The sequence below is a fragment of the Candidatus Woesearchaeota archaeon genome (assembly GCA_016192995.1).
In the GTDB taxonomy this organism is placed as follows: domain Archaea; phylum Nanobdellota; class Nanobdellia; order Woesearchaeales; family DSVV01; genus JACPTB01.
Genome location: JACPTB010000001.1, coordinates 115,343 through 323,765 on the forward strand (window position 1 = coordinate 115,343; position 208,423 = coordinate 323,765).

The 208,423-nt window shown below is 34.0% G+C and carries 204 protein-coding genes, 3 tRNA genes and 1 pseudogene (1 of these 208 only partly in view); 105 read left to right on the forward strand and 103 right to left on the reverse strand.

The genetic code is table 11. The annotated features are described in order from the left end of the window. The 4 genes from HYY69_00605 to HYY69_00620 all read right to left on the reverse strand — a co-directional run. Positions 1 to 1,252, reverse strand: the 5' portion of a protein-coding gene (locus HYY69_00605; protein ID MBI3031947.1) for an ATP-binding protein. The gene continues 5 nt to the left of window position 1, outside the view; the window shows 1,252 of its 1,257 coding nt (coding positions 1–1,252); its start codon is at positions 1,250 to 1,252; its stop codon lies beyond the left edge, outside the window. 109 nt (positions 1,253 to 1,361) lie between these two features. Then, positions 1,362 to 2,822, reverse strand: coding sequence for a hypothetical protein (locus HYY69_00610; protein MBI3031948.1), 1,461 nt, complete (start codon positions 2,820 to 2,822; stop codon positions 1,362 to 1,364). A gap of 80 nt (positions 2,823 to 2,902) precedes the next feature. Next, the gene (locus HYY69_00615; GenBank protein ID MBI3031949.1) at positions 2,903 to 5,383 is read right to left on the reverse strand and encodes an SMC family ATPase; all 2,481 of its coding nucleotides are present in this window, start codon (positions 5,381 to 5,383) and stop codon (positions 2,903 to 2,905) included. 463 nt (positions 5,384 to 5,846) lie between these two features. Then, a complete protein-coding gene (locus tag HYY69_00620) occupies positions 5,847 to 6,833 on the reverse strand; it encodes an SIS domain-containing protein (GenBank protein ID MBI3031950.1) in 987 nt (328 codons plus the stop codon). A 167-nt stretch (positions 6,834 to 7,000) separates the two neighbouring features. On the opposite strand from HYY69_00620, the gene HYY69_00625 reads away from it, so the two are divergent. The 3 genes from HYY69_00625 (at position 7,001) to HYY69_00635 (ending at position 8,492) form a co-directional block, all read left to right on the forward strand. Next, positions 7,001 to 7,246, forward strand: a complete 246-nt coding sequence (locus HYY69_00625) for a hypothetical protein (GenBank protein ID MBI3031951.1) — start codon at positions 7,001 to 7,003, stop codon at positions 7,244 to 7,246. Then, on the forward strand, positions 7,247 to 7,720 hold the full coding sequence (locus HYY69_00630) for a hypothetical protein (GenBank protein MBI3031952.1): 474 nt from the start codon (positions 7,247 to 7,249) through the stop codon (positions 7,718 to 7,720). It begins immediately after the preceding gene. Positions 7,721 to 7,913: 193 nt separating this feature from the next. After that, the gene (locus tag HYY69_00635) at positions 7,914 to 8,492 is read left to right on the forward strand and encodes a 50S ribosomal protein L15e (GenBank protein ID MBI3031953.1); all 579 of its coding nucleotides are present in this window, start codon (positions 7,914 to 7,916) and stop codon (positions 8,490 to 8,492) included. A gap of 51 nt (positions 8,493 to 8,543) precedes the next feature. Here HYY69_00635 and HYY69_00640 read toward each other — a convergent pair whose 3' ends face one another. After that, positions 8,544 to 8,807: a hypothetical protein gene (locus HYY69_00640; protein MBI3031954.1), complete on the reverse strand. Its 264-nt coding sequence runs from the start codon at positions 8,805 to 8,807 to the stop codon at positions 8,544 to 8,546. A gap of 19 nt (positions 8,808 to 8,826) precedes the next feature. Beyond that, positions 8,827 to 10,245, reverse strand: a complete 1,419-nt coding sequence (locus HYY69_00645; protein ID MBI3031955.1) for a hypothetical protein — start codon at positions 10,243 to 10,245, stop codon at positions 8,827 to 8,829. A 379-nt stretch (positions 10,246 to 10,624) separates the two neighbouring features. Between HYY69_00645 and HYY69_00650 the strand changes: the two genes are divergently transcribed. Then, on the forward strand, positions 10,625 to 11,500 hold the full coding sequence (locus HYY69_00650; protein MBI3031956.1) for a hypothetical protein: 876 nt from the start codon (positions 10,625 to 10,627) through the stop codon (positions 11,498 to 11,500). 49 nt (positions 11,501 to 11,549) lie between these two features. Beyond that, positions 11,550 to 11,732 (forward strand): hypothetical protein, encoded by a 183-nt coding sequence (locus HYY69_00655; protein MBI3031957.1) that lies wholly within the window; start codon positions 11,550 to 11,552, stop codon positions 11,730 to 11,732. A gap of 35 nt (positions 11,733 to 11,767) precedes the next feature. Here HYY69_00655 and HYY69_00660 read toward each other — a convergent pair. Continuing rightward, positions 11,768 to 13,366 (reverse strand): annotated as a pseudogene (locus tag HYY69_00660) (site-specific DNA-methyltransferase). After that, the gene (locus HYY69_00665) at positions 13,363 to 13,503 is read right to left on the reverse strand and encodes a hypothetical protein (protein ID MBI3031958.1); all 141 of its coding nucleotides are present in this window, start codon (positions 13,501 to 13,503) and stop codon (positions 13,363 to 13,365) included. The pseudogene HYY69_00660 and the gene HYY69_00665 overlap by 4 nt, the downstream one beginning before the upstream one ends. 167 nt (positions 13,504 to 13,670) lie before the next feature. Between HYY69_00665 and HYY69_00670 the strand changes: the two genes are divergently transcribed. Next, on the forward strand, positions 13,671 to 14,747 hold the full coding sequence (locus HYY69_00670; GenBank protein MBI3031959.1) for a hypothetical protein: 1,077 nt from the start codon (positions 13,671 to 13,673) through the stop codon (positions 14,745 to 14,747). 69 nt (positions 14,748 to 14,816) lie between these two features. On the opposite strand, the gene HYY69_00675 is transcribed toward HYY69_00670, so the two are convergent. Further along, entirely contained in the window at positions 14,817 to 15,389 is a 573-nt protein-coding gene (locus HYY69_00675; GenBank protein ID MBI3031960.1) for an HNH endonuclease, read from the reverse strand. A gap of 44 nt (positions 15,390 to 15,433) precedes the next feature. After that, a complete protein-coding gene (locus tag HYY69_00680; GenBank protein MBI3031961.1) occupies positions 15,434 to 16,306 on the reverse strand; it encodes a site-specific DNA-methyltransferase in 873 nt (290 codons plus the stop codon). A gap of 282 nt (positions 16,307 to 16,588) precedes the next feature. Between HYY69_00680 and HYY69_00685 the strand changes: the two genes are divergently transcribed. Beyond that, the gene (locus tag HYY69_00685; GenBank protein MBI3031962.1) at positions 16,589 to 16,945 is read left to right on the forward strand and encodes an alpha/beta fold hydrolase; all 357 of its coding nucleotides are present in this window, start codon (positions 16,589 to 16,591) and stop codon (positions 16,943 to 16,945) included. Positions 16,946 to 17,290: 345 nt separating this feature from the next. On the opposite strand, the gene HYY69_00690 is transcribed toward HYY69_00685, so the two are convergent. Both HYY69_00690 and HYY69_00695 read right to left on the reverse strand, forming a co-directional pair. Then, a complete protein-coding gene (locus HYY69_00690) occupies positions 17,291 to 17,710 on the reverse strand; it encodes a DUF86 domain-containing protein (GenBank protein MBI3031963.1) in 420 nt (139 codons plus the stop codon). Continuing rightward, the gene (locus HYY69_00695) at positions 17,703 to 18,119 is read right to left on the reverse strand and encodes a nucleotidyltransferase domain-containing protein (protein MBI3031964.1); all 417 of its coding nucleotides are present in this window, start codon (positions 18,117 to 18,119) and stop codon (positions 17,703 to 17,705) included. The genes HYY69_00690 and HYY69_00695 overlap by 8 nt, the downstream gene beginning before the upstream one ends. Before the next feature lie 52 nt (positions 18,120 to 18,171). Here HYY69_00695 and mutL point away from each other — a divergent pair, with 52 nt between their 5' ends. From mutL to HYY69_00710, 3 genes are all read left to right on the forward strand, one after another. Further along, complete coding sequence (gene mutL, locus HYY69_00700; protein ID MBI3031965.1) at positions 18,172 to 19,869, forward strand: DNA mismatch repair endonuclease MutL; 1,698 nt, start codon at positions 18,172 to 18,174, stop codon at positions 19,867 to 19,869. A gap of 64 nt (positions 19,870 to 19,933) precedes the next feature. Further along, positions 19,934 to 20,161 (forward strand): AbrB/MazE/SpoVT family DNA-binding domain-containing protein, encoded by a 228-nt coding sequence (locus tag HYY69_00705; GenBank protein ID MBI3031966.1) that lies wholly within the window; start codon positions 19,934 to 19,936, stop codon positions 20,159 to 20,161. Then, a complete protein-coding gene (locus tag HYY69_00710) occupies positions 20,158 to 20,529 on the forward strand; it encodes a PIN domain-containing protein (protein MBI3031967.1) in 372 nt (123 codons plus the stop codon). The genes HYY69_00705 and HYY69_00710 overlap by 4 nt, the downstream gene beginning before the upstream one ends. 1 nt (position 20,530) lies before the next feature. Here HYY69_00710 and HYY69_00715 read toward each other — a convergent pair whose 3' ends face one another. After that, a complete protein-coding gene (locus HYY69_00715) occupies positions 20,531 to 23,725 on the reverse strand; it encodes an FHA domain-containing protein (GenBank protein MBI3031968.1) in 3,195 nt (1,064 codons plus the stop codon). Positions 23,726 to 24,050: 325 nt separating this feature from the next. Here HYY69_00715 and HYY69_00720 point away from each other — a divergent pair, with 325 nt between their 5' ends. The 10 genes from HYY69_00720 (at position 24,051) to HYY69_00765 (ending at position 31,513) form a co-directional block, all read left to right on the forward strand. Beyond that, on the forward strand, positions 24,051 to 24,275 hold the full coding sequence (locus tag HYY69_00720) for a hypothetical protein (GenBank protein MBI3031969.1): 225 nt from the start codon (positions 24,051 to 24,053) through the stop codon (positions 24,273 to 24,275). 107 nt (positions 24,276 to 24,382) lie between these two features. Continuing rightward, positions 24,383 to 24,568 (forward strand): 30S ribosomal protein S27e, encoded by a 186-nt coding sequence (locus tag HYY69_00725; protein ID MBI3031970.1) that lies wholly within the window; start codon positions 24,383 to 24,385, stop codon positions 24,566 to 24,568. Further along, positions 24,569 to 25,357, forward strand: coding sequence for a translation initiation factor IF-2 subunit alpha (locus HYY69_00730; GenBank protein ID MBI3031971.1), 789 nt, complete (start codon positions 24,569 to 24,571; stop codon positions 25,355 to 25,357). Positions 25,358 to 25,371: 14 nt separating this feature from the next. Beyond that, complete coding sequence (locus HYY69_00735; protein ID MBI3031972.1) at positions 25,372 to 25,548, forward strand: ribosome biogenesis protein; 177 nt, start codon at positions 25,372 to 25,374, stop codon at positions 25,546 to 25,548. 47 nt (positions 25,549 to 25,595) lie between these two features. Then, positions 25,596 to 26,996 carry a hypothetical protein gene (locus HYY69_00740; GenBank protein MBI3031973.1) on the forward strand — a complete coding sequence of 467 codons (1,401 nt, stop codon included), beginning with the start codon at positions 25,596 to 25,598 and terminating at the stop codon, positions 26,994 to 26,996. 54 nt (positions 26,997 to 27,050) lie between these two features. Continuing rightward, positions 27,051 to 28,421: a hypothetical protein gene (locus HYY69_00745; GenBank protein MBI3031974.1), complete on the forward strand. Its 1,371-nt coding sequence runs from the start codon at positions 27,051 to 27,053 to the stop codon at positions 28,419 to 28,421. Between the two features lie 57 nt (positions 28,422 to 28,478). Beyond that, a complete protein-coding gene (gene thyA, locus HYY69_00750) occupies positions 28,479 to 29,324 on the forward strand; it encodes a thymidylate synthase (protein MBI3031975.1) in 846 nt (281 codons plus the stop codon). Between the two features lie 84 nt (positions 29,325 to 29,408). After that, complete coding sequence (locus HYY69_00755) at positions 29,409 to 30,065, forward strand: hypothetical protein (GenBank protein MBI3031976.1); 657 nt, start codon at positions 29,409 to 29,411, stop codon at positions 30,063 to 30,065. After that, the gene (locus tag HYY69_00760; GenBank protein MBI3031977.1) at positions 30,043 to 30,990 is read left to right on the forward strand and encodes a nucleotidyl transferase AbiEii/AbiGii toxin family protein; all 948 of its coding nucleotides are present in this window, start codon (positions 30,043 to 30,045) and stop codon (positions 30,988 to 30,990) included. Before HYY69_00755 ends, HYY69_00760 begins: the two co-directional genes overlap by 23 nt. Positions 30,991 to 31,018: 28 nt before the next feature. Continuing rightward, positions 31,019 to 31,513 carry a dihydrofolate reductase gene (locus HYY69_00765; GenBank protein MBI3031978.1) on the forward strand — a complete coding sequence of 165 codons (495 nt, stop codon included), beginning with the start codon at positions 31,019 to 31,021 and terminating at the stop codon, positions 31,511 to 31,513. A gap of 9 nt (positions 31,514 to 31,522) precedes the next feature. On the opposite strand, the gene HYY69_00770 is transcribed toward HYY69_00765, so the two are convergent. Then, on the reverse strand, positions 31,523 to 32,179 hold the full coding sequence (locus tag HYY69_00770) for a hypothetical protein (protein MBI3031979.1): 657 nt from the start codon (positions 32,177 to 32,179) through the stop codon (positions 31,523 to 31,525). 235 nt (positions 32,180 to 32,414) lie between these two features. Here HYY69_00770 and HYY69_00775 point away from each other — a divergent pair, with 235 nt between their 5' ends. Then, the gene (locus HYY69_00775) at positions 32,415 to 32,633 is read left to right on the forward strand and encodes a hypothetical protein (GenBank protein MBI3031980.1); all 219 of its coding nucleotides are present in this window, start codon (positions 32,415 to 32,417) and stop codon (positions 32,631 to 32,633) included. A gap of 56 nt (positions 32,634 to 32,689) precedes the next feature. Here HYY69_00775 and HYY69_00780 read toward each other — a convergent pair whose 3' ends face one another. Continuing rightward, positions 32,690 to 33,952 (reverse strand): metal transporter, encoded by a 1,263-nt coding sequence (locus tag HYY69_00780; GenBank protein MBI3031981.1) that lies wholly within the window; start codon positions 33,950 to 33,952, stop codon positions 32,690 to 32,692. Next, on the reverse strand, positions 33,915 to 35,012 hold the full coding sequence (locus tag HYY69_00785) for a multicopper oxidase domain-containing protein (protein ID MBI3031982.1): 1,098 nt from the start codon (positions 35,010 to 35,012) through the stop codon (positions 33,915 to 33,917). The genes HYY69_00780 and HYY69_00785 overlap by 38 nt, the downstream gene beginning before the upstream one ends. A gap of 97 nt (positions 35,013 to 35,109) precedes the next feature. Between HYY69_00785 and HYY69_00790 the strand changes: the two genes are divergently transcribed. The 3 genes from HYY69_00790 to HYY69_00800 all read left to right on the forward strand — a co-directional run bounded on the left by HYY69_00790 (position 35,110) and on the right by HYY69_00800 (position 39,339). Continuing rightward, on the forward strand, positions 35,110 to 36,870 hold the full coding sequence (locus HYY69_00790) for a hypothetical protein (protein ID MBI3031983.1): 1,761 nt from the start codon (positions 35,110 to 35,112) through the stop codon (positions 36,868 to 36,870). Positions 36,871 to 37,069: 199 nt separating this feature from the next. Then, a complete protein-coding gene (locus HYY69_00795; protein MBI3031984.1) occupies positions 37,070 to 37,300 on the forward strand; it encodes a DUF433 domain-containing protein in 231 nt (76 codons plus the stop codon). A gap of 119 nt (positions 37,301 to 37,419) precedes the next feature. After that, a complete protein-coding gene (locus tag HYY69_00800) occupies positions 37,420 to 39,339 on the forward strand; it encodes a sigma-70 family RNA polymerase sigma factor (GenBank protein ID MBI3031985.1) in 1,920 nt (639 codons plus the stop codon). On the opposite strand, the gene HYY69_00805 is transcribed toward HYY69_00800, so the two are convergent. The 4 genes from HYY69_00805 to HYY69_00820 all read right to left on the reverse strand — a co-directional run bounded on the left by HYY69_00805 (position 39,336) and on the right by HYY69_00820 (position 41,397). After that, on the reverse strand, positions 39,336 to 40,094 hold the full coding sequence (locus tag HYY69_00805; GenBank protein ID MBI3031986.1) for a class II glutamine amidotransferase: 759 nt from the start codon (positions 40,092 to 40,094) through the stop codon (positions 39,336 to 39,338). The two genes, HYY69_00800 and HYY69_00805, sit on opposite strands and share 4 nt — an antisense overlap. A gap of 106 nt (positions 40,095 to 40,200) precedes the next feature. Then, positions 40,201 to 40,416 carry a hypothetical protein gene (locus HYY69_00810; protein ID MBI3031987.1) on the reverse strand — a complete coding sequence of 72 codons (216 nt, stop codon included), beginning with the start codon at positions 40,414 to 40,416 and terminating at the stop codon, positions 40,201 to 40,203. Positions 40,417 to 40,418: 2 nt separating this feature from the next. After that, the gene (locus HYY69_00815) at positions 40,419 to 40,742 is read right to left on the reverse strand and encodes a hypothetical protein (GenBank protein ID MBI3031988.1); all 324 of its coding nucleotides are present in this window, start codon (positions 40,740 to 40,742) and stop codon (positions 40,419 to 40,421) included. Positions 40,743 to 40,884: 142 nt separating this feature from the next. Continuing rightward, on the reverse strand, positions 40,885 to 41,397 hold the full coding sequence (locus HYY69_00820; protein MBI3031989.1) for a DJ-1/PfpI family protein: 513 nt from the start codon (positions 41,395 to 41,397) through the stop codon (positions 40,885 to 40,887). Between the two features lie 299 nt (positions 41,398 to 41,696). On the opposite strand from HYY69_00820, the gene HYY69_00825 reads away from it, so the two are divergent. Next, positions 41,697 to 41,927: a hypothetical protein gene (locus HYY69_00825; GenBank protein ID MBI3031990.1), complete on the forward strand. Its 231-nt coding sequence runs from the start codon at positions 41,697 to 41,699 to the stop codon at positions 41,925 to 41,927. 8 nt (positions 41,928 to 41,935) lie between these two features. Further along, complete coding sequence (locus tag HYY69_00830) at positions 41,936 to 42,769, forward strand: hypothetical protein (GenBank protein ID MBI3031991.1); 834 nt, start codon at positions 41,936 to 41,938, stop codon at positions 42,767 to 42,769. 208 nt (positions 42,770 to 42,977) lie between these two features. On the opposite strand, the gene HYY69_00835 is transcribed toward HYY69_00830, so the two are convergent. Then, positions 42,978 to 43,391, reverse strand: coding sequence for a hypothetical protein (locus HYY69_00835; GenBank protein MBI3031992.1), 414 nt, complete (start codon positions 43,389 to 43,391; stop codon positions 42,978 to 42,980). Between the two features lie 209 nt (positions 43,392 to 43,600). Further along, positions 43,601 to 44,320: an oxidoreductase gene (locus HYY69_00840; protein MBI3031993.1), complete on the reverse strand. Its 720-nt coding sequence runs from the start codon at positions 44,318 to 44,320 to the stop codon at positions 43,601 to 43,603. A 426-nt stretch (positions 44,321 to 44,746) separates the two neighbouring features. Here HYY69_00840 and HYY69_00845 point away from each other — a divergent pair, with 426 nt between their 5' ends. Both HYY69_00845 and HYY69_00850 read left to right on the forward strand, forming a co-directional pair. Continuing rightward, positions 44,747 to 45,724, forward strand: a complete 978-nt coding sequence (locus HYY69_00845; GenBank protein MBI3031994.1) for a carbohydrate kinase family protein — start codon at positions 44,747 to 44,749, stop codon at positions 45,722 to 45,724. After that, positions 45,721 to 45,891: a hypothetical protein gene (locus tag HYY69_00850; GenBank protein ID MBI3031995.1), complete on the forward strand. Its 171-nt coding sequence runs from the start codon at positions 45,721 to 45,723 to the stop codon at positions 45,889 to 45,891. The genes HYY69_00845 and HYY69_00850 overlap by 4 nt, the downstream gene beginning before the upstream one ends. 183 nt (positions 45,892 to 46,074) lie before the next feature. On the opposite strand, the gene HYY69_00855 is transcribed toward HYY69_00850, so the two are convergent. Further along, positions 46,075 to 46,169: transfer RNA gene (locus HYY69_00855), tRNA-Ile, on the reverse strand. A 90-nt stretch (positions 46,170 to 46,259) separates the two neighbouring features. Here HYY69_00855 and HYY69_00860 point away from each other — a divergent pair. Next, on the forward strand, positions 46,260 to 47,522 hold the full coding sequence (locus HYY69_00860) for a hypothetical protein (GenBank protein MBI3031996.1): 1,263 nt from the start codon (positions 46,260 to 46,262) through the stop codon (positions 47,520 to 47,522). A gap of 170 nt (positions 47,523 to 47,692) precedes the next feature. Here HYY69_00860 and HYY69_00865 read toward each other — a convergent pair whose 3' ends face one another. From HYY69_00865 to HYY69_00875, 3 genes are all read right to left on the reverse strand, one after another. Further along, the gene (locus tag HYY69_00865) at positions 47,693 to 48,997 is read right to left on the reverse strand and encodes a GGDEF domain-containing protein (protein ID MBI3031997.1); all 1,305 of its coding nucleotides are present in this window, start codon (positions 48,995 to 48,997) and stop codon (positions 47,693 to 47,695) included. A 263-nt stretch (positions 48,998 to 49,260) separates the two neighbouring features. Beyond that, entirely contained in the window at positions 49,261 to 49,515 is a 255-nt protein-coding gene (locus HYY69_00870) for a hypothetical protein (protein MBI3031998.1), read from the reverse strand. A gap of 50 nt (positions 49,516 to 49,565) precedes the next feature. Further along, positions 49,566 to 49,739, reverse strand: a complete 174-nt coding sequence (locus HYY69_00875) for a hypothetical protein (GenBank protein MBI3031999.1) — start codon at positions 49,737 to 49,739, stop codon at positions 49,566 to 49,568. A gap of 134 nt (positions 49,740 to 49,873) precedes the next feature. On the opposite strand from HYY69_00875, the gene HYY69_00880 reads away from it, so the two are divergent. Together HYY69_00880 and HYY69_00885 are read left to right on the forward strand one after the other, a co-directional pair. After that, a complete protein-coding gene (locus tag HYY69_00880; protein ID MBI3032000.1) occupies positions 49,874 to 50,446 on the forward strand; it encodes a hypothetical protein in 573 nt (190 codons plus the stop codon). 1 nt (position 50,447) lies between these two features. Further along, positions 50,448 to 51,233, forward strand: a complete 786-nt coding sequence (locus HYY69_00885) for a hypothetical protein (GenBank protein ID MBI3032001.1) — start codon at positions 50,448 to 50,450, stop codon at positions 51,231 to 51,233. Here HYY69_00885 and HYY69_00890 read toward each other — a convergent pair whose 3' ends face one another. Together HYY69_00890 and HYY69_00895 are read right to left on the reverse strand one after the other, a co-directional pair. After that, positions 51,234 to 52,499 (reverse strand): HlyC/CorC family transporter, encoded by a 1,266-nt coding sequence (locus HYY69_00890; GenBank protein ID MBI3032002.1) that lies wholly within the window; start codon positions 52,497 to 52,499, stop codon positions 51,234 to 51,236. A 55-nt stretch (positions 52,500 to 52,554) separates the two neighbouring features. Continuing rightward, a tRNA-Ser gene (locus HYY69_00895) sits at positions 52,555 to 52,659 on the reverse strand. A gap of 260 nt (positions 52,660 to 52,919) precedes the next feature. Between HYY69_00895 and HYY69_00900 the strand changes: the two genes are divergently transcribed. Both HYY69_00900 and HYY69_00905 read left to right on the forward strand, forming a co-directional pair. Further along, positions 52,920 to 53,144 carry a type II toxin-antitoxin system HicB family antitoxin gene (locus HYY69_00900; protein MBI3032003.1) on the forward strand — a complete coding sequence of 75 codons (225 nt, stop codon included), beginning with the start codon at positions 52,920 to 52,922 and terminating at the stop codon, positions 53,142 to 53,144. Next, positions 53,141 to 53,374: a type II toxin-antitoxin system HicA family toxin gene (locus HYY69_00905; protein MBI3032004.1), complete on the forward strand. Its 234-nt coding sequence runs from the start codon at positions 53,141 to 53,143 to the stop codon at positions 53,372 to 53,374. The genes HYY69_00900 and HYY69_00905 overlap by 4 nt, the downstream gene beginning before the upstream one ends. 22 nt (positions 53,375 to 53,396) lie before the next feature. Here HYY69_00905 and HYY69_00910 read toward each other — a convergent pair whose 3' ends face one another. Together HYY69_00910 and tuf are read right to left on the reverse strand one after the other, a co-directional pair. Next, positions 53,397 to 53,705 carry a 30S ribosomal protein S10 gene (locus HYY69_00910; protein ID MBI3032005.1) on the reverse strand — a complete coding sequence of 103 codons (309 nt, stop codon included), beginning with the start codon at positions 53,703 to 53,705 and terminating at the stop codon, positions 53,397 to 53,399. A 52-nt stretch (positions 53,706 to 53,757) separates the two neighbouring features. Then, the gene (gene tuf / locus HYY69_00915; GenBank protein ID MBI3032006.1) at positions 53,758 to 55,047 is read right to left on the reverse strand and encodes a translation elongation factor EF-1 subunit alpha; all 1,290 of its coding nucleotides are present in this window, start codon (positions 55,045 to 55,047) and stop codon (positions 53,758 to 53,760) included. A gap of 407 nt (positions 55,048 to 55,454) precedes the next feature. Between tuf and HYY69_00920 the strand changes: the two genes are divergently transcribed. The 3 genes from HYY69_00920 to HYY69_00930 all read left to right on the forward strand — a co-directional run bounded on the left by HYY69_00920 (position 55,455) and on the right by HYY69_00930 (position 57,830). Beyond that, positions 55,455 to 56,033, forward strand: a complete 579-nt coding sequence (locus HYY69_00920) for a hypothetical protein (protein ID MBI3032007.1) — start codon at positions 55,455 to 55,457, stop codon at positions 56,031 to 56,033. A gap of 233 nt (positions 56,034 to 56,266) precedes the next feature. After that, entirely contained in the window at positions 56,267 to 56,770 is a 504-nt protein-coding gene (locus tag HYY69_00925) for a hypothetical protein (protein MBI3032008.1), read from the forward strand. Positions 56,771 to 56,792: 22 nt separating this feature from the next. Continuing rightward, the gene (locus HYY69_00930) at positions 56,793 to 57,830 is read left to right on the forward strand and encodes a hypothetical protein (GenBank protein MBI3032009.1); all 1,038 of its coding nucleotides are present in this window, start codon (positions 56,793 to 56,795) and stop codon (positions 57,828 to 57,830) included. Between the two features lie 19 nt (positions 57,831 to 57,849). Here the strand turns inward: HYY69_00930 and HYY69_00935 are convergent, their stop codons facing one another. The 6 genes from HYY69_00935 to HYY69_00960 all read right to left on the reverse strand — a co-directional run bounded on the left by HYY69_00935 (position 57,850) and on the right by HYY69_00960 (position 62,530). Further along, entirely contained in the window at positions 57,850 to 58,800 is a 951-nt protein-coding gene (locus HYY69_00935; protein ID MBI3032010.1) for a Fic family protein, read from the reverse strand. 147 nt (positions 58,801 to 58,947) lie between these two features. Further along, positions 58,948 to 61,122 carry an elongation factor EF-2 gene (locus tag HYY69_00940; GenBank protein ID MBI3032011.1) on the reverse strand — a complete coding sequence of 725 codons (2,175 nt, stop codon included), beginning with the start codon at positions 61,120 to 61,122 and terminating at the stop codon, positions 58,948 to 58,950. A 14-nt stretch (positions 61,123 to 61,136) separates the two neighbouring features. After that, the gene (ndk, locus tag HYY69_00945) at positions 61,137 to 61,634 is read right to left on the reverse strand and encodes a nucleoside-diphosphate kinase (GenBank protein MBI3032012.1); all 498 of its coding nucleotides are present in this window, start codon (positions 61,632 to 61,634) and stop codon (positions 61,137 to 61,139) included. Beyond that, positions 61,618 to 61,872, reverse strand: a complete 255-nt coding sequence (locus HYY69_00950) for a 50S ribosomal protein L24e (protein MBI3032013.1) — start codon at positions 61,870 to 61,872, stop codon at positions 61,618 to 61,620. The genes ndk and HYY69_00950 overlap by 17 nt, the downstream gene beginning before the upstream one ends. Positions 61,873 to 61,902: 30 nt before the next feature. Then, on the reverse strand, positions 61,903 to 62,181 hold the full coding sequence (locus HYY69_00955; GenBank protein ID MBI3032014.1) for a 30S ribosomal protein S28e: 279 nt from the start codon (positions 62,179 to 62,181) through the stop codon (positions 61,903 to 61,905). A 28-nt stretch (positions 62,182 to 62,209) separates the two neighbouring features. After that, entirely contained in the window at positions 62,210 to 62,530 is a 321-nt protein-coding gene (locus HYY69_00960; GenBank protein ID MBI3032015.1) for a 50S ribosomal protein L7ae, read from the reverse strand. Between the two features lie 217 nt (positions 62,531 to 62,747). Between HYY69_00960 and HYY69_00965 the strand changes: the two genes are divergently transcribed. The 3 genes from HYY69_00965 to HYY69_00975 all read left to right on the forward strand — a co-directional run bounded on the left by HYY69_00965 (position 62,748) and on the right by HYY69_00975 (position 64,912). After that, the gene (locus tag HYY69_00965; protein ID MBI3032016.1) at positions 62,748 to 63,326 is read left to right on the forward strand and encodes a hypothetical protein; all 579 of its coding nucleotides are present in this window, start codon (positions 62,748 to 62,750) and stop codon (positions 63,324 to 63,326) included. Positions 63,327 to 63,397: 71 nt separating this feature from the next. Beyond that, positions 63,398 to 64,147 (forward strand): HD domain-containing protein, encoded by a 750-nt coding sequence (locus HYY69_00970; GenBank protein ID MBI3032017.1) that lies wholly within the window; start codon positions 63,398 to 63,400, stop codon positions 64,145 to 64,147. A gap of 51 nt (positions 64,148 to 64,198) precedes the next feature. Further along, positions 64,199 to 64,912 carry a CADD family putative folate metabolism protein gene (locus HYY69_00975; protein ID MBI3032018.1) on the forward strand — a complete coding sequence of 238 codons (714 nt, stop codon included), beginning with the start codon at positions 64,199 to 64,201 and terminating at the stop codon, positions 64,910 to 64,912. A gap of 18 nt (positions 64,913 to 64,930) precedes the next feature. Here the strand turns inward: HYY69_00975 and HYY69_00980 are convergent, their stop codons facing one another. Together HYY69_00980 and HYY69_00985 are read right to left on the reverse strand one after the other, a co-directional pair. Continuing rightward, on the reverse strand, positions 64,931 to 65,425 hold the full coding sequence (locus HYY69_00980) for a hypothetical protein (protein MBI3032019.1): 495 nt from the start codon (positions 65,423 to 65,425) through the stop codon (positions 64,931 to 64,933). Positions 65,426 to 65,520: 95 nt separating this feature from the next. Next, positions 65,521 to 66,423: a hypothetical protein gene (locus tag HYY69_00985; GenBank protein ID MBI3032020.1), complete on the reverse strand. Its 903-nt coding sequence runs from the start codon at positions 66,421 to 66,423 to the stop codon at positions 65,521 to 65,523. A gap of 136 nt (positions 66,424 to 66,559) precedes the next feature. Between HYY69_00985 and HYY69_00990 the strand changes: the two genes are divergently transcribed. Continuing rightward, on the forward strand, positions 66,560 to 66,826 hold the full coding sequence (locus HYY69_00990) for an AbrB/MazE/SpoVT family DNA-binding domain-containing protein (GenBank protein MBI3032021.1): 267 nt from the start codon (positions 66,560 to 66,562) through the stop codon (positions 66,824 to 66,826). Positions 66,827 to 66,859: 33 nt separating this feature from the next. Here the strand turns inward: HYY69_00990 and lspA are convergent, their stop codons facing one another. Together lspA and HYY69_01000 are read right to left on the reverse strand one after the other, a co-directional pair. Next, positions 66,860 to 67,276, reverse strand: a complete 417-nt coding sequence (gene lspA, locus HYY69_00995) for a signal peptidase II (GenBank protein ID MBI3032022.1) — start codon at positions 67,274 to 67,276, stop codon at positions 66,860 to 66,862. 10 nt (positions 67,277 to 67,286) lie between these two features. Beyond that, entirely contained in the window at positions 67,287 to 67,730 is a 444-nt protein-coding gene (locus tag HYY69_01000; GenBank protein MBI3032023.1) for a hypothetical protein, read from the reverse strand. Between the two features lie 114 nt (positions 67,731 to 67,844). Between HYY69_01000 and HYY69_01005 the strand changes: the two genes are divergently transcribed. Both HYY69_01005 and HYY69_01010 read left to right on the forward strand, forming a co-directional pair. Continuing rightward, on the forward strand, positions 67,845 to 68,207 hold the full coding sequence (locus tag HYY69_01005; GenBank protein MBI3032024.1) for a DUF4064 domain-containing protein: 363 nt from the start codon (positions 67,845 to 67,847) through the stop codon (positions 68,205 to 68,207). Between the two features lie 41 nt (positions 68,208 to 68,248). Beyond that, entirely contained in the window at positions 68,249 to 68,947 is a 699-nt protein-coding gene (locus tag HYY69_01010) for a hypothetical protein (GenBank protein ID MBI3032025.1), read from the forward strand. 18 nt (positions 68,948 to 68,965) lie between these two features. Here HYY69_01010 and HYY69_01015 read toward each other — a convergent pair whose 3' ends face one another. Further along, positions 68,966 to 69,889: an MTAP family purine nucleoside phosphorylase gene (locus HYY69_01015; GenBank protein MBI3032026.1), complete on the reverse strand. Its 924-nt coding sequence runs from the start codon at positions 69,887 to 69,889 to the stop codon at positions 68,966 to 68,968. Between the two features lie 310 nt (positions 69,890 to 70,199). Between HYY69_01015 and HYY69_01020 the strand changes: the two genes are divergently transcribed. Both HYY69_01020 and HYY69_01025 read left to right on the forward strand, forming a co-directional pair. Further along, positions 70,200 to 70,559, forward strand: coding sequence for a hypothetical protein (locus tag HYY69_01020; GenBank protein MBI3032027.1), 360 nt, complete (start codon positions 70,200 to 70,202; stop codon positions 70,557 to 70,559). A 48-nt stretch (positions 70,560 to 70,607) separates the two neighbouring features. Next, positions 70,608 to 71,288 (forward strand): hypothetical protein, encoded by a 681-nt coding sequence (locus HYY69_01025; protein ID MBI3032028.1) that lies wholly within the window; start codon positions 70,608 to 70,610, stop codon positions 71,286 to 71,288. Here the strand turns inward: HYY69_01025 and HYY69_01030 are convergent. Further along, entirely contained in the window at positions 71,285 to 71,779 is a 495-nt protein-coding gene (locus HYY69_01030) for an HAD hydrolase-like protein (GenBank protein MBI3032029.1), read from the reverse strand. The two genes, HYY69_01025 and HYY69_01030, sit on opposite strands and share 4 nt — an antisense overlap. Positions 71,780 to 71,894: 115 nt before the next feature. On the opposite strand from HYY69_01030, the gene HYY69_01035 reads away from it, so the two are divergent. From HYY69_01035 to HYY69_01050, 4 genes are all read left to right on the forward strand, one after another. After that, positions 71,895 to 72,530 (forward strand): helix-turn-helix domain-containing protein, encoded by a 636-nt coding sequence (locus HYY69_01035; GenBank protein MBI3032030.1) that lies wholly within the window; start codon positions 71,895 to 71,897, stop codon positions 72,528 to 72,530. Between the two features lie 85 nt (positions 72,531 to 72,615). Next, positions 72,616 to 73,326, forward strand: a complete 711-nt coding sequence (locus tag HYY69_01040; protein MBI3032031.1) for a hypothetical protein — start codon at positions 72,616 to 72,618, stop codon at positions 73,324 to 73,326. 66 nt (positions 73,327 to 73,392) lie between these two features. Further along, positions 73,393 to 73,626: a hypothetical protein gene (locus HYY69_01045; protein MBI3032032.1), complete on the forward strand. Its 234-nt coding sequence runs from the start codon at positions 73,393 to 73,395 to the stop codon at positions 73,624 to 73,626. 2 nt (positions 73,627 to 73,628) lie between these two features. Next, positions 73,629 to 74,027 carry a type II toxin-antitoxin system VapC family toxin gene (locus HYY69_01050; GenBank protein ID MBI3032033.1) on the forward strand — a complete coding sequence of 133 codons (399 nt, stop codon included), beginning with the start codon at positions 73,629 to 73,631 and terminating at the stop codon, positions 74,025 to 74,027. A gap of 7 nt (positions 74,028 to 74,034) precedes the next feature. Here HYY69_01050 and HYY69_01055 read toward each other — a convergent pair whose 3' ends face one another. The 6 genes from HYY69_01055 to HYY69_01080 form a co-directional block, all read right to left on the reverse strand. After that, the gene (locus HYY69_01055; protein MBI3032034.1) at positions 74,035 to 74,676 is read right to left on the reverse strand and encodes an adenylate kinase; all 642 of its coding nucleotides are present in this window, start codon (positions 74,674 to 74,676) and stop codon (positions 74,035 to 74,037) included. 209 nt (positions 74,677 to 74,885) lie between these two features. After that, positions 74,886 to 75,062, reverse strand: coding sequence for a peptide-methionine (S)-S-oxide reductase (locus tag HYY69_01060; protein ID MBI3032035.1), 177 nt, complete (start codon positions 75,060 to 75,062; stop codon positions 74,886 to 74,888). Between the two features lie 21 nt (positions 75,063 to 75,083). Further along, positions 75,084 to 75,248, reverse strand: coding sequence for a peptide-methionine (S)-S-oxide reductase (locus HYY69_01065; GenBank protein MBI3032036.1), 165 nt, complete (start codon positions 75,246 to 75,248; stop codon positions 75,084 to 75,086). A 9-nt stretch (positions 75,249 to 75,257) separates the two neighbouring features. Then, positions 75,258 to 75,902 carry a glycosyltransferase family 2 protein gene (locus tag HYY69_01070; protein ID MBI3032037.1) on the reverse strand — a complete coding sequence of 215 codons (645 nt, stop codon included), beginning with the start codon at positions 75,900 to 75,902 and terminating at the stop codon, positions 75,258 to 75,260. 13 nt (positions 75,903 to 75,915) lie between these two features. Then, the gene (locus HYY69_01075; GenBank protein MBI3032038.1) at positions 75,916 to 77,226 is read right to left on the reverse strand and encodes a putative DNA binding domain-containing protein; all 1,311 of its coding nucleotides are present in this window, start codon (positions 77,224 to 77,226) and stop codon (positions 75,916 to 75,918) included. A gap of 24 nt (positions 77,227 to 77,250) precedes the next feature. Further along, the gene (locus HYY69_01080; GenBank protein ID MBI3032039.1) at positions 77,251 to 78,042 is read right to left on the reverse strand and encodes a tyrosine-type recombinase/integrase; all 792 of its coding nucleotides are present in this window, start codon (positions 78,040 to 78,042) and stop codon (positions 77,251 to 77,253) included. Positions 78,043 to 78,429: 387 nt separating this feature from the next. Between HYY69_01080 and HYY69_01085 the strand changes: the two genes are divergently transcribed. Then, positions 78,430 to 78,693, forward strand: a complete 264-nt coding sequence (locus tag HYY69_01085; protein ID MBI3032040.1) for a hypothetical protein — start codon at positions 78,430 to 78,432, stop codon at positions 78,691 to 78,693. A gap of 15 nt (positions 78,694 to 78,708) precedes the next feature. Here HYY69_01085 and HYY69_01090 read toward each other — a convergent pair whose 3' ends face one another. Both HYY69_01090 and HYY69_01095 read right to left on the reverse strand, forming a co-directional pair. Then, the gene (locus HYY69_01090) at positions 78,709 to 79,116 is read right to left on the reverse strand and encodes a putative toxin-antitoxin system toxin component, PIN family (protein MBI3032041.1); all 408 of its coding nucleotides are present in this window, start codon (positions 79,114 to 79,116) and stop codon (positions 78,709 to 78,711) included. Then, positions 79,113 to 79,373: an AbrB/MazE/SpoVT family DNA-binding domain-containing protein gene (locus tag HYY69_01095; protein MBI3032042.1), complete on the reverse strand. Its 261-nt coding sequence runs from the start codon at positions 79,371 to 79,373 to the stop codon at positions 79,113 to 79,115. Before HYY69_01095 ends, HYY69_01090 begins: the two co-directional genes overlap by 4 nt. A 355-nt stretch (positions 79,374 to 79,728) precedes the next feature. On the opposite strand from HYY69_01095, the gene HYY69_01100 reads away from it, so the two are divergent. Further along, a complete protein-coding gene (locus HYY69_01100; protein MBI3032043.1) occupies positions 79,729 to 79,995 on the forward strand; it encodes a hypothetical protein in 267 nt (88 codons plus the stop codon). Here the strand turns inward: HYY69_01100 and HYY69_01105 are convergent. Further along, the gene (locus HYY69_01105; GenBank protein MBI3032044.1) at positions 79,987 to 80,400 is read right to left on the reverse strand and encodes a PIN domain-containing protein; all 414 of its coding nucleotides are present in this window, start codon (positions 80,398 to 80,400) and stop codon (positions 79,987 to 79,989) included. The two genes, HYY69_01100 and HYY69_01105, sit on opposite strands and share 9 nt — an antisense overlap. Positions 80,401 to 80,557: 157 nt before the next feature. Between HYY69_01105 and HYY69_01110 the strand changes: the two genes are divergently transcribed. Then, complete coding sequence (locus HYY69_01110; GenBank protein MBI3032045.1) at positions 80,558 to 80,797, forward strand: hypothetical protein; 240 nt, start codon at positions 80,558 to 80,560, stop codon at positions 80,795 to 80,797. A 42-nt stretch (positions 80,798 to 80,839) separates the two neighbouring features. Here the strand turns inward: HYY69_01110 and HYY69_01115 are convergent, their stop codons facing one another. From HYY69_01115 to HYY69_01145, 7 genes are all read right to left on the reverse strand, one after another. Further along, positions 80,840 to 81,004: a hypothetical protein gene (locus tag HYY69_01115; protein MBI3032046.1), complete on the reverse strand. Its 165-nt coding sequence runs from the start codon at positions 81,002 to 81,004 to the stop codon at positions 80,840 to 80,842. A 723-nt stretch (positions 81,005 to 81,727) separates the two neighbouring features. Then, complete coding sequence (locus tag HYY69_01120; GenBank protein ID MBI3032047.1) at positions 81,728 to 83,773, reverse strand: DUF87 domain-containing protein; 2,046 nt, start codon at positions 83,771 to 83,773, stop codon at positions 81,728 to 81,730. A gap of 93 nt (positions 83,774 to 83,866) precedes the next feature. Beyond that, the gene (locus HYY69_01125) at positions 83,867 to 84,613 is read right to left on the reverse strand and encodes a hypothetical protein (protein MBI3032048.1); all 747 of its coding nucleotides are present in this window, start codon (positions 84,611 to 84,613) and stop codon (positions 83,867 to 83,869) included. A 43-nt stretch (positions 84,614 to 84,656) separates the two neighbouring features. Next, complete coding sequence (locus tag HYY69_01130; protein ID MBI3032049.1) at positions 84,657 to 86,717, reverse strand: hypothetical protein; 2,061 nt, start codon at positions 86,715 to 86,717, stop codon at positions 84,657 to 84,659. Further along, the gene (locus tag HYY69_01135; protein ID MBI3032050.1) at positions 86,714 to 87,043 is read right to left on the reverse strand and encodes a hypothetical protein; all 330 of its coding nucleotides are present in this window, start codon (positions 87,041 to 87,043) and stop codon (positions 86,714 to 86,716) included. Before HYY69_01135 ends, HYY69_01130 begins: the two co-directional genes overlap by 4 nt. Further along, positions 87,040 to 87,285 carry a hypothetical protein gene (locus tag HYY69_01140; protein ID MBI3032051.1) on the reverse strand — a complete coding sequence of 82 codons (246 nt, stop codon included), beginning with the start codon at positions 87,283 to 87,285 and terminating at the stop codon, positions 87,040 to 87,042. The genes HYY69_01135 and HYY69_01140 overlap by 4 nt, the downstream gene beginning before the upstream one ends. Continuing rightward, a complete protein-coding gene (locus HYY69_01145; protein ID MBI3032052.1) occupies positions 87,278 to 88,201 on the reverse strand; it encodes a DNA cytosine methyltransferase in 924 nt (307 codons plus the stop codon). The genes HYY69_01140 and HYY69_01145 overlap by 8 nt, the downstream gene beginning before the upstream one ends. Before the next feature lie 280 nt (positions 88,202 to 88,481). Between HYY69_01145 and HYY69_01150 the strand changes: the two genes are divergently transcribed. The 5 genes from HYY69_01150 (at position 88,482) to HYY69_01170 (ending at position 96,223) form a co-directional block, all read left to right on the forward strand. Further along, positions 88,482 to 88,934 carry a hypothetical protein gene (locus HYY69_01150; protein MBI3032053.1) on the forward strand — a complete coding sequence of 151 codons (453 nt, stop codon included), beginning with the start codon at positions 88,482 to 88,484 and terminating at the stop codon, positions 88,932 to 88,934. A 562-nt stretch (positions 88,935 to 89,496) separates the two neighbouring features. Further along, entirely contained in the window at positions 89,497 to 89,643 is a 147-nt protein-coding gene (locus tag HYY69_01155) for a hypothetical protein (GenBank protein ID MBI3032054.1), read from the forward strand. Positions 89,644 to 89,724: 81 nt separating this feature from the next. After that, positions 89,725 to 94,557 (forward strand): hypothetical protein, encoded by a 4,833-nt coding sequence (locus HYY69_01160; GenBank protein ID MBI3032055.1) that lies wholly within the window; start codon positions 89,725 to 89,727, stop codon positions 94,555 to 94,557. A 45-nt stretch (positions 94,558 to 94,602) separates the two neighbouring features. Then, a complete protein-coding gene (locus HYY69_01165; GenBank protein MBI3032056.1) occupies positions 94,603 to 94,971 on the forward strand; it encodes a PRC-barrel domain-containing protein in 369 nt (122 codons plus the stop codon). A gap of 313 nt (positions 94,972 to 95,284) precedes the next feature. Further along, positions 95,285 to 96,223, forward strand: a complete 939-nt coding sequence (locus HYY69_01170; GenBank protein MBI3032057.1) for a Fic family protein — start codon at positions 95,285 to 95,287, stop codon at positions 96,221 to 96,223. Positions 96,224 to 96,475: 252 nt separating this feature from the next. Here HYY69_01170 and pdxT read toward each other — a convergent pair whose 3' ends face one another. The 3 genes from pdxT to HYY69_01185 form a co-directional block, all read right to left on the reverse strand. Then, positions 96,476 to 97,039, reverse strand: coding sequence for a pyridoxal 5'-phosphate synthase glutaminase subunit PdxT (pdxT, locus tag HYY69_01175; GenBank protein MBI3032058.1), 564 nt, complete (start codon positions 97,037 to 97,039; stop codon positions 96,476 to 96,478). A 12-nt stretch (positions 97,040 to 97,051) separates the two neighbouring features. Further along, positions 97,052 to 97,921: a pyridoxal 5'-phosphate synthase lyase subunit PdxS gene (gene pdxS, locus HYY69_01180; GenBank protein MBI3032059.1), complete on the reverse strand. Its 870-nt coding sequence runs from the start codon at positions 97,919 to 97,921 to the stop codon at positions 97,052 to 97,054. Positions 97,922 to 98,104: 183 nt separating this feature from the next. Next, entirely contained in the window at positions 98,105 to 99,355 is a 1,251-nt protein-coding gene (locus HYY69_01185; GenBank protein ID MBI3032060.1) for an ATP-binding protein, read from the reverse strand. A gap of 294 nt (positions 99,356 to 99,649) precedes the next feature. On the opposite strand from HYY69_01185, the gene HYY69_01190 reads away from it, so the two are divergent. The 5 genes from HYY69_01190 to HYY69_01210 all read left to right on the forward strand — a co-directional run bounded on the left by HYY69_01190 (position 99,650) and on the right by HYY69_01210 (position 102,724). Beyond that, the gene (locus HYY69_01190) at positions 99,650 to 99,928 is read left to right on the forward strand and encodes a hypothetical protein (protein MBI3032061.1); all 279 of its coding nucleotides are present in this window, start codon (positions 99,650 to 99,652) and stop codon (positions 99,926 to 99,928) included. A gap of 227 nt (positions 99,929 to 100,155) precedes the next feature. Next, the gene (locus HYY69_01195) at positions 100,156 to 100,479 is read left to right on the forward strand and encodes a nucleotidyltransferase family protein (GenBank protein MBI3032062.1); all 324 of its coding nucleotides are present in this window, start codon (positions 100,156 to 100,158) and stop codon (positions 100,477 to 100,479) included. Then, complete coding sequence (locus tag HYY69_01200) at positions 100,476 to 100,817, forward strand: DUF86 domain-containing protein (GenBank protein ID MBI3032063.1); 342 nt, start codon at positions 100,476 to 100,478, stop codon at positions 100,815 to 100,817. The genes HYY69_01195 and HYY69_01200 overlap by 4 nt, the downstream gene beginning before the upstream one ends. 19 nt (positions 100,818 to 100,836) lie before the next feature. After that, complete coding sequence (locus tag HYY69_01205; protein ID MBI3032064.1) at positions 100,837 to 101,724, forward strand: transketolase; 888 nt, start codon at positions 100,837 to 100,839, stop codon at positions 101,722 to 101,724. A gap of 22 nt (positions 101,725 to 101,746) precedes the next feature. Next, on the forward strand, positions 101,747 to 102,724 hold the full coding sequence (locus HYY69_01210) for a transketolase family protein (protein ID MBI3032065.1): 978 nt from the start codon (positions 101,747 to 101,749) through the stop codon (positions 102,722 to 102,724). 27 nt (positions 102,725 to 102,751) lie between these two features. On the opposite strand, the gene HYY69_01215 is transcribed toward HYY69_01210, so the two are convergent. From HYY69_01215 to HYY69_01230, 4 genes are all read right to left on the reverse strand, one after another. Next, positions 102,752 to 103,396: a hypothetical protein gene (locus HYY69_01215; protein MBI3032066.1), complete on the reverse strand. Its 645-nt coding sequence runs from the start codon at positions 103,394 to 103,396 to the stop codon at positions 102,752 to 102,754. After that, positions 103,381 to 103,995, reverse strand: coding sequence for a hypothetical protein (locus HYY69_01220; protein ID MBI3032067.1), 615 nt, complete (start codon positions 103,993 to 103,995; stop codon positions 103,381 to 103,383). The genes HYY69_01215 and HYY69_01220 overlap by 16 nt, the downstream gene beginning before the upstream one ends. 176 nt (positions 103,996 to 104,171) lie before the next feature. Next, positions 104,172 to 104,858, reverse strand: coding sequence for a hypothetical protein (locus HYY69_01225; GenBank protein ID MBI3032068.1), 687 nt, complete (start codon positions 104,856 to 104,858; stop codon positions 104,172 to 104,174). Continuing rightward, the gene (locus HYY69_01230) at positions 104,855 to 105,475 is read right to left on the reverse strand and encodes a hypothetical protein (GenBank protein MBI3032069.1); all 621 of its coding nucleotides are present in this window, start codon (positions 105,473 to 105,475) and stop codon (positions 104,855 to 104,857) included. Before HYY69_01230 ends, HYY69_01225 begins: the two co-directional genes overlap by 4 nt. A 132-nt stretch (positions 105,476 to 105,607) precedes the next feature. On the opposite strand from HYY69_01230, the gene HYY69_01235 reads away from it, so the two are divergent. Together HYY69_01235 and HYY69_01240 are read left to right on the forward strand one after the other, a co-directional pair. Further along, positions 105,608 to 107,005, forward strand: a complete 1,398-nt coding sequence (locus HYY69_01235; protein ID MBI3032070.1) for a hypothetical protein — start codon at positions 105,608 to 105,610, stop codon at positions 107,003 to 107,005. A gap of 186 nt (positions 107,006 to 107,191) precedes the next feature. Continuing rightward, positions 107,192 to 108,502, forward strand: a complete 1,311-nt coding sequence (locus tag HYY69_01240) for an ATP-binding protein (protein ID MBI3032071.1) — start codon at positions 107,192 to 107,194, stop codon at positions 108,500 to 108,502. Between the two features lie 42 nt (positions 108,503 to 108,544). Here HYY69_01240 and HYY69_01245 read toward each other — a convergent pair whose 3' ends face one another. Next, on the reverse strand, positions 108,545 to 109,012 hold the full coding sequence (locus tag HYY69_01245) for a nuclear transport factor 2 family protein (GenBank protein MBI3032072.1): 468 nt from the start codon (positions 109,010 to 109,012) through the stop codon (positions 108,545 to 108,547). A gap of 388 nt (positions 109,013 to 109,400) precedes the next feature. Here HYY69_01245 and HYY69_01250 point away from each other — a divergent pair, with 388 nt between their 5' ends. From HYY69_01250 to HYY69_01285, 8 genes are all read left to right on the forward strand, one after another. Beyond that, positions 109,401 to 112,493 (forward strand): bifunctional proline dehydrogenase/L-glutamate gamma-semialdehyde dehydrogenase, encoded by a 3,093-nt coding sequence (locus HYY69_01250; GenBank protein ID MBI3032073.1) that lies wholly within the window; start codon positions 109,401 to 109,403, stop codon positions 112,491 to 112,493. A gap of 398 nt (positions 112,494 to 112,891) precedes the next feature. Beyond that, a complete protein-coding gene (locus HYY69_01255) occupies positions 112,892 to 113,845 on the forward strand; it encodes a carbohydrate kinase family protein (GenBank protein MBI3032074.1) in 954 nt (317 codons plus the stop codon). A gap of 118 nt (positions 113,846 to 113,963) precedes the next feature. Beyond that, complete coding sequence (locus HYY69_01260; protein ID MBI3032075.1) at positions 113,964 to 116,255, forward strand: hypothetical protein; 2,292 nt, start codon at positions 113,964 to 113,966, stop codon at positions 116,253 to 116,255. A gap of 12 nt (positions 116,256 to 116,267) precedes the next feature. After that, the gene (locus HYY69_01265; GenBank protein MBI3032076.1) at positions 116,268 to 119,774 is read left to right on the forward strand and encodes a hypothetical protein; all 3,507 of its coding nucleotides are present in this window, start codon (positions 116,268 to 116,270) and stop codon (positions 119,772 to 119,774) included. Between the two features lie 14 nt (positions 119,775 to 119,788). Then, positions 119,789 to 122,071: a hypothetical protein gene (locus HYY69_01270; protein ID MBI3032077.1), complete on the forward strand. Its 2,283-nt coding sequence runs from the start codon at positions 119,789 to 119,791 to the stop codon at positions 122,069 to 122,071. Positions 122,072 to 122,073: 2 nt separating this feature from the next. Beyond that, the gene (locus HYY69_01275) at positions 122,074 to 122,865 is read left to right on the forward strand and encodes a hypothetical protein (protein ID MBI3032078.1); all 792 of its coding nucleotides are present in this window, start codon (positions 122,074 to 122,076) and stop codon (positions 122,863 to 122,865) included. Continuing rightward, entirely contained in the window at positions 122,862 to 124,898 is a 2,037-nt protein-coding gene (locus HYY69_01280) for a hypothetical protein (protein MBI3032079.1), read from the forward strand. The genes HYY69_01275 and HYY69_01280 overlap by 4 nt, the downstream gene beginning before the upstream one ends. Positions 124,899 to 124,903: 5 nt before the next feature. Continuing rightward, entirely contained in the window at positions 124,904 to 131,002 is a 6,099-nt protein-coding gene (locus HYY69_01285; GenBank protein MBI3032080.1) for a fibronectin type III domain-containing protein, read from the forward strand. Here the strand turns inward: HYY69_01285 and HYY69_01290 are convergent. The 4 genes from HYY69_01290 to HYY69_01305 form a co-directional block, all read right to left on the reverse strand. Beyond that, on the reverse strand, positions 130,985 to 131,647 hold the full coding sequence (locus HYY69_01290; protein ID MBI3032081.1) for a hypothetical protein: 663 nt from the start codon (positions 131,645 to 131,647) through the stop codon (positions 130,985 to 130,987). The two genes, HYY69_01285 and HYY69_01290, sit on opposite strands and share 18 nt — an antisense overlap. Then, a complete protein-coding gene (locus tag HYY69_01295) occupies positions 131,631 to 132,227 on the reverse strand; it encodes a hypothetical protein (GenBank protein MBI3032082.1) in 597 nt (198 codons plus the stop codon). Before HYY69_01295 ends, HYY69_01290 begins: the two co-directional genes overlap by 17 nt. 181 nt (positions 132,228 to 132,408) lie before the next feature. Then, the gene (locus HYY69_01300) at positions 132,409 to 133,260 is read right to left on the reverse strand and encodes a hypothetical protein (protein ID MBI3032083.1); all 852 of its coding nucleotides are present in this window, start codon (positions 133,258 to 133,260) and stop codon (positions 132,409 to 132,411) included. An 80-nt stretch (positions 133,261 to 133,340) separates the two neighbouring features. Continuing rightward, a complete protein-coding gene (locus tag HYY69_01305) occupies positions 133,341 to 134,618 on the reverse strand; it encodes an ATP-binding protein (protein ID MBI3032084.1) in 1,278 nt (425 codons plus the stop codon). A 205-nt stretch (positions 134,619 to 134,823) separates the two neighbouring features. Between HYY69_01305 and HYY69_01310 the strand changes: the two genes are divergently transcribed. Next, positions 134,824 to 136,701 (forward strand): nucleotidyltransferase domain-containing protein, encoded by a 1,878-nt coding sequence (locus HYY69_01310; protein MBI3032085.1) that lies wholly within the window; start codon positions 134,824 to 134,826, stop codon positions 136,699 to 136,701. Between the two features lie 3 nt (positions 136,702 to 136,704). Here the strand turns inward: HYY69_01310 and HYY69_01315 are convergent, their stop codons facing one another. Both HYY69_01315 and HYY69_01320 read right to left on the reverse strand, forming a co-directional pair. Then, on the reverse strand, positions 136,705 to 137,049 hold the full coding sequence (locus HYY69_01315; protein MBI3032086.1) for a DUF86 domain-containing protein: 345 nt from the start codon (positions 137,047 to 137,049) through the stop codon (positions 136,705 to 136,707). Further along, positions 137,033 to 137,473 carry a nucleotidyltransferase family protein gene (locus HYY69_01320; protein ID MBI3032087.1) on the reverse strand — a complete coding sequence of 147 codons (441 nt, stop codon included), beginning with the start codon at positions 137,471 to 137,473 and terminating at the stop codon, positions 137,033 to 137,035. The genes HYY69_01315 and HYY69_01320 overlap by 17 nt, the downstream gene beginning before the upstream one ends. 129 nt (positions 137,474 to 137,602) lie before the next feature. Between HYY69_01320 and HYY69_01325 the strand changes: the two genes are divergently transcribed. Together HYY69_01325 and HYY69_01330 are read left to right on the forward strand one after the other, a co-directional pair. Next, positions 137,603 to 138,793 carry a hypothetical protein gene (locus tag HYY69_01325; GenBank protein ID MBI3032088.1) on the forward strand — a complete coding sequence of 397 codons (1,191 nt, stop codon included), beginning with the start codon at positions 137,603 to 137,605 and terminating at the stop codon, positions 138,791 to 138,793. Between the two features lie 58 nt (positions 138,794 to 138,851). Next, positions 138,852 to 140,084 carry a hypothetical protein gene (locus tag HYY69_01330; GenBank protein ID MBI3032089.1) on the forward strand — a complete coding sequence of 411 codons (1,233 nt, stop codon included), beginning with the start codon at positions 138,852 to 138,854 and terminating at the stop codon, positions 140,082 to 140,084. A 15-nt stretch (positions 140,085 to 140,099) separates the two neighbouring features. On the opposite strand, the gene HYY69_01335 is transcribed toward HYY69_01330, so the two are convergent. After that, positions 140,100 to 141,320, reverse strand: coding sequence for an NAD(P)/FAD-dependent oxidoreductase (locus HYY69_01335; GenBank protein ID MBI3032090.1), 1,221 nt, complete (start codon positions 141,318 to 141,320; stop codon positions 140,100 to 140,102). Positions 141,321 to 141,434: 114 nt separating this feature from the next. Here HYY69_01335 and HYY69_01340 point away from each other — a divergent pair, with 114 nt between their 5' ends. Further along, positions 141,435 to 142,124: a TrmJ/YjtD family RNA methyltransferase gene (locus tag HYY69_01340; protein MBI3032091.1), complete on the forward strand. Its 690-nt coding sequence runs from the start codon at positions 141,435 to 141,437 to the stop codon at positions 142,122 to 142,124. Positions 142,125 to 142,162: 38 nt separating this feature from the next. On the opposite strand, the gene HYY69_01345 is transcribed toward HYY69_01340, so the two are convergent. Beyond that, on the reverse strand, positions 142,163 to 142,495 hold the full coding sequence (locus tag HYY69_01345) for a hypothetical protein (protein MBI3032092.1): 333 nt from the start codon (positions 142,493 to 142,495) through the stop codon (positions 142,163 to 142,165). Positions 142,496 to 142,910: 415 nt separating this feature from the next. On the opposite strand from HYY69_01345, the gene HYY69_01350 reads away from it, so the two are divergent. The 3 genes from HYY69_01350 to HYY69_01360 are packed head-to-tail and all read left to right on the forward strand — an operon-like array spanning position 142,911 to position 145,064. Beyond that, positions 142,911 to 143,420, forward strand: a complete 510-nt coding sequence (locus tag HYY69_01350; GenBank protein ID MBI3032093.1) for a hypothetical protein — start codon at positions 142,911 to 142,913, stop codon at positions 143,418 to 143,420. 4 nt (positions 143,421 to 143,424) lie between these two features. Continuing rightward, on the forward strand, positions 143,425 to 144,387 hold the full coding sequence (locus HYY69_01355; GenBank protein ID MBI3032094.1) for a methyltransferase domain-containing protein: 963 nt from the start codon (positions 143,425 to 143,427) through the stop codon (positions 144,385 to 144,387). Between the two features lie 47 nt (positions 144,388 to 144,434). Further along, positions 144,435 to 145,064, forward strand: coding sequence for a hypothetical protein (locus HYY69_01360; GenBank protein MBI3032095.1), 630 nt, complete (start codon positions 144,435 to 144,437; stop codon positions 145,062 to 145,064). Positions 145,065 to 145,089: 25 nt separating this feature from the next. On the opposite strand, the gene HYY69_01365 is transcribed toward HYY69_01360, so the two are convergent. Continuing rightward, positions 145,090 to 146,703, reverse strand: coding sequence for a sigma-70 family RNA polymerase sigma factor (locus tag HYY69_01365; protein ID MBI3032096.1), 1,614 nt, complete (start codon positions 146,701 to 146,703; stop codon positions 145,090 to 145,092). A gap of 96 nt (positions 146,704 to 146,799) precedes the next feature. Here HYY69_01365 and HYY69_01370 point away from each other — a divergent pair, with 96 nt between their 5' ends. Beyond that, positions 146,800 to 147,534, forward strand: coding sequence for a 50S ribosomal protein L11 (locus HYY69_01370; GenBank protein MBI3032097.1), 735 nt, complete (start codon positions 146,800 to 146,802; stop codon positions 147,532 to 147,534). A gap of 108 nt (positions 147,535 to 147,642) precedes the next feature. Further along, positions 147,643 to 148,479, forward strand: a complete 837-nt coding sequence (locus HYY69_01375; GenBank protein ID MBI3032098.1) for a Bro-N domain-containing protein — start codon at positions 147,643 to 147,645, stop codon at positions 148,477 to 148,479. Positions 148,480 to 148,744: 265 nt separating this feature from the next. Here HYY69_01375 and HYY69_01380 read toward each other — a convergent pair whose 3' ends face one another. Continuing rightward, positions 148,745 to 148,882: a hypothetical protein gene (locus HYY69_01380; protein ID MBI3032099.1), complete on the reverse strand. Its 138-nt coding sequence runs from the start codon at positions 148,880 to 148,882 to the stop codon at positions 148,745 to 148,747. Between the two features lie 112 nt (positions 148,883 to 148,994). Between HYY69_01380 and HYY69_01385 the strand changes: the two genes are divergently transcribed. After that, positions 148,995 to 149,951: an AbrB/MazE/SpoVT family DNA-binding domain-containing protein gene (locus HYY69_01385; GenBank protein ID MBI3032100.1), complete on the forward strand. Its 957-nt coding sequence runs from the start codon at positions 148,995 to 148,997 to the stop codon at positions 149,949 to 149,951. A gap of 29 nt (positions 149,952 to 149,980) precedes the next feature. Here HYY69_01385 and HYY69_01390 read toward each other — a convergent pair whose 3' ends face one another. Then, positions 149,981 to 151,354, reverse strand: coding sequence for a hypothetical protein (locus HYY69_01390; protein ID MBI3032101.1), 1,374 nt, complete (start codon positions 151,352 to 151,354; stop codon positions 149,981 to 149,983). A gap of 124 nt (positions 151,355 to 151,478) precedes the next feature. On the opposite strand from HYY69_01390, the gene HYY69_01395 reads away from it, so the two are divergent. Then, complete coding sequence (locus tag HYY69_01395; GenBank protein MBI3032102.1) at positions 151,479 to 152,237, forward strand: hypothetical protein; 759 nt, start codon at positions 151,479 to 151,481, stop codon at positions 152,235 to 152,237. Positions 152,238 to 152,264: 27 nt separating this feature from the next. Here HYY69_01395 and HYY69_01400 read toward each other — a convergent pair whose 3' ends face one another. From HYY69_01400 to HYY69_01410, 3 genes are read right to left on the reverse strand one after another with little or no spacing between them, the layout of a single operon-like run. Continuing rightward, the gene (locus tag HYY69_01400; GenBank protein ID MBI3032103.1) at positions 152,265 to 159,920 is read right to left on the reverse strand and encodes a thioredoxin domain-containing protein; all 7,656 of its coding nucleotides are present in this window, start codon (positions 159,918 to 159,920) and stop codon (positions 152,265 to 152,267) included. Between the two features lie 21 nt (positions 159,921 to 159,941). Then, entirely contained in the window at positions 159,942 to 161,762 is a 1,821-nt protein-coding gene (locus HYY69_01405) for a hypothetical protein (protein MBI3032104.1), read from the reverse strand. Beyond that, the gene (locus tag HYY69_01410; GenBank protein MBI3032105.1) at positions 161,674 to 162,444 is read right to left on the reverse strand and encodes a hypothetical protein; all 771 of its coding nucleotides are present in this window, start codon (positions 162,442 to 162,444) and stop codon (positions 161,674 to 161,676) included. The genes HYY69_01405 and HYY69_01410 overlap by 89 nt, the downstream gene beginning before the upstream one ends. A gap of 292 nt (positions 162,445 to 162,736) precedes the next feature. Between HYY69_01410 and HYY69_01415 the strand changes: the two genes are divergently transcribed. Next, entirely contained in the window at positions 162,737 to 163,669 is a 933-nt protein-coding gene (locus tag HYY69_01415) for a hypothetical protein (GenBank protein ID MBI3032106.1), read from the forward strand. Positions 163,670 to 163,703: 34 nt separating this feature from the next. Here the strand turns inward: HYY69_01415 and HYY69_01420 are convergent, their stop codons facing one another. From HYY69_01420 to HYY69_01440, 5 genes are all read right to left on the reverse strand, one after another. Then, on the reverse strand, positions 163,704 to 164,933 hold the full coding sequence (locus HYY69_01420) for a DEAD/DEAH box helicase (protein MBI3032107.1): 1,230 nt from the start codon (positions 164,931 to 164,933) through the stop codon (positions 163,704 to 163,706). 61 nt (positions 164,934 to 164,994) lie between these two features. Then, positions 164,995 to 166,167: an NADP-dependent malic enzyme gene (locus HYY69_01425; GenBank protein ID MBI3032108.1), complete on the reverse strand. Its 1,173-nt coding sequence runs from the start codon at positions 166,165 to 166,167 to the stop codon at positions 164,995 to 164,997. Positions 166,168 to 166,416: 249 nt separating this feature from the next. Further along, positions 166,417 to 166,980, reverse strand: a complete 564-nt coding sequence (locus HYY69_01430; protein ID MBI3032109.1) for a GNAT family N-acetyltransferase — start codon at positions 166,978 to 166,980, stop codon at positions 166,417 to 166,419. Positions 166,981 to 167,336: 356 nt separating this feature from the next. Next, on the reverse strand, positions 167,337 to 169,946 hold the full coding sequence (locus tag HYY69_01435) for an ATP-dependent helicase (protein ID MBI3032110.1): 2,610 nt from the start codon (positions 169,944 to 169,946) through the stop codon (positions 167,337 to 167,339). A 57-nt stretch (positions 169,947 to 170,003) separates the two neighbouring features. Then, positions 170,004 to 170,447, reverse strand: a complete 444-nt coding sequence (locus HYY69_01440; protein ID MBI3032111.1) for a hypothetical protein — start codon at positions 170,445 to 170,447, stop codon at positions 170,004 to 170,006. A gap of 157 nt (positions 170,448 to 170,604) precedes the next feature. On the opposite strand from HYY69_01440, the gene HYY69_01445 reads away from it, so the two are divergent. Then, positions 170,605 to 170,856 carry a hypothetical protein gene (locus HYY69_01445; GenBank protein MBI3032112.1) on the forward strand — a complete coding sequence of 84 codons (252 nt, stop codon included), beginning with the start codon at positions 170,605 to 170,607 and terminating at the stop codon, positions 170,854 to 170,856. 8 nt (positions 170,857 to 170,864) lie between these two features. On the opposite strand, the gene HYY69_01450 is transcribed toward HYY69_01445, so the two are convergent. Both HYY69_01450 and HYY69_01455 read right to left on the reverse strand, forming a co-directional pair. After that, entirely contained in the window at positions 170,865 to 171,224 is a 360-nt protein-coding gene (locus tag HYY69_01450; GenBank protein ID MBI3032113.1) for a hypothetical protein, read from the reverse strand. Between the two features lie 272 nt (positions 171,225 to 171,496). Further along, positions 171,497 to 171,614, reverse strand: a tRNA-Ile gene (locus HYY69_01455). Positions 171,615 to 172,146: 532 nt separating this feature from the next. On the opposite strand from HYY69_01455, the gene HYY69_01460 reads away from it, so the two are divergent. The 5 genes from HYY69_01460 to HYY69_01480 all read left to right on the forward strand — a co-directional run bounded on the left by HYY69_01460 (position 172,147) and on the right by HYY69_01480 (position 175,368). Beyond that, positions 172,147 to 172,506, forward strand: coding sequence for a hypothetical protein (locus HYY69_01460; GenBank protein MBI3032114.1), 360 nt, complete (start codon positions 172,147 to 172,149; stop codon positions 172,504 to 172,506). A 206-nt stretch (positions 172,507 to 172,712) separates the two neighbouring features. Beyond that, complete coding sequence (locus HYY69_01465) at positions 172,713 to 173,531, forward strand: TPM domain-containing protein (GenBank protein ID MBI3032115.1); 819 nt, start codon at positions 172,713 to 172,715, stop codon at positions 173,529 to 173,531. 44 nt (positions 173,532 to 173,575) lie between these two features. Continuing rightward, positions 173,576 to 173,836: a zf-TFIIB domain-containing protein gene (locus tag HYY69_01470; protein MBI3032116.1), complete on the forward strand. Its 261-nt coding sequence runs from the start codon at positions 173,576 to 173,578 to the stop codon at positions 173,834 to 173,836. 39 nt (positions 173,837 to 173,875) lie between these two features. Beyond that, positions 173,876 to 174,460, forward strand: a complete 585-nt coding sequence (locus HYY69_01475) for a LemA family protein (GenBank protein ID MBI3032117.1) — start codon at positions 173,876 to 173,878, stop codon at positions 174,458 to 174,460. Positions 174,461 to 174,714: 254 nt separating this feature from the next. Next, entirely contained in the window at positions 174,715 to 175,368 is a 654-nt protein-coding gene (locus HYY69_01480) for a protein-L-isoaspartate(D-aspartate) O-methyltransferase (GenBank protein ID MBI3032118.1), read from the forward strand. A gap of 90 nt (positions 175,369 to 175,458) precedes the next feature. Here the strand turns inward: HYY69_01480 and HYY69_01485 are convergent, their stop codons facing one another. The 3 genes from HYY69_01485 to HYY69_01495 all read right to left on the reverse strand — a co-directional run bounded on the left by HYY69_01485 (position 175,459) and on the right by HYY69_01495 (position 178,059). After that, the gene (locus HYY69_01485) at positions 175,459 to 176,118 is read right to left on the reverse strand and encodes a DedA family protein (protein ID MBI3032119.1); all 660 of its coding nucleotides are present in this window, start codon (positions 176,116 to 176,118) and stop codon (positions 175,459 to 175,461) included. 459 nt (positions 176,119 to 176,577) lie between these two features. Then, on the reverse strand, positions 176,578 to 176,892 hold the full coding sequence (locus HYY69_01490) for a hypothetical protein (protein ID MBI3032120.1): 315 nt from the start codon (positions 176,890 to 176,892) through the stop codon (positions 176,578 to 176,580). A gap of 60 nt (positions 176,893 to 176,952) precedes the next feature. Next, entirely contained in the window at positions 176,953 to 178,059 is a 1,107-nt protein-coding gene (locus tag HYY69_01495) for a hypothetical protein (GenBank protein ID MBI3032121.1), read from the reverse strand. Positions 178,060 to 178,176: 117 nt separating this feature from the next. Here HYY69_01495 and HYY69_01500 point away from each other — a divergent pair, with 117 nt between their 5' ends. The 4 genes from HYY69_01500 (at position 178,177) to HYY69_01515 (ending at position 183,186) form a co-directional block, all read left to right on the forward strand. Then, complete coding sequence (locus HYY69_01500) at positions 178,177 to 178,728, forward strand: nucleotidyltransferase domain-containing protein (GenBank protein MBI3032122.1); 552 nt, start codon at positions 178,177 to 178,179, stop codon at positions 178,726 to 178,728. Beyond that, the gene (locus tag HYY69_01505; GenBank protein ID MBI3032123.1) at positions 178,729 to 179,199 is read left to right on the forward strand and encodes a hypothetical protein; all 471 of its coding nucleotides are present in this window, start codon (positions 178,729 to 178,731) and stop codon (positions 179,197 to 179,199) included. Between the two features lie 71 nt (positions 179,200 to 179,270). After that, a complete protein-coding gene (locus HYY69_01510; protein MBI3032124.1) occupies positions 179,271 to 179,954 on the forward strand; it encodes a diphthamide synthesis protein in 684 nt (227 codons plus the stop codon). Between the two features lie 133 nt (positions 179,955 to 180,087). Further along, a complete protein-coding gene (locus HYY69_01515; protein ID MBI3032125.1) occupies positions 180,088 to 183,186 on the forward strand; it encodes a hypothetical protein in 3,099 nt (1,032 codons plus the stop codon). Between the two features lie 47 nt (positions 183,187 to 183,233). On the opposite strand, the gene HYY69_01520 is transcribed toward HYY69_01515, so the two are convergent. From HYY69_01520 to HYY69_01540, 5 genes are all read right to left on the reverse strand, one after another. Further along, entirely contained in the window at positions 183,234 to 186,437 is a 3,204-nt protein-coding gene (locus HYY69_01520; GenBank protein MBI3032126.1) for a GAF domain-containing protein, read from the reverse strand. A 27-nt stretch (positions 186,438 to 186,464) separates the two neighbouring features. After that, on the reverse strand, positions 186,465 to 187,466 hold the full coding sequence (locus HYY69_01525) for a response regulator (protein ID MBI3032127.1): 1,002 nt from the start codon (positions 187,464 to 187,466) through the stop codon (positions 186,465 to 186,467). 8 nt (positions 187,467 to 187,474) lie between these two features. Next, the gene (locus HYY69_01530; protein MBI3032128.1) at positions 187,475 to 187,852 is read right to left on the reverse strand and encodes a response regulator; all 378 of its coding nucleotides are present in this window, start codon (positions 187,850 to 187,852) and stop codon (positions 187,475 to 187,477) included. Positions 187,853 to 188,023: 171 nt separating this feature from the next. Beyond that, complete coding sequence (locus tag HYY69_01535; GenBank protein ID MBI3032129.1) at positions 188,024 to 189,109, reverse strand: RimK family alpha-L-glutamate ligase; 1,086 nt, start codon at positions 189,107 to 189,109, stop codon at positions 188,024 to 188,026. Between the two features lie 12 nt (positions 189,110 to 189,121). Continuing rightward, positions 189,122 to 189,481 (reverse strand): ATP-dependent zinc protease, encoded by a 360-nt coding sequence (locus tag HYY69_01540; protein MBI3032130.1) that lies wholly within the window; start codon positions 189,479 to 189,481, stop codon positions 189,122 to 189,124. Between the two features lie 240 nt (positions 189,482 to 189,721). Here HYY69_01540 and HYY69_01545 point away from each other — a divergent pair, with 240 nt between their 5' ends. Then, positions 189,722 to 190,315, forward strand: a complete 594-nt coding sequence (locus HYY69_01545) for a GTP cyclohydrolase II (GenBank protein MBI3032131.1) — start codon at positions 189,722 to 189,724, stop codon at positions 190,313 to 190,315. Between the two features lie 39 nt (positions 190,316 to 190,354). Here HYY69_01545 and HYY69_01550 read toward each other — a convergent pair whose 3' ends face one another. After that, a complete protein-coding gene (locus tag HYY69_01550) occupies positions 190,355 to 191,065 on the reverse strand; it encodes a hypothetical protein (protein ID MBI3032132.1) in 711 nt (236 codons plus the stop codon). Between the two features lie 97 nt (positions 191,066 to 191,162). Between HYY69_01550 and HYY69_01555 the strand changes: the two genes are divergently transcribed. Then, positions 191,163 to 191,984, forward strand: coding sequence for a hypothetical protein (locus HYY69_01555; protein MBI3032133.1), 822 nt, complete (start codon positions 191,163 to 191,165; stop codon positions 191,982 to 191,984). A gap of 212 nt (positions 191,985 to 192,196) precedes the next feature. Here the strand turns inward: HYY69_01555 and HYY69_01560 are convergent, their stop codons facing one another. From HYY69_01560 to truD, 3 genes are all read right to left on the reverse strand, one after another. After that, positions 192,197 to 193,210, reverse strand: a complete 1,014-nt coding sequence (locus tag HYY69_01560; GenBank protein MBI3032134.1) for an agmatine deiminase family protein — start codon at positions 193,208 to 193,210, stop codon at positions 192,197 to 192,199. A gap of 214 nt (positions 193,211 to 193,424) precedes the next feature. Then, entirely contained in the window at positions 193,425 to 194,285 is an 861-nt protein-coding gene (locus HYY69_01565) for a carbon-nitrogen hydrolase (GenBank protein ID MBI3032135.1), read from the reverse strand. Between the two features lie 503 nt (positions 194,286 to 194,788). Then, positions 194,789 to 195,955 carry a tRNA pseudouridine(13) synthase TruD gene (gene truD, locus HYY69_01570; GenBank protein MBI3032136.1) on the reverse strand — a complete coding sequence of 389 codons (1,167 nt, stop codon included), beginning with the start codon at positions 195,953 to 195,955 and terminating at the stop codon, positions 194,789 to 194,791. A gap of 139 nt (positions 195,956 to 196,094) precedes the next feature. Between truD and HYY69_01575 the strand changes: the two genes are divergently transcribed. From HYY69_01575 to HYY69_01585, 3 genes are read left to right on the forward strand one after another with little or no spacing between them, the layout of a single operon-like run. Next, positions 196,095 to 196,298: a hypothetical protein gene (locus HYY69_01575; protein ID MBI3032137.1), complete on the forward strand. Its 204-nt coding sequence runs from the start codon at positions 196,095 to 196,097 to the stop codon at positions 196,296 to 196,298. Continuing rightward, positions 196,295 to 196,522 carry a hypothetical protein gene (locus HYY69_01580; GenBank protein MBI3032138.1) on the forward strand — a complete coding sequence of 76 codons (228 nt, stop codon included), beginning with the start codon at positions 196,295 to 196,297 and terminating at the stop codon, positions 196,520 to 196,522. Before HYY69_01575 ends, HYY69_01580 begins: the two co-directional genes overlap by 4 nt. Then, positions 196,519 to 197,172: a hypothetical protein gene (locus tag HYY69_01585; GenBank protein MBI3032139.1), complete on the forward strand. Its 654-nt coding sequence runs from the start codon at positions 196,519 to 196,521 to the stop codon at positions 197,170 to 197,172. Before HYY69_01580 ends, HYY69_01585 begins: the two co-directional genes overlap by 4 nt. Positions 197,173 to 197,364: 192 nt before the next feature. On the opposite strand, the gene HYY69_01590 is transcribed toward HYY69_01585, so the two are convergent. Further along, a complete protein-coding gene (locus tag HYY69_01590) occupies positions 197,365 to 197,598 on the reverse strand; it encodes a GNAT family N-acetyltransferase (GenBank protein ID MBI3032140.1) in 234 nt (77 codons plus the stop codon). A gap of 109 nt (positions 197,599 to 197,707) precedes the next feature. Between HYY69_01590 and HYY69_01595 the strand changes: the two genes are divergently transcribed. Together HYY69_01595 and HYY69_01600 are read left to right on the forward strand one after the other, a co-directional pair. Continuing rightward, positions 197,708 to 198,385: a hypothetical protein gene (locus tag HYY69_01595; protein ID MBI3032141.1), complete on the forward strand. Its 678-nt coding sequence runs from the start codon at positions 197,708 to 197,710 to the stop codon at positions 198,383 to 198,385. Between the two features lie 320 nt (positions 198,386 to 198,705). Further along, complete coding sequence (locus HYY69_01600; GenBank protein ID MBI3032142.1) at positions 198,706 to 199,095, forward strand: hypothetical protein; 390 nt, start codon at positions 198,706 to 198,708, stop codon at positions 199,093 to 199,095. 65 nt (positions 199,096 to 199,160) lie between these two features. Here HYY69_01600 and groL read toward each other — a convergent pair whose 3' ends face one another. Further along, positions 199,161 to 200,771, reverse strand: a complete 1,611-nt coding sequence (gene groL, locus HYY69_01605; GenBank protein ID MBI3032143.1) for a chaperonin GroEL — start codon at positions 200,769 to 200,771, stop codon at positions 199,161 to 199,163. A 57-nt stretch (positions 200,772 to 200,828) separates the two neighbouring features. Next, on the reverse strand, positions 200,829 to 201,101 hold the full coding sequence (groES, locus tag HYY69_01610; GenBank protein ID MBI3032144.1) for a co-chaperone GroES: 273 nt from the start codon (positions 201,099 to 201,101) through the stop codon (positions 200,829 to 200,831). 303 nt (positions 201,102 to 201,404) lie between these two features. Here groES and HYY69_01615 point away from each other — a divergent pair, with 303 nt between their 5' ends. From HYY69_01615 to HYY69_01625, 3 genes are all read left to right on the forward strand, one after another. Further along, complete coding sequence (locus HYY69_01615; GenBank protein MBI3032145.1) at positions 201,405 to 203,222, forward strand: cation:proton antiporter; 1,818 nt, start codon at positions 201,405 to 201,407, stop codon at positions 203,220 to 203,222. A 213-nt stretch (positions 203,223 to 203,435) separates the two neighbouring features. After that, positions 203,436 to 203,897, forward strand: a complete 462-nt coding sequence (locus tag HYY69_01620; protein ID MBI3032146.1) for a hypothetical protein — start codon at positions 203,436 to 203,438, stop codon at positions 203,895 to 203,897. A 331-nt stretch (positions 203,898 to 204,228) separates the two neighbouring features. Next, positions 204,229 to 205,086, forward strand: a complete 858-nt coding sequence (locus tag HYY69_01625) for a Bro-N domain-containing protein (GenBank protein ID MBI3032147.1) — start codon at positions 204,229 to 204,231, stop codon at positions 205,084 to 205,086. 17 nt (positions 205,087 to 205,103) lie between these two features. On the opposite strand, the gene HYY69_01630 is transcribed toward HYY69_01625, so the two are convergent. Next, positions 205,104 to 207,281, reverse strand: a complete 2,178-nt coding sequence (locus tag HYY69_01630; GenBank protein MBI3032148.1) for a hypothetical protein — start codon at positions 207,279 to 207,281, stop codon at positions 205,104 to 205,106. Between the two features lie 110 nt (positions 207,282 to 207,391). On the opposite strand from HYY69_01630, the gene HYY69_01635 reads away from it, so the two are divergent. After that, positions 207,392 to 208,231, forward strand: a complete 840-nt coding sequence (locus HYY69_01635) for a hypothetical protein (GenBank protein MBI3032149.1) — start codon at positions 207,392 to 207,394, stop codon at positions 208,229 to 208,231. A gap of 9 nt (positions 208,232 to 208,240) precedes the next feature. After that, positions 208,241 to 208,423 (forward strand): hypothetical protein (locus HYY69_01640; GenBank protein ID MBI3032150.1); only part of this gene is annotated, 183 nt, incomplete at its 3' end.

The following is a 208,423-nucleotide window of genomic DNA, read 5'->3' on the forward strand; positions in this document are numbered from 1 at the left end:
CTACCATCCATTTATAAATAGGCAACACTTGTATCTTTTTGCTTTTCATCCGTATATCTTCTGTTTGTTCATGGGTCAGCATTATTCCTGTTTTCAACTTGAATTTGTCCATTGCTTCAATTAAACCTGCTATTTCTCTTTCCTTATTATCTTTATTCAGGACGTAGCATACCTGTATGGCTTGTGTTATTTTTGTCCCTTTTTTTGTTATAAAATCACATTCGTTTTCATTAGTATAATAAAATACCTCATTGTTTCTTCTTTTTAATTCAATAAATACCATATTTTCCAGTATTTTTCCCTTGTTTTCTGAAAAGTTTGTCCCACATATTTGATTGAATGCAGAATCCACGAGATATATTTTTCTTGGGGAGTTAAGCTGTTGTTTCAGTGAATAGGAGAATTTCAGCAGTTCAAAAAACAAATAAGAGTTACTTAAGTAAGAAATATATTCTTTGACGGTTATCGCATTTCCTAAACCAAGAGTTTTCTTTAATGAGTTGTAGGTGAATTGTGAGGAAATGTTTGTACCAAGTAGGTTTATCAGTTCTTTAATTATCTTCTGCTTTCTTATAGAATATCTTGTTATAACATCCTTGTATAATATATTCTCATAAACTGTTTTAATATATTCTTTATCCTTGTTTTTTAGGTATTCCGGCAAACCCCCTAATGATACATACTCTTCAAAGAGCTTTATCAATTCAACTTTCTTCTCAACGATGTAAAAATCATTTTTCTCTAAGGTTATATTCCTAAATTTAAGAAATTCTTTGAAAGAAAATGGATAGACTTCAAACGGTTTGTATCTCCCGGTCAATCTCGTACCAAATTCCTTGCTAAGTAAAGAAGCATTAGAACCTGTAATTATGACTTTCTTTCCCTCATCCTGCAATCTTCTAACAAACGTCTCAAACTTATCTATATTCTGTATTTCATCAAAAAAATAAATATTTATCTTGCCATATTCTTCAATAAGAACCTCATTAAGCACTTCAAAATCCTGAGCCATAAAATCCAAGAATCTTTCATCCTCAAAGTTAACATAACACCAATCAGACACATTTTGCATAACTTCCTTAAGCAGCGTAGATTTGCCGCATCTTCTAACACCGGTAAGAATAATCACCCTATCATCCTTAATCCACTTTAAAATTTCGTCCAGCAGATCTCTCACAACAAAACGTTGTTTAGTTAAAATCTCCTGTTTTTGCCTCATTACTACTTTCCTTAAGATATCCTTGTCAAACATACTCATTAGTAATTAGTACATATATATAAATATTCTCATTGAAAATGAGTAGAAACTCGAAAGCAGGTAATCATCGTCAAAAGATGGTTCGTTCTTCACCTTTCTCAGTCTATTCATTTGCTGCAAGCGCCGTGTTAGAATTGACTTTAACTATATGGCCAGAAGCTGTTTTAAATTTAGCGCTTGCATAAGGTAGTCTCATATTGCCAATGATTTTTAAACGTGATTTTATTTTATACGTTAAAATACGCTCTTCATAGCCTTCAAGAGCAGCTATGCTCCATCTGATAACAGTACCTTTCTTCTCATGTTTTAAGATTTTATCCGGCGCTAGAGTGCCATGGCTGAATTCTTTTTCAACTTGCGCTATATGAGTTACTCGATCCATAATAAATACTTCTTCTACAGGCTTATTTGTTCTATTTTTTACATGAATCAACACTTTAATGTGAGACATATTGCTATTTGCATCGTCTTTGTTTAAAACAACAGCTTCTTTAGATATGATTACAGGACTCCTAAACACAAAATAAGCTATAACCCCAAGAATCAGAAGGATAATTGCAGTAAATAGATATCTGAAATTAGTGCTTATAACAATTATTTGCTTTTCTTGAGGGGGAATATCAAGAGTCCACGTAAAATAACGCTCACCTTCTTCGGTAATCACTTCTCCTTTAGGCATCGCTGATGTAAACAGCTGGTTAAACAAGGTAGTTTTGAACGTGATCTTTTCGTTATTGACTACATTACCATCATTAGTAAATGTTTTAGTAATTACTTCTTTAAGAAACTGCTTATTAACATCCTCTTCTGTTTTGAGATCAGAATAAGCCTTAACTTTAATCACTTTTTTAGTCGAAAATGATCCTTCTTCAGCAGCTACCGTAACCATTAACAGGTCATTTTGAGGAGGTGTTAATGGATCATAAATAACGGTAAAACTCTCAGTTTTTCGCTCGAGAGGCGCCAGCGAAATCATTTTATCTCCATTAAACAGTTTGCTTTCAACCATTACTTTTAATTCAGGAATATTAAGCTTGTTTTTGTTGAGAAGGTTTATTTTTAATTCAAATGGCTGGCGAGGATCTACTTGCTCAGGAAAATCAACATCAAGATTTATTGAAGGGATATATCCTCCAACAGTATTAGATGGATCTTTAACAATTAATATACTGCTTACTTGCTGGCTATTGCCGCCTTTTTTTGAAGTTATATCTAAATTGAACTCATGAGGGCCATAATTAACAATTTCTGAAGGAATAACATATATTTTAAAGCTGACTGTTTGTCCTGGTTGAAGATTAATCCCAGAAAGATATGAAAGCTTTTCAGTTTCAATACTCCATTTATTGCCGTTGTAAAAATTTAATATGAAACTATCAGGTTCTTCATTAAGGTTGGTAATGCTGAGCTGATAAACAGCTTTTTCTCCTGGCAAAGCTGCGTAAGTAATTTTAGTAAACTTAACCTGAAAATCAGAAAGAGCTGTTACAAAACTAAAGGTTAACAAGAGCATTGTTAAAAAAATAAGTGATACACGACCTGCTCGACCCCTTTTTTGCACCAAGATTAAAACCCCTGTATATTACCTTATTAATTCCCTATTTATATCTAAATAGCTTTATAAAACTTTCTATCTCGAGTTCATTATTTCTGGAAAGATACTCTGCTTATATGACCTGTTTTCTCGATTTTAATCACCGTATCAACAAAACTCTCTATTTTAGCTTCATGACTGACCATAATTACCTGTTTAATAAGAAGCTCGCCTAATACGTCTTTAAGCTGATCTAATTGTTCATGGCTAAAACCCTCAGTAGGCTCATCAAGAATAAGAATATCCTTCGTTGCAATAGAATTCATAAATTCATTAATTACTTTGTTTAACGCAAGCCTGTATGCTAGACAAACAGCAGTTCGTTCACCACCTGAAACACTAGTAATATCAAGTTCATAGCCATTTTGCTCAATAACTGGGGTAAATTCCTCATCTAAACGCACACTGATCATTTCATCACCCATCAAGAGCTTAAACCAATCGATGAAGATACGATTGAATTCATGATATACCTGAAGCATAACCTGCTTTTCAATAACAAAGGTGATATTAACAAAAAATTTGTTCAACCAGTTGGTGTACTGATTAATCGCAGTAATTTTCTTTTGAAAAACTAATTTCTCATCAAGTTCCTGCTTTCGTTTTTCCAGCAGTTCAATACTATACTGTTTTTCGGTTTCTAACTTTGTTTTTTCTATAGAAAGCTTCTTCTCTTGAAGATTTAATTGCTCAAGTTCCTGCTCAAACTGTTTATATCTTATTTCGCTTTCCTTTGTTTCTTGCAGTTTACTGCTTGCAACCATTATCTTATCTTTTGTAACAAGCAATTCATTGCTTGCTAGCCCGTTGTTTTTAGAAAGCATTTGTTCTTCTGTTTCAAGCTCTGAAAGCCGACTAATTTTTACCTGGCGCTGCTGATTGATTTCGTGATATTTTTGCCATTGCTCAAGAAACAATTTATACTGGTTCCGCTTTTGCACATATTCTTCTGGTTTATATTCTTTCAGCAACTCTTGTTCTTTGATAATATGACTTCTAATCTCTTCTGCTTTTTCTAGAAGTTTTTCTTTATCTTTAATCTCATGATCCACTCGTTCCAGTGAAGCAAGTTCAACCTGGAGCTTTTCCTGCTCCAGCTCCCGACGCTGGGCTTGTTCGAGCGCTTGACGGCTAGCATAGACTTGCTGTTCACTAGCTTTCTTTTCAGCATTCAACACCATTAAATGCTTTTTAGCCTCATGGCATTCTCTCTCTTTAAGCATATATACTTCTGCTTTGTGTTCTTCATTAACTTCCTGGAGACAAGTAGGGCATTTATTTAGCTCAGCTAGCTTTTCCTTTACTTTTACTGCTCGATCAATAGTAATTTCATGCTCAGTGACATAACCAGCAACAACAGAAATATTTTTTTCAAGGTTAAGTATTTCTTGCTTCAAAAAATTTATATCTTTTTTGCTGCTCTTCAATTTTTCCCATGTTGTTTTTTTTAATTCAAAACAATTAAGAACTATTTTTTTTTGCTCTATTTCCTGACGGAGCTGCGTAATTGTTTTTGTATTGAACAATAATTCTTCCTGGTTTCTCAGCTGCCGTTCTTTATATTCCTGATATTCTTCATCAAGTTTTTGCAATGAGCGCTCTATTTCATCGCGCGGCATGTCAGTTGGTTTTTCAATAACAAGGGATTGCAGTTCTTTTTTTAATGCTTCTTTGTGCAGACTGTTTTTTTCAGCCTGCACTGCTATTTTTTCTTTTAATTCATGAAGATTCCTTAACCTTGTTTCTTCAACTGCCAAGGCTTGTTTAGCATTATAGTATTCCTGCACCTGCTGCTGCTGCTGTTGAAGCTGAACTCTTTTTTCATGCTGCTGATCTTTTATGAAGCTCATCTGCGGCAACAATTCTTGAAGATTAGCTTCCAGCTCTTTTATCTTCAGCTTATATTCTTTTATTTGAGCTTCTTTTTCAGGGATATCGTGTACAAGCCCTTCAAAATAAGCGCGCTGTAATTTCAACTGTTTGACAATAATTATTGCATTTTCTCTGATTTTTTTATATTTTTCAACATTGAATACTCTCCTCAATGTTTCAAGCCTTGTTTCTTTACTTTCCAGCAAAATACGCTTCATTGCTTCCTGCGGCGTATACACGGTGTAACGATAAATCAGGTCTTTGGTCTTGGTAAGGAGATCATCAGAATAGCCAAGCAGCTCCAATATTTTTGCTTTTAATTCTATAGCAGTGCAGTCTGTTTTAACATCATCAATAATAATAAAACCACTTTCTTGTTTGACACTATTGGATCTCCGCAGATTACGATGGATAATAACTGATTTTTTGCTGATTTCACTGGCTAATTCCACGCAACCTTCATGCTTGCCATTCCGAAGAAGAGCATCGCCTTCAAGACTCCCTCGAATAAAACCAAATAACGCAAATTCTATGGCATGGAGAATAGTTGATTTTCCAGCGCCAATATCGCCTGAAAGCAATATAGTGCCTTCTGGAAAAACAATTGTTTCATCAGTATACGAACGAATATTGTGCAGTTTGATTGATTTAAAAATCATATAATCGTGAGCATGGTTGTATTTTTATAGATTTATATCATCTAGGCTTCATCCAAAAATGAGGTTAGCGCCCTCAGGTCGAAACTCTTTACAGTACCGGTTTAAAGAGGTCAGAGGGGCGGCTCCTTCGGAGCGTGACCGTTTATGCGATTGAAATATACGAAGTTTCGAAGGCGCTAACCTGGCGGCAGCCATTTTTTGGATGAAGCCTATCATCTAATAACATATACATGAAACATAATCAAAGGCTCTAATGAAAATCTCGGCATAGCCTCGGTTTTATTAAAAATCACTATTTTTAATCCCTGAGATCCTTCGGATTCAGGTGACATCAGTTCGGCTTGTTAAGAGTATATCTTATTGGATTTTTCTCTCTGGAACTCCGAAAAATCCCCACACTTAAACGTGAAGAGCCTCACAAAAAGATGCCAAAACTACATTTTCATTAGAGCCTTAGTTAGAACTATCTCTTCAATCTCTCTTTCAATTCTTTAATCAAGATTGCTTCTCGCGGTTCTACTTTTTCTTCTAAGGCAAGATAATAACTTGCTAAACTTCCAATGAGGAATGCTGTACACAATCTTGTCAGCTCATTTGAACCAGTAACTAATATTTCTGTTGTTGCAAAACCTCTGCTTTTAACTAATTGTTTCATTACTTCAAACCGTTTTTTCATCACAGCAGTTTCTTCTGCGTCTTTGAGGAAAATAACATGGTAGTCTGATGCCTTTTTTCTGAAACCCATGAGTTCATTATGGCAAACTTCAGGCATTAATCCTGCAAATGCATGAACTTCACTATTTTCATTGAAGTCACATTTCCAACGGTATGCAACTGAATAAAGATGATCTGATGCATAGATCAACGGCGTTTTATCGCGCAAGCTTAATCCTAAGTCATAAGCAACTTCATGAATTTTAGGGCTTTTTAATGCTGCTATTGTTTCTTTGATAAAGTCAACTTGTGACGGAATAAGTTTAGAATTTTCAAGAATACGAAGCATCATGAAAAACATTGTTGGGGAAGAATAGCGAGGCTCTGGAAACAAAGGCATAATAAAATAATGATTGTCATTAAGCTTGAAAATATCCTTTAATTTGCCGCCAGTAAATAACCCAATGCATTTAGCTCTTCTCTTTGATGCTTCTTTGTATGCTGCAACAGTTTCTTCAGTATTGCCTGAATAACTGCAAACAAAAACCAAGGTTCTTTTATCTACATACAGGGGAATAGTATAATCATTAACAACATCAACACGTAGTTTAGTATTTCTCAAATAAGTTTTAAGAATTCTTCCTGCAATCCCGCTGCCACCCATCCCTATAATCAAAACGGTATCAACTGCATCAGGAATTGCATAGCCGCCAATAATTTCTACTGCTTTTACAATATGCACAGGCATGTCGAGAATAACCTGTTTAATCGGATCAATAGTTTCGGTTTCTGGCATAATTAATGTGAATTAACCTTACTATTTATAGTTATTGGTTCTAAGTACGTAATAAGTATATTTATAAGGTAGTAATACCTAAGAGTAACCATATTGTCGGATTTACGGTTTAGAAGTGGAAATATTTATATTAAGAGATCAAACTCTTAAAAGAGGTGTGAATCAAAATGGAAAATGCTATTGAAAGTACTCAAAAAGAGAAAACTATATTAGTTGAAATTGAATATGCTGAAGATTTTCAAGAGTTTATACTTTTAAATAATGATGTTCTTGTAGATGAAGAGAATAAGAATATGATTATGAATGCAGAAAAGGAGGAACTTTTGCAAGTTGTTAAAGAGATTGGTTCAACACCAATAGTAATCAAATCAGTTCATAAATATGATGAAAACTTCTTGCTAAAGAATTTTTAAATGCCATCAGTGAAGTTCCGATATAGAATACTTACAGATATACATTTTGTAAGGTGGTTAATCAATAAGGATAAGACTTGTTTTCTTAAACTAACACATATTAAAGCTTCTTCTGCAGATTGTAAGAAAGAACATAATGTAATTGTTGAAGAAGATGCACAAAAAATAATTGAAGAAAAAAATATCAAAGAATCAAATTTAAGGGCAGCGTTTAAAGGATTATCGATACCGCATGAAATAACTAAAGTTCTACAAGATAAATACGACAGGATGATTCTATTTGCAATAGTTTTGGCTACAGATAAACCATATTTTACTTATATATTAACAACTAAGGATCACATTAGTAAGTATAATGGATCGTTACATATTAAAAATGTAAAAAGTATTTCTGTAAAATCAGAAGAAGAAGCACTAAAAATCATTGATATTCTTTGGCAAGAATTTTGTTTTATAAGGGAAACTAAAAGATAAATTACTATTGTAACTTATATCGAAATTATACAAAACAACCAAACTCCCTCAACTTAACAACTACAGACTTACCAGAACTTATAACAGACAAAATTTATAAATTACCTTGAGGTTCTTGAATAGGGCAATGTGGGTAGTTGCTTACCTGAAGCCAACAGTACCTTGTACTGCATAAAAGAATGGAGGCAGAACTATGGGATTATACCAGCATATTAGAAAAGTATGGAACAAGCCTAAAGAAAGCTTAGGTCCTTTATGGCAGGAAAGGCTTATTGCCTGGAGGCAAGAAAATTCTAGCACGAGAATTGAACGGCCTACAAGAATTGATCGCGCTCGATCACTTGGTTATAAAGCTAAAGAAGGTGTTATTGTCGTGCGGCAGCGAGTTCCTCGAGGAGGACATTATCGCTCAAAACCTTCTGGCGGGCGAAGACCAAAACGTTTTGGAAGAAGAAAAGATCTTCATAAAAATTATCAATGGATTGCAGAAGAACGAGCAAATAAAAGATATGTTAACTGCGAAGTTCTCAATAGTTATTACGTCGCCCATGATGGTCAATATTATTGGTATGAAATTATCCTCGTAGATAAAAATCATCCAGCAATTAAGCGCGATCATGAATTATCATGGATCACTGAAGCGCAACATACAGGGCGAGTCTATCGAGGCTTGACCAGCGCTGCAAGAAAAAGCCGTGGCTTGAGAAACAAAGGTATTGGCGCAGAAAAGGCGCGACCAAGTTTGCGAGCGCATGATAGGAAAATGAGATAGATTCATTTTTTTATTTTGTTTTTTAAAATATAAAAAAGATAAAAAATAAAATTACCAATTCACTTCATCTAATTCCTGCTCAAAATTATTGAAGTTTTCATCGCTTAACTCTTGTTCAAGAGTTTTCGCTTCATTCAACGTTGTTTCTGTTTCTTCAACATCTCCTGGTGCTTGTTGCACCACAGCTGTATCAGTACTTTCCTGAAGAGAATCAGGAGAGTTGGAAGCACTCTTTTCGTTGTTCAGATTTGTTGAACAACCAACAAAAGCAATAGATACCAACAACAATCCGATAATGGTTAATACATATTTCATTTGTCAACACCTCTCTCTTTTATTGGACTGTTACTGCAACATTTGTTTCTGCTTCTCCAGTAACTTTAGCACTTATATCAACTACTGCTTCTTCCACTTCTTCTTCAGATTCAGTGATTTCATACTCTTCTTTGTCCTGCAATGATCCTCGGCATTCGCCTAACAATCCAGGTTGATTGCTGTTAACAAACTTAATTCCTTGCTGCATAAACTTTGGTACATCGTGCATTGCTTCAAATGCCTTGCTCAGCTCTTTTTTAGCAGCATCTATACTTCTTTGAGCTTGTTCACCGTCTTCTGAAGATCTTGCCTTGTCAAAAAATTTCTGGGCTTGTTCATAATGCTCTTTAGCAGAAGCTTGTTTCTCAACTATTTGCTTAATAACTTGCATTAAATTTGCAGTGTCAACACTTGTTTCAAGCTTTTCTTCAGCGCATTCTAATGCTGCAACTGCTTTCTCTGAACTTTGAAATAATCCCTGAGCTGCTCCCTGTAATGAACGTTGAGCATGCACTTTTATTCTATGCTTAAAAAGCTTGTAAATATGTTTTAGTTCCTGCGCTTGCGCTCTTATTTCTTCTTTAGTTGTGGCAAGTCTTGCCTGTTCAATGATTTTATCCAATCTTTCGACTGCTGCTTCAAGCTCATCAACTGCTTTGTCATCATAATTATTTTCTTCTACTTTTTCAAGGATTTTTTCTAAATGTGCTTGCAGCCGTTCAGATGATTGTATGACAAATTCTTTTGCCTGTTCAAGAATTTCTTCATCACTTGCGCCTTTTTCTTTAAGTTCAAGGAATTTCTTGCGCGCTTCTTCAGCATGCTGTTCTGCCCGCTCAAATTTCTTTTCAGCTTGTAGGTATCGCAGCCTTACTTTTTTCAAATCTTGAATTGCAAGCCTTTCCTTTACTTGGGCTTTTTTAAGCTTCATCTTATCAAGCCTTTCTCTGCATGCATCTTCGTTGTCTTTGCATGCTTGCATAAACACTTGTAAATCTGCTCTATCCATATGGGCTAGAACTTCAGCTTGATGTTCATTCATCTTTCCAAGAAAATCTGCTTTATGCTGTTGAACTGCATATTTCAGCTTTCTCTTTTGTTCATCTGATAGTTCTTCAAACCCTTTTTTCATAAACCAATCAGCTTTAGCTTCTTTAAAATTATCTTTTAACTTTTCTTCATATTCTTTTCTCCTTTCTTTCATTTCTTTGATCTTTTCCCTTTGTTTTTCACCATAGGTATCTTTACCATTATTATCATATCCGATTTCAGCTTCAGCTGAAGCTTCTGCTTCAACATTTCCTGATACTTCTCCAGAAGAAGTGTCACTTCCTGTATTTTCATCTCCCGTACCTGACTCTGCAGCTACAAGAGGAACTACTCCTATCATATATAACAATACAACCAATACCACATAGATTCTTTTCATTTCGTACATCTTCTCATCCTCCTTAAAGAGCTTTCGCTAGTTGTTTAGGCACTTTGAAAAGCAAAGTATTTGACTCTGGGCTATCTTTAAAAAAAATAAAAGGTGTGGTGCTTTCACACCACACCACTGAGCATTAGCTCATGCAAAGATAGCCTAAACCTATCAGTTGTTTGCAACTGATATATGCTTAGTAGCGTGTCTTGTTTATAAATATTCTTTCAAAAAACTTATATTAAAGCTTTATAACAGGATATAAAGCTTTATAAAAGCTAAAATAAGCTTCTTTTTCTTTATTAAGATTTTTTTACTGGTTATTTAGCATAATAACTAGTTTAAAAAATCTTAATAAGTAACAACCTTTTTATACATAAACAACATTATTGTTAGTATGAAGCATATTTTTATCTTGATCGTTGGCGTTATTCTTGTTATGTTTTTAGCACCTCAAATATTTGGCGCTACTATTTCAGGAACGATATATGATTATTCTCTTAAAAAAGGAGATAATATTATCGTCACTATTGATTCAGTGCCGCCGCAGAAATACATCTCAAAAGAGGGAACCTATCATTTTACCATTGGATTTGGAGAATATCTCCTTGAAGCTAAACGCTATGAAGATAATGTATTGCGAGATGCAGCTTCGGAAAAGATTGTTATTGATAAAGAAGGAGATTACCTTGTAGATCTTATTTTATTTCCTTCATTTGAACAGGAACAAAAACTTATCCAGGACTTGCCTGAAAATTTTGATCCTTATGAAGAAAAGAAAACACCCTATAAAGTTATATTTGCTGTAGCAGCTTTTCTCTTGTTAATCATAATAATTTATTATATTAAACATGCTGAAAAGGAAGTAACAGATGAACAAAAAGAAAAATTGCGTAATGGCAAAAAGAATAAGAAGAAAACAGGAAAAAAACAATCAAAACCAGCAAAAGATGAAAAGAGTCAGGAGCAAAATCAAAAGCAAGAAACTCAACAAAAGGCATCTCTAGCCTTTTCAGCAGCGGCAGATACTAACCTTTCCCAGGGCGAACAACCATTATTCGAAACAACCCAAGGAGATAAATATTTTCAACAAATCACTGCACTACTCAAAGAACAGCAACGTGTTACTCAAAAAGAAATTAGAAAGCAAATTCCTTTATCTGAAGCAAAGATTTCATTGATTATTACTGAAATGGAAACAAAGGGAATCGTGCAAAAGATTAAAAAAGGCAGAGGAAATATTATTGTTTGGAAGGGCAATCAGAATAATTAGTTTTACTGTTTTAAAAGTATTTATAAATAAAATTGATATTTACGATAAGATGAAGTCCGAAACAAGAAAAAAGGTAAAAGAACTTGTAAAAGGTGTAATCCTTTCAAAAATTGATAATTATAGTGCTGAAACTGAATACAAACCATTTTTTCAGGCAATTTTCACAAAAGAGCAAATCTTAACTCACACTATTGTCCATTTATTCCTGAAAAAGATTTTCCACAATTATTAAAATTCGCTCAAGAAAAAGGAGTAATTCCCTAATAATCATGCCTTTATCATATGAAATATAATCTCAGCATAAGGTTGTCTATCTCTTTCTGTTCTATTCAAAACAGGTCTTTTAAACTGCTCAACTATCTTTAAACCACTTTTCTCTGCGATTCTTGGATAGAGATTATATTTATCATTAGCTACAATAAAGAAATCTCCATTATCTTTAATAAATTGACTTATGTTTATGAAAACCTTACTTATGCCTTCAACATACTCATCTTTCGCTTTTTGTCCTTGACCTTTAAATAAAGGACTTATTTCTTTATTGTCTTTTCTTGAAATGCCAAATAACTCGTAAGCGTAAGCATGTTGCTCATGGTAATCTATTTGACCAACATAAGGTGGAGAAGTAAAAATTCCATCTATTTTTTTATTTACTAAAAGCTTGTAAAAGTCAGGATTTTGCTTTTTGATTTCTCCAAAAATATCAGCTTCTCTTGAATCTCCATGAATAACACCTGTATATACTTTCTTCTTGATATTTGAAAAATCCTTTAATCGTGCAATTGTATCAAACGTATATCTTCTCAAATGCCCGTTTATGGTATTTAGTGGAGTGCATATTTTTTTATGCTTTCTGCAGTAATATGGTCCTGTTTGTGGCTCTTTTAATGTTGCTAAATCTGAATGGGTTGTTGCCCTGCATGACCTCGCAGTTCTGCTTAATACTATTCTCATAATATTCTTTATTTTCTCATCTTTTTCATTCTCAATTAATTTTAAGTAATAAAATAATTCTTGTTTAACTCTCTTTTAGAACCATTTTGACAAGAAACTATTCATCTTTTTTTCGTCAAGAAGTATTGTTTTATCTTTAGTTCCATTCTTTTCAAAAAACTCTTTATTTTCTTTAAGGAATTGCTTTAGTTTTTCGTCTCCGTATTTTTCTTCCTCAAGTTCTCCCTTAAACACTCTTCTTTTAAATTCTGGATTTGGGAAGAATCTTTTGTTAAACTCATTCAGTTTTTCTTTAAGTTCAAAGTCAAATGTATCATCAAACACTTTATTACTAAAATTAATAGTTTGAGTTAAATTATTCTTTAAAGTATAGTTTAACTTGAAAATATCATATTCATCTAACTTAACTTTAGAAATCATACAGTTAAAATCTGAAATGTCAATACCTATGGAATGTAACCCTAATTCTGAGGATTGTACCAACGTTGTACCACTCCCCATAAATGGATCAAGAATGATGTTTCCAGATTTAAAGAAAATCTGTTTTTTGTAGTCATTTAAATGGGAATCTAAAAAGTACTCAACTAATTGAGGTATAAACTTTCCTTTATAGGGATGCAATCTATGAACGTGCTTAGTTGTGTCAGATTCTCTTAATTGAGAGAAAGATAATCCCCAGTTTAAATCATTTCCTAATTGACTTTTCCAAGATTCTTGTTTTTTTACTAAATGTTCATCATAATATTGCTTCAGTTCATCTAAATTAATTTTTATTTTCTTTTCTTCATCCAAATACTTTTTAATTTTTGCATATTGAATAAGATAGCTTATATTTGAAGTAGTTACAGGTCTATCTAAATAATCGCTTGCCCATTGCGATGCTTGACCTAAAGATAAAAGTTCTTGGCTCATTTTTCCACTTTTTTTGTTTTTTCTTCCATGAATACTTCTATGCTTCTTGATAATGCCACTGCATTTTTCTTACAAAATTCTTTATATTTTTCGTAGGTATCTTCATCAAGACTTAATGTCACATTTCTTTGTCCCATAATCAACCCCTCAAATGAATACAAATGTATATAATTGAGTTACTATATAAAGTTTTCTGACTATTTACCAATACTTGATTTTTCCCGGAAATCTTTCCAATTTTGTCGGAAATTTTGATGTTTTTTTAGCGATGGGTTTATTAAGGAGTTTTCAGGCTAAATATCTTATGAAATTGCTGAGAACTCTAACAAAATATAGTTTACTATTGATCGTTGGTGTTGTCTTACTATATTATTTTAGATATGAAATTACCGGTTACACTATTTACCCGTCTGCCAGTGAACAAGGTTCTCAAAGTGAACAGGGTTCTCAAATTGCTCAAGAGAATGGAAGTATTGATGTCTCTTTTTGCCCTTCATCAGCTTGTGAGGATGTTTTTGTTGACCTTATTACCAACGCCCAAGAAACAGTTTATTGCGCATTCTATGACTTAGATAACAGCGCAGTAATACAATCGCTTGCTAACAAAAGTAGAATTATAGATGTTAGGCTTGTTATTGACAGTGATAATGTTCATAATCAAATATATGGAGAAGGCATCGTTGTTGATACCAAAAAGCAATATATGCATAATAAATTTTGTATTATTGACCATACTACTGTTATTACCGGGAGCGCAAATCCAACAGATAATGATTTTTTTAACAATAACAATAATATTCTTGTTTTTGCATCACAATATCTCGTAAGCAATTATGAACATGAATTTGAAGAATTATGGTCCGAGCAATTCGGTAAAGGTGAAGCAGTCAAATATCCTGAAATTATCATTAATAACATAACGGTTGAAAATTATTTCTGCCCTGAAGATGACTGTGAAGAACATCTTTTAGAAACACTCGATAAAGCAGAAAACAGCATTTATTTTATGACGTTTAGTTTTACTTCTGATAACGTTGAGGAAAAGTTATTGAATAAATTTAATCAAGTGAATACAACAGGCAAGACCATTGCTATTAAAGGAGTTTTTGAAAAAAGATCGCAAAGCAAGGACAGCGCTTTTTTTAGCTTGAATAAAACAGGAATTCCTGTTATCTTTGATAATAATCCTAAAACTATGCATCACAAAGTGTTTATTATTGATGAAAAGACTGTTATTACAGGAAGTTATAACCCAACAAAAAGAGGTACTGAAGTTAATGATGAAAATATGATTATTATTCATGATCCAACTATAGGGCGACTGTATGTAAAAGAGTTTAAGAGAATATATACTCCGATGATTAGCGAGAACGACACATAAAGAACAAACATCAAGGGGGACATTTCATCGTAGTTGTTTTAGTTAGTCGTAGGGGGTGGGTGTTCGTCGTTATTTTTTCCAAACTATATGTCCATTAATATTATTTTTCTCATATACTTGTAGAACATCTTCACAGAATTTAATCAGTTCTTTATCGTTGTTTGCTTTTGCAAGTTCATAAAGTCGTATAAACATTCTTTTTCCAGTTTCAGTTTGTTTATAGTATTTCTTTTGAAAATTATGTTGTGCACAGAGAGTTTGTCCATTAGAAATTTCAGCTTTACCGCCTAATTCTTTTGGTTTAATATGGTCTGCTTGAATTTCAATACCATCTGCTTTTCCTCTACCGCAGATTACACATCTATAATTATCTCTCTTAAAAATTTCTTCTTTTTGTGCGGGTGTAAAATCTTCAAGTTCTCTATTATGTACGAAATCAGGGTCATATTTGTAAACTCCTTTATTTATTTTGATAAGTTGTCCTTCTTGCGATAATTTTCTAATTGCTCTGTCAGGATCTCTAAATACTTTTCCTATTCTTTTTTTAAACTCAGCAACAACCCAGTCAACAATTTCAGGATGAGGTATCTCTCTCTTAGGATGTTTCTTATAATATTCCATAATTAAATCAGCTTGCGACATTTCTTCCTTAGTTTTTGCCATTTGTATCATGCCTTATTGTTTGTTTAATTGACAGTAACATCGAGCAATTTCTGAGTAGGATTGAAATCCGTTCTTTTTGTAGTGATGGGTTTTTCTTTCTCGACTTTCATTTCATGTAATTTCTTTTCAAAAAGATTTGCTTCAGCAATTATCCTTTTTTTTGCTATAGCACAATATTTTACATCAACATCAATTCCTATTGATTTTCTATTATTGGAAACAGCAGCTATTAATGTAGAACCACTTCCCATAAAAGGATCTAAAACAACATCTCCCACAAAACTAAATAATTTAATACATCTTCTTGGTAACTCAACGGGAAACGGTGCAGGATGACCTCCAGCTCCTTTTTTACTTTGCCCTTGAAAAGTCCATAAACCATTAGTCCAATCCATAAATTCTTGTCGAGTTATATCTGACTCTTTCTTTTCTTTCTTTTTCCAATCCTGCTTATACAAAATTAGGATTAGTTCTACCGGTGCAATTACATAAGGAGCAGATGCACTTAGCCAAGAACCCCAAGCAGTTCTTCTTGAAATATTTCCTTCATTCCAGATAATTGTAGAATGATACTTATAACCTATTTTTTTTGCAATAGTTGTAAAATCTGCACCAACACTCTGCTGACCATCTTTATTTTTATCTAAGGGAATATTTAGACATAATCTCCCATCATCTTTTAACCATTCAAAACATCTGGACAACCATTTATGACTAAATTCTAAATATTTTTCATAACTTATTTTGTCATTATGAGAATTATATTTAATATCAACATTATAAGGTGGAGATGTAACAATTAAATCAACACTATTTTTAGGAATTTTATCTGTTGAAAGTACATCTTCGCAGACTATCTTCGATTTTTCATGATTAAAAAAAACTTCACCCTTCATAGAGATAGTAGAATTGTGAGTATTTATTAATGTTTGGCTTTTTAAATCGGAGATTTTCCGCTCCACCCCCGTGTTCGTTTTCGTCCGTTTAGAAATATCCTCCTCTCAGTCGTAGTCGCTAAAAATTATTGAACTCTCGGAATTCGTGTTTAACGCCCTGAGCGAACATAGCTTTAACACGAACCTACTCTCGCACTTTAGGCTTCACACTATTGTTTATTATTTTTACTACTAAATATCATAACTTTTATATATCTTCTTGTAGAAATTAGACCGGTAACTATGACTGCAATCCTCCTTGTTCATGGGTTAAGCGCTACTAATCAAATATTTGATGACTTAGAAAAGCGATTAAAACGAAAAAAATACATAGTATATAACCCTTTATTACCTGGACATGGAACTGTACCCGAAGATTTAACAAAAGTTTCCTATCAGCATCTTGTTGATTTCTTGAAAAGGTATATTAAACCAATTATCAAACAATATAAACAAGTAATAGTTATTGCTGAATCATTTGGCGCAAATATTGCTCTTGATGCTGTTGCTAAAAAATATATTAAAGGAATGATTTTCCTCGGAACTGCGCTTAAAGTGCGAAAAGAATGGTTATACCAAGGAATAATCTCTTTTCTCTAAACATTTTATCCTCATTATTATTATAAAAAAGAGAAAAATCATCCTCGTGTCATTAAAGGCACCACCTATTCGAAAATACCTTTAAGAGCGATAGATATGTACTTTACCAAAAGTAAAAATTTTCACGAAAGAATTAAAACTTGTTTTTTTCCGATGTTATTTTTATTTGCAAAACACGATTTTCTCATTGACACAGGGTGGAAAAAGGATTTTCTTAAACATCACCAAAATAGCCATTTCAGTTTGTTGAATATGATACCAGAAGACACGCAATATTAGAAAGCGAGCATCAAACAGAGATTACAAATAAAATATTGAGTTTTATAGACAAAAATGATATTTCAACTACTTTTTGAGAGTTTTTAAATATTCCTTAATCTCATTTTTAAATTCTAGAAAATCCTTTCTATTCTCCATAATATTATCATAAACTCTTTGATCCTCTATCTTAGTATAATGGTGGATTAACACATTCCTAAATGCTTTCATGTTTTTAAGTTTAAGCGCCATCTCTTCAGAAATAATTTTTTTTTCATATAGCGTCTTAAACATATTGTCTTCATCAGAAGGCAGACCAAGTTTTAATTCTCTAATAATTGCTTGGCAAACATCAATACAAACCTCAATCAATAATTGCAATAACCTTTCACAATATCTCTTTTGTTGAGAGACATACTCTTGATAAGATTCAGGAAGATGTTCTTCTAATTCTTGGTTATATTGATCTAAAAAATCAAGCAATGAGGTAATTCTCTTTTTATTCATTAAGAACAGCCTCCAGATAACCTTCATAAATGGGTTTAAAATGTTCATAATCACGAAGTGTTCCAAAATAAAGATCATACAAGGCATCTTCATCTTTACAGAAGATGATTTTCCCTTCATTGATTATTGGTATTCTGATGTACAATGGAAGATGCTGAAAGATTTGAACGTCATACTTTTCATTATGATGAGCATATTCTAACAATTTACCTGATAATTCATAAGAAGTATACTTATGAGGCTTCAGAAAAATACAAATATCAATATCGCGGGAATATTGTTCTCCTCTTGCAACACTGCCGAATATGCTTACAGCTAATACCTGTTTATCTTTTTTTGCTTTTTCAATGATTTCTTGAATGACCTTATTCTGCATCATTACATTGATTTTGATCTTATCTGTTTCCATGGATTATCGCTATATCTAAAACATTATAAATATTTGGGTTTTCCCCTCATTCATGGGTGTTATAAAAGAGCTTGATCAGGACCTTATAAATAAAATAGCAGCTGGAGAAGTCATTGAACGGCCTGCTTCAGTAGTCAAAGAATTAGTGGAAAATGCTATTGATGCGCATGCAAGGACCATCATTATTTCGGTTATAGAAGGTGGAAAGTCACTGATTAAAATATCTGACAATGGTTGCGGCATTTCCTCTGATGAAGCAGAACTTGCTCTCAAACGGCATACGACTTCTAAAATCGAAACGCTCAATGATTTGTTTAACATAAAATCTCTTGGTTTTAGGGGGGAAGCGCTTGCAAGCATTGCTTCAGTAAGCAGCATGGAACTTGTTACTAAAACTGCTGAAGAAGATACTGGCACCTATCTTGAAGTTGTTTCTGGAGATATAGTGCAGAAAAAATCAGTTGCAGCCAACAAAGGCACTGCTATTTCAGTGCATAATCTTTTTTTCAATGTTCCTGCTCGAAAACAACATCAAAAAACTATTGCCACTGAATTTAGGTATATTCTTGAATTAGTAACACACTATGCACTGATTCATCCTGAAATCAATATTACTTTGATTCATAATGAAAAAGAAGTGCTTAATGCTCCTTCCACCGAAGATGTCCTTACCAATATTGCTTCAGTATATGGAAGAGGATTATGCGGAGATTTACTGCCAGTTGATTTTTCTTTTTTTGATCTCCATGTTTCAGGATTTATTTCAATTCCTGGAAAAGCGAGAAATGATAAGAATTTCCAGAGCATTTTTGTTAATAAGAGATTTGTCCACAATTATCTTATTCAGAAAGCAGTCTATGACGGTTATGGGAGCTTATTATTTCATGGAAAACATCCTGTGTTTGTCTTGAATGTAACTATTGATCCAAAAAAAATAGATGTTAATGTGCATCCAACAAAAGCGCAAATCAGAATAGAAAAAGAATCAGATGTTTATATCAGTGTTAAAAATGCTGTGATAAAAACATTGAAAGAACATAATCTTGTTCCTGAAATGTTCAGCAATAAGCAAGATTTTCCTCGCGACATCAATGCAAAACTGGTTATTGATCCATTCCCTCAAGAAGAACAGCTGTACCTTGATGAAGATGTTGATCTGCTCAGGAAAAAAGAAGTGGGGATAAGAATATTGGGGAGAATTTATCAGACCTTTATTATTGCTGAAGATGATAAAGGAATGCTGCTCATTGACCAGCATGCTGCACATGAAAGAGTTATGTTTGAAAAATTTATGCAGCAATATCAGAATAAAGCTATTAAAGTACAGCAATTGCTGCAGCCTATTATGCTTGAATTAAGCGCTTTAGAAACTGATGTGGTTATTAATAATATAAGCATTTTAGAGAACTGTGGAATTTTTATAGAAGAGTTTGGAAAGAATACGTTTCTTGTTCGAAGTTTGCCAAGCATTTTTGCGCGGCAACAAGATAAAAATATAGTTTTAGCAATAATTGGTGAATTAGGAAGCGGCGAACTTAAAACCATTAGCTTAGTTAAAGAAGAACGAATTGCGATGGCAGCATGCAGAAGCGTTGTTAAAGCGCATGATATTCTTGAAATGCCCGAGTTGTATGCATTATTACAAGAATTATTCAGCTGCAAGAATCCTTATTCCTGCCCTCATGGAAGACCTTCTATGATCCATTATAGTTTGTATGATTTAGAAAAGAAGTTTAAGAGAAGAGTTTAAAAGAAACCTTTTTATATAAGTTATACCTAACAGTGATACTTAGTTATACCTAAAGGTGATACAAATGGAATTGCTCGTAAAAACGAAAAAATGGGGGAACTCAGTAGCAGTTGTTCTACCCAGTTCAGTTGTTCGGCAGCAAAATATAAAACCAGGTGATGAGCTTAACCTTGCAGTAGAAAAAAAAGGAACAGTTCTCAGAGAACTTTATGGAGCATTAAAGTTCACAAAATCAACAGAAGCGCTCATTAAAGAAGCAAGAAAAGATTTAGCAGGAAAGTGGTTAAAATGAAGTATCTTGATACCTATGCACTTGTTGAAATTGCTCATTGTAATCATAAGTTTAGTCAATATTTAGATGAAGATTTTATTATAAATGACCTTACCCTTACAGAGTTTTATTATGTCTTATTGAAAGAAGTAAAAGATAATCAATATCACCTAGCAGAATACTGGTTTAAAAAACTACAGCCCTATTCAAAACCCGTGACTATTTCTTTGTTGATCAAAGCAGCTGATTTTAGATTTAAATATCGTAAAAAAAATCTTTCTTTTTTTGACGCAATTGGTTATATATTTGCTCGACAGCATAATCTTATTTTTGTCACTGGTGATAAAGAATTTGAAAAATTACCAGGGATTGAATTTGCTAAAAAATAATTCATTTAACAAGAGTTCTACATTCACCTATATATCTTGCATCTTTTAAAACTTCAGACTTTCCAACGTTTCCAATGTTTCCTGATTGAAGATGATATACTTTTCCATCACTACTTAATATTCCCATGCTATCAGCACCTACTGGTTGGCATACATCGCCTTTTCCGGAGTTATAAGCTTTAACTAGTGCATCTACGGTTAACCCTTCTTTCTGAGGAGCAGCTAGGTAAAATAATCTATCACCAACACGAACAGGTGTCAATGAAACTCCGTCAACTGTTTCAGCAGCATAAGGATTATTATCTGGTTCTCTTCGAGCTTGGGCTGTTTCAAGATCCATTGCTCGTGGTTCAGATTGAGGAGAGTACGATGCAGCTGTTTGTTCTAATCCTGCTCCTTCTCTTTCTGATTCAGTTTCAGCATCTCTTATGTGTCTTGATTCAACGACTGATTCATTTAAACGGTCAGCTAAAGTAGTATCTCTAGTTGCTATTGCATACACCATACCACTTATTGCAGCTACACCAATAGCAACTGCTGTAGCAATTGGATGTGTTTGATAAAATGGTTCTTTTTCGACTGTACCTACTGGAACAGTTGTATATCTTTTGCTAACTATTTCGTGAACTTTATCTACTGGAACATTTGTATATATTTCGACTGTACCTACAGAAGCATTTACATCTTTTGTTGGATCAGGAGTTTTTTTTTGTTGTGCGTCAGCTAATCGAATATCAGTTCGTGTTCTGCTTAGATCTTCTATAACATCACTAGCTAAATATACACCATCAGCGCCACCTTCTACCCTACGACTTCTTCTGTCGTCATCTGTTCTTAAATCAACAACTGGACCTGCTATGAGAACTTGTCTTGGTTCTTCAAGTCCAGCTATGTCACCTAGTTGTCTGCGTTGAGGCTGAGTTGCATTCGGTAATACTGGCGGAGTTTCTGATGCTCCTTCTTCAACAACTTCTAGTTCTACTTCGATTTCATGTTCAGGAATCCCATATTCAGGAACAACACGGACATTGAATCTCCCCTCTAAATTAAGATATTGTCCTAATTGCAGATTTTGTCTTCCACTAAGTTTTTTGTCCCGGACTGGTTGAAGATCATCATTTACTCGATATGTTTCTGCGTTTCCTTCTATTCTGAATATAACACTACAGCCACTTCCACTTACTTGAAGAAATCCATGATCTTCTGCAACAAGTTGTTCTAAACAAATGTCTCTAAATTCTTTGTTTCCAATTCTTATACCTGAATGCATTAAATTTACACTGTATTTAGCTTCTCTCACCACAACTCCTGTATCAGAATTTGTTACGATAACTCTATAGCCAACTACTTGGATTTCATCTTCATAAACTGGTGTTACTTCTAGTTTGCATGCTTTTTCTGCTGTACCATCTTTGACAAAATAACTAAGAACAAAAGTGGTGGCTTTTGATACTTCTACTGGTTGCGTTAGTTTATGTTCAAGATCAGTTTCAAGAAAAGTTCCATTTTTACTGCCAGCATCTTCTAAAAAAACCTTTCCTGTTGCACGATCTGCATATATTTTAGCATGAACACCTGAAATTCTCTGGTCAGGAATTACAATATGGCATTTGTCCTCTTTTCTCCCTATAAATACTGCTTTTTCAACGCCTCGCTTTGTTAAATCATCCAACGTATAAAATCCTTTTATTTCTGCACCTTCCAAATTTCTCAAGGTATTACCTGTGGTTGGTTCAACTACTCTTAATGAATAACCAATTACTGTTCTATCATCAAAAGCTGGTGTTCCTTTTGGTGGAGTTGCGTCTGAACCGGTGTGACTATGAATTGTTTCTGCTGGGTGTAATCTGCTTCTTATTACAACAGCTGTTGTGTCATCTAAATAATACTTACCTTTAAGTTCTCCTTTCCCATGTTCTGGAGTGATTGGTTTTACTGTTCTCTCTGCACGTTTTGCTTCAACTATTTCTGTTGCTATTGAAGCAGCGCGTTCACGAGGTGATGGATTTGATTCTGTACCATCAGAAATTACCTCTTTTTCAAGGAACGGAATTTTAAATGTTCCATCTGCATTTAATGACGCTTTATTTTTGTTATAAACACCATCTGAACAAACAACAACAAGCCGTTCAAGATCAATAACAAGTTTATCTGTTCGAGAACCTACTTCATATTTAGGATGAGTGAAACGAACAGGAACATCTTCTCTTCTATCATCTGACTTTACAATAACAGGTTTACCATCATGTGTTTCCCATGCATAAGGTTTTAAAAGATCATCATGATGGCCAAGTCCTGAAATGACCACACCCTTATCTTTTGCTAAGCGTGAATCATTACAATATGTTCCAAAAGTAATATCTGTTGTTAGTTGTCGCACATCTGTAGTTCCTGCAACATCCTTAGTGCAGAGATAGGTTCTTGTATCGCCAGTATGACCAATAACAGTATCAACTTCTCCTTTTTCATGATCATATCTTTCAACAACAACATCAAATCCTGTTGATAATCGTTTATCCTCTGGATTGATTACTTTATCCCCTGCTTTAAAGTAGGTTTTGCCTTTGACAGTTATATCCTTACTTAGAGTAAACTCTTTATCTTTTCCCAGTTCTACAATTCTTGATTTAACAACTTCTGTTTTTACACTTCCAACAATAGTTCTAACTATATCTTGTGAAGCTTCAAAATAAGACTTACGTGCATCCAGAAGAATATCAAGAGTTTCATTTTGAGCAGTAATAGTTTTGTTGGTAAGTAAATCTTCCCTTACTTTTCTAATCACTTCGTTAGCAACATCCATTGCTTCTCTAATATATTGTTCAAGTTGTGCTTTAGAAGCATCAACAGCAATAGGTTCAGTACCTTTACTAGTATCTGATAATTTATTTGCTAAATATTCTGAAACAATACCTATTGCAAGATTGGCTGCTATTTCTCCAAAACCTCCATGACTTACACCATCTGCAACCATACCTATATTATATTTAATTCTTCCTTCTCCATCACGTATGAAAAAAGCACGGAAAGCATCTTGATTTTTACCACTATAAGCATATCGTGGAGCATCAAGTTCTTTAGCAATATCAACCTCATACCCAGGATAACCTTGTTCAGAATGACCACTAATAACAGCATCAATCACGTGTTCTAAAGTGCCATCTTCTAGAGTACCATCTCTACTATCAACCACCATAGGAATGGGAAATCACTTATAATTTATAAAGATTATTGTTATATGACTACTAATTAGTGATTAACATGCTAAAATTATGTGCCTTTTGTTACTCGGTTGAAGTGGCTACTGAGTTGGACTTACTAAATTTTTAATTTAGTACAATGGAGTTATCAAGCAAATCACCAGAAATGCTTATACTGCAAAAACAAATATTTTTGTCATAGGAAGCAATATTACGTATCCTTGTTATATCTCATTCTGGTCAGCATCCTCTTATTTAGGATATACAGAACAAATTTTAAACACGATTCAGATCGCAACAACAAGAAGAGTAAAAAATATTGTGTTCGAACAGTATACTATTAAATTTGTACCTATGAAATATTTTTTTGGCTATAAAAAAGAAAACACTGATGAAGGAGAAGTTTTTATTGCTGACAATGAAAAATTGCTGATAGATTGTTTTCTTCATCCAAAAGAATGTGGAAATTTTGATGAGATTGAAAAGATATATAAAAATACTGAAATAAAACAAGAAATAATAGATAGAATAAAACAGTACCAATAGACATTTATTCACCAAAATTAATCGAAAAGCTTTAAAAAGAATGGGCTTTTCAAGGTATTTATAGGGGATTATACAATAAAACGATAGGTGAATAGGGAGGTTATCATATGAGAGCAATTAAAGAACCAAAGAGTAAATTCATCAAAGTTAGGTGTCCTAAATGTAAAAACGAGCAGATTACGTTTGGCAAGAGTTCTAACAAAGTTATTTGCTTAGTTTGTGAGAAAGTGCTTGTTGAGCCAACAGGCGGCAAGTCACGGATTAAAGCGCGTGTTTTAGAGGTTTTAGAATAAATGTTATATCGAAAAGCAGGCATACCAGAAGAATCTGAATTAGTTATGTGCACTGTTACGAAGATTCAGTATAATGCTGTCTTTGCTAATTTGGATGAATATGATAATAAATCTGGTATGATTCACATCAGTGAAATTGCGCCAGGAAGAATTAGAAATATCCGCGATTTTGTTAAAGAAGGAAAAAAAATTGTCTGCGTTGTTTTGCGCGTTGACCGAGAACGTGGGCATATTGATTTATCCTTAAGAAGAGTTTCTGAAGGCCAGCAGCGAACCAAAGTTAATCAATTAAAACAAGAAGCAATTGCTGAAAAAATTATTGAAATGCTTGCCCGAGAACTCAAAAAAGAGGTCAGAAAATTATATGATGAGATTACTGATAAAATATTTCAAAAATATGATATGCTGCATCCTTGTTTTCAAGAGGTTTCCCGCAATGAAACATCATTAACTGGATTAGGATTAGCGCCTGATATTGCTGAAAAGCTTGCTAAACTTATTAGCCAGCGAATAAAGCCTCCTGAAGTATTATTGCAGGGAAGACTGCAGTTAAAAAGCTATGCTGATACTGGTGTCGAAGTAATTAAAGATGCTTTGCTTCAAGGACAAAAAGCTGGTGGGGAACATCTCTTGATTAAATATTTAGGAGCAGGAACCTACCATATCAGCATTACTGCTGAAGATTATAAAACTGCTGAAGCTGGATTAAAAAAATGTCTTGATACTATTGAAGCGCTTATGAAAAAGATCCAAGGCATCTTTTCTTTTGCCCGTACAGAAAAAAAGTGATGAAAAGTGATGGTATGGCAAAACATATTCTGAAATGCATCGGTTGTCAGAAATATACGATGAATGAACATTGTTCTTGCGGTGGAAAAGCCGTTTCTCCAAAGCCAGCAAAATATTCTCCTGAAGATAAATATGGCCATATGAGGCGGGAAGTAAAGAAAAAAGAATTGATTGAAAAAGGATTATTGTAATAATTTAATTATAATAATTTAAAAAAGCATCTCTATTTCCCTCTGTTATGTCAATAGCATTAAGCTTAGATCAAACAGAGCTGCTTCATGGCACATCTCTGGAAGGCATGTCGCTTGATCAGTTATTAAGAAATGTGGAAATCAATAACTGCTGGAATCAAGATACTGAAGAAGTTATTAGGATAAAAGAAGAAGTAGAAAGGATGTATCATGCAGCAGTTGAGATTTATACAAGAAAAAGAATAGTTCGTGAAATTGCACAGGGTTATGGACTTTCTCAATCAACAGTAGAATCGTGGCGAGCTAGAAGAATAATCCCAAGAATATTAAGAAAGTATCAACGACCTTATATACCAACAACAGATGAGGAAAGGATTTCATTTGCTTATCTTTTAGGAAGCTTTTGCTATAAACATGCTGGCATACAGCATCTTATAAGCCCTGGAATAAACAGCTTACAGTATCCTGTTGAAAGTATCAAGCGTACATTTCATGATACAAGAGCTGCTGAAAGGTTTAGCAAAGCATTCGCTGCAATAAGAGGAAAACCACCAGCAAAAGACCGTAACACTCGAGAAACATTTGATCCTATGTTCGTAAGAGCTGTTACCTGTCAACTTGAATGCAATTTTGAAAAGTATGTTGCTTCAGACGAGGAACGAATTGCATTTCTTAAAGGCTATTTTGATGCAGCGCCGGTTATACCCCTCAAAAGAAAAACAAGCATGAGAATTTCACTGCAGTCAGAAGATGATATCGGTATTGATTTTCTTATAACCGCATTTTTTGAATTAGATGTTTACCCCATAATTGAAAATGGATACAGAGTTGTTGTTGAACGTTATCGAGATCTTGAAAGATTATATCAACTAAAAATTGTTGCCAAAACTCAACAGAGAAAACATCTTAATGCATTTTTAGAAACAGCTAAACCAGCAACTTATGATGTTGATACTTATTATCATGTACGAAGGATTGTTCGAAGAAGAAAGCAAAAGGGTGAAGCTATTGACTTTCCTCAATTAAGAAAACAGTTTGGTGTTGATCGTGTTACCTTAAATTCATGGGTTTGTGATATCACAGGAAATAGAAGTTATAAGAAAAAAGAACCACGAGGTGTTGATAGTTACTTAGAAGCTTTAGCATGGTTGAAATTTCCTCATGTTTATGAAACTGAACAGCCAGTTTTTAGAAATGAAAAATTGTTTATTCCTGTTGAAGATGGAAGATTATTTGTTGTGCCAAGACATGCACAACAGCAATACTTGAAAACTTATGATGTTTCAGATAAAGATATGATGGATATTAATGAAGCATACCATCTTCGAGAAGAACTTGAACGTTGTTTACAAGGTGATAAACAATGTGATATTAACATAAAGTATGATCCAAAAAGTTGCAGAGTAATCTCAATTACACCAAATCAAAATGGTTCTGGTAGGAGATAATTTCACTATTTGTTAATAGTAATATTTAAAAGAGCAGTTGAGTTTCTTGTGTTCATGGATGGATTAAGTAATGCAGCAGCAATACCATTAAAAGGCACACCTTTACAGGGTCTTAGTTTAGATCAGCTTCTTCAAAATGTTCGTGATAATGAATGTTACAGAGAAAGATCTCAAATACTTAGACTTCAAGATCTTGTAAGAAGAATCTATCTTGGATATTTAGCTGCACGAGGGAGCGTTGTTAGGCCAGGAGTTATCAGTAAAACATACCAACTTCACTTGCCAACCGTAATTACGTGGAGAAATGGTTGTTTTCCCATGAAATTAACCTATTATGCACGGTCATATCTCCCAACAACAAGAGAACAGCGTAGTGCGTTTGCTTATGTTTTAGGCGTTGTTTCAAATCATGCACCCTCTGAAGAAACACAAGCGAGTTTATCCAGAGAACATCCATCTCCACCGATAAGAAAAAGATTGGTTGATGCAGTTAAAACAATTTCAGGTTATAAACCACCTGTTAAAGGTGAAAGAGTTGTTATTCATAATGCTGGTCTTGTGAGACTGGTTCGTGGCTTACAAAGAACATCGTTACGAGACTATATTACTACTGTTCCTGAAGCAAGGGCATTTCTTCAAGGATTTTTAGATCATTCTGAAATAATGCCACAAGCGAGGAAAGATGATGGAGTAATGATTTATACTATAACCAGTAGTAGTGAAGTAATATATATCGGATTAGTTCTTGCTTTATCTAAACTAAAAGTGTATCCCTCATTATCAAGTGATGGAACTAAAATGGAAATAAAAGGGCTTGTTGATTTAAACTATTTATATCAGAGCGGTGTGATTTCTGATACTACGGCTTTAGAAATATTTGAAGAATATTTTGCAGATAAACAAGTTCCTCCTGATCCTTTACCACTTTTTTATGAAGTTCATAATGATGCAGTTCGACGAAAACAGGATTATGGTTCTGTTAATATTGCTGAATTAGCACGTGTTCATCCTGAAGTAAAACAAAGTTGTATAATAAAATGGGTTGCAAAGATTCGAGGAGTTGATTGTTTTCATAGCCCTCATCGTGTTTCACGTTATGAAATAATCTGTGATTTTTTGGGAATTAAAAGAGCAGGAATCGAAGTATCTGATCTTAATAAACAGCAAACTCGAGGTAATGATCATAATAATAGTAATAGATATGAGGAGATTAAGGCAGGTGGTGTTACCTATTATTTACCACCTCTTCAACGATCTAATTACCTACGAGCATACGATCTTCCTCCAAGTGGTTTCGATGATAGTTGTCGCGAACATTTAGCAGACCAAATTCTATTCAATTTAAGAAATAATTCGAGGAGAGATTTTGATATTGAAATTGGCGATGATGGAGTTATAACAAGGTTAACTTTAAGAGGAGACTAGATTATTTCATTTTTCATTTCAATAATCTTTATAAAACAGTTCTTACTGCCATTTTCTATGCAAGTTTATTTGGATTTGATTAAAAAGGTGTTAGCAGAGGGAGAACAGCGAAGCAACAGAACAGGCACTGATACTGTTTCGTATTTCGGCGCTCATTATAAAATCGATCTTGCAAAAGGCTATCCTTTATTAACCACTAAAAAAGTATTTTTTAATTCTATTATCCATGAGTTATTATGGTTTTTATCAGGAGTTACTCATATTAAAGATTTAAAAGAAAAAACTAAAATCTGGAATGCGTGGGCATCAGAAGAAAAAAACTGGGAATTAGGGCAAACCTATGGTTATCAATGGGTTAAGTGGGAACAGTATGTAAAAGATCCTCACACGGGGGAAATTACTTGCAATCATATTAATCAAATTCAAAAAATAATTGATGATTTGAAAACAAACCCTTTTAACAGGCGCATGGTTGTTTCTGCATGGAATCCTGCAGATTTTTATCGTCAAGATAATGATCCTAAAAAAACAGTTATGCCTTCTGCCTGCCACACCATGTTTATGTTTCATGTGACTAATGATAAAAAATTAAACTGCCATCTCACACAACGTTCAGGAGATTTAATGTTAGGGATTCCTTTTAACATGGCAAGCTATGCTGCGTTAACGCAAATGTTAGCACAGGAATGCGGATTGCAGCTTGGGCAATTCAGCCATTATATTAATGACTGCCATATTTATGTTAATCATCTTGATGGCGCAAAAGAACAGTTGTTGCGAACACCAAAATCTCTGCCGCAATTGAAGATTGCCAGCAAACCATTTTGGGAATTAAAATTTGAAGATTTTGAATTATTGAATTATGATCCTCATCCTGCGATAAAATTGCCGATTGCTGTTTGATAGGAAAATAAGGCTTAATACTTAATTTTTCCCGATACATTTATATATTACAAAGTGTCATAATATGTATCTTTATGATATAAAATGAAACTAACACTTTTAATAAGGAAACTTGTAGCTGAGAAAAACAAGGTTATCGCAGCTGATACCCTGAAGAACTATTGTAAAGAACTAAAGATTGATTATTTATCTACTATAAAGTACTTGCTGAGGAATAGATATGTTATTCGGATCTTGAAGGGAATATTTTACCTGAATTCGTTTGAAGAGCGAAAACTGAAAAAAATAGATATTACGCTTTATGGAGTTTTAAAAGCTGCACTTGAACTAAAAGGAGTAAAACACTGGTATTTTGGACTTGAAACTGCATTAAAATTGAACAATGTTACTCATGAATATTTCACGGTTGATTATATTGTAAGTGATAGTTTGTTTAGGTCTAAACCTATAACCATCATGGATCACAAAATCAAATTTATTAAAATAAAATCAAGTTTGTTTGGGTTTGGTATATCAAAAACAACTCTCCCTTATTCCGACCCTGAAAAAACAATTTTAGATATGATTTATTTAGATAAAAATCGTGGATTAAATAACCTTATTATTAAAAATAAAGTTAAAGAATATCTTCATTTGTGTTCTAAGAAGAAAATTAAAAAATACCTGCTTTTTTACCCAACGACAGTATCAGTTGTTATAAAAGAGGTCTTGCAACCATATGATTCCAAAAGATTTCATTGATAATATTGGTGAAAAGCTTGGAAATATAAGAAAAGAACTCTTAGAAAAAGACCTTTTGTTACATCTTCTTCTAACAGAGTTGATGAGGGATGACTATTTTAAAAAAAACTATGTCTTCAAAGGTGGAACATGCCTAACTAAATGCTATCTGGGATATTATAGATTTTCTGAAGATTTAGATTTTAGTTTTATAGCGCAAGATCTATTTGAAAAGAAAACCGAGAAGAATATCAGAAAATTATTATCTAAAGAAATAGACATCCTAACAACATTGCTCGATGACAAATGCAAGAAGCTGTCATTTGATTACAACATTGATAAAAAAAATAATAAGTATCATGAATTTGGCGGAAGCAATAAGTTTGTTACCTTTAAATTATGGTATATTTCGGTTGAATTACAAAGAGAAATGTTTATAAAAATACAAATTAATTTTGTTGAAGTTTTTAAGTATCCTTTTAAATCAAAAAATGCAATTTCACTGCTCCACCTACTTTCAGAAAAAAATAAAAAAGAATTGTTATTTCTCTTTCCTCAGGAAATGAGTTCTTTTAACACAACTATAAAGGTACTATGCTATGATCTCCATGAAATTCTCTTAGAAAAAGCAAGGGCTATACTAACACGGCAGGCTGTTAAAGAAAGGGATTTTGTTGATCTATATTTTATACTAAGATTTCTTGGAGAAAAAATTAATAATTACAAGGTAAATATCATTGAAAAAACAATGTTTATGTTAAACTATGAAAAATACAGGAATAATCTTCTTGAAAATGAACATGTGTTGAAAGCGTTTAAAGACTTTCAAGAGAATATTCTTCTTCAGCAAGAACCGCAAGATTTAAAGCTATTTTTTCATACCTTAAAAGAATATTTAATACGTGTAATCCAAGAAATAAAAACAAAGGAAAATACAAAAAAATAAATACCTGAACTAAAACAACGGTGACCTTATGGAAATTATCATCATTGCTGCACTTGCTGAAAACTTTGTTATTGGCAAAAATAATAGGTTGCCGTGGCATTACAAAGAAGATTTTCAGCATTTTAAAGCATTGACAATAGGACATCCGGTAGTTATGGGAAGGAAAACCTATGAAAGCATTGGAAAGCCATTGCCAAATCGAAAAAATATTGTTCTTACCAGAGATTTATCGCAATATGAACCATTAACATTGCAGGGATGCTATCCAGTTGAATCATTAACCAAAGCGATTATTTTAGCTGAGCATCAATTTCATGCAAAGAAATTATTTATTATTGGCGGAGCGCAAGTTTACCAGCAAGGATTAAATATTGCAGATACTATGGAATTAACCTTGGTTCATAAAAATGTCGAAGGGGATACTTATTTTCCAAAATGGGATGGACAACAATGGAAAGAAGTTCATCGAGAAGATGTAGGAGAGATTAGTTTTGTCACATTGAAAAGAGTGAAATATATTTGAAAAACATGATTAATTATGATATTGTGGTTCTCCATGTTCTTGTCTTAATCGGTTAAACAATTGGTTGCCAAAGGCAGCTTCAAAGTCTTTTCTTTCATAAATTAAACCCTGACGAATCCTTCTTATTACATCTTCTGTGTTAGGATCTGCAATTACTTCAAGTAAACTATTGTTTTTTTTTCTCATTGCCTCATAAACTCCTTCTAACACAGGCTTTTTCAAAGGTGAACTACCTACTGCTTCTTGGTAAGCTACCATTAATCTATGAACAAGTCTTTCTTGTTCTTCAAAATAATCATCTTTAATAGCAACAGTCCAATCTGAAACTAATTTTACAAGTCCATTAATGGAAATAGGTTCTGTTGTTATTCGTTCTAATTCAAACATTGTAGGAAAAGAATCAAATTCATCTTTTTGTGGAGCTACTCTTGGAGCAAATTTTTTCGCTTTAAAAACTCCATAACCAACAAGTGCAATAACAACTGGATACTCGTCCTGAAAATCACCAAGTATTAATTCCCCTGAAGAAGTATTTAAGGTATGAGATCTCCCACTATTGTATTTAACTACCACTAAATCTCTTTCATATCTAATTCCATGATGTTTATCAACAGGATCTTGAACAACAGACCTGATATTAGTATTCAAATATGCTTGCTTGACCATTTTAAAAACAAAAAGTTAATTTCATTTATAAATTTTTATAAACTCTTGAGTAGTAACTATTGCATTTGTTCCCCCCAAAGCAAACCATCAACTTGGGATAGAAACATTTATATATTAATACTTAATAAATATCAATTGATATAAAATGAACACTAAAAAACTAAAAATAACAAAAAGTGAAATAATAGAAGAAGAACCTCCTATTAAAAGATACCCTAATCTTACAACTGTTTTAATGGTAGAGGATTTTCTTAAAGAACATAGAGATATTCCTTTAAAAATTTCAGAAATTAAAAAAAAATTATCCAAACAAGTTATGCATCAAACATTAATTATTATTTTGGAATATTTATGGAAAAGTGGAAAAATAATGTATGGACCTAAAGGAGTACAATGGATTTATTCTGAACCTGAACATCTTAAAAAAATGTTAGAAGATAGTTTGGAAGTGTAAACAATGTAGTTAGGAATATAATAAGTTATTTGGCTATAAAAAATTCTAAGTTACTTTCATCCAACAACCATAAATCCTGTCACATACATTACTAATAAGCCAATAATAAACCCAATAATGTTTTCTACGGTGCAGACCGATTTCCACGAGTTTTCAGCATTAGTTGTTGTTTTCAGGCTTTGAAGTATATCAAACACTACGGTAAATATCGAACCTGCGCCAAATGCTAGGAAGAATGCGCTCAAAGCAACTGAATAAGAAAATCCGCCAATCAGGGTGCCAATAATAGTTGGGCCGCCTGCAATAAGACCCATCATAATTAAATGTGTTAATAAATTCGGAATCTTGCCTGATTTTTTAGTTAAAGGAGATATTATAGGAATGCCCTCAGTAATGTTATGTATCATAAACCCAATAACCAGTAAACTGCCGAGAGCAATCTCCCCTAAAGCATAGGCGCTGCCAACTGCCAATCCTTCACCAAGATTGTGAATGCCAATGCCGAGAGCAATTAAATAACCAAGACATAATGAAGCATGATATGATTTTTTTGTTTGGTGATATATGGTAATGTAGCTTACACCACCTAAAACAAGAACTGCGCCGATAAATCCAATGATGACGATACCAATACCATTCATTGCTTCTGGAATTTCAGAAATTAATATCAGCGCTTCTCCTAATGCATCAAATCCAAGAAATACCAAAATACCTATACTTAACGAGATCAAAAAGGTAAACCATTTTCTTGATAAATTTCGCAAAAATGGAAACCATAATAATCCTAAAAAAACTGGAATCACACCAATATACAAACCAAGCAATATAAAACTGTCAAGATATAATCTGCTAAAATGTGGACTGAGAAAAGCAACTGCTACTTCTTTGTCAAACGTGACACCAGTGCTTGAAACCAGCGTAATATGTTCAGTATCACCTTCAACCCATGGATAATTAACAACAATAACTGCTTTGTCTAATGGTTTCAACGTTTGAGAAGATAATGCAGATAAATCTACATTATGAATGATATCAAATTTCCAATACACATCATTGATCATCACTTGACTGATAGTGACTGGTTCTGGACCGTCGTTAAATATCAGCAGTTTCATTTCTTCTGGAGTAAAGATAACACGCTGGATAAGGATTTTTTCCAGTGGGGGCATATCACCTTTGAACACACCTAACGGTCCAAATTTCATAAATACAAAGAGAAAAATTACTAATAAAATTATGGGGAGCAATGCTTGTTCTCCAAGCTTAAAGCATTCTTTAATGTTAGTGCATTTCAATATCTGTTTTTTTTGTTTTTTCATCTATTACCTCAAAATGCCCCATCCATCCTTTTTCTGCAAACTCTGTTTTATGGGCATGAAACATATACCTTCCAGGATATCTGAAAGTCATGTCAATTATTGACCGTTCACCTTGACCAAGAACAGTTATATCAGTAAATGTGTCTGGAGTTAATTTTGTTCCTGTTTTGTATTCATCAAAAAAGTTTGCATGAACATGAAATGAATTAATCTGATCAAATTCAAGCATATTAACCAGATAAATTCTTACCAGTTCATTTGCTTTAAGGTTAATAGGATGTTGGTCATAATAAAATGCAATACTATTCACTGCATATACTTCGTTCTCTTCATCAAAATTAGTATCAAAACCATTCATCAGCATAATCAATTCTTGGTCTGGCTTTGGACGAGTATCTTTTTCTGGTTTTGGATCAACAATATAAACACCATACAATCCTTTGTGAATATGCTGCGCTACAGGAAATCCATGGCAATGATATAAATGCACGCCAAATGGTTCAGCAGTAAATTCATAAGTAAAGGATTGTCCAGGAAGCACTACTTGTTCTGGCATTGAACCATCCATACTTGGATCATGAAAACCATGAAAATGTAAGCTATGCGGCTTAGTTCCTCGATTAGTAAAATAAATTTTAATTTTATCACCTTCAGTTGCTCGAATGCTAGGACCAGGAACTTGACCATTGTATGTCCATGCTGGAAAGAAAACACCAGGAGCAATTTCTATTTCTTTATCTTCAGCATGTATCCAATATTCACGCAATAATGATCCATCTTCCTGCTTTGTCTCGCGATAATATTTTTTCCGTTCTTGTTCTGGAAGATTATTAAAATTCCATGTTGTTAAATATGCTTCAGGATCAATCCCAATAGCATCTTCTGAAACTTCACTGACAACACCACGCTGAGACTGCGTATTTTTTTGGAGTTTCAGAATATCTGGCTTTTTTTGCTTAGTTTCAAGATACGTAACGGTTAATAAAACAGATCCAATAATAATGATGATAAGAAAAACTAATAGAGGTAGCTTTAACTGCTGAAGCGTTTTCTGAACCATAGCTATTTCTTAGTAAAATGGTTTATATATTTTGTTATTAATGAGTTGTCAAAAACAACTCATTACGTTTATAAATAATAACTGATTTTCTATCTCAATGAGTGACCTTGAAGCAGTTCTTGCAGAAACAACAAACAGAGCTCAATCTGATTTTATTACCGAAGCATTGGAAAGAGCTCAGCATTTTATTAATCACCCTTCTGATGATATTAATGTTTATCAAGCTGAATATGAAGTAGTTGTCAAAAATTTAGGTGTTGCTCATCATGTATTATCCACTAATGGCACTGAAGAACGAGCAGCCCAATTGGAAGAAGTCGTAAGAACTAGCGCTTATTTGATGGAGGCAGCAAAACTGCATATGATGATCGCTTCTGTTAAAGTACAGCCTTTACCTGAAACTGGAAATATCACTGGAGTTCCATTAATACAGATACTTTCTGCCGATGGCAAACCAGCAACACTTTATTGTGTGGATGATTTACGAACAAAAGGATTAGATGATGAGCAAATAGTGGGAGTGTTAGATCATCCTTTAACACAGCGTGTTGGTTGCCTGCCTGATGATCCAAGATTAAGATATGCTATCCCTGAGAGTGTTATTACAGAACTTGTTGGTACATCCAAGAGAGTTACAAGTGTTTCTCCTCTGCTTCCCCTTGTTTCACCTCCAGAATCATCATCTCCTACGCTAGATACTACTATTACTGATGTTGTAAGATTTGGTATTTATACTGCTGGAACTCTCTACGATCTTTTACAAAAAAGAGGTATAGATTATTATGAGAGAGGTGTGTTTAAACTTCTCATGGAAATGACTGGTCGAGGAATGGCAAGAAAAGAGTTTGAATTAGACGCAAATGGTGAGCAATTCAATTTTTTTCTCTTAACTGAAGGAGGATTAGCGTATGCAGCTCAACGCGCTTCATTAAATAAACCTAAAAGAGCATTGCCTGAAATAGCTGATACTGCATTAATAAAAAGAGTAATAAAAGAAACTCAGTTATTGGGAGAAATGCCTTTGTTAAATGGTAAAAAGGTTGCAGAATTTTGTGGACCATATTCTCTAAAAACTGGCGATCTCAGAGGAAATTTAATAAGAGGAGCAGATTATGTTAGCGGCAAAGTATTTGGTTATGTTTTATCTGATCGTCTTGTAGATGCTATTAATAGACATTGTTCTACACCAATAACTGAGCAAGATCTTCTTAAAGTTGTAGGATTAGATCCTGCAACAAAAGTTCTTCATGTTGAATATAAAAATGGTATGTTAGAATTAAAGCTTACCCAAGATGCAGAATATAGAAAAGGTAGAGGTCGTGATACCAAAACTATTTTAGAAACAAATCCCACCTTGTATTTAGCATTAGGGATAGAAGAGAGACTGATTAAAGAAGGACTTTATGATCCAAAAAGTGGAAAAATCAAATTTCCAAATAAGGGTAGTAGTCAATATACCTTTGATGATCGACTCTCTGAGAGGTTAGTTACCAGTTGTTTACGAAAAACTATTGGTGCTTTAGCACAAGCAAGAAAGAAACATCAGGACTACTTTCGTGTTTGGGGAGGATATTGGTTTTGTGCAGAAGACATTTTATTTCTGTTTGCTTGTAATTTTATTAATGGAAAAGATACAAGTCAGAGAAAGATATACGGACTTAATGAACTATCAATAATGTTTAGTAGATCAGAAACTGATATTAGTACTCTCATTCAACGTGATTATTTTAAACCTGATGAACATAAAAAACCTGCAACTAAAGTACGGCAGCGTTTTAGAGAGGCTTATAACCTAGTTGTTGATGCTTTGAAAGAAGGCAAGAATGTTGCTGAGAAGTATAATCTTTCAGTGCCATAGGCATATTTTTATTTTGCTAGCACTAATACCTCTTGCGGTATTCTTAAAGGATATGAAACTGTTTCCATAGTTAATCATGTAAACAGGGTATATTTAACTCTTCCGGTGGTTAGTAATAATTATCATATCTAGTTATAATAAGTAATGTATGAATTTTAATAACAAAATTTAAATAAATGATACATATTAATATTATATTATGACAACAAAATTGAGCAAACGTATAGACCTAAATCCTAACATTGTTGTTGGTAAACCAATTATTAAAGGAACAAGAATTAGTGTGAGCTTTATCTTAGACCTGCTTGTCCAAGGATGGACTTTTGAACAAATTTTAAAAAATTATCCTCAATTAAAAAAAGAAGATATACTTGCAGCATTAGAATATTCAGCACATACTATTACTTTAGAATCAGTATATCCTTTATGAAATGAGGTGCAGATTTTTGTTTCTTGCAGATGAAAGTACCATTTAAAAGTTCATTTTGTGTAGTGGAAGATTTTCGCATAAGAGTAATTCCACTTAATTTAATGAAATAAAACACTCCCATGACAACCCTCGCAAATCATCCTTATGCAAACAACGTTCCCTTAGTTATGCTTCTCGATTCAGATAAAGTAAGAAATGGTTTATCAAAACTTAATCCGTATGCAATATATACTGCTGATCAACTGCACGAATTAGGATTATTTGCTGAACAAATGCGTTTTGATAGAAACTTAGTAAGAAATAGGAAAGGAGAATATCTTGGCAGTCTTGTTGCAGTTTATATGAGGAGAGAACATCCGGCATTAAGTGGTCAGCAAAAGAATTCATGGGAAGATAACGGAGTGCTTGTTTCAACCTTAGCAAAATTCCTTGATGTAGATAAAGCAATACTTGAAACACAACTTGCTGAACTTGAACAACAACAAAAGCAGCAACCATCCAATAATGGAAACTATAATGGAAAACTTCCTTTTTCTGTTCATAGTATTCCACCACCACTTTACGTTTTAGAAGAAGTTATACATCATTCATATATTCCAATTGTTGCAGAAAGAGCTCTTCAAACTAAATCAAAGGTTGTCCAAGATTATAAACCTAAACCATCTATCGGAGAACGTAGTACTCGTACAGCAACAGATACTGCGAATGAAGATGATGAAGAAGTAACGCAGAGGATTCTAAAAGATCGAAAACGCAGTAATCCCATTATTTCACTTGTTATGAAACAATTAAGAAACGGAAGATTATTTACTCGAGAAGAAGAAGTTGAAGAATTTAAAGAGTTTGATAAGTTAAGAACTGACTTTTTAGTTTATGCTTATACCCTTAATCCAGGAGAATTTTTTGAGTTCTGGAAAACCTATGTTAGTTCAGATATTGTTGATGCTGATGGTGAAGTTCATAAAGCTGCGCACAATAGCGCACGCAAGGAATTATCTAGCGTTGTTGATCAAGCACATGCAGAATACCAGCAATTAATGCAAGGAGAAGAACCTGCTTTTGAACAGCATAATCAACTATTTAAAAAAATAGTGCGTTCTTCTTTAGGCAATGGTTATGAACAATTATCAGCTTATTATCGTCAAAGAGTTGAAACTGAAATAAAAAATGCTCAAATAGCTGTAGATTCTCAATCTGATGCTGATGATCTTGATCCATTGCCCCTAGTAAAACCAATAGGTATTACTGGCGAACAACTTGAGACATTAGAAGGAAAATTTACTGAGATTATTGATCAGAAAAGATACATTGCAGAAGCAAATCTCAGGTTAGTTGTTTCTATTGCTAAAAAATATCAGAGAACTCATACACAATTTCTTGATTGTATTGCTTATGGAAGTGAAGGATTGGAAACAGCTGCGTATAGATTTAATTATGAACGTGGGTATAAATTTTCAACCTATGCTACGTGGTGGATTAGACAGGCAATCACCAGAGGAATAGGCAACACTGAACGCACCATTAGAGTTCCGATTCATATGCTTGAACATATACGTGCTATACAAAGAACTAAACGCAGTTTATTCCATGAATTGGGCAGGGAACCAACACTTCAAGAGATAGCAAAAAAGTTAGAAGTTAATCCAGAGAGAATTGAAAAAGCATTAATGTCAAAAAAAGATGTCGTTTCACTCGAACAGCAAATTGGTGAAGAGGAAGGAGATACCTTAGGTGTTCAGATTAAAGATCCTCATGCAGAAACAGATGCAATGTCACAAAGAAGTTCTATTCGGAGAATGATAAAGAGATTATCTGCTGCTGCTAAATTAAGTGAAAGAGAAATGAACGTATTATATAACCGATTTGGTATGGAAACTGAAGGAGAAAAACAAACATTACAAGCGTTGGGGGATGCGGATGGTGTTACTAGGGAAGCGATCAGGCAAATAGAAGCAAGAGCATTGGAAAAGTTAAGAAAAGCGGTACGTAATTTCAAAAAAATAACAGGATTGGATTTTCATTATGGTGAAGATGATTAATACAACTCCCCAACTTCAACTTCTTCATCTGGTTCTTCTTTAATATAATGCTTAAATTCCAAAGTTAAGTTGTTAATGACAATTAAATCTCCATCATTCATATGACTCCACGTTACATTAGGAATTGTTGGTACAATTTCAGAGCTAATAACCAATAAGTCACTTCTTTTCCCTAACTTCATTTTGAAATAATTTGGCTTTTGCGAGAACTTAGTTGCTGCATAGGTTTTGTCAGGTTCTGCAAGGACAAAGTTAAGAGCGCTGTAATTCTTAAAAGTATCAAGATATTCAAGAATATCTTTTGGAACATCACTTTTCTCTAATTGTGTTAACAACCCATAAAAGAATTGTTCTGAATCAGTCTGACCTTCTGGCTTAAATTTCTTAGCAAAAACAACAGGATCTTTAAGATGGCCATTATGCATAAACATGAAATCTTTATATTGAAAAGGCTGTGTATTTTGATATTTCTTTTCTCCTACTATTGCCTTTCGCGCATGCAATAACGCCATTTTTGGATGAATATTTCGCAAGGTTGCAATTTCGTCATCATCTATGCAAGAGCTTGTTGATTTCGTTACTGTCCATTTGCCATTATTATAATAAGCAATACCCCAGCCATCTTCATGTTTATAAGTACCTTTGCCTTCTTTATTATTTTCATGATATTGGTTGTTATCTTTAGCCATCAAGATAAGGCTATCTATTAACGAACCCATATCTATATTTCCTATAGCTAACAACATTCTGCACATGGTTATACCTAGAAATTTACTATTTTAAAAGGTTTTTATTATTTGCTGGATAAAAGGTACTATTGTCACATTGCTACTATTTATGTTGGTTAATATACCTGCAAAATTAAACTGCAATTTTGTAAATTGTTTTGATATTACTTTGAGCTACCTCTTTTTCGCCTTTCTTAGTTTTGATTTTAAATAATCCCCTATCCAAATCAAGATAAGTAACGCTTCCTTTTATCTTATCACCTGAGGCAGTGGCAATTTCCACATTAGTACCTGTTGTAATAGCGCTTTCCGGAATTTTACCTATTAATTTTTCATATAATTTACTCATGCTTACACCCCTGATTCTAGATATTTTAAAATAATATTATCCCATGATAAAGCTGTAACAATTATGAGAGCTGCTGTTTCAGGATTTAATAACATAACAAAAAAACCTGCAAAAAACAAATTTAAAATAGTGGTTACTATTTTATATAGTGATATGTTCTCCTGAATTATTTGAGTGGTGTTATCTACCTGAACCTCTTTATAAAAATTAAATTTACCTCTTTGCAACTTAATAAAAACAAGCGCTCCTTGGACTATGGCACCAATTAATAATAATTTCCAGTCTAAACTACCGGTAAAAGCCATGATATCATCTTTTTCAAACATAACCAAAATACTTCAAAATAAACAAAACAAGTAAGATTATAACCACATAGACTAATATTTTAATGTCTGGTACCTTTTTCATTGCCATAGTCTTATTTGAGCAAAACAAGTATAAAAAGCTTTGCAATGAAGAGATGCTATGTTATTGCAGCATCTCAACAATCTTCTCGCCAAAAGCTGTTGCTGCTGCTGGACCGTCTGCTGTTACCAGTCCTTCATCTACTACTACTGACTCATCAACAAAAATTGCGCCAAAATCATGCAACACTTCAGATTGCTGACCATCTTCATTCCAAATAGTTGCAGATTTACCTTCTAATACTTCTGCTTTTGCTAACACCATTGGTGCAATGCAAATCGCTGCTAAAGGGAGGTGTTTTCTCTGTGCTGTCCGCAAAAGAGTAAGCACTTCTTTATGATCTGCGAGACTAGGCGCTCCTGGACCGCCAATAACTACAATAACATCGTAATTCTGGACCTTTGCATCTTTTACTGCTAGTTCTGCTTCAACTTTTCCTTTGAATTTATCAACACAAATACCTTTTTTAATAGATGCTGTACTACAAAAAATACTGTGTTCTTCCAACACTCTTTTAGTTTCAGTATATTCATGAGGCTGAAAACCTTCTTGTGCAATAATAATCAATGCTTTCATAAGATCATCTAGATTATTGATAATGGTTTATATAGTTTTTTATGAAGTAATACCAGACATAAATAACTCATAACAATTGTTATGTCTGATAAACATTAGTAAGCGATTTGTTTTATGATTTACTTTTGTCGCTTACTAATGTTTGGAAAATTATTTAAACTTAGTAGTTTATCTCTAATACCATCGTGGGTTTTATAGGTAGAGGCGATTGACAGTGTATATATTTGTATATTAATATAGCAAATAGAAGGATTTATAAACTTAAAGATAAAATTCAATAATAAAAAGAGGGAACTAAAATGGAATATCTTCAAGTCACTAAGCAGAATAGGGATGTTATTCTTGAGTTATTAAGAAAAGATGTAGACAAAGAAGGATTTATAATTGATAAAAAAACTGGAAAAAAATTGGTTTGCCCTTATTCAGGAAGTCATATTCATTCTGAGGATTTTTCTATTCTTCCTGGTTCTGCAACCTTTGTAACTAATAAATCTTATTGCTTTGCTGAACATATTGTTTCTCATAAATAAGAGGTAACATGGTTGGGGGAAAAGATAGTAAACTTAATGAGAAAGATAGGAAACAAAAAGAAAGCCAAGAAAGGGTAATTGCTGGTATAAGGGTAATTGAGTCTATTGTTTCAAAGGTTGTTGCATCTCCATCTGAAATTTTATCGGGATTAAAGCAAATTCTATTTTTTTATCGACTCATCCCAAAGAAATGGAAAGAAAAAGCATTCTGGGTTTTTGAGAAACTCTGGGCAAAGAAGAAAGTAGTTATATCTACAGACCCAGAAAAACCCGAGCAAATATATGAAGTAATCTTTGAGGATGATAAATTAAAATCATTATATAATATGTTACCACAAGTAGATCAACCAATTATGCTACAGGGTAAGTCTATGATAAATTTAATTGACAAAGGATTGCATTCTGATTCTGATGTTATTAAAGCAACCGTAGAAGAAAAATATGGACAAAGAGGGTTAAATATTGTAAATATGCTAACAACTAAAAATATACAAGAAGTATTGGACGAAATAGAAACTGAAAAAATAACTCAACAAAAGGATTTTGAAAAAAAGTTTAATGATTGGGCTTACAATTATGATTCTTTAGCTGTTTTGGTTTCGCCTAGCGAACTTACAAACACTAAAAATGTTAATAGCAAGATTATGGCAATTGCAAAGAGCACACGAAAAAACTATATTTTAATAAATATATCTGGAAAGATGGAAGATTGTACACAATTAATTAATACTATCTCACAATTAAAAGAAAATAAAGAATTGAAATATGAAAATTTTACTTATGATATCTCTGATTCTGGATTTTGTAAGTCTTTAAGAGGTAAAATAATTTTCAAAAGTTAGGCAAAGCCGTATAATGCTTGGCATTATGCGAAGAATGTGGGTTAAGAATTTTTGGGAATTCAAAACCTCCGCTCACCATCAAAGGTTCGCTACGATAACAATTGGATAAACATTAGTAAGCGATTTGTTTTATGATTTACTTTTGTCGCTTACTAAAGTGTAGATAACGCAAAAAACAGAGAAAAAAGAATAAAACTTACTTATGTATCTATTCATTAACACCATAACCTTCTTGCAGATAGGTTAAGCATTCGCTTTTGCGGTAATTGTCATCTAAACTTTGACAGAAATTAGGTGACTTTGAAGCAACTGCAACAACATAATCAGGGTTGGTAAAACAATTATCTTCAATGCTATTATCTGAAACTTCTTCACAATAAACAATGTTTTCCCGCTCATGCATAATTGTTCCATCAAGTTCTGTTGTTACTTTTGTTTTTGTTGGCTTTGTTTTTTTTGTTTCTTCCTTGCTTGGCGAAACATAGGTAACTACAACAGGAGCCATGGACACTGTTGCTTGAGATGGTTGTGTTTTCTGCTCTGGCACATCTTTTGGAGCAGTATTACATCCAGCAGCAAATGCTAGCAACATAATCATTAAGATCAATAACACTTTCTTCATAGTAAAACCCCCTTATATCAAATTTAATAAATTTGATATGGACTGATTAGAAAGTAGTAACTTCTCATTAATAAAACTATCGTTGTACGTCAGAGAAACTATTATTTTTTGTCACGAACTTATGACGAAAAATGCTGGAATCAAAAAAAATGCCTCAAATTTGCCTACCCGACCACAGCAAGCTGTGGGGTATAAGACCCAATTTGTAATCATCCATAAATCTCCTTTTTTATTTTTTCAGCAGGAACATTATGCTCTTTCAATAAACTTTCCATAGATATAACAAACTCTTTTGGACCGCAAAGATAATATAGTTTATCTTCAAGAAATCCAATGCAGTCTTCTAAAAATTCATAATCAATTCTGCCGCGATGACCTTCCCAGTCAGAATGTTCAGGCTCTCGCGTTAAAGTAAATTCAAGCTCAAAATTATTATGGTCTTCCTCTAAGCTAAGAAATTCATCTTTCATAATAATATCCTCCTGTGTTTTATTTGAATAAATCAAATAAACAGCAGTCGGCAGCTTCTGTTCAAGTATATAATAAACAATGCTTCTTAATGGAGCAATTCCTGACCCAGCGCCTATTAAAACAACATCGCCTTTCATATCTTCAGTATATACAAATTTTCCAAAAGGGCCTTTTACTTCATACTGTTCTCCTTCTTTAACTTCATTGATCCATTTAGGAGAAGTTAATCCTGGATGTTCTGCTTTTATCACCAATTCAATGTAATTTTTAGTAGGGGAAGAAGCAATAGAATATGATCTATTCACTTTCTTTTTTTCACCATCTTTAGTTACTTCAATATCATGAACCATAGCAAATTGACCTGGTTTAAAGAGCATCCTCTCTTGATTAACAGCTTCAAACCTAAATGTTTTAGTATCTGGGGTTTCTTGTTTTACTTGAGTTATTTTCATTAACATCTTATCACCTATTACTTATTGAGAACTTTGCAAAATTATGGTTACTGCCTATTAGGTGAGCATTTTCGAAATATTTATCGGGCAATTTTCGAGGTTCCAGAGAGAAAATTGCTTTGTCAAACATATATCTCAATGCGAACCGGCAGTAACCCGAGCTTTGCGAGTATTTTGCAAAGTTCTCTATTGTGTTTGAATAAGAGGTGATATAAAAAGTATGCCATAAAGAGAGTACGTAATAAGTCTTTACTAGGTTTTAGCGCCGGTTCAGCTTCAAATGAGATTAAACATTGGATTTTTCTCTCTGGCACTCCGAAAAATCCCCAAAGTGAATTTGAGTAGAGCTTCACAAAATAGGCGCTAAAACCCCAGACTTATTACGTACTAAAGAGAGTAACACATATAAATAGCAATTTCCAAAAATCAGTTATGTTTGATGTAATTACTGTGGGAAGTGCTGTTATTGATATTTTTGCTTTAACAGATGTTCGAGTAATACATAATTATATCTCTTTCCCTCTTGGAACAAAAATGCTTATTCAACAAACATCTCTCTCAACTGGAGGTGGAGCGACAAATACCGCAGTTGCTTTAAGCAGGCTTGGATTAAAAACTGGATGCATCTCTAAGATCGGTTGTGATTACAACGGTCATTTTCTTTGCGATGAATTAAAAAAAGAGAAGGTAACTTATATTGCGAGCACATGCGATGGAACAACTGCTTATTCCATAATCCTTTCGAGCACCCATGCCCGTGATAGAACTATTTTAACGCATAAAGGAATAACAAATGAATTATCTTTTTCAGAAGTCCCAAAAAATAAACTAAGGACAAGATGGTTTTACTTCTGCACTTTACTTAATTCTGCGTATACCGCCTTAGAGCAATTAGCGATTTATGCAGAAAAAAATAAGATTAAAATTGCTTTTAATCCAACAACATATCTTGTAAAAAAAGGTCCGAAATATCTCCAAAAAATTTTATCTAAAACTAACATGTTATTTCTTAATCGAGAAGAAGCAGTATTATTAACAAATACCTTAACGAGAAATAAATCGATGCCCCATCTTCTCAAAGCTTGTTACAAACTTGTTCCTCATATTGTTATTATTACTGATGGAAACAAGGGCGCATATTGTTATGATGGCAGGTATGTTTATAGTATACCAGCAACAAAGGTAAGAGTAGTTGAAACAACAGGGGCAGGAGATGCGTTTACTTCAACCTTTTTAGCAGGTTTTATTAAAACAAAGAATATTGAAAAAAGTTTAAAATTAGCTCTTGTTAATGCACAATCCGTCTTGCAATACCATGGCGCTAAAAATAAATTATTACTCTGGGAAGAAGCTTTGCAAGAAAGCAAAAAGATAAAATACAAGGTTAAAAAACAGAGGCTATCTTTATGAACAACCTTAAGCTTTTTGCCTGGACAGGTATCATTATTACCGTTGTTCACTTAACTATATATTTCATAAAACCCTATAATTTTGTATTATTTATGATTGGTTTTGGGATTATTTATCTTGTGTTTGTACAGGGGATTAAATATATCAAACACAAATATAACATTTGATTCTAGATAAAAGATAGTAATGCATTAACCATATGCATTAACCATATATAAGAATGGCGATGCCGCGATTACCACCAGCTTTTTAATAAAACTTGGGAAAAACACAGCAAGTACAACACTCACGCGGTTCGGTTGTACGAATAAAACAAATAATTAACCATATGCATTAACCATATATAAGAATGGCGATGCCGCGATTTGAACGCGGGACATCTACGTATCTCAGTAGATAACCTAGTTATGAGCGTAGCACTCTAACCAGGCTGAGTTACATCGCCCTTTCTAAGATAAAACTCGTAAAGTACTTTTAAATATTCTGTTTTTGAAAATAGAAACATTTTTATTTAGGAACATTTCTGTGGTGGCTTATGGGTAAAAAGGGGATATTATTTCTGATCGTTATTTGCATGACAATACTCTCAACAGCGCTGGTAGCAGCAGGCAACGAATCAATTGAACTTAAGCTAAATGAGCAAACAACTGTTTCAGGCGTTACTATTTATTTTCATGCATTAGTAAATAATGCTGAAGCGATGTTTAAGTTCAATGGGAAAACTATTTTCCTTAAGCGCGGCGAAGTAACAAAAGTATCTGGTATGACTGCAACACTTGACCAAGTTCTTAATAAAGCTGACGAAACCAGAGCTTGGATTACGGTAACTATCCCTTTTGTTTGCGGAGATAATACTTGTGAAGAGAATGAAAAGAATTATTGCTGCAGTGATTGTGGATGTCCTGATGGTTATGATTGCACTGAAGATCAATGTATTAAAGCAGAATTAAATGAGTGTACAAAAAACAGCGATTGCAAAGCTTCTTCACCATGTGAAAAACCAAGCTGTGAAGGCGCTCCGAGAAAATGTGTTTATAAAAAAATTGATGAATGCAGGCATGGCGATAAGTGTTGTCCGGCAGAATGCACGTCTTATGCAAAAGATAATGACTGTAAACAGTTTATAGAATGCACTAAACCAGAAGAGTGCGATGATAAAGATCCAACTACCAATGACTATTGTTCAGTTCCTGATGCCAAATGTTATCATAGCAAAATCAATAAAAAACAAACTGAGCAGAATGTAAGCTCCGCAGCAGCTCCTTCAAATGCAAGTACTATAACAAATGCTTCTAAAACTAATGCTACTGGCGGTGATTTGGCAAATCCAGAGACCTTTAAATCAAGCAAAGAAACCATTTTTATAGTTATTATTGTATTGCTTGTGCTTATTTTGATGGTGCTTGGCATATTGATGTATCTTAAACTTAAAAAAGACAAGAAATCAAATCATGGTTATGTTGTTCCGGAAAAAGTAGTTGTTGAAGTGAAAGATAAGCCAGCTAGTGATAGTGATGATGAAGCAGAACTTCATCAAGAACCTGAAGAACACTCTCTTACTAAAGAAGAGAAAGAAAGTCTTAAAGAGCCTGTTATTATTAAGAAAGATGAATATAAAAGTTATGAAAAAGTACATCAAACACAGAAACAGAAAGAACTGGAAAAACAGCGGCAAAAACAATTAGAAGAAGAAAAGAAAAAAGCAAAGTTGCATCCACTTCTGAAGAAAGTAGAAGAGCATAATAAGAAATTTCAGGACAAACATTCTGAAGAAAAGCTTTCTAAAACTAAAACTTAATTTTATTATCTTTGATACGGCTGTGTAGAAAATCTCGGCATAGCCTCGGTTTTGGTGCCGTGATTATCTCACTTAGTTATAAGAAGGAAAAAATTCCCATTGTAATTTCCTTTTTTCCCACGTATTAATTTGAAGGATAATCACCAGCATGGCACCAAAAACTACATTTTCTACACAGCCCTTTGATACATAACTAATCTATTTCTACCTTTATGCTTTGCTTGGTAAAGTGCAGCATCGGCTTTACCTTTCATTGTTTCAGTTAATATTCTAATTGGTGCAGAATCACAATTACGTAAGAATGCTTCAGGAGTTGTATACTCTCGTTTAAGCCTAGAACTTAAACGTTTATATGCATGAGGAACTGCTTCAGCTAGTTCAACCATCCGTTGAAATTGTTTTGGTGTACCTGTATAATCTTGACGTAAAAATTCTTTCTGAGGTGGACTTGCAGTTACAAACTGAGCTAAATAATCTCTTCCTTCTCTTGAATATAACACCTTCATTTCAACGTCAAAATCACTTGAATGTACTGCACCTTCACTTAAAGTAATCGGAGGTGTTCTTCCTTTTGGCGTTTCAATGCCTTGTTGCGTGTCAGCTGTTACCTTTTGTCTTGCTCTGTCAGCAACAGCATATACATGATCTCTTCCTATATCAAAATACACTACTAATTTTTCTTCTCCGCCTACACGTATAACAACTTCATCTTTTGGTCTAGAGTCATTACCTGACCTACTACTTGATCTAAGAGAGTTTGCTGTTGCTTGTAATGCAATATCTCCAATATCATGGCCGAATTTATCATTATAATCTTTAAAATGATCAATATCAGTCATTACTAAAGCAAATAAAGGTGATCTTTGCTCTGTAAGTGCAGTTTTTACTTCTTGGTCAAGACGTGGTAGTACTACATTTTCCCAATAATGTCTATTAGGTAATTCAGTTAATTGGTCTGTATGAGCTAAGTGAGTGGCCATATCACGTTCTCTTGCTGCTTGATCACGTTGTTGAAGGGCTCGTTGATAGTTAAGGGCATCGCCTACTATAGTTCCAATCAAAGCAAAAATTGGTTCGTATGTTTTTCTTTCTCTGCCCATAGTATACAGATGAGCAGTTTGCTTAAGTCCAATAATTGCAGCCTGTTGTTCGTTATGAGAAACTATTCTTCCAGCTAGATCTTTTGAGTGGTAAATTGTTACAGGTTTATGACAATCATCTATTGGTAATGTTCCTGTTGTTGGATCATTAAATACAAGTCTTAAACTGCTGGTTGCATCATATTCTTCAAAAACTCTATTAACATCATTAGCAAGATCTTCTAAAGCTTGGAATCTAGAAATATGACCTAATTCAGCCTGCAATTCAGCACTTTGGCTAGTTGTTAATCTACTTAAATCATGTCTTAAGCTAGCATCACGTGCTAATTGTCCTTGTACAAATTGCTCTAAGTCAAATTCTCTCTTGTTGCCCATAGTGTAATTATAATAGTCCAGAATGATATATAAATGTTCTTATTTTTTTGTACGTAATAAGTCTTTTTTAGTTTTAGCGCCGGTTCAGCTTTTTAATCATATTTCAATTGGATTTTTCTCTCTATAAATATAATCCCGACTCCCTCAATAATATAAATCAAGGATTCATAAGTTGGCTTGCGTCTGGGATTATAAGACTTGCCTATCGGCAAGGAACCCCGAAAAATCCCCAAAATGAATTTAAAATCCAGACTTATTACGTACTATTTTCTACTCTGAGATGTTTTTTTGCCAAGTCTTAATCCATCAACATCAATACTCATTTCTAATAAGTGTTTATTGGCTTTATCTTGTTCTTTTTCAAGCTGATGGACTTTGTTGGATAAACGATTATTCTCTAGTTTTAGTACATCGATCTGGTTTTCTAATGCTTTAAACTCATGGTGCAGTTTAACAATATCCTTCCGAGCTGCATGAAATGAACTAACAACCACTTGTTGAAATTGTGAAGATGCCATAGATATGTTTCTGGAAAAAGAAAGTATATATAAATGTTTCGGAACTGTTGTTACCAATTAGTTACGAAGTACCTTAAACCCTCGATTTTGAGCTTTATAAGCTGTAGTTCGCTTTTCATGGTACGAATTTTTTGCGAACTTGGTTTTCTTGTTTTTGGCGCAATTGGATTTCCTGAATTTATTGCTCCAATCATTAAATATGCTACATCTGAATTAGCTTTCATTTTTTATAAATTCATCCATTATTTTGAAAATTTTTGAGACAATGGATGATTGTAGATGTAATCACTCTTTTTAAAAAAGACCGATAAGTTACATGTAAGTAACATTTATATATTAGTTTGTTTACTTACATAATATGCGCGGTTTAAAACGAGAACAGATATTACGGGTATTATTAGCTGAAAGCAAAGTCCTGAGTAAAAATGAACTCTCTAAAAAAGCGCAATGTACGCGGCAATGGGTTATTTTATTTTTACGAGAACTCGAAAAGAAACATTTTTTGAAAGATACAAAAGTAATCAATCCAATTGGCTTAATCAACTATTGGCTTACTATCCATAAACAGCCAAAAAAATATCGTGAATATATGATTAAAGAACCATTAAAATTACTAAAAAAGTGTAGATTAAGTTATGCACTTACGACATATCAAGCAGAAAATATCGTTCAACATCATCTTTTCCCAACACGAATTGATCTTTATATTAAAAAAGAAGATTTGCAGCAATGGCATACATTACTTATGAACGAAGGACTTTATGGAAAAGGGAACATTCGGATTATTATAGAAGAAGAGCATGTGCATTATGGAAAAAGAAAGTTAAATGGGCTATATATAGTTTCATTAGCACAAATGATAGTTGATCTATTTACAGAAGGAGGATCAGCAGCAGAAGCCGCAGAAATACTCTTAAAAAAGTTGAAATAATATGTATGCTGAATTTGAAACAAAAACATCCTACAAATATTTGCAAGAAGTAGTTGCTGCATTAGATGAACCAATCTGTATTCTTGGAGGATGGGCAGTATTTCTCCATGTGAATAAGGATTTTCAGAAAGCTCAAGGAAGACCATATTTAGGAAGCAGGGATATTGATTTAGGATTTCATCTTGATAAAAACGCAACAATGGAACAAATGGAGAATTCTCCCTTATATCATTCTTTAGACATCTTACAAAAGAAACTGAAGTTTAAATCTGTTTCGTTCAGATTATTAAAAGAAATACATACTGAAACAGAAGAAGAGATTGGAGAAGGAACAATTATTCCAGCGCATTTTATTTTCCCCATGTATGTTGATGTTTTGGTTGATAATATTCCCCAGAACTTTAAGCGTTTTTTTCATTTTAATCCTGCGGATGAACCTTTGCTGAGGTTTGTTTTTGAAAATTATTTGTATGGAGAAGAAGTTAAAGGGTTTAACAAAAAACTATGGTTGCCAAAGCCAGAACTGTTGCTAGCTACAAAGTTCAATGCCTTGCAGTTGCGTGATAAAGAACACAAGAAAGTAAAAGATATTTGTGATATATTTGCATTGCTTTGGTATACACAACAAAGTCCACAGCAATTAGTTGAGAAGATTATTCAATTTGTTCCACAAAAAAGTTTTCAAAGAATAATATCAACAATTGATAAAGATGATTGCCAAAAAGCAGCACTTCAATTAGGTCATAGTGCTGATGAAGTAAGAAGAGTATTTGAAAGTTTGAGCTAATTATTTCTTATCTTTTAATTTAATAATTCTTACTGATTTAATTCTTTGGCTTTGCTTTTCTTCAACAATATATAAAACTCCGCCTACTTTAAGCTGCTCTTTTTCGCGCGGGATTCTTCCTAGTTTAAACATAACATAACCTGCAAGGGTGTCAAAATCAGGTGTTTCTTTCAAGCCAAGCTTTAATTCTTTATTAAGCTCTTTTATTTCTGCTCTGCCTTCAACGATCCATTCATGATGCTTGATTTTCTTAATAAGCTGTTCATCAATATCGGTTTCATCTTTAATTTCACCCACTATTTCTTCAAGAATATCTTCAATAGTTACTGATCCTATGACTAAGCCATGCTCATCAATGACAATAGCCATATGCTGCTTTCTTTTCCTGAATTGGTGCAGCAAAGTGTCGATTTTTTTGGTTTCAGGAACAAAGAATGGCTCTTTCATCATATCTGCTACACGGACATCCAGTTTATTATTTTTCAAATGATTAAGAATATCTTTGATATACAAAATACCAATAATTTTATCCTTAGTAGTCTCATAAACTGGGACACGTGAATAATTATATAATAAGATGGATTCAAGCACTTCATGAAGTTTTTTATTCGCGTCAAGGGCAAACATATCGTGCCGCGGCACCATAATTTTGTTGACACTTGTTTTATCAAGATTAAATAAGTTGTGAATCATTTTTTTCTCAATATCTTTAATCTCTCCTTCCTGTTCGCCTATGCTGATCATGGTTTTCAATTCGTCCACAGTCACTAACGGTCGTCGTGTTGTCGCGCCAAATATTTTAGTAATATAACTAGTAATTTTGTTTAACACAAAAGTTAACGGCCAAAAGAGAACGACCGTAAATCTCATTAATTTAGCTAATGACAGCACAATTTTTTCTGCATGCTGTGTGGCTAATGTTTTAGGAGTGATTTCTCCAAACACCAACAACATAAACGTCATAATTCCTGTAGTAATTGCAATAGGATTTTGAAAGGGCAGATTATATTGTTGAAATAGCTCTAGAGTAATAACCGTAGCAAGCGCTGACGATCCAACATTGACTAAATTATTTCCAATGAGGATAGTGCTGAGCAATGTAGGAGTATCATCTTTTAATTTTTTAACAATATCAGCATTTTTCTTCTGTTGCTCAACTAAATGCATCATTCTTAAACTGCTGACACTCATAAACGCAGTTTCAATCAATGAAAAAAAGGCTGATAATAAGATGAGTACTCCAAGTAGTATTATTTGTCCAATCATAACTATCAAATATTGTGAAGAATAGGGTGTTTATATATTTTCTTTATAAAATAAACGCCGTCGCCCGGATTTGAACCGAGATACCCTTGCGGGAACAGGATAGCAGGTTTCAAAACATGAACTTCCAGTCCTGCGCATTACCAGATTGTGCCACGACGGCATAGGAATCATGAGGTACTGCCTTTTTTATAAATGTAATGCTTCCTTCAATTTCTGTGTTACGGCTCTGGTGAAAATGTAGTTTTAGCGCCCATTCTGTGAAGCTTTTTTTAGATAACTGTGGGGATTTTTCGGAGTTCCAGAGAGAAAAATCCAATGTTTTAATCACTTTTGAAGCTGAACTGGCGCTAAAACCTGAAAGATTTTCACCAGAGCCCTGTGTTACGATAATTTTATATAGACAATAGATATTATTATAATATGGCAAATAAAAAAGTTGATTTTACTATAATTATTGAACAAGGCGAAGATGGATGGTATATTGCTAAGGTTCCTGATATTCCAGGATGCTATACACAAGGCAAAACTATTCCTGAATTATTGGAACGTATAAAAGAGGCGATTGAAGTTTGTTTAGAAGCAGAACATGAAGAAATTGAGCCAATGAAATTTATAGGAATTCAACAAATTCAAGTTCAAAGATGACAAAATTAGTACCAATTTCTGGAAGAAGATTGTGTAAAATATTATTAAAGTTAGGATTTGAACAAATTCATGGCAAAGGAAGTCATGTCAGGTTTAAACATACAGATGGTAGAGTGACAGTTGTTCCAGTTCATGGCAATGAAGAAATCGGTATCAGCTTATTGGGAGAAATTCTAAAGCAGGTTAAATTAAATAGGGAAGAGTATGAACAATTAAGAAGACAAGTATAATAAATAATATTTCCTATAAGGTCTATTCCAACATCTCTATCTCAATATTCAATCCTTCAGGAATAGGAACTCTCATTACTAACCGCAATGCACGTTCATCTAAACCCATATCAAGAAGTCTTTTATGAATACGCATCTCATATCGTTCCCAAGAAGCTTTACCTTCACCAGATGGGCTTCGTCTTGTAGTTAATTTTAATCGTTTAGTTGGTAAAGGAATAGGTCCACGCATATCAACACCAGTTTTTTGTGTAATATCTTTAATATATTCACATACTTGGTTGATCTTGTCTATGTCGGTACTAGATAATTTTATTCTTGCTTTTTGCATGGTTTTTTACCTAGTATGCTAATTGAAAATTAGCATACATTATTTTATACATTTAAACTTTTTTAACTAAATCAATGCACATTCCTGCTGCAACCGTTGAACCACTGTCCCTAATTGCAAATCTTGATAATTGAGGGAATTCTTTTTGTTTCTCAATTACTAGAGGATGTGTTGGCTTGATTTTAACAATAGCTGCATCGCCATTTCTTAAAATATCTTTGTTCTCAGTGATCTCTGCTCCTGTTGCAGGATTCATTTTCTTAACAATTTCAGTAATTTGACAAGCAACTTGCGCAGTGTGTACGTGGAATACTGGTGTATAACCTACCGTAACAACACTAGGGTGGTTTAATACTACAATCTGTGCAGTAAATTCACTTGCAACTGTTGGAGGATTATCCGGATGTCCAAGAACATCGCCACGAGCAATGTCTTTTTTAGCAATGCCTCGCACGTTAAAGCCAATGTTGTCTCCTGGTTTAGCTTGTTGATATTGTTGGTGGTGCATTTCAATGGTTTTAACTTCACCATTAACACCTTTACCTTCCCTGCCTGGAACAAATATTACTTTGTCGCCTACTTTCATAATACCAGTTTCAACTTTTCCAACTGGCACAACCCCAATGCCTGTGATGTTATACACATCTTGAATAGGAACTCGCAATGGCAAGTTGGTTGGTTTATCTGGGAGTTTTAGCTGATCAAGAGCTTCTAATAATGTTGGTCCTTTGTACCAAGGCATAGCATCTGATCGTTTTACAATGTTTTCTCCTTTTAATGAAGCAGCTGCAATAAAGTTAACTGTTTCAGGTTTATAACCTACTGATTTTAGTAAAACACTTACTTCTTGTTTTACTTTGTTATAACGATCTTCTTTGTGATCTACACCTGAAATATCCATTTTGTTAATGTTGACAATTAATTGTCCCACACCTAAGGTTCTTGCGAGGAATACGTGTTCTTTAGTTTGTGCGTTAATTCCATCGTTAGCTGCTACAACTAATACAGCTGCATCAGCTTGGCTTGCACCAGTAATCATGTTTTTAACGAAATCTTTGTGTCCTGGAGCATCAATAATAGTAAAATCATACTTAGCTGTTTCAAATCTTTTGTGAGCTAAGTCAATAGTAACTCCTCTTTCTCGCTCTTCCTTTAAATTGTCCATAACAAAAGCAAACTCAAATCCGCCTTTACCCAATTCTTGAGCTTTTTCCTTTAATTTTCGCATGCTTTGTTCATCAATAGAACCTGAGTCATATAATAATCTACCAACAGTAGTAGATTTACCATGGTCAACGTGTCCGATAAATACAAGGTTTATGTGTTCTTTATTAGCTACCATATTCAATTCCTCCTATTAATTATATTACAATCTTTTTAAATATAGTAATTTTCTTTCCTTTTTTATTACTTAGAGCTTTTGTTCTGCTCCAGTATCATTTCATAAATTAGCATCTCTTTATAAATGTTATTATAAGGAATTTTGAAAACCATTCAGGGTTTCAAAATTCTGGGCAAGCATAGGCTTCATCCAAAAAATGGCTGCCGCCAGGTTAGCACCTTCGAAACTTCGCGTGTTATCTTCGCTTAAACGGTCGTGCTCCGAAGGAGCCAACCCTCCGACCTCTTTTAATGAGTATTTCAAAGAGTTTCGACCTGAGGGTGCTAACCTTATTTTTGGATGAAGCCGCAAGCATAAAAAGGTTTATAATTGCAAGATAGTTACTTTGTTATTTGTAGTGATGTTTAATGGATACAACCGGATTTAACTTATGTGAAATAACTCAAACAGAGTATAAACGAAGATTTGATGATTGGGTAAGATTAGCACAAAGGCGTTCTGCTCCTCGTTTTCATTTTGATGATGCTTATTTTTCTTTGGAGAATCCATTAGTGATACCCTTGAATGCATTGGATACTCCAAATGATTACGCAGATCTCTTTCGAAAGTTGGCAGATCATCCTCATGCAGATTTAATTGCAGTAAGAGATCGATATAAGTGGATTAAAAGAAGAGGACTAACAGGAACGTTTGATGTTTCTGGATTAGGAGTGATAGCTCATCAACAGATTAATGCGTATGTCCAAGAGCATGGAGCAGAAGATGATTGTATTTTATGGGAGACGTTTGAGATGAAGTATAGATTAGAACCTTACGATGATTGCAGTCCTATGAAAAGTGCAGTTCTAAGATTTGTGGTTAGGAAGGGGAATGTTGTTGGTTATTATTTACGTGTCGGCAACAAACTTGAACAAGCGTTCTCCATTCAGCATTCAGGAAAAAATTATGGCAGGGTCAACCATGCAATAGTTGATCCCTCAAAATAGGCACAATCCAATTTGTAAGTGATATTACGAAAAGTGCCACCATCTTTTTTGCGAGGCTTATCTGATGTTTCATCAAATGCTATCCGAGGTTCCAGAGAGGATAGCATCTTCCATAACAAACATCTACAGCCGAGCCGATGGTGGCTGCCGAAGGCATTTTCGCAATATCACTCATTTTTTGGATTGTGCCTCAAAATAAAAACAATTAAATAGTATGAAAGCTACTTGGGAGCATGGATTTAAACGATATAGCTCTAAAACTCAAGTCTTATCACTGGAAAAATATTAAGCAACATACGACATTTAAGGATTATCAGTTTGATCTTGTAGCAGAAAGAATGCATCTTTTAGTTGTTCGATGGTATGTTCTTGTCAAACAAGTCATCGTGTTAGATGAAAAAACATTGAAAACACATCTTCAAATATTTAAAGATATCAGTAAAAAATCAAAAAGTATTTTCATCGGTAAGATGTTTCTGTATGTTATAGTTGCTCCTAAAGTTGATCCAGCATTAGAACCGCAAATTAAAGGAGATAATTTTGAGATTCTTATTAATACCTGGTTTACTATGACAGGTTCTTCACCAAGGCCGGCATTATTTATTGGTAGAATTGAAGGTGGCGGAGGAAATTTATTAGCATATGACACAACTGCTCGTCAATGGTATGGGCAAATTCCTGAAATTCCATGGGATGTAAAGAAATACTCTGAACAGATTAAAGAAATTATTCGATAGTGATTTTAAACAACATCTTATCATGCCTGAAGAAGTGAATCATGGAAGAAGAATAGTTGTCGGTGGATTAGCTGCAGTATTAGGTGAACTTCTCTTACTCCATGCAAATCGTACACCTATTGAAACATTTCTTGAACAAGCAGAGGATTTACTGTGTGATGCAAGCGAAACTCTTGAAAGGCGTTCAACATATACCTCCACAGATAGGCTTGCAGAAGTCTTAAGGCAACAAGGGGTAAATCCTGTGGTTAGAAATTATGGGGGAGATCGTACATTACTGGTCATTGGTGAACCTCTTGGAATTCATAATCAAGAATATCCTCACTTTTTTAATGCATTACGTCCACGAGTTGCCATAAGCAGACTATTTATGGAGTCTGCTTATGCACAGGCATCACGTCATACTCGAATTATAACGAGAGAACCTTTTGAAGACCCTTATTTCACACGGCAAAGAGATGTTTTCGAAATTCTGACAGGAAAGCGTATGACTTATGCAGATGCTTACTGTAAACTTGATTTTCATGGATATGTTTCCTTATCAGGGGAATACATTATTCATGGCATTGATGATAGAGTTCTTTGTCGAGATGCCGTTCTTTTAACAAAACTACAAGACGCAATTCTTAAGCTATCAACAGTGCCTAATTCAGATCAACAGTTCAAAGATCACGTTCATGGTTATATTAAAGCACTTCCTTTTCAACTATCCCAGCAACTTGGTCTTTATTCAGGCGTTAATGAGGGATATGATCCTTCTTTATCACCTATTGATCTAGTTTCACAAGTTGCTGATCTTGCACTTACTGCAAGCGTTAGGCTGCGAAACCAATACTTTGCTCAAGTACTTCATGAATTGCTTAAATTTTATGAAGTTGGAGCTTTAATTATTAACGATGCTAACATGGATGCTCGATCAGCAATTCAAAGAGTTCAAGAAAAGATTCCTGGAATTAATTTAGATCCTGAGAACTATGGTTCATTGCATGATTATTTAGCAGCAGCAAAGATTGATACTGTTTATTTGCCGTTTTCTGAAGTGAAGAGAATGGTGGGGTGAGAGATATATTGACATTAAATTAGACATAAGTAGCATACACTTCAAAAAAATTTCTATAAGTCTTTTTGAATTTTTCAATGATAAACCTCATCAAGGGAGTTGTATTATCCAAATCTGCAGTATGTAGGCATTTAAGATAAGATACTCGTTGAGATTTTCGTATAATCAGAGGTGAATAACCCTTGTTTGTAAGCATTGCATTTAACAAGAAGCGAGCAACTCTTCCATTGCCGTCTTTAAATGGGTGTATTTTTAAGAATTTCCCATGAAATAATACCGCTAGTTCTAAGGGATATATCTTATGTTCGTTTTTATGGTACCATACAAGTAAATCATTCATATCCTTATAAACATTTTCAGGAAGAGAAGTTTTAAGATTTGAGCCTAATATATAATTTGGAAGTGTTTTATATCCTCTTTCCTTATCAATTTCTCGCATCAAAATACTATGTATCTTTATAATACCTTTATGATCTATTTTTATTCTCTTTTGCATGAATAGATCAACTATGATTCGAGCATTCCTTGTCTCATAAATCTCTCGAAGATCTTTACCGACAATTGTTGCATTTTCAAATAATACTATTGCAACATCCTTTAAGGTTAATGAATTGCCTTCAAGCGCATTTGTTTCATAGGTGAAATTAACCGTAAATCTATCAAGAAGGTCTTTTAATGCATTTTTCTTTTTGAGTTGATTCATTATATTTTTATAATCAACTCTCATTGATTCTATTTTTATTATTTCCTCCCTGCTTAAGGGATGATGGAAAGTATACTTGTTTATAGCAAAATTTGCAAAAATCTCTTTCTCTTTATTAATAAAGAAAGACTTATCTAATCTTTTTAATTCAATATTATTTCTAATAATTTTTGATATTTTTTTTGTAGTGCCGTCAGGTAAGCGGAGATGTTTTTCGATATATTTGTACTTTATTCCTTTTACTTCCTTCTCTCGTATAAATACCATTATCATAAAGTTACCCCCACAAATATTTAAATGTTTCGTTTCTGTGGTGGTAACTTACAATAATGCCAATCCAAATTTTTCTAAACGTTCAAAATGTTTTTTGTTGCAAAAGAGAATAAAAATAAATAAAATAATCAACAAGACGAATTATTGATTTTCAGTCAATCCTTTCCTGTCCCGGATTTGCTTGATAATCTTCTGCTGCAGTTCTTCTGGCAGCTTTTCAAAAGATTGGTCAATGAGTGAGTTTGATCCTCGGCCTTCAGTTCCTGATCGCAATGCATTGCTTAATCCAAATTGTTCAGCTACCGGCAACTTTGCTTTTATACTTACCATAGTTCCTTCCTGCTGCATATCCAATAATTGGCCGCGTTTTGATGAAACAAGCTTTGAGATTTCACCTGTATATTCAACAGGAGCTTCAAACAATAATGTTTGCACAGGCTCAAATAATAATGGTCGTGCAGTAGCCATTGCTTCTTTAATACCTTCCCGTACTGCAGGATAAATTTGTGAAGGACCTCGGTGGATTGCGTCTTCGTGCAGCTTACAGTCAGTTAAAGTTACAATTAATTTAGTGCAAGGCTCTCGCGCTAAAGGTCCAGCGCGCATAACTTCTTCAAACATATCCAAGACAAGTTCCATAATCTCAATTAAGTGGACTTGTCCTCGTGTTGTTTCAAATAGCATATTGCCTTGATAAACATCTTTGAGTTTTTCAGCTTTTTTTGAATCAATGCCCATCTCTGCTAATTTGTCTCTCAAGCCAAAATCTTTCTTTTTTGTCCTTCCTGGAGAAATATCACCTTTTCCAATAGCTTGAGTAATAACATCAGGCATAGGTTCAACCGTAAAAAATAAGTGATTGTGTTTGTTAGGAGATTTTCCCATTGCTTCCGCGCTTGCTTTACCGACAGTTTCTCGATAAACAACAATTGGCGGAGAAGATTTTACCTCAACGCCTTTTTCAGTTCTAATTCTGTTTTCAATAACTTCTAAGTGCAATTCTCCCATACCGCTTATCAAGTGCTCGCCAGTTTCTTCGTTGATAGTAACTTTAACACCAGGGTCTTCTTTATTGACAACTCTTAACACTTCAACTAGTTTTGGCAAATCGCTTGGCTTTTTAGCTTCAATTGCAATAGTAACTACTGGTTCAAATAAATGAGTGATTTCTTCAAATGGTTCAGTTGGCTGCAAGGTAATTGTTTCACCTGGCATTGATTTCAAGCCTGCCACACCAATAATATTTCCTGAAGGAACATTGTCAACAATTTCCCGCTTTGCGCCGTTGTAAATAAAGATTTGCTGTACCCGCGCATTTTGTTTTGCGCGATTTAAATAGACACTGAGTCCTTTCTTAACGGTGCCGGCAAATAATCTTCCTGTTGCAATCTCTCCTGCCTGCGGATCAACTACAATCTTAGTAATAACTAAAAATAATGGGCCGTCAGGATTGCAGGTCAGCAAAGATTTTCCTTCTTCACTTTCAAGTTCACCATGCCATAATTTTGGAATTCTATATTGCTGGGCAACTTCAGGGTTTGGCAAATGAGTAATAACTGCATTAAGAATAACTTCGTGAATTGGAGCTTTTTTCTTTAATTCTTTATGCTCTTCATTAACTCCTTTGTAAGCTTGAATGATGTCTTTGAAGCTAATCCCTTTTTTCTGCATATAAGGAACTGATAACGCCCAATTATGATAAGCGCTTCCAAAGCAAACGCTTCCCTCTTGAACACTTACTTGCGCCCGCTTGCCTTGTTCTTCTCCTGCTATTTGTATAATTAATTGATTTAAACTGGTAATTACTTTAACAAAACGCTCTTGCATTTGTTCAGGTGTTAATTGGAGTTCTTTAATGAGTCTATCAACTTTGTTGATAAATAAAATTGGTTTTACTCGTTCTTTTAATGCCTGCCTTAATACGGTTTCAGTCTGCGGCATAATACCTTCGCTTGCGCAAACAAGTACAATGCATCCATCAACAGCTCTCATTGCCCGCGTTACGTCGCCGCCAAAATCAACGTGACCAGGAGTATCAATTAAGTTAATCAGATATTCTTTGCCTTCAAGTTCGTGAACCATCGATACTGATGCAGAATCAATGGTAATTCCTCGCTGAATTTCGTCTTCGTGGAAATCCAAGACCCGTGCTTTTCCTGCAAGTTCTTCACTCATCATGCCTGCTCCGCAAAGCAAGTTATCAGAGAATGTAGTTTTTCCATGATCAATATGAGCACAAATAGCAATATTTCTAATCTGAGCCTTGTTTTTCATAATCCTCATAACACGATCAACCATTTTTTCTGCCATTATCATTCACCTAGAATTTTTTATTTGGTATGTTTATCATGCACACAATTATATTTGTGGAGTTCTTCTTTTTTAAACCATAATGCTACTTCTTTTTTAGCATCTTCTAATGTTCCCGATGCATGTATTAAATTTTTAATAGCAATTCCTTTAGCATCTGCATAACCATAACTATGATGGGAAAAGTCTGCGCGGATTGTTCCTGGCTGAGCAGCTTTTGGTTCAGTAGCACCTGTCATTTTCCTGACAATTTCTACTGCTTCAATTCCCTCAACTGCCATAGCAATAATAGGTCCTGAAGTCATGAACTCTTCCAAAGATTTGTAGAATGCTTTTTGGACATGGGCAGCATAATGCTTTTGGGAAAAAACATGATCCATCCACACCATTTTCATGCCCACTATTTTAAGGCCGGCATTTTCAAAACGCTGAATAATCTGCCCGATTAATCCTCGTTCAACTGCATCCGGCTTAAGCAGAAGCAATGTTTGCTGAATGTGATTACTCGGATTGCTCATTTGTCTTCGCCTCTTTAATTTCCTCTTCAGAACTATGTTTTGCAGGCGCTTTTCCCAGCTCCTGTTTTAATTTATGAAATAATCCTGTCCATCGTGTCATTCGAGGTTTTCTTTTTAAAACAATCATGTTTTTCTCGCATTTGCTTGAACAAAAATAAAAAAGTTTTCCGTCCTTTTTAACATAGAGTTTTCCTGTTCCACGCGGAATATTTTTATTACAAAAACTGCATATAACCATAGTGACACCTATCAATTCTCGTTATCTTTTTTATTTATTGCCACGGCCGGCTTTCGTTAACTGCCGCGCTTCAATCTCAGTTTCCCGCAACATTAAAATGTCTCCTAATTGCACAGGACCTTTAACATTTCTAACAATAATTTTGTGAGTATCTCTTCCTTCAAGAATCTTGCATCGGACTTGCGTGGCTTCTCCTCGCGTTCCTGTTCTTCCAATGATCTCTTCAATACGCGCAGAAACAGCAGGGGTGAAATTAACACTTCCTTTTTTTACTTCGGTCTGTTCCTCATCTCTTTGCTTCCGCGTCATCTTTGCCTTAGTCATAGTAATCCCTCAGTTAAGCATCGCTTAATGATTTAATAAGGTTCTTAGCTTCTCCTTCATGAACAACGACTACTGCTGCGGTTCCTATTTGGAGTCCTGCTGCAGCGCCTAATTCTTCTTTCGAGCCCACTTTAAAGCAAGGCACTCCTTTTTCTTTAGACAATAAAGGAAGGTGCATAACAACTTCAGCAGGATTTACATCTGAAGCATAGGCAACAAGCTTTGCTTGTCCTCGTTCAAGAATTTTAGTAACTTCATTACATCCTTTCTTAATCTTACCGGTGTTTCGCGCAATTTCAATTGCCTCATACACTTTGTCATTTTCAACTGCCATAGTGATTTCCTCCCCATTGATAAAAATGATATTTTTATGTATATTTTGTATCATTTCCTGAAATCTATTTCTAAGAAGTCCTTGTTATTTACAAGACCTCATTCCAATCATCTTATATGATTGTCATAAATCACAGGTATTTCTTCTGAACTGATAAGTTATTTATAAAGGTTTTGAATAAGAAAAAATTTAACCTATAATTACATTCCCTAGTAAAATGTCTTTAAAAATAGAACCATTTAAAGAGATATCTGAAGCAGATATGAGAGCTGCTTATAATATTGGTATAGATATATATAGAAAAAATGGAGTTCTACTTGACTTTCCTGCATGGAAAAAACATCATTCCAAATTATATGATGGAAAATATGAGCAGTATCTCGTGAGAAATTTTGGATCTGCTGGTACACTTGAAGGTTATTTAGTAATTACCGACCGAGTGAGTGTCAATGGTCATACCTGGACTAAAATGGTGGAAATAGCAGGAAGGGGTTTTACCTATGAGCAGAGAGTCTTGCGTCTCGGTTCTATGATTGATGAATTAAAGAAAGCTGCGTTTACAGAATTTAGATTTGGTGAAGTAAAGTATAGTCTGGATACTCTTTGTTCATGGTTGCATACTTGTATGGATATGAATTTTTTTCATGATGAAGCTCTCTTAAGAACGTTAGTTGATGCATTCTTAAGTGAACATAAGGTAAGCATTCAGACTGGTCAGAGAGGACTGTTATTGTGCAGGGATTCTATGGGCAGGCAGAATTATATAACATATCCTATGTCTGATTACAGAGTATAAATTGAATTAATCTAATAGATTTATTATTGTACAATATAAATATTTTAAAAGACATTCTATTCAGCTGCAATATGCTTTTTAATCAAATCTCATTTCAATCATTTACTGGAAGATCAGATGCATTACAATCTATCAAGCGTTTTGCAATCTGCAATCCTATGTTTTATAGAACTGATCTTCTTATGCATAGCCAGCGCGTATCGTGGATTGTAGAAACTCTCCTGCCTTTTGCAAACAACGTCTTCTCGAACTTTGATGGAGAAAAAGCAAGAACATTAGCACTTGTTCATGATGATGCTGAAATTATAACCGGTGATATTCAACTTTATTACAAATTAAAAATGACTCCTGAACAACTGCGTCAGTATGAACAGAATGAGGATAAGGCAATAGACGAATTAAGTATGCGCTATCCAAAAACAGTTAATAATTATAATTATCAATCACTATTGCTTCATGCACTTCATAAAGATTGTATTGAAGCGCAACTTGTTTCTCTTGCTGACAAATTAGATGCTTTTGGCGAGTCATTGCATGAAATATATGCTGGCAATAACCAGTTTAAACACTCTACCCTCACCTATATTAAACTTCTTTCAGAGTTTGGATCTAAATTTCCTCAATTAAAACCATTGTTTACCATAAAATATCCTGCACTGCAAAACCCTCTGTCTCTTAATGTTCTTGCTATTATCAAACAAGGGCAGCCACATACTTTGCAAACAATCCAGCAAAATACTGGTGTTCCTCATTATGAGTATTGGAAGCAAATAACTATCAATCATCATGCAGTTCCATGGTTGCTCGATAAAAAAGAATAACTTAATAAATAAAATCTACTACACTGTTTGTTGATCGTCAACGTGGTGAACATGGAACCAAAGCAATTCATCGAAGTTTTAAAACAAGACATTCAACAGAAATCTATTCTTAAGCATCCTTTTTATCAATTATGGAATCAAGGTAAATTAAGTTTAGAAGCATTACAAGGATATGCTGCTCAATATTACGCTGTTGTTGATAATTGGCCGAGATTAATCAGCGCAGTTCATGCAAATTGCAATGATATGCATTTACGCCAAGCTCTCGTTAGAAATTTGGTTGAAGAAGAGCTTGGAACTAATGCTGGAGAAAAATCACATAGTGTCTTATGGCAGCAATTTGCACAGAGTTTGGGCTTATCACCTCATGAAATTGAAGAAGCATCTTTGCTTCCTGAAACAAGAGCAGCAATCACTCTTTTTAATAATAATGTTAGAAATAGGTCTTTTATTGAAGGTGTTGGCGCATTATTTGCTTATGAGCAACAAGTCCCTCAAGTTTCTTTAACGAAGATGCAGGGTTTGCAGGAATTTTATAATATCACCAGCAAAGATGGCTTGGAATATTTTTATATACACTCTTTTATTGACCTTAAACATGCAAAATTATGGGAATCAATTATAGAAAAATATGCCGTTGATGAAAAAACACAGGCAAAAGTAAGAAAAACATTGCATGAAGCTTTAGACGCGCAATTAATTTTTTTAGATGGAGTTTATCGAGAGTTTGTTTCAACAGAGAAAGAAATATGCGCTATGAGTTAAAATAGTATTCTTTATTATTTATCTCTTCTTTTTTGGTCTTTTCCTCACTCCTTTTATGCTTCGTGTTGTTGTTCTCTTAATTGATTGAGGATTAATATCATTAATGATCTCAATCTCAGGAGCTGCTTCAGGAATTTTTACTACTCTGCTTCGCGGCAGCTTTCGTTTATGTTTAAAAAGTAATTTTGAACTTACATAGCACACTCCCATCAATGATACGAAAATCACTAGGAAACTATATCCTTCATCTAATGGCTCCAAGGTTGACGATGAGGCATAAAAGAGAAATGCCCCATTTGCAATCAAGAGTAAATACAAACTAAGAAAGACTCTCCAACCCTCTTTTTTATTTCTGCTTAATAACAAAAAGCCATACAAACTCAAGAAAAATACAAATATAACTAATGAAAATTCAAGTTTGAACACCTCAAGATCAAGATTTCGCAAGGCATAAAACATTAAGATGAGAATTGCGAGCACAAACCCAATAGCCGCATAGTAGCTCTTTTTCATGGATATTTGGAGCTGTTGATATTATTTAAATCTTTCTTTTTGTCGACGATAAAAGTAGTAACTAGGTGGTGACGGAAATAAACGAGAATAATTTATTAAGCATACCGACCATCAATAAATGCGCGATATTGCGCTCGTTCAGTAATATCATATCCATCTTCAGTAAACATCGAAATTTGACGGCGATTAACACGTTCTTCAAGCTTTCTCACAATATCTAATATTTCTTGAAGAGACTTTTTTTTGATTAATTTTACCGAACAATATAATATTAATGGAAACCGATCAATATACTGAGTTCCATTACTTACTTTTTGATTCATTTCATCATATATTCCTTTAGTTCGTGAAAGCGAATAACCTAAAACACTTGGCAGGGTTGAAACTATATGGTTTGTTTGTTCCTCGGTATGGCGGCTGTCAAGAAATTGATATATTCCTTTAGTTCGTGAAAGCGAACAGCCTAAAACACTTGGCAGGGTTGAAACTATATGGTTTGTTTGTTCCTCGGTATGACGGCTGTCAAGAAATTGATATATTCCTTGAGTTCGTGAAAGCGAACAGCCTAAAACACTTGGCATAGTTGAAACTATATGGTTTGTTTGTTCTGAGCCATGACGTTCTTGTAAATAAGTTAATCTTTCTAAAGAACCATTGCTTATTGCACGATGATTTACGACGATAAACGGCAGTGGAAGATATATTCTAGCACCATAAAACGCTTTTAGAACTTCCCATTTTTTGTCTGAAGGTGACTTCCATCTTGGCTGAACTGCTTTTTTTAATAATGATTCTAAATCAAACGGTTGTTTTTTCTTTTTTCGATGATCTCTTCTATTAGCGAGATCATCTGATTTCTTTTGATTTGATATCTCACTAAGGCTAAAATAGGCTGTTCTGATTTCTTCTTTGTCAGCAAAAAATTGTCTGGTTTTAACCCAATCGTTTCCATTTAATGCTTCTGTTAACTCTTCAGTTAATGTTGCTGCGGGAGTCATGCTTGAAGGAATTAATTAGAGGTTATAAACGCTTTGATAGTATTTATATCTTCATTTACTAATTTTATCAAAAACAGGAGAAAATTTATATAGTTTAACAGTTATACAGTTTAATAGTATAATCGAGGGAAACAACATGGAGAATGATCTTGTAAAAATGAGTCCTAAGGGACAATTAGTAGTTCCACAAGAGATTAGAATAGATGAAGGTTTTACACCTGGAGATAGATTTGTTCCATTTCATGTAAAAGGCGGGATACTATTTAAGAAAGTAGAAATACCAAATGTAAAAGCAGAGTTTCAAAAGTTATCTAAAGAAATTGAGAAACAATTCAAGAAGCACAGAATAACTACAGAAGATGCCACTGAGGCAGTGAAATGGGCAAGACAAAAGTCTTCTTAGATACTAATATTCAACATTCCTGAATTGAATTTATTATTTCTCTTTCAAAAGGTACCAGAATATCATCACTCCTCCTATCGTAATGGCGCTGTCAGCAATATTAAATGCAGGCCAAACTCTGAAATCAATAAAGTCAACAACATAATGGAATAAAAATCTGTCTACTCCATTTCCTATTGTTCCCCCAAGAATTAATGCAAGTGGCAGTTTAAAATGATTTTCAACGATTGTAAATAAATACACGAGAATTCCAAGAGCAATTAATGAAATCCATGACAATAAATATACTTTTTCCTGCAACATACCAAATGCTGCGCCGGTATTTTGTATATAGGTAAGAATCCAGAATCTTGTTTCACCAATGCTGAATGTTGATCGAATAATGAACTTAGTTAATTGATCAAGAATAAAAATACCTATAATGAGTAATCCATATTTTTTATATTCCATGAGAAAGTTCTTACCATCCTCTATGTCTGTTTTGAAGTTCTTTTTCAATAACTGCAAGCCGTTGGTTAATCATATCTAAATTTACCCGCAATGAATCCAGTTTAGCAGAAACTAGTTCTAAATCGCGATTTGATGGTTGAAATGCAGTCTGCTGCTGCAAACCTGTATGGTCATATTCTCTCACTAAAACAGGTTGTTGTTGTCCATACGCCTGTTGTTGCTGTCTTGCTGGCGGTTGCTGCTGTTGTTGAAATCCAGGATAATTCTGTGGTTGCATGCCTGCACCTTGCTGAAAAGGATCTTGAGTATACCCTGATTGATTATAATCATATTCACTGCTAATTCCCAGTTCATCTTTATTCATTCCAGGTCCAACATGCAATGTTCCAAAATCACGATTTGATGAAAGAAGAGGATCTTGCTTAGGTTTCCAAAACTTAAATTTTTCAAACATTTTTATGCACCTTATAGTATTAACTTACCTAAGTATATAAATATACGTAATCACTGTTTGATACTAAAATGATTCTTTAATTAGTTTTATAAATTCTGAATTCTTAACAACATTATGGAGCTTAACAAGGTAGGATCTATCCTTGCATTGATAGCTGGAATTCTTAATACTTTTGGAAGTCTTAGTATATTGATATTTGGTTTGTTCATCATTATAGGTGTTTCTCAAACAAGTGATGCTGGAAAGATTGCAGTCGCAATGTTTGGCTATATTTTTGTTATTTTAGGAGCTTTTGAATTAATCATGAGTATTCTTATGATTATTGGTTCAGTATGGATGAAACAACAACAGAAATGCATGAAAGGTTCGATAATGGTTATTATTTCCAGTGTTTTTGGTGGTTTTAATCTTTTAGGAATTATTGGTGGTATTTTAGGAATTGTTTATCTCAATGAACAAAAACAAAAAAAGAAATAATCATTGCAGATAGAACAATAACTGATAAAATATTGGATACCATGAAAACAAAAATTTTTGAACAAATTTACAAAATATTGCTCAATAACTACCAATTGCAAGGTTGGTGGCCAGTAACTGAATACCGTAGTTTACATCCTCAATATTCTGGCGGTCCTACAACAGATAAACAGATACTGGAAGTAATATTTGGTGCCATCCTTACTCAGAATACCAGTTGGAAGAATGTTGAGAAAGCAATTGTTGAACTTAACAAACATGCTCTTATTGATATTAATAAAATCATTGCTATTGGACCTCCTGCATTAGCTGCGATTATTCGGAGTTCAGGGTATCATAATCAAAAATCTAAAACTTTAAAAGAAGTTTGCAGGTTTTTGAAAGAACATAGTTTGTCTGAATTAAAGGAAAAAGATGTTTCTCAATTAAGAGTATTGTTATTATCAGTAAAAGGCATTGGTCAAGAAACAGCAGATTCGATTATACTGTATGCATTTAATAAACCAATATTTGTTATTGATGCTTATACTAAACGCATCTTTTCTCGTTTTGGATTATGCAAACATGATGTTTCATATGATGAATTGCAGAAAATGTTAATGGATAATGTATTTGAGGATGAAAAACTGTTTAATGAATATCATGCATTATTAGTAGAGCATGCTAAACAATATTGCAGAACTAAACCATTGTGTCAAGAATGCATACTGAATAAAGGATGCCAAAAAAAGATAAAATAAAAATAATGCTTAATAATATTATTTGCAATAAACTTTTACAAGATCACTTGCAATTGCTCTTAAATGAGGATTACGTATTCTATTAAGATCATCAGGAATAATGTTTCCTCTTAACTGTGGAATGGATTGAGCAGTTTTTGCATATTCGCAAGCTTTTTTAACGGCTTCAGTGACATATGCAGGCATTTTATCAGGTGCAGATAACTCTTCCATGACTTTCAAAGTTCCACCTTCATGATTTGCATCAAAATTATTATCAACGACAATAGCAGCGCATGCATAATGCAGTCCTAATTGCATTGCCATAGAAGCTTCAGGACAAATAGTCATGCCAACAATTTTTCCATGATACAATCTTCTTATCCCTTCTGCTCTTGTTCCAAACCGATCGCCAGGAATGCAGACATACGTTCCTGTAGGTTTTACTTCTTCAAAATATCTTTTTTCACCAGCAGTTTTTAGTAATATTTCCCGTAATTCAGGTGAGAATGCAGGATTCGGATGAGCATGAACAACAAAACCTATACCAAAAAGGTTATCGTCCCTTCCTGTTTGATCATCATAGTCACTTGGAACGACTAAGGAACTCACCGGATACTCTCGATCTAGACTACCAACAGCACTTATACCAATGACTACTGTAGCTCCTAACCTACGAGCAGTAATAAGATTAGCACCATATTGTGTTCTACTTGGACCATGACGATGTCCTTCTATTCCATGTCGAGGAATAAAAATCACTGAAGGATTAGCTTCATCATCTAATTTGTAATGGACAACACCTGATGTCTTTGAACCGTCAGGAAATGTCAGTTTATGTTTAGTATCAAAGGTTAACCATCGATCATCTTGGACTTTAAACATAGGCATATCATTAATGCCAGATCCGCCGATAATTGCAACTAAATTCTTTTTTGTTACTTCAGAAACATTTCCAGTCATAGTAAACACCTCAATATGTTTGGTAGAGGCTAATTATGATTTAAAAACTTTCCTCAATCCTGGCTCTGTAGAAAATCTTCGCTAACGCTCAGGTTTTGGCACCGTGATTATCTCATGTATGTATAGCAAGGAAAAAATTCCTATTGGAATTCCCTTTTTTCTCACCTATTGATTGGTAGGATAATCACAGGAATGGTGCCAAAAACTACATTTTCTACAGAGCCTCAATCCGTAATTCCTTCGAAAATATCGGAAAATATAATGTTTTTTTAGCGATGATTATATAAAGCACTTTTTCTAATAACGCAGGATGCAAGAAAAAACCATTACTCTCTCAGCATTAATTTGTTCAGGTTTAGGCATTATATTACTCTATTTATTTATGAGTACTACTTCTTTTCCTTCATCTTACCTTAATAAGCTGTCGCCAAGTGATTTAAGCATGATACGGGAATTGAATGGAACTATTGCTCAAATAGCAACGAAGAATAATACTACTTTCATTACCTTATCTCAAGAAAATACCATCACGGTTGTTCTCTTCAACGAGCCTTCACCATTATTTAGGAAAAATGATAAGATTACTGTTGTTGGCAAGGTTGAAAACTATCAAGGTTCTTATGAAATTATAGCCAATAAAGTAGAGGTGATAGCCAACAAAAGTAGATGATAGTTATTAAGCATATGGTTTTATTAAAGGGTTCTTGGCATTAACTATATGGAAAAACTCAAGAAACTAACTATAGGTAGTGGTAAACATAGTCTGTATAATTATGAAATTAACGGAAAAATTCTCTTATTCAAGGAATTAACAAAAGAAGAAATAGGGAATGAAGTATTAGTTCGAGATCTGGCTAAAATGATGAGTATTGATTTTTTCGATGTTTTTGAATCACCGATAATAGATCAAAAACAAGGAATTCTGATGGATTATTACAACTTGTCGAAAACACTCTATAACATAAGTGATTTACATGAAAAACAAATTAAAAAACTTAAAAGAATAATTATTTTAGATTTGATAATAGGTAATAAAGATAGACATAGCGCCAATATTATTGTTTACCAAGATAAACTAATTCCCATAGACCATACAAAATTATTTTCTGAAGATAAAATAAGTTCAGGATTCATCAAATTAGATGTTGGCAGAAAATTAGATCATCTTTATATCGAAAAAATAGAGAGTATGCTTCAAAATACAATACGCATATCTGTTAAAAATGCATTACAGACGTATTTTAATTTTTCAGATGAAGATTTTAATACTATTAGTTTAATAAATACATCAACATTAAAAGAGATTATATTCACTAATGATTTTATTGAAAATAAGAAATTTGTTTACGAATACATTTCCGGAAGAATTAAAAATATAACAGAACTTGATTTTGTCTAAGCAAACGTTATTAAACTGCTTGAGATTGTTCTTAAATAATCTTTTTCATTATCACCTATAAACCATGGTTGGATTTTAATAATATTAGTAGCATCATCATAAAGTTCTGGTTTATCATCAACAGCAATGATGTTTTGTTTTGAAATATTAAGATCCTTTGCAATAATACTTAATGATTTCTTACCATCCAATAGATCTTCTTCACCATATATCTTAAAAAAATAACTATCCAAATCAAAACATACTAATTTTTCTATTGTTATTTTTTTACTCACGAGTGAATAGGCAACGAGTATAAATTTTTCCCGTAATTCTGCAAGAACTTCCTTAATCTTTGGTCGAAGTGAGATATAATATTCACGTTGGTCTATCCACAATGATTTTCCCTCTAATGCCTTATAGTTAGGTTTAATCATTCTTAAAAAAGATACTCGTTCTACATTCAATAATGTTTCATCAACATCAAAAACCAATACTCTTTTGCTTTGCATATAATTGTTTCAAGTATTGTTATTAATAAAGATTATCTTTTTTGACAATTTAGCATATGGTTTTATTAAGGAGTTCTTGCACATTAGCTGATAATATTCACATTGAGGAACTCTCATGTTCAAATTCAGCTTTAAAATAAAACATAGAAATTGCTCAGAAACAGCTTTAAGCGCTAAATTTCCCCAGCATCATATTACGGTAATAGACATTCAATCAAAAAATCCACGTCAAAAACAATATTTTTATTATATCACTGGCAATGAAAAGCAATTTGATGCCATTGTCAAGCATCTTAAAAAATCAAAAGCATATAAATTATGCAAGGAAATAGAACGTTCTAAAGATACTTTATTATTGTTAGTTATGCTTGACCAGAAAAGCTATGTCCAAAATTTGATTCAGAAACATAATGGATTCTTTCTCGAGCATCACACGGTTTATGGCGGTTATGAATATTGGCATATTGGTTTATTGGATAAAAAAGCAATCACTATTCTTATGAAAGAAATTAAAAAGATTGGTGACATGAAGGTAGTATACATAGGCGAAGTTGATTTTAGTCATACGCTATTATCTGAGCAGCAGAAAAGAATATTCAAATATGCCTTTGAGCAAGGCTATTATAAAATACCACGGAGATTAACTATTGAGCAGATTGCAAAAGCCTTGAAATTAAACCATGCAACAGTCGGCGAGCATCTGCAGAAGGCTGAGAATAAATTGATTGGTTCTGTTGCGCATAAAATATAAATTTTCTTATAAACCAGATATATCTGGTATAAAATAGATATATCATTCTAGTTACCACAACAGAGTGTTAAGTAGGGAGTTAGCTATGGCATTAGATTTTGATGTTGAAGCAGAGATTGCAGCAGATAAACTGCATGAAGTAACTGAAGAAGGATTAATGAATGTTTGGTATAAAGTTGGACATGACGGATTATCTCATGTAAGACATTATGATGGAGCAGCAAGTCATGCAGTGGGTATTCTTGAAGAATTACAGGCTCCAACTTGTTTATCACCCAGTTTAGTTAAAAAGATTGTAGCATCTGGAAAACCATTATCTCGACATCTTGTTGAGAGAGAAGTAAACTTGAGTGTATTTGATCCAGAACATCAAATAGATTGGGATTGGTTTATGGATTACCAAGCTCGATTTCATGGAAGGAGAATATTTCCTGCAGATCATACTTTTCTTTTAGATTACCTTAAATCTATTGAAGATCATGAAACAGGTGAACTAAGAATAGAATTTAAACAAGCAAGAACTCGACTTAACTTAAATCATGATCATCCACAGCGACCTACTATATGTTTTGACTGGAAAGAATATCCTGGTTACCCGCCAATGGCATATTTCCATGAACTTAATCCATGGTTTTTCGGAAGACCTGTTAAATTTTTCACAGGCGATCACCACATCCCTATCGTATATGTTCCCTATTCCTTAGAACGTGTTGAAGGAAAAATCTATGTGCGATGTCATATGAGTAAAGGTGATTATATGAAAGCTGCTTACGGCGATAGAACGGTGGAGAAATAGAAAGAAAATCAATAATTTTTTATAAAAATAACAACCTTTAAATATATACATGTTATACATGTTAACATGACTAACATAATTGCTATCAGAGATGTTGATCCTGAATTATTCCGAGAATTTAAAGCAGAAGCAATAAAGAAGAAGATGAAAGTTGGAACTGCATTAAACTTCGCTATCTTAAAATTTAAGCAGGAACTCGGTAGAAAAAAATCAAAATTTAGTGATATAAAAACAGTAAAATGGCCTGAAGGAAAAGTCAACATTACTCAAGAAATGGATGATATGTTATATGGTGAATAACCATGATTTTTGTCGATGCTAATATCTTTCTTTCTTGTTTTATTGAAAATGATGTATTTCATCAACGAGCAAAACAACTTATGAGCGCTATTGAAACACATATTTATGGGGAATATTTTACTTCAGATTATGTATTTAATGAAGTTGTTGGCGTCGTAATGAGAAAATATGGGAAAGAAAATGCATTAATGATAGGTAATAAACTATTTAATTCAACAATGATTTTATCTATCAATGAGACCTTGCTTAAAGAGGCATGGAAACTATTTAATGATAATAAATCCACTCTTAATTTAGTTGATTGCACTAATATCATTGCAGTAAAATCTTTAGGCGCAAAATATATCGCAACATTCGACAAAGAATTCGAAAAAATAAAGGAAATAAAAGTGCTTAAGTAATTAACATTTAATCCAATGCCTGAACAATCTTCTCAAATACGGTATCAATTTCTTCCATGCCGTCAATATGCTTTAACAATCCTTTCTTATCATAATACTCAAGTAAAGGCTTTGTTTTTTCTTCGTATACTTTTAATCTATTCCTCACCACATCCTCTTTTTGGTCATCGCGTTGGTACAGTTCTCCTTCATCAGCATCGCAAACACCTGTTTGCTGCGGCGGATTAGTGTTTTCATTATAAACTCTATTGCAAATTTTGCAGGTCCATCGTGTTGTTAATCGCTCAACAAGAATTTCTGGATCAACTTCAAAAGCAATAACAGCTTTAAGTTCCATATGCACTTCTTGGAGTAATTGGTCAAGCATTTCAGCTTGTACAAGAGTTCTTGGCACCCCATCTAAAATAAAGCCTTTTTTACAGTCTTTTTCTTTTAAGCGTTTTTTTAGCATCCCCATAGTAATTTCATCAGGCATCAGCTCACCTTTATCCATGAGTTTCTTTGCTTTCTTTCCTAAAGCTGTATTTCTTTGAATATGATCACGAAATAAATCACCAGTTGCGATTTGCGGAATGCCAAAATGCTGTGATAATTTCTGCGCCTGCGTTCCTTTGCCAGCACCAGGAGCCCCTAACATAATAATTCTCATATCATCACCAATAAGGATAAAATACTTTTTCTTTAAAAAGTTATTTATCTATAGTACGTAATAAGTATGTGGTTTTAGCGCCTACTTTTGTGAAGCTTTTCTATATTTACATTGGGGATTTTTCGGAGTTCCAGAGAGAAAAATCCAATCTTTAATCACCTTTGAAGCTGAACCGGCGCTAAAACTATAGAAGACTTATTACGTACTATCTATTTTCCCCATTTATTTTGAAGATGCCCTGTGGTTCCAGAACAGACATCCTTATAAGTAGGATTTTTGAGATTACCACCCGTATAACCAGAAACTGCTTTACTAACGCCTTTTTTAATTTTGAATGCTGTTTCAATACACCAGAAACAACCACCGGCAAATGTTGCTTTTTCCATAGTAGAGATATAAGTAATTTGTTATTTATAATAGTTCGTACAGCTGAACGAAGTGAATGCTGTACTTGACGTCGCTTCCAATTGGCGAAAGAATTGACCGGAAACAGCTTTGCTAACACCTTTCTTTATCTTGAATGCAGTTTCAATACACCAGAAACAACCACCGGCAAATGTTGCTTTTTCCATAATAACCTCTTATCTTACTATATCATACTTATGGTCTCTTTTCCAAAAAAATCCCCTTACTTGGCAGAATAAAGTTTTCACATATCCTTGCTGTTCCATTCTTCTTGAAGATGTTTTAATAGAGGCATTTGTTATGTAAACAACCCTACCTTGTTTCTTTAAGTCTAGAATAAAATAAGTATCTTCTGCAATTTTAAGATTTTCTCTGAATTTGATTCTTTTAGTTGAAAACACAAATCCTGAAGCAGTTAAGAAAATATGTTTAAATGGTTCTCCTAACAGCCAAAACAATCTGCTTTTCCAAGAATCTTCTAAAGCTCTTGTTTTACAAGTTCCACCAATATAACCTTGATTTATTTTTTCGATAACTTTTTCTAATAGATTGCCTTCAATAACACAATCTCCATCGAGAAAACAGAATATATTGCCGGTTGCTTTCTTTAATCCATAATTCCTTGCTTTTGAAACATGCATGAAATTGACATTATATACTTTGTTCGTGTATTTCTTGGCAATCTTAGTAGTTTTATCAGTGCAGCTATCGCATACTACCATGATTTCGATGTTTTTTATCTTCTGTTGTTTAATTGACTGAAGACATTTACCAATATATTGTTCTTCGTTATGAGCTGGAATGATGATAGAGAGTTTCATAATTTCACTTTTATCATTTTTGAATATGTATTTTCCAATATCCGCCTTTTGCAGAACCTTCCCTCTTTAAAACTCCTTTCTTCTTTAAACTCTCAATATTATACTCAACGGTCTTTTTACTTAATTTACCTTTTTCAACTATTTTCGCTTTACTAATAGCTGAGTCTTCCTGTATAATATCTACTATTTTCTGTTCATTTGCAGAGAGTTTTTCTACCCCCTTTTCTACCCCCTTTTCTACCCCCTTCCGTTTGAATATGGTGATAAAGATACCTGCTACTACCTTAAAATCCGTAGCTGGTTCTTTAGACAGAATTAGACTAATACCACGTCCCCATTTTTCTACAAAATGAATTCGATGAAACATAGCAGCAATAAGCTCATTTCTGCGTTTTGAGACCATTTCTGTTTTAATCTTCTTAATAGTTAAACCACCATAAAGCTCGCCAGGATTTCTAATCTCTAAACGATTCTTGAAGATAGCAATGTTTACTGAATCATATTCATAATAGTCGCGATGACAAAATGCATTAATAATTGCTTCTCGAAATGCTGTGCGATCAATCTCAGGAACATCAATTCGTTGGAGACCTTCCAATTGCATTCCAATATGAATATTCTCTAAAATATATTTTTCTGCTTTTTCAATCAAGGTAAATGTATCTCCTACAAAATCTTGCATATCGATAGTAGTTGCTGTTGTTTCTCCAAATACTGCGCAGCGCAGTTTGGCATTAGGAAAAAATGTTTCAGGATGCTTTCCAAACAAAAGTATTGCAGTATTCAATAATTTACCCTCTTTCAATAAACCTAACTTTTCCAAAGAACTTTCAACAGAATTATATTCTAAACCTGCTTTTTTGACAAATACTATTATCTTTTCCTCGTCAATATCATCTAATTTCGCTTTAATGCAAATTCCAGCATCCCAACGAAGTTTATCTTTGTTTTTTCTCAAGATGAAATGTTCCAGTTCCTGAGGACTAATCTTTTTGTCTTCATCTCCAACACGAACATAAGCGCGGCCATAAGCATAATAGGGAATATTTTCTCCAGTAAAATTAACATAAACACATTTCTTTCCTTCCAAAGTTATTTCATTGATTTTAGGGAATACCTTTGGCTCAATATTATCAGAAATAGTCTTGGAGATTTCTCTAATTGTATTCTCAGTAACTGTTTGTCCAACTACTTCACCATTATTTTTGATTCCAAAATACAGTTCCCCTTTCTGATGTTTGTTGAGAATAGAAACTATCGAGATAATTGCTTCTTTCAATTCTGATGTTGATTTCTTCAACTCTAACGTTTCAGATTCTTTCATTTCAACCTCTTTTCAGTGTATTTTTTATAATAATCCTGCTAATTTAGTTATATCTTTATTTGCAACATGAGTATAGATCTGTGTTGTTTTTAAGTCTTTATGTCCAAGCAATGCTTGAATATATCTTATGTCTGTTCCTGCTTCTAATAAATGAGTTGCAAAAGAATGGCGTAATGTATGCGGTGTAACATTCTTATTTATTTTTGCATTTTTAGCATTCTTAGTGACTATTAATTGGATGCTTCTTTTGTTATATTTATTGCCTTGCTGAGAATTGAAAATTAAGCCTTGCTCTTTAATTCCATATATCTTGATTATTTCCTTAAGCTTATTATGCAAAAAAATAACTCTTTCTTTGTCTCCTTTTGCAGTTTTCAAATGAATAATTTCACGTTGAAAATCTACATCATTCCATTGGAGATTCCTCACTTCATCAAGACGTAACCCTGCATAGTATAAAAACATCAAAACAAGCTTATGTTTAAGATTCTTTTCTTGTTCAATCATTTTCTGAACTTCTTGTTTGCTAAGAACAGTAGGTAATTTCAGTTTATTTTTAGCTAAAGGCAGATTTTCTTTAAAGGTTTCATGAAGAACATTCCGATAAAAGAATTGCAAAGCAAAATAAGCGCTTCTCATGGTTGATCTACTTTTATCAATTTGAGAAAGAAGAAACTCCCTTGGAGTGTTACCTGATTTTAAATAATTTCCAACAATAATCAAATAAACCTTTGCTGTTTGAGAAGAATACCCTCTTAATTTAATTTCCTCACTAAGTTTTGCAAGCAATTGTTGTTGTTCAAGTGATACATCCATTACTATTCTACTGTCAAAGGTTATTTATAAGAATTTCGCTTTATATGCTGATATATCTATTAAGCGTAATTAAAACTACGCTTAATAGGTGAAGAACGAACCAACTTGCCAGCTTTTAGAGTCTATAAACCGTAAATTCGATTTTTGTCATGGCAAATCAAGGCAAGTAATATCATAAACGTTGCTTACTTGCCGATATTACGTAATATGTGCTAACTGCTATTTAAGCTCTTCCATCTTTTGATGAGAATTACTTGCTTTTGAAGAATTGCTGCTGTAGAGCAATAAACTGATTGGATTATTGGGTTATCTTCGATCTTATCTCTATCTTAAATTGTAACTAAATGATTCGAAAAGTATTTAATGATGAACTATTTTACTTAGTGTATGAATTGGAAAGCTACACTTCAAATTACCAAAACAAAAATAGTTGTTTTTATTATTTTAGAGTTAATTACACAAATTCTTATCTTAACATCATTTTTTTTTGTTTCCAAACCAAGAATCTATTGTATACAAGCACCATGCCCTGAGATGTATCAAACACCTATCTGGCAATTATGGCTTATTGAAACATTGTTATCAACTGCCCTAATTATAGTTTTGATATATTTCATTAGTTTTTTATACAATTTATTTAGGAAAACATGAATTGTTTATGAATATTCAAAGCAATTTCACGAATTCTTGAGGATGAATTGTCTTAATTCCTTGAAATTCAGCAATGCTTAGGATATGTTTCTTATCTTGACTAATAATATATGCTGCATTTCCAGCTAAAGCAGCTTCAAAAAATTTATTGTCTTTAGGATCATTTTTAACAATGTCAAGTGTTTCAGTTGGAACTACAATTACAGCATTTTCAATTATCATCTTTTGCCATTCTTGAATCATCTTATCAGACATTTTAATCTTAAAGTCTTTTAGGGTTTCAACTAATTCTTCAACAATTTCAGTAGAACTCACCATAAGTATTTTACCATTTCTCCATGCATCAATAATTTGAGAAGAATAATTTCCTTCCCAGAATATTCCAGAAATGAAAATATTAGTATCTAAAACAACTCTTATCATTTTAAACGAACTCGTTTTATTGCTTCATCTATATCATTTGGTTTGATTTTTTTCATCTTAGTAAATTCTCTTGTTTTCTTTAATAGTTTATCAAACCCTTTGAATGATGGCATTTCTAATTTTTTCAGCACAATAGTATCATCTTCCCCAATAACAATAAATCTTTCTCCTTCATAAAGACTAAGTCTATCTCTGATTCCTTGTGGAATAACAATTTGCCCTCTTGAACTGAGACTTGTAACTTCAAATGTTCCCATGATTATAACCTCCATGTAAGTATATCTTATTGATAAGATCATCTTATTTATATACTTTTCGATAAGATTATTAAACGCTGACTACTTGCTCTTCTTAGAAAACTAAAGATTATATTAAAAGTGCCATTAACAAAAGATACGAAAGTGCTACGGATTACGACTCTTGAGAAAGCAAATAAAGTTCGTTTTTTCGGTGTTAAATGCAATTTTTGAATTACTTAAACGACGAGGGGGATTTTCGACGACGGAATATGGCACACTCTCATTGTGCTACGCACTTTATGTTTTAATAGAAGGAATCTGGGGCTAAAAACCGAAATATTTAAATATTACATTGTATTACATGCGTAATATCATGGAAACTATCACTTTTAAAATTCAGGAAGATGTAGTAAAGAAGATAGATGCAGTCTTAAAACCATTGCATTTCAGCAACAGAACAGAGTTTATTAGAGAATCTGTCAGGGAAAAGCTAAACTCAATAGAAAAAGATTTTGTTCTTCAGCAGTTAGTGGAGTTTAAAGGTGCTGCAAAAAAGAAAGTAAGCGATAAAGAATTGCATAATATTAGGGGCAAAGTTGCTAGTGAATATGCTAAAAAGTTTGGTGTTAAGCTAAATTAAGTCCTCTGGTTTTTTGATGGTGATTTTATCTTTTAACTTTCTAAAATGCCGGTCTCTTGTCACCATAATTGAATTAGTGTCTCTGGCTAGTATCCCATGAACTGCATCGCCTAAAGGAATATTATGCTGTTTTGACAAATCGGCAGCTTCTTTTAATTGAGTCTTATTGATTTCAACTTTTTCAAGCAATTCTGATACATTTTTGAAGAGCTCATCAATAGTTTGCTTATCGTAAGCGTGCGATAATTCCTCAACAACAAAATCTGAATAAACAATTTTCTCTTTATTGGCTCGTATTTTCTTGAACGATTCAAATGCCAATTCTCCAAGATTTTTGGATTTGTCTTTCCTGTTTTCGTGGAGGTCTCTCCAGATTGCTGTATCTACATAGTATTTTGATGCCATTATTGACTGGCAGTGATTTTAGTATTTATAGTTTGCCTAACATTTCATAATAGGGTGTTTGAAGTAATAGTTATTAAATATAATCTAATAGCATTAGATTATGATTAATAGCAAATAATAGGAATATTTAAATATTAGTTATATATTACTGGTTTATATGGTTAAAGTTAGAATTGAAAATGAAACTAAGGAGGAAAAATTCAAAAGGCTAGCTGAAGCAAGGGTTAACAAATTACTGGAGCAGTTTGCCATCTTAAGAAATTGCTCAAATACTCAAGTGTATAGCTATTCTGAACCTCAAATAAACAAGATATTCAAGGCTCTAGAAGAAGAATTAAGAATAACTAAGGCAGCTTTTCAGAGTAATAAGAAAGCAAGAAAAGGCATAAAACTTTAAAATGGAATTTGTAAAAAGATTATTTGGAAGTAAAGAAACAGATCAACCTAATGTTGAAGAAACAATATTCTCCGCTACTTTTGAAAAAGAAAAACAAATAGTTTCTGCTTTGAATATGGTAGGTGCTGGCTTTGAAGCAAGAGGTGGCAGTTCATTAATGTTGACGGAAGCAGTTGAAAATGGTGTAGATGCAATAATAAAATTCAATGAAAACCAAAAAAAGAAAACGAAAGGTGAAATCAAGGTAATTATTGACAAAGAAAATGAAAGAATACTGATAATAGATAATGGTACTGGATTCTTGCAAATCAAACATGTCTGCGAGAAACCTTTCGATTCATTAAAAGAGTTTGATAGTAGTCAAACAGGTCAATTTGCTAGGGGATTGCAAGGATTTAGGGCATTTTGTGAAAATTTATATTTTATTACAAAAAGACTCCCAGAAGATATTCCTACCAATGAAATTACGGTCATATTTGCTAATGCAATTTTTTCCAGAATAACAGCGAAGCTTGAATTTAATTCAATATCTAGTAAAGTAAAAGTTAAGTATGTGGATGAATCCAAATTCAGAGAATATTCTGATTCGGAGCATGGTACTATTGCAATATACGAAAAATGGAAACCCGGTCTGTTTGAAAAATTCAATGTAACTATGTTATTCAAAAGACTTCAACATCATTTTGGAGAATTAATTAGAAAAGGTGAAGTAAGAATACTTGTAGAACTATACGAAGGAAAAATCGCCGAAATAGGGCCTGAGCAACAAAAATTTCAGGAAGTAGAGCCCAGAGACTATTCGGAATTTACTACCCTAACCATTGATTCGATTCCTTACGATAAAAATGGGAAAAAAGGAGAGATAAGTTTCAATTTGTACTTATGTGATAAGGGCAGAAGTGATAGATGGAACCTGCCCTACTTACTTTTTCAGGGAAGACCAGTTGGAAATGGGTTCATCTCAGAAATAGACGAATTTACAGAACGTCCCATATGGAAACATAGATTCCTCACTGGTTGTATAACATGTGATTTTTGTGAAATTGATGAACTAAGACAGGGATTAAAAATCAATGATGAACGTGATTTCTTGTTTAAGGAACTTCTCAAAATTGAGAAATTACTTGAGAATAAAGTAAAAGAACATTCTAAAGGACTGTATGAATTAAAGTTACAGAGACAAGTTAGCGAACTTGTAAAGAATTTACAATTATTTTTTAAGTCAAAGAACATATTTAACTTTAAGATAGCTAATAGTATGGGATTTCTCTCAAAAGAGAATAATGAAATTGAAGTTGTAGAACTAGCAAAATCAAGCGGATTAATGACTGTTTTAGAATTCTTTGAGATAGTAATAGATTCGCCGCCGTAATGCTGTGTAATCGCAAGATATTCGCCCTGTGGATCAATAATAATCACATCGCAGCCATTCATATACTGCCGTGAAATAAGCAGTTTAGTGAAATAGGATTTACCAGCGCCAGAAGTTGCTAAAATAATTCCGTTTGCATTGGTAAGATTAAAGATATTCTTGATATAGGGAATTTTGTTTTTATTTAATCCTAATAAAATACCGTTATCATCTCCATCAAGAAAAGGAGAAGAAAACGGAAAAAATGCTGCTAATCCTTCAGTATGAATATTTCTTTTTATCTTCAGCTTGTTGTTAGCAAGTGGCAGCATTGAAGCATAGCCTTCCATCATCTGAAACATTGGTACATTGCTTTGTATCATTAATCCATCAAAATCTGCCTTTATTCGTTTCGCCAGTAAATGCGTTTCTTCTTTTGTACCTTTGCACATTACATATAATGAAACATCAAATAACTTCTGTTTTCCTTTCTGCAAATCTTCTAATACTTTCTTTGTTGAAGAGAATTTTATTTCCAATGATGGATTTAATATGCCTTTTTTTGAATCAGTATAAAGATCAGCTTGTTGTTTCTGCAAGTCTCTATTTAACTGGACCATTGTAAAGTCTAATGGGTAAGGCTCAATATGAATACTGATGTCGTACTTTTCTCCAGAAGAGATTATTTTATCTAAGAAACCCATTTCAACAGAATGAGGGTAACCAGTTATTGCTAATATTTTGCAAAATAAATTATCAACTTCGAAATAATCAGGATAAAAGCTTATTTTTTCTGGCGCAAACATAAAATGAGCAATTTCTTTCACTTCCTCTGCTTGCGCTTCTTTTTGTTTGTTGTTTGCTATGTAGGAATAAAATAATTCAATCAACTTTTTCTCCTGCAATTGTTTAACTTTTAATCCTAAGCTTGCTAATTTTTCACTGCATACTTTTACCTGCACATCCAAATGATCTTTTTCCTGAATTATTATGTAGAAATTCCTGTTCTGAATTTTATTCTCTTTGATTGTCTTCTTTACAAACTCGCAATAGGAATTTATCAGACTTTGCAGTAATTCTGCTTTCTTTTCATCTTTCGTTAACTTTATTTTTTCTTTGATCTTATTGTCTGTATATCGTAGATGTTCAGAAAGCTGAATTGGTGTGCTCGTGATATGAATTTGAATAGGAAAATCAAGTCCATTGAGAAATTTCTGAAATCCTACGATAATTGCATTCTTTTCTTCTTCAGTCTTGAGCATAAAATTGATAGGAGTTATTTCCAGAATTGCTAATTTATTTTTTGCTTGGTACACAGTTGCTTGTTCTATCTTCTTAATATCAACAATCTGTTTGAGCAGATTGCTTAATACTTCTATTTTTGGATTTCTGAGATAATTGTACCAGTGCTTGATTTTATTGAGTCCATCAAAGAACATGAAAAAAGCTGCCATAAAGAGAATAAAAATAGAGAGTGAACCAGAAACGGAAATAGGCAAAGATGTTTTAAGAACGAGTAGAAATACAAGGAAGAAGGCAGGAAAAGCATACGCTAACTGCGGGAATGTCAAGCCAAAGATGATCTTTTCTTTGTGCTGCAATGGTGGGGGAATGTCGTATGCCATTGAATATGAATGGAAATGCTTTATTTTATAGTCAGTTGACAAGATTAGTATTGCAGAACATGGTTAAAAAAGGGATTAACAAGAATTACGGGATTATTGACTATTTTCCGTAGCATCCCAAAAATTAAGTGGTTCAAAATAAGGAGTTAAAATTAGATTACGTCCTAAAAAACTACTTCCGTAAGATACTAAATAGAAAAACATAAATCCTAATGCAGCTGCTTTACCATTTATTACTATAAACTCATCTTTATTCTCCCAATTAACTAATCTTCCTTTTTTTATTAGTACACCTCTATTCAGAATACAAATTAAATCAAATAAATCATCCCATCTATTCTTATTTATTTCATCCAAGAGGGTTTCCCATTTAGCTCCTTCGTATGCAAAGATAATTCTAAGTGGTCTACTGAGAGTAGCACCTGAAGAGATAGAAGCACCAACATTAATTTTTAATTCTTCAACTTTTTTAAGATTATTGCCTGCTTCAAGTAGTTTATCTCTAGTAAGATTTGATTTTACTTCAATAACTGCAAATGTACCTTCAGCAAAATGTATATTATCAGAACCCACATGCAATATTGGCGAATCCTCTCTTAAGATAATTATATCTTCTTGACCTGTTTTATTGTTCATTGAATCCCAAATCTCACCAGATTTAACTGATAATTTTGTTGGAAGTACTTTGCTCAAAAATTCTTTACAAAATAACTCTCTATTTCGTCCTAAATTTGCTGAAGCATTTTGTTCAGCTGAACGTTTATGTTCAGAAAGCAAAACATCTGCTGTGCACTTAAAGTATCCAAATAACACTGGTCTATTTTTAGGATCTATTTCCATAAGATAAGCATTACTTAATTAGTATATAAAATTGTTCTTTAATTCATCCAGCCAACAGCGCAATATACTTCGCTGCTTGCTGAATATCATCTTTGATGGAAACATTGCTTGATTTCCTCATTGCGAATTTAATTGCAAGCCATAAGGTGTAATTGACAATAGCAAAGCAGGTTATCATTACAAGAATTTTTATATTCTCAAATAATGGAACTTCAATCAGTTTTGAACATGTTAAAATAATCAGTAGATCAATGAATGTAATGAAAATAAATATACCAAGCAAATTAAGAATAAATTTACCGTAGCCTTTTAGTGGCGGAATAAAATAGAGAAATATTCCTAACGGAAACAACACAACACCAAAACTGACAACAAGATAACGTAGTACAAGCATCAGCATAGTAAAAAATAATGTCAATGCATAAACAAATGACATGATAAATTCCAAACCGATATTAACAAGATTATCTGCTGTCAATAAAAAGAATTTTGGATCAACCATAGAGAGAATTGTGCTGTTCATAACATTGCTCAAGCTCAGAATCAAATCATAGATATAATACGATCCTTGAATAAGCACAATCATAATAAAAGTATTCGTGAGCATATCTTTTGCATACGATCGTTTAATTGGATTGGCATTTGAGGTAAGAAAAATAAAGCCAGCATAGAGAAAAAAGAAAATGTAAAAGAAGCTCAGAATATATCTGATAACCGACCATACATGCTGAAAAATAGCAATAGAAACATCAGCAGTAAGCAATTTCTGAACTGAAATCAACATCGGCAATAAAGGAGCATTAATTATCATAATAATATAATTATACATTTTCTCTGGAATGCAGGAAGCTAAATTTGTTAAACCACATTCTTCTTGTTCTGGTTCAGCAGCAACAAAAGGAGTGGCAATCAATAAGAGAAAAATAAAAACAAACGTAAGCTTTTTCCATTGTGATGTTAATATTTTGTAGATAATGTAAACAAATAAAATAAAAATAAGAATATAAAGCAGGAAACTTAAATCCACTTTCTTTTCTATTGTTGTTAATTGCTCAATATTCTCTTGCTTTAAAGTCAGATCACAAGTAGTATTCAACTGATAAAAATGATTATATGCAAACAAATTGCAGCTATCAGTATTTTTTACAAAAAAAGTATTGTTTGATAAAAAAAGATTGTTTTGTGTAGTAATGGAAGTATTATGTGCTTCTAAGTAAGCAATGTAATACGGTTTCTTATCAAATTTAAGGTCATAATAATATTGTTGTTTTGTAATTGAAGAATTTTGAAAGCTGATCTTAAATAAACTATAATCCTGAGCTGAAAATGTGCCTTTTGTTGTATTAAGATAATTATTGACAACACTTATTTCTGCAGATGGCTTTTTGGTGTAAAGTTGAACATCTTTACTTTCTGAAATGGTAAGGCTATCCGAATCATAACCTGTATATTTGTAATTGCAGGTGTAACAATATTGCACACATTTGCCTTTTTTCTTTGCGCAGCAATATTTATCCCATTGGTAATGATCTGCTTTTACCTGTGCTGTGATTGTTAATTGTGATGTTATCTTTCCATCACTATTGACTGAAATAGGCGCTAATTTTCCCTTTCCTTTATACACGGAGTTGTGAAAATATTCCACCTTTGCAGTATTATCTACTAAACTGTATATTGCTTTACATTCCACGTTCTGCTGTTTATTTGAGGAATAATAATCTTGAGGAATCTGGACATTATAGTTATACTCACTCCAGACCTTAACATTTTGTGGAATAAACAAAATATCTTTTTCAATTACAGAGGGGAAAATAGCAAGAAAAGAAAGCCACGCATTCTGGATATATTTTGAATAATAAAACTGCGTATTTTCAGGAGCAGAACTGATTATCTTTCCTAAATTGTAATTTTCTACAAAAACATGATCTGGATAAGAGCTTTTTTCATAGAGCAAAGAGGAATATAGCATATCTTTTTCAGTTTCATTGAAAGCAGAATTTTCAATTTGATTGCAATAAGCAGGATCGCTTGTTAAATTGCATTGAAATCCTAAAACAATAGGAAGCAGCAATAATGCTGCAACCAAAGAAATAATTTTCTTCATGTGAAGATATACTTGACAACAAGCGGAGCAACCCAGATGACAATAAGTCCAATCACTACACCTACTGCCATATTTTTCGCTCTCTCTTTTTTGCCAGTATCTCCTCCAGATGTTACAAATGAAATTCCTGAAAACACCAGCATTAGTACACCTGCAACAGTTGCAGCATACTTGATGAAGTTGTAAATCTTCATCACTGGAAATAGAATTTCATCAAATTTCTGTTTCTCATCTGCTGTCAAATCTTTGTCAAAGTCTATGTCTGCCAGTACAACATGTACTGCTACCAGCAGCAATAGAAAAAATATTGGCGCCAATTTTTTCATTGTGCTCTTCCTCCATCTGTTTTATTCTCAGAAAACAATTTTCTGAACGCAAACAATTCGTCTGGTTCTTCATCATGTTCAATGAGCGGAATAGGTTTACTTTTCTGTAAATGAATAAACTTTGTTTGAACAAATCTTACTGCTTTTTTGCGAGGTTCACATAACAAAAAAATAACAATAATAACTGTAATAATCAATAAACCTAACAAAACTCCCATTAATACTGCAATTATTTCATCCATGGTAGAAAACCTCCTTGATTTTTTCTGCAAGAGAATAAGACAATAATGGCGGAACTGCATTGCCAATCTGTTTAATCATGGAAGTTCTTGAACCAGTAAATTCAAAATCATCAGGAAATGATTGCAATCGTGCTAGTTCTCTGGGAGTAAGGAATCTATCTTCAGTGGGATGAATATACAATGGTTTTGTAACGATTGTTTTTGAGGGTTTATTTGCTTCTAACCTTTGTCTGCAAAAATTGAATTTGTTAGATAATTTCTCTCCCTGCTTTAGATTTTTTATTCTTTCAAGTATTACAGGAGTTGTATCTAAAAATTCATGTGCATTACAATCTAATTGAATATTTTGTAATGCTTCTGAGATTGTAACGATTTTATCATAAGGTTGTGGAAAAATGTTTAGTTTTACAGCAATGATAATTAATCGTTCCCGATCTTGCGGAACATTATAATCAGAAGCTTTGAGAACTTTGTAGCAAACGGAATAATTAAGCTTGATAAAATCTTCAACGATTTTATGGATGACTAATTCCTCTTTTTGATTCTTCATGCTGAGAATTCCTTTAACATTCTCCATTATCACGATCTTTGGTTCAATAACACTGACAAATCTGAGAAATTCTTTGTATAGCTTGTTTCTGTTATCCTTTGGATCACGTTTTCCACAAAGAGAAAATCCTTGGCATGGCGGACCACCAACAATAATGTCAACTTTCCCCTTGTAAAAAACAATGGTTTCATTAGGCACTTTTGTTATATCAGTACCTATATGAAGTGCGTTTGGGTGGTTTTTGAGAAATGTTGTTATTGCAGGTTTCCACCATTCAACAAAGCCAAGAACTTCAAAACCAGCTTGTGTAAAGCCATGACTAAAGCCGCCACAACCTGCAAAGAGATCGAGAACAGTAGGTTTCATTTTCTCAACCTCTTATATTCCTGCTGAACATCATGACGTTGTTGCTTTGAGTAGTTGTATAAGTGAAACTCAAAACAGGTTTGGCAGAAATCTTTTTGATTTCGCTTTAGTTTCTTACCACAGGTTTTGCACGTTTTCATAAAAGAATAAATGTTGTAAGAGGTTTATGTATATCCTTAACAAGAACAACGGAAAAGATACGGAAAAAGAGTTATAACTGGAGCTTATAGTGTTTAAGTAGTGGAAATCTTTTTATATATTAATAGTGAACTGTTTAATTATGTGGATTTTTAGACCAAGTAAATGGAGAGAGAGGAAAGTTGCTAAATCTGAGATAAAACAAGCTGGCAATCTTATAAATAAATGGGGTGAAGAACTAGCTAAATTAAATCCAGCAGATATTAGAGCAGATAGAATTAAATCTGAGATGAATCGGCTTAGGGGATTATACAATTCAAGAATTATAAGGTTACAGGAAAATAATATAGAATTGCTTTACTTTCTATTAGGAGTTTTATTCATTGGTATTATTTTTTCATTTTTTGCAAAGCCAAAATTCAATATTAGTATTACTGTAAGTGCAATTATTGGTTTGTCTATTGCAACAAGTGGAATTATTCTTATGGTACTTCGTCACTTTTTAACTAAAAATGAAAGGGAAGCTAAAGTAAGGAGAGATAATGAAGAAGCAAATTATTTCAGACATCTAATTAGTGAAGGTAAGAAAGAATAAAGTAGTTCAAGATTCTTGCTGTTGCTCTTTGATAGCAGCAATTCTTCAAAAGCAAGTAAATCTCGTCAAAAGATGGAAGAGCTTAAATAGCAGTTAGCACATTATACCTATTATCGGCAAGTAAGCAACGTTTATGCTGTTACTTGCCTTGATTTGCCATGACAAAAATCGAATTTATGGTTTATAGACTCTAAAAGCTGGCAAGTTGGTTCGTTCTTCAAGGGTTAAACGGAAAAATCGGTCGCTATGCTAATTTTCCAAGAAAATTCCCGATTTTTCCCAAATGCCAATCCATCTCTGAAAATTTTGTCAGGAGTGAAAATTCATGGGTTGCCGAATTTTCCTCGCCAAAATTTTCGAGGGATTGTCACTTCGTTTAACCCTATAAGTTCTATTCAATAATTTCAGGGGCTAACGAAAGGGGCAATTTTCTAAAAACTAAACTAAAACGAAACGACGAGGGGGGGAATTCCGTAACGAACGAAAACAAAAGCTTTAAATAGTATTAGATTATTTAATTAATAGTTTAAGCATAATTTAAGAATAGTTAAAGAATATTCCAATGGTAAACATACAAAAAACCAAAAAAGGGCAATATACCATCACTCTTCCTTTAGATATTATCCTGATTAAAAAATGGAAAAAAGGAACAAAACTTTACCTCTACATAAATGAAAAAGGAGAATTAGTTTTAAAGGAGATAAAATAAAATGTTAAAGAAGATTGAATTAACCACTCTAGAGTTACACGTGGGGGGGGGGGGCGAAGTGAAAGAGTTAGAAATAGTTTATTGTTAGTAGTTTGCCTGCTCGTCTTTACAACATTAATCTCTCTTGTTTATGCCGCAGTTTATCAACCAACAGGCTATCAAGGCTCTCCTTATTCTGATGCTAATCCAAATTTTGCTGGAACGGATAATGCAGCAGGTAGTGGCGGTTCAGCTGTTTCTGTTTCAAATAATGATAGTGACTCTACTGCATTAGAGCAAGCACTATCGCAAGAAAATGTAACTGTAAGGATTTCTGCATCTGACTTTGACCCAAATTCAACGCTGTCTGGAAATTATACCATTGGGACATCAACTGGAAGTGAGAAAGGAAATGCGCAGAATGGAACAGAAGTAAACGGAGCAGGCGGTGCAGGGACATTAGGCAGTGACGGAGATTCTGCTCAGGCCAAAGCAAGCATAGAGAGGGATGGTTATTACGATTTTGGTTCATCAATTAATGGTTCTGTTTGGATTAAAAAAACTACAAATGGAAATGCAGATGCCAGTACTAATTATTTATTTAATTATACTTATTGTTATTATAATGATTCATGGAATTGCGACGCAGAAACGCAAAATACAGCAAGCGGGGTCACTACTAATTATCAAGCATATACAATCACAAACAAAATCATAAATAGTAGCTGGGGTGGAGGAAATGACGTTACTAATTACTCATTGCGTGTGAGAGTAAGAGGACACGACGAACAAACAGCAGCTTTAAATCCTGGGTTGTGGTCTGGATTAAGTAATGTGACTGCAGCTGCTAAAAATAAAACAATCCAACACAGATATAAATGGATTTACTCTTATAACAATGGGACTACTTGGAATGATGGAACTTCATTCAGCAACTGGAATTCCACTCTTTTGAGGAATGGCACAAGCACTTTTAATGTCGTGAATCATATTACAGAAATATTTAGTAATATAACTCATTACGGCTTGTATGTTGAAGTTAATGGTTCTGATGCTTTATATGGAAACAGTGATTTATTCAATGCAACAGGAAATGTCACGCAGTCCAATCTAAATCTAACACAAACGGCTTTTACAACTGTCAATACAACATATTTCCCGTCAACAGATACAGCAAACACAACTTTATGGTTTTATGGTGAACTTGGATATGCTTACGGTGCAGATGCGAATGATTATGGGGGAACAGGGCATCCTGTAAATGTTTCTTTATACAAGCCCACACCTTCCGGTTATTCATTTATTGAATCTAAATTTCCAACATTAAATGCAAATGGCGCTTTCTCAACTAATTTTACTTTATCTATTAGAGCACAAGGCGGAACATGGCTAATAAAAACAAATTATAATTCATCAACTGACACATTTCCGGAAAACTCAAAAACTTTTATTGTCAGAATTATAGCAAATCAAACAAAAACTTATGGCTTTTACGGAGAAAACACCTCTGCGATATATAATTTAGCAAATACTACAAACTTGCAAGGAGAAATAAGAATAGAGACATTTATTTACAACAATCCAGAAGGCTTTACACCAAACTGTAATGTAACAATTCAAGGCAAATCCACAGAGCAGATGACGTGGAATAGTACAGGATTATATTGCTACAATAATACCCAAGCACCAACATCAACAGGCGAAAAATCTGTACAAACAAATTTCACAATAAATGGAAGTTCTGGAGCAACAGAAGATAGCTTTTCTTCTCAAAACGCTCTGCTCAATGTAACAGATATTTTGATTATTAACGCTACCAATTCAATTTTTAATGTTTATAATAAAGGCGAGAATGTAACGCATTGGGGAAATGTTTACAATATAAGAAGCGAGCCGTTGCAAGGAAAAACGATAATAATAAATTTGATTAATTCTTCTGGAATTGTACAAAATTCAAACTCTTCTGTTTCGCTTGATGGCAACGGCTTTTTTAACAAAACCATATCAATTGGCTTTACAAACTCTTCGCAAAATAATGCTACTGGAGAATCATATCGCACCAGAGCATTGTTTAACTCAAACAATGGAAACAGTACGGAAACCACGTTTTCAGTTTCAAGTCTATTAAGTGTCACAAACATCTGGACTGATAAACAAGAAGAGGGAACAGATTTTCCAACAGGGAGTGAAGAAACATCATTCTTTATCGGTGCCGATGTACTTTATGTAAGAACTCATGTAACAAATGTTAGAGGAGAAAATGTTTCCGATAAAATGGTTTATTCTAATGTTACAAAAACAGATAGAACTTTGGAAGAAACAAGAAATTCATGGAATTCTTCTACAAATTCTTATGGCTGGAATCCATTCTACAATATAAATGTCATTGCTCCTGCTAACCAGAGAACTGTAAATAGCCTTGCTAATGACACTAGTGGGAATTCTGGTTCTTCAACAGAAACTATAACATATTCTCCAAGCTATACTGGCAATCTTAATCTTGATTTATGGATCGCAAAAGAAAGTGGAAATACAGACGGACATAGTTTTGAACAAGGAGACAATATTACTATTTATGCCTTATTTAACAAAGACGGAACGGCTACAGATGTCGCAAATAACAATAGTCAGATTACACTTTATTATGGAAATAGTTCTGTCTATATTTCCCAAACAAGTATGACTTATGTAAGTGCTGGTTTGTATAAATATAATTTTGTAATTGCAAGCGATGCGGTTAAAACGTCATATTTTACAAGAGTTTATGGTTTGCTAAGTGGAGCTGATCAGTATGGTTCTGTTTGGTATAGAGTTAGTGAGCCACCAACAACCACTTATACAAGTTTAAATATGCATATAAGCACTGGTTCTACTTATTACACTTCTGATACTTTAACGATTAATGCCTATATGTATAATCAAAATGGGAATGCCGTGACAAATGCAAGTGTTAATTTAACAATAAATTATCCTAACGGAACAATATTCATTTCAAACACAAATCTGAGCAATGATGGAAATGGAGATTATTCTTATTCAACTAATTTAGGAACAGTAACAGGGAATTATAACCTAAGAATTAATGCAACTCAAGGAAATTTAAATGCAAGTGCCATTGAATCATTTTCTGTCATTTCAGCTTATTCCTCTATTTTCGTTTCTACAAGTTCAGTCGCAAAAAGACAAGGAGATAATGCTACTATTAGAAGTTATCTAAAATACCAAAACACAACAGCAGTAACAAATGCAAATATAACTTATGATATCTATTATCCAAATAGCACAATTTGGTTAAATTCAAGCAACGCTACCGAGGAAGGAAATGGGTTTTACAATTTTTCGTTCAACATCCCCTCAACAGCTGTTTTAGGAGATTACAAAATTGTAACAACTGCAATAAAAAACCCCACAGATACAGATGTTTCTACATTATCAGTCTTAAAGAAAGTTTCTGGAACGATGATTGATATAACTAATTATGTTGAGGTTGAAGCAGGAAATAATTATGTGGCAGAGATTTCTGTTAAGGATGAAGAGGGAAATTATGTAAACGCGGATTCAACCCCCAAAATAACTCTAATTGATCCCTTGGGAGATGTTTCTGTAGGACCAACAACATCAGGAGTTACAACTATAACAACTGGAAGATATAATTATACGAAAGCGACCGCTTCTTCTGCAACAGGCGGGCAATGGCAGGTCTTAGCTAATGTTTCAAGAGGAGGAAATTATTATGAAAACAGAGAATATTTCAAAATTACATCAGGACCTTTTGACGTTAGGGATATTTCTATAATTGATACCTCTGTCCCAACTTTAAGCATTTCGGTTGTTTTGGAAAATACAGGAGGAGCAATAAAAGATATGTATGTTGAATGGAACTTAACAAGAACAGATACCGGTGCATTATTAGATTCGGGTGCTGATACTGTTGCAGTTGCAGGAAGCTCAGCAAAAACTCATACAATAAGCCCTTCAACTTCTTATATTGGAGATGTAAAGATAACCTTTCTTGGATGGTATGGAACAGATTTTACAGAAAGAGCGGGAGCTTTTAAAACTTTTATGACAACAAGTGCTCCTGTTGGAGAAGGTACCCCTGGTGGAGGAGCTGGTGGTGGAACGGGTGGAGAGTCTAGAGAAGAGGCAACGCCCTCCTCAACTGAAGAAATTGTAAAAGAATCTTCGGTAGACATAGATTTATCAAAATTGATAAAGGCAGCTTCCGTAAGAGTTGCGAAAGGTCAAACCATAACATTTCGCCTTGACGAAAAAACAACACATCGCTTAACAGTTGATTCATTATCAGATACATCAGCCCAAATAACTGTGCAATCAGAACCGCAAACTTTTGTATTAAATGTAGGTGAATATAAGAAATTAAGCCTTGATGGGGGATTAGATAACTTAAAAATAACATTACAAAGTATAAAAGATGGGGTAGCAGAGATCAGCATTGAAAAAATAGACCAAGAATCTAAAATAGCTCCTGGAGAAGAGAGTGCAAAAGAAACTGAAACAATTCAGGAAAAAGAGAGAAAAGCTCCGTCAAAGTCAACACAGTCTTACTGGCTCAGTATCTTAGTTCTCATTGTTATGGGATTATTAATCTATATAATAAAGAAAAAAGAGACGATTAAAGAGTTACTTACAAAAAAACATAAAGCTAAAGAGAAAGTTACCAGATATAACTTCCTAAATGCAAAAAACATCATTATTGTTATTTTAGGAGCGATAGTTTTAGTTTCTCTCTTGTTGAATATTTCAATTAAAGAAATTCCTTCAAAGATAATTAGTGTTTTAAGTGCTGTAAAACTACCTTCTGTAAGTTTAAACTGGTGGGTCGTGTTTGGAATTTTAGTTGTTTTGTTATTGTTCGGAATATTAATTATCCTGTTTTACATCTTTAAAGAAATTAAGAAACTTGTAAGATAAAATTCAACAAACTATAGGTTTAGCCAATCTACCAAAAAAAACATTGTGCCAGAAAAATTCCCGGAGAAAAGTAGAGGAAAAAATGCTGTATCTTATGAAAATCCAGTTCCAAAACCAATAATAAAAAAAGCAGTAGGGAATACAATTAACAACTCGGTTGCTTCTATAAATTCAACTATAGGAAAAGAAGTTTATAGCGATGAAGGGAATTATATCGGAAGTATTGTTGATTTTATTATTGGTGCAAACAGAATAGACTCAATCAAAATCGATATTAAAAATGAGAAATATAAATCGGGCAAAATAAAAGGTTGCATTATCAATTTTAAGAATATTAAGAGTTTTGGAGAGGTTATTATTATAGATAAAGCAATAGTATCAGATTTAATAGAAAAACTAAAAATTAATCTTTAAGCAAATTTTCACAATCAATTCGTCCACTCTTCTTTTTGTAAAAAGAAGCAAAAACAAACGGAATTCCCCCCACGACGGACTGAAAATTGCCCCTTGATACTTATTCTTGATGGCTCACCGTGTTCGCTTGATTGAATACGCCCCTGAAATTACTTTGATTTTTTGCCTACGGCATCGTTGCACTAAAAATCAATCCCTCCAAGTATTCGGGAGAATAGAACACCGAAAAGGCGAATAGGATGCGCCAATTTCAAAAGTTGTATGTGCACAATAAACCGAAAGTTTTATATAGTATGTGCTCTTACAATATTATATGGCTTACATTGAAACCATAAAACGGAACAAAAAGGAATATTACTACCTCACAAAAAATGTAAGGCTCAGCTTAAACAAATGGAAGAAGATAAGGGTTTTCTTAGGAGATAAAAAGCCTTCACAAGAAGAACTAAAAAAATATGCTCAAGAAATAGAGGATAAATCAAAACCGTTTTCAAAAATCTCAAATTATACCTATCTTTCAGAGCATGATGCAGAAACCTTGCAGGATCTAAAAGAAAGTTATAGCACATGGCTTAAACAAATTCCAAAAAGTGCCAAGGAAAAGCTGAATGAGGATTTTGTTATAAGATTTACATATCATTCCAACGCAATTGAAGGTAATAGGCTGACATTAAGGCAAACTGCTCTAATTCTTAAAGATAAAGTAATACCTTCTGGAGTAAGAGCAGAGGATTATAACGAAGCCATAAATGGAAAAGAATGCTTAGATTATATTAAATTGTATGAAGGCGAATTAAACACCAAACTGCTCGAAAAAATAAATGGGATTCTTACTAAAAATACAGGAGTAGTTTATGGAGGAAGAATACGTTTTTTTAATGTACAAATACAAGGCTCAACTCATGTTCCTCCACCCCATACAGAAGTTAAAAAGCATATGCTAAATTTTTTAAAGTGGTATAGTGCAAACAAAAATAAACTGCATCCGTTTGAATTAGCAGCTTTGATTCATGCAAAATTAACATGGATACATCCTTTTGAAGATGGAAATGGCAGAACTGCAAGAACCGTTATGAATTTTATCCTAATGAAAAAGGGTTTCCCTATGTTTTTTATTCCATTTGAGAAAAGAGAAGAATATTACCAATCATTAGATGTTGCTGATAAAGGCAATTATAAGGAATATATTTCTAGAATGTTGCAATTGATTATAGATCAAATAAGAAGTTACGGGCACAATAAGAAAGAATAATTCTTTGGATTGTGCACATACAATTACTTTTAACTATAACACCACCGATCCTTACTACTATTTTTGTGAGTGTGCCCCTAAACGTAGTTCTTTATTGCTCACGGTGTTCGCTAGATAGAAACGAGCCCCCGAAAAAACTTGCTTCGCACCCCGCTGCGCTTTCCCTACGCAGGCGCGTTATTTGATAAGATAATGTTACTCTCACCCGCTTCGCTCAGGTCACTTAACAGCAACTGCATACGTTAAGAAGCATTATTTTCGAAACTCTTTCACCATTCCTAGAAAATATTCATGCACTTTTGTTTCTCCAACAAGTTCAGGATGAAAACAGGCAGCTAAATATTGGTTTTGTTGCACAACAACTGGTGTTTTTTCATCCAGTGTTCCAAGCACTTGAATAGTACTTCCAACAGTTTCTATCTTTGGCGCCCGGATAAATGCACCACTTATTTTCTTATTCAAAAATAATACTGGTTTAACAAAGCTGTCAAGCTGACTTCCATAATAATTTCTTGAAAGCGTTATATCCATTAATCCCAATGAATGTTTTTCCTTGCTCGTCAAATCTTTTGCCAACAAAATAGCTCCGGCACAGGTTCCAAAAATAGGCAATTTTGTTTTTTGCAATTCATTATCAATCCCTTCCTGCTTGAGCAATTTGCTTATGGTTGTAGATTCTCCACCGGGAATAATTAATCCATCACAGTCAGTAAGATCTTTTTTTGTTCTTACTTGTTTAATAAACACGGGAAACTTACTAAGAATGGCAATATGTTCCCGAAAATCTCCCTGTACCGCAAGAACTCCAATCGTCAGCATACTGATCAACTATCTTCGCTGGGAAAATTTGACTTCTAAACTTTCTATTTCTCTGCCTGGCATGCTTTTTCCAAGACCTGCAGAAATAGCTGCCAATCGTTTGCTGTCTTTGTAATGAGTTACTGCTTCAACAATTGCTTTTGCCATTTTTTTTGGATTTTGTGATTTGAATATTCCTGAACCGACAAAAACGCCGTCAACTCCCAATTCCATGCATAATGCTGCATCTGCTGGTGTTGCTATGCCGCCTGCTGCAAAATTCACTACAGGCAATCTTCTTAATTTTAATGTTTTTATTAACAATGGAAAAGGAACGCGCATTTTTTTTGCTGCTCTTTTCCGTTGTTCTTGCGTTGCTCTCTGCAAATATTTTATTTGGTCATTAATAGTTCTAATATGTTTAATAGCTTCAACAATATTTCCCGTGCCAGCTTCGCCTTTTGTTCTGATCATTGCAGCGCCTTCATTAATCCTTCTCAATGCTTGCCCCAGATCAATTGCTCCGCAGACAAAAGGAACTTTGAATAGCCGCTTGTTAATATGATGCGTTTGATCGGCAGGTGTCAGCACTTCGCTTTCATCAATAAAATCTGCTGCCAAAGCCTGAAGAATTCTTGCTTCAGCTGAATGACCAATTCTGCATTTTGCCATAACTGGAATGGTAACTGCTTTTTTTATTTTGATTACAATATTAGGATCTGCCATTCTTGCAACGCCACCTTCTTTTCTAATATCAGAAGGAACTCGTTCAAGAGCCATGACTGCGACAGCTCCAGCTTCTTCAGCAATTCTTGCTTGTTCATGGTTAGTAACATCCATGATAACGCCGCCTTTAAACATTTCAGCAAAACCTCTGTTAAGAAGTACTTGAGCTGGCATTTTCTTTATCTTTTGAGTGTTTTTCATAGAAGAAAGGGAATTAAGATTGATTTTTAAATGTTTATCTTCAGTTGAACACACGCATATTCTTGATTTTATAGAGTTTGATGATCTTTTCTTTGCCATCTATGGTTAGTTATTCCATATAACGAGGGAGAAATATACTCTATGAATACGATTACCCTATTCTAATAAAAATTTCCATGCAGGAATTAATTTTATTGTTCCTTCTTCAAATTTAATTTCTTTTTCTTCTTTATTTGTGATTAAAATCCCTTGTTTTTGATTAAATTTTCTCATGAATTCTTTCATTGGCTTAAAATCTTCAGAATTTATATTTTCTTGATATTTGACTTCTATTGGTGATTTATCATAAATTATATCTATTTCTGTTCCATTTTTCCAGAAAGAATTTGCTCTGAGTTTATTTACGATTATTGTTTCAACCATTCTTCCAAAAAAAGACTCATCTATTTTTGGCTTGTAGAGGTAAGATAAAGCAGTATCGGTCGGATACGCTCTTTTTTTCTTCCTTAATGTAGTTATGCTTCCCTTTCTGTAATTTCCTAAAATTGTTATTAAAAAGCTGTCTTTAAGATATGAAATATAATCTTTTATTACTCTTCTGTCTTTTTCAAATTGTTTGCTTAATGATTGGTAATCAACATACATTCCTGGATTTGTAGAAATCAATTCCAAAAGAATCTTTAAAAATTCAGGGTCTTCTATTCCAAACATTTGAGGGATATCTTTATACACTATTTTATCAACAATTAATGCACGGATATATTCCTTAAAGTCTTTGTCTGTTTCAAAGGAAAATGTTTCTGGAAATCCTCCTTTTTCAACAAATTTCAAGAAAAGCGGGTTTACAGCAGTTTCATACTTAAACTTTTCTTCTTTTAGGTTATTGAATCTTAGATATTCTCTAAATGTAAATGGAGTTAGAGTGAATTCGAAAATTCTGCCTGCCAGAGTTTCTTTTGTTTTCTTTCTTATGAAAAGAGATTCAGAGCCGCTTATGAAAAATTTTAATTTAGGATATAAATCATAATATTTTTTTAATTCATTCTCCCAATTTTTGTACTTTTGAATTTCATCAAGAAAAATGTATATTTTGCCCTCTCTGAAATCTTTTGAGTTCATTTCTTTGTATGTGCTCAAAACTTCACTTAAATTTACGGACATTTCATCAAAAGAGAAAAAGAGGATATTTGTTTGCTCGACTTTTTCTTGCATTAATTTATGTATCAATTGGTACATAAGTGTCGTTTTTCCAATCCTTCTAAGACCAGTTAGCGCGACAATAAATCTTTTGCTGATATGATTTTCTATTTCAGTAAAAACATTTCTCTTGAAAGGCAAAGCTAGTTCTGCATCTACTTTTCCACTTATCCACCACGGGTTAAATTCTTCTAATTTTGCTCTTTCCATTTTAAAATAAGTACATTATAATGGACATATTTATAAACTTTGTGATCATTAGGATGTCCATATGACTGAGACATCGCACATTGTCAAACCATTATTCGTACGACCGAATCAAATGAGTGTTGTACTTGCTTTGTTTTCCTTGTGCTTATTTAACGCCATTAACACCAACGATTTGGTCACCATATCGCTATTACCTCTGGCGTAACTGTACGTGGAAAGCTTAGAGCGCTCCTCTAAGCTTTCCACGTACTTTTTACAAAAACTTTTATATACTTCAACTCAACATAAATTCCCATGGACCCTATATTATTTGTCGGCTTATCAGGCATGTCATTAATATTACTTGCCTTTATTATGAACCAATTCCATAAATGGCATGATGATGACTTAATATATGATATAGTCAATGTCTTAGGTTCAGGATTATTGTTTATGTATGCTTATTTATTAAATTCAATGCCGTTTATGGTGTTAAATGCTGTCTGGTTTTTGATTTCATTAAGGGATATTTTCCTGGATGTTAAAGTTATGCAACGGAATAAGTTGACGCTGCATAAAAAGGTCAAAATATAATTGATCAACGGCTGCGTAGAAATCCTATTAATTCGTGCGCATAGCATCTTCAAAATTCTGGTTGAATTTTTTTGAAGGAGCTACGTTCCCGAATGGAGCAACCCCTCGTAACGCTCAGGTTTCAGAAAAATGATTGAATTTTGACCTGAGGATGCTATGCGCACCACAGGATTTCTACGCAGCCGATCAACACAAACTATATATACTTCTTTTCTTTGTAGATAGTTATGGTTAAAAAACAGTTGAAACATTCAAAGGAACCAAAACAATCTCTTACAAGCTTAAAAAAACAGATTATACCTGTATTAAAAAGATATCATGTGAAAAAAGCAGGTATTTTTGGCAGTTATGCAAGGGGAGAACAGAAAAAGAATAGTGATGTGGACATATTAATAGAAGTTAAAACGGTTAAATTTAGTCTTCTTGATATGGTTAGATTAGAGCGTGAAATAGAAGAAACTATCGGTAAAAAAGTAGATCTTCTAACGTATAGATCTATAAATCCATTATTAAAAGATTACATCTTAAGAGATGAGGTTAGGATTATATGAAAAAAGACGATCTTGTTTTTCTTGGACATATGTTAGAATTAATTGACAAAGTTGAATCTTTTTCAGAAGGCTTATCAAGACAAGATTTTGATAAAGATGAATTGAGGCAGTATGCAATTGTAAGAGCTATTGAAATTATAGGTGAAGCAGCTAAAAATCTTTCTTCTTCTTTTACTTCTCAGCATTCTTCAATTCCTTGGAAAGATATTATAGGTATGAGGGACAAACTGATTCACCATTATTTTGGTGTTGATCTTAAGGCTGTATGGGATACTATGAATAATGACCTTCCAGATTTAAAAAAGAAATTACTTGCTATTAAAAAAGATCTCAAATAAAAAAGAGGATAATTCAGTAATGAAAAACCTAACCTCCACCAAACAATTGGAACTTAAAGCAGTAACTATACGTGAAGATATGATTAAAATGTTAGAACATGCTGGTTCTGGTCATTCTGGCGGTCCTTTAGGCATGGCTGACATATTTACGGCTTTATACTTTAACATTCTTAATCATAATCCTAAAAAACCATGGAATAATGATCGAGATCGTGTCATTCTTTCCAACGGCCATATTTGTCCTATTTGGTACACTACTTTAGCTCATGCTGGTTATTTTCCTATTAAAGAATTAATGACCTTGCGAAAATTAAATACGCGATTGCAAGGTCATCCTCATATCCATTCTGCTCCAGGTATAGAAAATACAGCCGGTCCTTTAGGCCAAGGAAGTTCATTTGCTGTAGGCATAGCATTGGCTGCAAAAATGGACAGGAAAAAACACCGTGTTTATTGTCTCCAAAGCGATGGAGAACTGGAAGAAGGTCAGTCTTGGGAAGCATATATGTTTGCTGCTGCAAAAAAATTGGATAATCTAACGTTTATAATAGATCGAAACAATATTCAGATTGACGGCAATACTGAAGATATCATGCCTTTAGAGCCGTTGCATAAAAAACTGGAGTCATTTAATCTGCATGTTATTGAAATAGATGGTCATAACTTTAAAGAAATAATTAGTGCTTGCAATAAAGCGAAAAAAATCAAAAAACCATCGGTGATTTTAGCCAATACTGTTCCTGGCAAAGGAGTTTCATTTATGGAGCATGATTATCATTGGCATGGCAAACCTCCAAATAAAGAAGAAGCAGTCAAGGCACTGCAGGATTTGCATAAGATTAAGAGGTCAATATTAAATAACTACAAAATAATAAACAACAAAAATGAAACAAAAAAAAGTGGTTAAGGACAAATATCTTGTTAACGCGATGCATCTCAATCCACATATGCATACTGAAGTTGACTATGCTCGTTCAGGATATGGTGATGGTGTTGTTGAAGCAGGAAAAAAGAACAAAAATGTAGTTGTTCTTTGCTGTGATTTAACTGACAGCACAAAATCTGCGGATTTTAAAAAACAGTTTCCTCAGCGTTTTGTAGAAGTTGGTGTAGCAGAACAAAACATGGCAGGTATTGGAGCAGGCATGGCAGTTGAAGGCAAGATTCCTTTTATCTCAAGCTATGCAGTTTTTAATCCAGGAAGAAATTGGGATCAAATTCGCGTCAGCATTTGTTATACTAATGCTAATGTCAAAATCATTGGCGCGCATGCTGGCATTTCAGTTGGACCAGATGGTGCAACCCATCAGGCGCTTGAAGATATTGCAATGATGCGGGTGCTGCCTAACATGACCGTGCTTTGCGGAGCTGACTACGATCAAACAAAAAAATTAATCATTAAGGCAGCAAAATACAAAGGACCTGTTTATATCAGATTTGGCAGAGAAAAGGTTCCTAAGGTTACAACCGCAAAAACTCCCTGCACCATTGGGAAGGCAGATGTTTATCGGCAAGGAAAAGATGTTGCTGTTATTGCTTCCGGACCTATGGTTTATGAAGCATTGGCTGCTGCTGTTGAATTGCAAGAACAAAAAAAACATAAAAAAATAAGCTGTATGGTGATTAACGGTCATACCATTAAGCCGCTGGATAAAAAAACTATTATTGCTGCAGCTAAAAAATGCAAAGCAGTAGTTACTGCAGAAGAACATCAATGGCATGGCGGATTAGGCGGAGCTGTTGCTGAATTGTTAGCAAGCGAATATCCAGTTCCTGTTAAACGAGTTGGTATTCAAGATACCTTTGGTGAATCAGGAAATCCTGATGAGTTAATGGTTAAATACAAGATTAAAAAGAAGGATATTATTACTGCGGTAAAGGCTGTTTTGAGGATGAAGAAGAAATAAATACCTATTTACTTGTCAAACAGAATATTACTTGTCCACCTTTGACACTTTCTTTTGTATTACCGTGTCTGCAAAATCACCAATAAGTTTTATAGCTCTCAACCGTTTTTTTATTGTTTTAAAGTAATAATCATATTCTATTTTGGTCAATAAAACACCTTCAATTATTTTTTTAATAATTTCTATCTGTTTTGGTTTGAATAATATGTGAAGTGCATATTGGATATCATATTCTTTAGCATTACTGATTTTTTGAGCTAATCCTATTTGCTGTTCAGTTTCGTAACGTTTTTTTTGTCCAATAAAATCATCTTTATATTCTTCGAATGAGAAAATAAATCTTTTCACTGTTTTATTTTCAATTTTTTCCAGTTTTGGTATAAGGATATTATCCGATTCTATTTGTTTAAGTATTTGTGCAGTGAGAGATAAAATTGCTTTTAGTTCCTTCCATAGGTTTTTTTCTTTAGCTTTCTTAATTAAGATATCAAGATCAAGATGTAGAGATGACTCTTTTGTACTAAGATATATAATAAAAGGAATTGCTTTAATAAACCTTTTTTCTTTAATTGAGAGTATTTTGATTATAATCTCTTCGATGACTATCGTTTTTTCTACTTTGAAATAAGCATATCCTATCTTTTCCAATAATGATGTTATGTCTTCTGCCATTGTTGTATCTTCTCCGCATCTTCTGCTGTAATTTTATATCCAAGAGACTTAATAAATTTGATAAATTCAAGAAGTTTGAACTTTGGATTTTCTGATTCTGAAATATCCATAGTTAAAATAAATTTTCTGATTAAAAGGGAAATCTTTGTATCGGTCTTTTCAAGAATATGTTTAATGTCTTCAAAATCTCTTGCATCACCTCTATCTATTTTTGTTATGCAAATATCGTAGAAATTTAAGGCACGCAGTGTAATCTGATCAAACTCCCTTAGAATAACTGATGCATCTTTTGATGGTTTTACCAATTGTACATTGACAATGTAATCATCAAGATAGATATCGATAATTAAACCATCAGTTGTCAACCATCGCTTTTCAGCTATTTCTTTGAAGCCTAATGATTTGAATAGTGGTAATAGCAGCCGGTAACTTTTAGATGAAATAATGAAATCAAGGTCTCGTGTTGATGATTTAAGATCTAATAGGGTTAATGCTGTTCCGCCAAGTGCAACAATAGTTAGCGGTTCATCTATAAACAAATCAAGTTTTTGGATAAATGCAATAAGATCTTGCTTGGTTGTTTCTTTGGCGTTTTTCATGAGTAATGGGAAGCATAACTGCTATTTATATTTTTCTATTTTTATCAAGTTTACTTTACTTATTTATAAAGTAAACTTGATGTTTATTTATAAATAAGGTTAAGGATATTATTACTCCAGTGAAAGCTGTGTTGAGGATGAAGAAAATGAAGTAAATTGACTCTTATTCTTTATTTTTATTTATTCTTTATATCATTATCATTCTTCTTGTTCTTTTCCTGAACAGCATCATACAATTGCTTTAAATATTTTTGTTCAACAAAAACATATTTCTGCAGTTCTTTAATAGTTTCTTCCAAATCATAGATTATCCAAGTGTCTCCATGCTGATACTGCCAGATTGCTTCATCAATAAGATATTGCCAATTGAAATATTTGTCTTTTTGGATAATTGTTAAGATATCCTCAAAATCCTTGTCACGGTCAGTTACTGATTTAAGCATTACGATATGTTCAGTACGGAGAGCATTTATGGTTAATGTGTATTTGCCTTTGAACTGATGGGCAGCAAATTTATCTTCCTTCATTTTTTCACTTATTTCTGTTCTGAAAATCTTTTTTACAAACAGATCAAATCTCATGTCATCATCACGTTTAAACATTAAAGGCCTATATTTATCTCTTAATTTTTCTTCAATGTAAATTTTAAGAGGGCTTGTCTCTTTAAAGCCAAGTAATTGTATAACACGCATGAATTCAGTTCTTTCTTTTTCTTGTTCAAACAATAGGTCAATATCTTTTGTATCGTTTTTATAACCATAAAACATCATTGCAGTTCCCCCAAATGCATAGCAAACAATATCACTATTAATCTGCTGGGCAATGACATTAAATAATTTCATTTGATCTTCGTGTGTTATCATAAATTCTCCGTTATATCATTAATATTGAATGGTATATAAACTTTCCATATATTTCCTATCTCAGGAAAATTCTTTTTAAACAGTTGTGTTAATTGAATCCATGAAAAAAATGAACTAATCTTTCTGTACTTCTCCGGCATTTTCCTTACTTTCATAAACATTCGCGCAACATCATGCAATGCTCCTACTTTCTGCCAATTGCTTTTTTGCTTTGCAAGCTGATATAATTTAGGCCAGTTTTTAATATATTTAAACAAATGCAAACTTGCAAGTATAACACGAAAACTCTTTGTTTCAATGGCATCAATTAATGCATCTTCAACAGTATACACGCCATGCACCTGGTGGTCATACCAAGGATTGATTTTCATATGCGGCGAATATTTATTGATAATATCAAACATGCCAGGATCGCGTTTTCGCTGCTTTCGCATCGTTATATTATAGAGTCTTTTTGTTCTGCCTCTACCTTGAACAGTAACGTATTCTTGTTTTTTTAATTTTGTGAGCAGGTTTAATGCTGATTGTTTATTGATCTTAAGAGCTTCTGCTACGGTTTCAACGGTATGCAGTCCTTCTAGTTTTCGTAATAATTCATCTAATCTGTCTTGTCTCATAATATGTTATGTTAATATAACTTATATATAAACTTTATCTTTTTTAGAGTATGTTAAATGCGTATTGTTGTGTATATAAAGACAGTTTATGATGAAATAATGTTTATAAATTAAAACACATTTCCTTAGAACATGGTTGATAGAGTATTACAGGGAAGACTAAGTGTCACTTTAGATGACTATTTAGCAGGATATGAAGAACGAAAGCTTATTTTTGGTCAGTTTCCAAAATATAATATTCCTTTAATTTTTGATTTATGGGATCAATATCTTGCATTCTTAACGGCAAATACTAAACAAGAAGCTGAAGCACGAAGAATATTTGAAGAATATCATCCTCCAAGGAAAGGTCTTAAAGGCATAAGATTAACTGGTGGCTTTGATGATCTTATCAAGGGAGTTACTGATCCTGTTTGGAAAGGATTTAATCAAAAATTAAAGGATATATTTCCTCATGAGGGCAATGATGAAATTATAACATTAACCAGACAAGCACTTAATGATCCCAATCTCTACAAATTTTTTGTCCATGATCTCAATCATTTAATTGGAGATTTAAACAGGCAGTGGTGGTGCTTGTCAGAAATTCAATGGGATTATTCAATCGAAAGAATGCGTGACTATCGAGATGAGATAAGAGGATTGCTTGAACTTTTTAATGCAGATCCTGAATATATGTATGGCACTTATATCCAACCATTTAAAATGCTGGATTTCATAGTTTGTGATAAACTTGGAAGAAGGCAGAGAACCGAGATTTTTAGTCCAGCTGATTTAGCGCGAAAAACATGGATGATTTTGCAGGCAAGATGTCCCCAGTTTAAATTTGGTTTAACAACAAAGTTAACTGATGAACCAAGAAATGAACTTGCCATTGATGTTGAAAATGTTGCAATGTATGGTAATTCTGGTGTTGTATTCTCAATTATTTACAATTTAGTAAAAAATGCCTATAAAAAATTAGTGAGTGATTTAAGTGATGAAGAACGCATTGGTTATGATCCAAGCAAAGGGTTTGGAAAGATTTATGTCCAAGTCTATGAAGCTCCTCTTGAATCAGTGGTAATAACAGTTGGTGATACAGGCAAACCAATTGATTTAGACAAAATGAAGAACAAAATTAGAACCTTAATTCACGAACAAGGCATTGAAAGTGTGGTATTTCTAAGTCAAGGAGCTAAAAAAAGATACGAAAATTGGCAAGCATCAGCATATAAGGTTGGTGAATTGAGCATGAAAGACATTACTGATGTTGCTTTTATGGCTCGCATGAGCGGTTTTGATAATAATGAAGAAATGTCGTCAGGTATGGGATTGTATGGTTTGCAGTATTTTGTAAAGCGAATGGGCGGTTTTATACTCTATGGAGAAAACTTCGAAACTGGTTCGCCAATTTTCACTTGTGTTTTGCCTAAAAATATGTCAACAGGCAAATTCCAGCGAGTCTTGAATTTAGTTTCAACAGGATATACTGCTGCGCGATTGTATGAATTTGGGCATGATAAAGAAATAATAAGAAAAGTAGCTTGATTTTTATGATAAATAAATTAGATCTATTATTTATTCACATTATCCATGATACACTCGTGATTCTGCAGTTCTTCCATGGTTTATTTAAATTGGAGTATGTTAATCATCATAATCACCGTAAATGTATTATATTTCCCCCTCAAAACGAAAGATTTAAATAGTACAATAATGTACTAAAATTGTACTATGGATAAGACAATAAAAACGATACTGGTGGAATGGAAAAGCAAAAAGATTCCCGAGGTAATTCCCAGAGAAATCAATCTTCAGGAGTATCTCCATCTAAAGGTTAACAAGATAATAGTATTAAACGGATTTAGGAGAGTTGGAAAAACTTATATCCTATACGGTTTGGCCAATGAGCTTCTTAAATCAAATTCTCGTGAAGAGGTGGTGCATATTAATTTTGAAGACGAAAGAATACCTCTTAGGACAGAATTTTTAAGCAATCTGATTCCTGCTGCAGACGAGTTATTCAGCAAAAAAATTAAATACCTGTTTTTGGATGAGGTGCATAATATCCCTGGATGGAGCAAATGGCTCAGGAGGATATACGACAATCAGGATATGCATATTTTTGTTTCAGGCTCTTCTTCAAGAATGTCTGAAGAGGAAATACCAACAGAATTAAGAGGGAGGTTTCTTGAAATTAAAATATTCCCTTTATCCTTTAAAGAGTTCTTAAATTTTAAGGAACTTAGTTTTGATTTTAAGCTGTTAGACTATTCAGAAAAGGAGAGGCCTCTTATCCTAAAAGCGCTTGCCGAATATCTCATTTTCGGAGGGCTGCCTGAAATAACCCTGATAGACGAAAATAAAAAATTTGAATTGGCGCAGTCTTATTATGCTACTCTTATCAAAAGGGATATTGTTGAAAGATATAATATAAAGAATGAAGTATCCCTAAAAGCACTATTAAAACTGCTTCTCGATTCAAGAGAATATTCTATAAGTAAGAGCTACAATAATCTTAAAAGTTTAGGCTATGAAATCGGTAAATCCACACTCCAGAAATATATATCGTATATTGAAAACTCATATTTTGCATTTAGCGTGCCTATTTTTTCTTATAAAATAAAAGACCAAATGCAGTACCCAAAAAAGATTTATTTTATAGATAACGCATTTATCAGCTCAATTTCAACGAAGTTCTCAAATAATTTTGGAAGACTTTACGAGAACATTGTTGCCGTTGAACTGAAAAGGAGAAAAAAAGAGTGTTATTACTGGAAGAATGCCGAAAAAGAGGAAGTGGATTTTGTCTTAAAAAATGATTCCAAGGTTAATCAGCTGATACAGGTTTGTTATGATTTTTCTGACCCCGACACAAAAAAGAGAGAGATCAAAGTCTTACTAAAAGCCAGTAAAGATTTAAAATGCAAAAATTTATTGCTGATTAACCAAGATTATTTTGGTGAAGAAGAATCCGAGTGGTTTGGGATAAAAAGAAAGGTTAAATTTATTCCCCTTTGGAAATGGATTTTGGGAAAAGTTTAAACGAAAGTATAAAAAAAATAAAAAATCATTTAATTCTGGTGATTATCCAAGATAAACCCGTGATTCAACTATTTTTCCATGCTTTACTTTAAACTCTTCAGCTACATACGTATCAGGTTGTCCAGAAACTGTTCGTTTATATTTAATAAAAATAGTTCCTTTAATCTCTACATCTTTTTTAACATCAACAAGATACGCATCTTTTTTCCACGGAGTTTCTCTGACATTCTCAAATCCAGATTCAACACCATCTACGGAAATAGCTTCAAGATTATATTGTAACGTAGGAAAACATAGAAATGAATTTCCCCACCATCTACGTAGTTCAGATTTTCCCACTATTTTACCTTCAGGATTATCATCTCTACGTAATCGTGGACTATAGTGGGTAGCATTATCATCGTAAAGATCTAATAGTTCATCAAGATCTCTTGTATTAAAATAAGTGACCCACTTTGTCCCAATACCTCTTAGTTGTTGCTTGACAACATCTAATTCATCCAGCGTCATAGATGAGGGTGAAATAGTTGATTATTTAAATCTGCTCATTTAAAATAATTGATTTCATTACTACCTAATAATACATTATCTCATTTCATTTAGGCAGTGTAGAAAATCTCGGCATAGCCTCGGTTTTGGCATCAGTTCGGCTTGTTAAGGGTTTATTTGGTTGGATTTTTCTCTCTATAAATATAATCCCGACTCCCTCAATAATATAAATCAAGGATTCATAAGTTGGCTTGCGTCTGGGATTATAAGACTTGCCTATCGGCAAGGAACTCCGAAAAATCCCCATACTTAAACTTGAAGAGCCTCACAAAAAGATGCCAAAAACTACATTTTCTACACTGCCTTTCATTTAGTAATACTTAAATAACAGTTCTTATTTGCTGTTATTATGGTTGCAAAAGTCATTCAAACAACACAAAAAAGAGAGCAAAGAATACAAGAACTTGGCAAGCAAATTCTTACTGAAGCACAGCAGCATATTCCTGCATTGCATACTGAAGGCGGGCGGAGAAATGCGTTGTTTGATTTATGCATGCAGGATCAGCAGGCTGCAACGCAAATATTTCGTTTTATGGATGTTTTTCCCAGCCTGAAAAATGATGCTATTGTTCCTCATCTCAAAGAATATCTTATTGATACTCACGTTAATCTCGGTGTGTTAAGTCCGTTAGTCAAGGCAACTAATATTGCGCCGATGGTTGCCATTAAAACAATCAAGCATTTTTCTGAAAACATGGCAAAAAGTTTTATTGCAGGCAACACCATTGAAGAAGGCGTTGACGCAGTTGCTTCTTTTCCTGTAGGCAGATCATGCACCTTTGACATTGTCGGAGAAATCACGACCAGCAAAGTTGATGCTGAAAAATACCTCCATGCCTATTTGCATGCTTTAGATGTTCTTGAAAAAGTCTATGGAAAAAATGCAGTTGATGCATTTGGCAAGCCTAAAATAAATCTATCCGTCAAATTATCAGCACTTTACGAACATTTTGATCCTGTTGATCCTGAAGGTACCTCTGAGCATGTTCGAAAGCGTTTGCGTCCTATTTTCAGAAAAGCACGGTCAATCAGCGCGTTTATTAACTTGGACATGGAACATTTTCAATACAATCGGTTAACTAATAAAATATTCATGGAATTATTAGAAGAGGATGAATTCAAGGATTTTGCTCATGCAGGCTGTGTTGTCCAGGCATATCTTACTTCGTCGTCTGATATTTTGGACATGTTGATTGCTTTTGCCAAAAAACGCGGCATCCCAATTACGGTCCGTTTAGTCAAAGGCGCTTATTGGGATCATGAAGTTATGCTGGCTTGCCAAAATGGCTGGGAAATACCTGTGTATACTAAGAAAAAAGATACTGATGCAAATTATGAGCATTTAGCTGAAAAACTTGCTCAGAATAACCACTATGTACGAGGAGCATTTGCAACGCATAATGCGCGGAGTGTTGCTGTGGTTTTAGCGCTTGTTGAAGAATATAATCTTGATAAAAAATATTGGGAAATACAAAAATTGTATGGTGTTGCTCAGGAGATTGGAACATCGCTGGAAAAAATGAATGTCCCTGTAAGAGATTATGTTCCCTGCGGAGCATTAGTTCCTGCAATGGGATATTTTGTCAGAAGATTATTGGAAAATTCATCCAATGAAGCGTTTGTTAGAGGATTGAAAAAGGATTTAGATATTAATGCGTTACTCAAAAATCCAGCCGATACCTCAATTGCATCGTCTCCTCAACATACAGCGCAAACTACTTCATCATCATTATCATCATCGTCTTCTAACAATGGTTTTCTCAGCAAAATTAAATCATATTTTTCTTCAGAAGTCTCATCTCACGTAAATAATGTAAATAATAATCATGTCAATACTACTAAAAAAAGCGAACAAACATCTTCATTCAAAAATTATCCTGCTCCTAATTTTGCTGACCCTGCCTTTTATCAGGAATATACAACAGCATTATCAAAATTCAATCGTAAGAAAGGGATTATTTCACATCGTCTCAAAATTGGCAAGCATTGGGTGGATACTGGCGCTTTTCTACCATCATATAATCCTTCATACAAAACAGAGGTTCTTGGAAAAGTAACAAAAGGATCTCGGAAAGAGATTGAATTAGCGCTGCAAGCTGCTGCAGAAGCATTTCAAACTTGGAAAAAACTTTCCGCAGAAGAGCGGGCAAACTACCTTTTCAAAACAGCAGATATAATGAGTGAAAAATTACATGAATTAAGCATTTTAATTATGTATGAATCAGGTAAAACAGCACGTGAAGCCTATGCTGATGTTGTTGAAGCAATAGATTTTCTTAACTATTATGGCGATCAAATGATAGCACTTGATAAAGAAGTATTTACCCAATCTATTCCTGGAGAAGACAATACAGCTTTTTGGCAGCCTTGCGGTGTAGCAGCAGTTATTTCACCATGGAATTTTCCTCTTGCAATTTTAACAGGCATGGTAAGTGCAGCATTGGTTGCCGGCAATACAGTTGTTATGAAACCAGCGTCTGCAACGCCCTTGATTGCAGGAGAATTAATGAGGTTATTTGAACAGGCAGGATTACCTGGAGGCGTTTTAAATTTTGTTGTTTGCGACAGCAAAGATGCTGAAGTATTAATTACGTCACCATTAGTTCATTTGATTGCTTTTACTGGTTCTGAAGATGTCGGCAAATTTATTTATGAAAAAGCATCCCTTGTGAATAAAGATCAAAAACAATTCAAGAATGTGATTATTGAAACCGGCGGGAAAAATGCGATTATTGTTGATGAGAGCGCAGATCTTGAACAGGCAGTTGTCGGTGTTTTGAAATCAGCATTTGGGTATTCCGGGCAAAAATGTTCCGCAGCTTCTCGTGTCATAGTGTTCGAAGCAGTCTATGATATTTTTGTTGAAAAATTAAAAAATGCGATTTTAAGCTTGCGCCTTGCAGATTCATGCTTGCCCGAAGCTGATCTTGGTCCGGTGATTAATGAAGCAGCCTTTTCCCGTATTCTTAGTTTGATCAAACAGGCAGAACAGCAGGGAGGCAAGATTTTAGCTGGCGGCAAAGCAGATAATTCAAAAGGATATTTTATTCAACCAACGCTTATTGCCATTGAACCAAACAATATTATTGCCCAGGAAGAAATCTTTGGTCCAGTCTTGGCAGTGCTTAAAGCAAAAAACTTTAATCAAGCATTGGAACTTGCGAATAATACTCGTTATGCATTGACTGGCGGATTATATTCAAGAACACCATCACATATTCTACGCGCTAAACATGAGTTTGAAGTAGGCAATCTTTATGTCAACAGGACGATTACTGGCGCTGTTGTTGGCAGGCAGTATTTTGGCGGGTTTAAATTATCCGGTTTAGGATCAAAAGCAGGCGGTCCGGAGTATCTGCCAAGATTCATGCATAGAGTTGTAAGGACTATTAACCAAGACAGATCAGGGCATATTCCTAATATATTGGAATATGTGAAATAAACTCAATTGCAAATTATCTTATTTTACTGATTATTCTTTTCATAAGGCAGTGTCAATCTCATCAATCCAGTTTTTTCCAAAATCATATCTTTTTTTAGATTTTTCCAATAATTTCATCGTTTTTTCTTTAGTATTATCCATTTTAACCACTAAAATACAAGTAGTTAAAACTACTTTTAAATGTTTTGTTAATCTAATGGGATCTGGTGAAAATCTTTCAGGTTTTAGCGCCAGTTCAGCTTTTGAAGTTTACATCGATTGGATTTTTCTCTCTGGCACTCCGAAAAATCCTCGATATTCCCTAAGAAGAGCTTCACAATAAGGCGCTAAAACTACATTTTCACCAGAGCCCATCACCAATCACAAACTATATAAACATTTTAATCTAGAATTTCATCATGCTTGATATTATTTCAATAGGCGATGCAACTGAAGATGTGTTCTTGGAATTAGAAGAGGCAAGTCTTCATTGCAATAAAGGAACCAAAACCTGCCAAATATGTATGGATTTTGCAACGAAAATACCGGTGAAATCTCTACATAAATTAGTTGGTGGCAATGCAGCGAATCTAGCTATTGGCGCAAGGCGTTTAGGATTGAAAAGCAGTATGTATCTTGAGCTTGGAAAAGATGAGCAGGGTGAAAAAATACTGCGATCTTTGAAAAAAGATCATGTTGATACAACGTATGTTTACCTTAAAAAGAATTATGTGACTAATTATTCAGTTGTTCTTAATAAAGGCGCTGAAAGGACTATTTTAATTTATCATGGTAAAAGAAAATACAAATTACCTGCCTTGAGCAAAGCGCCATGGGTTTACTTAACGAGTATGGGAAAAGATTGTGAAGCAGTGTATAAGCCGCTGCTGAAGTATGTGGAAAAAACAAAAGCAAAGCTAGGATTTAATCCAGGAACACATCAGTTGCGTACAGGACTAAGAAAATTAAAACCATTGCTCAAAGCAAGCACGGTTGTTTTGCTCAATGTAGAAGAAACCCAATTTCTTTTCAAAGAAAAATCCCGTGATATTAAGAAATTGCTGAAACTTTTGAAATCAACAGGCTGCGGCATAGCAGTGATCACCGATGGGCCAGCAGGAAGCTATGCTTATGATGGCAGACAAATGTATTATCAAAACATTTATGATGTTCCTGTTGTTGAAAGAACAGGTTGCGGAGATAGTTACTCAACTGGTTTTATTGCTGCATTGTTTTATGGACATGATATTAAAGAAGCTATGAAATGGGGGACAGTAAATGCAGCTGGAGTTATTCAACACATTGGGCCTCAGGAAGGATTGTTAACAAAAATACAGCTTCAAACAATGCTGAAGAAAAAACCAAGGTTTTGACTGTAAAGTAGTTAATCAATAACAAAAATTATAATCAACAGTTTCTTTTCTCTGTTTTGAAACGCAAAGTATATAAAGTATTAAGAGCAGTTATTTATAAATATTAAAAAAGAGGGGTATGGTGACAGCTTTACAGCGATTAGTTGGTAAAGGTATTAAGCTAAATTCTAATCTAAAGGTACATCTCTCTAAAAAAGGACAGATTACTACTTTTATTATTGTAGGATTGGTAGTTCTTTTTATTGTTTTGCTCGTATTGTATTTAAGTTCAAAATTCAATGTAACTGAAAAACTTTCTTTTGAAAAAAAAGATCAAGTAAGCGTCTTTGTTGAAAATTGTGTCAGCCAGGTAACTGATGATGCATTAGAAAAACTAGGACAGCAAGCTGGACATCTTTATCTTGACAAATTTGAAATTTATACTGCCCAATATGATCCTTTTAATGCTAATGTTTTAAGTTTGGATAATGGCAATAGTTTCTTGCCCTATTGGCTTTATCAACGAAGGAATGGCGTTGATAAAAGTGAAATGCCTCAATTGTATAAACAGTATAAAGGCGATGATTCCATCCAGGACCAGCTTGAACGATATATTCGAGATGGTGTTGAACAATGCGTCAATAATTTTGTCAGCTTTAATAGCAAAGGTATTTTAGTTAATCCAAAAGGAGAGCTTTCTATTGCGGTATTATTTGGTGAAGAAGATGTCCAAGTAAAAGCGGAATATCCTTTAGAAGTTACTACGCAGAACAACGTTGAAAACGTGAACAGTTTTTCAACAACGAAACAAGTTCGTCTTAAACAAGTTTATGCATTAGCAAGGAATATTTTGCAGTATGAAACGAATACGGTCTTTTTAGAAGATAATGTTATTGCTCTTGCATCATTATATGGGAGAAATCATGATGCATCGTTTCCTGCAATGTATGGCGGGATAGAAGTAAAAGATTGCACTGAAATGGATTTCTGGCTTGTTGAAGATGTCAAAACAAAATTCAAATCAATGCTCCAGCAAAATGTGCCTTTCTTTAGAGTAGAAAATGCCAAGCCAAATCCTGTTGAAATTTCTATTGTAGAAGAGTCAAATGCAGGCACGAGACAAGTACGGCAGGGAACTTTTAAAATAGTTTCAGATAAAATCTCCAATAAACAATACCAAGACATTAATGTATGGTTTAATTATGATGAAAGTTACCCTTTCTATCTTTATCTTGGTTCAGGAGGTGCTGTATTTCCTCAACGATTGCCGGTTGATGCCCTGCTCCTTAACTTTTGCATTTATGAATACAAATTTGTGTATGATCTTACGTTTCCTATGGTTATAAGCTTGCAAGATAAAGAATCCTTACTCAAACAAAAACCTTATTATTTTCAATTCCCTGTTCAAACTATTATTAAAGAAAACTATCCGAGAGTAAGGATTCTTGATTTGCTCAATCCTGATGCGCAAACACAACCATTAACCTCAGAATGCAGCAGTGGAGGGCAAAGCAATGACCAAACTATTAAAGTGATTGATACAAAAACAAAAAAACCGATTGAAAAAGCATTAGTCTATTTCCAATGCGGACCTGAATATTTGATGACGTACAAAGAAGATAATTCTGTGGATCAAGCAGTTAAATTTGCAGACCGATGTTTTATGGGAAATACGAATGCAGAGGGAATTTACCAAGGAAAATTACCATTATGCGGCGGAGGGGCAATGGTAACTATTGATAAACAAGACTACGCAACAACAACACAACTTGTTGGAAATGTTCTTGAGGATGCTGAAGTTTCTACACAAATATCGTTGCTTCCTTTGAAAACGTTTACTGTTGATGTACAGAAATTTTTTGCTGCGCCGCCTTTGACAAAAGGAGAAACTTCAACCTATCAGGGTGTTGTACTTGATGATAATAACAAGGTAGTTGCTTGCAATCTCAATCCAAAAATCTCACCTGTTCAAACTAATGAACAAGTCTACATTACTTTAGAACACATAAACACCCTTGGTGGAAGTATTGGAAGAACTGAAGGGATTTCTTTTGTTCCAGGGCAAGAAACTGCCTTAAAACTTGGCTCGGGACGATATCATGCCGAACTTATGATGCTTCGCCATGAACGTTATCCTGGTGAAATGACTTTTAAAAAACATAGCCAGTCCATTAAAATACCAAGTACGATTGCAACAAAGGCAAAGACTATTTATTATCCTGAAGAAGATGTTTTACTGCCTTCAACAGTTTCTGGCGGCTCAGAATTTACCTTTGAAATTGGAATCTCAGATTTAGACAAAGATAAAATCACGTTTTATGTTATTGACGAAGGCCAGCCAAAGTATCTTGAACAAATAGGTATAGCTAGCCAACACACTCAAGCATGTTATCAGCTCAATCAAGCTATTATGAAACCACGTATTGGATAAAAGGATAGAACCATGAATAAAAACTTACATCAAAAATGCGCGTTGTTTATGATTTTGTTAGTGCTTACTATTCCTTATCTTTCAGCAATAACGTATGCTGCTACCGGCTCTTTGACTAATCTTAATGTAACTGGCAAAGATGGTTTTAGGAATGTTATACGACAAGAGCAGGATAGTGTTCAGGTCGTGGTTGATGCAACTATTCTTAATGTTGATGGAGTTCCTCTTGAAGTAAAAAAAGAAAATGTTTTTGTTAATTTCAACAAAATTCAAGAGAATGCCAATGATTGTGTATTAGGTGAAGAAAGTATCTATACTTGTATATATGCTTCTCAGCCTGCTGATTATAAAGCAGCTGTTTTACCTTTAGTCGTCACCTTATTTGATAAGAGTTTCCAGCTTCTTGACAAAAAAACAGAGCAAATAGTTGTTGATAGCGAGCCGCCATCAGGAAGCGTTTCTGTTAAAGGGAAAATTACTTTGGAAACTGATTTTGAGCTTGCGTATACTGTTGAAGATACTGCTTGCGACGATCCTGAATGCAAAAGCAAATGTTCAGGTATCGATGTTGTTGAATTGTATGCTGGCAAAGATAAAGATACTCTTCAACTCGTGCTTACCGAACAAGTTGCTGAAACACAGCAATGCTCTGCTACAAAATCCATTACTACTAACGTTCAGCAACTTGGTTTGCAGACTGGTGATGTCCAGTTCTGCCTCAAAGCAAGCGATAAATTTGGGAATGTTATGGATGAGCCATCTTGTGTTGTGCAGCCTGTTGATTATCAGGCACCCTCAATTATCAAAGAAACATTTCGTGTTTATGATCCAGCAACAAACGGAATTTTAACCCATAAAAAAAATGTAGCTACTACGGTTGACCTTAAAATCAATATTACTGATGATGTTAGTAAAATAACTGCAGATAAAGTTACTGCAAATTTTGCAGCGTTTAATCCAGCGCAATCTTTTGTTCAAAAATATAAATCAATTGCTCCAGATACTTGTTTAGCGCATATTGAAGCTTTATCTGAGTTTGCAATCTACGAATGCACCTGGAAAAACATTGTTATTGCAGCTAGTGATCAGGATACTTATGAAATTAGTATAACTGCAAAAGATGATGCAGATAATAAAGCTGAGGAGAAATTTAGTGTAACTATTCCTACTGACAATCAAGGCCCAGCAGTTACTCAATTACAAGCGCAGTATGATGGATTTTTGAATCCAACCAATAATACGTTTCTTTTGACGATTGATGAAACCGGTGTTGGCTTGTTTCAGAAAAAAGTTTTTATGGATATTGGCACTAAAAAAGCGCAAGCATCTGCTTGCGCAAGAGAAGGTAGTTTGTGGAAATGCCTTTTCGATGCAATTCCTCTTTCTGAATCAAGCTTTGTTCACGGCACTCGCTACCTGGTTCAAGCAGCTGTTGATGACTCGTTTGATGATCTAGGTAATAAATTCATCGGCAATAAATTTAGCAGAGAGTTTCTTTTTGATAATTTAGCTCCAGACGTAGAAAATGCTACTATTAAACCATTAGGGTCTGATAGAACAGTGCTTGTAGGAACTGGTCAGGATGTAGCATTGCTTACTGCATTTATTGTTGAGAAAGGCGGCGGAGAAGAAGGAGAAGCAGCTGGCATAGTTGCAGAACGTGCTTTTGCAGATTTCAGCGCTTTTGATTTTACTCAAGGCTTAACACCAGCAACTGATTGCGTTGAACTTCCAGAACATTTTGCAGCTACTTTTGATAGCAGCAAGGAGCATTTGTACAAATGTACTTGGGAATATGCAGGTCCAATCTCAGAAAAAAAAGTGAAAGTAAGATTCTTAATTGTTGATAATGCTGGTAATTCAAAATCTCTTGAAGAACAAAAACCTTCAGATGCAATTATTGTTGTAGATTTTAAAGAAGTAAAACGTGATGTTTGGGAAGATGAGCTGAAAGGAGTATTTCCTTCTGGTAAAACCTATAGTTTAAACAGAAATTTTTTATGGATGTCACAGCAAGGAACTCCCCTTAGAGCTACTATTGATTTAGGGCAAACTAAAAGCGGGTTTAATAGCCATGTACATGAAATTCTTATTAGTTCTTGTCGAGGCGCACCTGGAAGAATTACTAAAGATGAAGGTATGAAAGAATTTGCTGTGCAGGCATTAAACTATCCTGTTGAAAGTGGAAGTTCTTTTGGCAATTCCAAAAGAAATATTCTGATTACTATTCCAGTGTTTGATAAAACCATGGTAAAAGATAAAAAAGAATTAACTATTGTTTGTGATGGAACTATCGTCCAAGGAACTTCTAAAACCTCAGCAATTTTTACACCTAATGAACCATTTAAAGCAACCTTTATCGTAGATTTAGTTGATGATTTATTTTCCCGTCCAGACAATGCTGCCCTTGACAGTTTAATCGAAAACAAAAACCATATTGAAAATCTCGAAAGCACGTTAGAAGTGTTTGAGTGGATGACAAAATGGTTGGGTGGAATGTGCACTATTTATGCTAAAATTATGGCAATTCTCAATAATACCTGTGTTGTAGTGAATGGTTTTACCATGGCATTTGGCAATATTTATCCGCCCTTGTACAGTTCTGATTCACAATGTAAATTACAATCTGACTTTTTGAATGATTTATGGTATGGGCATAAAGGAGATCCTAAATTTAAAGGTTTTGGGATGTTTAAAACTGATAAAAAATTAGCAAGTGTTGGATTCTGGTGTGATGCTTTTATGTGCACACAATGCGATAGAGCATGGAAAGAAATGATTGCTCCTGTTCAAAAGAGCAATGCGCCAGGATTTTCTCTTGGATTAAGTAAAATTCCCGGAATGAGCTATGATCCTGAAAAAGTTGGAACAGTTGATGTTCGTGATTTAACCAAAGATCCGTTTGCTGAAAAATATGATTTAGCACCGCAAATTACTTTTGATCCTCAGCAAAATCTGATATTTGCAACATTGTGCGCACCTCCGTGTCTGCCAACAATACAAAAATTCCTTGCATCAATAACTATTTTGTTAAAAACAGAAAATAAATGCAGATTAACAGCAGTTGCCTCTGGTGAGAACCCTGCAATCTGTGATAATTATTACAGCTACCAAGTGTGTGATTTACTGAGCACTAATCTTATACCATGGTATATGGTAACAGACATGGTCAAGGGTCTTTTTACTCAATTTATACCTTCATTGATACAGATGGGATTAGAACAAGGGATATGCGATGGCAACTTTGTAAGCAAAAATGGTATATGTGCATTATATCGTGTAGAAGCATTTTTAGGTGCAGGTTTTGCACTGAGTGATATTATTACCGATATAGGAGATATTGTTAATCAGTTTAAATCATGGGGTGGTGGAGATGAAGAAAGTTCACCAAGCGCTGGTGCAGCAGATACTAGCTCTGATGCTGGAACAACAACATCTTCATCATCTGGAACAACTGCTACTCCAACCAGCGAGCCTTCAGCAGAAGAAAAGGCATTAGGAGTGATACCTACAAAATGAATTAATTAAAAATAATGGAAACAATGGCAATGAAATTACTCGAAAAAAAACAGGGAAAATATGTTCAAGCAACCTTTATGATAATGGTAATTATGGTTGTAATAGGCTATGCTTTATTTACTGCACCCTCAAATAAACAAGCAAATGAAGAAGAGTTTTTAACTGGTTTTAGTGTTGTAGAAGATGTTCAAGTTAATGTAGATTCTTCATTAAAAGAATCTACGAAGACAACAGAAGAAATACTGGTTGAAGTTAATAAAGACAATCCTGTTGATAAGAATGTGTATGAGTTTGATAATGCAGACGTAGATACGAGAAATGATATTGTCGGCGATGCTGGATTAGGATCTGTTACTGGGTTTGCAGTAAAGAAAACTTCTTGTAAAGGAACTCTAACAAAAGGTTATTTATCTGGGGGGAATAAAGATCCACAAAAAGTATGTGTTGAGTGGAAAGATAAAGATCACGTACAATCAATAATTTATTATCAACCAGATCTTTCAAAGGGATGGGTGATTGTACCAGAGGGCTATGTAATCGCAACTAAAGCGGATGAAACACTAACACTCAATGTAATCCGTAAAGATGGTTTATTAGTGGCTGCATTGCCAACAGAATATGCTCCTGCAAAAGCTACATTTGCTGTTGATATTCAAAATAGTTTCCCGCAGTTATTTACATCAGGAACTCCAGCACCATCACCTTCAGGGGTTGCTTCTGAACCAGCTAAACCAGTAGTTTCACCCAAAAAATCATCAGTAGGTGTTGTTGTTGAAGGAACTGGTGGATTAAGATTATTAAAATTGGCTCAAGATAAACAAGGTACAACAGAAAATACTGAAGCAATTACTGGAGATCAATTAAATAATAATCAATATCGTACTATGACCAGCCCTAAAGGTCCTGATGGCAAATCTATTAACATTCGTCAACATAAATCAACTACTGGTGAAATTTATTATACTGATAAAAATAATTTCCTTCTTCCAGATGGTTTAGTTGTTGAAATGGAGACTACTGGCGATAAAAAAATATATAGAAAATACAACAGCGCTGGAGCAACATTTGAAAATGTTGATGTAGGTTCATATAATCTTCAAAAAGACAATTCAGAATATGTTTCTAAATACCATAATTATCAAAAATCAGTTCAATTTGCGCTTGTTAAAAACTCTCTTGATCCAACTGGTCAATTTCCTGGGCATTATGTTGTTACTGATTCTGGTAACAAAGGTAAATTTGCATTTGTTGATGATCAGATATGGAGTGAAGGCACTATTTATGAGTTAAAATATAATCCAAACGAAGGAACCTATGAACAAGTAAAATGTGAAACCTGTGATGTTGAAGAGGAAGATGGTCAATATTATGTTGTAAAAGGTAAAGAGAAATTCAAAGTTGGCGATAAAGATCCCTTTGATTTAGCTGAAACTGCGCTTGACGGTTGTGTGGAAAAAATAGCAGATGACACAAAGAATAATGAAGGCGAAGAATGTGGATTTGTTAAAGATCAGTTAAAAGCTGGTTATAGAATTTATTCTGAAAAGTTTAGAAGTGAAGTTGGGAAATTATTTGGTTTTGCAGTCGAACAAGCAGACTGGTATCAAAAAGCAAAGCGTGTACCTACATTAATGTGCGCTGCAGGATATAATATAAGGACACAAGATGGTATACCTGTTACGACACAATGGGTAGACAATCCACCTTCATATTGGGGAATGGATGTAAAGGCAATAACTGATTTCAATGTGCTCCGTGATGCTGATCCTTTTAGTAATATTTATGTGTATAAACTCTTTGCTGGTAAAAGAGAGGAAGTAACGCCAACCTTATACCGGTATTCATTTTCGATGAGTTTAGCTGGGGCAATGGTATATGAAGTGTATTTAATTAATAGTTGTACTCGTGATAGATCAGATGATATTCAAGGAGGTTTTATTTATCAAGGTTCATTAGGAGCAAATGGTGTTGATAGGCAGCATTTTGCAACAGATCAATTAATCTTTGACTGCAATAAAGGAGCATGCAGGTTTAATTATGCCTGTGTTGATATGTTTTTAAGCCAGGACAGTACTGATCCAGACGGAAGATTATGCATGCCTTTAGATGGCGGTTTGCATGGTAGCAAGTTTGAAACAGCAACTGAAGAAGATTCTAACGGTGGAAGCAATGCTGGAACATTATCTGCAACAGATTGCAGTGATACTGAAGAAATACAAAATAAAGCTTTGCCTGTGCATACTATTTGCGATATTTATGATGATCCGCGTTCAAAGGGATTACAAGGGTGTCAATGATTATGAAACCTATCAAAAAGCACGAAAAGATATCTTTTAAAGAAAAACTTACTGCAGAATTTAAAATATTCTTTGCTAATTTTCGCCTTGAAAAAACGTTTCTAAAGATTTGCGCTTATGATTTCTTGTTTTATATCTTATTATTTGCCATAATCATGGTGTTCTATAAGCTTATTGGCACTAAATATGTTGAAATGCAGCAGTTATTAAGTATAGCTCAACAAGGACCTAGCCAAATGCAAGCTTATGCCAGTCAAATAAAATCATTGCTATATTCAGCATTTTTTATGTTAGGGGTATTATTCTTAGCATTACTCGCGCACTATAGCTTCTTTAAAGGATTAATTTGGGCAGAAGTTTATAATGTTCCCTTGACGCAAAGAATATTTTGGCGATTTAGTATTATTAATCTATTTCTAACAGTATTCATCGTGCTGTTAATTTTCTTATTTAGCTTGTTTAAAACCCAGTATTTAGTAACTGTTTTACTCTCACTAATTATACCATTTGTTACTATCTATTTTTTCGTTATTTTCCATCCTTTAGCAATCATAAAACCAACTATTACAGTAGTGTTTAAAAAAGGATTTACTTTTGTTTTTACTAAACTTCATTATTATCTCCTTCCGTTACTATTACTTGGTCTTGTTGGGATTATAATTAATATGTTTTTAAATTCATTAGTGTTTTTAAAAGGGATTCCTTCAACCATAGTTTATCTTATAGTTTATGTCTGTTTTTTTACGTTTGCAAAATTATATCTTTCAAAAATACTAACACTTGTCGAACAATGAAAACTATTGAGAAAAAAAAGGGTGATGTTCCTCGAGATTTTAATAGTTTGCAGGCTGTTTGTCCTTCTCATGGAGGATATAACGGATATAAGCAAGGGCAAATAACTATCTTTATTATTATTGGGTTGGTTTTAATCATTATACTAGGATTAACTGCTTATTTTTCTCAAACCATGTATGTGAAAAAACTCTTTTTGGATAAAGATCTTGCCACAGTCGTTACGTTTACTGAACAATGCATCAAAGATGCAGCTGACCAAGGTGTGTTTCTTCTTGCTATGCAAGGCGGTTATATCACCCTGCCAGAAGTTTTGGATAAAGATCCTTTTGCGTCAATCAACAATGGTTTTAAAGTCCCTTTTTGGTTTTATCGCTCTCGTGATTATATGCCCTCTACCAGTCAAGTTGAATATCAATTAGTTACTTTTGTTAATGATCAGGTTGCAAGCTGCATTAATAATTTTAATGCATTCAGAACAACCTATGATCTTAGTGAAATTAAAGGAATACAAACCAGTGTTGTCTTGCTTGACAAAAAAGTAACTATTACTACTGAAATTCCTACAACCTTAAAGTTAAAAGCTGCAACAACTTTTAAAAAAATGCCTCCTGTTGTAGTTGATGTTAAAACGTCTATGGGAAGTATGTTTAATTTAGGCCGTTCAATAATGGCTGCTGAAAATGAACAAGCATTTCTTGAAGAATTAACTGATGATATGATTGCTGTTTCTCCTTCAGTTCCGTATACAGGAATGGAATTAACCTGTGAACCTCGTTCTTGGACTGTTGATCAGCTTGAAGAACATATTAAAAATTTAATTTTGTATAATATGCGGTATCTTCATTTTGAAGGAACGCAATATGTTAAGACTGGCATCCCTTATTATGAAAAGCAATACAATTACAAAGTTACGCAAAAGACATCAAAATATAACGATCTTCTCGTCAATGTTATTTATGATCCAGCATGGAATTTTGAACTCGAAGTCTCACCGAGCAAAAATGGCATGGTTAAACCAATAGAATACACCGCTTCAGAGCTTCTTTTTACCTGCTTTAAAATGTATAATCATCATTATACCTATACTTATCCTATCATGTTTCAGATTATTAATACTAAGAATCCTGAAGAAAACTTTTATTTCGCAACACCAGTTGTGGTGAAAAGAAATTTACCTAACAGGTATAATGAAGTCTCTGTTTGGTCAAGTGAATTGCAGGGAGAAACAAATGCTGCTTATTGTGATCAAGGCACCGAAGAGATAACGCAATATTCAGTAGATAGCCAAGGCAATATTCAGACTAAGCCTTCGAATATTTCTTTGCGAAAAAATCAATTATCAGTGTTTGTCTATGATACTGCAGCAATAAGTGAAAAGAATCTCCTTCAAGGAGTTAATCTTTCATATCAATGCGTTAATTTTAGATGTCCTATGGGAAGTACTGATTATCCTCGTGTTGGCGGCAAGCTTACTGGCGCTGAACCAATGTTAACAACATTATTCCCTGATTGCGAAAATGGATTGATTATTGCTGAAAAAGAAGGTTATCTAACAACCTATCAACAGCAAAGCGTGAATCCTCAGACTAATAATTTTAATGTGGTTATGAATATGAAACGTGTGAAACCATTTAATATCAAAGTGAAAGTTATAGAAGATAAAAATGGATTTATTCAAGAACGTGATTTAAAACAAGATGAGCATGTTTTTATTCGTGTTGAAAACAAAGAACTTTCTTATGAACAGCAATTTGTCCATCCTTCAGAGTTAACATCTACTGTTCCTCTAGCTTTAGACGTTGTAAACTATGATTTGGATATCAAATTATTTAATGAGGAAAGATTATTAGGCGGAGCAGAATTGTCCTGGATACCTGATCTTGAGCAGCTTCAGTATAGAGGAGGCGTTATGTTTTATGTTTATCTTAAGGATGTTCCTGTTTATGAACATGATGTTAAAAAACAAAAACAAGCATTTGAATTTGCGATTGAAGAATCAAAGAAATATGCACCGCGATTAACATTAAGCTAATGAACATGTTAAAAAACAAAAATAGTAAACAGATCGAGAAAGCAGGCATTATCGTACTTATGGTACTTTTAGGCGTATCGATTGTTTATGGTCTAGAAATCACCCCTGGTTCAGTTATTGTTACACCAACAAGTAATTCTGCTGAAATCAACTGGACTACTAATCAATTGGCAGATGGAAAGGTCAAATATGGGTTTGATATTGAATCAGTTAAAACTATTCCTGAAACTGGCGGCCATAAAATAAAACATTCTGTGGTGCTAACAGGCTTGCAGCCTGCAACTAAATATTTTTTTAAAATAGAATCAACTGACGGCGTAAATCTTGCAACGCAGGCAACTTGGGATTCTTTTACTACTTTTTTAATTAAACCTAATAAACCGCAAGCGAAAAGTGTTGAATACAATAATATAACTCTTGAATGGACTGTTGTGCCTCAAGCTGTTAAATACAATCTTTATGTTAATAATGGTTTAAACAATGCTTTGTTTACAACAATTACTGATCCTACTATCACCACCTTCAGTTTCTTAGCAACACCAAAAACAACCTATGTTTTTACGCTGACTGCTGTTGATGCATTGAATCGTGAAACAGGATTTTCAGATCCATTATCAGTAACAACACCAGAAAAATTAACCATTATTTCTTTTGTTCAGGCATTGAAAGTCACTCAAAACAGCGCAGAAGTTAATTGGCAGACTGATGATCAAAGCAATGGTTCAGTACAATATGGTTTAGGAAAATCAAGCTTAACTGAATTTAAGATTGATAAAAATTTACCTGATCTTAAAACAATCCATGCCATTAAACTAGAAGAGCTTGAATCTGGGAAAACTTATTATTACAAAGTTTCTTCTAACAATGCTGCAAGTGATATCTACTCTTTTACTACTGCAGTCAATGAAACAACAACGCTGCAGATAACACAGGTTGAAGCAACAAGCATTACCAAAGACTCAGCAGTGATAAAATGGCGAACTAATCTTGATGCTAAAGGAATAGTTCATTATGGTTTAGGAGATGCCTTTAATCTGAAGACTCCTGAAAAAGATATTCCTTCTACAATCCATGCAGTTCAACTGCAGGGATTACTATCAGGAACAACCTATCATTTCAAAATAGAGCATATTGGCGGTTTTGCCGGTATGTCTAGTGAATCGTCTTCGTTTACTACCTTAGCGCAAAAAGGTGTGTTTCTTGATGTTGATCCGTTGCCTGAACTTGTTGCTGGCTTGCGTGTTAACATCACCGGTTCAACAAAACCAGGCGCTAAATTATTTATCTTTATCAATGAAGATCCTAATCCGCAAGTGCAGAAAATTATTAATCAGTCAAGTTTTCGAGAAGAAATTCTGCTGAATCCCCTTGTTTCTCATGATGGAGTAACAGGCAAGAATCTTATTCGTGTTGTATCCTGGGATCAACAAGGTAAAAAAGATGAAATTGTTCTTAGTACGGTCATTGATAATGCTCCGCCTTCTTTGGAAGTTCAGCCTTTGCCGGATGTTACTAATCAAGCTGAAATTGAAGTCAAAGGCTTAACTGACCCTGATGCTGAAGTTACCGTGTTTATTGGCGGATCATTAAAAGCAAAAGCAGGAGTGATTGGGGCTGATCCAAGCAATCAAAGTACTTTAGGTGATGCTGGATTATTTGCAGTAAATATTAGTTTAAGCAATAATAACAATACTCTTCGCGTTATCGCAACTGATAAAGCAGGGAATCAGCATATTTTTGAAAAACTTATTGTCAAAGATATTACTAAACCAAAACTTGAGTTTATTACAGAATTTAAGCAAAAAACACATTTTAAACTTATTACCATCGAAGGAAAAACTGATCCAGGCGCTAAAGTATATGCAGCTAACTTTGGCGAATTTAATGGCTGCGATGATCTTGAGTTTACGAAGAACTTTGGCAATTGCCGATTAAGCATTGGAAAAACTTATTCATTACCGGGAACGCTCATCTCAGAAAATGTAGATCTTCTCGGAGCTGTTCTTGGGTCTACTTCTACAGCAACAGCTGATGCTGAGGGAAAATTCACTATTCGTGTTCCTTTATTTATGGGCGTCCAAAAATTACAAGGAAGAAATAAAATTGTATTTATGGCAGAAGATCCTGCAGGTAATGTCGCGGAAACTTCTAAAATAATTACCTATGAACCAGGTTGTCCAGATTGGCGTGTATCATACGCAGATATGCGTGTGTATCCAAGCCTTATTTATTCTCGGGAAATAACTGATAGTGTTGTGCTAGGATCAGTGTTTATTCCTCTCGAATATCTTGGACCAGGAATTCCTGAAGTGCAAGTTACTGGCACTAATGTTGATAGAAACAGCATGCATGATCCTTTTATTCCTGATCTTCTTAAGGCTGAAATTGAAGCATTGCCTCAATCATTAGGCGGTGGAAAAGTTAAAAATGGGAATGATATGATTTCTTTGAAAACTTTTAAGTACAGCAAATATGATCTTCAAACCAATCGTGTTTATCTTTATGTGCCATTGCAGGTAAATAAATATACTGGCAAGATAGCAGACTTACCTGCATTGATTGATGTCTACCTAGAAACTAAACTTAAATACAGCGTTAACGGCAATTTACAGCCATTGTGCCAGGTATATCCTACCTTTGCTTATAAAATTGAAAAACCACTTGACTATACATTTTTCTTAACCCCTGAAATGATCAATAGCACTATTGAAGTTCTCGATAAGCTTATAAGCAGTGGAGAAAAAATCTCAGAATACACTAAAAAAGCTTCAATGTATACTTTAGTTGGTTGCGGCGGCTTGATTGCATGGAATTATCTTAAATCAGGTTTTGGCGGGGGAGCCGCAGAATCATCATCTTCTGGGCAATGCAGTCAAGCTGAGCAGGATTTAGAAACAGTTTACTGGGTCTGCGATCGCGTGATGTGTCCTGCAGTGCCGCCAAAATGCGATGGTTTTAAACATAGCGGATTTACTGTTGATGGCAAACAAGTAAGTGATAACACTGCAGTCTTAAATACCGCAGCTCAAAATAAAGAATATTATAATGCATACTATGCTCGTAAAACTGATAAAAATATGCCGATGGATTCCTGGCTTAAAAAACATGCTGGTGAAATTAAAGCTGAAAAGAATCTTGGGCAGGCGTATGTTCCTATGGAAACCCCTGATATCTTCCAAAATCAAATTTCTGACAACAAACGTTATACCGTTGAATATTTTGATATAGAAAGAAGAAAAGTTGCGGCTGGCGGCAGAGAAATAAGCATAACTTCTGATCAAGACAATAAGGTTGTCTATGTAAGTGATATTGATTCTGCTATCAGGCAGAAATGCGGCAGCGGCGATAGAACTCTTATTAAATATACCCTTGAAGAGCAAGGAAAGGATTCTTTCTTGCGCGGTAAAACAACATGGAGTGATAAAGAAGTTAAATATGAATGCAGCGGGAAAACAAGTCCTGAATTAGGGATTCCAAAAGCTGGTGATTTTATTGGATGTTACAGTGCAGAGTGTCCAGCATTTGATAATACCAAATGCCTTGCAGATCTTGATGATGTTAATCCAGCAAAAGGAATATTGACCAGTGCTGCTTGCGGATGCTTGCCTGGAGTAAAAGGCCATGTTGATAATTATGTCCGCATTATGAAAGGAGCTCAGCAATGTTTGCGCCAGGCATCTCTTGGCGAGGTTAAGGGAGGTTTTTGCGAACGATTGCTTGCGCAGTTTGTCTGCGATTTAATGAGTGATGTTGTGTTTAAATCATTATTTGGAACATCTGAGGGAAGTTCTGGTTTGCTTGGTGGCTTGTTTGGCAGAGAAGGTGTCAGTAATTACAAAAATAGCGCAGGAGCAATTACTCAGCAGCTTTCGAATCGTTACAAAGGCATTGTTGATTCACGTCTTGGATTAAGCTCAGATCAGCTCAATAATAAAATTTGCATGTTTGCAGTATTGCAAGATTGGTCATATCTTGAAGGATTGCTTGGTCAAGTTGTTGACGCTATTACTGTTGAACCTATCATTACGGTTGATGCTGAATCAAGGCCTTATGGTTTTGATCCTTTTACTGGCAGAATGATGATTGGTTATTATATTGGTATCGGTGTCTGGCCAGGCGGACCTATGTCGGTTAGCATGAGATATGAGTGTGATCCAAATAAGCCAAATGGTAATTTTTGTCCTCGAACAAGTTTGCCGCCACGTTATGTTCCTGGATATACTCTTAAATCATTGCAACGCCAGGATTCAATTAATGAAAACATAAATGATGTTCATGATAATTCGTTGTACTGGTACAATGTGCTTGTTGTTGAGTACAAATATGAACTCGGCGGGAAAAGCATCACTAAACCACTGTATGTTGATATCAAACGCAAAGGCGATCTCGCCTATGGCTGCACGTTTGAAGTTGTCGGCGGCATCCAGTGCAAAGGCCCTGACTTTTTAGAAGACAAATTCGGTATAGTGCAGTTGTATAAAATGGGTGAAGGAACGCGATTAAGTCCAGGAAACGTGCCGCAGTATTATCCCGATAATAAAGTTAATGCTCTTGTTAAATTATCCAATAGATATCAAGATCCTTATTTTTACTTGCGGGTGATTCCAGAAAATGGAAGAAGTGTTGAATATCAAATACCGGTTATTTCAACAGGAGAAGCAAGCGCGTCAGGTGCTCCAGACTATGGCGGAGAAAGAATGTATAATCTCTGGATTGATACGCCGCCAGCTTTAACGACAAGCCAAGGATATAAAACATATTCTATTGAAATTCCTGTTATTGATGGGATCTTTAAAGTTCTTGCTGACCGATATGTTGGGGCAGAATGCGACGACATAAAAGAAAAAATTGGCGAAGGTACCAAAAATGTTCAGGATGTTTTAACACAACTAAAACAATATGATAACTGCAAAGAAGATAAAGGCCAAAAATGGGATGCTGCTCAGATCAGGCTTTTTGCTATGAGCAGACAGGGCACTGAAGTTGAAATTGATTGCAACACACTTTCTACAGATGCTGATATTCGAGATCCTTTTGGTTTTATAACGTGCATTGATCCTAAAAAAGAATATGGTTCTGAAAAAGATACTTCTCAAAAAATATATGGTAAAAGCATTTCTCATATACGGGAAATAAGATTCCTTAATGTCCAGCCATCTAAAGATTATGCTGATCTTAAAGATTTTGCTTTTAGGTTTAAAAGAGGAGAAAAAGAATCTCCTGAAAATATGCAAGAAATGTATCAGAAAATTCATAAGCAGCATTCAATTAAAGATGCATGGCAGGTATTTGATGGAATGTTTACCACGTACAAAGAAGTTCATGGCAGCGCTGGCAGTTCAACAATAAAAATAGATATTCTTGCAGACAGCAATGAAAATGGCCAGGGAGATACGCCTATTTGGTATGATGGAAAGCCTCAAACATTATCCTTCAGCTATAAACGCGGAGACATTGCAACAGGATTGGAAAAACCATTAATTGATTTCATTGAACCAATCGGAGATTACTTTAATAATAATGATGTTCCAGATGCAGGAGGCAGACCGCATGTTCCTTTAGGCTTTAATATATGGGATGATAATAATGATATTAAAAAAATAACTATTGAAATTCAAAGCGCAGGCAGATCAACTGCTTATAATTGCGCTGCTGAATTTATTATTGACAACAAATGGTTTAAAGGATTTTCTCAAAATCCCTCTTTCCAAGATGGCGTCAACACCTGCGGTATTGTGCCAAATCCACAGCGATCTACCTTTAACAAGCAACATGCTCCGTCATTTTATGCATTCTGGTGGTATCCTGAAGCAAAAGCAACGCGTGATATTGAAACCATGTATCAAATTACGGTAACTGCTGCTGATGGCATGGTAAAGAAAGGCGAGAGTGTAGGCCAAATCTCTACTCAGTCACGCCAGGGATTTAGATTTCATCAGGATAAAACTGACAAACAGCTTCGAGAATCTGATATTATGGTATGTCTTGGCGGAGGAAACTGTGATATCTGGGAAGAAGCAAGGCAGGCAACAGAAACTATTTCTCTTGATAAACCTGCATCAGCAACAAATGTTGTTGAAGGACAGTCAACTACTGTAGAATAGTACGTAATAAGTTTTCTTTAACTTTTCTAATATTATTTCTTTTTTTATCTTAAATTGCCGCGGATTTAAATTAACATAATTATATTCTTTAAAATTCTTGACTAAGCTCTTAAGATGTTCATAATATTCTGGATGATTATATTTTTTCAGCAGGGTGAAGTATTTATTAAAGTCAATGCCAACGTATAACAGTAAGGTCATAATATCAATTTGATCTTTTATTCCTTTAACTGAAGCATGCCTATTAATTTCAGCGGCTTGTTTTAATATGATTAATATCTCAGGTTTTGGCACTTTTATGTTTTCTATGTTCGTGATATGTACGTTAAGATCTTCGATAGGAATACTCAGATCAGAATAGTAAGGCACATAAATGTCAACATCAATTTCTTCAAACGAGATTTCATATTTTTTTAATCGATCATTTTTTTTCAGGTTATAATGTTGTTTTAAGTAATCCAATGTTTTAATATTGGTAAGCGCAATGTCAACATCCATGCTTTTATGCTGTTTTGTCCATAAATATATTGCCCAGCCGCCGATAACTATGAAATCAAATTCCTTATTTTTTTCTTTAGTTTGTTCTGTTAATTCTAATAATATCTGCCAGCTTTTCTCAGTTAACAAACTATTCCAATATTCCATGATACTTTTCCTCAAATGCGTTTACAAATTCTTTTGCGTACCAGCTTTTAATATTCCATAAGTCAACAAAAATGTTTCCTAAGGGGATCGATTTTCCATAATTATCCATGATAGTATCTTTTTTTAGCACAAATAGATTTGGCGGCATATTATTTTTAGGAAAACGTTTCTCAAGCTCTTTAATATTTTGTTCATCTTCATAAACATAAACTTCTGAATAATCTGCAGGCACTTGATGAAAATAAAGTTTATATCCGGAATAACCAGTAAACCTAATAGAATCAGGCATGCTTTTTTCAATATCCTTTACCGGGAGTTCAACTCTTGTTGTATAAATAATATCTTTTTCAAAGTTTCTTGCTGAAGCCCAATAATACAGTATTTTTTTTATGTCAGTTATTATGAACGAACGCTGCTGAATAGAAAGAGCATTCATCTGACTTAATAGGCGGATAGTATTATTTACCATGCTTAATGAAATATTTAATTCTCTGGATAAGTAAGCCTGGGTTAATGTTTTGTTATTCTTCTCTATTGCTTGGAATAGAATCTCTCTTACGATCAGTTCTTTCTGCTTCATGTTTCACTTATAATTGTATGGTATTTATAAATGTTTCTATTTTTTATGAAAGTTATTTAAATGTTAATTGATTATATAAAAATGTGAATATTCTCAACGTGATTGATCAACCTCAAACCACTCGTCAAAGACAAGTTGGAATATTCACCTTTAAGAAAAAGACTAAATGATTGCCAAATACTTAATGACTGCCATGACCATGTCTACCATGGCCTTCTTCGTTTGGTTCATCTTTCATGTATCTTAATGAATGTTTGTAAATCTCAGCTGCTCTGTCTGAAACAAGTTGAGGCACTTCTTCTTGAATATCGTTAGCAGATACCTGCTTTTTTTTCTTTTTTAGATGTTCTGGTAATAATGCTTGATAACCTTTTAAAAATTCCTCAGCCAATTCGATTCTTCGTTGCACTTTCTCATGTCCTTCATATTTATTGATTTGATGATGAAGGACATGATTTCTGTAACGGTCTTCAACAATATCTTTTTTTGCCTCAACATAAGCTTCGACTAATTTTTTAAAGCCACCAGCAGCTTTTACTGCGCTTAATAAAGCTTTAATGGCATCTGCTCTCTGTGCACCTCGCAAATTACGATAATTTTGATGATGTGAAAGAACCTCTAAAAAGTCAGTAATGTAGTTATCCCGGTCACCTCCTTTATATTTTGTTCCATTTGTTTTATCATGATGATGTTCTGTATATTTTAAAATCTCACTTTCTAGTTCATTAGCAGTACTTATCTTTTTTCTTCCAATTTTATTTTGACTGAGAAAATCATCGAGTGCATCATCATGTTCTACAGTTCTTTTCTCCATTTGTTCTGGCATTAGTAAATAAGCAATTTCAGCTAAGCCTAATTTCACATTTCCTAATTTATCTGTTCCAGCTATGGTATCTAAATCAAGATCTTTAGCAGGTTTACCGTTCTTAGCATGTCCTGCATCTCCTTGTTTATTCTTTGCCAACCACAATAAGTTTGAGAAAAGAGATTTACCTATACCTTTGGTAGCTTCAATGGTTTGAAATAGCAACATACGTAAATCCATATAATACACCTTTATATATTTATGTTACTACTGTGACAGTATAATGTTATATAAAGTTTTCCCTAAATCTATGACTTTACGGTCTCGTTTTCCAATAACCATTTCCAAATAGGCTTAACTATAATCTTTCTATCTCCTTTGATGATTATTTCTTCAGTTTCCAAGGTAAGTAACAATCCTTCTGATAGTTTATACTTAATCATGGCATCAAGAAGACCTTCAAGTTCTCTTTTTTTAGTTTCAGGTGTAGCTAAATGCACAGCAACTTGTATGGCTTGAACAATTTTTAAACCATCTCTGATCACTATATCACATTCTTTCTTTTCTGTATGATAATATATTTCTTTATCTCGTCTTTTCAATTCAATAAATATTAAATTTTCTAATCTTCTTCCTAAATTTTCAGTAAAATTAAATGCTACCGTCTTTAAAAAACTGTTATCTAGCGCATATATCTTTGAAGAAGATACTTTCTGTTTTTTTATTGAGTAATCAAAACGCTGTACTGAAGATAACAAAAACACATTTTGAAAATAATCAATATAATTTTTTATCGTACTTAAGCTTTTAATTCCAGTTACCTGCTTTAAAGTGGAATAAGAATACTGAGAACTAACATGTGAAAATAAAAACAAAATTAAATCTTTGAGTTCTTTTACTTCTCGTATTTTATATCTATTTATAACATCTTTATTTAGTATATCATCAAAATACTGCTTTGATAACTCTAAATCGTTATTTTTAATTATGAGCGGAAACCCACCCATAACAAAATATTCTAAAAATAAAGCATATATTTTTCCTTTTTCTTCAGTTGTTAATTTTGTTACGTCTAAGTTTTGATAATCCTTCAGCTTCAAAAATTCCTTGAACGAAAAGGGGAATAATTTGACTACTTTATTTCTTCCTGTTAAAAAAGTGCTTATTTCTGAACTGAGCAACGTTGCATTTGAACCAGTAACAAAAACTTTGTTACCCTGAGCATAGAGATTGTTCACCCACTTTTCCCAGTATTGAATATTTTGAACTTCATCTAAAAAGTAATATTTTTTCTGACTAACCCCATATATTTCAGCAATTAATTCCTGAATATCTTGGAAATTATGGTGATCAAAATCAACAAATCGCACATCATCGAAATCAATAAATATCTTTATACCTTCAACTTTTTTAGCTAATAATCTCAAAAAAGTACTTTTACCGCATCTTCGTATGCCCGATATTATTATTATTTCATTTCCCTTGAAAATATAATGGGTGTTTAACTCCCGTTCTACAATATTTTCTTCTCTTCTAAACTGATTCTGATGATCGCTCAATATTTGCCTAAGTATATTCTTATCCATACCTGTTTACTAAACGATACTGATTTATATAGCTTTCGTTATTATATAACATACATTTATAAATAATAGTAAAATAGTAACTTACATATTTAAGAATATGATATTAATGTCGCTATTTTTTATTATATATGACATAATAATTTATAAGTAAGTACATTAAAAAAGTATATATATATTATAATGGTGATACAGCTGGTGATAATGCATGAATAAGAAGACTGATCAAGAACAAGATCAAGAACAACCACTTCCTCAACAAGAAAATTCTTTATCCCAAGGTTTACCACCGGGGCAGCTTGGTCTTCCCGATATTAATCAACTTCCTAAAGAAACCCAGGAAAAATTAAAGAAAATCAAAGACAAACTCGATATATTCCAGAAAAAAGTTCTTGAAAAATTTGATAAATATATTTCTGCTATTGCCTTGCTGCCTCCTGAAAAACCAGCAGAAGGCAAAAAAGCAAATCCTGATCTTGTTAATGTGCTGGTGCTTGTGGATGATTCTGACAGCCAGAAGATGCCGAAAGGCGAGCTTAAAGACAAGCTAACTGCAATTATCATGAATATTGGCAAAGAAACTGATAAGAATTTAATTCCTCAAGTGGTTATTCTTTCAGAATTATGGTATAGCTGCTATGATGCAAAATATGATCTTCTTGAGCTTATTAAATTAGGCGCGCCCTTGTATGATAAAGGAATGTTGGCTGCAATTAAAATTGCAGAAGTGCATAAAACCATGGTTCTTAAGAAATTTGAAAAATATATTGTAAGCTATGTGCTTTCTGGAAGCCTTGTCCGCGGTCAGGCAACAGAATTAAGCGATATTGATGTTATGATTATTATTGACGACACTGATGTCAAAAAAATGACGCGGGCAGAATTAAAAGATAAATTACGCGCCATTATTATCGGCATGGGTATTGAAGCTGGAGAAATTACGGGGATTAAAAACAAATTGAATATCCAAGTTTATATTTTAACAGACTTTTGGGACTCATTACGGGAAGCAAATCCTGTTATTTTTACGCTGCTGCGAGATGGTGTTCCTTTCTATGATCGCGGCATATTTATGCCCTGGAAGCAGCTCCTTAAAATGGGTAAAATTAAGCCTTCTTCAGAAGCCATTGATATGTTTATGAATTCCGGCGAACAAATGATCAGCCGCGTCCAGTGGAAAATGCGCGAAATTGGCATGGAAGACACGTATTATGCTATTTTAACGCCGTCGCAGGCAGCATTGATGCTTTTTGGCGTTCCGCCGCCAGCTCCTCGGGAAACAGCAGAATTAATGCGGGAGTTATTTGTTAAGAAAGAAAAATTGTTAGAGGCATCCTATGTTGATATCCTTGAAAAGAATATTCAGGTAAGGAAGGAACTCGAGCATGGCACCAAAAAAGATCTTACTGGCAAAGAAGTTGATGAATTAATGCATGATGCAGATAAATATTTGAAACGCATTAAAAAATTGTTTACCCAGATTGAAGCAATAAAAGAAAAAGAGTCTGTTGTTCATATCTATGACACTATTGTGACTATTATCCGCGATATTCTTCGCCTTGAAGGTGTTGAAAAGGTTAAAGATACTGAGATGGTTGATATCTTTGAAGTAGAAATAGTCCACAAAGGATTAATTCCTGAAAAATATCTTCGCGACTTAAAGGAAATAGAAAAAGCAAAAAAGGATTATGATGCGGGAAAGTTATTGAAAACAGAAGTTGAAGAAGTACGCCGTAAATCCGGCGAATTTATCAAATTTTTGGTTGAATACATGCAGCGCAAGCGCGGGCGTGAATTAGAGCGCACGAAAATCCGTGTTAAACATGGAAACAGATACGGTGAAGTTATTTTACTGGATAAAACAGCATTTATCATCCATGACATTGATCATGAAGATAAAGAAATCTCCAAAGCGCCTCTTAAACCAGATGGTAGTCTTGGAACAACAGAACCAAGCAATCTTGAAGAATTGGAAAAAGCGTTGACTAAAGTTGAAATTCCTTCAAAAGTCTTTATCAAAGAACCAATATTTGAGAACTTGAAAAGTATCTTCGGCAAAGATGTCGAGATATTGCTGAATTATTGATTTTTATACTTTAATCTCTTTCAAAATATCTTCAATTTGTTTTTTTAGGGGTTCTAAATCTTCTTTTATTATGTTCCAAAGCACTTCTTTATCAATTTTCCAATATGCGTGAATGACAACATTTCTGAAATCAGCAATATTTTGCCAAGGAACTTTTGAGTATTTCTCTTTAACTCCTTTTGGCATTTGTGTTGCAGCTTCTCCAATAATTTCAAGATTTCTCACGCATGCGTCTACATGTAATTTACTTTCACTAAATGTTTCTAATGAATGTTCCTCGGTAAATTCCTCTACTGAATTAATAGCATCAACAATATCTTTTAAATATAAATCATAACTTCGCGACAATTTTTTTGCCTCCTAAAATAGATTCCTTCAGTTCTTCTCTAATTAAGTGTGGTTTTACAAGATCTATTTTTTTACCAAATAAATCCTCTAATAAATGCAATAGCTCTACATAATCATGAAACAATCCTCTTCCTGTTTCAAACTCAACCAGAAAATCAATATCACTTGATGAAGTTGCATTTCCTGATGCATAAGAACCAAAGAGCGTTAGCTTTTTTACACCAAATGATTTTATCTTTTCTTTATGTTTTTCAATTCTTTCCATTATTTGTTCTTTAGTCAGTATGATGCTATTTTTCTTGCTCTCTGCATAATTTTCTATTGCTTTATTAATCCCTTCACCTAATGTTAAACCCCCTCTTACTACTTCAGCCTTAAATTCTCTAAACAATTTTTGGTCTACATTCTTTACACATAACTGCATTTTATTCACCTACATAAGTATTACTAGTATTACTAGTAGTACTTATATTTAAAGTTTTACCTTTAAGATAATCACTTAGCAGTACTAATTATATAATACTTTATATACAAAGGAAATGTTCTTAGGAAAATGGCGTCTACTCTTAGAACAAAGAAAGATCCAGCTCAATTACGTACTGAAGTAACTACTTTAGATCAACAAGTATTGCGAATTTTAGCTCGCGCAGATTGGAGGAGCAGAACAGAGGTGCGTTTTGGCTATGCTTTAGCTTTACCGAGACAAGCACAGATTGGTTTTGATGATCTACTCGACGCTGTTTTTAGACTTAATGAATTCGCCTCATTATCTGTTGATTCATACAAGCTGCTTCAAGATGAAATTAAGCAAAAAGTCAGAGGTCATTCACTTATTGCCCGTAGCTATGTTTTAGGAAACATGTTGAGACCATTTTATGATAAAGGAAATTTTTCTTCGTTATTAGAGAAAATAGATTTTCATGTTCGTTTATCTAGTTACCCTGAAGGAAGCACGTTTGTTGGACCTCAAATCCTTGTTGCTCCCTATGGTATTTTTGTTGGTGTTGATTATAAATTTTATATTAAAGAAATCTGTGAAGAAATGTATCAAGACACTCTACCTCCTCATCGAGATTTGTTAGCTCGCTTTCCATCAAGGAGAATTAAGCGAGGAAATTATGATCTGATTAAAAATCATGGTATTGTCGTCTCTCGAGGTTTTGGGGGAGAGCTATTACCAAGTACAACGCAATTAATAGCTGCTCTTTATTTTTATCCCCACAAACATTATACTGCTCCAACTGTTTCATCTGAAGGAAATACCGGTGATTGCGTTAAAAAAGCATGGGATGTAGTTCTTTCAGCTGAGCAGGATTTGTTAAGAATTATCACTGCGTATGTTATGGCAGGCCAGGAATTCAATGATAAAAGCATTTTGAAACATTTACCTCTTCCGCAACCTGATAATTTAGATGATTATCTAAAAACATTGCTTCCAACTTTTTTAGCATCAGCTAAGTATGATATGGCTCATGGAAACTATGAGACTGATCCATCAATCATGCGTGCTAAAACATATGTTGGAGAAATGCGTGTTAAACTCAGGAGCTTGATTAAGGCTATTGATCATTGTAAAGAACGTTATTTACCCAAAGAGAAAGGTATGGTATTGTATGATTTTAGAACACTGAGGGAAGCAGGCATTCATTTTGAACCTGTACTCAATAAAGTACATGGTTATCTTGAACAACCAAGATTTGGACATATTGTTGATGACCTTCGCAAGCCAAATTTTATTTTTTAATCCACTAATTAGTAGTTAAATTAAAAATATTTATAAATCAACCTCAGTTTTTTAGAGTATGCAGGTAGAAGAATTACAATCAAGTTTAGATCATGATGTATTACGAATATTAGCGCGAGCTGCCTATAGAGTTGCAGTTCATGAAAGATTTTATGCTCAGCTTTATCCTTATGAAGAATGGTCAGAAGTACCTGATAGTGGTGCTTTAGATCATGTTCTTGCTCAATCGCCATTTCGAGATTTATCACCTTCAAGAGCATTAAGAAGAAAATTCTTGTCATCTGAATTAAATCCTTTTATTGATTATCCCCCCATCGAAGATAGGGTAAACGATATTCTTACTGTTTTGCATGGTTATTTAGATTTAGATCGTCATTCATCTACCATGGCTCGAACTACTGAACGAAATATTATTTTGTTTGACGATTTTCTTAAGTATGCAACTTTGCTTGATGCTGAGTTCCCTGGAATGTTTCCTTTAGTTCGTGATCCATTCCCAACTTCTCACGGCATTTTTATTCCAGCTTTACCCTCAGTTTTTAATGCGTTTGTTAAGCGTTATGATTTGGTTTACAAACCAAAATTTCTCCAACCTGCTCAGCCTATTGTACCCTTGCCTTTAGAACTTTATAAAGATAATCATGTAGGTGATGCTTCTTGTGGACTTTGTTACCTTGTACAAGATAAAGGTGATGATGATAAAGATGGTTTAGAATCAGGTCAATCTACTGGAGTGTCAGATCATCAGGAAGGTTCAACTGCTTTTTTTAAACGTGTTCAACGTGGTGTAGGTTTAACTTTTCAGCGTATGCCTAAGATACCTATCCCTCGTGGTTATCGCACTGATCTTTCTTATCATGATAAAGTATTATGGCGTTGTGTATTACAAGCAGAAAGAAAATTATATCAAAATCTTGTCGCGTATGTTATGGTTGATGGTAAATACTCTGTTAAGAAACTAATGCGCGATAATAATATTCCTTTGCAAGACAATAGTCATCAACAATCCTTACAGCAATATTTCACCGCATTAGTTACTAATGGCACTCTAGATCAACAACTTATTCGTTACATCGGAGATCTTTCTGAAGCAATAGTCAGCTTATGCAATCAAATAACATCGTCTAGAGCAAGACCAAAAGTTAAAGGTATTGTTTTATATGATGATCAATCATTTATGCGTCAAGCAAGATCTTATGAACATCGTCTTGCAAACGTTTCTTTAGCTTTGCGTAATCGAGTTTTAAGAGAAGTAAAAGATGCTCTTTATTCACAAGAATTTATTTTTTGATTAAATTTTTTTAATCTAAATCTTTGTACTGTCTCTTTTAAAAAATAAATTCAATGTCCATTCATAGGCAATTCTTATTTTATTGTCTAAACCAAGCACTTTGCTTAAATAAATTGTTCTCCACAGCCACCAAGCAAAAAAACCTTTAAAGCGAAAACCATTAATCTCAGCAACAGCAAATTTCTGGCCAACAGACACTAATAATCCTGAAGGTTTAAATATAAATGGCAGTAATGGTGCATTATTCATGTCTGCAATGATATTATGCGCACATATTTTTGCTTGACTTACGGCAGCTTGGGCAAGCCATGGTACTTTATTACCATTGGCATCAACGCATACAGCACAATCGCCTATGGCAAATTCTTTTGTTCTTCCTTGCAGACGCAAATATGCGTCTATTACTATGCTTTCACGCTCTCGAGCAACATCAGGTTTTATAGCAATCTTATTCGATCTAACTCCGGATGTCCAAATCATCATACCAGCTTTAATTTTTTTCTTATGGTTAATTTCAAATCCATCATTATGGACGCGAGTAACTTCAGCATTTGTTAAAACAGTTATTTCTTTTCTTCTAAGTTCTTTCATAGTCTTTTCAATACACTTGTCATGTAACATAGGTAGAATTTTTGGTCCACGTTGTATAAGATACACCATTATTTTTCTATCTTTAATGTTATGGCAGTCTTCTTTAATTTGTTGCGCAAATTCAATAATTTCTCCGGCTAATTCTACGCCTGTTGGTCCAGCTCCAAGAACAGCAAAAGTTAAATAATGGTCTTTGCTTTGTTCACGTTCAGCAGTTTCAAGTTGTTCGATAATTTTATTTCGTATGTCAAATGCTTGATGAAGATCTTTGAGGGTATAACAATATTCTTCAGCTCCAGGAATATTGAAGAAGTTCGTGCCAGCGCCAGCAGCAACAACAAGATAATCATAAGATACTGGTGTTCCCAGCTTTCTTTTAACTATCTTTTTATTGATATCAATTTCAGCTGCTTCATCTTCAAGAAATTCGAAGTTTTTGTTTTTTATAATTTTTCTAATTGGTTCTGCAATATGCTGCAATGATATTCCGCCGGTAGCAATTTCATGAAGCATCGGCGTAAAGAGAAAATAATTGGTTTTGTTGATTAAGGTGATTGAATCTTTGTCCTGATCAAGATGTTTCAAAAGCTCTTTAGCAGTATATATTCCTCCAAAACCTCCTCCAATGATAACTATGTGAGTCATAATAGCTCTTAAAGTAATCATGGCTTTTTATAGTTAATGATTATAACTCCAGACTTATTACGTACAATCTACCGTAAGATTCTTATATTAAATCATCTTGTTATTATCAACTAAATGAAACTAACAATAATATTGCAGGAAATTGGAACACCAGGCAATCTTGGCGCTATTGCGCGTATCATGGCTAATTTTGATATTTCTGATTTAATTTTGGTTAAACCAAAATTAGCTAAAGAAGATATTGAAGAAATCAAGCGCGCAAAACATGCTCAGCATATTTTGAAGAAAGCGAAGATTCTCAAGAAACTTCCTTTCAAGGATTTTGATTATCTTATTGGAACAACAGCTCGATTAAGCAATGATTATAATTTACCAAGAAGTCCTTTAACCGTTAAGCAGTTAGCTGCAAAATTACATCCCCTTAAGCATACAAACATTGGCTTATGGATCGGCAGGGAAGGCGATGGTTTAACCAATAATGAAATCAAACAATGTGATTTCGTTGTTTCTATACCTGCAAGCAAAAAATATCCCTCATTAAATATCAGCCATGCTGTCGGCATTATACTCTATGAATTATTTCAATCGCATTCAGATAAATCTACCGATCGATTTACACCAGCAACTATTACTGAAAAACAAGTTTGTTATCGTTATATTAAAAAGATTATTGAAACCATTGATTTTTCAACACCCGAGAAAAAACAAACACAATTAATATTATGGAAAAAGATATTAGGCAAATCATTTTTAACAAGGAGGGAAGCTTTTGCGTTAATTGGTTTTTTTAAGAAGCTTTTGTGATTTAATATATTGAAATTAAGCATCAAAAAAGATAGTGCTTATTCACTTTTATTCTGACGATTCTTATCAAGCCATTCTTTAATCCGTTGGTCTTGTTTTGGCTGAGCGCTTTTCCCAAGAGAATAATAACTTTTTTCTGCAGTTGATCCCCACGAATAATTGCCGTGTTCAACTTTGACTTTTTCAAGCTTAAACTCTTCTAAAGAAACGCCTTTTCTCAAGTGATAATAAACAACTCTATTAGTGCATTTAGGGAACAAGCTGTTGTAAATTTTATGAAGCTCATAACCATAGCCTTTACCAAGAAAAAAGAGAATTTCTATTAAATTCTGTCGTATTGGAGAAAAGATAGGTCTGCCGCGTTTAGCCATATTGTGTTTTGATTTTTGTAAATATATAAATATTGTTGTTAAAAGTACGTAATAAGTCTGGAGTTTTAGCGCCTACTTTTGTGAAGCTCTTCTTAAATTCACTTTGGGGATTTTTCGAGGTTCCAGAGAGAAAAATCCAATTTTAAATTCATTTAGAAGCTGAACTGGCGCTAAAACTGAAAAATGACTTATTACGTACTTTTTTTGCGGCTTCGGTGAAAATCTCGGCATAGCCTCGGTTTTGGTGCCGTGATTATCCCGCTTATTTATAAGAAGGAAAAAATTCCTATTGGAATTTCCTTTTTTCTCGCTCATTAATTTGAAAGATAATCACAAGCATGGCACCAAAAACTACATTTTCACCGAAGCCCGTTTTTACACAACCTTTAAAAACCTTGAAATTATGAAACCACCTATGTATGATCCTAAGAAAGATGAAGATGTTAATTTTGATATGAGTTCACTCTTGAAATTTGGCTGGAAAAAATTTCAAGGCCCTGTTATTATCTTTATCGCTGCTGTTTTTATTTTAATATATGGATTATCGTTATTATGGGGTGGAAATGATGATAATTCTAATAAAGAACAACTTGTTAATGAAGCTCAAAAAGGTAATTCTCCTCAAAAAACTGCGCAATTTCCTGATCAAGGAAAGAAATCAACTACTACTACTTCTTCTTCTGAACCTGCCTCAGCGCCTTCCTGCCAACCTGGTTGTTTAGATACCGATAACGGCATTAATACTAACTCAGTAGGGCATACTTATTTTGGAACTAATACTACTTGTATTACTAAATATGATCGATGTATTAATTATACCCAATTAGAAGAATTTTATTGCGAACAAGGTATGATGCAGTCTAAAATAGTTACTTGCAAAAATGGATGTACTCTGGGCGAATGTATGCCGATGACTTATAACTAGGCTTATGAAGATCCTTTTTGAACTTTCCCAAGAAAATATTGATCTTGCTGCCTATGAAGTAATCTCATTGCTTCATATTAAGCAGAGCGCTTATACTCTGCATAATAATTTTCTCATTATTTCTCCTTCATTTAAACAGGAAAAAAATCTAACCTTTATCTCGAGATTAGCGTACACTCACGATGCCTATCAAATTCTTTTTTCAGGATCGAAAAAAACACTATATATGAAAGCAAAAACCTTTTCATGGCAAAAATACTATAAACGCAATTTTGCTGTTCGTTGTCATGGATTTAATGATGAACAGATCCTTGCAGGTTTTGTGTATACTCGTTTACAACATCCACAAGTTTGCCTGCATAATCCTGAAACTGAATTTCACTTTTTCAACATCGGCAAACAGTATATAGCAGCTAAGAAAATATGGTGCAATAAAAAAGAATTTTTGCAGAGAAAAGCCCATATGAAGCCAGTATTGCATCCAACATCATTGCATCCAAAACTAGCGCGAGCTGCAATAAATATGGTTATTAACCAAGGGACTCTCTTAGATCCATTTTGCGGAAGTGGCGGCATATTGGTTGAAGCAGGCTTTTTGGGGTTGAAGGTTATGGGTGTTGATTTATCTCAAGCTATGTTGGATGCTGCTAGAAAAAATGTGAATCATTATCACTTATATAATGTTAAACTGATCAAAGGTGATGCAGCAACTCTTAACATCGAAGCTGATGCTATTGTTACTGATCTCCCTTACGGAAAGAATAGTGGTAAAATTCAGGATATCAACAAGCTTTACCTTAGCTTTCTCAAAAATGCTGAACAAATCACTGAAAACGCTGTTGTTATGTTCCCTGATTTTGTTGATTATAAGAGGATTATAAAGACAACCAACTGGAGAATTATCAAGGAATTTACTTATTATCTTCATAAATCATTAAGTAAAAATATAATTGTATTGAAAAGATAACATTTATAAGCAAAAAGCACTTAAAAAAGGGAAAAAGAGGGATTTCATTGCACAGTATAACTAAAGAACATATGGTATTTTCTCTATTTGTTGTTCTTCTTATAGCTATTTTTGGCACTTCCTTTCTTGTTTCTGATTTTGATCCTTCAGGTAATAACATTGTAGGCAATACTATTGGTACAGCTCGTCCTACGGTATTAAGCGATGAGCTTTGTTTTGATACTGATGGAGGTATTAATACACGCATTACCGGTATTGTAAGTTTTAAAGATAACAATTTTTTTACCGTAAATAAAGAAGATGTTTGCAGTTATAATCCTGTCACTAAAAAATATGAATTGAAAGAATACTATTGTTCTTATAACCATGATTGGGTTAAAACAATTCCCTGCGAATATGGATGCTATGATGGAAGATGTCTTGATTCAAATACCTGCATAAGGTCGAATCCAACAGATCATGGAACATATTTAAAACGTGAGGGTTATGTTTTTAATGATTATGTTGTCTATGATGATGGCAGAAAAGAAAAACTTGTTTCTTTTTGTGATGAAGATAGTTATGTTGTTCACCCACGATGCAGTCAGCAGACAGGAACTATTTTTTATAATCGGCAGCATTGTTCTTTAAATTGTATGAAGGCAAAGACTGGCGAAGGGCATTGCGGAGATAGATAAACAATATATTGTTTACTACGGTCTTTTATTCATCTAAATATTCTTTAAGTTCATCTTTACCTCTACGAGTTCTTAATTTGTTTAATGCAGCTTTTTCAATTTGCCTGATTCTTTCTCTTGTTAAATCTAATTTACCTCCAATCTCTTCTAAAGTATGTCCATCTTTAGCTTTATCTTCATGTTGATACTCCCTGCCAACTCCATAACGTAATCTAAGAATTTTTTCTTCTCTTTGATTCAAGGTTCTTAAAACTACGTCTATTACTCTTCCTAAATCAGCTTGTTTCTGTAATTCAATAGGATCTACTGCTGTTTCATCTTCCATTAAATCACCCAGTTCACTATCATCGTCTCTTCCGATAGGTGTTTCAAGTGAAATTGTGTCTCTTCCTTGTTGTAATAGAGTGTCTAACCTCTCAACCGGTAGTTCGAGCTTTTCTGCTAATTCTGCTCTTGTAGGTTCTCTTCTAAGCTCTTGCTCTAATCTACTTTTTACTCTATGTATTTTATTCAATATTTCATTTTTATGTACGCCTACGCGTATAGTTCGTCCAGTATCTGCGAGTGCTCGTGTTATTGCCTGTCGTATCCACCATGTTGCGTACGTTGAAAATTTATATCCACGTTGATATTCAAATTTGTCTGCTGCTTTCATTAAACCTATGTTTCCTTCTTGGATTAAATCAAGAAACTGAAGCCCTCTATTAGTATATTTTTTTGCAATACTCACTACTAATCGCAAATTTGCTCCGACAAGATTATCATATAATCTTCGATATGATCGAGCAGCGCGTGCATAAGCTGCTCTGTTTTGTTCCATATCTTCAATTATATAATCTAACAGAGGAATTCTAAAGGTTGAACCTTTTCTTTTATCGAGACCATATCTTTCACGTACTTCTCTTGTTAAAGCTTCTTTATCTTCTCTAATTCCCTTAAGATCTCTGTACGTATCTGTTACAAGTTGAGCTAGTCCTTTTTCATACTTGGTTTTTAATTGCCATTTTTTAGCTTCAGCAAGTATCTCTTCAGTATAATGTACAATTTCTTCACTATATTTTTTTCTTGTTTTAAGATTTTTAGTTCCTACTAATTTTCTTCTTCTGCTTTTTAGATTTCTTGCATATTCTACAATTTTCCTATAAGAAGCTTCAAAATCAGCGTTAAGTTCAAGCATTATTTGTTTTTTCTTTGCATCTTCAGTTCCAGCTTCATCTTCAGAAGTCTCATTCTCAGAATCATAACCTAATCTAAAATACGTGTCAACAAAATCTTTATCTGCATGAGGTGAATCATGAGAACTTAAATACGATTCAACCCGTTCATCAACAGTATTATGTAATCTGCTAACAATTCCTCCAAAATAAAGTACAACTACATCAGCATTCCTGTACATTGCTTTATAAGACTTGGTTCTCTCTTCACTCATTGCAGCTCCAAGTGCCTGCTCTCCTTTCCTGGTCAAGAGCGTTCTTTTTCCCATTCTCTTTAGATACACCTCTAATGGATCATGACCATTTGAATATTGTTGATCAGTAACATCATGAGAATATCCCTTATGATTAGCTTCTTCATCTGAAATTAAAGAAAGTATATCGCCAATAGTAATGCCTTTAGTTGTTTCTTCATCATTGTTCATACTATCTCCTCATTAAACACATTTCATGGTTTCTCTTCAATACATATAAAATTTATCCAAAACCTTTATAAACACTCAACAAATTCATGAATATTAATGGCTAAGCAAGTAGTTGAAGCATTGGTTGAAGGCGGCAAAGCAACAGCAGGCCCACCATTAGGACCTGCATTAGGGCCAATGGGAATAAATATTGGTCAGGTTATTTCTGAAATTAATAAAAAAACAGCTGACTTCAAAGGGATGAGTGTCCCGGTTAAAGTTCTTATTGATAAAGATACTAAAACTTTTGAAGTTACTGTTGGAACTCCTCCAGCATCTGCCTTAATTAAAAAAGAAGCAGGCATTGAAAAAGGAGCATCTAATCCTTTAACTGAAAAAGTAGCAGACTTAAGAATTGAGCAAATTATTAAAATTGCTAAAATGAAAGAGGATTCTTTATTAGGCAAGGATAACTTTGGCAGAGTTAAAGAAATTCTTGGAACCTGTCAATCTATGGGAATTCTTGTAGAAGGAAAATCTGCTCACGAAACTATTGAAGCAGTTAATCAAGGAGCTTTTGCTGATAAAATCAAATTAGGTAAAACTGAATTGAGCGCAGCTGAATTAAAAGCGCTTGAAGAAGAAAAGATCAAATTACAAGAAGAGATTAAGAGACGCCGTGCTGAGTTTGAATCTCGCGCTAAAGCAATTATGAAGGAATTAGAAGGCAAAGAAAAGCGAGAAATCAGGAAGCGTATGATCGAAGTTGGCATACCATTGCCAATTATCGACGAGCTTGTGCCTGTTGAAAAAGCAGCGCCTGAAGGCGGAGCAGCTCCAGCTAAGAAATAAAGGTTTTTAACCTTTTTTTATTTTTCTTGTGGTTTTATTAAGGAGTTCTTATCTAATAAGTATATCACCATTAATTATTTATACTTATTACTCTTCTTGAAAATCAACATGGTAGATAAAGATATTAAAAAAGGGTTAATTGTATTTCAAGATAGGAAGATTAGGAGACTTTGGCATGATAATCAATGGTTTTATTCTGTTGTTGATATAGTTGCAGTATTAAGTGAAAGTGATAATCCAATGACCTATTGGAGGGTACTTAAACATAGAGAATCCCAACTCGTTACAATTTGTAACGGTTTGAAAATGCCAGCTGAGGATGGCAAATCACGATATACTGATTGCGTCAATACCAAAAATGCTTTTCGGCTTATCCAGTCAATTCCATCCAAGAAAGCAGAGCCGTTTAAGATGTGGTTAGCTCAGGTTGGTAAGGAAAGAATTGAAGAAATTGAAAATCCAGAGCTTGCTCAAGATAGGGTGAAAGAATACTATGAACTCAAAGGTTATCCAAAAAACTGGATAGACAAAAGGTTAAGGGGCATTGCCATAAGGCAAGATTTAACGGATGAATGGAAATCAAGAGGCATCCAAGAAGAGAACGATTTCGCCATTCTGACTAATGAAATCTCAAAGGCAACATTTGGTAAGACAGTTGGTGAATACAAGCAGTTTAAGGGATTGAAGAAACCGAACCAAAATCTCAGAGATCATATGACTGATTGGGAATTGATTTTAACTATGGTTGGTGAGAAAGCTACAACTGATATTACTGTTGCGAAAGACGCAAAGGAGTTTCCACAGTTAAAACAAACCGCAAAAGAAGGCGGAGACATTGCTAAGAATACACGAAAAGAACTGGAACAGAAAATTGGGAAGTCTGTTATTTCAAATGAAAATTATTTACATTTAGCTGAAAGAAAGAAAAATAAACTATTAAAATAAGCAAAATTGCCAAGATTAAACTCCCATGCAGGTTTTAACCCTGAACTAATCAGAATTCAGTTGAAATTGACGCATCCTGTTCGTCTTTTCGGTGTTATGTCTAGAGAACTTTGCAAAATTATGGTTACTGCCAATTTCGTGAGCATTTTCGAGGTGCATATCGAGCAATTTTCGAGGTTCCAGAGAGAAAATTGCTTTGTTAAAAAGATATCTCAATGCGAACTGGCAGTAACCCGAGCTTTGCGAGTATTTTGCAAAGTTCTCTCTACGGTATTTCTTCCTGCTCCCAGCTCAAGTCTAATCTTTTGTTTTCTTTGAGATTTTTCATAGCTTCAGCTACAACCTCAGTAGTAGAATATAATAATTCTTTTCCCCCCCTTTTCTCACGAACTTTATTTTTCATTTTTATTCTATCCCCTTAAACTTCTAGCTATATTTATATATTCTGATTAAAATGATTAAACTTTATATAAAATGAAAAAGTTTATATATATACTACAATAACCTTATAACTTATGAAAAGAAAAGTCATTCAAATTGCAGAATCTACACAATTGATTTCTTTGCCAAGAAAATGGGCGCAGATGTTTGGCGTCAAAAAAGGAGAAGAGTTAGAACTCCAAGAAAAGGGCAATAAGTTAATTATATCAACAGAAAAAGCAATAGATATTAAAAAAATCAACGCTGATATTTCTCTTTTAGATAGAACTTCAATCATTTTTTATATACGAAGTCTTTATAGAAAAGGTTATGATGAAATAGAACTTCATTTTTCTAATCCTTTAGTTCCTCACTTTAGAGTAGGAAATGATGTTAGTGTAATTTCAATAATTCATGAAGAAGTTCGCCGCCTACTTGGTTTTGAAATCATTCTTCAAAAAGAGAATATGTGTGTTATTAAAGACATATCGAGCGTCTCTTTTAAAGAGTTTGAAACAGTAATGAGAAGAATTTTACGTTTATTTGTTGATGCGATGAGTGATTTTGTAAAAGGATGTAAAGAGGGAAATACCATTTTATTAGATACCATCGAAGAAAAACATGATTCTATTACACGATTTACGAGTTATGCACTTCGAATTTTAAATAAATCTGGGTTATCAGATGAATACCATAATTCAATCGTTTATACTATTATTGTTTTTATTGATAAAATGACCGACGTCATTAAATATTCTGCTCGAGAAATGTTAAAAGAGAATATCAAACTTTCAAAAACAAGCTGTACAGTTCTTGATTTACTATTAGAATCGTGCCAGTTGTATGACGAAATCTTTTATAAGTTTAATAATAAAAAAGTATTTGAATTATATAATAAAAGAAATGATGCGCTTGAAATGCTTAAAAAAACACTTACGAGCTTGGGAAAACGAGAAATATGGTTTATTACTGAAGTAAGAAATTTATTTGAATACATTGTTGCAATTACTGAAGCGCGGCTGAGTTTGCTACAGCATTTACCTGAAGAGTAAACAGTAATGAAAGCACGTTCTTTAGCATACTAAGAACCATTCTTATCATAAGAACTGGTTGTACCTCGTTTAAGCGCATCATCTAGATCCTGATAAAATCTCATTACTAATCCTGGCGTCCCTGGTTTATCACTTAATGAATATCTTATGCCTCTATTCTGTTGTTGTTCTTCATAAGCATTTCCTAAGATACCAAGCACTATCTTTAATAATGTTTGTTCTTGAAAATTCAAAAAGGAGTCTTGTGTTCTTGGACCACTACCTAAATACTTAAATCCAATAATAGTATCGCCATCTTGTCTTTTAAATACAACAAAATCAATGCCATTATATGTTCTCTTAAAACCCTCGTAGGTAATCTTTTCTCTCTCTAATAGCTGTCTTAAACCGTCTTGATCTCTAATAAGTAATGGTTTAAATTGGGTTAGTTTATTTAAAATATCGGGAAGGTTTTGCCCAAATAAGCGTTCCAATTTATCTGCAACAAAGTTTTCATGAATATTCCTTGGATCAGGTTTCTGTTGATTATTTATCATGAAATCAAAGATATGTCTCTGTGCATAAAGTGCGGTTCTGCTAGCATTTCTATATCCTGTTTCATACACAGCTTGGGTATAAAATCGAGAAGAAGGATCAATTGGGTTGGAAGTGTCTAAAACAATATCTGCATATGTGGAACTAAGCTCCATAAATTTAGAATTTAATGCCCTTACTCTTTCTGCTTCATTCTCAACTAACTTATCAAATTTGTCACGAGTTAAATCTCGTCTTCTTAGCTGTTGTCCTGAAAGAGTGTCTCGTATTCTCTTTTCAACGCGCCTATCAATTTGATCAGCATTGGTTTCATCTAGTCCAGTAATTACATATACTCCATTAGGAAAAATTTCACGTAATCTAAGAAAAGCATCTGGACATGTTGTTTGACAAACATAAAGAGGTGCAAATACCCTAGTTCTAATATCATCTGGTTTAACAAGGCTTTTATAGTTGGGTTCTAATCTTTTGAGCGGTGAAAACGCTCTCCGCTTAATTCGATCACCTGGGGGAGGAAATGCATAGAGATTTTCTCCAAGTTCATAAGCTAGATAGTAACTTCCCTTGGTGATGCCATCTTGTAAAATATCTCTCGGTTTTGAGTCATGTGTCCGTCTTTTTCTATGGAGAACTTCATTTGGTCTTTTCTCTCGTGAAGCATGTGACCTTAAAAAAGTGACACTAAATTCCACATCTTGAACACGCTTTTGATCTTGCAATGCTAGAAGATGGTCGATTGTTGTCGTTTTTCCCGTGCATCTTCCACCGCCAATTATTATAACATTAGGCGCAAAACGAACTTTCTCATCAAGTGTAGTCTCACATTCAATAAGATGTCCAAAGTCATATTGATGATGTTCTTGAACCATAGTAAATCAACTTTTTCAAATACAGTTATTACTAACTATTAGTAATAAAAATCTATACTTAATAAGTATAGAAATAAAATTTACTTTATAAACTTTTATATATACCACCCTATCGAAAAGTCCCATGAAAGCCCTCATCCTATCCTCAAATGCACTAAAACAGTCGAGTAATCTAGATAAACAAACAAAACAAACACCAATCGCCCTCACCCCAATAGTAGACCAACCCTTAATTAATTACCTTATTGAAAAGATAGAAGAACTTTCTGCTGTTGATACTATTTATATCATCACCAACAACAAGTTTTATCATGATTTTGTTGATTGGAAAGAAACTATCCTTAGTTCTAAGCATATTGAGATTGTTAATGATATGACGAACACCCCTGAAGAAATGTGCGGAGCAATAGGTGATGTACAATTTGCTATTACTGAGAAAAAAATAACTGATGACCTCCTCATAATTGGCGGAGATAATCTCTTTGATTTTAGTCTGGTTGAGATGCAAGATTATTTTAATGATAAAAAAGCAACAGTCTTAGGTGTTATTGATTTACAGGTTAAGGAAAAAATTGCAAACAAGTATGGCGTTGTTGAAACAGATAAAGAAAATAAAATTATTGGTTTTGAAGAAAAACCAAAATCTCCTGCAACTACTTTAACTGCCATGTGCTTATATTTTTTAAACAGCAAAGATATTTCCAGTGTTGCTTTATTCTTGCAGCATCATCCAGCAGGGAGCAATGGTGATTTCATCAAATATTTAGCTGAGCAAACACCAGTTTATGTATTTCCTTTTACTGATGGATGGCTAGGTATTAACGATAGTAACGAATTAGAAAAAGCGCGAGAACTATACACCCATAAAAGGATGATTATCTAATGAGAATTTTGCAAAATTCTCTAATTATTATTTTATTTCACCATCTGCTAATAATTCAGGATTATAAACTTTTTCAAATGGTACTCTTGCCCTCAATGTTTCATTATAATGAAAAGCATAGCTATTCTCAGAATAATCTTTATCAATAAAGGTTTGTGATTTGTCAGGTTTTGAAATGAATAAAAACTGTCCCCAAATAGCTTCTAAAGGATGGTCAATAAGTAATGATTTCTTGTCAGCAATATCATAAATTATCTTTGTTCCTTTAAGGGTCATAAACACTTCAAAATCATTGTTTGTTTTGGTTGCTGGATACCATCCAAAACCATCTGTTTCTTGAAGTGTGCTTGCATAGAATTTAATTATATCATTATTCAAATCATCATAGTATGCTCCAATTACAAATTCATCAGCTGGTGACAATGTACCACCTGGAGTTTGCTTGATACCAAGATAATTAAATGATGGAAGTTGTTGATCATTGTGTTCAACAAAGAGTATTCCTTCAAATGATTGTGATGCTGTATACTTGTTGATTAAGTAAAGACTTGCATTCTCTTTTGTTAGAATTGGTCTCATCGGAAGTTCTAAATTGTTTCCTGATTGTTTATAACCACCAAAGCCAAGGTCACTAAACGTGATTGTAGTATCAACTATATTTAAACTAAATTTGGAGTTTGGACTGTCATCAAAAGGATAAGTATAATAAGTATTAGAACTGGGTACGGTAAAAGAAATAGCGTAAGATTTACCATATGTTACATCATTAATAACCATTTTTTGATTAAAAATGTCTATTGATTTTATTTGCATAAGATGAGCGTTATTATTGAAATCAATAATTATAAAATATGCCTCTTGACAAGCAGTCAGCTTATTCTCTGTGGCTAGCAATCCCGAGCATGATTCACCTTCAAGATATACTCTTTCATCTGGATGTTGATCAAATTCCACAGGGGCATCAGTTCCCCAGTAGGTAAGTTCTTTATCAGTTACTTGAGCACTTCCAAGATTATTACTCGTAATTAATTTTGGTCCACTCGGCGCAATAAATACTGCTTTTTCATAAGCATAAGCATCAGCAGATAATGGCAATGTTACATCTTGACCATCATTATTAGTGAATACGATTTCTGCTGAACTTGATCCACCAACAAAACTGATTTCTTCCCTAGGATTGTCTTGGTTTTGATCGTTGAGATATCCAAATCTAATACTGAAAGTTTCAAGCAAGGGATCAGTTAAGGCATCACCAAGTTTCAGAAATTGTGTATTTTCAGGTGTATAATTGTAACCAAAACCTAATAAAATATTTTTGTTATAAGGATCTTTTCTGTAAACAGATGGTTTTATGCTCGTTATCACTTCGTTGTTAACAGTTACTGATGACGCTTCGTAGTCTTGCCCATTAAAGAATTTAACGATTCTTGGTTCGATGGCAAGTTTGCATTTATACGTTGGTTTATTATCAACAATAACCTCGGTAAGATTTAAGTAGAACTCTATATTATTTGCAACGCTGAATTCATCAGGAATTCCAGGATGTATAAAAAAAGCATTTCCATCTAAAGAGAATTCACACCAAGTTTTATCAAAATCTAATGAATCAGGATCAGAAGATTTATACTGAATATTGCTTTCTAAAAGCGTTAATTTATGGCAATTGCCATCTTCAAAAGCAAAGCTGATACTTTCTCCAGGATAATTAAATACTTTAGTGTATTTACTAAACAGCAATTTTAACATAAAGTAACTAGGATAATTTGGAAGGTAATAACTATCAAGAACTTCAGCTTCATATCCTTGGAAGTTTATCAAGTGCTTATCAGCAAAAAAAGCATTACTTAATAAGTCAATCGGCGGCATAAAGGTGAGATTATAAGCATAGAAGCTTTTTTGCTGAGGAAGAATCTTCAAATAAGTTATTGGTTCTTGAAATGAGGCATCTGGATACCCAAATACTAATCGGGCACCAGCTTTACTAAAATTGCTATCAGGCGCAATACTTATTGTTTGTAGGTACTCTTTCTCTGTTGGTATTCCTTTTTTATAGTCAAGCAACTGCATGCATGCTTCATCAGAAACACAACTGCCAGATTCACAATGATAACCTTCAGGGCATTTTTGCGGTTCTTCGTAGCCGACAATGATATTGTCTTTGCAGACCGATTCTACGGCATAATCACCATATTGTACTGGATTATTTTTTACTTCTTCTAATGTGGAATATGCTGTGCAAAAATCAGGGGATTCTATAAATGATTGAGGATTATTTTTTGTAGTTTCATCAAATGTTTCGTAACCTTTTGCAGTGTTTGCTTCAAATATATTATTCCCATCTTTATCCTGGCAGCCGCAAGCTCCTTGATTGCAAGGACACTCAATATATGCTGAGGTTATTTGTTCTGTTTCTTTACAATAATATTCTTGAACATAGGTTTTATCACTGTTAATAACCAAATTAAGATTTGGTGACATCTCAAGTATTTCTTTGCCGGTGAAACATTGATCGCTGCCTGTAATCATTTCATTATAGTCATAGTTTAATCCTGTTGTTTTTCCATATATAAATGGTTCATCTCCGCCATCTGTGTCAGTACAAGTGTTTGTTGGTTCAATTGGTGAGCATGCTTTGTTTAGATGAAGAATAGTTCCTTGGTCACCAACAATATAAACATCATTGCTTGAACTACCCCAAATATCCGATAAATGCACAGTTGTGCCACTTTCCATTTTTTTCCAGCTTACACCATCATAATGTAGAATCACTCCACCTGTACCTGTAGCAAATACATCACTGTCTGAATTACCAAAAATACCCAATAAATGCCCAACTATGTTGCTCTCCATTTTTTTCCAACTTACTCCATCATAATGCAGAATTGTTCCACCCCATCCTGCTACAAATACATCATTGCTCGAACTGCCCCAAATATCCCATAACTCCTCAGTAGTGCCACTTTCCATTTTTTTCCAAATTACTCCATCATAATGCAGAATTGTTCCACTATAACCAACAGCAAATACATCATTGTTTGAACTGCCCCAAATACCTTCTAAACCAGCAATCGTACCGCTCTCCATTTCTTTCCAGTTTACACCATCATAATGCAGAATTGTTCCACTATAACCAACAGCAAATACATCATTGTTTGAACTGCCCCAAATACCCCACAAACTCTTAGTTCCACTCTCCATTTCTTTCCAGTTTACACCATCATAATGCAGAATAGTTTCTTCTATACCAAAAACAGATTCACCAACAGCAAATACGTCATTGTTTGAACTACCCCAAATGTCAGCTAAAGTCTTAATTGCGCCAGTTTCCATTTTTTTCCAACTTATCCCATCATAATGCAGAATCATTCCACTCTTTTGCAGACCAAAATTATAAAAACCTACTGCGAATACATCATTGCTTGAACTGCCCCAAACACCCAATAAATCCTCAGTTGTGCCACTCTCCATTTTCTCCCATTTTAGTTCATTTGGATTACATTGTAGGCAAACACCATTATCACATCCATAAGGACAAATAAATTGATTTGATTTTATTTGATTTACATCGCAAATATATTCATATAATACATCTCCTTCACAAGTATCTGTTTCCTGTTGTCCTGTATTTCCTGATATAAGTGTTGATTGCTTATGAACTAGATTGCCCCAATTCTGAACAACTGTTGGACATTGATTGTAATCAAAGCAAGTCACTGGAACTTCTTGCTGATAGATGAAATCTTCTACAAGCCCTTTGTCTATGAAAATGCCGAAGTTGATCTTCTTACCATTACAATATTCTTCATTTAAAACAAGACCGTCCATTTTTCCCTGTTCTACAAAGGTAAAACTATCACCAGGATTAAATTGAATAGGTACTTCTGTTTTTACGAGCTGGTTCCAGAAATAACCGTCTGCTTCAATATAAGAACCTAATTCTTGAAAATTATAACTTTGATCACCATTATTTTTAACATCACACAACAGGTAGTTCGTTCCTGGTATTGCTTTCCCGGTATTGTCAAAACCTCCTTTAATATAACGGCAATTATTGACGAGGAATCCTTCTGGTGTTTCTTGCTGAGTTTTACATATGCTATGAATAATTTCTCCATTATAAGCAACTGTGTAAATATCATTGCTTGAACTGCCCCAAATACCTACTAAATATTTAGTTGTTCCACTCTCCATCTCAGTCCAAGTATTGCCATCATAATGTAGTATTTTTTCATAACGTGTAGCGAATACATCATTGCTTGAACTACCCCAGATACCACTTAAACTTACTTTTGTTCCACTCTCCATTTCAGTCCAAGTATTGCCATTATAATGAAGAATTATTCCATCATGACCTACCGCAAATACATCATTACTTGAACTACCCCAAATACCATTTAGACCTACTTTTGTTCCACTCTCCATTTCAGTCCAAGTATTGCCATCATAATGAAGAATTGTTCCATCCCAACCTACAGCAAATACATCATTGCTTGAACTGCCCCAAATATTGAATAACGTATATGGTGTTCCACTCTCCATTTCAGTCCAAGTATTGCCATCATAATGAAGAATTGTTCCATCCCAACCTACAGCAAATACATCATTGCTTGAACTGCCCCAGATACCACTTAAATGTACTTTTTGTACTTTTGTTCCACTCTCCATCTCAGTCCAACTTACACCATTATAATGAAGAATTGTTCCATCATAACCTACCGCAAACACATCATTACTTGAACTACCCCAAATACCTACTAAATGTTTAGTTGTGCCACTTTCGATCTTTTCCCAACCTAATGCAGGACACTGACATGCACCATCAATACAACCAAAGGTACAAGTATCAACAAAACTATCAAAGGGAATATCATTACTTTCAGAACATATTCCTTCTAGTATATAATCACCTGTTGATTGTTTTGAATCTGGATCTTGAGAAGCTAAACATGAATCTTCTTGAGAGATTTCTTGGTTATCCCATGTCCAACCTTTAGTTAGTTCTTTAGTATAAATATCACTACCATCAGGATCCAAACATTTAGTATATTTTTTATCAGAACACCTTCCGTCAAAACATCCATACTCACATTTATACCAATCAGCCTGCGTAGGTTCAACAAAATAATCATCAAATTCATTATCTGAATTAACGGTAATTCCTTGCTGATTATTACCGCAGCTTCCTTCAATAACTCCTACATCATTAGGTTCAAGATTAGGATCATTGGCAAAATCATAATTGCTGCCAAAAACATCTTCTGCTGAAACACAAGTATCTTGTTGTGAACTATAAGCTCCATCTGAAGTGTAACCATTTGTTATTCCAATTTCATAATTCTCCCCTAAATCACTGTCCCAGCCTAAATCTATGCCTTTATCACTATCATAACATCCTTTTGCTTCATAACAACCGCCAAAATACTGATAATATTGAAAAATAGTATTAAATGAATTATAATCTTTAGCACCTTTAATTACAATGTCTTCAATTCCAGCAGGAAAGTCATGAACAACAAAATAAGGCACACCATCAATAGTAAATAAATTTGAAAGCGCAACATCCTTATCAACCTTTGCTTGAGTTTGAGGTGAATCTAAACAATTTTGAAACTGAATAAGATCCATACCAACGTAATCTGCGTATTCAATAAGCGCTGCAGTATCATATACATTAAAATTTTCATGTAATAAATAATCAACATATTCCCAATACTTGCCTTGTTCTTCTGCGCAAAATGTTGCACGATCTGTTTGTGCAAGATTAGGATTTAACCAATTCCAGTTCTTTGGATCCACTTCTCTTATCTGAAAATTAATTTTACCAGTATCAATGTAATAATGTTTTATCAGTGGGAATGTTTCTTTGTACCATTTTTTTGCATGTGGATCTCCATATGCATTAAACATAACTAAGGTAAAAGGCGCAGCAGGATCACCTATGATTGGTTTTCCATCAATAAGATTAATTTGTTCAAATTCATCGCTCTCACCAACACCATCTACTTGACTAGAAAATTCGCTATCATCAACAACATCACATTGCAAACATGCGCCATCAACACATCCTTGTGGACAAGAAGGATAATAAGAATTCATGAGATAATCATTATTAACATTATAATTACAGATAAATTCCCTCAAATAGCAGTTTTTTCCCTGACAAGAACTAACTTTAGTTGGCCAATTAGGAATGTCTGTGTAACAAGAATCAGTTTCTGTGATATCACCTTCAATAGCATTAGTTTGATCATTGGCAAGAATAATATCTTCTTTTGAGAGAAAACCCTGAGTTGTTCCCTGAATAGAAATATTCAAACCATCAGAATCAATACAAGTAATACAGGCACCATCTTTACATCCTAAGGGACAAGAAAGTTGATTAAGAACAGCTCCCCTTTCTACACCAATATCTAACATGCAAACACCTTCAAGAATATATTTTCCTTCAGAAACATGAGGCGCAGTAGCACCTAATATATCCAGTTGATCAGTGCAAAAATCGGTGCCTTGCTCATTGACAACACCATCAATCTTTTCAGTAAACGTTCCCTTCACGATAAAATTAGGTTTTTCATTTAATCCAACAGTATCTGTATCCTCACAAGTAGTTTTAACACATTTCCCATTAACACATGCCTGTTCACAATCATAATTTTTATCTTCCTGCTGATTATCAACACAGATCTTTTCATGCAGTTTTTTAATACTCGGAGCAACTTCTGTTATTTTAATTTCATTGCCGTTATTATCAACACATGTATCATAAATATCTAAAGGATTACCATTAATATCATTGACCGTTACAAAATCTTTATTCGTTGGTGTGTCACCTGTTAGATCTTCACAAAACTCTCCAATACATTTATCACAAGGTCCTCCGCAATCAACACCTGTTTCACCTTGATTTTGTAATTCATCGCTGCACGTAGGAGATTGACAAACACCTTTATCGCAGAGACCTTCACAAGCTTGGGATTTTGCTTCAGTTATATAATACCCTTTACCAGCATCTTGAGCTTTACAGGTTTGCTCAATAACAAACCATTTTTTAACACCATTTATTTCAACTGGTTTGCAAGAATCCTCAGAAGGAACACAATATGCTAATCCCCCTGCTTTTTGTTTCTTTAACAACACCTTGCCAAAAACAGTTGGATTATTGCCACCATCAGTATCATAACAACCAATTTCAAGACATTTTTGTAGTCCAGGATCTTGCTGTACTGACTTGCATACACCTTTTTCACATCCACCTGGACATTCGATGAGTTCTGTTTTCAAACCTAGCCCTAATGACTCGTTAGCACCTGGACCTGAAAGCTCGGCACATATTTGTTCTTTAACATATGATTTACCTCGATCAATGATACAACTATCAGGAATTTTATCACAGGTTTTTTTGTCTTTCTTTAGATAAACAGTACCAAATTTCAATGGGCTGTAACCATCAGTATCATAACAACCTTGTTTTTGACATGCTTCCTGCGCTATTGTTTCAATGCGAGAATTTTCACGGGTAGTTTTTCCCGTTGAAGTATCTATTTTTTTGGTGTTTATTGACCGAGAGGTATCAAAATGACCAGGATTGTGGTTAGCTATTACAGACATTGATAAAAAGACGACAAAAATAACGGTAATTGTTAATAGAACCATTGTTTTATAGTTATTGTTGTTATATTTCATATGATCACGCTATAAGACTTATTAAGGATACGTCGTCTTAGTTATATCACAATAAGCACCTTGATCTGATTCAACACATTTACCCATACACTTCCAAGTACCATTCTGTGGTTTACATACTTTACAAATATGCTGGCTGTACATTGCATAATATTGCGGTTGTGCCAATATTTTAGATATAACATCTTTTGCTGGAAATTTGCTAATATCGCCTATGGTATGATATTTATTCTCACCAGGATTAGCACCACCACACGTTGCTTCAAGCAAGACTTCATTATTCAAACATTTATCCTTAATAGTACCTTCATATATTGGTTTGCCATATTCTAACACCAAACCAGTTGCTTGTCCTGGAACTGCTCCAACAGCAGGATATTTTTCAGCATCAGTATCAACACAAGTTTTATATGGTTTGCAAGCTCCTTTAACACAAGCTTCTCCCTCAGGACAAACTACCCATTGTGATTTGATAGACAATCCATCGCAATAATATTCTTTAACGCTGTCGCCATAACTTCCAAACGATGCAACAGAACTTAATTTCATCTTACAATAAGCATCAGTTGCTGGCGTTGTTTCAATTGATTCTGAACCTTGTTCGCAATAACTTATCCCGCAAGTATCTGTTCCGCTATCAAATCCTGAACAATCACACAATGGAGGAATAAGTGTCATTGAAGCTTGAGCTATGTTTTTTCCACCATCAGATTCTTTGCATTCTTGTTGTTCATTTTTGCAACAAAATCCAACCCCATTACAACTTGAACATCCATCAAATGGCTGCTCACCAAATTTTTCAAAAGTGCAGTCAAACGAATATTCATAAATTTCTTTGCCAGTTTCTCCATTACAAATCTGTTCTTTTAAAGTATTACCTTCGCATTTATCTGGACTTGAAGCTATTTGTTTGCCATTAGTTGAAGTAACTATTACGGTTGATGGAATTGCACGTTCAAATTTAAATTCATATTCACCGAATACATAATCAACTACAAGGCTGCCTGCATTTACATCAGGATCATCACACACAAGATCTTCAGAGCAATAGTCAGGTCCTTTTGGATCTGAAAAACATTTTTCCTTGCAGGTATAAAACACTTCTTTCTTTTTGTTATTGCTGCAAACAAATTCTTTTAGGTTTTTACCATCAATACATTCATCATTATAAGCAGCAGGGTTATTTTTCTCAGTAACGGTGCCAGGTGTTCCAAAACCCCAGTTATTTTTCTCTCCACTTTCATCAGAATCAGTGCATCCTTTGCCAGGCACATCACAAGCAGGACATTGAGGTCCTCCGCAATCAATGCCTGTTTCATAACCATTTTTCTTTTTATCTGAACAGGTTGGATCAATACTTTTACAAGGCGGGCAATCTCCACCACAATCTGTTTTCTCTTCATTCATATCTAAAATACCATTAAAACAGTTGGGAGCATATTTGTCAGGAAAATCAGTTTTACATGCAGGACATGTTTTACCGCCGCAATCTATCTCTGTTTCGCCAGTGTCTTTAATCCCATTATTACATTGATTGATCATATCTTGAGAACAAGCCGGGCAAACTCCACCGCAATCTATAAGATCTTCGTTTTGATTCCATTTAGCGTCAGAGCAACTTGCGCATACTTTGCATGGTCCACCACAATCAATGCCTGTTTCACCTTGGTTTTGCTTGTTATCATAGCAAGTTGCACATTTAGGGCAAACTCCACCGCAATCTGGAACTGCAGATTTGCCAGCAGCACAGTCTTCATTTTGATTGCATTGGCTGGCAAGCATTATTTTTGCATCCATACTGACAATACACTGTTTTAATTGGAGGAAATTTTTTAATTTCATAGCCAGCTTTAGTTTCTGCAAATTCTTTCTTTGCTTTAAGATCTTCTAATAAATACTCTTTATTGCTGGCATCTTCTATTAAAGCATTATATTGTGCTTTTAATTGATTAAACTCATCTGGATCAAGATTTTGTGCTTCTGGTCCAAATATTTTCTTAGCAAGTTCCATTATTTGTTTTTCTAAATCTTCAAGAACAGGTGCAAGTGCATTAATTTGTTGATCAAAACCCTCAACTCTTTGTTGATTGAGAACTATTTTTTTAATAAAGTACTCGGGACATGACATCTCGAGCAATACATTTGCATCTTTACAGGTATCTTCTACTTTAACACATTGAGCTTTTTCATCTTTTCCATAGAGGTATCCTTTGATATTTGGATCTCCCTCTTCATTAAGCACTTTTGCATCAGAATCTGAACAGAATTTTGCAAGGCAACCAGCATAAACAGGGTCATAAAACTCTTTTTCACTTTGTTTTTTTGTTTGGGATTGTAAAATATCTCTTTTATTTCTTTGAGGAATCTTAGTTTCAAAATTATCATGAAAAGTAAAGCCTGTAATGGTATTTGAAGTACTGCTAGAAGCAACATTTTCTTCAACTTGCCAGAATGAGAAGATAAAAAGACCTAATAAGATGACTAAAAATACTGCTATCGTAACATTACCCACACCCTTTTTCATACTATCACTAGTTGGATACTTTTATATGATTTGTATTTATAAATTTATTTAACAATAGGCACAATCCAAAAAATGAGTGATATTGCGAAAATGCCTTCGGCAGCCACCATCGGTTCGGCTGTAGATGTTTGTTATGGAAGATGCTATCCTCTCTGGAACCTCGGATAGCATTTGATGAAACATCAGATAAGCCTCGCAAAAAAGATGGTGGCACTTTTCGCAATATCACTTACAAATTGGATTGTGCCTCTTTATAACAATCTTTAAATATATCTTTATGTTTGAGGTTGTTATGAAAAAGAGTTTGTGGTTAGTAAACCTATTATTTGTTTTTACGTTATTATTACTTCCTTCTGTTCTTTCTGCTGATATCGAGATTGTTTTTCCTGCTGAAGGAACTTATGGGCCATGGAGCGGGACGTATAAAACACATGAAAGCGGAAAAGCACATTTTATTACACCAAATATCATTGTTAACAAAGAGGTTATTGACAACTATGAACTATATGATAATGGCAATTTGATTGGAAGTTTTGAAGCTTCTGATGTTAATCCAACAACAGCGGTCATTATTGACCCTGGATTGCATACCTTTGTTGCTAAAGGTTATAAAAATAACCAAGTTGTTGGTGAAGTTCAGGTTAAGACGGATTTTGTTTTTAATTATTTTGATGTTTTCAAAAGTGTTAAAGAACTTGATCCTGTTGTCGTCAGCTTTGAAGTAACTGAAGAAGATTTTGCTCAGATTGATGCTAACCTTGAAGATTATCAAAAAACTATGGAACATGTAACTTTGAAAAAATCATTTATTCATGTCACGGTTAAGGATAAGTTTACTGGTGAAGAAAAAGAAAATACGCTTGTTGTAGTGAAAATAAGCATTGATGAAGCTGTTAAAGACTTAAAAGTTTATGAGCTTATTCCTAAAACTGTAGCTCAGCATATCAACAACCTTACGTTAATGGGGAACTACACTATTCTTGAAGAAGATCCTTTAGTTGTCTGGACTTTTGCAGGTATTGATGCCAGCGCTGTTAAGGAATTGGAAGTCAGTTATGCAGTCAACGATTTTGTTTTAGAAGAGGATTTTGAAGAAGTCAAGACAATTCCTATTGCTGAAATTAAGCCAAAAAAGACATATTTATACTATCTTTTGCCTTTATTATTAGTTCCTATTATTATCTTTATTGTTATTTACTTTGGCAAATTTCAGAAGGAGGAATAATTTTTTAAATTAAATAAATTCATATCTAATCTATTTATCTTCTTCTATTAAATCTCTGCGGACTGCTGCGAGAATGTCTATCATTGCTTCTTCCAAAATGAGAAGGCCGTTTATGGAATGATCTTCTTTCTTCATAGACTGGTTGCACGGGAACAGGCTTTATTTCAGGTAATTCTTCACGTGGAATTCTTACTTCATTTTCACGGAGTATGCGCTGAAAATTATCATGATCTCGAGGAGAAAGCAAATTCACTGCTTTTCCAGCCTTGCCTGCGCGCGCAGTTCTTCCAATTCTATGAATATATTGCTTACTATCAATAGGAAGGTCATAATTATAAACATGGGAAACCCCTTTAATATCCAATCCACGAGCTGCAACATCAGTGCATACAAGCACATAGACTCTTCTGGCATGGACTTGTTCCATAATATCGTTGCGTTTAGCTTGTGAAAATCCGCCATGAATTGCATGTGCATTAACATGATTTAACTTTAAGTTTTTTGTTACCATTTCTACAGCTCTCCGCGAATTACAGAAAACAATAACTAATCCAGGATGCTCCTGCTGCAATAAATGAGTAAGAAGAGAAAATTTTAGGCGATCGTGGATATCATAGTAAACTTGCGTTAATTGTTTTGGATCAACATAACACTCAACAGCAACTTTAACAGGATGATGCATATATCTTTGAGAAAAATGCGTTACATCTTGGGACAGTGTTGCTGAAAAACAAAGTGTTTGTCTTTTTTCAGGGCAGCAGCGTATAATCTGCTCTACATCATGTTTAAATCCCATATCAAACATTCTATCTGCTTCGTCAAGAACAAGCACTCCTACTTGCGTCAAATTAATTGTTCTCCGGTTAACATGATCAAGAATTCTTCCTGGTGTTCCAATAACAACATCTGCGTGTCTAAGATCTCTCATCTGCGGTCCTATAGCTACTCCACCATAAATAACAACAGTATTTAAGCGTGTCCCGCGTGAAAACAATTTAAGCGCTTGAGAAACTTGCTCAGCTAATTCTCTTGTTGGTGTTAAGACTAATGATTGGATGCCTTTTCCTGGCTGAACAGTATGGATAATACCTGCGCTAAATGCAAGTGTTTTCCCTGAACCTGTTGCAGATCCAGCTATAACATCTTTGCCCTGCAGAATTAAAGGAATAGACTTTTCCTGAATTTCAGTAGGCTCTTCAATATGAAGCTCAGGTAATACTTTAATAATTGAATCTTGAATTCCTAATTTTCTAAAGTTTTGCATATTATTCTCAACCACAAAGTGGTACAATTTCACTATACTTCATAATGTTACAGTTCTCCCTTTATAAACCTTTGTTATTTTTTAGCCATACTTTTTTTACTGCTTCGGCAACACAAGGAACTACCTTGCTATCGATTACTTCGGGCAATATTTTTTCAAAATCAGGGTTCTTAATCATTCCTGCTAGTGCTTGGGCAGCAGCAAGTTTCATAGCAGTAGTAATTTCTGTTGCTTTAGCATCAAGCGCTCCTCTAAATATTCCCGGAAATCCAAGGGCATTGTTTACTTGATTAGGGAAATCACTTCTTCCTGTAGCAACCACTTTTGCGCCTGCTTTTTTAGCAAGTTCCGGCATAATTTCAGGAATAGGGTTTGCCATAGCAAAAACAATGGCATCTTTTGCCATTGTTTTAATCATTGTTTCAGTTACTACATTTGCTTTGGAAACACCAATCAACACATCTGCTCCTATTAATGCATGTGCTAATAATCCTTCCCGAGCATCAGTATTGGTTATCTTTGCTAATTCTTTTTTGTATTCTTCTTTAAGCTCTAATCTTTTACTATGAATAATGCCTTTTGTATCGCAAATAATAATATTTTTTTCTGGCACTCCATAGTGCAAAAGGATTTTAATAATTGCAGTGCCTGCAGCTCCTGCACCATTAACGGTAATTCTAATATCAGTATGTTTTTTTCCGACAACTTTTAATGCGTTTAATAATCCGGCTAAAACAACAACAGCAGTTCCGTGCTGGTCATCATGCATGACTGGAATTCCTAATTGCTGCAAAGCTCCTTCAACTTCAAAACATTGCGGCGCTTTAATATCTTCTAAATTAATGCCGCCAAAAACTGGCGCAATATGCTTGACTGTTTTTATTATTTCTTGAGGATCTTGCGTTGCTAAACAAATCGGAAACGCATCGATATTTGCAAATTGCTTGAACAAAACACATTTTCCTTCCATAACAGGCAAAGCAGCTTCTGCTCCAATATTCCCTAATCCTAAAACAGAACTTCCATCTGAAATAACTGCAACAGTATTGCCTTTAAAGGTGTAATCATATATTGTTTCTTTGTTCTTTGCAATTTCTTTACAAGGTTCAGCTACACCCGGAGTATAGACTAAAGCAAGATCTCTTTTATCTTTCACCGGCGTTTTAATGGCAATTGCTAATTTACCCTTATTTTCTTTATGTAACTTTAGTGAATCTTTCATCAGGTCTGACATTTTAATCATCTATATAATTGATATTTATAAATATGTTTGAAATTTAGGCTCTGGTGAACATGTAGTTTTAGCGCCTAATTTGTGAAGCTCTTCTTAGATAACTGCGGGGATTTTTCGAGGTTCCAGAGAGAAAAATCCAATCAATAACCACATCAAAAGCTGAACCGGCGCTACCTGAATCCGAAGGATCTCAGGGATTAAAAATAGTGATTTTTAATAAAACCTGAAAGATTTTCACCGAGCCTAAATTTAGTTAATGTTTTTCATCACTATAACGCCATGATCGCTATTATCATACTTTTGACTAACAAGCTCAACAAATCCCACATTCTTAACTAAAGATAATGATTGGCCTTGTTCTCCTTTCCAGCACGTTGCATAAACCTGTTTTCCACCTAACGCTTTAATTTGCTCCAATGCATATTTCATCAATTCTCTTCCTACACCATTACGCCTTTCTTCAGCTGTAACACCAAGATCTGTAATGCAAAAACTTGGTTCTGCAAATATTATATTAACTTCAGATTTCGTTAAACAATCTGTATAATATTCTCTATCACCGTCTTCTGTTATTCGTTGATAGATACAATAACCAACAGGTTTTTTATCTTTCAAAGCAATCATATAATAAGTATCGGGATCATTAAGATGAGGTAATATAACTTCTTCAGCATATTCTAATTTAGATCCTGTATTTGCAAGTGTTCCGAAGAGTTCAAATCCTAAGGTAACAATAAAATCTAAATCTGCTAATGCTTGTTGATCAGATACATAATCTTCAGGTAATTGTCTTGCTATGATTTCTAAGCTCATTTCATCATCAGCACCAAAATTATGATTATAGGACTTTTTGAGTTCATAAGTATAAGTAGTGTTGGATTATTTAATAAGCTTGGGATGTTGCTCTTTAATTTTTACATAATATAAGTGGTGAAAATACGGCATAATCCAAAAAATGAGTGATATTGCGAAAATGCCTTCGGCAGCCACGGAAAATCACTATTTTCCTAGTTGCGTTCGTTTCACTCAGCAACCACCATCGGCTCGGCTGTAGATGTTTGTTATGGAAGATGCTATCCTCTCTGGAGTAGAAGAGCCTCGCAAAAAAGATGGTGGCACTTTTCGCAATATCACTTACAAATTGGATTGTGCCGAAAATACTTTATTTCTCACACTGCCCTGCCTAACATGATCTTTGCTTTGACCATCTCATGCATTTTTCGCAGGAATTCAGTTCTATCTTCCATTTTTAAAATATCAACCACACCCTGCAATGCTAAATTAAAAGCAAAAGGACTCGGTACACTGGTTTGAATCTCTCTGATTTCAATCTTTTTTTCATTAATTTGAGCTAAAACAAACTCAGCATGCTCAATATCCATTAAATCTTCCAAAACTTCACGTCTGGCTTCACGCAGTACGCAGAAATTATCTGAAATTCTTCGGACTGCATTGAGTAAGAGCATAGAACTTACTTGCTGCCTGCCTACATTTTTCTGATGCCCCCTATAATTCCTTAAAATCATCAATGCTCTGCCAGCACAATGCCTGAATCGTCTCCGTAGCACTTCAGAAGTAGCTAAAGCATTTTCCATTACTAATCGTATTTTATGATGTTTTAACAGTTTGAACGCAGAAAGTGCATCAACTTTCTTTTCATAATTAACATAAAACCCATTGTCATTCATCCCAATCTCAACATCGCGATGTTGAGTTCTTCCAATAGCAAACCCTACTGCTCGCGACAAAACGTCATTAACACGTCGTCCATACAAGGTATGAAATATAATCTTGTGGTCTCCTTCTTTATTATTGTAGTGTTCAACTAGAATAAGCTTATCAGTGGGCATTATTTTGACATAACGGTATTGATCTTCAAAATAATGATAGATTGCTTCAGCAGCGTTTTTGTCAACATAAAGATAATCATTAAGAAATTGCATGATTTCCTCTTTTGATCGTTTGTTCGTGAATTTCTCGAGCATTAATCGTCTGAATTTGCCAATTTCAATGGCAAGATCAAAACTTAATGGCAGCATTTCACTTGCCCATGAAGGAACTGTTGGCGGTTTACCACTAGAAGCATCGACGACTGCAGTCATGCCGCGTGCAAATCTGAACTCATACGTATTCCCACCAAGGACGAATACATCTCTTTTTTTAAGCCGTTCAAGGAAACCTTCATCAATAGTGCCAATAACTTTTTCTCCCATTTTTACTTTAATCCCTGTTTGATCAGGAATGGTCCCTATATTAGTCATATAAATAACACGCGACATCCTGCCGCGTCTGCCTATTTTGCCGTTTTCACGCCAGATTTTAGCATAGACATGCCTGTCTTCCAGTGAAATAAATTTACCCGCCAGATAATCCAACAATTCATTAAGATCTTCAGAGGTAACTTGATTATAACAATAACTTTGTCTGACTACTTTGAATAATTCTTTTTCTTCCCAATCTTGTTCTAATGCCATGCCAAAAAGATGCTGGATCAAGACATCCAACGCTCCCTTTGGAATTTGTATTTTGTCAATTCTTTTTTCAACAGCAGATTTTAACAAGACTGAACATTCAACTAAATCATCTCTGTCTAAAACAATGATTCTTCCTTTTGTTGTTGCATGCAACTGATGTCCTGATCTTCCAATCCGTTGAAGAGCGCGGGCAACAGATTTCGGACTGCCAAGGCAAAGCACAAGATCAATAAAACCGATATCAATCCCCAATTCCAGCGATGTTGAACACACAACCACTTTTAATTTGCCATCACGCAAGTTTTGCTCAATTTCATGACGATGCTCTTTGCTTAAACTGCCATGATGAGCGCCAATATTTTCATAATAATCTTTTGGATACATCTCCTTTAAATAATGGACAACACGCTCAGTTGCAGCCCGCGTATTGGTGAATATTAAGGTTGTTTTATGTTCCTGAACTAACGTATGAACAAGTTCGTACAATTTATCATGCATTTCTTTGTAGCGTATATTGATAAGATCTTTTGCTGGTGAAATAACTTGGAGATCTAACTGCTTGATAAATTGCACATCAACAATCTTACAACTGTTTTCTTTCCACTCTGTTTTTTTATCGTCGTAATGATACCCTACAAGATATTTTGCAATTTCATCCAATGGAGCAACTGTTGCTGACAACCCAACTCTGGTCATACCTGGTGATAAATAGTGCAAACGTTCAACAGACAAAGAAAGATGGACCCCACGTTTGTTTTCAGCCAATGCATGAATTTCATCAAGAATACACCATGATACGCCTTTCAAATGTTCTCTGAATTTAACACTGCTCAGCATAATTGCTAAACTTTCTGGTGTTGTAATCAAAATATGCGGAGGTTTAGTAAGCATTTTTGATTTTTCATTTGCTGTAGTGTCACCAGTTCTTACACTGACGCGAATACCTAATTTTTTAGCAGCAATTGCTTCAATTTGTTCCAAAGGTGTCACTAAATTAACTTTAATATCTTCATTCAAAGCTTTTAACGGAGAGATATAAATGCAGTACACTTTGTCCTGCAAAATTCCTTTTTCTGCGCAGTCAACTAATTCATTGAGAATAGCCATGAAACCAGTTAATGTTTTCGTTGCGCCAGTTGGTGCAGAAATGAGAATATTATTCCTGCTATGAATTTCCATAACACCATATAATTGAGGGAGAGAGTATTCTTTAAACCTGCTGTAAAACCATTGTTTCATCAAAGGATTGAGAATATGGTCTAGTTCTTCTTTGGTATTGGGTGTTTGTTTATGGGTGATGGACATACACAATAGTAGAATGATTTTAGGTTTAAAAAGGTATAGGTGGAGTGATTAAAGGGTTTAAGAAAAAAATTCAGGATTTTTAAAAAATAGAGTCATAATTGATATTATAATCACCAATATTACAATAATTATTACATGAACTGGAATATTAACCCAATTAATTTTAAGTAATCTTAAGGCTGCCCAGCCAACAACAATAGTTATTTCTATAACTAAAAGTATTATCATGGAATATATTAATATAACATTGATATATCTAAACGAGTAGTGTTCTACAAATAATTCTACTCCACGTAAAATTCCAAGTACAATAACGAAAACTCCAGAAAACATAAACAGCCAACCAACTAAACCTGGCATTTGTTTAAAAACTTCTCGCATGGGAAAGTTGAATGGTAATTTATCTCCATGCAATGTTATTCCTATTCCAAATATTACTATTCCCATTGTAATAAATGATAGGGATTCTAAACCTAATTGATTAATGGTTGATATATTCATCAAAAAGAAGAAGCGATATGATACTTAAATAATTTCTTATTAACACAAATTATTTTAATGTGATACTTTTGTGTAGTATTAAGTACTTCTTATTTTTCCGCAAACTTTCCGAATACAAAACAATAATTTTATAAACAATAATGCTCTAATTACAATCATGAAAACAATAACTCTTCAAAACAATGATGAGCCTGATACACCTGAAATAATTGCTTGGAAAATCGAGCAATTAAGAAAATTAAAAGGTACTTGCAAGTTATTAACGCCTGAGGAACGGAAGAGAGCAGAAGAAGAATTAAAACATATATCACAATATGATCTTATTAAATTATATGGTTTAGAAGATTGTATAGAAATTAAAAATGATGATGATTATAAACAATTACATCAAAAAATTATCATTGATTAACATCTATATTAAATCTGCTCTGGTAAACAAGTCTTGACAAGGTGCCTACAATTATGAAAACCTTTTAAATCACGTGTTATTATGAATTCTGCATTTCCTTTCTCAGCCAAAACAGCATGTAACGGATCTTGATAATGTTCAGATAATGACTTCGCATAGGCAATATCATTATCGTTAATTGGTATTAAAATTGTTTTTCTTTTCAAAAATGTAAATAACATAGCTGTTTTGTAATCGTCAGCATATTTACGTAATTCCTGAATCAGCCAAGTAGACGTTATTATCTGAAATTTACAACTAACTGTTCGTTGAAATATCCTAAATGCTTTATCTTCAAGGTCATCACCTTGTTTATTCTTACGTTCCAATAAGGCTCTGGTGAAAATCTCGGCATAGCCTCAGTTTTGGCATCAGTTCGGCTTTTGATATATTTATGTTATTGGATTTTTCTCTCTGGCACTCCGAAAAATCCCCGATAAATATATGGGAAGAGCCTCACAAAAAGATGCCAAAAACTACATTTTCACCAGAGCCTTCGAATAAGTAATCTAAATAAACATTAGTATCAAGATAAATTCGTTTACTCATATAATAGCCTCAACAGTTTATTAAATTCAATATTATTCTTCCATGTTTAGGGCGGCGTGAGCGGGAGTTCCATATCTCAAGGGGTACAAAGATTTTTGAACCCGCATGGGAACTGGTGATTCCCACTAAGGCATCAGCTTAGCGCAGTTGCCGAGTTGTGCCATCACGCCATTGCCCAACATGGAAAAATTTATAAGCAATATATGTCATATACTATTTAGACTGGTGATTCTCACTAGGGGTGCTATCACTCCATTTTTTCTTTTTTTCAATAATGTGTTTATTGAATTACTGCTTAATAAACTCTCGTCAAGAGAAACAGTATAACTTCCGAAAAAACCTGAAAGAGTTACTAATTACTCAGAAAGATTTTCAGATGGTATTTAAGTAATTTGAAAAGATTACGGAAACTCCGGAAAAAATATAATTATAATTTTTCAATTAATCCTTGATAATCCATTTAAAAATTCTTTTTCTTGCAGCGGCTTCGGTGAAAATCTCGGCATAGCCTCGGTTTTGGTGCCGTGATTATCCCACTTATTTATAAGAATGAAAAAATTCCTATTGGAATTTCCTTTTTTCTCGCTCATTAATTTGAAAGATAATCACCAGCATGGCACCAAAAACTACATTTTCACCGAAGCCTCTTGCAGGCATAAGTTTATAAATGAACATCAACACTTTCAAGTTAAGGTTCAGATTATGAAACATTTTAATCGTGATAACAAATCAGGGAGACGATCATCTGGCAGATTTACTGATAGAGATTCAGGTAGATTCAGGGGAAGAGATTCTGATAGATTTGAACGTTCTGATCGATTTGAAAGAAGAGAGTCCAGAGGATCAACCTTTGAAAAACAGATGTTTAGTGTAACCTGTGATAAATGCGGCAGCAGGTGTGATGTTCCCTTCAAACCAACAGGCAATAAACCTGTTTATTGCAGTGATTGTTTTAGAAAAAATGAAGATTCTGGATCTAGCAAGCCTGATACAATAGCTAAACAGCTTGATGAAATCAATGAAAAACTTGATAAAATATGTGAAGCATTGGATATTGATTAAAATTAAAGGTATGTAATAAGTCTTCTTTAGGTTTTAGTGCCAGTTCAGCTTCACAGGTGACTAAACATTGGATTTTTCTCTCTGGCACTCCGAAAAATCCCCAATATAAATTTAAGAAGAGCTTCACAAAATAGGCACTAAAACCCCTGACTTATCACATACCATTAAACCATAGTTTTATATAGAAAAAGATCATGCAAGAGGTTATGAATGGAAAAAAGACTTCAAAAGAAAAGCTCTATTTTTGGTTAATAATTCTCTGTGTTTTAATAGTAGGATCTATTGAATCAGTCCTAGTTATTGCTGAATCACCATCTCAAACACTTATTAAACAATATGTTAATGATTATGGTAACATCCTAACACCTGAACAGGAACAAAATATCACCGTTATTCTTGAAAAACTTCAAACACAGGACAAAGCTGAAATTGCGATAGTTACTATAAATACTCTTGATAGCAATGATATCAAAGATTATGCATTTAAACTTGCAAACAATGTTCTTGGCTATAAAGAAAAAAATAATGGATTGTTGTTATTGATTGTTGTTAAAGACAAAAAATATCGTTTTGAAGTTGGAAGAGGTTTGGAACCTTATTTACCTGATTTACAGATGAAAATAATTGGAGATGATTATTTAGTTCCTCAATTTAAACAAGGAAATTATTATCAGGGGATTTATGACAGCGTTGTTGCAATTAACAACAAACTTATGCCTGAAGATCAGCAGATTGCATTAGAAAGCACTGCTCGTCAGAATAACAGCAATATTCATCCAGGGATTTTACTGGCAATAGTGATTATCTTCTTTATTTTACTTATAACTCGCTTTGTAGCGAGCTATACGCAAGCAAAATCACCAAGTATTGTTCAAAAAAAAGGACGCTCTCAAAATAACCTCTTCGAAGCTGCATTACTGGCAGCAGTTTTAACCAGAGGAGGGAGGGGAGGATTAGGTGGAGGAGGATTTGGAGGATTTGGTGGTGGAAGTTTTGGAGGAGGAGGAGCTGGAGGAAGCTGGTAATGTATAGGCACAATCCAAAAAATGTGTGATATTAGGTGATAATAATGTGTTTTGAAAAAATAAAACAAATGATAACAGGTAAAAAACAACTGCATGAGCAGTATGGCGAACAATTGTTGTTATGTCCGCGCTGCAGTGTAGAAATGGAGAAAATTAAAAAAGGAGAGGTAATTATTGACCTATGCAAGCACTGCAATGGTATGTGGCTAGATGATAATGAGATCAATAAGTTGGTTTCATTAGCAAAGAAACAAAAAAATAGGCTTCAACCAAAAAATAGAAAAGATAAGATACATAAACTCTAGTAAATGGTGATAATTATGGCTGAGAAAGGAAAAACTGAGATGCCTTTAGAACCAGCAACTAAAAGAACATGGTTGCCATGGGCAATAGTTGGTGGCGTTGTTGTATTATTATTGTTGATAGTTATGGGTTCATACAATGGATTAGTTGGCAAGCAAGAAACAGTTGATGAGAAATGGGCAAATGTTGAAACAGCTTATCAGCGGAGAGCTGATCTTGTCCCTAATCTTGTTGAAACAGTAAAAGGAGCTGCTAATTTCGAGCAGAAATTGTTAACAGATATTACTGAAGCACGGGCAAGCATTGGTAAAGCTGAAAATCCAAAGACATTGCAGCAGGCAGGTGTTAATTTAGATTCTGCAATTGCACGATTATTAGTCGCTGTAGAAGCTTATCCTGATCTTAAGGCAAGCCAGGCATATCGTGATCTAATGGTGCAATTAGAAGGAACAGAAAACAGAATAAAGGTAGATAGGGATGAATTTAACAAAGCTGTTAAAGAATATAATGTCAAAGTTAGAAGATTCCCTTCGAATATGATTGCAAAATGGTTTGATTTTGAAACACGCGAATCATTTGCAGCAGAAGAAGGAGCTGAAAAAGCACCTGATGTTAGCTTTACATAATGTTAAATGTGAATATTTTATATTTCTTATTTTTTATGTTAATCTAAGGCTCTGTAGAAAATCTTCGCTAACGCTCAGGTTTTGGCACCGTGATTATCTCATGTATGTATAACAAGGAAAAAATTCCTATTGGAATTTCCTTTTTTCTCACCTATTGATTGGTAGGATAATCACAGGAATGGTGCCAAAAACTACATTTTCTACAGAGCCTTAATCTAAGAAAAATATATAAGTAATAATCTCATATTATTACTATGCACGGCTTAGAAGAAAAAAAAGAGCTTCTTATTGCTTATTGGAGAGAGCGTTATAGCTTTACTGAAGCAGAGCTCGAAGCATTTAAAGCTATACAACGAGAAGAGTTTATGCCGAAAGAATTTCAAGCATTTGCTTATCAAGATACTGCATTACCTATTTTACGAGGCAAAACAATCTCTCAGCCAACAACAGTTATGCTTATGACCCATGCTCTTGAATTACAATTAGGAGAAAAGGTATTTGAGGTTGGAACTGGCTCAGGTTATCAAACAGCGCTTCTTGCAGAATTGGTGGGAACTAAGGGAAAAGTTATTAGTTGTGAAGTGATTCCTGAATTAGTAGATTTTGCCCGTGAAAATTTGAAAAAAGCTGGAATTACTAATGTAACTATTTTTGAAGAAGACGGTTCTAAGGGTTTTCCAAGTGAAGCTCCCTTTGATAAAATCATCATAACTGCTGCTTCATTAGAATTTCCAAAAGAATTGATTGAACAATTAAATGTAAGCGGCATTATTGTCGGTCCAGTAGGAGATAGGGATGAACAGGAGATGGTGAAAGGAATTAAGCAAAACAATGGAAAGCTTGCATTAGAATTTTTAGGACAATTTTTGTTTTCTCCGTTATATGGAAGATATGGGTTTGAAGTTTAATAGCAAATAAATAACAAGGCTCTTTAGAAAATCTTGGCATAGCCTCGGTTTTGGCAAGATTTTCTAAAGAGCCAAATAACAAGAAAATACTTATTTCTGAAATTGCTGTTCTAATTGTTGATTTTGCCGTTTGTTTTTAATATGGTGATAGAGATAATAGCTTCCTAAACATACTAAGATAATAATAGAAGGCAAACTGAAATATTCAGAATAATGCTTAACCTCTTCCCATTTCTGGCCAAGGTAATAACCTAGTAAGATCAAGAAACTATCCCATAAGCTGGCGCCAAGTAAGGTATAAATGCAAAATTTTTTAAGATCCATTTTTGCGATTCCGGCAGGAATAGAAATTAAATGCCGGACAACAGGCAGAAACCTGCTGATTAAGACAGTTTTTTCTCCTTTTTCTGCAAACCATTTTTCAGTTTTTGCTAAATCCGCTAAATCAACAAAAAAATATCTGCCATATTTTGCAATTAATTTATTTCCACCACGCAATCCCATGTAATAAGATATTAGCGAGCCGGTTAAACTTGCAATTGCGCTTACTAAGATGACTATTACTAAATTGAAAGTCCCATTTGATGCTAGAAATCCTGCAAATGGCAGTACTAATTCTGAAGGAATCGGAATAACCATACTTTCAAAAACCATTAAAATAAAGACACCAAAATAACCTAAGGCAGAAATAAATTCTGTAATTTTTACTGCAGCAAAAGCAATTATTTGATTAATCCATGATAAAACCATACCTTATGCAAGTATGATCTTATTTATAATAATTCTTATTTGATGTACGTAATAAGTCTGGGGTTTTAGCGCCTACTTTTGTGAAGCTCCTCGATATCTTTATTAGGGATTTTTCGGGGTTCCTTGCCGATAGGCAAGTCTTATAATCCCAGACGCAAGCCAAATTATGACTCCTTGATTTATATTATTGAGGGAGTCGGGATTATATTTATAGAGAGAAAAATCCAATCGAACTAACTTGAAAAGCTGAACTGGCGCTAAAACCAAAGGAGGACTTATTACGTACATTTGATGGCTCTGTCCCGAATATAGTTTTTGGTGCCATGCTGGTGATTATCCTTCAAATTAATGAGTGAGAAAAAAGGAAATTACAATGGGAATTTTTTCCTTCTTATCAACAAGTGGGATAATCACGGCACCAAAACCGAGGCGTTAGCCGAGATTCGGGACAGAGCCTATTTAGTCATATTGCAGGCAAGTTCTTGTTTGGCAGATAGGATGCTTTTCCCTTATGTTGGGGTCAAAACAACCAACTTCTTTGCAGATATTATACATAGTAATGATTTCACTGCCATCTTCTGCAAGGTATGCTTTACCTGCTAGGTTAACATTGTTTTTATTTTTAAAATAATAACCGCCATACAATACTGCTGCAATAACAGCAAAGAAAATAACATACGCAAGAAAACTAGATTTTTTTTGAACAGTTTGCTGAGAACTAAATAATGGTTGCTGCAACCGATTAAGACGAGATTGTTGCTGAGGTTTAAACATATTCTTAATTTATGATAAGGAGATATATAAAGGTGACGGAAAATTATAATTATTTAACAATTAACGACCATAACGTTGGTCAACTGCTCGTAAAGCATCGTAAGCTTGAACGTTAGTTCCCTTACGTACACCTAATAAAGTAAATTTTAAACTCTGTACTGCAAAATCTCTATCTGGAACAAGACTAACAGTATCATAAGCAACTTCTTTTTCAAGCCCTGATCCTTTGCTTACACTAACTTGACCTACTTCAACAGCAGGTTTAGAAGCAGGCGATGGTTGTACAGGTGAATAAGGTTTTGGTAGATCTGGAACAGCATGTAAAGACGGTAATGATTTTAATGAAGATAATAATGATCCACCATCATAGCTTGAACCTGATCCCCTAACTAGACCTCTGCTCGAATCATATATTGATGTAATATCGAATGATTTAATTTGAGGTATTGTTGCAGCTTTCTGATATCTTACTACATATACTTCTAATTCTCCAGCATTAGCAGGCGTATCAGCTAATTGTTTTGCAGACATTGTTGCTAAAAGTTCTGCATTAAAAAGAGTTTGATGTTTAGGATCTGCAAAAATCAATAAATTTCCTGAATTGTCAACAAATTGTTTTACAACACCGCCTTTGTATCTTACAACTGCGCCAAAATAAGTACCTTCTGAAACATGTTTTCTATCAACAGATAGATGAATAAAAAATTCAGGTTTAAATTGTTCTTCAGGAGAAGCATCTGCTGCTGGAAAAGGAAGGAATGAAACTACATCAATAGTTGGACGATAAGAACTCGGTGTAAAACCAAAATTTCCTGAAACGCGAGCATCAAGAGAAATTGATGCAGGAGTTACTCGGTATAACAATGGCATTGTCCAATTAACATCAGCAACTTCACCAGATGTTAATCTATTTCCTGGCGCTACAACGGCAATATTCATAGGTAGTGGCAATAAAGGAGTTGGTCCTTCACCTGGAAGAGGATATTCAGATAAATCAACCGTTCTTCTAATTCCTGCTTTAGGATCATGTACAGGTTGAATCCATGTTAGATGATTAACACTTGCTAAATCACGTTCAAGATCTTTAGCTACTTGCCAAGCATTATCTATTGCAGAAGCTCGTCTACTTGCTGCTATTTTTTCATTAAGACTTAAAACTGTTCCCATTGTTTAAAACAAATACTACTCTATTTTTAAAGTTATTTACTAAATAGGGACTAATGATAAAAAAAGAGATGAAAAAAGAACAAAACATTTAAATAGTAGATCTCAGTAATACTAATTATGGCAACCCCGAGTAAAGAACTAAATGTGTTACAGTTGATTTTAGAAAATAGCCCCTTGAAAGAATGGCATTTTGAAGAGGTAGTTAAACTGTCAAAAGTGACCAGAATAGTTGCAAATAAATGGCTCAAAAAATATATCAAAGAAGGTTTGCTCAAAAGGATTAAACAAAAAGGAAAATTCCCTTATTTCACGGTAGGAAGCAATAATGCTGTTTATTATTCTTTTAAAAAAATTTATTTATTAGAACAGTTTCATAAAAGCGGATTATTGCCTAAACTATTTTCTTTGAAGAATGCTAAAACAATTATTGTTTTTGGGAGTTCAATTAAAGGAGATTGGTATAAAAATTCAGATATTGATATTTTTATTTATGGTAATACTGGTGAGTTTGACAAAAATATTTATGAACTCAGATTAAATAAACATATTGAATTGCACATTTTTGAAAATAAAAATGAACTGGAAGAAATTAAAACAGGATTAATAAAAAATGTGATTAATGGTTACGTGGTAAAAGGTCAGATTCAGGACATTGCTGAGGTGGCTTAGATGAAGATGATTATTGATGATCTTGAGAAAACATACAAACTTTGCACAAGCACTGGGAATATCAAAGAAAAGATTGTCGATATAGAATTAATAAAATCATTGAAAATTGTTGCTGAACAAGGCATTTTATTTATTACTGTAGCATCAAAAGATATTCCAAAAGAAAGCACAAATTGGACATTTGTATTTCGTGATTATTATGAATCATTGCGAGGATTAATTGAAGCGTATTTATTGTTTGATGGCATTGAAGCAGATAGCCACCAATGTAAAAATGCATTTCTTTGCTTTAAGCATCCTGAATTGGAACTTAATTGGGAATTTTTAGAAACAATTAGATTAAAAAGAAATGCTATTAATTATAGAGGACAATTACTAAGATACGATGATTGGAAAGTTTTCAAGCTAAATTTTGAACTGCATATGAATGCTTTGAAAAAAGAGATTGAGAAAAAGTTAAATTCAGAGTAATGTAGCAATATTTACCACTCACATAAGATGAATAAAGAAGTTTTATAAATAAAACAATAGTTCTTGAATATATGAAAACCCTCTTTATCGAAGCAAAATCCGATGTTAAGGCAGAGCTGCCAAAGGCTGTTTTACAACAAATAAAGCAGAAAACAACTAGTATTGGATTGTTCACTACAGTTCAATTCTTTGACAATCTCGATAATTTAAAAAAACAGCTATCTGATACAGGCATCGAAGTAAGAACATATCTTGGACCTCACAGTAAATATGAAGGCCAGATTCTTGGGTGCACTATTATGAATTTTGATTGCAGCGCGTTTCTCTATGTTGGCGATGGCAAATTTCATCCTGAAGCATTAGTTATTAAAAATCCCAATAAAGAAGTATTCTGTTTTGATCCATTTACCAAAGAATTTAAAACACTTGACAAAACAACAATTGAAAAAGGAATCCAGCGGCAAAAAGCAGGCTTGGCATTATTTTATACCAAACAAAAGATTGGTGTAATTGTTTCAACAAAACCAGGGCAATTTCACCTGCGAAAAGCGCGTGAATTAAAACAGCAATTTCCAAATAAAAAAATATTTATTTTTGTCGGCAATACCATTGATTTTGACCAATTAGAAAATTTCCCTTTTGTCGAAGTATGGGTAAATACAGCTTGCCCAAGGATATCCTATACTGATCATATGAAGTTTCCAAAACCTGTCGTAGACATTGATGAGATATTTAAGTTGGAAAGAGCGAGATAATTCAGCAAAAGTCACATAAAATATTCTTGAGGTGTTAAGAGAAAAAGTGATGATAATTAGATAGTGGCAAACATAATATAACAAATGTGCCTATAACTGTACGAAAATAATTCACAATTACTATGACTGAAAAATGACTCGAGCAATATTAGAACAAATAGTAGATGGAATAAAAAGGCATGATAAAGATAGTGTGCTTTCTGGTTTGAATAGTGTTTGGACTGGAAGCGGTCAGTTAGCGATAAGCAATCTTGATGATATAACTTTTGATTATTTAACTAATGATGTTAAAAGAGTTCTTGGTTTAAGAACAGTGCATGAATTGAGATCAGTATTAATCGATGCCGAAGTGCTCAGCAATGATTTAGCACAATATGATCCTGCAGAACAAGAGCGCATTTTAGCAGGAGTAATAGCTAAGCGTTCTCATCCAAAATTCGAATCAGCTTATTTTGATCCAGAATTAGGTGAAACAAAATTAGAAGAAAACAGAAGAAAGTTGGTTAAAAATCCTACATTTAAAAAAATGTTAGATGCAAGCGGCATAAGATGCTTAGATGATATAGAAAAAACAACAATTAGTTATGGATTAAACAAAGTATTAGGTATTGACTCGAAAGGAATACAGGTAACGCGTTTTAGAGAAAGAATGGTTGAGTTAGGATATTTTACCTATGATTTAAGTGATTATGCTGACGAAGATAAAGAACATGTTGGAGAAATAGTGATTAGATCTTTTTCAACAAGGAAAGTATCAGAATATTTTTCAGAAGAAAGACCCGAATCGGTTTTGGCAAAAAACAGGTGTATATTCTTAGAAACCAGTGTATTTAAAAAATATATTGAACAAAAGAATATCAAGTCTCTGGATGACATTGAAACAGATACTTTTGAAGATGGATTTTCGTTGGTCATAGGAGCGAAAAAAAGATCAGTCCCTGCTTTTATGGCTGCATTAATCGACTATGGTTGTCTTCCAAGTAACATTGAAGATTATTCCCCTGAAAATCAAGATAGAATTGTTGCCGGAATTATTTCCAGTTTTAATACAGCAGTACATTCGTATTATCTTGCTCATGAAGTTTTGAGCGAAGCTCAGAGAGAGAAAAATAGAGCATTCTTAATGAAGAGAAAAGAATTCAGGGCATTCCTTGAAGTGCAGGGCGTAATTTGCCTTGATGATATTACGGCGAATGTACCTGCTGGTTCAGTGTCTAACCAGCTCAATTGCAAGTCGTATAAACAACTCAGGAATAAATTAGCTGAAGTAGGTTATTTTAATATTAACTTGAGTGGATATGATGCTGAAGAAAGAGAAATAATTGTTCGGAAAATTCTTACTCAAAGATTAGCGCGTACTGAAAGTTCAGCATATCTTGATGAAGACCTTGAAGAAAAAGTAAAAGAGGATAACAGAAATGCAATTATAGCTTCGCAAGCATTTAAAGATCACCTTAAAGAACATAGAATTATGAGTTTAGATAATATAAGACGCCATGCACATACTTATGGAAGTATTACTTATTTCATTGGAGAAACTAAACCTCAAAAAGTAAAAAGTAAGTTGATCGAAGCAGGAACATTTAGCGAAAGTCTTGCTGATTACACACCTGAAGATCAGGAGTTTATTACTAAACAAATCATTGATAATCTTGAAGTAGGAAATACTACTAGTGCTTATGCTGTAGCAACATTGTCTCCTGATATTTTAGAACTCAATAAAAAAATTATCTTAGGATCAGCGGCATTTAAAGAATTCCTTAAACAGCATAACGTTTTTTCTCTGGATGATATTGAATCGAGAACATTTGGAAAAGGACTTTGCGCGTTGCTAGGAACAACTATTGGATCTTCAGAAAAAGAAAAAGAAGCTTTGGTAAGATATGGTGTTTTCAGTTATAGACTTAAAGAATATGCTTCTGAAACACAAGAAAATATATGTAAACAAATAGTTGAAGATTTGGAAAAATCAAAACAACTCTCAGTTTATTTTTCAGATGAACGTGATGCCGAAATAGTAGATGAAAATCGAGCTCTATTTGCGCAAAGCAAAGCATTTAAAGAGTACCGTGATAAAAATGGTTGGAAAACATTAGATCATATTCAGCATCCTAATCTCAAAAGAGCAATAACTTCAATAATGGGTTGCGTAGTTTCAGTAAATGAATTAAGAGATATCTTAGTAAAATATGGCGCTTACAATTATAAATTGCAAGAAGAAGAACCTTCACTGCTTGAAGCAGCAGCTTGTAAAATAATTGAATCTGCAAAAAATAGAAAAGATCAAAACAAGTCAAGTTATTTTAATGATGATTTAGATCATGAAATAATTGATGACAATCAATTAGCTATATTAGGAACAAGATCTGCGCAAGAATTTTTAGCAGAAGAAGGCGCTTCTCTCGATGATTTAACTACTCTTTCATTTAATGCAAGAAGATTTCTTACTAAAATTAAAGTTATTGATCAGATTCCCTCAAGAAAATCAGATCGCAGAACACGTAAAGCTTCATATAGAATGATCCAAAAAGAATGGCAGCCTGATGAAGAAAGAGCATTGTATGCTTTAGCTGAATCTTTTAGAGAAGATACTGATGCGCTTATTACAGAGATCAGAGGAAATAAAACAAGATATCAAGAACAATTGGGTGTTAGTGTTAATGCGATCTATTCTAAAATGGAACGACTTGGCATTCTACCCGAAACAAATCAAGCAAATAGAACTACTGCAGACAGATCAGGAATAGTATATCCTTTTCCACAAATACATCATGATGAATATCCAGGTGTTCTTAATCTATTCAGAAATGTAAGTGTGTTATTGGGTAAAAATAGCCTTCCACAATATGTACCATTAGTTGGTTATGATTCTGCAACACATGAACAATTTCATCATGCTACACTGCCGATTAGATTCAAAGGAATAGAAATTAACGATTATACATCTGCGGAACAAGAAGTAATTGCTGTTGTTAATAGATATATTTCAGATAATAGTTATTGGATAAGAAGAGCTAATGGAGATATAGAAGTGCCTACCTTGATTGAACTTGAAGATCCACGAATAATTGCAAGGCATGATGCTATTACCGATAGAACCTACGTAGAACTTGTATTCAGAAAAAGATTTAATCCAAATAATCTTACCGACACGGTCGCATTAATTCATGGTAGAACTGAATATTTGCATTTTAAACATGATGGAGAAGTAACGTTTGAACGTACTAATTAACCATAAGAATAATAATTTGTAAATTTATCATGCTAATCCATGATTATCTATGCATATCCTTCATCATCAACAGTCATTATAGGCAAGGTGAATTTGAATTCACTTCCTTTGCCAACCTCAGAAATCACCCAAATAGTGCCGCCATGTTGTTCGACAATATGTTTAGAAATAGGCAAACCTAAACCAGTGCCGCCATGCTGCCTTGTCATAGAAGAATCTACTTGAAAAAATTTATCAAATAATTTATCATGATATTCTGGAGGAATTCCTTGACCAGTATCTTTAATTGAGATCTCAAGAAGATTGTTATTTTTGAGCAGAGTTATAATTATATTTCCACCTTCCGGTGTAAATTTAATTGCATTGCCTAACAGATTAACAAATACTTGTTTAATAAGATCTTTGCTTCCCATAATCAAAGGCAACTTTTCATGACTATTCAGCGTAATAGTTATATTCTTTTCTTCCCCAAGCATACGCATAGTAGTAATAACATCTTCTGCAATAGCGGCTAAATGAAGAGGAGTTTTCCGTAATTCCATTTTTCTGTTTTCAAGCCGTGATAAATCAAGAATATCGTTAATCAATCGTGTAAGGCGGTCTGCTTCTTCGCAAACAATACCCAGTGACTCTTGCTGCTCTTTTGTAATTGAACCCAATTTTTCTGTTTTCATTAAGAGACTGTAACCTTTAATGCTGGTTAAAGGAGTCCTTAGTTCATGACTGACATTGCTTACAAAATCTGATTTCAACTTGTCCATTTTAGTAAGTTCTTCATTCTTTTTTCTTAGTTCTCCGGTAGCTTGATAAATTTCGTTGCGCAATTTTTTATTAAAAGTGCTTATTTCACCATATAACTTCGATTTTTCCAAAGCAACACTGATTTGATTAGTTAAAATCTGAAGCGCATTTTTATATTTTGAAAAATTATCATAATGCTGGCTTTCAAGATCTAAAATCCCAATAACTTTATTGTCTTGAATCAGAGGAATTGTTGCTTCTGAAACAGTAGCTGTATGGATACTAATGTAATTTGGATGCTGCGAAACATTTCTTACAATAATAGGTTCACCAGTTTTAACAACAATACCAGCTATGCCTTCTGTTTTTTTCAAAGTAAACGTATCTTTGTAATATTGGTCAAATCCCTTGCAAAGCTTCACTTTAAGATAATCGTTATCAAGCAAGAGCAATGAAGCGCTATCAGCTTTAGTTAATTCAATTGTTTTATCAAGTATAATTGACAAGAGGCTATCAAGTTCCAGTGTTGAACTAATGAGCTGGCTTATCTCAAGAAGCGCTGAGAAATTTTCTTTATCTGTTTTAATATGAGAATAAAGATCTGAATTTTTGATCATGATTGCTGCTTGTTGGGAAAGCATGCTGAGGAACTGCAATTCATTGGGGGTGTATCGGCGCTCTTTTTTTGTGTAAACATTAACAACGCCAATTGCAGATTCGCCGATAATAAGGGGAACGCTCAGCATACTAAACAGATTTAATCTTTGCGCATATTCTTTAATGGTGTATAATGGCTCTTCTTGAACATTGCGTACATAAACTATTTGTTTTTCCTGATAAGCTTTGCCGGATACGCCATCACCAACTTTATACCCTACGGTCTCGCAATATTCCTTATCAAGATTGTACGTTGAACGAGCAAGCAATCGTCTGCTATAATCATCATAAAGCAGAATTGAGCAATAGTCTATATGAAATAACGAAACAATTTCCTTGGTGATTTCTTGCAATACTGCATCAATGTCCATAGTTTCCACTGCTTTTTTAGTAACTGCATACATTGCTGAAAGCCTATTTAATCGTTGAATGTTTTGTTGGTACAGATTTGCATTTTCGATACTTACACCCAGTTGATGCGCGAACGTCATGAGGGCAGTTATTTGCGACTTAGTGATAAGTTCTTTGCTGTATTTGTTGTCGAGACTAATCATTCCGATCATAGTTCCCTTGCTTATTAGCGGAAGGCTTGCTGATTGTTTGATCTGTGTTTTACCAAGATATTTATTAAGTTCTGTCGCTGTTTCTTCATTAACAATAATAGGCGTTTTTTTTGTTGCGCAGTGATATGCTTTTTCAAAAGAAGGTATGATCGGAATTTTAACTTTAGAAAATTCAGAAGTACTGATGTAAGAAGACATTGCGCCATTAAGCACATTTTCTTGCTTGTCACGAAGATAAATTCTTACACGATCAAAACCTAATTTTTTAAAGGTCTTAATGCCAATAGTAAGACGTTCAGGAAGATCGATATTACTCTGAAGCTGGCTGCTCAGTTCGTATAATGTTTTTAAATAGGTATTTCTTTTTTCCAAATCTTTGGCAATTTTAATTCGCTTGGTAATATCTCTCAGAGAAATAATTAATTTTCCCGTTTCAGGAATAATGCCAAAACTAAGTTCAACATTGATCCTGGTATTTTGTTTAGTAATAAGTTCTACAACGCATTTATTAGGAATGATGTCATTAGTTGAGCTTATACGAAAAGCCTCGCAATAAGATTTAACCGTATTTCTTGATTCAGGAGTAAATATATCCAAGAAAGAACTGCATGTTTTTAGATACTCTTGAGTATATCCTGTTAAAAGATTAAAATTTCGATTGATTAAAACAGGAGAGTTGGTATTATCAATAATAATCACTGAATCACTAATATATTCAAATAATGCCTGATATTCCTCTTTTGATTGCCTTAATTTTTGAATAAAAAAGAATTTATCCAAAGACAATGCAATAATCTCATTTATACTTTTTATGACAGAAATATGTTCATTGCAATAATAGTTTTCCATGGCGCTGCCCACAAAAAGTGCTCCCAAGATTTTTTCTTCCACTTCTAAAGGAACAACCAGAATGCACCTGATCCCTTGGTTAAAAAGCATCTGGTCATATTTTTTAGAAGGCAATTGATCAAAGACTATTATTTTTTCTTGAGGAGTTAAACACACTTCTGAAAGAAATGTTTTGTTAAAAGAAACTTCATGATATTTGCATTCATGAGAAATAACATCCGAGGGTGATTCTTTGATGGGGTAAATGCTAAATGTTTGCTGAGCTTCATCAATCAGTGCCAAACTGCATATATCAAAAAAAACGAATTGTTTGAGATGCTCCTCAATAAAATGCAATACTTCATCGAGTTGTTTTGCGTGATTGATGCGCTTTATAAGTCCTGGGACTATGGTAAAATGCTGAGATATGATCTCTTCGGTAATAACCTTTGACTTTTGCACGGGCATTTTCATGATAATAATTGCTTTTTATACAATAGGCACAAAATGATCAAATTTTTTTGTTTCTATTTCAGTTCTTGTTACTTTAACAATGTTTAAGGACATTGTTTCTTTAATCACCATACTCTCATAAAAATACGGCAGTATTTTACTAAAGGTATCCATTATTTCAAGATCAAGATTTTGTTTTTTAGACACCATCACAAAACTATTTTTCATTGTTTGCCCAATAAAATCTTGATCTGAAACCGCATTCGCAAGCAGCCGGGAAAGCAAAAGCAGCACTTCGTTCCCTCGTTTATAACCAAATGCTTCGACATACTCCTTAAAATTGTTAAGCACAATGCTGTATAACACGAAATCTTCTTCATGCAACATTCTTTCACGAAGATGCTCCATAATAGCACCTTTTACCGGTAATTGGGTGATGGGATGCTTTTCTGAAACATGTTCTTTGTACTTTAACATCAATTGAATTCTTGCTTCTAATTCCATAGGATCAAATGGCTTGGTAATATAATCGTCTGCATTATATAAAATTCCTTTTATTTTATCATCTAGTTCTCCTTTTGCCGTCAGCATAATAACTTGTATGTGCTGCGTCAGGGCGTTTTCTTTAATTTGTTTGCATACTTCATAGCCGGTCATGCCTGGCATCATTAAATCCAATACTACTAACTCAGGTGATATCTGTTTAATTTTCTCAAGCGCTTCTATTCCTGAACTTGCCTCATGCAGGGAAAAATTTGACGACATCAAGCTGAGTTTAACAAGATTAATCACATGCGGTTCGTCATCAACAATCAAAACTTTTGGTTTTTTTGAATCCTGTTTTACACGCCACAATTTAGAAGGTGCTACATCTTCATATTCGAGTAATCCATGCGCTTTCATAATTTCAAGGTATTTACTGATAGTTACCCTATTATGCCCAATGTATTTCGCAATTTCAGAACTTGATGCTCCATACTCTTTTTGCTGAAGATGACTAATTATTTTTTGTTTAATATCACTGTTTAAATTCTCCATTTCATCACCTATGCAACTAGATTAAGATTTAATTTAATTCGCCTTATTAATTCCATGGGATCAAAGGGCTTGGTTAAATAATCATCAGCTCCAACTTCAATTGCTTCAAGCTTGTCATGCATTTGGCTTTTTGCTGATAAAATTAAAACAGGCGTATCTTTTGTACCGGGATTGTGCTTCAAAAGCTCACAAAACTCATAACCATTCATCCCTGGCATCATTAAATCTAAAACAACAATATCTGGTGTTTGTTTTTCCAATAAATACTGAGCTTCTCTCGCAGAGTACGCTGGAATCACTTCATATTTATCCTTATTTAAACTTAAAGAAATTAAATGCACTATATGCGGCTCATCATCAACCACAAGCACTTGTTTTTTATCCATATGGTTCACCCCTCAGTTTATCTTAGTTTTATTTTGATATCAGGGTTTGAACTACTGCCTCTTGATTACTTTACCCCCCACTATAAACATATCTGTATAACAGATATGTTATGCTTATATTTAAATATTATTAATAACTGAGAAGTGACATTAAAGAAAATTATTATTTTATTAGAATTTATCAATAACTACTTGTCCAGCTTTAACATGGAGCAATACTTCTCTTTTATCATCAAAACCTGAGATATCAGTTGCTAAAGGAGGCAATAAAATTCTATTGCCCCTTAAGGTAAGCATGGTAATAACTTCCTTAATCTCTCGTGGTTTAGTTGAGATTGCACCAGATTCTTCAAGTATATCTTTAGAAGTGCCAGTTATTTTTTGCTGATATTGCAATGCACGCTCTGCAAAATAATGGGCTATTTTATCAGCAATATTGATGTTAGTGCATTTGGTTATACCTTGCAAACCAGGTGACAAATTAACTTCTAAAACCAATGGTCCGCGAGGAGTTTCTAACATATCAACAGCGCACACTTCAGCACCTATTGATTGAGCTGCATCAACAGCTATTTTTGCAGCATGTGGATCAATAAATTTGGCTATAGCAGTGCCGCCTGCATGAAGATTAGCGCGTTCTTCTCCAACTTCTGCAATTCGTTCCATTGAAGCAACTACTTTTTTTCCAACAACAAAAGCGCGCAAGTCTTTTCCATGAGTATCAACATATTCCTGAATAATAAACGGCTGTTTAAGAGTCTGCAATGCATCTAACATTGAACTTGCTGAAGCGTAGGAATCAGCAATTAATACCCCTTTTCCATGAGTGCCTTCAGGAAATTTCATAACAATAGGATAATTAAGATTTGCAAGCAGATTTTTTGCAGATTGTGTTGTTGCAGTTAAGTAGGTTGCAGGCATAGGCACATTATGTTTCTGCAATTCCATCTGCGTCAATAATTTATTATGGCCAAACGTAAAAGCAGATGCAATAATAGGCATATATGTTTCCCCATATAATGCATTAGTAAGCGCCTGCAATAAAGGCGCAAATCGAAACGAGCCTTTCGCATAAATACAGTCATATTTTTTTAAAGGCTTGCCTTCATAGAGAATTTCTACTTCTTTGCCAACCTTAACTTCAATATTTTTAATAGCAAGCATATCAACAGAAGTAAAGTAATTTTTCATAGCTTCATAGGTCCATTGAGAACTTGCGCTGCCCTGGCTGATAATTGCGGCTGTTAAGTGTTCCATAATAATCGATAGTTAGCTTTTCAAAGGATCTATTAAAAACTTTCCTTGCTTTAATACATCTTGACCTATAAGAACTTGATATTTCATATGGCTTCTATTAGCAACAGTAAATCCTACGGGAATGCGTTTGCTTGCTAATTCAATCAAACCTTCCTGCACTGCCCTTAATGAAGTGCCATGTGCAGATTTAATAACCTTAACCCGTGTGAACGGGCCGTATTTTAACTCTTGAGCTAACTGCCGGTCTATAGAACTTCGTGATGCGCCAGTATCAATTTTTGCGCGAACTTTTTTTGGCGCAACTTTATTGCCAAAAATAATAACATCCTCGCATAAACCAATGATTGTTCTTCTCGGCAACACTGAAACCATACTGATTTTTCAATTCAGTGGTATTTAAATGTTATTAATTCACCGGCTCTGGTGAAAATGTAGTTTTAGCGCCCATTCTGTGAAGCTTTTTTTAGATAACTGTGGGGATTTTTCGGAGTTCCAGAGAGAAAAATCCAATGTTTAATCACTTTTGAAGCTGAACTGGCGCTAAAACCTGAAAGATTTTCACCAGAGCCGAATACGCATAAATTTATAAATTATTGTGCGTTATTTTACTCTATGATTTCAAGCAAAATCACTTACCTCCAACCAATTACCTTACCAACAGAGATAGATGATAATACTCAACTCTATGTTTTCAAAAAAGAGATCGATAATTACGTAGCTTTAGTTAAAGGTGATGTTTTTGGGAAAGAAAAGGTATTATTACGATTGCATTCTGAATGCATGTTTGGCGATATTTTTGGAAGTAAAGCATGTGATTGCAAAGAACAACTTGATGCAGCAAAACAGAAATTAAAGCAAGCGGATAAAGGAATTCTTTTTTACTTGCCTCAAGAAGGCAGAGGAATTGGACTGCGGAATAAAGTTGAAGCTTATCGCTTGAAAGAAGAGAAAGGATATGACACTGCTGAAGCAAACAAGCAGCTTGGTTTTTCTGAAGACTTGCGTGATTATAATTACGTCGCAGGTATTTTAAAAGATTTTTTCAAAGTAAAGAGTGTTATGTTATTATCAAATAATCCCCACAAGATTAAAGCGCTTGAAAATATTGGAATTGCTGTTGAAATTCAAGCGCTTAAAATTAAGCCGAATAAATTCAATGAAAAATATCTCCAGACAAAAAAAGAAAAATTTGGGCATAGATTGTAGATAATTTTGCAGAGTTCTCTAAAACTAAACGAAGACTTATTACGTACGTCGAAGAGAAATATACTTCACCTGTGACGGTTGTATTCCATTCATTCCCTTTGCCTGTAATGTTTCTAGCAAATAAGCTGTTACTGCTTCTCTTAGTGATTGAGGAACTTGCTTATAGGTTTCATGAACTGCCACTGATGTAAGCTCTTGTCCTTTACTCTGTTCACTATAGATTGGGATTAATTTCTGATCTTTTATTACTCCATACACATAAAGAGTCATCTTTCCTGTATCTTTATTAGTATTAAGTTCAGTCCTATAAGAAACTCCATTCCTATAAATAGTATCAACTATGCCTAATCGGTGAACAGGTTTGATACCTTCAGGAATAACACTTATCTCATGATTTAAGCGATAATCTTTTAAAACTTCATCAGTTAGATATCCAATAGTATGAGAGAACTCCTCCATAGGTTCTTCTTCATGCGCGTGATGAGAACGCACTCGCGTTGTTCTTGCTGCAGAGCCAATATCATTACCATAATTTCCCTGACCACTACCACCAAATGTTGGCAATGGTGATTTTGTTGGTGGTGATGGTTTATCAGCTCTTGCATTCAACCTTCTTAAAAACATTCGACCAAAGAAACCTAATTTTGGACTATCTGTTCCTGACTGTTCTAGTACAGGAGCAGGAGCATTATCAACTTCTGCTTCTAAATTTTTCCATCTCTGTGCTTGATTAAAAAAAGACCCTGCCATTATGATTCACCTTCTACCTTAAATTTTATATAATCTTTATGAGTAATTGCTGATTTGATAGGATATATTTAAATATGATCCTTTTTATCTCTTCAATATGACCATAAAACACTCAACATATCAAGAAATCATTGCTCTTCTCAAAGAGTACACTTCCAAAGAACAAATCTATTTGACAAATTCAGGCGATGCAGCTCTTTATGCTGCATTATGGATTGCAAAAAACAAGGGCTTCAAAAGATTATTAATTCCTGATCAAGGCGGATGGCTGAGTTATAAAAAATACGGCAAACAATTAGGATTTGAAATAATCGCCTTGAAAACTAATTTAGGAATTATTAATGCCAAAGATTTAAAACAATATGGAACTGATAACAAAACAGTATTGTTATGCACAAGCCTTGCAGGGTATTATCAACAACAGCCATTGAAGGAATTAATAACTATTTGTAAAACACAAAATATTTTTGTCATATTAGATGTCAATAATCTTTCTGATGAGATTAATAAACAAATTAATCCAAATATCATGGTTTCAAGCTTTGGAAAATGGAAAGTAGTTAACAATTATCATGGTGGGTGCATTGCGAGCAATGAGAAATTTGTTTTTTCTCAAGAAATCGAAGATAAGATTAAGCCAAAGAACTTAGATTGTGGTAAATTATTACTCAATTTAAAGAAAGCTCCAGAACGATTGCAGATGCTTCAAGAAAAATGTTTTGGAATTATAACTGATTTAAAACAACAAGGAATAAAAATATTCAATAAAGACAATAAAGGCATAGTAGTAATTGCTGAAGATGATGAGCAAATTAAAAACTATTGCAAAGAACATAATCTTGAATTTGTTTTATGCCCACGAGAAATAAGGATTAATGAAAAAGCAATTTCGATTGAAGTAAAAAGAACTGAAGATTGATTTAAAAAATTGCTTAGAAACTGATTGTAAACTATCCTGTACGTAATAAGTCTTCTTCGGTTTTAGCGTCGGTTCAGCTTTTGATGTGATTCTACATTGGATTTTTCTCTCTGGAACCTCGAAAAATCCTCACTGTGATTAAAGAAAAGCTTCACAAAGTAGGCGCTAAAACTCCAGACTTATTACGTACCTATACCTTAATAATATATAGTCTATGGTGATTTTGGCTGTTGCTGGCTCATGCAATGCAGTGTTCCCAAACCATGAACAAGAGCAGTAGCATTGATGTCAATAACTTTTCGCTGAGGAAATTGCGCTTGAATAATAGCAAGTGCAGTTTGATCGTTTTTATGACCAAACACCGGCACTAACACAACAGTATTGCCAATATAAAAGTTAGCATAGCTTGCAGGCAGTCGTTTCCCAGTAAGTATATGCCGTACAATACCAGGCATTGGTAATTTAACCAGCATAAACTTTTTTCCGTCTTGATCACGGGCTTTTTTCAAGAGTTCATAATTTTCAGAAAGATAACGATAATTTTCATCATGAGGATCATCTTCAAAACAGTACAAAATGGTTGTTGGATTAACAAACCTTGCAAGATCATCAATATGGCCATCAGTGTCATCTCCAACAATGCCTTCTCTGAGCCATATAATTTTAGTTATTCCTAAATATTTTTTTAGATATTGCTCGATCTGAACATGATTAAGATAATGGTTTCGATTTTTATTCAGCAAACACTGCTGTGTGGTCAATAAGGTTCCTCTACCATTCACTTCAATTGAGCCGCCTTCCAAAACAAGATCAGGATGAACAATGGGAAGATTAAGAATACGATTAAGAGCAAGAGGAATATTGTTATCTTTTAATAATTCGTCATATTTGTTTCCCCAAGCATTAAAAATCCAATTAGTCATGGCAAGGGTTCTTGTTTGTTTATGGAGAACAAATATCGGTCCATAATCCCTCAACCACACATCAGCATAATCTTGAACAAAAAAATAAACTCTTTTGAGATCAACTTGTTCCTGCTGAAGTAATTTAGTTATTTTGAGCTGCATTTTTTTATTAAGAACTAAAAGATTAACTGATTCACTAAGATGAATAGCTTTAATAATAGCAACATATGCTTTTTCTGCGCCGGCAAGATCAGGAAAGCTATCTATATCATGCGGCCATGAAAGCCAAATTGCATCATGCTTTTCCCATTCAGCAGGCATATAATATTCTTCAGGATTCATATTCTTCACAACATTTTAAAGCAATTAAGTCGTATATGGTATTTAGATAATTATCATCTTTGAAGGCAACAACAATAATGACGGCAGACGGTCAAAATTTCTTTGAGAAATTTCGCCCTACGCACCACTCCGAAGGAGCCGACCCTCGGTGCGTCTGCGTCATTGTTGTTGCTTTATCTTATTTCACTAGTATTCATTCCACTAATTTTTTATAAGCATGCGGTTTTCTATTCTCATAGAATAACCATCCATCTCTAATTTGTTTATTTTTAGCGAGATCGACAGAAACAACAAGCACTTCTTCATTTGTTTTAGAAGCTTTCCCAAGTATGACGCCAAAAGCATCTGCGACAAATGAATTCCCATAAAAGGTTATTTTATCTTCCACACCAACTCTGTTTACTGCTGCAATGGGAACAGCATTGGAAATAGCATGCCCACGTTGCACCGTCTGCCATGCTTCACACCAATCGCCATCTTCACGTTCAAGATTTTTAATATACCCGATAGCTGTTGGATAGAATATAAGCTCTGCACCTAATAAAGCAGTACATCGCGCTGCTTCAGGAAACCATTGATCATAACAAATTAACACGCCAATAATTGCATATCTTGTTTTGAACACTTTAAACCCTTCTTTGCTTGGCTCAAAATAATCTTTTTCCCAATAACAAGGATCATGGGGAATATGGACTTTTCTATAGTAACCAAGATTTTTTCCATCAGCATCTATAACAACAACAGTATTATAGTAATGTTCACCATCTTTCTGTGTTTCTTTTTCATAAATAGGAACAAGAATTACAACACCTAACTCTTTTGCAAGCTTTGAAAAAATGGTTACTGACTCACCAGATCTTGTTTCAGCTAAATGTTTATAATCCTTTTTTTCATATTGAGGAAAGTAGGTTGAACGAAAGACTTCTTGAAGACAAATAATCTGCGCTCCTTTTTTAGCAGCTTCTCTTACTTTTGTTGCTGTATGATCTAAGTTCTTCTTTACATCATTACTTACTTTTGTTTGAATTAAACCTAATTTTACAACAGTCATAATAACGATAAAATGAGAATTATTTTTAAAGGTTACGGAAAGATGGAGTTTGTCGCATAATCTGCCGCCATCAATATTGCGAGGCTTATCAAATAATGAATCGAGTACTTTTCGAGGTTCCAGAGAGAAAAGTACCTTTGAGTAAATAATCAAAAGCCGAGCCGATGGCGGCTGCCGAAGGCATTTATGCGACAAACTCAGAAAAATTTACGTAATAAGTCTTCTATGGTTTTATTAAAAATCACTATTTTTAATCCCTGAGATCCTTCGGATTCAGGTAGCGCCGGTTCAGCTTTTGAAGTGTATTTTAATTGGATTTTTCTCTCTATAAATATAATCCCGACTCCCTCAATAATATAAATCAAGGATTCATAAGTTGGCTTGCGTCTGGGATTATAAGACTTGCCTATCGGCAAGGAACTCCGAAAAATCCCCGAAATATAAATCAGAAGAGCTTCACAACAATAGGCGCTAAAACCACAGACTTATTATGTACGGAAAGATAATCAGTGATTAAACAATCGCTTGGTAACAATAGTGGCATAACTTCCTTTAGGCAGAGTAAAAGAAAGCTTTATTTTAAAGAAGTTATTTTTGCCTCGGTCATTAACTTCATCTATTTGAGGTTTTGAAATAGAAAAATCTAATGGTTTAACTATAACATCACGTTGATGTGTCTTAAAAAAACTGCCAGTCTCTGATTTAATTGCAAAATCTGACAACGTTATTCCTTCACGCTTCAAGATAGTTTTAATAATATCTAATTCCAAACCTTCTGCCTGAAGTTCATCACTAATAGTTTTAAAAGCAATAGATAATTTTTTAGATTCTGATGTAGTTAAATTCTTATAAAACAATAAAGATCCTACGTTATAAGGAATTGAATACAATTTTTTCTTATCAATAAAATGTTTCAGTAATAATTTAATGCATTCATTCCACAAATAGCTTTGATAACTGGAAACATACATTTGGCGCAATGAAGAAGATATTTTTCTATAAGCAAAAAGCCAGTTTTTAGTTTTTTTGTACTCATCAACAACAAAACGCAGCGATGGTGTTTTCACCGAGCATTTTTCAAGCATTGGCCAGCAATGGAGAATATTCTGTTTATCTTCTTTAATGATGCGGGATTCAAAAGGTGATGATTCAGTCAAATAAATCTTAACAGCTTCTTCATAATTTTTTTTCAATAAGTATTTTGCTATAAATTTACCGTTAATAACACTGCCAAATCTTTGCGAATCAAAATAATTAGGCACACCGCTCTGAGAAAGTGTCTGAGCTTTTTGATAAATACCTTCAAATTCGCCTCTTCGAACTGCGCGAACCATAAGAGTAAATTTGTTTCCGGTCAAATCTCCCAGTTCAAGAGCTTTATCAACATAGCCAAGAAAACTGAGGCTAAGATTCTGCTCTTTGCTTGGCTTCAATGAATAAGAAGAAGGAACTGTAATAAACTGCTGAGTAATTCCATGCCTGTCTTTAACACCTGCTATGCCAAATTCACTGACAGGAATATTATTTTTTCTTGATAATTGTTCAAGCAAAGAGAATGTTTCAATACCTTTCTTTTCCAAGAGAAAAAGTTGAAAGCCTTTCTTAGCCTGAGATGGCTTGCTATCGTTAATTTCTTCAACTATAAAGTCTTCAGGACATTGTTTAAGCTTCATAAGGTGTTAAGAACAAGAGGATATTTATAACTTTTCTGTTAATTTACTACTAATAAAAGACAGCATAAAACAAACGACAGCTTTTGCCACCAATCCACAAATAAGAAGTTTTATATAGGATTTTTGTTTAATATGCTTGATGGCAGGTGATGACTATACAATCCTTCGGATAAAGTTTCTGAAAGCATTTGCTAATCTCCCGGAAAAAGCTAAATCAGAAGAAGTTATAGCAGTTATAGATGAGAAACCATACACTTGGATTGCTGCTGCCATAGAAATTAAGAGTGAATCAGCAACAGGAAAGAAAATATTAAAAATACTTAAAGAATTAGGTGTCCTATGAGTGAAAAAATATCTAGTGAATTGAAAAAAATTGTACTTTGGAGATTAGACACAATCCCTCCCAACTTTAAATTGTCTATTGGTAATGAGGGCACTTTTACCAAAGAAGAATTGAGGCAACACGTAGAAAAAGAGGACCAAATTGGGGTGACTTTTGCTAAAATGCAGCTTAATTTTATGAAAGCATTAGCAAGCGGTGAATTCTCCAAGACGTTATCAGAATGAAAACGATCATTACTATGCCGAACTATGATGATGCAACTGCTTATCTTTATTGCTATGCTGAGGAATTGGTGAAATTTGTCAAGGAGAAAAATATTCCCTTAAGTCAGTTAAAGCGTCCAAGATTGCGAAGAAATATTCTGGAAGAGAGCATACAAAAGCAAAATCCCCAGCTACTTCTCTTTAATGCGCATGGTGATGAAATTACAATTTATGGCGACAAAATCAGGGGAGAAGAGGAGTATCTTATTCGGGAGGGAGAAAACCATCAACTCCTTACAGGAAAGTTAACCTACGCCAGAGCGTGTAGTGCATCAGCTTCACTCGGAAAAGCATGCACGCAGAAAGATGGTTGTTTCATCGGTTACAATCAGCCGTTTAGTTTTTGGACCGATACGAGCAGAACAACCACACCTTTAAAAGATAAAGTTGCACAACTCTTCCTCTTACCTTCCAATGAATTAGCACTTGCTCTCCTCCGTGGTAAGAGTGCACGTGAAGCAGCAGATATTTTTTTCAATATATCAAAGAAAAATATTCTCCATCTGCTTGCAAAACAAGATGAACCGGGAGCAATGGTTTCTGCAATGCTTCTATGGAACAATATGACTACCCAAGAAGTTCTGGGAAATGAACAAATGAGATGTTCTTAACTCTTAAAACACCCTCCCCCACACTTAATGTTACTCTGGAAAACTACGACAGCGCCTAGAAGTACAGCAACTCAAAAACTCTTCGTCACTTCGTTCCTTGTCCTCCCGACTCCACTCTGAAATTCTATTAACGATAATTCTAGTTCTCGCTCGTAGGTAGGAGAAACCAACAGGGATTATACGTAATTAAATTTAGTGACCTTTATCCTCTAACTTGAAGAATTTGTTAAACTCCTTAAATCCTCGACCTTCCCAAAAAGAAATCGCTTCATCATCTAAAGAATGTGTACCTACCATTATCCATTTAATATTATTTTTTTTAAACCAGTTCATTGCATTTTTGAATAGTACTGATCCTACACCTGTTCCCCTAAATTCGGGTTTTGTATATGTCTCAGCAATATATCCTATTTTTTGTACAGAGATAACATTAAAGGAGCGATTTCTTTTACTTCTTCATTCTTCAATTTTCTGATAATTATTTTAACGGCCACTACAAAACCTTTTAATATTTAGGCAATTTTTAGCTCATATCATGAAACAACAAGAACTTATTAAATATCTGGCAGAAGTTATTCTAAGCACAAAAAGAGACCATCCCCTCCGTGTCGGAATTAATGGTGTCGACGCTTCAGGTAAAACAACTTTGACAAATGCGCTCGTAGATTTTCTTAAGTCCCAAAAAATACCTGTAATTCGTGCTTCAACAGACGGTTTTCATAATCCAAAATCGTTCCGCTATCAAAAAGGTCGTAATTCGTCCGAGGGCTATTACAAAGATTCTTTCAATAATCATGCGATCATAAATAATCTGCTCGCTCCGCTTGGCGAAAATGGAAATTTGCAGTACAGAAAAGCAATTTTTGATTTCAAAACTGATAGTGAAGTTGTTTTGCCAGTCGAAACAGCAAATAAATATTCAATTTTAATTATGGATGGTCTCTTTTTGTTTCGTCCTGAATTAAAAAATTATTGGGATCTCAAAATATTTATTGAAGCAGATTTCAAAATTACTGTTTCAAGAGCCACAAAGAGAGATGGCTATTATCTTGGTTCTGAACAAGAAATTCTTGATAAATACAATCAGCGTTATGTCCCTGGTCAACAACTTTATTTTCAAGAAGCTAACCCCCAAGAGACAGCAGACATTATTATAGAAAACAGTGACTTTGAAAATCCAGTAATAACGAAAGAGATAAAAACTGCCCATTAAAATAAGCGGTTTTTGTGGTGAGAACTTTGCAAAATACTCGCAAAGCTCGGGTTACTGCCAGTTCGCATTGAGATATCTGTTCAACAAAGCAATTTTCTCTCTGGAACCTCGAAAATTGTCCGATAAGTATTTCGAAAATGCTTACAAAATAGGCAGTAACCATAATTTTGCAAAGTTCTCTGGTGGCAACTCTCACCAGCCATTCGGGACGCTGCGCTCTGGCTTCGCCTCGGCTAACAGGAATTATGCTCAATTTTTAAGAACGCCTTTACTCTAATCTTTCGATAATTTTATATAGGAATGTATCACCTAGGGATCACATGGACAAACAATTAATGACTAAAATTGGATATATCTTTATTGCAATTACATTAATATTATTTGGCATTAATCGCTACATGGATTATAAATGGGAGAAGGAAAACGCAGAGAAGGAATTAAATAATCAAAACTTATTAGACATTGCTTTAAAAGAAACAGATATTAAATACTGCAATGATTATAAATATAAATTAGGGTGTGTAGTACTCGTTGGACAAAAATTGAATGATGAAAATGTTTGTGAACAAGCATATGATGAAGAACCAACGATTACATCATGCAAAGCAGCTATTTTAAAAGATAAATCATTGTGTACAAATAATTTTGAAAAAAGTGAATTAAGGTTATGTGAAACATTATATGATCATGTTTTATCTAAAATTGGTTAATTATTTCTTTGTGGTCAATATCAATAATCTAATTGTCAGAAATAAAAATAAAAAATAACTAATACTTAAATTATAATCGTCGGTGCCTTTTCATCCTTTTCTTCATCGAAATCAGTGACTAATGCTTCAGTTGTCAACACCATAGCTGCAATAGATGCTGCATTCTGCAAAGCATTTCTCACTACTTTAGTAGGATCAATAACACCTGCTTTAAAGAGGTCTTCATAGCAATCTTTTTTAGCATTGTAGCCGAACTGTTCATTGCTTTCTGCCTTCAACCGGGCAACAACTTCTGCTCCTTCCCTGCCAGCATTCTTAGCAATCTGCCGAACAGGCTCTTCCAAAGCGCGCTTTACAATATGCAAGCCAACAAGCTCATCGCCAGTTAACGTTAATTCCTGTACTGGTTTAACTGCTCTAAATAAAGCAACGCCTCCACCTACAACAACACCTTCTTCAACTGCTGCTTTGGTTGCGTTTAATGCATCATCAATCCGCATTTTTTTGTCCTGCATTTCAATTTCTGTTGCTGCGCCTACTTTAACAACAGCAACACCGCTGCCAAGCTTTGCTAGCCGTTTTTTAAGATCTGTTTTTTTGTAATCAGAATCTGCTAGTTTTATTTGCGATTCCAACATGTTCTTTCGTGCTTCAAGCTCTTTTTTGCTTCCTTTGCCTTCAACAATAATTGTTTTTTCATTGTCAACTCTTACTCTACGCGCGCTGCCTAACCATGTTTCCATAAACTTGTCTAATTTTAATCCTTTGTCTTCACTAACAACTGTTGCTCCGGTTAATACTGCTAAATCATTAAGCATATCCTTTTTTTCATCGCCAAATCCAGGAGCTTTGACAGCACAAACCTTAATTGCACCTCTGATGATGTTCAAAATCAAGGCTGTTTGCGCTTCGCCTTCAACATCTTCAGCAATAAGGAGCAATGGCCTGCTTTCCTGGGCTACTTTTTCAAGCACAGGAACAAGTTCTTTCATGCTGCTCAGTTTTTTATCAACCAGCAAGATGTAAGGTTCATCAAACTCGCATACCATTTTTTCATGATTAGTTGCCATGTAGGGAGAAACAAATCCTCGTTCAAACTGCATACCTTCAACAAGTTCAAGACTTGTTTCAATACTTTTGCCTTCTTCAACAGTAATAACGCCATTATTGCCAACTTTTTCCATGGCATCTGCTATTAATCCGCCAATAACTTCGTCATTGTTGGCTGAGATCGTAGCAACTTGCACAATTTTTTCTTTGTCTTTTACATCAACACTGTTCTGTTTTAAGAACTCAACCACTTTAGCCGTTGCTTTTTCAATGCCTTTTTTTACTTCAATAGGATTAGCGCCGGAGGTAATATTTTTTAATCCTTCAACAACCATTGCCTGAGCCAAAAGTGTTGACGTTGTTGTGCCGTCGCCAGCATTATCCTGAGTTTTTGTCGCAGCTTCAATAATCAATTTTGCGCCAATATTTTCAAATTTATCATACAAAGAAATCTCTTTTGCAATAGTTACCCCATCATTAGTAACTAAAGGATGCGGTGATTTGTCAAGAACAACATTTCTTCCTTTTGGACCAAGTGTGATTTTAACAGTATTAGCGACTTTATCTACGCCGCGCAATAGAGCTTGCCGTGCATGCTCATCAAATACTAATTGTTTGCTAGCCATACTATTCTACCCCCCAAATAACTTAGTTTTTCTGTAATTTTAGTATTTCTGTAAGTTTTATTCAAGCTTTGCAAGAATACTTTTGAATTCTACAAAAACATATTTCTGCTGATTAAGTTCAATTTCTTCGTTGCTGTATCCTCCATACAAAACACGATCTCCTTTTTTCAAAGGCAGTTCTTTGCCATCTTTAAATGTGCCAACTGCTTCAACAATACCTTCCTTTCGTTCTTCTTTAGCTGATTCAGGAATATATAAGCCGCCTTTTGTTTTTTCTTCTTTAGTAACAGGTTTTAGTAACACTCGTTCTCCCAATGGTTTAATGTTCATGGTTTCCTACCTCCTTAGTTTCATCTTGAATTCATATTACATAGATCATTATAAATCCAATATGGGGAATAAACATATTTTTAAAAAGGTTACTATTTTAAAGTACGTAATAAGTCCTCTTTTGGTTTTAGCGCCAGTTCAGCTTAAACTTATTGTTTTGATTGGATTTTTCTCTCTGGAACCCAGAAAAATCCCCAAAGTGAATTTAAGAAGAGCTTCACAAAAGTAGGCGCTAAAACCCATGACTTATTACGTACATTTTAAACAATATATTAATAAAGCAGTTTAAAGTCATGTTTTTATATGGCAGCGCTTATTGAGCAGCTTGGTATTCTGCTGATTATAGTAGTAGTGATTTCATTTATTATCAAGCTTCTTAAACAGCCGATTATTTTAGGATATGTTTTATCAGGATTATTCTTTGCATGGTACTTAAGCGATTATCAAAATATTTATGAAACCATGATTTTGTTTGGAGAGATTGGAATTATTTTTATGTTATTCTTATTGGGAATTGAATTTGATTTAAAGAGTTTAAAATATCTCGGAAAGGATATCTTTATTACAACAATCCTGCAGTCAATTTTTCTCTTTGCTATTAGTTTAGGAATAACTATTTTTTTCCCTTTAACATGGATGGAAAGAGTTCATATAGGGATAGTGCTTCTTTTTTCCAGTACCTTATTTGTCGCAAAATGGGTTGAAGACAAAAAAGAAACTGCTGCGCTGCATGGAAAGATCATTTTTTCTACCTTAATCATACAAGACATCCTTGCAATACTCGCAATCACCTTATTAAGCTTGTTTAATAAACCAATAGGATTAGATTTCATGCTTATTCCTCTGAAAGGAATACTTTTGTTAGGGATTGGTTTTATTGTAAGCCGTTTTTTAATCCAGCGCATTTTAAAAACTGCAAGCCATTTTATTGAATTATTATTTATTCTCAGCATATCATTCTGCTTTATGTTTGCAATTCTTGCGCAAAAACTTGGCTATTCAGAAACTATTGGAGCGTTTTTAGGCGGCATTGTTCTCGGAAACACCATTTACAAGACAGAAATTTATGGAAGGTTAAAGCCCTTAACCATTTTCTTTAACATGCTTTTTTTCGTTGGTCTAGGATTCCAGATGCTTGTTCCCCTTAATCCTAAAACAATAGTGATGTTAGCGCTGCTCCTGGCTGCGACACTTTTTATAAAGCCTTTTATCTTTTATATTACTTTACGAATGCGCGGTTATGATTTAAAAACAGCATTGCTTTCAGGATTGTATCTAGCGCAAAACAGTGAATTTGGCGTCATTATTGTTGTAGGAAGCATTAGTTCAGGAATTATAAGCAGTCAACTTGGAGCATTAAGCATTATACTCGTAATTACTTCGATGATTTTATCATCATACTTGATAAAATACGACCGAGAGATATTTCAATGGTGCAGTTCATGGTTGTTAATGCTTGACCGATTATTTGCAACAACAAAAACTGCAAAACTTGAAGAAAAAGCAATTGATGCTGAAATCATTTTTTTTGGTTATTATGAGTTTGGTTCAGAAGTTTTAGACAAAATAAAAGCATTGAATAAAAAAATAATAGTTATCGAGAATGATCCCCACCTTATTGAAAAACTTCAGGAAGAGAAGATACCCTTCATTTTCGATTCTGTTTATTCGCCTGAATTTTTTCGTCACCACCATTTCAAAAATCCAGAGCTTGTTATATCCAATAAAATGGATTTGATTGAAACAAAGATTATTTTAAAAGAACTAAAATCAAAGCATCCTTCAATCAAAATTATGGTAACTGCGCGAAATATAAATGAATCTCTTGAGTTATATAATGCTCAAGCTGATTATGTTATTTATCCAACCTATGTAAATGAAAAACAAGTTACCGTGTTAGTTGAAGATTATATCATGGACATTAACAAAGTGATCTCAAGAAAAGTTGTAGATTTAGTCGAATTTAATAAGAAAGCGAAAGAGCAGGAAATACGAGCCAAGAAAGAAGGTTTTCTTGATGTCAACAGCTTCCTTAAAAAACAAGAAGTTTTGTATAAGAAAAAACAGGAATTTGTTTCTGAAGTAGATAACTTCCTCAGAAAATTACATATTAAAAAATAGTAAAAAATAGTTCCTAAAAAAACGGAAAATCTTCGAAAAAACATCATTCTATTGAAAATTCTCCGGGAAAATAAGTAAAGCTTCCGAAATAGTCGAAAAAAATAGTGTTTTTTCGACGGTGGTTTTATTAAGGAGAAAAACAACTAATTTCTTAAGAAAAAAGCAGCGCTGGTTTTTCTCAACAAAGAAAAAAGGGAAAAAGAAGGTGAGAATATGCATAAAAAAATAGTAATAGCGTTAGCTATGTTGAGCTTCATTGCTCATCCGATGGCAGGAGTAGTGCAGGCAGCTGACAACAAAACATTGTGTTTGCAAGACCCTGTCTGCAGTGAGTTAGTGCAGAAGAATTCTGGTGTATTAATGTTGTATGAAAAGCATATCAAGCTATTATACCAGCATCATGGTAGATTGTTTGGTGTGTACAATAAGAAAAAAGCAGCATTCGACAAAAACACTGAACTGCAGATAAAACAAAAACTTAATCAGTTGTATGGAAAGATTCTAGAAGCAGATGACTGGACATGGGCATTAACCAATGATATGAATACTGCTATGGATAATTATGACGCTGATGAACTCGGTGATATTTGGAATGCCATCTATGACCCAAGGTATGAGATTAATGCAGCCTACAAGATGGTTAAGGAATTAAAAGGTATGTTAAGTGTGCCGTAATAAGTCTTTGTACGTAATAAGTCTGGGGTTTTAGCGCCTCTTTTGTGAAGCTCTTCAATTACACATTGGGGATTTTTCGGAGTGCCAGAGAGAAAAATCCAATATTTAAATCACTTTGAAGCTGAACTGGCGCTAAAACTGTTGAAGACTTATTACGTACTCTTTTGTTTTTTTTGGATGGTATTTTGTTTAGAAAGCTATAGGAAAAAGAAATTTATTAGGGGCGTCTTAAATACAAAAACAAAAGAACATTTATATATGGCATCAAAAGAACAAGAACGAGCAGAACTGCAATTGATAAAATTGTAGAAGAAATTGAGGAAACAAAATAATGGTAACAGATAGAAAAAATACAATTAGGTTATTTGAACAAACTAAAGTTCGTACTATCTGGGATGATAATAAACAAAAATGGTGGTTTTCTGTTATAGATATTATTGCAATATTAACAGATCAGTCTGATTATCAAAAGGTTCGTAATTATTGGAAATGGCTCAAAAACAAGTTAAAATCTGAAGGAAGTGAAGTGGTTAGTAATACTAACCAGTTGAAAATGGAAGCAGAAGATGGTAAAATGCGTCTTACAGATGTTGCAGACACTGAGCAAATTTTACGGCTTATACAATCGATTCCTTCAAGAAAAGCAGAACCATTTAAAATGTGGCTTGCCAAGGTTGGTAATGAAAGAATAGATGAAACTATTGATCCAGAACTTTCTATTGATAGAGCCATTCAAAATTATCGTAAATTGGGTTATAATGAGAATTGGATAAATCAGCGTATTAAATCTATTGAAGTTCGTAAAGCTTTAACAGACGAGTGGGATAAAAGCGGAGTAAAAAGAGGAACCGAGTATGCAGAATTGACTGATTTAATGAGTAAAACTTGGAGCGGAATGACTACAAGAGAATATAAAAAATATAAGGATTTGAATAAAGAAAACTTAAGAGATAATATGACAAATACAGAGCTTGTTCTTAATATGCTTGCTGAAGTTGCAACAACAGACATTTCTATAGTTCGTAATCCTTCAGGTTTTAAGGAAAGTAAAGATGTTGCAAAAGAAGGTGCATTAACAGCAAAAGTTGCAAGAAAACAACTTGAAAAAAGCACAGGCAAACTTGCTATAAGCAGATCAAAAGCAAAAAGCTTAGAACAAAATGCTTTAGAAGAACAACAAAATGAGTAAAAAAGAAATGAAAAAAATCAATAAAACTCATTCTTCATATCATCATTGTCCTCTAATTCGCGTTTAAAATCATCTTCAGTAAAAATATCTTCTTTCTTATCTTCATCCTCATCCTGCCCGCCTTTTTTCTTGCCGACTGCAGTTTTATTATACATAACAAGGTAAAATCCTAAAAACACAATCAACAGCAGGAGAATAGCAACATATGATCCATTGACTTGTTCAGGGCTTTTAACGCTGTATCCGGTAAATTTAGCAAGGGCATCTGAATTAGTTAAGCCAGGATCAACTTTACCGATTTCAAGCGTAGCATCTTTGCCTATTTTTAACTCACCATCTGAAAATTGATCACGCAATAACGTAATAATTCTCTGTATTTCGGGATCTTTAACGGTTTCGTCTTTGCTGTTATGAACAACAACAGATTTTGATGCAACATTATTCTCGTTGTCAATTGCTTTAACCATAATAACATTGCTCCCTGCTTTCAGCGTAACAGGAGCTAAGAAAACGCCTTTTTTGTCCATAACAATTCTGTCATGAGGGATTTCATTATTATTGACAGAAATTAATACTGCTGCATCATGTTCTGCTTTTCCGCCAACAATAACAATAGCTCGATTTAATTCCTGATTATTTTCAGGATACCACACTTCAAGGTCTACTTTAAGATCTTGAACAGCAACTGAAACTGTATTTGTGTTGCTGTCTTCATTACCAGCTCTATCTACAACACGAACTGTATAATAATAAGTTTTTCCGCGCTCAACAGAAGTGTCATGATATACCGTATCTTTGGTAGTAAATAAAGGAACAGTATAATCAACAATATGAGATGTTGAACGGTAAATTTTATAGGTTAAAAGATCCTCTGATGCTGTTGCATCCCAACTCAAGCTTACCGTTCCATCTTCATTAGCAGCAGCTTTGAGACTTGTTACCGTTACTGGTGGTTCATCATCAGGCTGGACATAAATTTGATTAGAGAGATCACCTAAATTTCCTGCTTTATCCAAGGCAGCCATCACATAATATCTATCTTCAGCAATAGTTTCCGTATAACTCGTTGAAGTTCCAGAAACTCTGATAGGAGTGTTGAGAGGAATGTTTTTATTGGTTGAACTATAAATATAATATTGATCAGTTCCTGCTACAGAAGTCCAGAACAGAATAACCTCGCCGCTTTTTCGAAGTTTGTGATCAAGAGTAGGCTTTGATGGAGGAAGGGTATCGATAACAACTTTAACATAAGGAGAAATTGAAGCTTTGTTGCCTGCTGCGTCGACTGCAACAATGGCATAATACAAAACATCTTCATCATCAATATCAGAATCAACAAATTTAGTTGAAGAGACTTCAGCATAGCTTGAAGTTAAAGCTCTTCTTACTGGAGAAGTATCTCGATAAAGATAATAGGTTATAACACCTGAATTATCAAAACTTTTCTCCCACTCAAGCTTGATAGCGTTATTTTCATATACTGCAGTAATTTGATCAACAGGTAATGGCGGTTCATGATCATTAATACTAATCAGTTTTTGGTTGGAAATATCGCCTGCATTACCAAGAATATCTACGGGAACAACAGCATAGTAATAAGCATCGCCATCAAGAAGATTTTTATCAGTATATTCAGTAGTGTAGGTGATAATTTGTTTTGCAGCCTGCAAATTTCCAGAATTCAACGACTCTTTTGCCTTGTAGATAATATAATATTCTACACCACTTTCATCATCAGATTTAGTCCAAGATAATTTAACGTCTCGATCAACAAGCGTTGCACTTATAACAACAGAAGAAGGCTTGCCATATTCAGCAGTAATTGTTTCAGATGATTTTGAGATAGGAGTGAATTCAACTGAAATAGTTGCCTGATCATGATGCTGCAGGCTTAAATCAGGAGACAAAAACATTCCTTTAAACACACCATCATTTGCTTTGTTGTCTAAGCCTGTGCCATCATCTGTTACTGAAAATGACTTTGAAATGCCGCCATTTGCTGCTGTAAATGTATAACTTGCGCAACAGCTTACGCCGTTATATACACTAACATATACATTCGCATTTTTTCCAAATAATTTTGATTGCCTTGAAAAATCGTCATCAAGGAAAGTATTGATCGTGACTGCTCCAGAAACAAAAGATACTGAAAGAACCAGAATGATCAAATAGAGAACGCATCTTCTTGTTTTCATAGCCTTATCAATAGTTATGATATTTAATAAGTTTACTGTTTTTGTCAAGTGGCTCTGGACAGAGCCACTTGACAAAAACTTTATAAATTAACTTTGTCATAACCAAATATATGGTTGATATCGATTTTATTGTGGATGAATTGAAAATAGAGAAAAAAGAGCCTGAGCAGAAGAAGAAAGTTACTAAAACAGTTCAAGTTACTACAACAACTGAAGAAGTACATGATACCCCTATATTGGAGGAAAAAAGTCACAATAAGAAGGTTAATACTGAGGAGATTACCGAACTAGTTAAAGAAAATATTCCTTTAAAAAAAATAAAAAAAAGACGCATTAAAACACACCATGTTCCTCCTAAGAAAATAATCATCAGGAAGGAAATTAAACAGGTAAGAAGGGCTTCTGCCAAAAAACCAAGTAAGAACATAGGTGAAGAAATCAAAGGAAGTATTACGGTAACAAAACTGATCAAAGAAATGCAGGAGTTAAAGCATCAAATTAAAGATCTTACTAAGTTATTCGCTGCTGCTGCTGAAGAAATGAAAAAACCTGACCCTTTTGCAGAGAAATTAGCTGAAATTTCTGAACAAAATGAACGAATAGCTGAAGCATTATTAGCAGTAGCTGACATTGTCAAAGAAAGCAAAAAAGAGCTTGAGGATATTGAAGTACCTTTATCAGAGTTGCCTGATTTCAGGATAAACAATGAAGAGCCGCCTATTCCGAAACCTCCAGAATATATACAAGATATGCCTCCAAGTAGTTACCCACAATCCATGCCTGATTTACCCCCTGGAGAGATACGCGAGGAACTTCAACCATTGAATTTCAGGCCAGGAAGACAACCATCACAACCTGCATTTGATACTTCAATGCCTGAAAGAGCTTCTCGAATTCCTTTAAAACAGATTAAACAAAATATTCCTCCTCCTCCATTAAGGCAGGCATAAGGAAAAAACATGACAAGACATAATCGATTTTTTAATGTTCTAACAAGGTTAAGCGCAGGAAAAAGCGCTTATGATATGGTGTTTAGAAGAACACTGCATTTAGATACTTTAAAGAAGAATCATAACAAGCTTCATTTTCTTAAACAAAGAATTAAACTTCTTACTGACGAAATTATGGAAATGAATAGAAAA

Coding starts and splice junctions, on each gene's coding strand:
- HYY69_01025 (MBI3032028.1), top strand. CDS start 70,608: ATGGAAAAACTCAAGAAACTAACTATAGGTAGTGGTAAACATAGTCTG.
- HYY69_01000 (MBI3032023.1), bottom strand. CDS start 67,730: ATGTTTGAAAAATTTAAGTTTTGGAAACCTAAGCAAGATCCTCTTCTT.
- HYY69_00735 (MBI3031972.1), top strand. CDS start 25,372: ATGGCAAAACATATTCTGAAATGCATCGGTTGTCAGAAATATACGATG.
- HYY69_01540 (MBI3032130.1), bottom strand. CDS start 189,481: ATGGTTTCAGTGTTGCCGAGAAGAACAATCATTGGTTTATGCGAGGAT.
- HYY69_01095 (MBI3032042.1), bottom strand. CDS start 79,373: ATGGGAACATTTGAAGTTACAAGTCTCAGTTCAAGAGGGCAAATTGTT.
- HYY69_01545 (MBI3032131.1), top strand. CDS start 189,722: ATGATTTCAAGCAAAATCACTTACCTCCAACCAATTACCTTACCAACA.
- HYY69_00810 (MBI3031987.1), bottom strand. CDS start 40,416: ATGAGTAAATTATATGAAAAATTAATAGGTAAAATTCCGGAAAGCGCT.
- HYY69_01345 (MBI3032092.1), bottom strand. CDS start 142,495: ATGGCTAAACGCGGCAGACCTATCTTTTCTCCAATACGACAGAATTTA.
- HYY69_01290 (MBI3032081.1), bottom strand. CDS start 131,647: ATGGAATATTGGAATAGTTTGTTAACTGAGAAAAGCTGGCAGATATTA.
- HYY69_00790 (MBI3031983.1), top strand. CDS start 35,110: ATGAGTGACCTTGAAGCAGTTCTTGCAGAAACAACAAACAGAGCTCAA.
- HYY69_01285 (MBI3032080.1), top strand. CDS start 124,904: ATGTTAAAAAACAAAAATAGTAAACAGATCGAGAAAGCAGGCATTATC.
- HYY69_01410 (MBI3032105.1), bottom strand. CDS start 162,444: ATGAAAAAGGGTGTGGGTAATGTTACGATAGCAGTATTTTTAGTCATC.
- HYY69_01555 (MBI3032133.1), top strand. CDS start 191,163: ATGACCATAAAACACTCAACATATCAAGAAATCATTGCTCTTCTCAAA.
- HYY69_00665 (MBI3031958.1), bottom strand. CDS start 13,503: ATGGGACAAAGAAATGTGACATTAAGTCTTGATGAAGATACCTACGAA.
- HYY69_00705 (MBI3031966.1), top strand. CDS start 19,934: ATGGAATTGCTCGTAAAAACGAAAAAATGGGGGAACTCAGTAGCAGTT.
- HYY69_01515 (MBI3032125.1), top strand. CDS start 180,088: ATGACTCGAGCAATATTAGAACAAATAGTAGATGGAATAAAAAGGCAT.
- HYY69_01505 (MBI3032123.1), top strand. CDS start 178,729: ATGAAGATGATTATTGATGATCTTGAGAAAACATACAAACTTTGCACA.
- HYY69_01265 (MBI3032076.1), top strand. CDS start 116,268: ATGAATAAAAACTTACATCAAAAATGCGCGTTGTTTATGATTTTGTTA.
- HYY69_00970 (MBI3032017.1), top strand. CDS start 63,398: ATGCTTTTTAATCAAATCTCATTTCAATCATTTACTGGAAGATCAGAT.
- HYY69_00635 (MBI3031953.1), top strand. CDS start 7,914: ATGGGATTATACCAGCATATTAGAAAAGTATGGAACAAGCCTAAAGAA.
- HYY69_00820 (MBI3031989.1), bottom strand. CDS start 41,397: ATGAAAGCATTGATTATTATTGCACAAGAAGGTTTTCAGCCTCATGAA.
- HYY69_00715 (MBI3031968.1), bottom strand. CDS start 23,725: ATGGTGGTTGATAGTAGAGATGGTACTCTAGAAGATGGCACTTTAGAA.
- HYY69_00930 (MBI3032009.1), top strand. CDS start 56,793: ATGCCTGAAGAAGTGAATCATGGAAGAAGAATAGTTGTCGGTGGATTA.
- HYY69_01535 (MBI3032129.1), bottom strand. CDS start 189,109: ATGGAACACTTAACAGCCGCAATTATCAGCCAGGGCAGCGCAAGTTCT.
- HYY69_01335 (MBI3032090.1), bottom strand. CDS start 141,320: ATGACTCACATAGTTATCATTGGAGGAGGTTTTGGAGGAATATATACT.
- HYY69_01495 (MBI3032121.1), bottom strand. CDS start 178,059: ATGGGAACAGTTTTAAGTCTTAATGAAAAAATAGCAGCAAGTAGACGA.
- HYY69_01130 (MBI3032049.1), bottom strand. CDS start 86,717: ATGAAGAAAATTATTTCTTTGGTTGCAGCATTATTGCTGCTTCCTATT.
- HYY69_00615 (MBI3031949.1), bottom strand. CDS start 5,383: ATGATTTTTAAATCAATCAAACTGCACAATATTCGTTCGTATACTGAT.
- HYY69_01485 (MBI3032119.1), bottom strand. CDS start 176,118: ATGGTTTTATCATGGATTAATCAAATAATTGCTTTTGCTGCAGTAAAA.
- mutL (MBI3031965.1), top strand. CDS start 18,172: ATGGGTGTTATAAAAGAGCTTGATCAGGACCTTATAAATAAAATAGCA.
- HYY69_00870 (MBI3031998.1), bottom strand. CDS start 49,515: ATGGCATCTTCACAATTTCAACAAGTGGTTGTTAGTTCATTTCATGCA.
- HYY69_01310 (MBI3032085.1), top strand. CDS start 134,824: ATGAATAAGAAGACTGATCAAGAACAAGATCAAGAACAACCACTTCCT.
- HYY69_01230 (MBI3032069.1), bottom strand. CDS start 105,475: ATGAGACAAGACAGATTAGATGAATTATTACGAAAACTAGAAGGACTG.
- HYY69_01635 (MBI3032149.1), top strand. CDS start 207,392: ATGGTTGATATCGATTTTATTGTGGATGAATTGAAAATAGAGAAAAAA.
- HYY69_00805 (MBI3031986.1), bottom strand. CDS start 40,094: ATGTGCAGAATGTTGTTAGCTATAGGAAATATAGATATGGGTTCGTTA.
- HYY69_00730 (MBI3031971.1), top strand. CDS start 24,569: ATGTTATATCGAAAAGCAGGCATACCAGAAGAATCTGAATTAGTTATG.
- HYY69_01400 (MBI3032103.1), bottom strand. CDS start 159,920: ATGAAATATAACAACAATAACTATAAAACAATGGTTCTATTAACAATT.
- HYY69_01185 (MBI3032060.1), bottom strand. CDS start 99,355: ATGGAAAGAGCAAAATTAGAAGAATTTAACCCGTGGTGGATAAGTGGA.
- HYY69_01295 (MBI3032082.1), bottom strand. CDS start 132,227: ATGAAGCAGAAAGAACTGATCGTAAGAGAGATTCTATTCCAAGCAATA.
- HYY69_00985 (MBI3032020.1), bottom strand. CDS start 66,423: ATGACTCCCGCAGCAACATTAACTGAAGAGTTAACAGAAGCATTAAAT.
- HYY69_01170 (MBI3032057.1), top strand. CDS start 95,285: ATGGCTTACATTGAAACCATAAAACGGAACAAAAAGGAATATTACTAC.
- HYY69_01105 (MBI3032044.1), bottom strand. CDS start 80,400: ATGGCATCAAAATACTATGTAGATACAGCAATCTGGAGAGACCTCCAC.
- HYY69_01415 (MBI3032106.1), top strand. CDS start 162,737: ATGAAAAAGAGTTTGTGGTTAGTAAACCTATTATTTGTTTTTACGTTA.
- HYY69_00745 (MBI3031974.1), top strand. CDS start 27,051: ATGGATGGATTAAGTAATGCAGCAGCAATACCATTAAAAGGCACACCT.
- HYY69_01060 (MBI3032035.1), bottom strand. CDS start 75,062: ATGGAAAAAGCAACATTTGCCGGTGGTTGTTTCTGGTGTATTGAAACA.
- HYY69_01055 (MBI3032034.1), bottom strand. CDS start 74,676: ATGAGAATTATTATGTTAGGGGCTCCTGGTGCTGGCAAAGGAACGCAG.
- HYY69_00740 (MBI3031973.1), top strand. CDS start 25,596: ATGTCAATAGCATTAAGCTTAGATCAAACAGAGCTGCTTCATGGCACA.
- HYY69_01065 (MBI3032036.1), bottom strand. CDS start 75,248: ATGGAAAAAGCAACATTTGCCGGTGGTTGTTTCTGGTGTATTGAAACT.
- HYY69_00950 (MBI3032013.1), bottom strand. CDS start 61,872: ATGGTTATATGCAGTTTTTGTAATAAAAATATTCCGCGTGGAACAGGA.
- HYY69_01575 (MBI3032137.1), top strand. CDS start 196,095: ATGGCAGGTGATGACTATACAATCCTTCGGATAAAGTTTCTGAAAGCA.
- HYY69_00800 (MBI3031985.1), top strand. CDS start 37,420: ATGACAACCCTCGCAAATCATCCTTATGCAAACAACGTTCCCTTAGTT.
- HYY69_00975 (MBI3032018.1), top strand. CDS start 64,199: ATGGAACCAAAGCAATTCATCGAAGTTTTAAAACAAGACATTCAACAG.
- HYY69_00685 (MBI3031962.1), top strand. CDS start 16,589: ATGACTGCAATCCTCCTTGTTCATGGGTTAAGCGCTACTAATCAAATA.
- HYY69_00760 (MBI3031977.1), top strand. CDS start 30,043: ATGATTCCAAAAGATTTCATTGATAATATTGGTGAAAAGCTTGGAAAT.
- tuf (MBI3032006.1), bottom strand. CDS start 55,047: ATGGTAGCTAATAAAGAACACATAAACCTTGTATTTATCGGACACGTT.
- HYY69_00905 (MBI3032004.1), top strand. CDS start 53,141: ATGACAAAATTAGTACCAATTTCTGGAAGAAGATTGTGTAAAATATTA.
- HYY69_01440 (MBI3032111.1), bottom strand. CDS start 170,447: ATGAATATATCAACCATTAATCAATTAGGTTTAGAATCCCTATCATTT.
- HYY69_01140 (MBI3032051.1), bottom strand. CDS start 87,285: ATGGATGAAATAATTGCAGTATTAATGGGAGTTTTGTTAGGTTTATTG.
- HYY69_00830 (MBI3031991.1), top strand. CDS start 41,936: ATGGTTGGGGGAAAAGATAGTAAACTTAATGAGAAAGATAGGAAACAA.
- HYY69_01215 (MBI3032066.1), bottom strand. CDS start 103,396: ATGGCAGAAGACATAACATCATTATTGGAAAAGATAGGATATGCTTAT.
- HYY69_01110 (MBI3032045.1), top strand. CDS start 80,558: ATGGTTAAAGTTAGAATTGAAAATGAAACTAAGGAGGAAAAATTCAAA.
- HYY69_00955 (MBI3032014.1), bottom strand. CDS start 62,181: ATGACGCGGAAGCAAAGAGATGAGGAACAGACCGAAGTAAAAAAAGGA.
- HYY69_00815 (MBI3031988.1), bottom strand. CDS start 40,742: ATGTTTGAAAAAGATGATATCATGGCTTTTACCGGTAGTTTAGACTGG.
- HYY69_00875 (MBI3031999.1), bottom strand. CDS start 49,739: ATGAAAGCTAATTCAGATGTAGCATATTTAATGATTGGAGCAATAAAT.
- HYY69_01300 (MBI3032083.1), bottom strand. CDS start 133,260: ATGTTGCTATTTCAAACCATTGAAGCTACCAAAGGTATAGGTAAATCT.
- HYY69_01280 (MBI3032079.1), top strand. CDS start 122,862: ATGAAAACTATTGAGAAAAAAAAGGGTGATGTTCCTCGAGATTTTAAT.
- HYY69_01035 (MBI3032030.1), top strand. CDS start 71,895: ATGTTCAAATTCAGCTTTAAAATAAAACATAGAAATTGCTCAGAAACA.
- HYY69_00670 (MBI3031959.1), top strand. CDS start 13,671: ATGAAATTGCTGAGAACTCTAACAAAATATAGTTTACTATTGATCGTT.
- HYY69_01205 (MBI3032064.1), top strand. CDS start 100,837: ATGAAAAACCTAACCTCCACCAAACAATTGGAACTTAAAGCAGTAACT.
- HYY69_01480 (MBI3032118.1), top strand. CDS start 174,715: ATGCACGGCTTAGAAGAAAAAAAAGAGCTTCTTATTGCTTATTGGAGA.
- HYY69_00885 (MBI3032001.1), top strand. CDS start 50,448: ATGTATGCTGAATTTGAAACAAAAACATCCTACAAATATTTGCAAGAA.
- HYY69_00655 (MBI3031957.1), top strand. CDS start 11,550: ATGAAGTCCGAAACAAGAAAAAAGGTAAAAGAACTTGTAAAAGGTGTA.
- HYY69_01080 (MBI3032039.1), bottom strand. CDS start 78,042: ATGGATGTATCACTTGAACAACAACAATTGCTTGCAAAACTTAGTGAG.
- HYY69_01135 (MBI3032050.1), bottom strand. CDS start 87,043: ATGAAAAAATTGGCGCCAATATTTTTTCTATTGCTGCTGGTAGCAGTA.
- HYY69_00825 (MBI3031990.1), top strand. CDS start 41,697: ATGGAATATCTTCAAGTCACTAAGCAGAATAGGGATGTTATTCTTGAG.
- HYY69_00935 (MBI3032010.1), bottom strand. CDS start 58,800: ATGGTATTTATACGAGAGAAGGAAGTAAAAGGAATAAAGTACAAATAT.
- HYY69_01500 (MBI3032122.1), top strand. CDS start 178,177: ATGGCAACCCCGAGTAAAGAACTAAATGTGTTACAGTTGATTTTAGAA.
- HYY69_00640 (MBI3031954.1), bottom strand. CDS start 8,807: ATGAAATATGTATTAACCATTATCGGATTGTTGTTGGTATCTATTGCT.
- HYY69_01525 (MBI3032127.1), bottom strand. CDS start 187,466: ATGGAGAATTTAAACAGTGATATTAAACAAAAAATAATTAGTCATCTT.
- HYY69_00880 (MBI3032000.1), top strand. CDS start 49,874: ATGCGCGGTTTAAAACGAGAACAGATATTACGGGTATTATTAGCTGAA.
- HYY69_01050 (MBI3032033.1), top strand. CDS start 73,629: ATGATTTTTGTCGATGCTAATATCTTTCTTTCTTGTTTTATTGAAAAT.
- HYY69_01425 (MBI3032108.1), bottom strand. CDS start 166,167: ATGTCAGACCTGATGAAAGATTCACTAAAGTTACATAAAGAAAATAAG.
- HYY69_00840 (MBI3031993.1), bottom strand. CDS start 44,320: ATGTTAATGAAAATAACTCAAGTAAAACAAGAAACCCCAGATACTAAA.
- HYY69_01490 (MBI3032120.1), bottom strand. CDS start 176,892: ATGTTTAAACCTCAGCAACAATCTCGTCTTAATCGGTTGCAGCAACCA.
- HYY69_00865 (MBI3031997.1), bottom strand. CDS start 48,997: ATGGGCAACAAGAGAGAATTTGACTTAGAGCAATTTGTACAAGGACAA.
- HYY69_00680 (MBI3031961.1), bottom strand. CDS start 16,306: ATGAAGGGTGAAGTTTTTTTTAATCATGAAAAATCGAAGATAGTCTGC.
- HYY69_01145 (MBI3032052.1), bottom strand. CDS start 88,201: ATGAAACCTACTGTTCTCGATCTCTTTGCAGGTTGTGGCGGCTTTAGT.
- HYY69_01580 (MBI3032138.1), top strand. CDS start 196,295: ATGAGTGAAAAAATATCTAGTGAATTGAAAAAAATTGTACTTTGGAGA.
- HYY69_01355 (MBI3032094.1), top strand. CDS start 143,425: ATGAAGATCCTTTTTGAACTTTCCCAAGAAAATATTGATCTTGCTGCC.
- HYY69_00795 (MBI3031984.1), top strand. CDS start 37,070: ATGACAACAAAATTGAGCAAACGTATAGACCTAAATCCTAACATTGTT.
- HYY69_01630 (MBI3032148.1), bottom strand. CDS start 207,281: ATGAAAACAAGAAGATGCGTTCTCTATTTGATCATTCTGGTTCTTTCA.
- HYY69_01460 (MBI3032114.1), top strand. CDS start 172,147: ATGAAACATTTTAATCGTGATAACAAATCAGGGAGACGATCATCTGGC.
- HYY69_01030 (MBI3032029.1), bottom strand. CDS start 71,779: ATGCAAAGCAAAAGAGTATTGGTTTTTGATGTTGATGAAACATTATTG.
- HYY69_01255 (MBI3032074.1), top strand. CDS start 112,892: ATGCTTGATATTATTTCAATAGGCGATGCAACTGAAGATGTGTTCTTG.
- HYY69_01070 (MBI3032037.1), bottom strand. CDS start 75,902: ATGAAACTCTCTATCATCATTCCAGCTCATAACGAAGAACAATATATT.
- HYY69_01270 (MBI3032077.1), top strand. CDS start 119,789: ATGGAAACAATGGCAATGAAATTACTCGAAAAAAAACAGGGAAAATAT.
- HYY69_01075 (MBI3032038.1), bottom strand. CDS start 77,226: ATGAAAGAATCTGAAACGTTAGAGTTGAAGAAATCAACATCAGAATTG.
- HYY69_01585 (MBI3032139.1), top strand. CDS start 196,519: ATGAAAACGATCATTACTATGCCGAACTATGATGATGCAACTGCTTAT.
- HYY69_00725 (MBI3031970.1), top strand. CDS start 24,383: ATGAGAGCAATTAAAGAACCAAAGAGTAAATTCATCAAAGTTAGGTGT.
- HYY69_01190 (MBI3032061.1), top strand. CDS start 99,650: ATGGACCCTATATTATTTGTCGGCTTATCAGGCATGTCATTAATATTA.
- HYY69_01210 (MBI3032065.1), top strand. CDS start 101,747: ATGCATCTCAATCCACATATGCATACTGAAGTTGACTATGCTCGTTCA.
- thyA (MBI3031975.1), top strand. CDS start 28,479: ATGCAAGTTTATTTGGATTTGATTAAAAAGGTGTTAGCAGAGGGAGAA.
- HYY69_01510 (MBI3032124.1), top strand. CDS start 179,271: ATGAAAACCCTCTTTATCGAAGCAAAATCCGATGTTAAGGCAGAGCTG.
- HYY69_01325 (MBI3032088.1), top strand. CDS start 137,603: ATGGCGTCTACTCTTAGAACAAAGAAAGATCCAGCTCAATTACGTACT.
- HYY69_01275 (MBI3032078.1), top strand. CDS start 122,074: ATGAAACCTATCAAAAAGCACGAAAAGATATCTTTTAAAGAAAAACTT.
- HYY69_00845 (MBI3031994.1), top strand. CDS start 44,747: ATGTTTGATGTAATTACTGTGGGAAGTGCTGTTATTGATATTTTTGCT.
- HYY69_00690 (MBI3031963.1), bottom strand. CDS start 17,710: ATGAATAAAAAGAGAATTACCTCATTGCTTGATTTTTTAGATCAATAT.
- HYY69_01305 (MBI3032084.1), bottom strand. CDS start 134,618: ATGGATAAGAATATACTTAGGCAAATATTGAGCGATCATCAGAATCAG.
- HYY69_00860 (MBI3031996.1), top strand. CDS start 46,260: ATGGGTAAAAAGGGGATATTATTTCTGATCGTTATTTGCATGACAATA.
- HYY69_01010 (MBI3032025.1), top strand. CDS start 68,249: ATGAAAACAAAAATTTTTGAACAAATTTACAAAATATTGCTCAATAAC.
- HYY69_01385 (MBI3032100.1), top strand. CDS start 148,995: ATGAAAAGAAAAGTCATTCAAATTGCAGAATCTACACAATTGATTTCT.
- HYY69_01620 (MBI3032146.1), top strand. CDS start 203,436: ATGCATAAAAAAATAGTAATAGCGTTAGCTATGTTGAGCTTCATTGCT.
- pdxS (MBI3032059.1), bottom strand. CDS start 97,921: ATGCCAGCTCAAGTACTTCTTAACAGAGGTTTTGCTGAAATGTTTAAA.
- HYY69_01100 (MBI3032043.1), top strand. CDS start 79,729: ATGGAAACTATCACTTTTAAAATTCAGGAAGATGTAGTAAAGAAGATA.
- HYY69_00920 (MBI3032007.1), top strand. CDS start 55,455: ATGGATACAACCGGATTTAACTTATGTGAAATAACTCAAACAGAGTAT.
- HYY69_00900 (MBI3032003.1), top strand. CDS start 52,920: ATGGCAAATAAAAAAGTTGATTTTACTATAATTATTGAACAAGGCGAA.
- HYY69_01560 (MBI3032134.1), bottom strand. CDS start 193,210: ATGCCTGCTGAATGGGAAAAGCATGATGCAATTTGGCTTTCATGGCCG.
- HYY69_00910 (MBI3032005.1), bottom strand. CDS start 53,705: ATGCAAAAAGCAAGAATAAAATTATCTAGTACCGACATAGACAAGATC.
- HYY69_01015 (MBI3032026.1), bottom strand. CDS start 69,889: ATGACTGGAAATGTTTCTGAAGTAACAAAAAAGAATTTAGTTGCAATT.
- HYY69_01625 (MBI3032147.1), top strand. CDS start 204,229: ATGGTAACAGATAGAAAAAATACAATTAGGTTATTTGAACAAACTAAA.
- HYY69_00960 (MBI3032015.1), bottom strand. CDS start 62,530: ATGGCAGTTGAAAATGACAAAGTGTATGAGGCAATTGAAATTGCGCGA.
- HYY69_01125 (MBI3032048.1), bottom strand. CDS start 84,613: ATGGAAATAGATCCTAAAAATAGACCAGTGTTATTTGGATACTTTAAG.
- HYY69_01615 (MBI3032145.1), top strand. CDS start 201,405: ATGGCAGCGCTTATTGAGCAGCTTGGTATTCTGCTGATTATAGTAGTA.
- HYY69_01155 (MBI3032054.1), top strand. CDS start 89,497: ATGGTAAACATACAAAAAACCAAAAAAGGGCAATATACCATCACTCTT.
- HYY69_00755 (MBI3031976.1), top strand. CDS start 29,409: ATGAAACTAACACTTTTAATAAGGAAACTTGTAGCTGAGAAAAACAAG.
- HYY69_00780 (MBI3031981.1), bottom strand. CDS start 33,952: ATGAAAAAACAAAAAAAACAGATATTGAAATGCACTAACATTAAAGAA.
- HYY69_01420 (MBI3032107.1), bottom strand. CDS start 164,933: ATGCAAAACTTTAGAAAATTAGGAATTCAAGATTCAATTATTAAAGTA.
- HYY69_01340 (MBI3032091.1), top strand. CDS start 141,435: ATGAAACTAACAATAATATTGCAGGAAATTGGAACACCAGGCAATCTT.
- HYY69_01225 (MBI3032068.1), bottom strand. CDS start 104,858: ATGATAACACACGAAGATCAAATGAAATTATTTAATGTCATTGCCCAG.
- HYY69_01250 (MBI3032073.1), top strand. CDS start 109,401: ATGGTTGCAAAAGTCATTCAAACAACACAAAAAAGAGAGCAAAGAATA.
- HYY69_00625 (MBI3031951.1), top strand. CDS start 7,001: ATGGAAAATGCTATTGAAAGTACTCAAAAAGAGAAAACTATATTAGTT.
- HYY69_01365 (MBI3032096.1), bottom strand. CDS start 146,703: ATGAACAATGATGAAGAAACAACTAAAGGCATTACTATTGGCGATATA.
- HYY69_00765 (MBI3031978.1), top strand. CDS start 31,019: ATGGAAATTATCATCATTGCTGCACTTGCTGAAAACTTTGTTATTGGC.
- HYY69_01090 (MBI3032041.1), bottom strand. CDS start 79,116: ATGATAAGAGTTGTTTTAGATACTAATATTTTCATTTCTGGAATATTC.
- HYY69_01475 (MBI3032117.1), top strand. CDS start 173,876: ATGCCTTTAGAACCAGCAACTAAAAGAACATGGTTGCCATGGGCAATA.
- HYY69_01085 (MBI3032040.1), top strand. CDS start 78,430: ATGAATTGGAAAGCTACACTTCAAATTACCAAAACAAAAATAGTTGTT.
- groL (MBI3032143.1), bottom strand. CDS start 200,771: ATGGCTAGCAAACAATTAGTATTTGATGAGCATGCACGGCAAGCTCTA.
- HYY69_01435 (MBI3032110.1), bottom strand. CDS start 169,946: ATGTCCATCACCCATAAACAAACACCCAATACCAAAGAAGAACTAGAC.
- HYY69_00785 (MBI3031982.1), bottom strand. CDS start 35,012: ATGGTTCAGAAAACGCTTCAGCAGTTAAAGCTACCTCTATTAGTTTTT.
- lspA (MBI3032022.1), bottom strand. CDS start 67,276: ATGGAATATAAAAAATATGGATTACTCATTATAGGTATTTTTATTCTT.
- HYY69_01235 (MBI3032070.1), top strand. CDS start 105,608: ATGGTTGATAGAGTATTACAGGGAAGACTAAGTGTCACTTTAGATGAC.
- ndk (MBI3032012.1), bottom strand. CDS start 61,634: ATGAGCAATCCGAGTAATCACATTCAGCAAACATTGCTTCTGCTTAAG.
- HYY69_01380 (MBI3032099.1), bottom strand. CDS start 148,882: ATGAAAAATAAAGTTCGTGAGAAAAGGGGGGGAAAAGAATTATTATAT.
- HYY69_01430 (MBI3032109.1), bottom strand. CDS start 166,980: ATGAGCTTAGAAATCATAGCAAGACAATTACCTGAAGATTATGTATCT.
- HYY69_01220 (MBI3032067.1), bottom strand. CDS start 103,995: ATGAAAAACGCCAAAGAAACAACCAAGCAAGATCTTATTGCATTTATC.
- HYY69_00645 (MBI3031955.1), bottom strand. CDS start 10,245: ATGTACGAAATGAAAAGAATCTATGTGGTATTGGTTGTATTGTTATAT.
- HYY69_01020 (MBI3032027.1), top strand. CDS start 70,200: ATGCAAGAAAAAACCATTACTCTCTCAGCATTAATTTGTTCAGGTTTA.
- HYY69_00675 (MBI3031960.1), bottom strand. CDS start 15,389: ATGTCGCAAGCTGATTTAATTATGGAATATTATAAGAAACATCCTAAG.
- HYY69_00695 (MBI3031964.1), bottom strand. CDS start 18,119: ATGGAAACAGATAAGATCAAAATCAATGTAATGATGCAGAATAAGGTC.
- HYY69_00980 (MBI3032019.1), bottom strand. CDS start 65,425: ATGAAAAAGAGCTACTATGCGGCTATTGGGTTTGTGCTCGCAATTCTC.
- HYY69_01330 (MBI3032089.1), top strand. CDS start 138,852: ATGCAGGTAGAAGAATTACAATCAAGTTTAGATCATGATGTATTACGA.
- HYY69_00650 (MBI3031956.1), top strand. CDS start 10,625: ATGAAGCATATTTTTATCTTGATCGTTGGCGTTATTCTTGTTATGTTT.
- HYY69_00890 (MBI3032002.1), bottom strand. CDS start 52,499: ATGATTGGACAAATAATACTACTTGGAGTACTCATCTTATTATCAGCC.
- HYY69_01200 (MBI3032063.1), top strand. CDS start 100,476: ATGAAAAAAGACGATCTTGTTTTTCTTGGACATATGTTAGAATTAATT.
- HYY69_01600 (MBI3032142.1), top strand. CDS start 198,706: ATGGACAAACAATTAATGACTAAAATTGGATATATCTTTATTGCAATT.
- HYY69_00940 (MBI3032011.1), bottom strand. CDS start 61,122: ATGATAATGGCAGAAAAAATGGTTGATCGTGTTATGAGGATTATGAAA.
- HYY69_01040 (MBI3032031.1), top strand. CDS start 72,616: ATGGCATTAGATTTTGATGTTGAAGCAGAGATTGCAGCAGATAAACTG.
- HYY69_01370 (MBI3032097.1), top strand. CDS start 146,800: ATGGCTAAGCAAGTAGTTGAAGCATTGGTTGAAGGCGGCAAAGCAACA.
- HYY69_00775 (MBI3031980.1), top strand. CDS start 32,415: ATGGTAGAGGATTTTCTTAAAGAACATAGAGATATTCCTTTAAAAATT.
- HYY69_00770 (MBI3031979.1), bottom strand. CDS start 32,179: ATGGTCAAGCAAGCATATTTGAATACTAATATCAGGTCTGTTGTTCAA.
- HYY69_00835 (MBI3031992.1), bottom strand. CDS start 43,391: ATGAAGAAAGTGTTATTGATCTTAATGATTATGTTGCTAGCATTTGCT.
- groES (MBI3032144.1), bottom strand. CDS start 201,101: ATGAACATTAAACCATTGGGAGAACGAGTGTTACTAAAACCTGTTACT.
- HYY69_01260 (MBI3032075.1), top strand. CDS start 113,964: ATGGTGACAGCTTTACAGCGATTAGTTGGTAAAGGTATTAAGCTAAAT.
- HYY69_01005 (MBI3032024.1), top strand. CDS start 67,845: ATGGAGCTTAACAAGGTAGGATCTATCCTTGCATTGATAGCTGGAATT.
- HYY69_00850 (MBI3031995.1), top strand. CDS start 45,721: ATGAACAACCTTAAGCTTTTTGCCTGGACAGGTATCATTATTACCGTT.
- HYY69_01595 (MBI3032141.1), top strand. CDS start 197,708: ATGAAACAACAAGAACTTATTAAATATCTGGCAGAAGTTATTCTAAGC.
- HYY69_01390 (MBI3032101.1), bottom strand. CDS start 151,354: ATGGTTCAAGAACATCATCAATATGACTTTGGACATCTTATTGAATGT.
- HYY69_01245 (MBI3032072.1), bottom strand. CDS start 109,012: ATGACGCTGGATGAATTAGATGTTGTCAAGCAACAACTAAGAGGTATT.
- HYY69_01320 (MBI3032087.1), bottom strand. CDS start 137,473: ATGCAGTTATGTGTAAAGAATGTAGACCAAAAATTGTTTAGAGAATTT.
- HYY69_01470 (MBI3032116.1), top strand. CDS start 173,576: ATGTGTTTTGAAAAAATAAAACAAATGATAACAGGTAAAAAACAACTG.
- HYY69_01445 (MBI3032112.1), top strand. CDS start 170,605: ATGAAAACAATAACTCTTCAAAACAATGATGAGCCTGATACACCTGAA.
- HYY69_01465 (MBI3032115.1), top strand. CDS start 172,713: ATGAATGGAAAAAAGACTTCAAAAGAAAAGCTCTATTTTTGGTTAATA.
- HYY69_01240 (MBI3032071.1), top strand. CDS start 107,192: ATGGATAAGACAATAAAAACGATACTGGTGGAATGGAAAAGCAAAAAG.
- HYY69_01375 (MBI3032098.1), top strand. CDS start 147,643: ATGGTAGATAAAGATATTAAAAAAGGGTTAATTGTATTTCAAGATAGG.
- truD (MBI3032136.1), bottom strand. CDS start 195,955: ATGAAGCTTAAACAATGTCCTGAAGACTTTATAGTTGAAGAAATTAAC.
- HYY69_01195 (MBI3032062.1), top strand. CDS start 100,156: ATGGTTAAAAAACAGTTGAAACATTCAAAGGAACCAAAACAATCTCTT.
- HYY69_01405 (MBI3032104.1), bottom strand. CDS start 161,762: ATGAAATTAAAAAATTTCCTCCAATTAAAACAGTGTATTGTCAGTATG.
- HYY69_01350 (MBI3032093.1), top strand. CDS start 142,911: ATGTATGATCCTAAGAAAGATGAAGATGTTAATTTTGATATGAGTTCA.
- HYY69_01150 (MBI3032053.1), top strand. CDS start 88,482: ATGTGGATTTTTAGACCAAGTAAATGGAGAGAGAGGAAAGTTGCTAAA.
- HYY69_01550 (MBI3032132.1), bottom strand. CDS start 191,065: ATGGCAGGGTCTTTTTTTAATCAAGCACAGAGATGGAAAAATTTAGAA.
- HYY69_00630 (MBI3031952.1), top strand. CDS start 7,247: ATGCCATCAGTGAAGTTCCGATATAGAATACTTACAGATATACATTTT.
- HYY69_01395 (MBI3032102.1), top strand. CDS start 151,479: ATGAAAGCCCTCATCCTATCCTCAAATGCACTAAAACAGTCGAGTAAT.
- HYY69_01530 (MBI3032128.1), bottom strand. CDS start 187,852: ATGGATAAAAAACAAGTGCTTGTGGTTGATGATGAGCCGCATATAGTG.
- HYY69_00965 (MBI3032016.1), top strand. CDS start 62,748: ATGTCTTTAAAAATAGAACCATTTAAAGAGATATCTGAAGCAGATATG.
- HYY69_00620 (MBI3031950.1), bottom strand. CDS start 6,833: ATGCCAGAAACCGAAACTATTGATCCGATTAAACAGGTTATTCTCGAC.
- HYY69_01045 (MBI3032032.1), top strand. CDS start 73,393: ATGACTAACATAATTGCTATCAGAGATGTTGATCCTGAATTATTCCGA.
- HYY69_00925 (MBI3032008.1), top strand. CDS start 56,267: ATGGATTTAAACGATATAGCTCTAAAACTCAAGTCTTATCACTGGAAA.
- HYY69_01120 (MBI3032047.1), bottom strand. CDS start 83,773: ATGGCATACGACATTCCCCCACCATTGCAGCACAAAGAAAAGATCATC.
- HYY69_00710 (MBI3031967.1), top strand. CDS start 20,158: ATGAAGTATCTTGATACCTATGCACTTGTTGAAATTGCTCATTGTAAT.
- HYY69_00990 (MBI3032021.1), top strand. CDS start 66,560: ATGGAGAATGATCTTGTAAAAATGAGTCCTAAGGGACAATTAGTAGTT.